Annotated in this window: 192 protein-coding genes and 14 tRNA genes (2 of these 206 cut by a window edge); 95 read left to right on the top strand and 111 right to left on the bottom strand. The window is 45.6% G+C overall.

The annotated features are described in order from the left end of the window. From BUR09_RS06130 to BUR09_RS06065, 14 genes are all read right to left on the bottom strand, one after another. Positions 1–10 (bottom strand) — tRNA-Asp (locus BUR09_RS06130); it reaches 67 nt to the left of the window's first position. A gap of 6 nt (positions 11–16) precedes the next feature. Next, positions 17–92, bottom strand: a tRNA-Val gene (locus BUR09_RS06125). Between the two features lie 254 nt (positions 93–346). Next, positions 347–724 carry a Rid family detoxifying hydrolase gene (locus tag BUR09_RS06120; RefSeq protein ID WP_074216066.1) on the bottom strand — a complete coding sequence of 126 codons (378 nt, stop codon included), beginning with the start codon at positions 722–724 and terminating at the stop codon, positions 347–349. A 308-nt stretch (positions 725–1,032) separates the two neighbouring features. Further along, positions 1,033–1,108: transfer RNA gene (locus tag BUR09_RS06115), tRNA-Val, on the bottom strand. A gap of 48 nt (positions 1,109–1,156) precedes the next feature. After that, a tRNA-Asp gene (locus BUR09_RS06110) sits at positions 1,157–1,233 on the bottom strand. Positions 1,234–1,239: 6 nt separating this feature from the next. Continuing rightward, a tRNA-Val gene (locus BUR09_RS06105) sits at positions 1,240–1,315 on the bottom strand. A 254-nt stretch (positions 1,316–1,569) separates the two neighbouring features. Further along, the gene (locus tag BUR09_RS06100) at positions 1,570–1,947 is read right to left on the bottom strand and encodes a Rid family detoxifying hydrolase (protein ID WP_074216066.1); all 378 of its coding nucleotides are present in this window, start codon (positions 1,945–1,947) and stop codon (positions 1,570–1,572) included. A gap of 308 nt (positions 1,948–2,255) precedes the next feature. Further along, a tRNA-Val gene (locus BUR09_RS06095) sits at positions 2,256–2,331 on the bottom strand. 48 nt (positions 2,332–2,379) lie between these two features. Beyond that, positions 2,380–2,456: transfer RNA gene (locus tag BUR09_RS06090), tRNA-Asp, on the bottom strand. A 62-nt stretch (positions 2,457–2,518) separates the two neighbouring features. Then, positions 2,519–2,595 (bottom strand) — tRNA-Asp (locus BUR09_RS06085). A gap of 14 nt (positions 2,596–2,609) precedes the next feature. Next, positions 2,610–2,685 (bottom strand) — tRNA-Val (locus BUR09_RS06080). Between the two features lie 198 nt (positions 2,686–2,883). Then, positions 2,884–3,513, bottom strand: a complete 630-nt coding sequence (locus tag BUR09_RS06075) for an RluA family pseudouridine synthase (protein ID WP_074216065.1) — start codon at positions 3,511–3,513, stop codon at positions 2,884–2,886. Positions 3,514–3,717: 204 nt separating this feature from the next. Beyond that, a tRNA-Asp gene (locus BUR09_RS06070) sits at positions 3,718–3,794 on the bottom strand. Between the two features lie 5 nt (positions 3,795–3,799). Continuing rightward, positions 3,800–3,875: transfer RNA gene (locus tag BUR09_RS06065), tRNA-Val, on the bottom strand. Between the two features lie 467 nt (positions 3,876–4,342). Between BUR09_RS06065 and BUR09_RS06060 the strand changes: the two genes are divergently transcribed. Further along, positions 4,343–5,701, top strand: coding sequence for an outer membrane homotrimeric porin (locus tag BUR09_RS06060; protein WP_074216064.1), 1,359 nt, complete (start codon positions 4,343–4,345; stop codon positions 5,699–5,701). Positions 5,702–5,899: 198 nt separating this feature from the next. Here the strand turns inward: BUR09_RS06060 and BUR09_RS06055 are convergent, their stop codons facing one another. After that, complete coding sequence (locus BUR09_RS06055; RefSeq protein WP_245796715.1) at positions 5,900–6,853, bottom strand: elongator complex protein 3; 954 nt, start codon at positions 6,851–6,853, stop codon at positions 5,900–5,902. 337 nt (positions 6,854–7,190) lie between these two features. Here BUR09_RS06055 and BUR09_RS06050 point away from each other — a divergent pair, with 337 nt between their 5' ends. Further along, complete coding sequence (locus BUR09_RS06050; RefSeq protein WP_074216062.1) at positions 7,191–7,607, top strand: HIT family protein; 417 nt, start codon at positions 7,191–7,193, stop codon at positions 7,605–7,607. Positions 7,608–7,639: 32 nt separating this feature from the next. Further along, positions 7,640–7,930: an integration host factor subunit alpha gene (locus tag BUR09_RS06045; protein WP_074216061.1), complete on the top strand. Its 291-nt coding sequence runs from the start codon at positions 7,640–7,642 to the stop codon at positions 7,928–7,930. 92 nt (positions 7,931–8,022) lie between these two features. Here BUR09_RS06045 and BUR09_RS06040 read toward each other — a convergent pair whose 3' ends face one another. The 4 genes from BUR09_RS06040 to BUR09_RS06025 all read right to left on the bottom strand — a co-directional run bounded on the left by BUR09_RS06040 (position 8,023) and on the right by BUR09_RS06025 (position 12,089). After that, positions 8,023–8,757 carry a septal ring lytic transglycosylase RlpA family protein gene (locus BUR09_RS06040; protein WP_074216060.1) on the bottom strand — a complete coding sequence of 245 codons (735 nt, stop codon included), beginning with the start codon at positions 8,755–8,757 and terminating at the stop codon, positions 8,023–8,025. Positions 8,758–8,868: 111 nt separating this feature from the next. Further along, complete coding sequence (locus BUR09_RS06035) at positions 8,869–10,692, bottom strand: triose-phosphate isomerase (RefSeq protein ID WP_074216059.1); 1,824 nt, start codon at positions 10,690–10,692, stop codon at positions 8,869–8,871. Then, positions 10,652–11,476, bottom strand: coding sequence for a hypothetical protein (locus tag BUR09_RS06030; RefSeq protein ID WP_074216442.1), 825 nt, complete (start codon positions 11,474–11,476; stop codon positions 10,652–10,654). The genes BUR09_RS06035 and BUR09_RS06030 overlap by 41 nt, the downstream gene beginning before the upstream one ends. 355 nt (positions 11,477–11,831) lie before the next feature. Further along, positions 11,832–12,089, bottom strand: coding sequence for a hypothetical protein (locus BUR09_RS06025; RefSeq protein WP_074216058.1), 258 nt, complete (start codon positions 12,087–12,089; stop codon positions 11,832–11,834). 525 nt (positions 12,090–12,614) lie between these two features. Between BUR09_RS06025 and dsrA the strand changes: the two genes are divergently transcribed. From dsrA to BUR09_RS06000, 4 genes are all read left to right on the top strand, one after another. Further along, complete coding sequence (dsrA, locus tag BUR09_RS06015) at positions 12,615–13,928, top strand: dissimilatory-type sulfite reductase subunit alpha (RefSeq protein WP_074216056.1); 1,314 nt, start codon at positions 12,615–12,617, stop codon at positions 13,926–13,928. Positions 13,929–13,946: 18 nt separating this feature from the next. Next, complete coding sequence (dsrB, locus tag BUR09_RS06010; protein ID WP_074216055.1) at positions 13,947–15,092, top strand: dissimilatory-type sulfite reductase subunit beta; 1,146 nt, start codon at positions 13,947–13,949, stop codon at positions 15,090–15,092. An 82-nt stretch (positions 15,093–15,174) separates the two neighbouring features. Next, positions 15,175–15,411, top strand: a complete 237-nt coding sequence (locus BUR09_RS06005) for a dissimilatory sulfite reductase D family protein (RefSeq protein WP_074216054.1) — start codon at positions 15,175–15,177, stop codon at positions 15,409–15,411. A gap of 104 nt (positions 15,412–15,515) precedes the next feature. Further along, on the top strand, positions 15,516–16,991 hold the full coding sequence (locus tag BUR09_RS06000) for a cobyrinate a,c-diamide synthase (RefSeq protein ID WP_074216053.1): 1,476 nt from the start codon (positions 15,516–15,518) through the stop codon (positions 16,989–16,991). Positions 16,992–17,093: 102 nt separating this feature from the next. Here the strand turns inward: BUR09_RS06000 and BUR09_RS05995 are convergent, their stop codons facing one another. Both BUR09_RS05995 and BUR09_RS05990 read right to left on the bottom strand, forming a co-directional pair. Further along, positions 17,094–17,561 carry a DUF721 domain-containing protein gene (locus BUR09_RS05995; protein WP_074216052.1) on the bottom strand — a complete coding sequence of 156 codons (468 nt, stop codon included), beginning with the start codon at positions 17,559–17,561 and terminating at the stop codon, positions 17,094–17,096. Between the two features lie 254 nt (positions 17,562–17,815). Beyond that, positions 17,816–18,865, bottom strand: coding sequence for an FUSC family protein (locus BUR09_RS05990; protein ID WP_074216051.1), 1,050 nt, complete (start codon positions 18,863–18,865; stop codon positions 17,816–17,818). Between the two features lie 520 nt (positions 18,866–19,385). On the opposite strand from BUR09_RS05990, the gene BUR09_RS05985 reads away from it, so the two are divergent. Together BUR09_RS05985 and ahcY are read left to right on the top strand one after the other, a co-directional pair. Next, positions 19,386–20,306, top strand: coding sequence for an ArsR/SmtB family transcription factor (locus tag BUR09_RS05985; RefSeq protein WP_074216050.1), 921 nt, complete (start codon positions 19,386–19,388; stop codon positions 20,304–20,306). 20 nt (positions 20,307–20,326) lie between these two features. Further along, complete coding sequence (ahcY, locus tag BUR09_RS05980; RefSeq protein ID WP_074216049.1) at positions 20,327–21,766, top strand: adenosylhomocysteinase; 1,440 nt, start codon at positions 20,327–20,329, stop codon at positions 21,764–21,766. 294 nt (positions 21,767–22,060) lie between these two features. Here ahcY and BUR09_RS05975 read toward each other — a convergent pair whose 3' ends face one another. Both BUR09_RS05975 and BUR09_RS05970 read right to left on the bottom strand, forming a co-directional pair. Continuing rightward, positions 22,061–22,489: an MOSC domain-containing protein gene (locus tag BUR09_RS05975; protein WP_074216048.1), complete on the bottom strand. Its 429-nt coding sequence runs from the start codon at positions 22,487–22,489 to the stop codon at positions 22,061–22,063. Between the two features lie 255 nt (positions 22,490–22,744). After that, entirely contained in the window at positions 22,745–23,731 is a 987-nt protein-coding gene (locus BUR09_RS05970; RefSeq protein WP_074216047.1) for a MerR family transcriptional regulator, read from the bottom strand. A gap of 420 nt (positions 23,732–24,151) precedes the next feature. Between BUR09_RS05970 and BUR09_RS05965 the strand changes: the two genes are divergently transcribed. From BUR09_RS05965 to BUR09_RS05955, 3 genes are all read left to right on the top strand, one after another. Further along, positions 24,152–25,129: a TRAP transporter substrate-binding protein gene (locus BUR09_RS05965; RefSeq protein WP_074216046.1), complete on the top strand. Its 978-nt coding sequence runs from the start codon at positions 24,152–24,154 to the stop codon at positions 25,127–25,129. Positions 25,130–25,247: 118 nt separating this feature from the next. Continuing rightward, positions 25,248–25,802 carry a TRAP transporter small permease gene (locus tag BUR09_RS05960; RefSeq protein ID WP_074216045.1) on the top strand — a complete coding sequence of 185 codons (555 nt, stop codon included), beginning with the start codon at positions 25,248–25,250 and terminating at the stop codon, positions 25,800–25,802. 4 nt (positions 25,803–25,806) lie between these two features. Next, positions 25,807–27,093, top strand: a complete 1,287-nt coding sequence (locus BUR09_RS05955; protein WP_074216044.1) for a TRAP transporter large permease — start codon at positions 25,807–25,809, stop codon at positions 27,091–27,093. A gap of 485 nt (positions 27,094–27,578) precedes the next feature. On the opposite strand, the gene ilvD is transcribed toward BUR09_RS05955, so the two are convergent. The 8 genes from ilvD to BUR09_RS05915 form a co-directional block, all read right to left on the bottom strand. After that, a complete protein-coding gene (gene ilvD, locus BUR09_RS05950) occupies positions 27,579–29,246 on the bottom strand; it encodes a dihydroxy-acid dehydratase (RefSeq protein ID WP_074216043.1) in 1,668 nt (555 codons plus the stop codon). A 63-nt stretch (positions 29,247–29,309) separates the two neighbouring features. Continuing rightward, positions 29,310–30,182 (bottom strand): cell division protein FtsX, encoded by an 873-nt coding sequence (locus BUR09_RS05945; RefSeq protein ID WP_074216042.1) that lies wholly within the window; start codon positions 30,180–30,182, stop codon positions 29,310–29,312. Beyond that, entirely contained in the window at positions 30,182–30,889 is a 708-nt protein-coding gene (gene ftsE, locus BUR09_RS05940; RefSeq protein ID WP_074216041.1) for a cell division ATP-binding protein FtsE, read from the bottom strand. Before ftsE ends, BUR09_RS05945 begins: the two co-directional genes overlap by 1 nt. A 389-nt stretch (positions 30,890–31,278) precedes the next feature. Then, the gene (locus BUR09_RS05935; RefSeq protein ID WP_074216040.1) at positions 31,279–31,908 is read right to left on the bottom strand and encodes a tetratricopeptide repeat protein; all 630 of its coding nucleotides are present in this window, start codon (positions 31,906–31,908) and stop codon (positions 31,279–31,281) included. Continuing rightward, positions 31,898–32,287, bottom strand: coding sequence for a hypothetical protein (locus tag BUR09_RS05930; protein WP_074216039.1), 390 nt, complete (start codon positions 32,285–32,287; stop codon positions 31,898–31,900). Before BUR09_RS05930 ends, BUR09_RS05935 begins: the two co-directional genes overlap by 11 nt. Continuing rightward, positions 32,287–32,958, bottom strand: coding sequence for a YkgJ family cysteine cluster protein (locus BUR09_RS05925; RefSeq protein ID WP_074216038.1), 672 nt, complete (start codon positions 32,956–32,958; stop codon positions 32,287–32,289). Before BUR09_RS05925 ends, BUR09_RS05930 begins: the two co-directional genes overlap by 1 nt. Before the next feature lie 378 nt (positions 32,959–33,336). Then, positions 33,337–33,525 carry a ferredoxin gene (locus tag BUR09_RS05920; protein WP_074216037.1) on the bottom strand — a complete coding sequence of 63 codons (189 nt, stop codon included), beginning with the start codon at positions 33,523–33,525 and terminating at the stop codon, positions 33,337–33,339. Between the two features lie 211 nt (positions 33,526–33,736). Continuing rightward, entirely contained in the window at positions 33,737–35,092 is a 1,356-nt protein-coding gene (locus tag BUR09_RS05915; RefSeq protein WP_074216036.1) for a trypsin-like peptidase domain-containing protein, read from the bottom strand. A 156-nt stretch (positions 35,093–35,248) separates the two neighbouring features. Between BUR09_RS05915 and cobT the strand changes: the two genes are divergently transcribed. Beyond that, on the top strand, positions 35,249–36,394 hold the full coding sequence (gene cobT / locus BUR09_RS05910; RefSeq protein ID WP_074216035.1) for a nicotinate-nucleotide--dimethylbenzimidazole phosphoribosyltransferase: 1,146 nt from the start codon (positions 35,249–35,251) through the stop codon (positions 36,392–36,394). A gap of 175 nt (positions 36,395–36,569) precedes the next feature. On the opposite strand, the gene BUR09_RS05905 is transcribed toward cobT, so the two are convergent. Further along, positions 36,570–36,965, bottom strand: coding sequence for a secondary thiamine-phosphate synthase enzyme YjbQ (locus tag BUR09_RS05905; protein ID WP_074216034.1), 396 nt, complete (start codon positions 36,963–36,965; stop codon positions 36,570–36,572). Positions 36,966–37,194: 229 nt separating this feature from the next. Here BUR09_RS05905 and selB point away from each other — a divergent pair, with 229 nt between their 5' ends. Beyond that, positions 37,195–39,120 carry a selenocysteine-specific translation elongation factor gene (gene selB, locus BUR09_RS05900; RefSeq protein WP_074216033.1) on the top strand — a complete coding sequence of 642 codons (1,926 nt, stop codon included), beginning with the start codon at positions 37,195–37,197 and terminating at the stop codon, positions 39,118–39,120. Between the two features lie 91 nt (positions 39,121–39,211). On the opposite strand, the gene BUR09_RS05895 is transcribed toward selB, so the two are convergent. Then, positions 39,212–42,169 carry a DEAD/DEAH box helicase gene (locus BUR09_RS05895; protein ID WP_074216032.1) on the bottom strand — a complete coding sequence of 986 codons (2,958 nt, stop codon included), beginning with the start codon at positions 42,167–42,169 and terminating at the stop codon, positions 39,212–39,214. A 229-nt stretch (positions 42,170–42,398) separates the two neighbouring features. On the opposite strand from BUR09_RS05895, the gene BUR09_RS05890 reads away from it, so the two are divergent. Next, a complete protein-coding gene (locus BUR09_RS05890; protein ID WP_074216031.1) occupies positions 42,399–44,105 on the top strand; it encodes a Na+/H+ antiporter NhaC family protein in 1,707 nt (568 codons plus the stop codon). 335 nt (positions 44,106–44,440) lie between these two features. Here the strand turns inward: BUR09_RS05890 and BUR09_RS05885 are convergent, their stop codons facing one another. After that, the gene (locus BUR09_RS05885) at positions 44,441–45,265 is read right to left on the bottom strand and encodes a nitroreductase family protein (protein WP_074216030.1); all 825 of its coding nucleotides are present in this window, start codon (positions 45,263–45,265) and stop codon (positions 44,441–44,443) included. Between the two features lie 342 nt (positions 45,266–45,607). Here BUR09_RS05885 and BUR09_RS05880 point away from each other — a divergent pair, with 342 nt between their 5' ends. Next, positions 45,608–46,786 (top strand): Na/Pi symporter, encoded by a 1,179-nt coding sequence (locus BUR09_RS05880; protein WP_217694173.1) that lies wholly within the window; start codon positions 45,608–45,610, stop codon positions 46,784–46,786. 641 nt (positions 46,787–47,427) lie between these two features. Here the strand turns inward: BUR09_RS05880 and BUR09_RS05875 are convergent. Continuing rightward, a complete protein-coding gene (locus BUR09_RS05875; protein WP_074216029.1) occupies positions 47,428–47,850 on the bottom strand; it encodes a universal stress protein in 423 nt (140 codons plus the stop codon). A 979-nt stretch (positions 47,851–48,829) separates the two neighbouring features. Between BUR09_RS05875 and BUR09_RS05865 the strand changes: the two genes are divergently transcribed. Then, the gene (locus BUR09_RS05865) at positions 48,830–50,776 is read left to right on the top strand and encodes a molybdopterin biosynthesis protein (protein ID WP_074216027.1); all 1,947 of its coding nucleotides are present in this window, start codon (positions 48,830–48,832) and stop codon (positions 50,774–50,776) included. 1 nt (position 50,777) lies between these two features. After that, a complete protein-coding gene (locus BUR09_RS05860; RefSeq protein WP_074216026.1) occupies positions 50,778–51,230 on the top strand; it encodes a YbhB/YbcL family Raf kinase inhibitor-like protein in 453 nt (150 codons plus the stop codon). Between the two features lie 185 nt (positions 51,231–51,415). Here the strand turns inward: BUR09_RS05860 and BUR09_RS05855 are convergent, their stop codons facing one another. From BUR09_RS05855 to BUR09_RS05840, 4 genes are all read right to left on the bottom strand, one after another. Continuing rightward, entirely contained in the window at positions 51,416–52,438 is a 1,023-nt protein-coding gene (locus BUR09_RS05855; protein ID WP_074216025.1) for an alpha-hydroxy-acid oxidizing protein, read from the bottom strand. A gap of 59 nt (positions 52,439–52,497) precedes the next feature. Further along, complete coding sequence (locus tag BUR09_RS05850) at positions 52,498–53,193, bottom strand: FadR/GntR family transcriptional regulator (RefSeq protein WP_074216024.1); 696 nt, start codon at positions 53,191–53,193, stop codon at positions 52,498–52,500. Positions 53,194–53,369: 176 nt separating this feature from the next. Next, entirely contained in the window at positions 53,370–55,154 is a 1,785-nt protein-coding gene (locus tag BUR09_RS05845; RefSeq protein WP_074216023.1) for a chloride channel protein, read from the bottom strand. 26 nt (positions 55,155–55,180) lie between these two features. Further along, on the bottom strand, positions 55,181–56,125 hold the full coding sequence (locus tag BUR09_RS05840; protein ID WP_074216022.1) for a bifunctional riboflavin kinase/FAD synthetase: 945 nt from the start codon (positions 56,123–56,125) through the stop codon (positions 55,181–55,183). Between the two features lie 324 nt (positions 56,126–56,449). Here BUR09_RS05840 and BUR09_RS05835 point away from each other — a divergent pair. The 3 genes from BUR09_RS05835 to BUR09_RS05825 all read left to right on the top strand — a co-directional run bounded on the left by BUR09_RS05835 (position 56,450) and on the right by BUR09_RS05825 (position 59,372). Continuing rightward, positions 56,450–56,536 (top strand) — tRNA-Leu (locus BUR09_RS05835). A 129-nt stretch (positions 56,537–56,665) separates the two neighbouring features. Continuing rightward, positions 56,666–58,435, top strand: a complete 1,770-nt coding sequence (locus tag BUR09_RS05830) for a site-specific integrase (protein WP_074216021.1) — start codon at positions 56,666–56,668, stop codon at positions 58,433–58,435. Positions 58,436–58,718: 283 nt separating this feature from the next. After that, positions 58,719–59,372: a hypothetical protein gene (locus BUR09_RS05825; RefSeq protein ID WP_074216020.1), complete on the top strand. Its 654-nt coding sequence runs from the start codon at positions 58,719–58,721 to the stop codon at positions 59,370–59,372. Positions 59,373–59,676: 304 nt separating this feature from the next. On the opposite strand, the gene BUR09_RS05820 is transcribed toward BUR09_RS05825, so the two are convergent. Continuing rightward, positions 59,677–61,203 carry a hypothetical protein gene (locus BUR09_RS05820; protein WP_139296746.1) on the bottom strand — a complete coding sequence of 509 codons (1,527 nt, stop codon included), beginning with the start codon at positions 61,201–61,203 and terminating at the stop codon, positions 59,677–59,679. 215 nt (positions 61,204–61,418) lie between these two features. Between BUR09_RS05820 and BUR09_RS05815 the strand changes: the two genes are divergently transcribed. Then, entirely contained in the window at positions 61,419–62,078 is a 660-nt protein-coding gene (locus BUR09_RS05815; protein ID WP_074216018.1) for a hypothetical protein, read from the top strand. A 483-nt stretch (positions 62,079–62,561) separates the two neighbouring features. Here BUR09_RS05815 and BUR09_RS05810 read toward each other — a convergent pair whose 3' ends face one another. Further along, positions 62,562–63,119, bottom strand: a complete 558-nt coding sequence (locus BUR09_RS05810) for a recombinase family protein (RefSeq protein ID WP_074216017.1) — start codon at positions 63,117–63,119, stop codon at positions 62,562–62,564. A gap of 265 nt (positions 63,120–63,384) precedes the next feature. Between BUR09_RS05810 and BUR09_RS05805 the strand changes: the two genes are divergently transcribed. Next, positions 63,385–64,314, top strand: coding sequence for a sensor domain-containing diguanylate cyclase (locus tag BUR09_RS05805; protein WP_074216016.1), 930 nt, complete (start codon positions 63,385–63,387; stop codon positions 64,312–64,314). Positions 64,315–64,853: 539 nt separating this feature from the next. Then, a complete protein-coding gene (locus BUR09_RS05800; protein ID WP_074216015.1) occupies positions 64,854–65,747 on the top strand; it encodes a sensor domain-containing diguanylate cyclase in 894 nt (297 codons plus the stop codon). Between the two features lie 275 nt (positions 65,748–66,022). Here BUR09_RS05800 and BUR09_RS17125 read toward each other — a convergent pair whose 3' ends face one another. Together BUR09_RS17125 and BUR09_RS17030 are read right to left on the bottom strand one after the other, a co-directional pair. Next, complete coding sequence (locus tag BUR09_RS17125) at positions 66,023–66,145, bottom strand: hypothetical protein (RefSeq protein ID WP_281248138.1); 123 nt, start codon at positions 66,143–66,145, stop codon at positions 66,023–66,025. 31 nt (positions 66,146–66,176) lie between these two features. Next, a complete protein-coding gene (locus BUR09_RS17030) occupies positions 66,177–66,416 on the bottom strand; it encodes a bacterioferritin-associated ferredoxin (protein WP_245796710.1) in 240 nt (79 codons plus the stop codon). Between the two features lie 360 nt (positions 66,417–66,776). Between BUR09_RS17030 and BUR09_RS05790 the strand changes: the two genes are divergently transcribed. Continuing rightward, on the top strand, positions 66,777–67,106 hold the full coding sequence (locus BUR09_RS05790) for a DUF6694 family lipoprotein (RefSeq protein WP_074216013.1): 330 nt from the start codon (positions 66,777–66,779) through the stop codon (positions 67,104–67,106). A gap of 367 nt (positions 67,107–67,473) precedes the next feature. Here the strand turns inward: BUR09_RS05790 and BUR09_RS05785 are convergent, their stop codons facing one another. From BUR09_RS05785 to BUR09_RS05775, 3 genes are all read right to left on the bottom strand, one after another. Beyond that, the gene (locus BUR09_RS05785) at positions 67,474–68,775 is read right to left on the bottom strand and encodes a M23 family metallopeptidase (protein ID WP_245796709.1); all 1,302 of its coding nucleotides are present in this window, start codon (positions 68,773–68,775) and stop codon (positions 67,474–67,476) included. 664 nt (positions 68,776–69,439) lie between these two features. Further along, positions 69,440–70,861, bottom strand: a complete 1,422-nt coding sequence (locus BUR09_RS05780; RefSeq protein WP_074216011.1) for an MFS transporter — start codon at positions 70,859–70,861, stop codon at positions 69,440–69,442. A gap of 46 nt (positions 70,862–70,907) precedes the next feature. Next, positions 70,908–71,348, bottom strand: coding sequence for a MarR family winged helix-turn-helix transcriptional regulator (locus BUR09_RS05775; protein WP_074216010.1), 441 nt, complete (start codon positions 71,346–71,348; stop codon positions 70,908–70,910). A gap of 167 nt (positions 71,349–71,515) precedes the next feature. Here BUR09_RS05775 and hemW point away from each other — a divergent pair, with 167 nt between their 5' ends. Next, positions 71,516–72,658 carry a radical SAM family heme chaperone HemW gene (gene hemW, locus BUR09_RS05770; RefSeq protein WP_074216009.1) on the top strand — a complete coding sequence of 381 codons (1,143 nt, stop codon included), beginning with the start codon at positions 71,516–71,518 and terminating at the stop codon, positions 72,656–72,658. Between the two features lie 87 nt (positions 72,659–72,745). Then, positions 72,746–73,636, top strand: a complete 891-nt coding sequence (locus BUR09_RS05765) for a zinc dependent phospholipase C family protein (protein WP_074216008.1) — start codon at positions 72,746–72,748, stop codon at positions 73,634–73,636. Between the two features lie 355 nt (positions 73,637–73,991). Here the strand turns inward: BUR09_RS05765 and BUR09_RS05760 are convergent, their stop codons facing one another. Together BUR09_RS05760 and BUR09_RS05755 are read right to left on the bottom strand one after the other, a co-directional pair. Further along, on the bottom strand, positions 73,992–74,324 hold the full coding sequence (locus BUR09_RS05760; protein WP_074216007.1) for a hypothetical protein: 333 nt from the start codon (positions 74,322–74,324) through the stop codon (positions 73,992–73,994). 37 nt (positions 74,325–74,361) lie between these two features. Continuing rightward, positions 74,362–76,008, bottom strand: coding sequence for a hydantoinase/oxoprolinase family protein (locus BUR09_RS05755; RefSeq protein WP_074216006.1), 1,647 nt, complete (start codon positions 76,006–76,008; stop codon positions 74,362–74,364). Positions 76,009–76,619: 611 nt separating this feature from the next. Here BUR09_RS05755 and BUR09_RS05750 point away from each other — a divergent pair. Then, positions 76,620–77,012 carry a MucR family transcriptional regulator gene (locus tag BUR09_RS05750; protein ID WP_074216005.1) on the top strand — a complete coding sequence of 131 codons (393 nt, stop codon included), beginning with the start codon at positions 76,620–76,622 and terminating at the stop codon, positions 77,010–77,012. Between the two features lie 122 nt (positions 77,013–77,134). Here BUR09_RS05750 and BUR09_RS05745 read toward each other — a convergent pair whose 3' ends face one another. Beyond that, positions 77,135–78,721, bottom strand: a complete 1,587-nt coding sequence (locus BUR09_RS05745) for a peptide chain release factor 3 (RefSeq protein ID WP_074216004.1) — start codon at positions 78,719–78,721, stop codon at positions 77,135–77,137. Positions 78,722–79,034: 313 nt separating this feature from the next. On the opposite strand from BUR09_RS05745, the gene BUR09_RS05740 reads away from it, so the two are divergent. Next, positions 79,035–80,396: a deoxyribodipyrimidine photo-lyase gene (locus BUR09_RS05740; RefSeq protein ID WP_074216003.1), complete on the top strand. Its 1,362-nt coding sequence runs from the start codon at positions 79,035–79,037 to the stop codon at positions 80,394–80,396. An 18-nt stretch (positions 80,397–80,414) separates the two neighbouring features. Here BUR09_RS05740 and BUR09_RS05735 read toward each other — a convergent pair whose 3' ends face one another. Both BUR09_RS05735 and BUR09_RS05730 read right to left on the bottom strand, forming a co-directional pair. Next, entirely contained in the window at positions 80,415–83,048 is a 2,634-nt protein-coding gene (locus BUR09_RS05735) for a cytochrome ubiquinol oxidase subunit I (RefSeq protein WP_074216002.1), read from the bottom strand. Position 83,049: 1 nt separating this feature from the next. Continuing rightward, on the bottom strand, positions 83,050–84,111 hold the full coding sequence (locus tag BUR09_RS05730; RefSeq protein ID WP_074216001.1) for a hypothetical protein: 1,062 nt from the start codon (positions 84,109–84,111) through the stop codon (positions 83,050–83,052). Positions 84,112–84,548: 437 nt separating this feature from the next. Here BUR09_RS05730 and BUR09_RS05725 point away from each other — a divergent pair, with 437 nt between their 5' ends. From BUR09_RS05725 to BUR09_RS05710, 4 genes are all read left to right on the top strand, one after another. Further along, on the top strand, positions 84,549–85,337 hold the full coding sequence (locus tag BUR09_RS05725; protein WP_074216000.1) for a type III pantothenate kinase: 789 nt from the start codon (positions 84,549–84,551) through the stop codon (positions 85,335–85,337). Between the two features lie 77 nt (positions 85,338–85,414). Beyond that, on the top strand, positions 85,415–86,704 hold the full coding sequence (gene eno / locus BUR09_RS05720) for a phosphopyruvate hydratase (protein WP_074215999.1): 1,290 nt from the start codon (positions 85,415–85,417) through the stop codon (positions 86,702–86,704). Positions 86,705–87,070: 366 nt separating this feature from the next. After that, a complete protein-coding gene (locus tag BUR09_RS05715) occupies positions 87,071–88,261 on the top strand; it encodes an oxygen-binding di-iron domain-containing protein (protein ID WP_074215998.1) in 1,191 nt (396 codons plus the stop codon). Positions 88,262–88,392: 131 nt separating this feature from the next. Next, a complete protein-coding gene (locus BUR09_RS05710) occupies positions 88,393–88,881 on the top strand; it encodes a cytochrome P460 family protein (RefSeq protein ID WP_074215997.1) in 489 nt (162 codons plus the stop codon). 220 nt (positions 88,882–89,101) lie between these two features. Here the strand turns inward: BUR09_RS05710 and aspS are convergent, their stop codons facing one another. The 3 genes from aspS to BUR09_RS05695 all read right to left on the bottom strand — a co-directional run bounded on the left by aspS (position 89,102) and on the right by BUR09_RS05695 (position 93,235). Next, on the bottom strand, positions 89,102–90,931 hold the full coding sequence (gene aspS / locus BUR09_RS05705; RefSeq protein WP_074215996.1) for an aspartate--tRNA ligase: 1,830 nt from the start codon (positions 90,929–90,931) through the stop codon (positions 89,102–89,104). Positions 90,932–91,068: 137 nt separating this feature from the next. Continuing rightward, on the bottom strand, positions 91,069–92,307 hold the full coding sequence (gene hisS / locus BUR09_RS05700; protein WP_074215995.1) for a histidine--tRNA ligase: 1,239 nt from the start codon (positions 92,305–92,307) through the stop codon (positions 91,069–91,071). Positions 92,308–92,443: 136 nt separating this feature from the next. Then, positions 92,444–93,235, bottom strand: a complete 792-nt coding sequence (locus BUR09_RS05695; RefSeq protein ID WP_074215994.1) for a class I SAM-dependent methyltransferase — start codon at positions 93,233–93,235, stop codon at positions 92,444–92,446. 515 nt (positions 93,236–93,750) lie between these two features. Between BUR09_RS05695 and BUR09_RS05690 the strand changes: the two genes are divergently transcribed. Continuing rightward, a complete protein-coding gene (locus BUR09_RS05690; protein ID WP_074215993.1) occupies positions 93,751–94,281 on the top strand; it encodes an acyl-CoA thioesterase in 531 nt (176 codons plus the stop codon). Between the two features lie 508 nt (positions 94,282–94,789). Here the strand turns inward: BUR09_RS05690 and BUR09_RS05685 are convergent. The 5 genes from BUR09_RS05685 to BUR09_RS05665 all read right to left on the bottom strand — a co-directional run bounded on the left by BUR09_RS05685 (position 94,790) and on the right by BUR09_RS05665 (position 98,532). After that, on the bottom strand, positions 94,790–95,179 hold the full coding sequence (locus tag BUR09_RS05685) for a Fur family transcriptional regulator (protein ID WP_074215992.1): 390 nt from the start codon (positions 95,177–95,179) through the stop codon (positions 94,790–94,792). Between the two features lie 154 nt (positions 95,180–95,333). Then, entirely contained in the window at positions 95,334–95,816 is a 483-nt protein-coding gene (moaC, locus tag BUR09_RS05680) for a cyclic pyranopterin monophosphate synthase MoaC (protein WP_074215991.1), read from the bottom strand. Then, positions 95,816–96,937, bottom strand: a complete 1,122-nt coding sequence (gene dnaJ / locus BUR09_RS05675) for a molecular chaperone DnaJ (RefSeq protein WP_074215990.1) — start codon at positions 96,935–96,937, stop codon at positions 95,816–95,818. Before dnaJ ends, moaC begins: the two co-directional genes overlap by 1 nt. 5 nt (positions 96,938–96,942) lie before the next feature. Beyond that, positions 96,943–97,167, bottom strand: coding sequence for a DNA-directed RNA polymerase subunit omega (rpoZ, locus tag BUR09_RS05670; protein WP_074215989.1), 225 nt, complete (start codon positions 97,165–97,167; stop codon positions 96,943–96,945). Positions 97,168–97,218: 51 nt separating this feature from the next. After that, the gene (locus BUR09_RS05665; protein ID WP_074215988.1) at positions 97,219–98,532 is read right to left on the bottom strand and encodes a DUF4340 domain-containing protein; all 1,314 of its coding nucleotides are present in this window, start codon (positions 98,530–98,532) and stop codon (positions 97,219–97,221) included. 439 nt (positions 98,533–98,971) lie between these two features. Between BUR09_RS05665 and BUR09_RS05655 the strand changes: the two genes are divergently transcribed. Beyond that, complete coding sequence (locus BUR09_RS05655) at positions 98,972–99,724, top strand: tRNA lysidine(34) synthetase (protein WP_074215986.1); 753 nt, start codon at positions 98,972–98,974, stop codon at positions 99,722–99,724. A 51-nt stretch (positions 99,725–99,775) separates the two neighbouring features. Continuing rightward, on the top strand, positions 99,776–100,681 hold the full coding sequence (locus BUR09_RS05650; protein WP_074215985.1) for a M23 family metallopeptidase: 906 nt from the start codon (positions 99,776–99,778) through the stop codon (positions 100,679–100,681). 385 nt (positions 100,682–101,066) lie between these two features. Here BUR09_RS05650 and BUR09_RS05645 read toward each other — a convergent pair whose 3' ends face one another. Next, positions 101,067–102,020 (bottom strand): DNA polymerase III subunit delta', encoded by a 954-nt coding sequence (locus BUR09_RS05645; RefSeq protein ID WP_074215984.1) that lies wholly within the window; start codon positions 102,018–102,020, stop codon positions 101,067–101,069. A gap of 24 nt (positions 102,021–102,044) precedes the next feature. Continuing rightward, positions 102,045–103,325, bottom strand: coding sequence for an adenylosuccinate synthase (locus tag BUR09_RS05640; RefSeq protein ID WP_074215983.1), 1,281 nt, complete (start codon positions 103,323–103,325; stop codon positions 102,045–102,047). Between the two features lie 209 nt (positions 103,326–103,534). On the opposite strand from BUR09_RS05640, the gene BUR09_RS05635 reads away from it, so the two are divergent. After that, positions 103,535–105,145, top strand: coding sequence for a transglycosylase SLT domain-containing protein (locus BUR09_RS05635; RefSeq protein ID WP_074215982.1), 1,611 nt, complete (start codon positions 103,535–103,537; stop codon positions 105,143–105,145). Here the strand turns inward: BUR09_RS05635 and BUR09_RS05630 are convergent. Then, on the bottom strand, positions 105,065–105,424 hold the full coding sequence (locus tag BUR09_RS05630) for a hypothetical protein (protein WP_074215981.1): 360 nt from the start codon (positions 105,422–105,424) through the stop codon (positions 105,065–105,067). The two genes, BUR09_RS05635 and BUR09_RS05630, sit on opposite strands and share 81 nt — an antisense overlap. Before the next feature lie 221 nt (positions 105,425–105,645). Here BUR09_RS05630 and BUR09_RS05625 point away from each other — a divergent pair, with 221 nt between their 5' ends. The 5 genes from BUR09_RS05625 (at position 105,646) to BUR09_RS05605 (ending at position 114,599) form a co-directional block, all read left to right on the top strand. Beyond that, a complete protein-coding gene (locus BUR09_RS05625; protein ID WP_074215980.1) occupies positions 105,646–106,920 on the top strand; it encodes an IMP cyclohydrolase in 1,275 nt (424 codons plus the stop codon). Between the two features lie 173 nt (positions 106,921–107,093). Next, a complete protein-coding gene (locus BUR09_RS05620; RefSeq protein ID WP_074215979.1) occupies positions 107,094–109,172 on the top strand; it encodes a ribonuclease catalytic domain-containing protein in 2,079 nt (692 codons plus the stop codon). Positions 109,173–109,248: 76 nt separating this feature from the next. Beyond that, a complete protein-coding gene (gene plsY, locus BUR09_RS05615; protein ID WP_074215978.1) occupies positions 109,249–109,854 on the top strand; it encodes a glycerol-3-phosphate 1-O-acyltransferase PlsY in 606 nt (201 codons plus the stop codon). After that, positions 109,854–111,305 carry a threonine synthase gene (thrC, locus tag BUR09_RS05610; protein ID WP_074215977.1) on the top strand — a complete coding sequence of 484 codons (1,452 nt, stop codon included), beginning with the start codon at positions 109,854–109,856 and terminating at the stop codon, positions 111,303–111,305. The genes plsY and thrC overlap by 1 nt, the downstream gene beginning before the upstream one ends. 423 nt (positions 111,306–111,728) lie before the next feature. Further along, entirely contained in the window at positions 111,729–114,599 is a 2,871-nt protein-coding gene (locus BUR09_RS05605; RefSeq protein ID WP_074215976.1) for a ComEC/Rec2 family competence protein, read from the top strand. A 394-nt stretch (positions 114,600–114,993) separates the two neighbouring features. Here BUR09_RS05605 and BUR09_RS05600 read toward each other — a convergent pair whose 3' ends face one another. Beyond that, on the bottom strand, positions 114,994–115,353 hold the full coding sequence (locus tag BUR09_RS05600; protein WP_074215975.1) for a response regulator: 360 nt from the start codon (positions 115,351–115,353) through the stop codon (positions 114,994–114,996). Between the two features lie 527 nt (positions 115,354–115,880). On the opposite strand from BUR09_RS05600, the gene BUR09_RS05595 reads away from it, so the two are divergent. After that, positions 115,881–116,111 carry a ubiquitin family protein gene (locus tag BUR09_RS05595; protein WP_074215974.1) on the top strand — a complete coding sequence of 77 codons (231 nt, stop codon included), beginning with the start codon at positions 115,881–115,883 and terminating at the stop codon, positions 116,109–116,111. 98 nt (positions 116,112–116,209) lie between these two features. Beyond that, on the top strand, positions 116,210–117,118 hold the full coding sequence (locus BUR09_RS05590) for an ATP-binding protein (RefSeq protein WP_074215973.1): 909 nt from the start codon (positions 116,210–116,212) through the stop codon (positions 117,116–117,118). 302 nt (positions 117,119–117,420) lie between these two features. On the opposite strand, the gene BUR09_RS05585 is transcribed toward BUR09_RS05590, so the two are convergent. Then, the gene (locus BUR09_RS05585; RefSeq protein WP_074215972.1) at positions 117,421–119,223 is read right to left on the bottom strand and encodes a lysophospholipid acyltransferase family protein; all 1,803 of its coding nucleotides are present in this window, start codon (positions 119,221–119,223) and stop codon (positions 117,421–117,423) included. Between the two features lie 533 nt (positions 119,224–119,756). Between BUR09_RS05585 and BUR09_RS05580 the strand changes: the two genes are divergently transcribed. Together BUR09_RS05580 and BUR09_RS05575 are read left to right on the top strand one after the other, a co-directional pair. Further along, complete coding sequence (locus BUR09_RS05580; RefSeq protein ID WP_074215971.1) at positions 119,757–121,937, top strand: glutamine synthetase III family protein; 2,181 nt, start codon at positions 119,757–119,759, stop codon at positions 121,935–121,937. Positions 121,938–122,264: 327 nt separating this feature from the next. After that, positions 122,265–123,614, top strand: coding sequence for a glutamine synthetase family protein (locus BUR09_RS05575; protein ID WP_074215970.1), 1,350 nt, complete (start codon positions 122,265–122,267; stop codon positions 123,612–123,614). Between the two features lie 124 nt (positions 123,615–123,738). Here the strand turns inward: BUR09_RS05575 and BUR09_RS05570 are convergent, their stop codons facing one another. After that, positions 123,739–124,050, bottom strand: a complete 312-nt coding sequence (locus BUR09_RS05570) for a hypothetical protein (protein WP_074215969.1) — start codon at positions 124,048–124,050, stop codon at positions 123,739–123,741. 324 nt (positions 124,051–124,374) lie between these two features. On the opposite strand from BUR09_RS05570, the gene BUR09_RS05565 reads away from it, so the two are divergent. Continuing rightward, complete coding sequence (locus tag BUR09_RS05565) at positions 124,375–124,785, top strand: DUF523 domain-containing protein (RefSeq protein WP_074215968.1); 411 nt, start codon at positions 124,375–124,377, stop codon at positions 124,783–124,785. Between the two features lie 795 nt (positions 124,786–125,580). Continuing rightward, entirely contained in the window at positions 125,581–126,153 is a 573-nt protein-coding gene (locus BUR09_RS05560) for a DinB family protein (RefSeq protein WP_084539351.1), read from the top strand. 98 nt (positions 126,154–126,251) lie between these two features. On the opposite strand, the gene BUR09_RS05555 is transcribed toward BUR09_RS05560, so the two are convergent. Continuing rightward, positions 126,252–126,617 (bottom strand): diacylglycerol kinase, encoded by a 366-nt coding sequence (locus tag BUR09_RS05555; protein ID WP_084539350.1) that lies wholly within the window; start codon positions 126,615–126,617, stop codon positions 126,252–126,254. A gap of 286 nt (positions 126,618–126,903) precedes the next feature. Between BUR09_RS05555 and BUR09_RS05550 the strand changes: the two genes are divergently transcribed. After that, positions 126,904–127,170, top strand: a complete 267-nt coding sequence (locus BUR09_RS05550) for a restriction endonuclease (RefSeq protein ID WP_245796708.1) — start codon at positions 126,904–126,906, stop codon at positions 127,168–127,170. A gap of 51 nt (positions 127,171–127,221) precedes the next feature. Here BUR09_RS05550 and BUR09_RS05545 read toward each other — a convergent pair whose 3' ends face one another. Then, positions 127,222–128,982, bottom strand: coding sequence for a chloride channel protein (locus BUR09_RS05545; RefSeq protein ID WP_074215965.1), 1,761 nt, complete (start codon positions 128,980–128,982; stop codon positions 127,222–127,224). A gap of 422 nt (positions 128,983–129,404) precedes the next feature. On the opposite strand from BUR09_RS05545, the gene BUR09_RS05540 reads away from it, so the two are divergent. Beyond that, entirely contained in the window at positions 129,405–130,019 is a 615-nt protein-coding gene (locus BUR09_RS05540; RefSeq protein WP_074215964.1) for a phosphatase PAP2 family protein, read from the top strand. A gap of 75 nt (positions 130,020–130,094) precedes the next feature. Here BUR09_RS05540 and BUR09_RS05535 read toward each other — a convergent pair whose 3' ends face one another. Further along, entirely contained in the window at positions 130,095–132,251 is a 2,157-nt protein-coding gene (locus tag BUR09_RS05535) for a GGDEF/EAL-containing response regulator (RefSeq protein WP_074215963.1), read from the bottom strand. A gap of 171 nt (positions 132,252–132,422) precedes the next feature. Between BUR09_RS05535 and BUR09_RS05530 the strand changes: the two genes are divergently transcribed. Further along, on the top strand, positions 132,423–133,070 hold the full coding sequence (locus BUR09_RS05530; protein WP_074215962.1) for a DUF47 domain-containing protein: 648 nt from the start codon (positions 132,423–132,425) through the stop codon (positions 133,068–133,070). A 12-nt stretch (positions 133,071–133,082) separates the two neighbouring features. Further along, complete coding sequence (locus BUR09_RS05525; protein WP_074215961.1) at positions 133,083–134,573, top strand: inorganic phosphate transporter; 1,491 nt, start codon at positions 133,083–133,085, stop codon at positions 134,571–134,573. A gap of 315 nt (positions 134,574–134,888) precedes the next feature. Here BUR09_RS05525 and BUR09_RS05520 read toward each other — a convergent pair whose 3' ends face one another. The 10 genes from BUR09_RS05520 to BUR09_RS05475 all read right to left on the bottom strand — a co-directional run bounded on the left by BUR09_RS05520 (position 134,889) and on the right by BUR09_RS05475 (position 145,952). Beyond that, positions 134,889–136,598, bottom strand: coding sequence for an FAD-dependent oxidoreductase (locus tag BUR09_RS05520; protein WP_074215960.1), 1,710 nt, complete (start codon positions 136,596–136,598; stop codon positions 134,889–134,891). A 579-nt stretch (positions 136,599–137,177) separates the two neighbouring features. Further along, positions 137,178–139,307 (bottom strand): methyl-accepting chemotaxis protein, encoded by a 2,130-nt coding sequence (locus BUR09_RS05515; protein WP_074215959.1) that lies wholly within the window; start codon positions 139,305–139,307, stop codon positions 137,178–137,180. Positions 139,308–139,487: 180 nt separating this feature from the next. After that, on the bottom strand, positions 139,488–140,498 hold the full coding sequence (locus BUR09_RS05510) for an FAD:protein FMN transferase (RefSeq protein WP_074215958.1): 1,011 nt from the start codon (positions 140,496–140,498) through the stop codon (positions 139,488–139,490). A 14-nt stretch (positions 140,499–140,512) separates the two neighbouring features. Next, positions 140,513–141,415 (bottom strand): RnfABCDGE type electron transport complex subunit B, encoded by a 903-nt coding sequence (gene rnfB, locus BUR09_RS05505; protein WP_074215957.1) that lies wholly within the window; start codon positions 141,413–141,415, stop codon positions 140,513–140,515. Positions 141,416–141,472: 57 nt separating this feature from the next. Continuing rightward, a complete protein-coding gene (locus BUR09_RS05500; RefSeq protein ID WP_074215956.1) occupies positions 141,473–142,048 on the bottom strand; it encodes an electron transport complex protein RnfA in 576 nt (191 codons plus the stop codon). Between the two features lie 13 nt (positions 142,049–142,061). Next, the gene (rsxE, locus tag BUR09_RS05495) at positions 142,062–142,739 is read right to left on the bottom strand and encodes an electron transport complex subunit RsxE (protein WP_074215955.1); all 678 of its coding nucleotides are present in this window, start codon (positions 142,737–142,739) and stop codon (positions 142,062–142,064) included. 51 nt (positions 142,740–142,790) lie between these two features. Continuing rightward, a complete protein-coding gene (gene rnfG / locus BUR09_RS05490; RefSeq protein ID WP_074215954.1) occupies positions 142,791–143,372 on the bottom strand; it encodes an RnfABCDGE type electron transport complex subunit G in 582 nt (193 codons plus the stop codon). A gap of 3 nt (positions 143,373–143,375) precedes the next feature. Next, positions 143,376–144,335 (bottom strand): RnfABCDGE type electron transport complex subunit D, encoded by a 960-nt coding sequence (locus BUR09_RS05485; RefSeq protein ID WP_074215953.1) that lies wholly within the window; start codon positions 144,333–144,335, stop codon positions 143,376–143,378. A 9-nt stretch (positions 144,336–144,344) separates the two neighbouring features. Then, positions 144,345–145,541, bottom strand: coding sequence for a 4Fe-4S dicluster domain-containing protein (locus tag BUR09_RS05480; protein ID WP_074215952.1), 1,197 nt, complete (start codon positions 145,539–145,541; stop codon positions 144,345–144,347). Between the two features lie 9 nt (positions 145,542–145,550). Then, on the bottom strand, positions 145,551–145,952 hold the full coding sequence (locus tag BUR09_RS05475; RefSeq protein WP_074215951.1) for a cytochrome c3 family protein: 402 nt from the start codon (positions 145,950–145,952) through the stop codon (positions 145,551–145,553). 323 nt (positions 145,953–146,275) lie between these two features. On the opposite strand from BUR09_RS05475, the gene BUR09_RS05470 reads away from it, so the two are divergent. Next, on the top strand, positions 146,276–146,806 hold the full coding sequence (locus BUR09_RS05470; protein WP_074215950.1) for a chemotaxis protein CheW: 531 nt from the start codon (positions 146,276–146,278) through the stop codon (positions 146,804–146,806). Between the two features lie 215 nt (positions 146,807–147,021). On the opposite strand, the gene BUR09_RS05465 is transcribed toward BUR09_RS05470, so the two are convergent. Then, positions 147,022–147,408, bottom strand: coding sequence for a MucR family transcriptional regulator (locus BUR09_RS05465; protein WP_020000941.1), 387 nt, complete (start codon positions 147,406–147,408; stop codon positions 147,022–147,024). A 919-nt stretch (positions 147,409–148,327) separates the two neighbouring features. On the opposite strand from BUR09_RS05465, the gene BUR09_RS05460 reads away from it, so the two are divergent. From BUR09_RS05460 to BUR09_RS05425, 8 genes are all read left to right on the top strand, one after another. Continuing rightward, positions 148,328–149,722, top strand: a complete 1,395-nt coding sequence (locus tag BUR09_RS05460) for a cobyrinate a,c-diamide synthase (RefSeq protein WP_139296743.1) — start codon at positions 148,328–148,330, stop codon at positions 149,720–149,722. Continuing rightward, entirely contained in the window at positions 149,715–150,362 is a 648-nt protein-coding gene (locus tag BUR09_RS05455) for a precorrin-8X methylmutase (protein ID WP_074215948.1), read from the top strand. The genes BUR09_RS05460 and BUR09_RS05455 overlap by 8 nt, the downstream gene beginning before the upstream one ends. A gap of 121 nt (positions 150,363–150,483) precedes the next feature. After that, positions 150,484–152,052: a DEAD/DEAH box helicase gene (locus tag BUR09_RS05450; protein WP_074215947.1), complete on the top strand. Its 1,569-nt coding sequence runs from the start codon at positions 150,484–150,486 to the stop codon at positions 152,050–152,052. 26 nt (positions 152,053–152,078) lie between these two features. Then, positions 152,079–152,540: a hypothetical protein gene (locus tag BUR09_RS05445; protein WP_074215946.1), complete on the top strand. Its 462-nt coding sequence runs from the start codon at positions 152,079–152,081 to the stop codon at positions 152,538–152,540. A gap of 291 nt (positions 152,541–152,831) precedes the next feature. Further along, positions 152,832–152,907: transfer RNA gene (locus BUR09_RS05440), tRNA-Ala, on the top strand. Between the two features lie 179 nt (positions 152,908–153,086). Further along, a complete protein-coding gene (locus tag BUR09_RS05435) occupies positions 153,087–153,239 on the top strand; it encodes a YegP family protein (RefSeq protein WP_074215945.1) in 153 nt (50 codons plus the stop codon). 287 nt (positions 153,240–153,526) lie between these two features. After that, positions 153,527–154,507, top strand: a complete 981-nt coding sequence (locus tag BUR09_RS05430; protein ID WP_074215944.1) for a 4Fe-4S dicluster domain-containing protein — start codon at positions 153,527–153,529, stop codon at positions 154,505–154,507. Continuing rightward, positions 154,500–154,934 carry a hypothetical protein gene (locus BUR09_RS05425; RefSeq protein ID WP_074215943.1) on the top strand — a complete coding sequence of 145 codons (435 nt, stop codon included), beginning with the start codon at positions 154,500–154,502 and terminating at the stop codon, positions 154,932–154,934. Before BUR09_RS05430 ends, BUR09_RS05425 begins: the two co-directional genes overlap by 8 nt. A gap of 264 nt (positions 154,935–155,198) precedes the next feature. Here the strand turns inward: BUR09_RS05425 and cls are convergent, their stop codons facing one another. Both cls and BUR09_RS05415 read right to left on the bottom strand, forming a co-directional pair. Then, a complete protein-coding gene (gene cls / locus BUR09_RS05420) occupies positions 155,199–156,620 on the bottom strand; it encodes a cardiolipin synthase (protein ID WP_074215942.1) in 1,422 nt (473 codons plus the stop codon). 184 nt (positions 156,621–156,804) lie between these two features. Beyond that, entirely contained in the window at positions 156,805–157,227 is a 423-nt protein-coding gene (locus BUR09_RS05415) for a universal stress protein (RefSeq protein ID WP_074215941.1), read from the bottom strand. Positions 157,228–157,489: 262 nt separating this feature from the next. Here BUR09_RS05415 and BUR09_RS05410 point away from each other — a divergent pair, with 262 nt between their 5' ends. From BUR09_RS05410 to purE, 3 genes are all read left to right on the top strand, one after another. Further along, entirely contained in the window at positions 157,490–158,302 is an 813-nt protein-coding gene (locus BUR09_RS05410) for a mechanosensitive ion channel family protein (protein WP_074215940.1), read from the top strand. Between the two features lie 186 nt (positions 158,303–158,488). Beyond that, entirely contained in the window at positions 158,489–159,757 is a 1,269-nt protein-coding gene (purD, locus tag BUR09_RS05405) for a phosphoribosylamine--glycine ligase (RefSeq protein WP_074215939.1), read from the top strand. A 20-nt stretch (positions 159,758–159,777) separates the two neighbouring features. Beyond that, positions 159,778–160,278, top strand: coding sequence for a 5-(carboxyamino)imidazole ribonucleotide mutase (gene purE, locus BUR09_RS05400; RefSeq protein ID WP_074215938.1), 501 nt, complete (start codon positions 159,778–159,780; stop codon positions 160,276–160,278). Positions 160,279–160,531: 253 nt separating this feature from the next. Here the strand turns inward: purE and BUR09_RS05395 are convergent, their stop codons facing one another. From BUR09_RS05395 to ahbB, 11 genes are all read right to left on the bottom strand, one after another. Next, complete coding sequence (locus BUR09_RS05395) at positions 160,532–161,218, bottom strand: S1 family peptidase (protein ID WP_074215937.1); 687 nt, start codon at positions 161,216–161,218, stop codon at positions 160,532–160,534. 9 nt (positions 161,219–161,227) lie between these two features. Next, a complete protein-coding gene (locus tag BUR09_RS05390; protein ID WP_074215936.1) occupies positions 161,228–162,850 on the bottom strand; it encodes a BCCT family transporter in 1,623 nt (540 codons plus the stop codon). Positions 162,851–163,245: 395 nt separating this feature from the next. Then, positions 163,246–164,271, bottom strand: coding sequence for a LacI family DNA-binding transcriptional regulator (locus BUR09_RS05385; protein WP_074215935.1), 1,026 nt, complete (start codon positions 164,269–164,271; stop codon positions 163,246–163,248). 518 nt (positions 164,272–164,789) lie between these two features. Further along, positions 164,790–165,344 (bottom strand): acetate uptake transporter, encoded by a 555-nt coding sequence (locus BUR09_RS05380; RefSeq protein WP_074215934.1) that lies wholly within the window; start codon positions 165,342–165,344, stop codon positions 164,790–164,792. Between the two features lie 293 nt (positions 165,345–165,637). Continuing rightward, on the bottom strand, positions 165,638–169,123 hold the full coding sequence (locus BUR09_RS05375) for a midas domain-containing protein (protein WP_074215933.1): 3,486 nt from the start codon (positions 169,121–169,123) through the stop codon (positions 165,638–165,640). Between the two features lie 486 nt (positions 169,124–169,609). Continuing rightward, positions 169,610–170,008 carry a cytochrome c3 family protein gene (locus BUR09_RS05370; RefSeq protein WP_074215932.1) on the bottom strand — a complete coding sequence of 133 codons (399 nt, stop codon included), beginning with the start codon at positions 170,006–170,008 and terminating at the stop codon, positions 169,610–169,612. Positions 170,009–170,194: 186 nt separating this feature from the next. Beyond that, positions 170,195–170,611 carry a cytochrome c3 family protein gene (locus tag BUR09_RS05365; RefSeq protein ID WP_074215931.1) on the bottom strand — a complete coding sequence of 139 codons (417 nt, stop codon included), beginning with the start codon at positions 170,609–170,611 and terminating at the stop codon, positions 170,195–170,197. A 16-nt stretch (positions 170,612–170,627) separates the two neighbouring features. Further along, positions 170,628–171,377: a precorrin-3B C(17)-methyltransferase gene (cobJ, locus tag BUR09_RS05360; RefSeq protein ID WP_074215930.1), complete on the bottom strand. Its 750-nt coding sequence runs from the start codon at positions 171,375–171,377 to the stop codon at positions 170,628–170,630. Then, positions 171,377–172,435, bottom strand: coding sequence for a cobalt-precorrin 5A hydrolase (locus BUR09_RS05355; RefSeq protein WP_074215929.1), 1,059 nt, complete (start codon positions 172,433–172,435; stop codon positions 171,377–171,379). Before BUR09_RS05355 ends, cobJ begins: the two co-directional genes overlap by 1 nt. 262 nt (positions 172,436–172,697) lie before the next feature. After that, the gene (hemL, locus tag BUR09_RS05350) at positions 172,698–173,966 is read right to left on the bottom strand and encodes a glutamate-1-semialdehyde 2,1-aminomutase (RefSeq protein ID WP_074215928.1); all 1,269 of its coding nucleotides are present in this window, start codon (positions 173,964–173,966) and stop codon (positions 172,698–172,700) included. A gap of 74 nt (positions 173,967–174,040) precedes the next feature. Next, complete coding sequence (gene ahbB, locus BUR09_RS05345) at positions 174,041–174,520, bottom strand: siroheme decarboxylase subunit beta (RefSeq protein WP_074215927.1); 480 nt, start codon at positions 174,518–174,520, stop codon at positions 174,041–174,043. A 389-nt stretch (positions 174,521–174,909) separates the two neighbouring features. Between ahbB and BUR09_RS05340 the strand changes: the two genes are divergently transcribed. Beyond that, a complete protein-coding gene (locus tag BUR09_RS05340) occupies positions 174,910–175,902 on the top strand; it encodes an NAD(P)H-dependent glycerol-3-phosphate dehydrogenase (RefSeq protein WP_074215926.1) in 993 nt (330 codons plus the stop codon). Positions 175,903–176,193: 291 nt separating this feature from the next. On the opposite strand, the gene BUR09_RS05335 is transcribed toward BUR09_RS05340, so the two are convergent. Further along, the gene (locus BUR09_RS05335; RefSeq protein ID WP_074215925.1) at positions 176,194–176,499 is read right to left on the bottom strand and encodes a Dabb family protein; all 306 of its coding nucleotides are present in this window, start codon (positions 176,497–176,499) and stop codon (positions 176,194–176,196) included. A gap of 200 nt (positions 176,500–176,699) precedes the next feature. Between BUR09_RS05335 and BUR09_RS05330 the strand changes: the two genes are divergently transcribed. Together BUR09_RS05330 and aroE are read left to right on the top strand one after the other, a co-directional pair. Continuing rightward, on the top strand, positions 176,700–178,436 hold the full coding sequence (locus BUR09_RS05330) for an AMP-binding protein (RefSeq protein WP_074215924.1): 1,737 nt from the start codon (positions 176,700–176,702) through the stop codon (positions 178,434–178,436). Between the two features lie 412 nt (positions 178,437–178,848). Next, entirely contained in the window at positions 178,849–179,667 is an 819-nt protein-coding gene (gene aroE / locus BUR09_RS05325; RefSeq protein ID WP_074215923.1) for a shikimate dehydrogenase, read from the top strand. 121 nt (positions 179,668–179,788) lie between these two features. Here aroE and BUR09_RS05320 read toward each other — a convergent pair whose 3' ends face one another. From BUR09_RS05320 to BUR09_RS05305, 4 genes are all read right to left on the bottom strand, one after another. Continuing rightward, a complete protein-coding gene (locus BUR09_RS05320; protein ID WP_074215922.1) occupies positions 179,789–180,115 on the bottom strand; it encodes a P-II family nitrogen regulator in 327 nt (108 codons plus the stop codon). An 18-nt stretch (positions 180,116–180,133) separates the two neighbouring features. Beyond that, the gene (locus BUR09_RS05315) at positions 180,134–181,504 is read right to left on the bottom strand and encodes an ammonium transporter (protein WP_074215921.1); all 1,371 of its coding nucleotides are present in this window, start codon (positions 181,502–181,504) and stop codon (positions 180,134–180,136) included. A gap of 373 nt (positions 181,505–181,877) precedes the next feature. Further along, positions 181,878–183,020, bottom strand: a complete 1,143-nt coding sequence (gene icd / locus BUR09_RS05310; protein ID WP_074215920.1) for an NADP-dependent isocitrate dehydrogenase — start codon at positions 183,018–183,020, stop codon at positions 181,878–181,880. 231 nt (positions 183,021–183,251) lie between these two features. Next, entirely contained in the window at positions 183,252–184,031 is a 780-nt protein-coding gene (locus tag BUR09_RS05305; protein ID WP_074215919.1) for a DsbA family protein, read from the bottom strand. A gap of 405 nt (positions 184,032–184,436) precedes the next feature. Here BUR09_RS05305 and asnS point away from each other — a divergent pair, with 405 nt between their 5' ends. Then, positions 184,437–185,822: an asparagine--tRNA ligase gene (gene asnS / locus BUR09_RS05300; RefSeq protein ID WP_074215918.1), complete on the top strand. Its 1,386-nt coding sequence runs from the start codon at positions 184,437–184,439 to the stop codon at positions 185,820–185,822. A 217-nt stretch (positions 185,823–186,039) separates the two neighbouring features. Here the strand turns inward: asnS and BUR09_RS05295 are convergent, their stop codons facing one another. Continuing rightward, on the bottom strand, positions 186,040–187,272 hold the full coding sequence (locus tag BUR09_RS05295) for an OmpP1/FadL family transporter (RefSeq protein ID WP_084539347.1): 1,233 nt from the start codon (positions 187,270–187,272) through the stop codon (positions 186,040–186,042). Between the two features lie 490 nt (positions 187,273–187,762). Between BUR09_RS05295 and BUR09_RS05290 the strand changes: the two genes are divergently transcribed. Next, entirely contained in the window at positions 187,763–188,977 is a 1,215-nt protein-coding gene (locus BUR09_RS05290) for an L-serine ammonia-lyase (protein ID WP_074215917.1), read from the top strand. Positions 188,978–189,041: 64 nt separating this feature from the next. On the opposite strand, the gene BUR09_RS05285 is transcribed toward BUR09_RS05290, so the two are convergent. The 3 genes from BUR09_RS05285 to BUR09_RS05275 all read right to left on the bottom strand — a co-directional run bounded on the left by BUR09_RS05285 (position 189,042) and on the right by BUR09_RS05275 (position 191,348). Next, positions 189,042–189,410, bottom strand: a complete 369-nt coding sequence (locus BUR09_RS05285) for a SpoIIAA family protein (protein ID WP_074215916.1) — start codon at positions 189,408–189,410, stop codon at positions 189,042–189,044. A 7-nt stretch (positions 189,411–189,417) separates the two neighbouring features. Next, entirely contained in the window at positions 189,418–190,050 is a 633-nt protein-coding gene (locus BUR09_RS05280) for a tetratricopeptide repeat protein (RefSeq protein ID WP_074215915.1), read from the bottom strand. 230 nt (positions 190,051–190,280) lie between these two features. After that, a complete protein-coding gene (locus BUR09_RS05275) occupies positions 190,281–191,348 on the bottom strand; it encodes a M24 family metallopeptidase (RefSeq protein WP_074215914.1) in 1,068 nt (355 codons plus the stop codon). A 262-nt stretch (positions 191,349–191,610) separates the two neighbouring features. On the opposite strand from BUR09_RS05275, the gene BUR09_RS05270 reads away from it, so the two are divergent. Continuing rightward, entirely contained in the window at positions 191,611–192,378 is a 768-nt protein-coding gene (locus BUR09_RS05270) for an exodeoxyribonuclease III (RefSeq protein WP_074215913.1), read from the top strand. Between the two features lie 357 nt (positions 192,379–192,735). On the opposite strand, the gene hisF is transcribed toward BUR09_RS05270, so the two are convergent. Continuing rightward, positions 192,736–193,515 (bottom strand): imidazole glycerol phosphate synthase subunit HisF, encoded by a 780-nt coding sequence (gene hisF, locus BUR09_RS05265; protein WP_074215912.1) that lies wholly within the window; start codon positions 193,513–193,515, stop codon positions 192,736–192,738. Further along, positions 193,505–194,146 carry an imidazole glycerol phosphate synthase subunit HisH gene (hisH, locus tag BUR09_RS05260; protein ID WP_074215911.1) on the bottom strand — a complete coding sequence of 214 codons (642 nt, stop codon included), beginning with the start codon at positions 194,144–194,146 and terminating at the stop codon, positions 193,505–193,507. The genes hisF and hisH overlap by 11 nt, the downstream gene beginning before the upstream one ends. A 387-nt stretch (positions 194,147–194,533) precedes the next feature. Here hisH and carB point away from each other — a divergent pair, with 387 nt between their 5' ends. From carB to BUR09_RS05245, 3 genes are read left to right on the top strand one after another with little or no spacing between them, the layout of a single operon-like run. Then, a complete protein-coding gene (gene carB / locus BUR09_RS05255) occupies positions 194,534–197,770 on the top strand; it encodes a carbamoyl-phosphate synthase large subunit (protein ID WP_074215910.1) in 3,237 nt (1,078 codons plus the stop codon). A gap of 28 nt (positions 197,771–197,798) precedes the next feature. Continuing rightward, positions 197,799–199,184 (top strand): amidophosphoribosyltransferase, encoded by a 1,386-nt coding sequence (gene purF, locus BUR09_RS05250; protein ID WP_074215909.1) that lies wholly within the window; start codon positions 197,799–197,801, stop codon positions 199,182–199,184. Positions 199,185–199,212: 28 nt separating this feature from the next. Next, on the top strand, positions 199,213–200,211 hold the full coding sequence (locus tag BUR09_RS05245; protein ID WP_074215908.1) for a KpsF/GutQ family sugar-phosphate isomerase: 999 nt from the start codon (positions 199,213–199,215) through the stop codon (positions 200,209–200,211). A gap of 434 nt (positions 200,212–200,645) precedes the next feature. Here BUR09_RS05245 and BUR09_RS05240 read toward each other — a convergent pair whose 3' ends face one another. Together BUR09_RS05240 and BUR09_RS05235 are read right to left on the bottom strand one after the other, a co-directional pair. Continuing rightward, a complete protein-coding gene (locus tag BUR09_RS05240) occupies positions 200,646–200,957 on the bottom strand; it encodes a tetratricopeptide repeat protein (RefSeq protein ID WP_074215907.1) in 312 nt (103 codons plus the stop codon). A 13-nt stretch (positions 200,958–200,970) separates the two neighbouring features. Further along, positions 200,971–201,240 (bottom strand): DUF2325 domain-containing protein, encoded by a 270-nt coding sequence (locus BUR09_RS05235; RefSeq protein WP_074215906.1) that lies wholly within the window; start codon positions 201,238–201,240, stop codon positions 200,971–200,973. A gap of 193 nt (positions 201,241–201,433) precedes the next feature. Between BUR09_RS05235 and BUR09_RS05230 the strand changes: the two genes are divergently transcribed. The 4 genes from BUR09_RS05230 to BUR09_RS05215 all read left to right on the top strand — a co-directional run bounded on the left by BUR09_RS05230 (position 201,434) and on the right by BUR09_RS05215 (position 205,484). Continuing rightward, positions 201,434–202,021 (top strand): DUF1007 family protein, encoded by a 588-nt coding sequence (locus BUR09_RS05230; RefSeq protein WP_074215905.1) that lies wholly within the window; start codon positions 201,434–201,436, stop codon positions 202,019–202,021. Between the two features lie 2 nt (positions 202,022–202,023). Next, on the top strand, positions 202,024–202,947 hold the full coding sequence (locus BUR09_RS05225) for a nickel/cobalt transporter (RefSeq protein WP_074215904.1): 924 nt from the start codon (positions 202,024–202,026) through the stop codon (positions 202,945–202,947). Between the two features lie 296 nt (positions 202,948–203,243). Next, entirely contained in the window at positions 203,244–205,049 is a 1,806-nt protein-coding gene (locus tag BUR09_RS05220; protein WP_074215903.1) for a methyl-accepting chemotaxis protein, read from the top strand. Between the two features lie 174 nt (positions 205,050–205,223). Then, the gene (locus BUR09_RS05215; RefSeq protein ID WP_074215902.1) at positions 205,224–205,484 is read left to right on the top strand and encodes a hypothetical protein; all 261 of its coding nucleotides are present in this window, start codon (positions 205,224–205,226) and stop codon (positions 205,482–205,484) included. A 102-nt stretch (positions 205,485–205,586) separates the two neighbouring features. On the opposite strand, the gene BUR09_RS05210 is transcribed toward BUR09_RS05215, so the two are convergent. After that, complete coding sequence (locus BUR09_RS05210) at positions 205,587–206,234, bottom strand: tetratricopeptide repeat protein (protein ID WP_074215901.1); 648 nt, start codon at positions 206,232–206,234, stop codon at positions 205,587–205,589. A 136-nt stretch (positions 206,235–206,370) separates the two neighbouring features. Between BUR09_RS05210 and BUR09_RS05205 the strand changes: the two genes are divergently transcribed. The 4 genes from BUR09_RS05205 to BUR09_RS05190 all read left to right on the top strand — a co-directional run bounded on the left by BUR09_RS05205 (position 206,371) and on the right by BUR09_RS05190 (position 210,488). Continuing rightward, a complete protein-coding gene (locus BUR09_RS05205) occupies positions 206,371–206,562 on the top strand; it encodes a ferredoxin (RefSeq protein WP_074215900.1) in 192 nt (63 codons plus the stop codon). Between the two features lie 335 nt (positions 206,563–206,897). Further along, positions 206,898–207,362 carry a chemotaxis protein CheX gene (locus tag BUR09_RS05200; protein ID WP_074215899.1) on the top strand — a complete coding sequence of 155 codons (465 nt, stop codon included), beginning with the start codon at positions 206,898–206,900 and terminating at the stop codon, positions 207,360–207,362. A 419-nt stretch (positions 207,363–207,781) separates the two neighbouring features. Beyond that, complete coding sequence (locus BUR09_RS05195) at positions 207,782–208,450, top strand: anaerobic ribonucleoside-triphosphate reductase activating protein (protein ID WP_074215898.1); 669 nt, start codon at positions 207,782–207,784, stop codon at positions 208,448–208,450. After that, on the top strand, positions 208,398–210,488 hold the full coding sequence (locus tag BUR09_RS05190) for a ribonucleoside triphosphate reductase (RefSeq protein ID WP_074215897.1): 2,091 nt from the start codon (positions 208,398–208,400) through the stop codon (positions 210,486–210,488). Before BUR09_RS05195 ends, BUR09_RS05190 begins: the two co-directional genes overlap by 53 nt. 633 nt (positions 210,489–211,121) lie before the next feature. Here the strand turns inward: BUR09_RS05190 and BUR09_RS05185 are convergent. Continuing rightward, on the bottom strand, positions 211,122–212,792 hold the full coding sequence (locus tag BUR09_RS05185) for an FG-GAP repeat domain-containing protein (RefSeq protein WP_074215896.1): 1,671 nt from the start codon (positions 212,790–212,792) through the stop codon (positions 211,122–211,124). Between the two features lie 316 nt (positions 212,793–213,108). Here BUR09_RS05185 and BUR09_RS05180 point away from each other — a divergent pair, with 316 nt between their 5' ends. After that, entirely contained in the window at positions 213,109–214,368 is a 1,260-nt protein-coding gene (locus BUR09_RS05180; protein WP_074215895.1) for an RsmB/NOP family class I SAM-dependent RNA methyltransferase, read from the top strand. Positions 214,369–214,689: 321 nt separating this feature from the next. Here the strand turns inward: BUR09_RS05180 and BUR09_RS05175 are convergent, their stop codons facing one another. Next, entirely contained in the window at positions 214,690–215,292 is a 603-nt protein-coding gene (locus BUR09_RS05175) for a SagB/ThcOx family dehydrogenase (RefSeq protein WP_074215894.1), read from the bottom strand. Positions 215,293–216,378: 1,086 nt separating this feature from the next. Here BUR09_RS05175 and BUR09_RS05170 point away from each other — a divergent pair. The 5 genes from BUR09_RS05170 to BUR09_RS05150 all read left to right on the top strand — a co-directional run bounded on the left by BUR09_RS05170 (position 216,379) and on the right by BUR09_RS05150 (position 221,995). Then, positions 216,379–217,929 (top strand): ABC transporter substrate-binding protein, encoded by a 1,551-nt coding sequence (locus BUR09_RS05170; RefSeq protein WP_074215893.1) that lies wholly within the window; start codon positions 216,379–216,381, stop codon positions 217,927–217,929. A 176-nt stretch (positions 217,930–218,105) separates the two neighbouring features. Next, positions 218,106–219,083 carry an ABC transporter permease gene (locus BUR09_RS05165; RefSeq protein ID WP_074215892.1) on the top strand — a complete coding sequence of 326 codons (978 nt, stop codon included), beginning with the start codon at positions 218,106–218,108 and terminating at the stop codon, positions 219,081–219,083. A gap of 3 nt (positions 219,084–219,086) precedes the next feature. Continuing rightward, on the top strand, positions 219,087–219,998 hold the full coding sequence (locus BUR09_RS05160; protein WP_074215891.1) for an ABC transporter permease: 912 nt from the start codon (positions 219,087–219,089) through the stop codon (positions 219,996–219,998). A gap of 6 nt (positions 219,999–220,004) precedes the next feature. Then, a complete protein-coding gene (locus BUR09_RS05155; RefSeq protein ID WP_074215890.1) occupies positions 220,005–220,964 on the top strand; it encodes an ABC transporter ATP-binding protein in 960 nt (319 codons plus the stop codon). Between the two features lie 2 nt (positions 220,965–220,966). Further along, entirely contained in the window at positions 220,967–221,995 is a 1,029-nt protein-coding gene (locus BUR09_RS05150; protein ID WP_074215889.1) for an ABC transporter ATP-binding protein, read from the top strand. A gap of 116 nt (positions 221,996–222,111) precedes the next feature. Here BUR09_RS05150 and infA read toward each other — a convergent pair whose 3' ends face one another. The 3 genes from infA to BUR09_RS05135 all read right to left on the bottom strand — a co-directional run bounded on the left by infA (position 222,112) and on the right by BUR09_RS05135 (position 223,369). After that, positions 222,112–222,330 carry a translation initiation factor IF-1 gene (gene infA, locus BUR09_RS05145; RefSeq protein WP_020001012.1) on the bottom strand — a complete coding sequence of 73 codons (219 nt, stop codon included), beginning with the start codon at positions 222,328–222,330 and terminating at the stop codon, positions 222,112–222,114. 78 nt (positions 222,331–222,408) lie between these two features. Next, positions 222,409–222,485, bottom strand: a tRNA-Met gene (locus tag BUR09_RS05140). A 221-nt stretch (positions 222,486–222,706) separates the two neighbouring features. Next, positions 222,707–223,369 carry a metallophosphoesterase family protein gene (locus BUR09_RS05135; RefSeq protein WP_074215888.1) on the bottom strand — a complete coding sequence of 221 codons (663 nt, stop codon included), beginning with the start codon at positions 223,367–223,369 and terminating at the stop codon, positions 222,707–222,709. 204 nt (positions 223,370–223,573) lie between these two features. Here BUR09_RS05135 and BUR09_RS05130 point away from each other — a divergent pair, with 204 nt between their 5' ends. The 8 genes from BUR09_RS05130 to BUR09_RS05095 form a co-directional block, all read left to right on the top strand. Beyond that, positions 223,574–224,152 carry a 5-formyltetrahydrofolate cyclo-ligase gene (locus BUR09_RS05130; RefSeq protein WP_074215887.1) on the top strand — a complete coding sequence of 193 codons (579 nt, stop codon included), beginning with the start codon at positions 223,574–223,576 and terminating at the stop codon, positions 224,150–224,152. Then, positions 224,143–224,895, top strand: a complete 753-nt coding sequence (locus BUR09_RS05125) for a polyphenol oxidase family protein (RefSeq protein WP_074215886.1) — start codon at positions 224,143–224,145, stop codon at positions 224,893–224,895. The genes BUR09_RS05130 and BUR09_RS05125 overlap by 10 nt, the downstream gene beginning before the upstream one ends. A 12-nt stretch (positions 224,896–224,907) precedes the next feature. After that, positions 224,908–225,459, top strand: coding sequence for an aminodeoxychorismate/anthranilate synthase component II (locus tag BUR09_RS05120; RefSeq protein WP_074215885.1), 552 nt, complete (start codon positions 224,908–224,910; stop codon positions 225,457–225,459). Continuing rightward, positions 225,431–226,789: a chorismate-binding protein gene (locus BUR09_RS05115; protein WP_074215884.1), complete on the top strand. Its 1,359-nt coding sequence runs from the start codon at positions 225,431–225,433 to the stop codon at positions 226,787–226,789. The genes BUR09_RS05120 and BUR09_RS05115 overlap by 29 nt, the downstream gene beginning before the upstream one ends. Next, on the top strand, positions 226,786–227,553 hold the full coding sequence (locus BUR09_RS05110; protein WP_074215883.1) for an aminotransferase class IV: 768 nt from the start codon (positions 226,786–226,788) through the stop codon (positions 227,551–227,553). The genes BUR09_RS05115 and BUR09_RS05110 overlap by 4 nt, the downstream gene beginning before the upstream one ends. Before the next feature lie 605 nt (positions 227,554–228,158). Next, complete coding sequence (gene era / locus BUR09_RS05105; protein WP_074215882.1) at positions 228,159–229,076, top strand: GTPase Era; 918 nt, start codon at positions 228,159–228,161, stop codon at positions 229,074–229,076. 118 nt (positions 229,077–229,194) lie between these two features. After that, positions 229,195–229,929 carry a YggS family pyridoxal phosphate-dependent enzyme gene (locus BUR09_RS05100; RefSeq protein WP_074215881.1) on the top strand — a complete coding sequence of 245 codons (735 nt, stop codon included), beginning with the start codon at positions 229,195–229,197 and terminating at the stop codon, positions 229,927–229,929. Positions 229,930–229,950: 21 nt separating this feature from the next. Then, on the top strand, positions 229,951–230,686 hold the 5' portion of the coding sequence (locus BUR09_RS05095; RefSeq protein ID WP_074215880.1) for a flagellar motor protein. It continues 26 nt past the right edge of the window; the window shows 736 of its 762 coding nt (coding positions 1–736); its start codon is at positions 229,951–229,953; its stop codon lies beyond the right edge, outside the window.

Genomic DNA, 230,686 nt, shown 5'->3' with positions numbered 1-230,686 from the left:
CTACGGCTCCGCATTATGGTGGGCGGTACAAGGCTCGAACTTGTGACCCTCGGCTTGTAAGGCCGATGCTCTCCCAACTGAGCTAACCGCCCGATGGAATGTTTTCTATATGCACGGTCTTTCGAAGTCAACAGAAAATCGAACTTCTATGCATTTTTTCTCAGAAATTCAGTAGATACTAAAATCGATCGAGGATGGACATTATAAAAAGATGGCAACGACACACTGAACACCCGCAGCACTCTCAGCAATAGACCATAAAAAGCGGCAACAACCAAGGGTCACTGCCGCATATATTAATCTCATCAGTTATCGTGCGGTCTAAAAAAAGACCTACTGCAACCGCTTATTTTTCAGCAACTACTTCAATCTCAAACATGGAATCCATTGGAAGTTTAGAAACCTCCATTCCGCTACGTGCAGGAAACGGCTCATTAAAGAAGTCGGTATAAACTTTTGCAAGATCAGCAAAATATTCAAGCTTAGTTGCAAACACAGTCACCTTAATAACTTTATCCATTGAGGAGCCTGCAGATTCCAGTACATGCTTAATATTTGTCAAAGCCTGACGAGCCTGAGCTTCCGCACCACCTTCAACCATTTTTCCAGTTTCAGGATCAAGTGCGAGCTGGCCAGCTGTAAAGATAAGACCAGCAGATTCAATTGCGTGAGAATAAGGGCCAGCTGCTGCCGGTGCTTTGTCACTCTTAATTACGGTTGCCATTATGTTTTCTCCAACAATTCAAAATATGAATAAAAAACACAGCAGGCAGCAAGTTCATGCTATGAACATTTTCTCTCAAATTGCCTGTCTGTATTCCTAAGACAAGAATTCAGCATAACCTTACACTACTACTTAATATGGAAGGTGTATTACTTCAATGCAATTTTCGCAAACAATCACAAGCAGTCCGCTATCTATCAGCATTTGAGAGGACGAGCAGGCAAGTAACACACTTACCTACATCATTTTTTTACACATTGGAAAAAGCACAAAAAAAAAAGGACTGGAAAAAATCCAGTCCTTAAAAATGGTGGGCGGTACAAGGCTCGAACTTGTGACCCTCGGCTTGTAAGGCCGATGCTCTCCCAACTGAGCTAACCGCCCAAAATTTTACTTGCAAAGCAAGACTAATGTCCGCTTTACTAAAAAAAGTGGCGGAGCCGACGAGACTCGAACTCGCGGCCTCCGGCGTGACAGGCCGGCGTTATAACCGACTTAACTACGGCTCCGCATTATGGTGGGCGGTACAAGGCTCGAACTTGTGACCCTCGGCTTGTAAGGCCGATGCTCTCCCAACTGAGCTAACCGCCCGATGGAATGTTTTCTATATGCACGGTCTTTCGAAGTCAACAGAAAATCGAACTTCTATGCATTTTTTCTCAGAAATTCAGTAGATACTAAAATCGATCGAGGATGGACATTATAAAAAGATGGCAACGACACACTGAACACCCGCAGCACTCTCAGCAATAGACCATAAAAAGCGGCAACAACCAAGGGTCACTGCCGCATATATTAATCTCATCAGTTATCGTGCGGTCTAAAAAAAGACCTACTGCAACCGCTTATTTTTCAGCAACTACTTCAATCTCAAACATGGAATCCATTGGAAGTTTAGAAACCTCCATTCCGCTACGTGCAGGAAACGGCTCATTAAAGAAGTCGGTATAAACTTTTGCAAGATCAGCAAAATATTCAAGCTTAGTTGCAAACACAGTCACCTTAATAACTTTATCCATTGAGGAGCCTGCAGATTCCAGTACATGCTTAATATTTGTCAAAGCCTGACGAGCCTGAGCTTCCGCACCACCTTCAACCATTTTTCCAGTTTCAGGATCAAGTGCGAGCTGGCCAGCTGTAAAGATAAGACCAGCAGATTCAATTGCGTGAGAATAAGGGCCAGCTGCTGCCGGTGCTTTGTCACTCTTAATTACGGTTGCCATTATGTTTTCTCCAACAATTCAAAATATGAATAAAAAACACAGCAGGCAGCAAGTTCATGCTATGAACATTTTCTCTCAAATTGCCTGTCTGTATTCCTAAGACAAGAATTCAGCATAACCTTACACTACTACTTAATATGGAAGGTGTATTACTTCAATGCAATTTTCGCAAACAATCACAAGCAGTCCGCTATCTATCAGCATTTGAGAGGACGAGCAGGCAAGTAACACACTTACCTACATCATTTTTTTACACATTGGAAAAAGCACAAAAAAAAAAGGACTGGAAAAAATCCAGTCCTTAAAAATGGTGGGCGGTACAAGGCTCGAACTTGTGACCCTCGGCTTGTAAGGCCGATGCTCTCCCAACTGAGCTAACCGCCCAAAATTTTACTTGCAAAGCAAGACTAATGTCCGCTTTACTAAAAAAAGTGGCGGAGCCGACGAGACTCGAACTCGCGGCCTCCGGCGTGACAGGCCGGCGTTATAACCGACTTAACTACGGCTCCGCATTCTCTTACGAGAAAAATATATATTCAATTGTATGAAGCTTTCGCCTCTTGATTTCAAGTGGCGGAGCCGACGAGACTCGAACTCGCGGCCTCCGGCGTGACAGGCCGGCGTTATAACCGACTTAACTACGGCTCCGCATTGGCATTGAATGGTGGGCGGTACAAGGCTCGAACTTGTGACCCTCGGCTTGTAAGGCCGATGCTCTCCCAACTGAGCTAACCGCCCGTTCAACGAGGACACGTTTTAGGGAAAACGCGCTCAGGTGTCAACAAGAAAGATACAAAAAAATTATTTTTTTATAGCATTCTTTTCAACACATCTAATTTTTCAAATGTCACAGCACACATCAAAGCCCGTGAAGCCTTGCTACAAGCCGACTCTAAGTATCAAAGCACCAGCTACTCAGACAAGTAAAGCCAACCACTAAAAATCCGGCTCGGAATGAAATTCCATCATTTCTTTTGTCTTAGGATGCATAAATCGCAAATATGCAGCATGCAGTTTCATCTGCCCAGCCTGCGTACCGTTACCATACAGCCTATCTCCGACAATAGGAAATCCCAGTCCATGAAGAGCATGGAGCCTCAGCTGATGAGTTCTGCCGGTATGAAGAACAAACTCTACGCGAGTGTTACTCCCTTCCACACCGAGATTACGCCACTCCGTCAACGCAGGCCTGCCGTTATCATGGTCAACAATACTATACGGACGATTATCTAAATCCATACGCAACGGCAGGGAAATAGTGCCCCCCTCCTCGGATATCAGTCCTTCAATGAGCGCAACGTATCGCTTACTTACCTCTCTCTGCTGAAACTGATCGGAGAGCTCACGCTTTGCCCGTTTGGTCAAAGCAAAAACAAGCAAGCCGGAAGTGTCCATATCAAGCCTGTGCACAGTGGGAATCTTAGTACAAGCAGGAAAGCGTTCTCGAATCCGTGTTTCCACAGAGTCCTGATTCTCCTCACCCTTCCCCGGAACAGAAAGCAGCCCACTGGGCTTATTCACCACAACAAGCTTGGTATCTTCATAAACAAAGGAAAGAGAATTCATGGACGCTCCAATAAATAAATCATGGGTCATCTGTAATAGGGAAGGCAATGGGTGGCAAGCAGCCAATTGAGAACGCCAGCATTAGATAGAAAACAACGTACACTGTCATACAGATACAGAACAGAGTAATTCGAGAAGTGACTAGCTGCTGAAATTTGGACAAAAAAAAGCGCTTAAGCTTTCGCTTAAGCGCTTGACTCCAAATGGCGGAGCCGACGAGACTCGAACTCGCGGCCTCCGGCGTGACAGGCCGGCGTTATAACCGACTTAACTACGGCTCCGCATATGGTGGGCGGTACAAGGCTCGAACTTGTGACCCTCGGCTTGTAAGGCCGATGCTCTCCCAACTGAGCTAACCGCCCACATGAGGAAACACCTTCTAGTGAATCCAACCTAAAGAGTCAACATCTTTTTTTGAAACACTTTTGCATTTGCTAAAAGACGTTGCCTTCAAGAGAAAGAGCTTCTACGTAATTTCATGATTACCTGCAAGCACTTTTTTTAAACTCTTCTTTTCTTTTAAGGCATTTTTCAAAATATTATTTTATTTCAGACAATTGAATTCGAAAAACATTGATCCGTCACACACGCACGCGAAAGCAAAAAAGTATTCCTGTCAAATTTTTTTTACCCTTAGAAACCACCGTAGGATCAGGCTTAAGACATTAGACAGGCATTATAATTACTTAAAATAACGAGAAAAAACTTGTGCGTATCACTTTTTTTACGCTACAACATCTTCAGACCTGCGTTGGGATTATTGACCACAATCTCAAAAGATTACTGACCACAATCTTTTAGCAGTTTTAAAGAAAGAAGGATTTTTTACATGAAACGCATTATTATCCTGATGCTTGCTTGTACTATGGTATTTGGTGCCGTAGTTTCAAGTTCAGCTACCGAATTTAAGGCTTCCGGCACATTGGACATGGCATTCGAATTCCTCGACAACCCTGATCCAACAAGCCCAGACAATAGCGACTACTTCACAGCTATCCAGCGTCTGCGTACCAAAATTGACATCATTGCCAATGAATCCCTTAAAGGTGTTTACTACCTTGAAGTTGGTACAATCCGTTGGGGGAACCCAAGCACTGTGGGTCGCGGAAGCGGCGGTGCAGTCGGCACAGATGGCGTAAACGTTGAGACTAAACGTCTTTACCTTGACTACCAGCTGCCTCACACCGAGCTCCAGCTGCGCATGGGCCTCCAGGGCCTCGCACTTCCTTCCCTTGCTAACAACAACCCTGTTCTTGATGACGACGTAGCAGCTGTTGTTGCTAACTATGCTTTCACAGATCAGTTTAACATGGTTGCCGCTTGGGCCCGCGCTGCTGACGTCGCTAACTACGACCCTCGCTTATCTCCAACCAGCAACAACAAATACGACGTTTTCGCCTTAATCCTTGGTCTTAACTTTGAACCAGTTACCATCGTTCCTTACGGTGCATATGCTGCTATCGGCCGTAACGCTGACATCCACTCAACATGGGACGATGATAATAACCCACTTACTGCAGAGGTAAACTCCGCAACCGAAGATCGTGACGTATGGTGGGCTGGCCTTTCCGCTAAGTCTAACTGCTGGGAAAACCTCAATCTTGCAATGGACTTTGTTTGGGGTCAGTCTGATGGATCTAAAATGTCTGCAGGTGCTGATAATCCCAACAGCCGTGACCAGAGTGGCTTCTACGTACTTCTCCACGGTGATTACAAAATGGAATACTTCACTCCTACTCTCGACCTCTGGTACTCCTCCGGTGATGACGACAGCCTTACCGGCGACGGCAACTTAATGCCTACAATCTCCGCTGGCGGGCTCGGCCTTACCAACCTTGGTACAGACGGTGGCTTCTTTGACACCACAGACAACGCCTTTACAACTTCCGGCGTAGGCACCATGGGTGTTTTAATTGGTATCACCGAATTCTCCTTTATCGAAAATGTAACCCATGACTTTAAATTTGCTTGGATGCAGGGCACCTCTGACTACAACAGTAATAGAGTTGTTAACACATTCCCAACTGACGAAGACCGTGCTTGGGAATTCAACTTCGATACCAACTGGCAGATGTACGAAAACCTCGCAGCTATCCTCGAAATCGGCTACCTGAACCCAGACTACAAGTCTGTTTCCGGTGAAGAAGCAGTTTGGAAAGCAGCTCTCGGTTTCCAGTACTCTTACTAGTTAGCCCTATTGTGGTCAGCGCATAGCCAAGCGCAAACAACGTAGTTCCAGCCGGAGGATTTTAATCCTCCGGCTTTTTTCATACAAAAACCCCGCTCATCATATTGATGGACGGGGTATCACTATAAATCTAACTCATCAGCAACGGGTGTCATCTAATGCTATCAAACGAATAACGGCAGTCTGACTCTATACAAATCAATCCATCTGAAAAATTGGCAGATTCCAGCTTACGACCGTACTTGGTGACAGCCCTCGTTCACCCCAGAACTTCTTATAAGCTCCTTTGTAGCCCCACAACTCTCCTTGGTATCGTCGAGGCAACAACAACCGTGAAAACGGCCTACTTAGCGTTTCCATCTTCTCAACCAAAAAACAACGGAGCGCTTCACTTCGAACCATATTCCCGATAGCAGGATGAAAAGGCCCAGCCACCAAACTATCTGTCAGCCCATCTTCCTGAGCAACACCAATACGTATGACTCGAATGCCATCTTGCCACAGCATAAGGAGCCCACTTCCAAGAGCTTCAACGGTGTCATTCAATTCCCATGGTGCAAATTCTCCACGAGTATACCAGCTTGCAAGAATTGTATTTTTAAAGACAAGACACGGATAAAGGCGAACTACTGCTGGAGATAATGCACAAGTCTTTTTAACATCATCCAAAAATATTTTTTTATCCATACCAGGAAGTCCGGGAAGTAGCTGAATTCCGAGCTCCAGAGAGTTTTTTCTCACAGCATTGCAAGCACTTACTATTGATTCCTGAGTATAGTCACGCTTGCTAATGGATAAAACTTTGTTATTATAACTTTGTACGCCCAATTCGACGGTCTTTAAACCTAGTTCTTTTAATTCACGCAACTGCTCTGAATTAACAGCATCAGGACGTGTAGAGCACCGTACTCCTATGACTTTTCCAGATAACGCAAATTCACTTGCCAGGGCTACAAACCGTTTTTGCCATTCAAAAGGAATGGCTGTGAAGGTGCCGCCATAGAATGCAACCTCATACCCTGCGTTATCTTCTGCATCTTCAAGAGCTTGTTGCAAAAAAATGTAAATATTTTTCAATTGCGACTCTGCTGTCCCTGTCTGAACTGTTTGAGAACAGTACACACAGCGAGATTTACAGCCCGCAAACGGCATAAAGACGGGAAGAATTCTAAGCTTGCGACTAGGCGGCTCTGGATGGGAAAAAATCATTCCTGACGTAACTACCTTTATGTATTAATCTTTTCTCTTGTTTCTTAAAAAAGAAAGTTATACAGCAACTAAAAAGAGGTAAACTATTATCCGTTTCAAGCGCATTTCTCTGCAAAACATGCGTACTTCAGCGGATCAACAGTGTAAACATATAAAATTACGTAAAAAAACTTGATTGCTTGTAGACATTGAGTATATACACAGCGCGGCACAGGACTGGAAAAGATAAAATCATCCAGCCTATTACCAGAACAATGTAACAAAAAATCATTACTGCACTATGAGTACTCAAGATTGTATTTTTTGCAAGATCATCAAAGGCGAGATTCCCTGCGCGGAAATTTACTCAGACGACAACGTACTGGCTTTTCTAGACATTGGTCCGGTAAACAAAGGTCACACGCTTATTATTCCTAAGCAGCATTATGCGAATGTCTTTGATATTCCAGCTGAACTTGCCCCTGCCATCATCAACGCACAACAGGTTGTAGGCAAAGCTATACTTGCCAGTACAGGAGCAACAGGGTTGAATATATTCATGAACAACCATTCAGATGCCGGTCAGCTTGTTTTTCATGCTCATTGGCACCTGATACCCCGCTTCGGTAATGATGGACTGAAGCATTGGCCACAGGCAGCATACGACTCTATTGAAGAGGCACAGCATTTAGCCACCAGCATTCGGCAGCACATATAAGAGCCGTTTCCCCACGAAAATGGGAGGATAACATGGAAGGGAAAACCCTTACAAAAGCTGATATTGTAGATTCCATCTACGAAAAAACTGACAGGAACCGTGCAGAAGTTAAAAACCTCGTCGAATCTCTGTTAGATATTATGAAGACCGCAATCAAAAAAGATCATGCGCTCCTCATCAGCGGATTCGGAAAACTTGAAGCTTACGACAAAAAAGCTCGTAAAGGCCGTAACCCGCAGACCGACGAAACTATCACTCTGCCTCCACGCAAGGTTGTAGTATTCCGTCTGTCCCGCAAATTCCGTGCTGAACTTAACAACTAGGTCTCAGCATGGCTTTGTCAGACACACCCTGCAATTGCAACGTGTGTCTTACATCTTACAAAAAAACCCGCATCATGCGGGTTTTTTTGTGCCTATTTCCCTGCAAAAATAAAGGCACCAGAAAATTTATTTGCGAGTGCTCTTTTTGCACGTTCAGCAGCCGTATAGGTAAGATATGGCCCTACATGCACTTTCCAGATACTGGAACTCACATCTTGATACAATCGACATGATCGACCTTCACGTACAATTTTCTGCTTAAGCGTCTGGGCATTAAATTTGTCCCCAAAGGAACCAATTTGAACATAGTACGTACCGCTTTTACTTTTTTTAGAAGAAGCAACAGTACTATGGCTAGGACCACCAACAGCTTCAAGCTTAACCGGAACAACGCCAGGTCCAAGCATTCCCAGCTTCTGTGCAGCCGTGTGAGTCAGATCAACAATACGCCCTTCAACAAAAGGCCCCCTGTCGTTAACACGGACAATTACAGATCGCTTGTTCTGCATATTCGTTACACGCAAAATGGTTCCAAACGGCAAATTCTTATGCGCAGCAGTCATACCATACATATCGTACCGCTCACCATTTGCAGTTTTTCTACCATGAAATTTTTTACCGTACCATGAAGCCTTGCCATACTGCACAAAATCTTCAGATGAAGCCAACGTCTTGTAGTTCTTTCCCCATACTGTATAGGTACTGGAAGTCCGCGGCTTGGCTTTAGTGCGTGCCGGATACCCTTGGGGGGAAGCAATATGTTTCTTTCCACACCCAACAAGAGGAATGAGGCATGCAATACAAAGCGAAAAGATAAGAACTCGCAATGAATACTCCTAGAATATAAGACATCACAGATAGAATATTCATTGGCTATAATATTAAAAGAGCGCATGCTGCAAGAGTCAACATGCGCTCCTTTACATTAGTTACATCATCTAACAAAGAGCTCCGGGCTTTCTTTCTTCATCAAGTTCGCATTCACGCTGCAAAAGCTGCTCGAGCATAATGTCAGCACCAATTACACCGGTAATATTGTCATCATCGTCAGTTACAGGGGCAGATACTGTTAAAATAAGCTGCCCCGTAAAGTGCGATGTGTACAAGTTGGTAATATGCAATTTACCAGTCTGTACCGGTTGCTTAAACCATTCACGGGAAGAGAAGTCATAACCGATTTCAAGCACTTCGTATTTTTCTTTAAACCGCTCATCTGTAATTTCTGACGCAATGAGGCCACCCTCACTGTCTGTCAAATAGAGATACTGAATGAATGGATAGTTCTGAACAAAATCTGTCAGACATCCATAGTTTTCCTTCGCAAGAATGACATTACAGTCCACTGACAGCTTGGAAATCAGATGTGCAGCAAGGATATGTGCAACCTCTTTGAGGTTGTCAAAGTCAGTGCGGAACATTTCCGGCATGTAGCGACGAACAAGACGTTCCATTTCCTTGTTGGAAACAGAGGTGGAACGACCATTTTCGTACGCCTCCATAATCCTTTTGTAGATCTTACCTACGGCAGGATGACGTTTTGAAACCTCACTGTCACCAGTAAGTTTCAATGTCTGGTTAATCCAGTATGCCACACCTGCTCTGCCGGACTTATCTGTAATAATAATCGGCACAGGACGATTCAGCAGACGGCTTGTATCGAATACGTTGTAAATCTCTTCATTCTTAGCAAGCCCATCTACGTGAATACCAGCGCTTGTAGCGTTAAAGTCACGACCAACAAACGGATAGTTGTCCGCAACCTTATATTCAAGCTCACGTTCAAAGTATTCACTGATTTCACTGATTACTCGAGTATCGGCAGCTTCATCATGTGCAGTAAGAGAGATATATTCAATAATCAACGCCTCAATAGGCGAGTTACCGGTACGTTCACCAAAACCAAGCAGCGTTCCGTTAGCACCGCCACAACCATGCATCCATGCTGTAACTGCGTTAACAAGTGTCTTATGGAAGTCGTTATGGCCGTGCCATTCCAACCATTCGCTCGGCACGCCGACTTCATCCGTAAATGCACGTACAAGACGTGGAACCGAACGCGGTAGCGTGGCTCCCGGATACGGCACACCATACCCCATTGTGTCGCACATACGAATTTTTACAGGCAGTCCGCTCTGACGGGAAAGCTCCATCAGTTTATCTGCAAACGGCAAACAGAATCCATAAATATCTGCACGGGTAATGTCCTCAAAATGACAACGCGGAGAAATTCCCCAGGCAAGAGCCTGTTCAACCACCTCAAGGTAGTTACGCATTGCCTGCTCGCGATCAAGTCCCAGCTTTAGGTAAATATGGTAGTCAGAAACCGAAGTAAGCATACCTACTTCTCTAAACTCCATACTCTTAGCTATCTTCAAGTCATTCTTATGGGCACGAATCCATCCGGTAATCTCCGGATATTTGTAGCCCCTTGACCGGCAGGCATCAATGGCGCGCTTGTCTTTGTCAGAGTACATGAAGAACTCAGAGGCACGGATCAAACCGCTTCTGCCGCCAAGTCTGTGCAACATGTCAAAAATAGTTTCAATCTGCTTTACAGTATACGGAGGTCTTGCCTGCTGACCATCCCGAAATGTCGTATCGGTGATGAACATTGGCTCCGCAGGACGCGGTGCCACCATAACATCATCAAACGCGATACGGCTGATCTGCTTGTAAGGAAACAGATCGCGGAAGTACTCACCTTGTTCAAGGTTCTCAAGTTTATGCTTCGCTGTCGCGCGATTCAGATGAAACAAGGTCACAGTTCTTTACCCTCCTTGGAGACGAATCCTTTAACAATTCTTCAATATTTTGGCGCACTGTAGCAGCTCTGGTACACGCAGGATTTATCTGCTCTGCTTCTGTAGCTGCCTCTAACGCCTCGTCCAGGCGTCCTCCTTCCAAAAGCCCTTCTGCTGCCAGAATATACATTTCTTCTGGCACCGTTCCATAAATAGATGAGATCAGTGTGTCGTAATCCCTACCAAAAACCTTTTTGACCAGCTCATTACGTGAAAATAGCAGCCGGGCAAGCAAGCGGTTCTGCTTGTTGTAAGCACAGTAGATGCAAAAGAGAGTTTTACAACGCGTAAGCAAGAAAGAAATTCGAGCAACCTCGCGGGACATACTCTCGCGGGTTTCCCCGAGAAGCTGTGAAAAAGGCTCCACAACGTCCTTAATGCCACTTTCAACGGCAGGTTGTTCCAATGCCCTGAACATAGGGGCATAATGCTGTTGTTGATACGCATCCTCTTTCAACTTAATGCATTCGTGGAACACATAGCTGATAGCCCAGTCCAGAGCCTTTGCGACCACAGGCGCCTGTGCGTCTGTTCTGAGCAAGTGATGAGCGGTGTCCTTTAATCGCCAGAGCAACCCTTTATTCATGGTACTCCCCAGCAGATCGCGTACTTGAGTAAACGAAACAGCTCCGGAGTCTGCAAAACGTTCAAACTGCTCTTCAAGAATGCTTGATACCATGCAGAAATCACGCATGATATCACGGGCAAACTCTTCTCTATTGGCTTCAATCCATCGGCGGGACATGGTCACCTCATCTCTTGTTGCATCGGTCACAATACACAATTTCACAAAAAAGGCAAAATCATGCACCAAACAAAGTCCCCATTGCATAGCCGCAAAGAGGACGACAGAGCCAACTCTCAGAACTCGTTGAGTATTCAACTGATCTGAATTCTACGCAACATGTTTTTACTGCCTGCGCAATCTGCACTATTCAGTATATCTTATAGAAACACCATACGAATAACATCGTAACATTATATACCACTCATTATGCTGCCGACTTCAAGACAAAAAAATAACGGCAGCTCCTGAACATTCAGAACTGCCGTTAATTGTACAAAAAATACAACACCTTTTGCACATCCAATAAAGGATTTTAATTTTCGTTAAGCAAAACCTTTGCAACAGAGATGTCATAAAAAAGCATAGGGTCAGCATCGCGTCCCATTTCTTTGTACATTTCTGCCGCCTGCTTAATGGCTTCGTATGGTACCCAGCCGTGTTGATCCCATACCTGTTCGTTATCTAACCGCCAAAGACGAAATTCAATATCGTCTCCGCTACGACGCACGTATACACGGGTTTTCTTATCATTCGGCGCTGGGTGGTAATAATGTCCAAGCTGATCTTTCATTACAAACCTCACTTAGTTCTTGTGTGGCTTTGACCTCATTTATGCATCAAGGTCAAGCCTGCAAACCGCCGTTTTTTGCAAGTTAGCGTACAGCTTTTTTTTAGAAGACTGATTTTTACATTTTATTACACTTTGTTCTTTTTACCTTTTTTGTACAAAGCGCAACTTGTGAAAAAAAGAACGTAGGCAAATATGCACTTTCTTTTTATGAAAGTTCGTTATGTTATCAGTTCATTGCAAACTGAAATTGTCAGCATATAGCGAGGGGTTTGTGTTGTTTTTCTGCAACTTACAAATAGAAGATACTATACATAAACTCTTCAAATCCACTTGACAAACTGAGGCGTTCTTTCTAGCAAGAGATAACTTTGTCCAAAAAATCACGCCCTTTTTCAGGAACAAAATCTTAGACCAGATTTGCTCCTCATAAGGTGCGTCCATCTTGACCGCTCCTCAGATCGCCTGCGGTAAGGTGGAATGTGTCTGGTGTAAAAACACATACCAACTTTTTGTGGAGGTAAGGTAATGGCGAAACACGCAACTCCTATGTTGGATCAGCTCGAAAGCGGCCCATGGCCAAGCTTCGTATCCGACATTAAGCAGGAAGCAGCAATGCGTGCTGCTAACCCTAAAGGACTTGATTACCAGATCCCTGTAGATTGTCCTGACGATCTTCTCGGTGTTCTGGAACTTTCTTACAACGACGGTGAAACTCACTGGAAACACGGCGGCATCGTTGGCGTATTCGGTTACGGCGGCGGCGTTATCGGTCGTTACTGTGACCAGCCAGAACAGTTCCCTGGCGTTGCACATTTCCACACCGTACGTTTGAACCAGCCTGCTGGTAAATACTACACCACCGATTTCCTCCGTCAGCTCTGTGACATCTGGGATCTCCGTGGCTCTGGTCTTACCAACATGCACGGTGCAACCGGTGACATCGTACTTCTCGGTACTACCACCCCTCAGCTTGAAGAGATTTTCTGGGAAGCTACCCACAATCTCAACAACGACCTCGGTGGTTCCGGTTCTAACCTCCGTACCCCTGCAGCATGTCTCGGTGAGTCCCGCTGTGAGTACGCATGTTACGACACTCAGGCTTGTTCTTACAACCTGACCATGGAATACCAGGACGAACTTCACCGTCCAGCATTCCCATACAAGTTTAAATTCAAGTTCGACGGCTGTCCTAACGGTTGTGTAGCTGCTATGGCTCGCTCCGACTTCTCAGTTGTTGGTACTTGGAAAGATAGCATCAAAATCGATCAGGAAGCTGTAGCTGCTTACGTTGCTGGCGAATTCAAGCCAAACGCAGGCGCACACTCCGGTAAAGATTGGGGTGCATTCGACATCGAAGCTGAAGTTATCAACCGTTGTCCTTCCGCTGCTATGAAGTGGGAAGGTGGCAAACTCGCTATCGATCGTTCCGAATGTGTTCGTTGTATGCACTGCATCAACACCATGCCTCGTGCTCTCCGTATCGGTGACGAGCGTGGCGCATCCATCCTTTGTGGCGCGAAAGCTCCAATTCTCGATGGTGCACAGATGTCTTCCCTCGTAGTTCCTTTTGTTGAAGCTAAAGACGACTTTGATGAAATCAAAGAAGTTGTAGAAAACATTTGGGACTGGTGGATGGAAGAAGGTAAGAACCGCGAGCGTCTCGGTGAGACCATGCGTCGTCTTTCCCTCCAGAAGCTCCTCGAAGTTGTTGGTCAGGAACCTTCTGCTCACAACGTTCAGGAACCTCGTCACAACCCATACATCTTCTTCAAAGAAGAAGAAGTACCTGGTGGTTGGGACCGTGACATCACCGAATACCGTAAGCGTCACCAGCGCTAAGAAGAGGAGTACAATAACATGGCATTTATCTCTTCCGGTTACAATCCAGAAAAGCCAATGGAAGGCCGTATCACTGATATCGGTCCTCGCGAATTCACCGAATTCCTTCCTCCAGTAATCAAAGCTAACAAAGGTAAGTGGGCATACCACGAAATCCTCGAGCCAGGCGTACTGGTTCACGTTGGTGAGTCTGGAGATAAAGTATACACTGTACGTGTAGGTGCTGCACGTCTCATGTCTGTTACTCACATTCGCGAAATCTGCGAAATTGCTGACAAACATTGTGACGGCTACCTCCGCTTTACTACCCGTAACAACGTTGAATTTATGACTGACAGCGAAGACAAACTCGCTGCTCTCAAAGAAGATCTTGCTTCTCGTAAATTCGACGGTGGTTCTAACAAGTTCCCTGTAGGTGGTACTGGTGCTGGTATTTCCAACATCGTTCACACCCAGGGTTGGATCCACTGCCACACCCCTGCAACTGACGCTTCTGGTCCTGTTAAAGCTGTTATGGATACAGTTTTTGACGACTTCCAGAACCACCGTCTGCCTGCACCAGTTCGTATCGCTCTCGCATGTTGTCTCAACATGTGTGGTGCTGTACACTGCTCCGACATCGGCATCGTAGGTATTCACCGTAAACCACCTATGATCGACCACGAGTGGACTGACCAGCTTTGTGAGATCCCTCTCGCAGTTGCTTCTTGTCCTACCGCTGCTGTTCGTCCTACCAAGGTTGAACTCGAAGGTAAGAAAGTTAACACCATCGCTATTAAGAACGAGCGTTGCATGTACTGTGGTAACTGCTACACCATGTGTCCAGCTCTTCCTATCTCCGATGGCGAAGGCGACGGCGTTGTAATCATGGTTGGTGGTAAGGTTTCTAACCGTATCTCCCAGCCTAAGTTCTCCAAAGTAGTAGTAGCTTACATTCCTAACGAAACTCCTCGTTGGCCTACTCTTACTGAGAAAATCAAGAAGATCGTTGATCTCTACGCTGACAACGCAATGAAATACGAGCGTATCGGCGACTGGATTGAGCGTATCGGTTGGGAAAAATTCTTCGAGCTTACCGGCTTCGAATTCTCCCACCACCTCATCGACGACTTCCGCGACCACGCTTACTACACCTGGCGTCAGACTACCCAGTTCAAGTTCTAAGCACGGTTTAGATTGTATTAATGCCGGGTGGGGGAATCCCTCACCCGGTTTAACGCTTTAACCAACCATCAGGGGTATTCCCATGGAAGAAGCAAAAAAAATTATTGTAGACTTTATCGAGTCTAAATCTAAGTCTAAATCTAAATTCTACTTCAACGATTTCCTCCCTCTCTTCCCTGAGATGAAGCCACGTGAAGTGAAAAAGATTCTGTCTGCTCTCGTTAAAGAAGAAGTAATGGAATACTGGTCTTCCGGTTCCACTACCATGTACGGTCTTAAAGGCGCTGGCAAACAGGCTGCTGCTGAACACGAAGGTTAATTTTTTCGTTGTTAAGAGCGTAAGGCGTATGGGCTTCTGTCCATACGCTCTTTCTATTTTATAGACCTACTCCCCCCTAACAACCATGTGTAGCAAGGCAAAGTATGACCCTTCCACGAATCATTATTGCCGGCCTTAGCGGCGGCACAGGAAAGACCATTACCAGTCTTGGCACCACCAGAGCGTGGAGCCGTAAAGGCAGATGTATCAAACCCTTCAAAAAAGGACCTGATTACATTGATGCCAAATGGCTGGCGCTTGCTGCGCAAAATCCCTGCACCAACCTCGACCCATACCTTTTAGACAACGCCACTCTCAATGCTCTGTTTGCAACAGTCTCCACTGGGTACGAAGGTGCTCTTATCGAAGGAAACCGCGGGCTTTTTGACGGTAAAGATGTTACTGGTACCTGCTCCACAGCAGAACTTGCCCGCGTCATCAACACTCCGGTAATCCTTGCAATGGACTGCACGAAAATGACGCGTACAGCTGCTGCAGTTCTTACCGGAATGCTTAACTTCGAAGAAGGCGTCCACATCGCCGGAGTAGTTCTCAACCGCACGGCAACAGACCGCCATCGTTCCATTCTGCGCCAGACAATTGAACACTACACAGACGTACCTGTACTCGGGTGTCTGCCAAAGATTAAGCATAACCCTATCCCGGAAAGGCATATGGGGCTTATCTCTAACGCAGAATATGAAGGGACGAACTCAGCCCTTGAGCAAGTGGCTGATATCATCGAAGAGCATCTTGATATAGAAAAAATGTGGAAAATCGCTTCTGCTGCGCCAAATATTTCTGAGCAACCCGATGTGTGGGATGTGACAGAAAAGATCGTTACAGGGGCAAATACGGAGTCAAAAATCGATACTCCGTGCGCAACCACAATGCCAAGCTGTCCAGAAGTTGAACCAACCACTGCACCTCGCATTGGCTACGTGCATGACGATGCACTGTGGTTCTACTACGACGAAAACCTGCAAGCTCTGCAACATGCTGGCGCACAACTCGTCCGTCTTTCAATAACGTCAGACAAGGATTGGCCACAAATTGATGCGCTGTACCTGGGCGGTGGATTCCCTGAAACTATGCACGAGGCAATCACTGCCAATAAAAAAATCTGCGAACACGTTCGTGCGCTCGCAGAAAATGAAATGCCAATCTACGCTGAATGCGGTGGTTTTATGTTCCTGTGCAAAGCCCTCGTTCAGGAATCAGCAACATCCCCGATGGCGGGTGTACTTCCTGTGCAGACAAAACTTTGCAAGCGCCCGCAAGGACTCGGATACATTGATGCAGAAGTAATTGAACCAAACCCTTATCATCCGCTCGGTTCCATAATACGTGGACACGAATTCCACTACTCCAAGTGCATCGTTGAAGACGAGCAGCCGACCTTTGGCTTCCGTATGTCAAAAGGATTTGGGATGGGAGAACGATTGGACGGCGTCATATACAAAAATGTTTTTGCATCCTACACCCACCTATTTGCTCTTGGTGAACCACACTGGGCTGTAAACTTTGTGCGAGCAGCACAAGAATACAAGTCCGGCAAGCCGGTATCAGCAGCTAAGTAGTCTGTAGAAAAGATTATTCCTGTGGCAGGTCTCCGATAGAAATGGGAGTGTTGTCCCTTGCCTCCGGTTACGCTTCTTCCTGCTTCAACATCAATTCAAAAGCTAGTTTTCTAACGTATCCTTTTCACCATCATACATTGCCACATATTTCTTGTAGCATTTAGTTACAGGTGATTCAGGATCAAGGATGTGCTCCAGCTTACCTAGATCTTTTGGGCGTGGAGGGATTTTAGGAAGAGCTTTCTTAAATACAGGCATGGTCAATTTATCCAGAGACTCTCTTCCCTGCATCAGTTCAACCTGAACAGTATCGAACATCTCTTTGCCAAGAAACGCATGTACACGCTCAAGTATCTCGTATGTCTGAGCCGAGAGTTCATACTGCGCCATGCTATCTTCAGCACCGATAATAATCGTACGATTTTTATGACCAAGCGGACGACCAAGCTCTGCCAGCTCTTCGCCCATAACCATATCCCAATTCTGCCATAACGGCACAAGTGGCATATGACGATCTCCGCCCTTCTCGTACAGAATTTTACTTAGCATTTTGCTTGTGCGATGTTCCATAACTCCTCTCAACTATAGCGTACTGCTTGCCTTTAGCACACATAACATACTCTTGCTTAAGACCAATGCCTAGTGCACCTGCTATCTTTATCGAGTTTTATCCCTAATATCCTATTATCATACAACAGAACAAACAAAAAAGATTTCCACCAGCTTACATTTCAAAGAAAGGGAGGTTCTTTCGACTATATTCGGAAAATAAATGATTACGGATAAAAATAATAAAACGAGACAACAACGACGGCATACAACCATTACACCCGCCTGTATTTGTTCTGTTTCTCAATTGAGATGAGCAGATCTTCACCCAACTGCTGAGCACTATGGTAAAAGCTGATAATCTGCATCATATCGCGCATGGAAATTCGTTGAATCATACCATCCGCACGGAGACTCTCGAGACGCTTGTCCGCACTGAACAGCGCTTGCTTTAGCTTACGGGTATCCGGAATAACATTACGTCCAATAGCACGCATTATATCCTGCGACTCTTTCACCACTTTGCGAATTTCTGCTTCCATAATGATACAGTATTCACTGTCATGCAGTTCGTGCACAACGTGGAGCATAGCGTGTAGATGCTCAACACTCTGAACTAATGTCTCAATTTTAATATCAAGCATGGCAGAGTCATCATCTACAAATAACCGCTCGTGTCGCAGATATCCGCGGAAGAGCTCCCGGTTGTGATGAATCTCGTCTTCCAAATCCACCAGCATCCCTTTGCAGGAATCACACTTGAGTGCCATGAAGGAGTTTACGATGATGTCGTACTTATCTGCGCAACGGGTAAATTGCTCCTGCAAACGCTCTTTAAGCTCTGCACTTGCATGATGCGGCCAGATAAGCAGGGCAACAATAAAAGTAGAGCAAACTCCAATAGCAATCTCTGCAACACGAAATAGACCATAATGAATGTAGTCACCGGAGGCTTGCGGAGCCAACATAACAATGGTGACGGTGATTGCGGCCATGGAAAAACGGTTTGTATACCGCTTAAGGTACACACACAACCCGACGGTTATGAGAAAACCAATAAGTCGCCCATGGTCTGTTGGAGGGAAAATATATAACGCTGCCATAGCCATTACTGCGCCAATGGCGGTGCCGACAAGACGATACCCGCACATCTGCAATGAGGCGGCAACGTGGCGCTGCATAACAATCACAGCACTGATAACAGCCCAGAACCCAAGATCCGGATCTGTTAATGATGCTAAAAAATATGACAGAAGTGCAGCAAGTGCGGTTTTGATTCCGTACTTAATATACTCTGTTCGCTGGCGCGAACCTAATAACAGCATTGGAAACGCTCCTGTTGAGCAGGCAGTCTGTGCGGATTTCTCGCAGCAAAGTCTGATCTGCAAGTTAAGTTATCCGTATTTTTTTGTGCCTGTACTTCGGGCAAGCAGTATAGCAAGCTGAGATCACATGCAAGATTTTTGTCCTAATCAAGCTCTGCAAAGAAAAAATAACATCAAAACATACTAATAACATTTAATAAAAATCGCCATCGCCACTTGTTTATAACATCAATTATCCTTGCAAAAAGCCCTTCATTCTTTGAAAACACAATACAAATAAATTGAATATCGTTTTATCGTTCTCCAAACCAACGACAACTCGTAAGGCGATGCTAATCATAGTCTAAACAGCGCAATACAATTCTCGCAAATTGTTTTCTACCAACGCTTTTAAGGAAATTACACTTATTGTTATTCTTGGTTGATTTACTTGACTACATCTGAAACCTTAGATAGAGCTGTATCAACTTTTCTTGATGCAGCTCAATCAAGACAGCCAAAAATAGCATAGGAATATTATATGTCGACCATTCTTCCTGTATTCAAAGCGCTGGCAGATGAAACCCGCTTAAGATTACTGCATGTTCTCAACAGGTACGAGCTCAGTGTAAACGAACTTGTTACCATTCTAGAGATGGGGCAGTCCCGCGTATCCCGCCATCTTAAAATCCTCACAGGGGCAGGACTTCTGACTTCCCGCCGTGACGGATTATGGGTTTTCTACAGTGCACCGACAGAAGGCGAAGGAAGAGAGTTTATCGACGCTGTTGCACCTTTTATCGACAACGACGAGACTCTTGATCCTGATATGGAAATGGCATCAACCATTATCGAAGAACGAGTTCGTAAAACGAAACAATTCTTCAATGCCATTGCCGAAGACTGGGATCAGCTCAATCGCGAAGTTATTGGTGACTTTGACTTACCCGGTGCTATTATTGAACGCATGCCGCGCTGCAAGGTTGCTGTAGACTTAGGCTGTGGTACAGGAACGCTGCTTGAGCGTATGCTTGAGCGTTCGCTTAAGATCATCGGCGTTGACGGTTCCCCACGCATGCTGGAGCTTGCAAAACGCAGACTGATTGAAGACGAAGACCGAATTTCTTTGCGCATAGGTGACCTTGAACACCTGCCGCTGCGTGATGGCGAAGCAGATTTCGCCACAATCAACATGGTACTGCACCACCTCTCCCACCCGGGAAAATCCCTGAAAGAAATCCGACGAGTTCTCCGTAAAGGCGGCCTGCTTGTGCTGGCTGACTTTGACAAACACGACAACGAAAAGATGCGCGTTGACTACGGTGACCGCTGGCTCGGTTTTGATATGACAAATTTAGCTCTGAAACTTACAGAAGCCGGTTTTGCACTACGTCAAAGCTCGCTGCACCCTGTACGTAACGGGCTGACAATTCATCTTATTGTAGCAGAAAATACACAATAAATTTCTTAGGAGAAATTGAAATGACAGACGCAAGCCGCGCTATTAAGCTCGACCTGAGCCTTGAGAATAAAGTTGCTGACATGTCTCTTGCTGACTTCGGTCACAAAGAAATGCAGCTTTCCGAACGTGAAATGCCAGGCCTCATGGAAACCATCGCAAAATACGGTGAATCCAAGCCACTGAAAGGTCTCAAAGTTATGGGTTCCCTGCACATGACCATTCAGACCGCAATGCTCATCAAAACCCTGCACGCTCTCGGCGCAGACATCCGTTGGGCTTCTTGTAACATTTTCTCCACTCAGGATCACGCAGCAGCAGCTATCGTTGATTCCGGCATGGCAAAAGTTTTCGCATGGAAAGGCGAAACTCTTGAAGAATACTGGTGGTGCACCGAGCAGGCACTCACATGGCCTGACGGTTCCGGTCCAGACCTCATCGTTGATGACGGTGGTGACGCAACTATGCTGATCCACAAAGGCGTAGAAGCAGAAAAAGACGATTCCATCGTTAAACGCGCATACGACAACAAAGAGTTCCAGATCGTAATGGATCGTATTGCTCTGTCCCTTCAGGAAAACCCTGGCAAATGGACTCGTATCGCTAAAAACATCAAAGGTGTTTCTGAAGAAACCACTACTGGTGTGCATCGCCTCTACCAGATGGAAAAAGAGAACAAGCTTCTCTTCCCTGCTATCAACGTTAACGACTCTGTTACCAAATCTAAATTCGACAACCTCTACGGTTGCCGCGAATCTCTTGCTGACGGTATCAAACGTGCTACCGACATCATGATGGCTGGTAAATCCGTTGTTATCCTCGGTTACGGTGATGTTGGTAAAGGTTGTGCTCAGTCCATGCGCGGCTTCGGCGCTCGTGTTGCTGTTACCGAAGTTGACCCTATCTGTGCACTTCAGGCTGCAATGGAAGGCTACGACGTTGTAACTCTCGATGACGTAGTTGAAACTGCAGACATCTTTGTGACCGCAACCGGTAACTTCAACGTTATCACTGGCGCTCACATGGAAAAAATGAAAGACGAAGCTATCGTATGTAACATCGGTCACTTCGATAACGAAATCGATATGGCATACCTCGAAGGCGGTAACGGCTGCACCGTTATGAACATCAAGCCTCAGGTAGACAAATGGACCCTTAACTCCGGTCGTTCCATCATCGTACTCGCAGAAGGCCGTCTTGTTAACCTCGGTTGCGCAACTGGTCACCCATCCTTCGTTATGTCCAACTCCTTCACCAACCAGGCACTTGCCCAGATCGAGCTTGCATCTAACGACTCCCTCGAGAACAAAGTTTACACTCTTCCTAAACACCTCGATGAAGAAGTTGCACGCCTCCACCTCGAGCGTCTTGGCGCAAAACTTACTAAGCTTACCGAAGCTCAGGCTGAGTACCTCGGCGTTGACCAGAACGGTCCTTTCAAAGCTGATCACTACCGCTACTAAGCCGGTATTGAATATAGAAATAAAAAAAGCCGCAGTAACTGCGGCTTTTTTTTGCCCGACCCTATACCTCCGGGGAGTATGCGGCGCTCTTATGTCTGCGACATTTGCCGCCGGCGGCCTAAAAAACTTTCTCAGTAGAAAGGTATTAGGAATATCCCATGACTTTTAACTGTGAATACCCTTAGTGATAACGTAGCATTTCGGCTTAGACTTCAATACATTTCATGTAATAAAAAACGGCTGTTCCTTTAAAAAAAACAGCCGTGCTATAGCCTACGGGTCACAATGAATTTGTTACGATATAAGAGCTATTTCATCACCTGTCTTAATCTCACCGCCCTTAAGGACTCGTGCAAAAATCCCCTCAGTTGGCATCACACAGAAACCAACAGCCTTATGAATTTCACATTTCGAATGACACTTCTTCCCAATCTGTGTCAGCTCAAGTAAGGTGGAACCAATGGAAAACTGTTGCCCTACGCGTAAAAAAGTAATTGGAAATCCGCTTACAAGTAAGTTTTCTGCAAAATCACCAGCTTTCAATGTAGGCAATTTATGGCGCATTTTATCCACGCTCTCAACAGCAAGCAAACTAACCTGTCTGCCACTGCCTGCATGCGCATCACCTTCGATTCCATGCTCTTCGATAAGTATTGCAGAATATACAGGCTTTTTCTGTTCGCCCTTTTTCTTGCTCACACAAATAGCTAAAACTTGTCCCATCTCAATACCCCGTTATTCTTAATCAGAATGGTATATTACATACTACATGTTATAATTAGAATACGCTAATACACTGTTGCATTACCACCATTCAAAACTAGAGTACATCTTGGCACCACAGGTCTTACCTAGCTTAATTCATAGAGCTTTTAAGCATAGAACAACAAGCCCTCTTTTGCATAAAATAAAAAAGGCCAATCTGGAAAACAGGTTAGCCTTCATGAAAATCATAACTTTTTTATTCAGAAATACATTCTACCGAGAGTATACATCAGAAATAAAATCTTGCAGCGCACCAGGGGTAATCTCATGACCGTTTGTGGTCATATCTTTAATTACCATCACAGAACCGCGCAGTGTAGAAGTCTGTGCCATGGTCAAACATATATTATGTGGCACCTGCGCCCGTTCCTGCAACAGATCAAGCTGCCAGCCGGAGTTATTTTCTGACCAACGGATAGTATAAGCATCCTCATCAACAAAATGAGTCATTAAAGAAGCGCGTAGGTCGTTCAAAGTAATACGGCTATTACCTCGTCCATGCAATGGAGTGTACACTCCTTCACTTTCCTGAATAAGAAGCGGCATAGTCAAAATCTTGCGTGGTGGATCATGCGAAATAACTTCTCGCAATGGGACCAGACGATGCACTTTGGCTTTCTGGGCCTGCTCATCAAACTGCTGACAAGAACCATCCTGCTCAGAAGTAACATCGGAAGAAGATAATTTCGAAACGGCACTCCACAAAGCTTCAGTGCGTTCCGTTAATGCTTGAAGCTCGGCAAGCACAGGGTCAGATGACGGGGTAGCGGCGCTCACATCGGCAAGCCCTAGCTGCTGCAAGCGCGACTCTATCACACTCATTTTTTTCAACATCTGTTCCTGTTTTAAAGAAAGATTCACCATGCTCGTAGCAAGACTACTCATCGCCTGCTTATAGTCATCAGGCAACACCACTTCTACAACTTCATTTTCTTCCTCAGGCTCCTCAAATGCCGGCGGAGAAATAAAGTCAAAAAGCTCGGCAAGACGCACGTGCGTTTCTTCGACTGAAAGACCGGAGCTAAATAAGTCGCGTATTATACGACATACCTCGAGAGCCTCTTCGGTAAACTGAATAGGCTTTCCCTTGCTTGCTACAGGGATGCAATCTGGAAATTTGCGTCTGTAACTTTTAACTGTTGTCTCAGAAACACCCAGAATTCGGGCGATTCGTTTGTGAGTCAAAGGCATCTGGCTCATGTTTTCCTCGCAACTTCAGTAGTATAACAGCATCGTAATCGATAAGTTATTTACCAAAAGAGTGCAACTATCCACCTTTAACAGAAGCAAATTACTATCTAGCGACATAGTTGCTTAATACAAATCAACAGCGTTCAGCACATATTACTGCCTACTAGCCTATTAATAAACAAGGTAATTACTGCAATCGGCAACAATCACTACTGCAAAAGTGAGCGTAGAAAAAAGGTCAGTTGACATTCTTATCTGTTACAATAAATAACGGGCTACCGTTACGCAGCCATTTGTCATTTTCTTTGCAAAAAGAACAACACCTGCTCGATCCTTAACGGTTCAGTCTTGGATACAATACGTACAGTATGGTACAATCTCGACTAGGCACACTCACGTTCTACATATCAAAGGTTACTGGGAGACCTTATGAAATTTACAAGATTTTTTGCTCTCGTTATCGCGATTGTTTGCTTCGCGGTTCCAGCAATAGCAGCGAAACAAGTGCAGCTCGCAGTTGTCACAAAGCCGGGGTCTGCACAGTACGTAGCAGCTGAAAAATTTGCTGAACTCATTAACAAGCGTTCAAACGGAGAATACACCATTAAGGTGTACCACTCCGGTTCACTTGGGAAAGAAACAGAAATCTTGCAGCAGGTTCAGCTTGGTGCAATTCAAATGGCAATTGTAACTCTTGGACCTTTCGACACATTTGTTCCAGAAATTAAGGCCGTAGCATTTCCATTTCTTTTTAAAGACTTCGAAACAGCAGATCGCGTTCTCGACGGCCCAGTGGGCAAAGAAGCACTCGACTCATTGAAGCAAGCCGGTTTTAAAGGCTTGCATTTCTCTGAAAACGGCTTCCGCAACCTTTCCAACAACCGTGGTCCTATCCACTCTGCAAGCGATGTAAAAGGGCTGAAGCTTCGCGTTATGCAGTCCACTTTCCACAAAGAATTGTGGCGCACCCTTGATGCAAACCCTACTCCAATGGGCTGGCCTATTTATTCAGAACTCCAGCAGGGCACCATTGATGGTCAGGAAAATCCGCTGTGGGTATTTGATGAGTACAAACTTTACGAAGTGCAAAAATACCTCGCGCTTACCGGACATGTATACTCTGTTCATATTGACATTGCCAATCTTCAGTGGTTCGAATCATTGCCAAAAGAAACTCAGGCAATGTTCTTAACCGCCATGCACGATGCTGCTGTTTTCCAGCGAAAAGTAAACCGCGAAAAAGAAGCACAGTACCTCGTTACCCTTAAAGAAAAAGGAATGATCATTGACGAACATCCCGATATCAATTCATTTCGCGAGAAAGTGAAGCCTATGAAGAACATGGACATGTACAAAGAGCCGAAAACCCGCGCTCTGCTAAACAAGCTTCTCGACGCCACAAAGTAATAAAAGAACGAAAGGCCGTGCACAGCACGGCCTCTCTTTTCATTAATACCCATTGCGCATAACGCGCAAAAAAAGAAAAAATAGTCTTTTTACTTACTCTAATAAACGGACTGTATCTATGCTCCGCACCATCGCCTCTGTTGTTATGGCTGTAAGTAATGGCCTGGATACTGCCTGCCGCTGGCTTTTATGTACATGCGGTATGGCTATGGCTATTGTCACCGCCGCACAGGTCTTCTTCCGCTACGTTCTCAACAACTCCCTGTTCTGGTCAGAAGAACTTGGACGCGTGCTACTTATTCAACTTACATTCTTTGGTGCAGCAGTTGCGCTTAAAGCCCATGCACACATAGGGCTGGACTTCATGATACGGAACCTCTCAGAGAAAGGACGCAAGTACCCAGCATTGCTCGTGCAGCTCCTTAGCTCTGTCTTTTTCTTTGTCATGATGTGGTACGGATTCCAGTTTGCCCTATTTCTTAAATTGCAATCCACTGCAACTCTAGGCATATCACGCATGATCCCGTTCCTTGCCATCCCTGTCAGCGGAGCAATTATGCTCATCCATTCCCTGTCATGTTTTTTCGAAATCTTAGAACTCACACCACAACCGGATTCATTCTCAGAAACTGTACATACAGGCTGCACAATGTCACACGATGAGGAGATATAACTAAATGACATTCCTCCTCTTCACCATGCTCATTCTTCTCTTCTGCCTGAACGTACCAATAGCTGTCGCCGTTGGACTCAGCGCTGTTATCGCTTTCATCATTGACGGTAATATGAACATGATCCTCATCACTCAGCGCCTCTACGCCGGAGCAGATTCTTTCCCACTCATGGCGGTACCGTTATTCATGATCGCAGGCCAACTTATGGGCGCTGGCGGAATATCCAGGCGTATTGTTAACTTTGCAGACTCCCTCGTAGGACACCTCTCAGGCGGACTTGCAGCCGTGTCCGTTGTATCTGCCATGTTCTTCGCCGGAATCTCGGGTTCTGCCGCAGCGGATACTGCAGCCGTGGGCGCAATCCTTATTCCGTCCATGGTACGACGCGGCTACACTCCTGCATTTTCCGGAGCAGTACAAGCTGCAGCAGGCTCAATTGGCGTTATCATTCCGCCATCAATCCCTATGATCATTTTCGGCGTGCTTACAGGGGCCTCAATCGGAAAACTATTTGCTGCAGGCATTCTTCCCGGCGTCCTCATGGGGCTTAGCCTTATCGGTGTCTGTGTCTGGAATGCAAAACGTACAGAAACAGAAGACAGCACAATCAAACGCACCTTCTCCATGACCTACGCTGGCAAAGCATTTTCATCAGCAATCTGGGCGCTCGGTGCGCCGTTCATCATAATTGGTGGTATCCTTGGTGGCGTATTCACAGCTACAGAGTCTGCCGCAGTAGCCGTTGTCTACGCCTTGTTCGTCGGCATGTTCATCCACAAAGAGATCACTCTGAAGGATCTACCGACCCTGTTCATCTCCGCCAGCATCACCTCAAGCGTCGTTATGTTTATCATCTGCGCTGCATCCATCTTCTCATGGTACATGGCGATTCAAGACATCCCTGCGACCATCGCGTCCTCAATTCTGTCCCTCACAGACAACAAAATTATCCTCCTGTTGCTCATCAACCTACTTCTTCTCATCGCAGGGACAATCTTAGAAACAACCGCCGCACTCATCCTTTTCGTTCCAGTACTCGTGCCTATGCTCCCGACACTCGGTATCGATCCAGTTCAGCTTGGCGCAATCGTCGTTGTTAACCTTGCGATCGGCATGCTCACCCCACCACTGGGCGTATGCACCATTGTCGCATGTTCTCTAGCGCGCACCCGTATAGGAACACTCGCTAAGGCAATTGTTCCTTTTCTCACCGTGCTGCTTCTTGACCTTCTGCTCATTACCTTCTGGGCTCCATTAACAACCTACCTTCCAAATTTATTCTTTAAATAAAAACAAGTTACCAAAGTTATCAACAGCGTGTGCATTACATGTAGATAACTTGTGCGCAAAATTATAAGGTTATGAACATTCTTAGGAACATTTTACGAACACAACCCTCGTACGAGACTTTTTTATTTTGTCTCTGACGGCGCTTGTCAGCGGGACTTTAAGAACCTGTTACACTGTCGCTATCTGTAATTTCCCGTTCCTCGAGAACAGCTACCGCTGTTGAAACAAGGTTCTTAAAAATCTCCAAAAACTATTATTATGCGAGAAACGCCCGTCAATTGATCTTTCACGCGGCTTAACACCATCGACTTAAAAATAAAAAAAGGGCTACCCCTTATATGAGGGATAGCCCTTTTCATTTCTTGAAAGGTAATGGAGCGTAGGTCGCGAGATTACGTAATTAACGTACCTACCTCGCGAGTAAAAGTTTTGGGAGAGTCCATGGCCGCCGGAGGCAAATCTGCCAAAGGCAACCTCACAAAAACTTATTTATACACAGCTCCAGAAGCAGCACTTTTTACCATACGGCTGTAGCGCTTGAGCAACGGAGAAGTGACCTCTTTTTCAAGAGGCTTCCAGCCATTTTTGCGCTCTTCAATGGTTGCTTCGTCTACAAGCAAGTTCAGTTTACGCTCTGGAATATTAATCTCAATCTGATCACCTTCTTCCACGAATGCAATCATGCCGCCATCTGCTGCTTCCGGAGAAACGTGACCGATTGCGGCCCCACGGGTACCACCGGAGAAACGACCATCTGTGATAAGCGCAACGTCTGCACCAAGACCGATACCGGCAATTGCAGCTGTTGGTGACAACATTTCGCGCATACCAGGACCGCCTTTTGGGCCTTCGTAGCGGATAATAACTGCATCATCTTTATTAATTTTCTGTCCCATGATGGCTTCGAATGCTTCTTCTTCAGAGTTGAACACACGTGCGTTTGCGGTGCGTACCATCATTTCTGGAGCTACGGCAGACTGTTTAACAACTGCGCCTTGAGGAGCAAGGGAACCGTAAAGGATCGCGATACCACCTTCTTCTGAATATGGTTCTTCGATTGGACGGATAACAGTCGGGTCACAGTTGGCAGCCTTCATTTCAGTAAGGTTTTCACCGAGGGTTTTACCTGTAACGGTCATTACGTCGAGATTAAGCGCATCTTTTTTACGCAGCTCGGAAAGAACAGCTGGGATACCACCTGCTCTGTGGAGATCCTGAATGTACTGATCACCTGCTGGAGAAAGCTTACAGAGGTTAGGTGTTTTTTTGCTGACCTTATCAAAAAGCTCGAGTGAAATATCGAGGTTCGCTTCACGGAACACAGCTGGTAAGTGCAGAACAGTATTAGTGGAACAACCAAGTGCCATGTCTGCAGCAATTGCGTTCGAAACAGAGGCTTCTGTCACAATGTCACGCGGACAAATGTTCTTTTCAAGCAGTTCCATAACCTTGAAACCAGCAGTTTTTGCGAGACGAACACGCGCAGCAGAAGTTGCTGGAGTAGTTCCGTTACCCGGCAGCGCAAGACCGATGGTTTCAGAAAGGCAGTTCATAGAGTTTGCGGTAAACATACCAGCACAAGAACCACAGCCCGGACATGCAGTCTCGGAAAGATCTTCCAGTTCTTCTTCTGTCATTTTACCGAGCTTCACCTGACCAACGCCTTCAAATACGTTGATAAGATCAGCACCACCGCCGCCTTTGGTTGTACCAGCTGCCATTGGTCCACCACTAACAAGAACGGACGGAATGTTCATACGCAGCATCGCCATAAGCATACCCGGAACGGATTTGTCACAGTTCGGGATAAATACAAGAGCGTCAAACGGATGCGCTGTCGCCATGATTTCAATAGAATCTGCGATAAGTTCGCGACTTGGAAGTGAGAAGCGCATGCCCTCGTGGTTCATGGCAAGCCCGTCACATACCGCGATAGCAGGAAACTCCATAGGAGTACCGCCAGCAGCACGGATGCCGGCTTTTACAGCATTTGCGATGGTATCCAGATGAATATGACCGGGAACCACCTCGTTGGCTGCGTTAACAACACCCACAAGCGGGCGGGAAATTTCTTCGCGTGTAAGCCCGAGAGCATACAGTAAGGAGCGATGCGGTGCTTTTTCAAGGCCGCCTGTCATTTTTTTACTACGCATAGTTAAGCTTCCTGTAGTGTTTCTGGTCAAATGAAATATTAGCTGCTGCAACAGTGCACAGCATTAGTTACGTACAGCAACCCAGCTACTGATACATCCGACACACATCGGAATAAGCACCAGTAATAATGCTTGGTCTACAGGCAGGAATTGGAGTTCCCAATGAAGCGGAGCAAAATTAAACGTATCTTTAAGGTTCCACCATGTTGCATATAAGCCAAGAATACCAAGCATACCACCAACACTGCCAAGCAGTGCCCCGCCAACAAGAAGGGGAGTTCGAATATACCAGTTTTTGGCACCCACCAGCTTGAGTATTTCTATTTCGTCTTGCCTGCTGATGAGCGATAGCTTCATGGTGTTTCCCACCGCAATGGAAAGAATAAGCACTAAGAAAACCAGAACCGGAACAGTTACCGAACTGGAAAATTTCTGCCATGCCCGACTAACTTCATCCTTCAGGCTGCTGGAACGAACCGTTTCAACCTCCGGCAGACGTTGCAGTTCAGCCAGAGTCGTATTCTTCCATCTGCTCAGGTCACCTGATCGATGCGCAAACTTAATCACTGCCGTATACGGCAAGGGACTGTTGTCTGCCAGAAGCAAGCCGGAATTCCCTTTCGGGAAGGTGGAGCTTAAGTCTTTCAGAGCTTCCTCCGGCGTGTAGGTAAGAACCTCCATCACGCCATCCATACCACGCAGAGTATCCCAGGCTGCTTTAACCTGCCTAGAAGAAGCATCTTCTTTCCAATACAGCTGGAAAGCAATTTCACCACGCGTTACCCGTAACTCGTTATCCAAATTCCCAACACCGAGCAGCATGAGCCCAGCAAGAAATGTGATGAACGTAACAGCAAGCAACGTCATCAACTGCGCCCAAGGGTGCAGAGCTACATCGCGAAAACCTTGTCCGACAAGCTTGAAGAATACAGACATTATGAGTGTACCTCCGCAATGCTATCGGAAAAAATCTCAGCCCCGCGCCAGTTGGCAGCAACAATTTTACCGTGCTCCAGTCTAAGCTGTCGCGCCTCAGGATGCATCCGCACAATATCGCTGCTGTGCGTTGCAAGCACAACGGTTGTTCCGTGCATGTGGAATTGTTTAAAAATACCTATCATGCGTGCTGCCAGTTCTTCATCGAGGTTACCTGTAGGTTCATCAGCAAGAAGAATCTTAGGATTCACCACAACAGAACGGGCAACAGCAACACGTTGCTGCTCACCACCGGAAAGTTCTCCACACATCATATTGATGCGTGACTCAAGCCCTAATCCGCGCACAACTGCGCGCACTCGCCTATCAATATGCACCTTACTGAAGCCTCGAACTTCAAGCGCCATAGCGATATTTTGATAAACGGTGCGGTACGGCAGAATCTTGAAATCCTGAAACACAACACTCACCTGCCTGCGCAGGTCGGGAATTTTTCGAGCGGGTAACGATTTTAAATTATACCCCGCTACCGTTGCACTACCACGCATAACCGGAAGTGACGCATACAACAGACGCAACAACGTAGTTTTACCGGCACCTGATGATCCTGTCAGAAAAAGAAACTCGCCCTTGTTCAATGAAAAAGTGCAATTTTTCAATGCCCAGTACGATCCGAAGTTATGCGATAAGTTTGTAACGGTAAGCAAAGCACTCCTGCCTTGTAAAAAGCTGATGAACAGTTGTTGTATACAATTATGTAAAAATCAACAAAATTAACACATGGACAGAGCAGAATACTAACTAGTGACGTTCTTTTCAAGGAATGACAACCTGCTAGAACAGTACTGAACACAAATTTACTTACCACGCAACGCTTGGCATTTCACACCTTACAAAACATGACGTATCTATTCAGGCTGTTACAGCCAGCCTAAATGTTTTGTTATTTTTTGTAAGCCGCCTGATGGCTTAACTCTCTGCAAACAAAAAAAGGCTGCCCTTTGAACAAAGGACAGCCTTATCTTTTTCATCGAACACGCCGTGAAACCGGCGTTACCTGTAGCTTGCATCGCAGTAAATGCGACACTGTGACTACTTATGCGCGATGCGGAGCAAGTTCAGCAAGGAAGTTAGGATCAACTTCGAAGCCGAGCTCGATAGCTTTGTCTACGTTTTCGATTGCAACATCAAAGTCGCCACGCTCAAGAGCTACAAGAGCGAGGTTGTTGTATGCTGGTGCAAAAGTAGGGTAGGAAGCAATAGCTTTTTTAGAAACTTTTTCACTATCATCAAGTTCGCCAAGCATGTAGTGCGCGGAAGCAATAGTAGCCTGAGCCTGAACAAAATCAGGATCCCAGCGAAGAGCTTTTTTAGCACACTTAATAGCTTCTTCTGCTTCACCCTGCTGGAGGTGAACAAATGCCATGTTTGCCCAAGGCACTGGGAACTTAGCACGGCACTGTGCTGCTTCTTTGTTGTACTGCATGCAACCTTCAAGGTCGTTACGCTGCATGCAGATACCGCCGAGCTGAATATAAGCTTCTGCAAAACGGCTGGAGTTACGGATACACTCGAGGAACGCAGCCTCTGCACCACTCCAGTCACGAGCGGAAAGAAGTGCTACACCAAGGTTGTAGTGATGGTTTGCACATTCCGGGTTCTCATCAATCTCTTTATGCAAAAATGCAATATATTCTTCGATACTTGCGAATTCTTTAGTCGTCATGATTAATATGCCCTTCTTCAATCAAGAGGTTGTAATACCAAACGCAGAAGTCGAAAATGCCGCGGTACTTCTCATCCTTATTGACAATGCCAACGGCTGTTTCTAATGCGCCGCGACCATAGTCGTTGGAATACTGGCCTCTGTGAGACTGGAGAAACTCGCGAACGAGCTGCTGTGTTGTGCGTTTGGAAAGGTCCATACGCAGTTCCATAGGATCGTTCGGTTTCGGAAACGGATCCCAGTTGTCATATCCGATACGGTCAATGAACTTACGACGTCGCGGAGACATCTGATCATACATAAACCGCTTTTGTTCTTCTTCTTCCGGCGTCAGTTCGTGATCAGCACCGGTTCGGTACATGCTCGCGGAAATACTCATTACGCACCTTTTTTCTTAGGTTCTTTAAGACCAAGATATTCTTCGTCATAGTTTGTAATAAGAGCCATAGACACAGGAACAAAAACACCAGGCAATTCTTTGTAATTAGACTTGATTGACTTGCACAGCTCGAGGCTAATTTTTGCAAGACGATCCTGAATAACGTCTAATGATACGGTAGGGTACGGTTTGCCCGGTTCAAATTTTGAAAGTCCACAAGTATGTGCTTTGCCACCAATATTTGTAGGAATACCGTACAAGCGACAAGTAATTGGACGAATGTCGTACATGGTACATTTATCTTCGCTGTTCAACAGTGGACAGCGAACACGTTCTTTAGCCATCGCTTCAAGCAGTTCGCGAGGCTCGGAGCCTTTCATAGAATCGCGGTACAACTGGCGCTTACGTTTGTAAATTTTACGGTCCACGGTGTTGGCAGCTTCTATGATATTAGAGCGCTCTTCACCGAACGGGTACCGTTCAAGAAATTTGTGATTTATGTACAACGCTTCAATCAGGCTTACATCAAACAATGCATGGCAACAGTCGCTGCAGCCGGAACCACAGTTAATACAGTCGCCGTGCATGTCGGCTACACGATTAAAAACGGAATCCACTTCAGCAACAAGTGCTTCGTATTGTGCAAAAAATTCAGAAAAATCCAATTTCATCAGAAAACTCCCTACCTCCCGTAGACCCGTTACGTGTCCCGATCCGGTAGCCTTTTTATACATCTATGATTGGAGCAATAAATTTCTAGGTAAGTATTAAAGCAGGTACTGGCAACCTTGTACCTGCCTGCAACAAATCATTAGTAACGAAATCCCCAACTGGCAAGGGAAGAACGGCAACGGAATAAAAAAATTTGCAGAGATGCGTTGAATACCAACGGTTGCAGAGGGAAGTAATTTTTTGCTCTATTAAATATCACTGAAAAGATTACAGCTTATTTTCTGGCAGATTAGCTGCCCCATATATGAAACCGGACAGCGAGTTTACCCGCTGTCCGGTTCAAAAATCAAAGTATGCGAAAAAACGCACGTGTTGAATTACATTTCTTCAACAACGATAGCGTCAGCTTCACAAACTTCAACACAGGATTCACAACCGAGACATTCGTCTGCGTTTACTGGCTCAGCTTTGCCGTCCTGCATTTCGAAAACTTCAACTGGACATACGTCTACGCATTCTGCGTCGCCAGTACATTTGTCTGTATCAACGGTAACATTGTAACCCATGGTAATCCTCCAGGTTTGATTTTGGTTCTCGATGAACCTGTAAATAAGCATCAACACCTAGTGACTAGGTTTGGTGCATTAGTCTCATCGAAATCTGCAATTAGCCCTGTCACGTCTTCAGTGTCAAGAGCTGAAAGGCATTATCTTCAAGCTTTGCATTTTTTTTTGCGTTTCTATCACACAGAAATCAATATTTCCAGTGATCATAGCATTATATATCCATACGTACTCGGTAGCCTTTTCCGTCTCTGCCAACAAAGAGAATCAACGAAGAATCCAACCTGTGTGTAAAGAAAGCCTGATATAAGGCCGTCATACTGGTTACTTTCTTTCCGCTAATGTTAACAAGCACGTCTCCTGCCCGTAATCCCAACCTTGCAGCAGGACTTCCCTGCCTTACGGACTCAACGACTAAATAGGTTTTTCCTTTCCGCAACGTCATACCCCAACGGCTTTGCATCTGCTTTGCTGCAAGCGCTTCAGAGTATGGCTTGGTACGCAGTTTAGTTGTAACAGGTTCACCATCACGCATATACGTGAGAGTTACGGATTCCCCTTTCGTCATATTCTTGAGTAACTGAACGTAGTGCCTATGATCTGTCACCAAGTTGTCATTTACTTCAATTATAGTGTCGCCAGACTTAATTCCGGCTTTTGCTGCTGGTGTTCCGTCGAACACCGCTGTCACAAGTAACCCTTTTGTGGATGGCAACCGCAGCCACGCAGCAGTATTTTCATCAAGATTCTGGCCAGAAAGGCCAAGCCACACCGGAACAATATGACCGGTCTCAAGCAATTCTGTTACAGCTCGTCGTGCCTTATCGATAGGAATGGAAAAACCAATGTTTGCAGCCTGACGCAGCATGGCGGTATTAATTCCCACCAGTTCCCCAGCAAGGTTAATTAGCGGCCCTCCGCTGTTCCCCGGGTTGATAGCAGCGTCAATCTGGATAAGGTCAGTAATCGTCGCGTTATTTGTTTTGATTGAACGATCCAGCGCAGAAACAACTCCGGTCGTCACAGTATGGCTGAATCCAAGCGGGTTGCCGATAGCGATTACCGTTTCGCCCGGCATAAGGTCTTCTGACTGTGCCATAGGCAGCGCCGGCAAATCTGAAGCATTATCAAGTTTCAGAACAGCAAGATCAAAATCCGGATCTGAACCGATCAGCGTTGCAGTAAATGTACGTCCATCAAGCAAGGTAACATTAATCTGCGCTGCGCCTTGGATAACATGGGCGTTTGTCAGCACAATAGCTTTTTTGGAATCAATAATAACGCCAGACCCAAGAGTTTGTTCTTTAACTTTGCGACGTCCCTGTCCGCGCTGAAAGAACTCATCAAACAGCGGATTACGCGGTAGTAACTGTGCAAAAGGGTTGACCGCACGTTCAACAATCCTGTCTGTGCTGATACTTACAACCGCAGGTGCGGCTTTTTGTACAGCCATAACCACAGGGGTTATGCGGACACTCCCTTCATTTTTTAATTTTGTATAATTATTCTCGGCAAATGCCACACTCGAACTAAGCATGACGATAAGGAATATTGCGAAGATTCTACGCATCAGATACCTTTATCCTGTTCTTGGTGGTTAATTATAGACTGGCATTCAGATAACACAGACTGTAAAGACGTCTGAATAAAAAAGCTATAGTCACCAGACTCAAAGTCAACACGACTACCTTTTCCGGCTTATCATTTTTATAACTTAGGAGAGATCATGACATCTTCTTTTCCGCATCGCGATTCCAAGGTTGAACAAGTTTCCACCTACGAAAACACCGCAGAAAACGAAACCCTACTACGCGATCTTCTTCAAAAAATCGAGCCGGTCTCTGACTCGCTGTGCCAAGCAGCGACCCACCGACTAGACAACCTGACAAAGCCCATCGGCAGCCTTGGCAAGTTGGAAGAGCTGGCCGTACGTATGTGCTGCATTCAAAATAAAACACTGGGAATCGCCGCAGACCCGCTAAGAATCTACGCTATAGCAGGCGATCACGGTGTGAACGAAGAAGGCGTCTCCGTCTTCACTCAGGACGTCACACGCCAAATGGTACAAAATTTCTGTGACGGTGGTGCAGGGATCAATGTACTTGCGAATACTGCCGGTGCAGAGCTCTGTGTCGTGGATCTTGCCTCCAAAGGAGACTGCTATCCGGAACACGACTCCCTTATCCAGTGTAAAATTGCACAAGGAACACAGAATATTTCTAAAGCACCTGCTATGAGTCGTGAAATGTGCCTGCGGGCACTGCTAATCGGTGCCGAGCTTGCTGACAAAGCACTTAAAGAGGGCTGCCCCTCCATCGGAACCGGAGAAATGGGCGTCTCAAACACCACGCCATCAACAGCACTCTACTGCGCATACCTTGGACTTCAGCCACAAGACATTACAGGTGCCGGCGGGGGGCTCGATTCTAAGGGCATCACACGCAAAACCAGCGTCATTGAACGCGCCCTCTCACTCCATTCAGCTACAATTAAGACCGGTGATCCTATCGATATCCTCGCAACTCTCGGCGGATATGAAATTGCAGCCCTCGCAGGACTCATCCTCGGTGGTGCAGCGAACAACCAGCTTGTACTGCTCGACGGATTCATTGCAACAGCAGCATATACAGCAGCATGGAAACTCTGCCCGACAGTAAAAGATTACGCGTTCTTTTCTCACGCATCAGCAGAAGCCGGACACAAACAGATTCTCACCAAGCTTGATATCGACCCGCTCCACGACCTCGGGCTACGCCTCGGCGAAGGCAGCGGCGTACCTCTCGCTCTGTTCCTTATGCGCTGCGCCTGCAACACATACAACCAAATGACCACCTACAGTGACACTGACGTTGAACCACCTGACAATTTATAGAACGGGAGTCTCGGACATCGAAGAAAAACTGTATAGACAGACTTCGTACGTCCTCGCAGCAACCCCTTTTACCCCCAACTACCCACTTTGCCTAAGCTTGTGTGCATCCCCAAATAGCTACCAACTAAAAACAGCTCTGAAAATTAGCTTCAGAGCTGTTTTTTATCTGTCCAGACTAGGAAGGAATAAACTTCACCCACAGCTTGCGGTTCCGCGCTCCATCAAATTCACAAAAATAGATTGCCTGCCATGTTCCAAGTTGAACACGACCATTTTCGACGATGAGCATCTGATCAGGGCCGAACATGCTTGCTTTAATATGAGCATCGCTATTGCCCTCCATATGCTTGTAATCACCATTATATGGCACGATATGGCGCATGTTCACTGTAATATCACGGGCAACGTCAGGGTCGGCACCCTCATTAACTGTGACTGCCCCTGTTGTATGCGGGCAAAAAAGCAGCAGCATGCCGTCTTCCCAGTTATTTTCGCTGACAAGCGTCTGTACTCTGGACGTAATATCAATGAGTTCTTCACGGGTTGATGTACGGATTTCTAGCTTTTCCATGATTTCCTCGTAAGGTTATAAGCAATTGAATGTATAGCAGGAAATGTAGCATGAAAGTGTGATATCTGCCATTTGCTGCGAATAGTTGAGGAGTTGGGTTTTTTCCAATACAACAGACAATCCTTTTGACGAAACTTACCGCTTAAGCGGACACAATATTGTTTGATCTGTTGCTGTTATCGAATATTTTTTAGACAGCACCAATTAGGAATTATGCCAAGGAGTATCTATGCCTGTTGTAATGGGCACTGCCGGACATATTGATCATGGTAAAACCACGCTTGTAAAAACTCTCACCGGAATCGACTGCGACCGTTTAGAAGAAGAAAAAAAGCGCGGGATAACCATAGAATTAGGGTTTGCGTTCTTCGACCTGCCGGACGGCAGCAAGATGGGAATTGTAGACGTTCCTGGGCACGAAAAATTTGTTAAGAACATGGTTGCAGGTGCATCCGGCATCGACTTTGTAATGCTGGTTATTGCCGCGGATGAAGGTGTAATGCCGCAGACCCGCGAACACCTAGAAATCTGTTCACTCCTTGGCATTCCAACAGGATTCGTGGCGCTGACCAAAACAGATATGGTTGATGAGGAATGGCTTGAACTGGTACAGGAAGACGTAAAAGCATTCCTGCAAGGTTCTTTCCTTGAAGACGCACCGATATTTCCAGTATCTTCACATACAGGTGAAGGCCTTGAAACCATCCGTGACCACATCACCAAGCTGGAGAAAGAACTTACGCCACAACGTCGCTCTGACCTGTTCCGTATGCCGGTAGACAGATCCTTTACCATGCGCGGACACGGAACCGTTGTAACAGGCACCATGGTTTCCGGCTCCCTCAATATCGGTGACGAGGTGCGCTTCTACCCGCATGATCTTCTTGGCAAAGTACGCGGCCTGCAAAGTCATGGCAGTGCTGTTGAAACTGCACCAGCTGGCAAGCGTACCGCGATCAACATCGCCGGTGTTGAAGTGGCAGACGTGCACAGAGGTGATGTTCTCGCACGCCCTGACTCTCTGTTCCCTTCTGACACATGGCACGTTGAACTTACTTGCCTGTCTTCATCTCCGTCACCGCTTAAAAACCGTACAGAAATCCACTTCCACCACGGTGCTCGCGATGTTCTTGCCCGTTTGTATTTTCCTGACCGCGATAAGCTCATGCCCGGTGAAACCGCAATTTGTGAAGTCCGCTTCCCGGAACCGATGGTCGGCGTGGCAAACGACCGCTGCGTTATCCGTTCGTTCTCCCCGTTGCGTACTGTAGCTGGTGGCAAACTGCTGCATCCGGAAGCAGAACGTCTGCGTAAAAAGAATCCGCACTACGAAGTAATTTGGAACAGTCTACAGGAGCTTCCAAAAGCAGAGCCAGAAGACAGAGTGCGCCTGCACCTCGCAATGGCCGCTGAAAAAGGGCTTTCCTTTGCCCGCCTGTGCATCTTTACTGATATCGAAACCAAGAAGCTTGAAAAAATCCTCAACCTCTTTGGTGGAAAGCAGGAAGCACTTTGTTTCGACAAGGAAGAACGCCAGTACATTGCTGGCAACGTTCTTAATGAACTGTCCGAAAGCTGTCTCGACTTCATGGCAACGTTCCACAAAAACGAGCCAATGAAAGCCGGCCTTTCCCGAGGAATGCTTGCATCCGGCTGGGGTAAACAGCTGTCACCAAAGCTCGTGCACTTCCTTGTCGAACGCCTTATCAAAGCAAAATCTATCGTAATTGATGGTGATGTGCTGCGCCTGCCAACTCATAAAGTCTCCATGGCGGCAGATCAGGAAGGCTTACGCAAAACAATCCTTGAAGCTTACGAGAAAGGCGGTATCACCCCGCCAAATCTCAAAGAAGTCCTTGAACCTCTCGAAGTGGAAGTAAAAGAAGCAGTACCAGTACTTAAACTCATGGAAGAGAATGGGGAAATGGTAAAAGTAAAGGACACCCTTTACTACCACGCACCTGCGCTCGAAAAAGTTAAAGATATGGTGCGTGAATACCTTTCAAATCATGATGACATGGGACCTGCAGAGTTGCGTGACCTCACAGGGCTTTCACGAAAGTATGCAATTCCGCTGCTTGAATATTTTGACCGCGTACGCCTGACAATGCGTATCGGTGATAAGCGACAGCTTCGCGGTACAGGCGGAGCCTAGCACCAGTCCCCTTAAGCTTGCTTATTCAACGGCGTGTTCCAAATGGAACGCGCCGTTTTTTACTATCAATATCTAAAAAGCTAAGCTCTGCCTACCAAGCAATGGGGACACGAACCTTTTGCTTAGCCTTATTGGTAAAGAGCAAATAGCCATGCTCCTTACCGTACAAGTAAATATCGCGAGTGATACGTACATCCGCTTCGCAGTAAGTGGCAATCTCTTCTACTTTTCCTTCCTTCCACCACTTGAGCGCTTGCAGACCATCTGCAGACTTTGGCGCATTAAGCGTTGCCGAACCAAGATTGTCGAGCGACACACGATAATTCAATCTCTTACGAATTTCATCGAGTAAATCTAGCGTAGGCAACGACTTCAAATTGTAGTCGGCGTAAGCGGAAAGCACCTTGTAGTCAAAACGGATAATGTTGAACCCAATAATGCAATCAAACTCTTTAAGGTGTTCAAGCAGGTCCGGCATATCTTCTTCCATGTATCGGATAAACTTGTCTTCTTTGGAATCATAAAGCACCGCTACGGAAACTCGCATACGATCAGCACGATGCCAGCCCCCCACTTCCTGTGCGGAAAGCTGCGTTTCAATGTCGAGTACGGCATAGCGCTTTGGAGTATCAATAAATTGCACAGTTGAAGAGTCAGTATCAGTCAACACTGGAGTTATTGTCTGTCCGGCTTCAGCCTTAAGAACTTTTGGCTTGATGCGTGCCGGAGTTGTCATCGGTTGCGGAAGCTGCTCCACTTCAAAAACTTCATCTTCCGGCGGAGTAAATTCTCCCTTTGCCATTTCCTCAAGAAGGAAGATGCTACCGACCTTGTCGATAGGGCGATTACCAGAACCACATTTTGGCGAGTGCACACAACTTGGACAGCCAAGCTCACAGCCGCAATCACGAACCGTGGCGAGAGTACGTTCAAAAATTTCCTGCGCCATCGTGAAGGCATGGCGCGTTAAACCTGCACCCCCTTCCATCCCGTCATAGACAAAAACTGCGGGCTTACCGACTTGTGCATGCATAGGAGTAGATATGCCGCCAAGGTCATTACGATCTGTCAGCACAAGAATCGGCAAAATACCTATCATCGCATGTTCAAGGGCGTGGATGGAGCCCATGAAGTGCAAAAACTCATCTTCAACTTTGCGTTGTACGCCAAGAGGAACTTCAAACCAAATGCCCTCAGTTTCAAAGACCAGCGGTGGAAGTTCAAGAGGAGTAATACCCAGCAGCTTACCACCTTGAACACTTCGTTTTTCAAAGCCACTGATAATTTCGGTAACACGAAGCTTACCGAAACAAAGACGCGATCCCCACACGACAGTCTGGTCGATAACTTCCAAGATCTCTGTACTCTTATTACAGCGAGTACGCGTGTAGTAGTTCACACGACCTTTTTTTGCTTTGGCTGTGCGGGTTCCGAAATCCAGCTCAGTTATCGACCATGTCTGCCCTTTATGCAGATATACTGCACCGGGATGCGTTTCCTTGAACGCTTTCACGCCGTCAACACTGCCTATAACTGTGCCGTCTTCTGATTCAATATGAAAATTGTTCCCCGCACCGCGAAGATCAACATGCCGATGTGGCCGTTTTTTCGCTGCAAAAATGGTTGTACCTTCTGCATCGCGGAGCAAAAGGCCGCACTGTTCCAATTCATGCACAGCTGCTATAACTTCCTGCTCCTGCATCCATTCTTCAGAAGTACGCAACGTGAGTTCCGCTGCAGCACACTCAAGGTGGCGTTTCAAGATCACAGGGTTATGCGGGTTCAGTACAGCCGACTCAGGAGGACGAGTAAAAAACTCTTTTGGGTGACGCATAAAATACTGATCGAGAGCATCCTCGCCAGCCACAAGCACCACAGCGGATTCCTGTTTTTTACGTCCCACGCGACCACCGCGCTGCATCGTGGACATAATAGAACCGGGATAACCTACAAGAATACACAAATCGAGCGCACCAATGTCGATACCAAGCTCCAAGGCACTGGTTGAGATAACAGCAAGCAATTCTCCACTCGCCATTTTTTGCTCAATTTCCCGCCGCTCCTCAGGAAGAAAGCCGGCGCGATACGCGGAAATTTTATCTTTAAAGGCACCGGACTTTTGCCCTGCCCACATACTGATAAGTTCAGTCATCTTACGTGACTGCGTGTATACAATGGTACGCATATTCCGCATCAAAGCAGATTTAAGCAGAGAAATAGCCGTGGAAGAAGGACTCTGATGCGGGTCCATAAAAACAAAGTTGCGCTTACCCTGCGGGGCGCCGCTCTCCGTTATTACCGTTGGAGCAATTCCGGTCAGGTTCTCACACAGCTCAGCAGGGTTTCCCACCGTCGCAGAACAAAAGATAAAGGTCGGAGTTATTCCGTATTGTTTACATACTCGGAGTAATCTGCGGAAAAGCTGCGCCATGTGTGAGCCCATAACGCCTCGATACGTATGAACTTCATCCACAACAATAAACTGGAGAGATGCAAGAAACTCTATCCACTGTTCATGATAAGGAAGAATAGAAAGATGCAGCATTTCCGGATTCGTCATCAAAACAGTAGGCGGTTTTGTTCGAATCTTTTTACGGAAATGAGGCGTGGTGTCACCATCATAAATTGCGGCGTCCGGACGTGCCTCTTTCGGCCAATGCGCCGTTAGCGACTGAAACGACTTTAGCTGATCCTGTGCCAGCGCCTTCAAAGGAAATAAGTAAAGCCCGCGCGCATCAGGGTCTTGTAAAAAACGCTCGATGACAGGCAGGTTATAAACAAGGCTTTTACCACTTGCTGTGGGAGTAGCCACAACAACATGTCTGCCTGCTCTAATATGATCTGTGGCAAGTGTCTGGTGTGCATACAACTGCGTGATGCCCTGCATAGCAAGCATATCTTTTATCGCCTGCACCCACGGACGACGATTCTCTGCGTACAGTGCATCTGTATCAGGCAATGCCTTATGATAGACTACCTGATCGCCAAGACGCGCCGAGTTCCGTAATGCATCGACGTATTCCGCTACTATATCCTTATCCTCTTTCATACGCCGAACATGCTGTGCGCCATCTTGAAAGTCAATCTACAACCTGCAGAACTGATCAAAAAAACAGTCAAACTATCTTTCAACATATTTCAAAAATTAAAAAATACTGTAAAAGTTTGATTTTCTGACTAATTTTTCATTTTTCAAACATATAAGACAACGCTTGCAAAGCCAGAGTATTTCTTTTAGGAACTACGCAAAAGAAAGCAATCATCGGGAGAGAGTGATTATGAGACTTAGGCATTTATTGCTGCTGCTTTCCGCAGTAGGTATTCTTTTTATTACAGCACCTGCATTCGCTGCTGACTCAAGTAAAGGCGCTGCAAACTCACAACTTTTTGGATTCTGGACACTTGTTCCGCCGCTGGTAGCAATTATCCTTGCATTTATCAGCCGTAACGTTGTGCTGTCCTTGTTCCTTGGTGTATTCTCCGGCGCAATGATGCTGGAAACAACCGGCTTTGATTTTTATCATGGTGTGATTGGTTCTTTCCACCGTGTTTCCAACGAAATCCTCGGGTCACTGGCTGACTCATGGAACGCTGGTATCGTACTCCAGTGTCTTGCAATCGGTGGCCTTATTGCAGTTGTATCCAAAATGGGTGGTACTCTTGCAGTAGCAGAAGCGCTTGCGAAAAAAGCAAAAGGCCCACGTAGCGCCCAGTTCTTCACTTGGCTCATGGGTCTGGTTATCTTCTTCGATGACTACGCAAACTCACTTACCGTTGGTCCTATCATGCGTCCGGTAACTGACCGCATGCGTATTTCCCGCGAGAAACTGGCATTCATCATTGATGCTACCGCAGCGCCTATCGCTGGTATCGCACTTATTTCCACATGGGTTGCATACGAAGTAGGTCTTATCAAAGACGGTTTCGAGCAGATTGGTATCCAAATGAACGCATACGGCGCATTTGTTGAGACCATCCCATACCGTTTCTACAATATCTTTATTCTGTTCTTCGTACTCGCCGGCATCATGATGCTCCGCGAATTCGGCCCAATGCTGAAAGCAGAAGAACGCGCACGCAAGTACGGCAAAGTACTTGGCGATGAAGCTACTCCAATGGCTTCTGAAGAAACAACTCAACTCGAGCCTGGTCCTCACGTTGTTCCTTCCATCTGGAATGCAATTATCCCAATCGGTACCCTTATCGTTGCAGCTTTCCTTGGCTTCTACTTCAACGGCCTTGGTGCTATTGATAACGCAGAACTGCTCGCTCAAATCCACGAAGCTCCATTAAGCTTCACCGCAATCCGCGAATGCTTTGGTGCGTCCGACGCTTCCGTTGTACTGTTCCAGGCAGCATTGCTTGCCGGTATCGTTGCAATGGGCATGGGTATCTTCAAAAAAATCTTCAGCATCGAAGAAGCAGTTACAACATGGGTTCTTGGTATTAAATCCATGAACATCACCGCAGTTATCCTGCTTCTCGCATGGTCCCTTTCTGGTATCATTAAAGAACTCGGTACTGCGCTGTGGCTAGTAAGCGTGCTGTCTGACACACTGCCAGCATTCCTGCTGCCATCTATCATCTTCATTCTTGGTTCTGTCATTTCTTTTGCAACAGGAACCTCTTACGGCACAATGGGTATCCTCATGCCACTGGCAATCCCACTTGCATGGGCTATCAACCCCGATCAGTCCTACCTGCTCCTCAACGTAGGTTCAGTTCTTACTGGTGCTATCTTCGGTGACCACTGCTCACCTATCTCAGATACCACTATCCTGTCCTCCATGGGTTCCGCGTGTGACCATATCGACCACGTTCGTACCCAGCTGATCTACGCAATTGCTGTAGGTGCTGTATCCATCCTCTTCGGCTTCCTGCCAGCAGGTCTCGGACTCTCCCCGATGATTACCCTGCCAGTAGGTCTTGCCGCAGTAGTTGGCATGCTCTACCTCTTCGGAAAACGACTGCCAGATGCAAGCTAAAAGCTTGTTCAAAAAGAATAAAAAAAGCTCTCAGCGATTGCTGAGGGCTTTTTTTTGTGCACCTAAAACCGGCCTTCGGCGAGTCTACGACGTTTGCCTCCGGCGGCTAAAGAACCTCTTGCAAGAGGTTCTTTAGAATCTCCAGAAACCTTTAAGGGCGGAAAACTCCCGTTACTTATGACCTTGGTAGCCGCAAGGGAACTACCTTTCACAATCTTATCAACGACACATTCTTAAGCATTTAAAAGGGCTGCTTTTGTTACTTGGACAGCCCTTTTTTATTCCAGCAAAAAATTATAGCACAAGGTTCTTAGGCCGCAGGGGCAAAGCACTCTCTAAAACTTTACACGATGGATTGCTTGGAATCTACGATCCACAGCACGATAATATTTAACGGCAGGCTTTCCGAACATAATAGAGTATGCAGCGTTATGATCCTCCGGAATACCAAGAATCTCTTTGTACTCAGGTACAAAATGTGTGAAAGCCTGCATGGCAAACCCACACCATAAGCTACCGAGTCCTGCATTCGTTGCAGCTAAATCAAAATGCGTAAGCGCAATACCAACATCGATCATTGGTGAAGAGCCAGTTGTCGGTGAAGACACAACAAGCATATGCGGAGCTTTTCTAAAGACAATATCAAAGCCTTCTGCATAGGCTCGACTAAGTGCACGGAAGTGTGACATCTCTTCTGGAACCCGATGGTCTGCCACAGCTTCTGCAACAAGCTTGTATGTATGCTTTGAAATTTTCCGCATTACGTCCAAGTCATCCACAACGGAGAATTGAAGCTGCATGGCATTCTTCGCAGTTGGCGCATTAGCAGAAAGAGTAATGAGTCTGTCGATGAGGTCTTTCTCAACATTTTCCTGCTTAAACCGGCGAACAGAACGGCGACCTTTCATGAGGGTCTCGAGCTGATGATCTGAAGGCATGTTTCCTTTAAGCGGAAGACAGTCCTCAGGAGTAACATTTAATATAGACACAGCAGCTGTTGGGCATACCGCAAGACAATGCATACATTTAAGACAACGGTCTTCACGTGAGGGAGCGATGGCTGGCACTCCACTCTCAAAGCGAATAATTGATGCCGGACAGTCTGTTACACACTGGTTGCACTGAACACACTTCTCGTTATCAACAATAAAGTTTAACATATTTTCTCCTTACCCCCCTTTATCAGGGGTAACGCCTCTATAACGAAATCAAAAATTTAGATTACATCTACTGATAATCATTGAAATAACTTACGTTCTATCCGCGCACAATACTGTAAAAATGATTGAGCATAAAGAACGATATTTTTGAACGTTATTATTTTAGAAAAAAAACACGTAATTTTAACGCAATGAAGCTTACATCGCAGACTGCAGTCACATTGCAGCAAAACTGTCACAGAACTGTCACATAAGAAGTCTATCAAGAGCACGGCTCGAGAAGCAGGCAAGGGTGTCTGAGCAGTTCGGGTCGATCACCTAGATATACGTTATGGAGCATGTATGCCTAACATGACTTACTCTCCAGAAGTGACGCACGAAGCGTCTTCTGTGACAGACTCTGAAAAGCTTAATCTTAAAGCCATTGGCCGTTGGGTTGCCGTTGCGGCCCTTGTATACTGTATGCTGCTTGCCGTTGGCATGATTGGTGCCGGCTTTAAAACTGCTACAGCAGGCCAAGCAAAATCATTATTTGCTTTCGCATCCAATCCGTTCCTCGGACTTATTATCGGTACTGTATGTACCGCACTTATTCAGTCTTCAAGTACAGTTACCTCTATTATCGTTGGGCTTGTTGCCGGTGGTCTTCCGGTATCATTAGCAATTCCGATGGTAATGGGGGCAAATATTGGTACTACAATTACAAATACTATCGTCAGCGCTGGCCACATGCGTTGCAGCACTGAATTTAAGCGCGCTTTTTCCGCAGCTACCGTACATGACTTTTTCAACCTGATGGCAGTTGCAATCTTCTTGCCGCTTGAAATGTTTACTGGCTTCCTTGAAAAGTCCAGTTATGCAATCGCCTCTATGCTTGCAGGCGGAAGCTCTATGAGCATGAAAGGCATGAACTTCATCAAGCCTATTACCAAGCCAATTATCGGGCAGCTTAAAGGTATGCTTGGCGTATTCTCCCCTGAAGTTCAGGGGGTTATTCTTGCTCTACTTGGGGTCGGTCTTATTTTCTGCGCTATCACAATGATGGGCAAGCTACTCAAAAAGCTCATGGTAGGCCGCGCTAAAAACATGCTGCACGCGGCAATTGGTCGCGGACCGATTGCTGGCATCACTTCCGGTATGATTGTTACTGTTCTTGTTCAATCTTCTTCTACCACAACCAGTCTTATGATTCCGCTTGTAGGCTCCGGCATCTTTAGCATGCGTCAAATTTACCCGTTCACTCTCGGAAGCAACATCGGCACTTGTATTACTGCCCTTCTTGCTGCAACTGCTGTAATTGGTGGCAACAGCATGTTTGCCCTACAAATTGCCTTTGTTCATCTGCTCTTTAACATTGCCGGCGTGCTGGTTATCTTCTGCCTTCCATTCATGCGTGAAATCCCACCACGCTGTGCTGAATGGCTTGCTGACTACGCAGGACGCAAAAAGCGCTATGCAGCTTGTTATGTTCTAGGTGTATTCTTCTTACTCCCTGCTACATTCATCATGCTTGCACAGTAGGTAATACACCTCCTGCTAACAACTTAGATAGAAAACAATGCCAGAAGCACTCTCTAGCATTTAACTATCTAAGTTATATTTCGATGTGTTAGACAAATTGCCGCAAAGAATTTTTCATTAAAATTCCTTGCGGCAATTTTTTTTATTAATTTGTTCTTCCCAAATGAAAAGGATAGCTTTACAGTCACGCTGAAACCGTTTACAAAGTTAATTCAGATGTACTCTACTAAATTACTCGACATCCCGAGAGTAGAGAGTGTTCGCTACCCTTGCGTAGTGTAACCGCTTCCGGAAAATGACTGATGGAAGATGGTACCCCCGTACTAGCTTCTATCGCAGTTTGCCGGATGAATCTGACATATACATCATCTGGCATAAGTCGTTCTTTTTAACGGCTTAGCGCTGCGTGTTGCACATTCTTCGGTAGCATTCAATGGGCGAAATGCTGCCGAAGCTCCTCAAAAGAGTCCGGGGTTCAGCCGATGGTTACTAGTTCTGAACTCCGGACTCTTTTGCGTTCAAATTCTGAATTCCACAACTGTGTAAAGTAAAAGGTCGATTCTAACCACTGGCAAGTCCACATAGCGGGGCTGCCGGAAAACAGAATCGACCTTTTCGTTATTTATAAAAAGAGTGAAGTGTTATGACCTTGCATGAACTACAAGTACATTACACGGTGCCTGCTTAAGCACACGCGTTGTTACGCTGCCAAGCAAGATAGACGCAAGGGGGTTGGTTCCACGTGGAGCCATAACAATCAAATCCACTTTTTCCCTTTCCGCCATGCGTGGAATCTCTTCACTCGGTGAACTATCAATAACATGTTCAAGATAATGAGCCCCTGCTTCTTCCATCATCTCACGCACGGGTGCTAATACCTGGTTTGCAATTTCTAAAGACTCCTTGGAAAAGTCTTTAAACTGCTTCAAATTTTGGAAGGTCTCGCTGCAATAGAGCAATATTATTTCTGCGCTGAATTCTTTTGACAGATAAATAGCTTCTGCAGCAGCATTGAGAGAATAATCCGACCCATCTACCGGTAACAAAATCTTCTTTATTTCCATATATTACTCCCATGTAACAGCAGAGTTTATGCGAAAATCCTGTATCGATACCACTACATTTTTATACAAAGAATAAAAAAACATACTTTTCTCTTCAGCTTCAAAGAACAGTACGTTCTTTTATAGCTATGCATCGATAAGGAACGGTTTTTGTAAGATATTTCCAAGCATAACTTGCTAACCAATCTGTAGCAATTGGATAATAAAGATATAATGAATAGATATAAAAAAAGACTAATTCTCAGCAGAATAAGAGAATTAGTCTTTTTGGGTAGGAAAACCAATGGATTCCTGGGTAGGGATGTACTGAATAGACCCATGTACTCTGTGGCGTAATTAAGTAAGCATGGGAGATGCGTTCATACAGTACGTGCTCATGTAAATTTATTACTTACTATAAGCTATAACAACATTTGTAGATAACTTCTGCTCTTAAGTAAATAAAATGAAAAATATCACAAGAAAAAAAGCGTGCACAACACTTTTTTGCAGTAACTTTTTCAAAAAAACGAAAAGCAATATCTAACATGCATATTACAGCATAAAAAAACCTGCTTTAACTTACAGTTAAAGCAGGTTTTTTGTCTTTCAGGATATAAGAGCTATTGCCGAGTTTTCCGAACACATTTACGGAACAGGTGTGTCCGGAAAACACAGCATTAACGCATATAGGTCACGCGTTATGCGAGGAAGCTGCATCATACCTAAGCGGTACGAGTAAGCAACTTAATAAATTTTATATAGTCCATAAGTTTTTTTTGATTCATTACAAGAGCAGCCACATGCTTCATGATCAATCATTATTTCCATTTTTAATAATAAAAACCTCTTCTTTTTCTATAAGATACACAGAAAATTGCATAAACTTATGAACGGTAACTTCAATTATGCCCGAATATAACTGAGTCTCGGCCACTTTTATTACCGTTTTAAAACATGTATTATGCTCATCGATTAAAAAAATTACCGCGAGGAACATATGACTGCATCGAAACGAAACGTATATCTTAAAACAATCCCGCTGACTGAAGCTGTGGCTAAAACGCAAGCTGCGCTCGACAGAGAAATGCTTTTACGAAGTGAAATTGTGCCGACACACGAAGCTGCCGGACGCGTCTTGTCTGAAGCAGTATTTGCAGAATATTCCTCGCCGACATTTCATAGCGCAGCAATGGACGGAATTGCTGTAACTGCCAAAGAGACCTTCACCGCCCGTGAAGGGGCACCATTACGCCTTACAAAAGACGAATCATACGAGCCTGTGAACACAGGTAACCCACTTCCGGAAGGACGTGACGCCGTCATTATGATCGAAAACGTCATCTCTGTTGATGAAAACACCGTTGAGATCGAAACTCCGGCTTTTCCGTGGCAGCATGTGCGCCGCATCGGGGAAGATATTGTTGCAACGGAGCTGCTTTTTCCGCAAAACCAACAGATTTCACCGTACGATATCGGCGCGTTATTGAGCGCTGGGATCTGGGAAGTACGTGTATGGGAAAAAGTACACGTATGCATCATCCCGACTGGTGATGAGGTACTTGATTTTGAAAAACGTCCAGAGCCTAAACCGGGTCAAGTAATCGAGAGCAATTCGCAGGTGCTTGGTGCCATGGCACGCAATCTTGACTGCATTGTAGATCGCATTCCGCCTGTACCAGACGTGCCTGAACTGCTGGAAAAAACTGTCGCAGAAAAACTTAACGACCCATACCATCTCGTCATTATCTGTGCGGGTTCATCTGCTGGCTCTAAGGACTTCACCCGTGCGACTATCGCCAAACTTGGTGAAGTAGTTGTTCATGGCGTCGCCGCAATGCCGGGCAAGCCATCTCTGCTGGGTGTCTGCAAAGGCAAGCTCGTTGCCGGCGCACCGGGCTACCCTGTAAGTGCTGTTGTATGTTTTGAAGAACTGCTTACTCCACTCATTTCATGGATCAGCCGCAAGCCGGTTCCTGCCAGACCTGTGGTTGACGCAGAGCTTACCCGAAAGGTCCCTTCAAAGCTTGGTGTTGAGGAATTCCTGCGCCTTTCTGTGGGTAAAGTTGGGGACAAGTATGTAGCTACTCCGCTCGCACGCGGTGCCGGTTGCATCACTACAATGTCCCGGGCTCAGGGTGTAGGCCGCATTCCTGCCCAAGCTGAAGGCATTGATCAGAACTCCATTGTACATACGGAACTTCTCGTAGAAGAAAAGCGCCTCGATGAAGTGCTTGTTACCGTAGGTAGTCATGACAACACTCTTGATATTTTGTCTGACGAACTTATGGGGCTGGACACACCAATGCGCCTTGCTTCCAGCCACGTTGGTTCCATGGGCGGTATTCTTGCCATTAAAAATGGTTCCTGCCACTTGGCAGGTGCACATCTGTTTGATCCGGAAACCAATGACTACAACTTCCCGTTCATTAAAAAGTACCTTCCGGATACTGACATTACCCTCGTAAACCTTGCTATTCGCCATCAGGGATTCATTGTCCCTAAAGGAAACCCGAAAAACATTCAGTCTATTAAAGACATTGCAGACGGTTCCATCCGTTTCCTCAACAGACAGCGCGGCGCTGGAACTCGTATTCTTTTTGATTATCATCTGAAAGAAGCCAATATTTCTCCTGCATCTGTGACCGGGTATGATAAAGAAGAGTTTACGCACATGGCAGTAGCCGTGAACGTGCTTACTGGTGCTGTTGATACCGGACTTGGTATCTTTGCAGCTGCCAAAGCGCTTGATCTGGATTTTGTACCGCTTGCACGCGAACGATACGACCTCATTATCCCGACTGCATACTTAGAAACTCCGCAGGTACAAGCAGTTCTTAATTTGCTACAATCTCCAACATTCAAAGCACGTATTGAAGCACTAGGCGGATACGAGACTTCTTTGACAGGAACTATTATGGAGCCGGGAATCGGCCTTGGAGAATAATGTGAAGTTTTTTAGTCCAGCATTTGCCAACACAGATAAAATTCCAGCAAAATATACCTGCGATGGCGAAGATATTTCGCCGCCTTTGGAGTGGTCAGACATTCCGGTTGGAACCCAAAGCCTTGCAATCATCTGTGATGACCCAGATGCTCCCGTTGGCGTTTGGGATCATTGGCTGATTTTCAATATCAATCCAAACCTCACCGGACTGGATGAAAATACACCAAAACAGTTTGATCCGTTCAAAGGAGTTGGGCACGGTCTCAACAGTTGGAAAAATGCTTACTACGGTGGCCCTTGTCCACCGTCAGGTCAGCACCGTTACTACTTCAAGCTCTATGCGCTTGATAGACGCCTTCAGATTAAACCGGGCTCCAGTAAAGGGGATTTGCTACGGGCTATGGAAGGACACATTCTCGAAAAAGCACACTTCTACGGTGTTTATGCTCGATAACTAAAAATAAAAAAGCCTCCGGCAAAAATAGCCGGAGGCTTTTTTATTTTTCTGCTACCTCTGACATGCAGGGCTTCTCCCTTGTTCCTAACAAGCACATGGAGGAGCTGTTAGTTTTATCCAGCAAAAGCTTTTAGCCTAACAGTTCAACTAAAAGTCACTCCCAGTAGCCAGAAGCGAATAACTTACTGGCCAAGAACGTCAGTAATAATGTTAGCATTTACATCTTCAATGGACTCACAACCTGTAAGAACCATTGCGGACTTCAACTCTCCTGCAATCTGCTGAATATACTTTGAAGCACCTTCTTCAAGGCCGCCGACAGTTGCAATGGAGAATGGACGACCGATCATAACTGCGTCTGCCCCAAGAGCGATCATTTTAAGAATGTCAGCACCGGTTCGAATACCACCATCGACCAACACAGCAATCTCACCATTAACAGCTTCCGCAATACCCGGGAGCACATGCGCAGAACCTGGAGTATGATCAAGAACACGACCGCCGTGGTTAGATACAACAATACCGGCTGCACCTGCTTCAGCAGCTGCCAACGCGTCTTCTTCTGTCATAACACCTTTAAGAAGAACTTGACCCGGAATACGCTCGATAAGGGCTCGTAAACGCTCTACGCCGCGCGGCGCAACAGGACGTCCCATTTTTGCAAGAGTAATAAGACCGATAGCATCAATGTCGATTCCAAAGGTTGTACAGCCTGTCTCAGCAGCTTTTTCGATTTTTTCAAAGAACTCATCACCTTCCCAAGGCTTAATAAACGGAATTCCTTTGCCATTTACAGCTCTGAGCGCTTCAAATCCGGAATCAGAAATAAATGGAGGAACACCATCGCCTGTACAGCCTACAATACCATTAGCATCACACGCTTTAAGCTTGGAGATAATATAGTCTTCTTCAGATATCTTGCCGCCCATATTAAATGATACACCACCAATAGGTGCTGCAAATACAGGAATGGACAAATCATATCCAAGGACAGTGGTGTTTGTATCAGGTTCGGAAACATCATGAATAGTGCGCATACGCAGTTTATAGTCTGCCAGAGCCTCTACGTTGCTTTTGAATGATGCAGCGGTACCAAGACCACCCATTCCTGGTACTTCCCCCGCGCAAGCGCGTCCGTCACATTCTTTACAAACTCGGCAGTAGCCTTTCATACGTTCACGGGCTTCTTTACGAACTTCTTGCATAACATTTCCTTACTAGGTTGTTGTGGTTGATTTGTGAGCCGCATCAGACATGCGGTTATTTATTCTGTTGTAAAAAGCATGCCGTGCACCTGTTCAAGGTGCTTGCGCATACATTCTGTCGCCAATGTTTCATCACCAGCAACGATAGCGCTAAAAATTTCTTTATGCATAGAGCACGACTGTGCCCTGCGTTCCGGAGTCTGCAACGGTGCCTGCCGTGTTTCTTCCAATGCTGTGCTTGCATTTAAAAGAGCCTGCTCAAAAAGCGGATTTCCAGAAGCCTTGGCAATGGCACAATGGAAACGGATGTCCTTTTCCCACGGATCCCCTTCAGGAGGCTCCGGTGCTTTTTCTTTCATTATGGCAGCAATCTCTTTCAACTGTTCCGGCGTAGCATTTCGTGCAGCCAGTCCTGCCATTGCGGGCTCAATTGCCTGCCTAAATTCCATAATCTGTAATAGATAAATACGCTGCTCTGTCACAGCCTCTGCAAGAGGCTCTAGGATATCACCTGTATTTACAACAAAAGTACCGTTGCCGCGTCTGCTCTCAACAATCCCCTTTTCCTGAAGGGAACGGATAGCCTCGCGAATAGAACTGCGTGACACCTGAAACGTGCTTGCCAAGTCACGCTCCGGAGGAAGCTTATCACCAACGGTAAGAGTTCCTGTTCGCAGCATTTCCTGAATACGCAACACTACCTGTTCATATATTTTCAGCTGCTCACTAGGATGTGCGGAAGTTGTTTTGTTCATGTGGTCCTTTAAATGGTCAGCCTGGTGGTCAGACCAATACCTTTGGTCTGACCAATAGCATAAGGAAAATACGTTTTGAAGAATTTTTATTGTAGTAAAAAAGCCCCCTGAATAACTCAGGAGGCTTGATGAATACATAGTATCTAACGATACAGCAGCGAAGAATAATTATTCTTTTAGCGCTCGTCTTCGCGAATATTATTCAAGTGGTTTTTGTATGCCCTGAACACGTCTGCTCTGTTAATGAGACCAAGAATTTCATTCGGGCTGTTTTCCTGCACAACCGGAATCTGTCCAAGGTCAGAATCAACAAACTTAACAAGCGCGGTGTACAGATCATCATCTTCCTGCAACGTTACGCCCTTGCGGGCAAGATCACCAACGACAACGAGATCGAACAAGCTCTCTTCATACAGGATATTACGTACATCGTTGATAGACAAAATCCCTGTAATTTCTCCTGCAACATTTTTTACAGGGAAGAAAAACTCGTTGGTGCCGGTAATGATATTCGTTAGTGCCTTAAGAGTGATAGATTCTTCAAGAATCGTAACACGTCCGCCCTGATAGAAATCTCTTACCTGCAAGTTCTCAAGAATGTTTACTGTAGAATCAACAAGGTGAGCAGGTGATTCAAATTTATTCTCAACCTGATTCTCATAAAGAGATACTTTACGGCTAATAACAACACAAATAGCGCCTGCGAGCATCAGTGGAGCAAGTAAGCCGTAACCTTTCGACAGCTCACACACCATAATCAATGGACCGATTGGTGCGTTTGCAACACCTGCAAAGAATGTTGCCATTCCTACAAGAGCATATCCCCCCGGCTGGGTAACGATATTCGGATAAAAGCTATTTGCGGTAAAACCAACCACACCACCTGTCATACCGCCAACAAAAAGCGCTGGGGCAAACATACCGCCACTCATACCGGAACCAAGAGTAAGCGAGGTTGCCAACGTTTTACCAAACAGCAAAATAAGCATGGTAAGGATAGGCAGGTGACCGTTAATGGCTTGCTCTAATCCATGGTGCCCACTGGAAAGAACCTGCGGGTAAAACATACCATAAACACCCATAATGAGAGCACCTGCAACCATTGTCCACATAATGCCAACACGCTGACGGAGCTTCTCAAACACTGAGTACTTAAGGAAATGGAAAGTGCGAACATAAATCCAGCCAGCCAAAGCACAAGCAACGGAAAGTAACGCATAGAAGAACAGCTCTCGGGCATCATTGAAGTGGAACTCCGGAATATCAAACATCGGCTTGGAGCCGAATGCCATAAAAAACAGGGAGTACGCTACAACAGACGATGTAACAGCGGAAACAATAGCCTCTGATTCAAAGTCTTCTTTGTATATAACTTCAATAGCTGTCATCGCGCCGCCGAGCGGAGCAAGAAAGATAGCACCCAAACCACCGGCAGCACCGGTAAGCATCAGAATACGGCGCTCTTTGGTGGAAAGCCCAAACTTATGAGCAAACCAGCAACCAAGCCCCGCACCGAGCTGGGAAACAGGTCCTTCCTGACCTGCGGAACCACCAGCAGCAATGGTCATGATTGAGGTGATACCTTTGATGATAGGAGCCTTAGGCTTAATATCACCTTTATTCCGGTGGAAAGCCTTAATCATGGCATCCGTACCGTCAGTCACTCCATGAATAGAATCCGGCAAAAATTTGTTTACAAGGTAGCCGGTAATAAATGCAACGGAAACAAGGGCTACTGGAATAACCCAAGGACGGTATTCGCCACCGCTTCCATGTGTAGAAAGTCCGGCGAGATGATTTTGAATAAAATCTTGAGAGAAATCGAGGCCAAGGCGGAATAAAATTGCAACTAAGCCTGCAAAGACACCAACCAATACGCCAAGTACAAGCATACGGACGTATGTAACGCTGTGGTACACACGCAGGTATTCCTGCCAAATTCTTTTAAAAGGGCCGAGCATCAGGCGCTCCAATTTTAGTATTCATGCTAGAGGTGCGCTTCTGGTGTATCGAGCAGTTGCCGTGCTAAAGAAACGTCTTTGGTAATTTGTTCGATGAGTTCATCCAGTCCGTTGAATTTTTTCTCATCACGCATGCGCGCAACAAAATTCAACCGAAGTTCCCAACCGTAGATATCAGCATCAAAATCAAGAATAAACGTTTCAACGCTGATCTCATCGTTACCGAAAGTCGGGTTGCGACCAATGTTGGTTACAGCCTTATAGACTTTTCCATCTAATTCTGCCCAAGTGGCATACACCCCCGGCTTCGGGTACAACTCGTCTCGAACACGCATGTTTGCGGTCGGGAAACCTAGCAGTTTCCCCCCCCGATCCATACCGTGGATTACTGTACCGCGGATAATGTAGAAACGATCCATCAGAGGTCGTACATCCCACACCTTACCAGCCTTAATCAGGTCACGGATACGTGTAGAACTTACAATGGCATCGTTAATCATTACTGGTTCGAGACGCTCTGTGCCATACCCATACTTTTCACCAAGTGCGGAAAGCAGTTCATAATTCCCTTTACGACCTTTACCGAAAGCATAATCGTATCCCACGATAAGCTCTTTCATATTAAGCTCATCAACAAGGATAGTTTTAATAAATTCTTCAGGTTCAAGAGCTGCCAGTTCCCGTGTAAATTCAAGCATCAGCACAAGATCTACATCAATTTTTTCCAGCAGGTCTAATTTTTTTTCATAGTCGGTAATAAGGGCAGGGGCATGCGAACCGGCAAGCACCTTGAGAGGGTGCGGACAAAAGGTAACAACGACACTAGGTACGCCCATAGACGCCGCTTTCTCTTTAGTGCGGTTAATTAACTTTTTGTGACCGTTGTGCACACCATCGAAGTTTCCGATAGTAACGCAACAACCTTTGGAAAGATCTAATGAAATTTCCTGTATGCTTCGAGCTATTTGCATGGGTACCACCAGCAGCATGTTTTTTTCATATAAAGACTTTCGTGCACAGGCTACCTGTTGCGCGAAGGCGATTATTGTTACAGCAAAAGGGATAGTGCTTCAAGTGCAGAGGGTATCGCCGCTGTTTTTGAGCATAGCCGTTAATCACCTCTCACTTTTGTATAAAACTAACTAGTTATAGAACCAAACAACAACACTTCAAGTTATTTAGTTTGACATGAAAGCTATTTTTTTTATTTTTTTCCAAAAAAAAGCTTGCAAGGTTTTCATCTTGTCGATAAATACCACTCCTCGAAGCGATACAAAAGCTTCGTCAAATAACGTGCCGAGGTGGTGGAATTGGTAGACACGCTAGGTTCAGGGTCTAGTGGATGTATTTCCGTGGGAGTTCGAGTCTCCCCCCCGGCACCATTGAATATATAAGCTCTTGCAATTGCAGGAGCTTTTTCTTTTTCTATACCTTCCCGACGCTTCCGGATACACAAAGTAGGTCAAAAATGGGTCAATTAGACCTGATTTTGACCTAGTTTTAAGGAGCTTATGCCAAACTACATCGTCCTGCGCGGTAGCACCTACTATTACCAGCGCGCCATCCCTGAAGATCTTCAGCATGTACTCGGTAAAAAAGTATCACGCATCAGTTTACAAACTGGCAACAAGCGGTTTGCAAAGCGCCTTGCAAAAGTTCATGCGACTCACGACACCGAAACCTGGACTGAACTTCGTCAAAATAACCACTCCGAGACAATCGACACAGACTTGGTTCGAAAACATTGCCTTACGTTCATCAACAAGCGCCTCAAAGAAGACGCCCAGAAACGTTTAGAGGCATACGCGAACCCTGACCCCCGACAAATCGAAAGACGGGCTTCTGACCTGGCACACCAAGAACATTGGATTCAAGAGCTTCGCTCGAGTTTAGCGAATCCGTTTTATCCTGGTGTGGATTTTGGAGACTCTCCCGCCCCGCCAGTACCGCATGTGTACATGACTGATGATGCCGACAAGCTCATCAAAGAGGCGAGGCTTAATATTAAACAAGATTCCCCCGCATACAACCTGCTCTGCCACATTCTCCTTGAATACATGGTGCCATTCCAACAAATCATCTTGGAGCGCATGAAAGGAAATGCAATGGCTGAACAGCTGCTGACCACCACCCTTTTTGGTACCACTGCAAATACTGCAACTGCAGCAGCCCCAAAGAACGAAGAAAAGCAGCTTCCTACTCCTAAGGAAGAAGAGACTCCACCTGCTCCTACCATTTCTGAAATCATGGAAATGTGGATACGCGAGTACAATACGTCTCCAGACCCGCGGGAGCGCACCGTTGATGAAACGCGGACATACGTTCAACGCTTCATCGACTTTCATGGCGACATGCCTGTTGATACTGTCAAGCCAAGCCACGTGCGCGAATACAAAGACTCCATGCTCTTCTTCCCGGCAAGACCGACTAAAGAACTACGAGAAATGCCACTGCACGACCAGATAGAGTTCTGCAAATGCAATCCCGACGTTAGAACTCTTTCTAACACGACGGTCTTTAACAAGTGCTTGTCGACAGTAAAAACCATCTTCCAACATGCTGTTGAGAACTCTTACATTGAGAACAACCCGGCTGTAACATTCAGAAACAAGCGGAAGCACAAGAAAAAAGATCAGCGCCCGTACAACACCGAGGATTTGCAACAGATCCTGTCATTCCCAGTCTTCACCGAGAAAGAACGACCTAAGGGAGGCGGATACGAAGCGGCATACTGGATTCCGCTTATTGCAATGTTTACAGGCGCACGACTTGAGGAAATAGGACAACTTCTTGTTTCCAACATCAACGTTGAAGACGGTATTCACTTCTTCGATTTGCGCATTACTGAAGTAAAAGCGTCTGGAGAGCTCCAGAAGCTAAAAAATGAGAGCTCAAAGCGCAGAGTGCCAATTCACTCAAAGTTAATAGAGCTTGGCCTTCTTAAGTACGTTGAAGAACGTCAAGAGGCAGGGGATAAGCAGTTATTCCCGCATCTGCAGGAATATAAAGGGCGAATGACTCATCACTTCTCAAAATGGTGGGGACGTTATGCTCGAAAGCATGCGGACTTTGATAGAACAAAAACCTTTCACAGTTTCCGACACGCTTTCAAAGACGCTTGTCGAGAATGCGGTGTGAACATTGCTCATGCTCACCGTCTACAGGGGCACACAACAAGCCTTGAGGGCGATGACTACGGGGACGGCTTTTCTTTGCGCGTCCTTTCAGAAGCAATGGAGAAGGTCTCCTACCCTCTAGATTTTAGCGGACTGCAGCCTTAATATCCGGGCTACCTTGCGATATTCTAACCGTCAGTCGAGAGTTCGAACCGTTCCTGGGGCGTCACCTTTCGCAAGTAAACCCGATAAGTTAACAGCTTATCGGGTTTTTTGTTTTCCTGCGATTTGGACTTGGGGTCAACTATGTGTCAACTGAGTGCAAAATTAACGCTTCGCCCCACACCTCTACTTAACACTAGCATTTTCAAAGCCTTCTTCCCAGTTTCTTCTTTATTCCTTTGCCATTACGCAATAGCCTAGCCTCTCACAAGCAAAGGAGAAACAAATGTCATCATATGAAAAATGGTCACTCGCAATCCAAGCCTTATCCGCTTTAGGTACCATTGGAGCGGTTGTTGTAGCTCTCTTCCTCGCAATGAAGCCTCCGAAACCCAATTTTATTGTTGCATCAAGTATTCGGAAAATTGTTGCCGGAGTATGGAAAGGAACCGTTGCCCTCCCTGAAAGCTTCGAAGTACCTGACGGCGCACACCAAACTTTGGGGGTATTAGTCACTGCAACAAACATTGGCTTACACCCTGAAGGGGTGCAGCATTTTTTCTATGATGTCTCAAACACAAGTAGATACCTGCTGAGATGGAACCCACTTGTTCCACATGTGAATACGCAAGGGACAACTGGCTTTGAGGGTGGAACCCCTTTTCTCTCTACCATCCACCCTGGGGACTGCGCCACTTTCTTTCTCCCTTTAGAAAAATTCGACACATTACAACTCCCTTACTTCATCAAGACACTTTCTTCGAGCAAGCTTCCTGAATTTATTAAAAATTCACCATGGTATCCAAAACTTACACTGCGGACTTTCCGGTGCAGGGTCGAACTTGACCGCAAGCACACAGCAGCAGCAAAACTGGACAAAACGCTATTGGAATACATTACTAAAAAATACCTTCAACACGTGTCCTACAAAACCACTTAAGACCATTAGCAATTGTACGCCAAAAAACCACAAAAACCGTCCAACCTCAGCCTCAAATAGCCATAATCACCAAAGCCCCCGAGAGTTAAGCCAACAAACTCAAAAATAGGGGGTGCCGAAAATTGTCCCACCTTCCAGTGGCACAAAAGACTTGCTCGTTTTTTAACAGGAGGGGGATTATCACCACCTCTTTTTACCGTATCAACTCAGCATATACACATTACTCGCTCACTAAGCCAAACAATGCACAACAAGGGAAAACTGGAATTTTAACGGCAAGACTCTTTATCAGTCATTAATACGGTTACTTTCGATCTATTTTAGGGCATTCAGACCATCCGCATCGCTTCACAGCTGCTTTCATCGCTTCGAAAAGAGTCTCTTCGTGTTGCTCTGGAACGATAAACGAGTCATGCACAGGAAGACACGGAACACCGTGTTTGAGCATCATAATTTCCATCACACGGTCAGCAACCTTCGAATCCCAGTTCTGGAGTCGCTTACCCATTCCTGCGCCAAAATATTTCCAAATTGCCGGATGACGTTCCGCTATGGAGTCAAACAGCATATCAAGATCAACAGTGCGCAAAACCTCAAACTCTTCATACGTGCGCCCCACATCCCTCAAAGCTTGTTTTGCTTGCGTCCGAGTGTCCGCATTGAGGAGCACCAGAAAAGCCTTCTTGATGACCTTACGAAGCTCTGAGGAACTGACTTCCGGCATCATTTCCCCCAATAGCGGCAAAGCATACACATCTCCCTCTGGAAGAGTACCAAGCTCCCTCAGGTATAACAGGGAAGGGTGGTACGCACTAAAGTCCAATTCCACAACGGGATCACCATTAATCTTGATCTTTGCCCGATCTTCAGAATCCAACTGTGCCCACCAAGGAGCATAAAAGCGCCCCCCACCAACAAAGCTCTCATTGAAGATACGGTACATCTCGCAAGCTCTGGGATCAATTACACGCCGTCCCAGATTTGCCCTGTGCTTATTGAGCGTTGCCATCTCTTCTTCTGACCACGGCAGCGTAATGTCTGTTTTTCGAAGCAACGCATTATACTGTTGCAACCTTCTTCGCATTCCGACCACCGCAGGCGGATCATGTTCGACGTCTTTTTTGTACTTGCCGTACAGTGCCAACTCCTTATCAGCGTCCTTAAGGTAAATTACTTCACGCTCTGGGTGCCACTCTACTCCACCATCTTTTACAGTCGCAAAACGCTCCAAAAGCTTCTGCGATGGACGAATGCGACTTATACGGTTGTGCTTGGAGTACTTGGAAATAAAAACGTGCTCTACGAATTCCAGCAGGTCGAATTGCCGCAACGTATCCGTTGCCTCTTTAAACAGCTCTGCACATGCATCTGAAGCGTTATTCACTGCACTGGTTGGATAATGTCCATTTGTGCGATCAATGGCTATGTAGAAGTCTGGGAGCGTCTTACAATTGACATAGAGGTTGGCAAGCAGAATCTCCATTGCCTCATGATGCCTTTTCAAGCTCCATTTCGGCAGTCTCGCCATATGCGGAGAAAACTCATACACAAGAGCAAAAAGGTCATCACCCCGAGGACGATAATTTGGATCAAACGGCACGCTGTGGATGTGTGGATCAAGAGAGACACCTCCCAGAGATGCCGTTTTCTTGCCCTCACAGGCATTCTCAGACGTGTTTTTGTGGCTATGCAACTCTGGATCGAAAACAATCGAATCAAAGCTTACGCCTTGAATTTTTTCAACAATATCAATGTATAAATCGTATGATGAAGGATTTGACAACGCAATAGAAATCATAACAGTCCAATTAAAGTAAAATACAACAATCAAGAATAACTACAAAGAACAGCGTCTACCATTACTCGGAGAGAAAATGTACAACCATCCGACAACAACGTGTCTTCAACACAAAAGTAAAAAGTCCTCCTCAACTTGATATATGGATCCCTCTCGGTTTCTTTCGCACTAACAGAAAGTTCGAAAAACGCTTACCACTTGACATAATTAGATAATAATTAAAAAATAACCAAAAAAGAGAGGCCAACATGCACGAACACGCAATTAACCTTTTCCAATACCTGACACTCTTCATCGCAGTTGTCGGCCTTCTGCTCTCATGCTGGAACTTTTACTTTAATCAGCTACGCCCACCTACCTTATCAATATCTCTTGGTTCAAAGGCAGTTTTGGGAACTAACCCCAACGGGACATCCATTTTTATTCCGACTACGTTTACGAACGAAGCAAACAAACCAGGAAAAATCACTGATGCCCACCTCTTAGTCACCCAAAGTGGCGCAGATCATGAAGGACATTTAATACGTTGGGATTCCTTTCGAAAACTGAACAATTCAACACCTGGGACAACGTGGGTACAAGAAAGTCTTGCTTATCCCCTCTCTGTCATGGGCAAGTCTGCCATAAGTAAAACCATCCAGTTCGACTGGACAATTGATAACTCCATCTTTACTCAGGCCGGAGTTTATCAGCTCGAAATTTTTGCCACTCAAGGACATACCTCAAAAAAAATTCACACATCATGCAAGGTCACAATCAACCAAGAGACACTGAAAACCCTTTTAGCTCCGACTCAACAACCTCCACAACGCATTAACAGGATTGCTTACATTGACCTTACACCAGACAGCCCACTAAACCGGAAAATTAGTCGCAAGGATGCGCTAAAAATTTTGGAAAAGAGCTAAAGCCGCAGATAAGCCCCCTGAAAACACAAGGACGACCCAATGGTCGTCTTTTTTATTTTCGACGCTTAAAACAGACTCTAATCGCCCATATCTTTCTGGAGTTCCCACGAAGCCAAGAAGGCACGCGCCTCTTCAAGAGTATTTACTCCATCGCTGTACCAACTACGCCCCTTGGCGACTCACCGAACATCTCATACAAGGTCACATCAGGATGCTCATCGTATCCAGAATCTGCAGTCACCCCTAACGCTCACTCAACGCAGCTCAACATTGACAGTGCGACTATCTGGTGTGGTTATGAATAACGAAAAAAGCCCCATGCCAAAATTTTATCCGACTCCAGTGTATCTGCACTGATCGGCTATTTTTTGCAGGTGGGGTCGACTTTAAAAGTATTCCATACAGAGCTTCTCAGGCGTTTAAATTCTAAAGACAACCAACAGGTCACATGACTGAATTCAAACGCTTAGAAGCTAAGCACAACTATGCCAACTTACTACGTATTTTGTAGACATTGGACTTTCCCATTCCCGTCAGCTTCACGATCTCACGAACTGGATATCCTTTCTCCAGATACTCTTTGACCTCTGCATGCTTTGCGAGATTCGCTTGTTTGCCTTTGTACTTTCCTTCCGCTTTGGCCTTGGCAATGCCGATAGCTTGCCGCTCTGCACGGATGTTCGTTTCAAACTCGGCAAAAACTCCCAACATCTGCAGGAATGCGGTGCCACTCGGCGTAGAGGTATCAATCTTCTGATCCACGATCTCCAACGAGGCACCTCTTTCTTTGAGCAGAGCGACGATCTCAGACAAGTCACGCATGTTCCTGACCAATCTGTCAATCTTCCAAACAACGAGCTTGTCACCGCCTCTGATGGCCTTTAACACCGCCTGCAAGATTGGGCGCTTCTCAATGCTTGTTGCTGAAGCTTTTTCGCAGTGGAGCTCTGAGTCTGGATGTGCTTTGAGCAGCTCTTCCTTCTGAGCCTCAAGATTCTGGTCAGTGGTAGATACACGGCAATATGTGAAGACTTTGTTCATCGGGCTCTCCTTGATTCGTCTTCAAGGTATTCCACTTTAGTCAAGATCTCAAGCGGAATACCATTAAAGGTCGTGCCCTCTCCTAAAATGGACAATCTAGACAGAGCTCCAGTGCTTCCGCTTTGGCTATACCCCCGTTGGAACTACTCCTTGTCGTTATATGCTTCAAAACATCATCAGTGAACAAAACTACAAATTCTACTTGCCTTCAGCACTATTACGCATTTTAGTAGATATACTATGCCCATAAGTAGGAGGACAATCGATGGATACAGACTTTTATAAAGACGTCCTAATGGCTCTTTCTGACGGGGTCTATGTTGTAAATAAAAAACGCGAAATATTATTCTGGAGTGATGGTGCAGAGAAGGTAACTGGGTATAGCTCTTCAGAAGTGCTCGGCAAACGATGTGCTGACAACGTGCTTTGTCATGTTACTGCTGAAGGCGAAGAACTATGCACTAAAGGCTGCCCTCTTAGATCAACGATCCGTAACGGCAACCTTGCCGAAGCCGACGTTTTTTTACACCATAAACTTGGTCACCGTGTGCCAGTTACAGTCAAAGCCACTCCGTTAAAGGATCAGGCGGGAAAAGTAGTTGGCGCTGTTGAGTTCTTTTCCCAACTCTCTTCTCAAGATAATTTTTTAGCAGAGCTTGAAAAACTACGTAACACAGCCCTAACAGACAGACTAACAAAAGTTGGCAATAGACGCTTTGGTGAAATCACACTGGAAAACCTCACTCGCAAAGCATCGGACACTCCCTACGGTCTTTTGTTCGTCGATATTGATCACTTCAAACATGTTAATGACACATGGGGACACTCTGTAGGAGATGACGTGCTTCGCATGGTCGCCAACTCTGTTAGCTCAGGATTGCGTACTGGCGACGCAATATCACGCTGGGGTGGCGAAGAGTTTCTACTTATTCTCCCCTCAAGCACCGTTCAGGAACTGGTCACCATCGGTGAACGCCTACGAATGTTGGTTGAAAAAAGCTGGTTGGAGTATCAGGGGACTATTATCAAAGTTACAGCGTCAATTGGCGGAGCTATGGTAACAAAAGGCGAAGATGTAACTTCCGTGCTTCAACGTGCTGACAAGCAACTGTACTTTTGCAAAAGCAATGGAAGAAATATGGTAAGCATCGACGATGCAATACTGATCACTAATAAACACACTGGAGGCATTTAACCGCCTTTCTTCAACCCCCTTGTAGGTAGGTCAAAAATGGGTTAACTTTCAATTTCTGCGAAACTAGGAAGCGTTGACATTTGAAGCAGAAAACAAAACAAGTGCAGATACTTATATCAAAGCCAGAGATGAGAGAACTTCCGAGAATAGTCGAGTCTCCCCCCCGGCACCATCGAATATAAAAGCTCTTGCATTCGCAAGAGCTTTTTTCGTTTCGATCCCCATCAACACTTCAGGTTACACAAAGTAGACTCCAAGTTGGTCACATCACTCCGACGTCGTCTACTTATCATCCCATCTCTTGCCTTGCTACACAGTGCAGGCAGCCCAACCTAACAACAATCCGTCTCTTTTCTCTCTAAAATAGTCTGTCTTAACAAAGCACAAAAGTAGCCACTACGACTATTCCCTCTTTAAAACAGCCAATTGCGTAATCTCAACAAAATAAAAAGAAGTGACATGTTCCCAATTGTAATTGCTAATGGGTAGGTGAAGTATGTTAGTTAAGAACATCACACCTACGGTTAGGAGCAAGTTCTATGGAAAAAAATTTTTACCGAGAAGTACTTACTGTCCTTCCTGATGGGGTTTCTGTTGTTGATACAAATAATGAAATATTATTTTGGAATAAGGCGATGGAAAAAATAACTGGGTATAGCTCGGTTGAAGTACTTGGCAACCCATGCGCTAATAACAAGCTATGCTCTATTAACTCCGAAGGAAAAGAATTGTGTGATACTGATTGCCCTCTAAAAGAGGCTGTTCAAAAAAAGACGCATTCAGAGCATAGTGTTTTTTTGCGCCACAAAAACGGTCATCGCATAGCGCTAAGAGTTAAGACCTACCCGTTACAAAACCAACTTGGAACTATCATTGGAGGTACCCAGTTTTACTCGCTACTTTCCGCTCAAGAACAGCTTGTTGCAGAGGTAGAAAAACTACGTGAAGAAGCCTTGCAAGATTGGCTAACAGGGATTGGCAATAGGCGTTTTGGCGAAATGACATTGAAAAAGGTTTCTCGCCCACCAACCGACACTTCTTACGGGGTACTATTTGTTGATATTGATCATTTTAAAACCATTAACGACACTTGGGGGCACGCTATCGGAGATGAAATACTGCGCATGGTCGCAAGCTCTCTCAATTCAGGTTTACGAAATACTGATACCGCATCTCGTTGGGGCGGAGAGGAGTTTTTGCTCATTCTCCCTACTAGCACTATCCAGGATTTACTTACCGTAGGGGAAAGAGTTCGTATGCTGGTTGAAAAAAGTTGGTTGGAACATGATAATACTATTATCAAAGTAACAGCATCAGTCGGCGGAACAATTGCCAAAAAGAATGAAGACATACACTCTGTTCTGCAGAGAGCTGACCAACAGCTATACCTAAGCAAAACTAATGGAAGAAACAGGGTAAGCATCGACAAATAGCACTGGTCAACAGCTTAGCAGTCTAGAAGCACCTGACCTCCTCTATCCGTCACCTTGCAGGTAGGTCAAAATGGGGTACTTTTCATTTTCAGCAAGACTAGGGCTAGCTGCCACTCCACACAATAAGCTGATTTATTTCAGACTGTTATATAAATACTAGAAATGAGAGAGCTTTCGAAAATAGTCAAGACGCCCTCCCCGAAACCATCGAACAAAAAGGCTCTCACAATCACAACTGCTTTTTTTTTTCGAACCTCCCCGATGCGACAGCATACTTATCCACTGCGCTTTTTGTAGATGCTGGCCTCGCTCATTCCCGTCAGCCTCACGATCTCGCTAACCTGGCATCCTTTCTTAAAATAACTCTTCACATTGGCTACACCGAAAGTGAATTCCATATCATTCTCCTAAGATATAAAAAACTCACAACTAAAGGGGCACCTTAGGAGAGACTGGTGCAATGCCCTTGTCGCGTATCACATTGTCCACTACCCGGCGGACGTCCGCAAGACATCAACAACCTTTGGGATTTTTTTCCGCACATTGACAACCACCGACCTTTTTCTCGTTCATGATAATTTCAAAAATAGTTGATCTTCCGTTATCAAGAACGTCCTGCTCAATATCTTCGGCAGTGTAACTAAAACAATAACAAATAAGCTCCGACACTATTCAAACTCCATAGACAAAAACCTCATCTTTCCCCAGCGCAATCAATATCAAGAACTCTCATTTCTTAGAAAATAAAAGCTCTTTCTTGCACACAACACGCTATACCCCTTTCTATTAATCTACTGTATCCCTCTGTCTCCTGTTGAACTCGCCACTAAAGCCTTCATTCTCTCTACAAAAAAATATTTTTCATATTGCTGCCTAACAATTCAAAATTACTTTAGTTCGAAACGCCTAGTAACTAAACTATAAAAGACGACTTACAATGTTAAAAACTGTGCTGTTGACTTTTTATAGCCCAATATACCATTGTTCCAACTGTGAGCATTTCCATTTTCCTACCCCAAAAGGTGAACCATGAAACTTAAAAAGATTATTACATTTTTTGCTGTAGCTGCTCTTCTGCTCGGCTTGATCGGCTGCACCCCTACAATTGATGGATCTTCTGAAGAAGCTTTTGATACTTCTTATGAAGAAGTAATGAAAGAAGTACCTGAAAAAGACAAATTGCGTGTTAAAGCTGCTTTTGCAGCATTCACTGCAAAAAAGACACTTGAAGCAACATTGGAAGGTACCTTCTCTAAAGATGAAATTAAAAAGAAAGTCTATGCAGCTATGGATGGCAAAACTGCCAACGATATTTTGAAATTAACCGGTCAGGATGAAATTAAAGAGGAAGAAAAATAAAAAAGGGGGAATGTTCAAGGCTCGTAACATCTCCGGCAGGAACGTTACTACCTGCTCTTTTTTAACTAAAAAAACAGCGTCTACTTTATTTACAGCTCACACTAGACACTGTGCTACCGCCTTAAGATACAACGTAACCTTGAAAAACAAGTTCCTTCTTCCAAAAAGAATATAGCACTTCGTCACAGCATAAAAAATACGGAATGTTATAGAACGGTTGAAACTCATCAAATCGGCAAACAAAAAGGGTGGAGTAAAAAACTCCACCCTTATTTATTCACGAACCTAATGAAATATAAGCCGCACCGTTATAAAAACTGGTTAAGCTCAATATGCAAGCTACTAGAACCTGCTTTCGTCAAACAACCTATGCTCCCTTGCCAACAACCTGTTCAGGGGCCTGAGCAGTATCATTATCCAGACGAAGCAACTCTACCTTTTCTTTCAAAATAGTAAGTTGTTCTTTGGTAGCCTTTGGTGCACGCGGGTTTGTTGCTCTTGTCGGGTTAATATACTTCCCGTTCCTTTTCATACGAAAGTCAAGATGCGGGCCGGTTGAATACCCTGTGGAACCTACATAAGCAATCAACTGTCCCTGCTTAACCTTTTTACCAACCTTAAGTCCTCTGGCAAATCGACTAAGGTGTAAGTAGGCAGATTCATACCCATTGCTATGACGAATTTTCACATACTTACCAGCACCTCTACTGCGAGAAACCTTAACAATCTTTCCGTTGCCAATAGCATACACAGGAGTTCCGCGAGGGGCGGCATAATCAACACCATGATGTGGGCGGTATGTCTTAAGAATCGGATGCAAACGACGATTGGTGAACTTAGAAGAAATTCGAGTAAACTTGAGTGGCGCTTTTAAGAACGCACGACGCAGGTTTTTGCCATCCGCAGTATAATACTGCGTAAAGCCATCCTTATCCTTCAAGTAATACCCTTCATACTTGTTACCCTGATTCACAAAACGGGCAGCGAGAATCTTCCCGTAGCCTTGAAATTTGCCATCACGGTAGCGCTTTTCAACAACTGCAGTAAAAGAGTCATTCTTTCGGATGTCACGGATAAAGTCGATCTCCCAACCGAAGATATCACCAATCCGAACAGCAAGCGCAGGCTTTTCACCACTAGCAGTCATAGCTTCATACAAGCTTGATGCAATAATACCATTAACACGCTCGGTGATAATGTCGTACTTAATATCCTTGCATTCGGCCACAAAACCTTCATCTGTTTTTGCTACAGACAGATATTGATCGTTATCGATCTCGTATTCAAATCTTGTGAATTCCCCATCGGTGGTAACGACTCTGTATGGTCGTCCCCGACGGATTTTGGTGAGACGGAATGCTTTATCAGTTGCGGCTGCAAGCTGATATACTTCCGCTTTGGTAAGCCATTTATTCAGAAGAGTGGAGGCAGTTGCCCCTTTTTCTATTTTCCCGTTGAACACTTCCACAACAGGCTGTGGAGGTAGCGCAGGTTCTGAAATAGCCTGAGCTTCTTGCGTCGCTGAAGCAACAAGGACTTCCGGTGATACTGTAGAAGTAGCGACAGGAGTGGCATTTTCACTTCCGCTCTGAGCGATCTGTTCGGTTTGTGATGGTGTTAATGATGAATACGCTGCTGCAACAACTAATACTACTGCAACAACAAACAAGCATACTCTTTTTGTGTTTATTTTCTGCTGAATAGACATAAAACCCTTACAAACGTTCTCAACTAGTTACCACATTCCATATTATACACGAGCTAATAAAGATCATCTGGAGCAGACCGACGTCAACACCTTAGAAGGAGTTATTCCTAATAATATAGAATCTTTTTCAGATTTCTAATGAGTTCGGCAAACTACATAATGTACAAACATGTAAAAATCTTAAATCGAAATAGAATATTGCTCTTCGAATAGTCTGGACACAACCTACTCCATCATAAGAACAGAGAATAACGTCATTAGCGAGATCACAATCGGGAAACCAACATGCACGATATCGTCACCATGCGGCAACCTAACTAACAGTGACTCCGCCTATTTTACGTTTACTAACAATCTACTCCTGCCAGTGAGCGCTAGATGCATGCACCCGACCACAGATTACTATTCAATAATTCAGTAATATAGGACATAAAACCGACAAAGGCGAGAATAATAAAAAATACAGCGAGATAGATTAGATCCATCTGACAACCATGCCATCCAATACCCATATCCAAAGAACAAAAATCATAATGGCAGCGTAAAGGAAGCATGGTTGTAGTGCTAAGATTATTTTCTACAAAAATACAATCTTTATAGATTGATACGCCTCACCTTGCATATTCTATGCATCTGAGCCTTCCGGCACGGCTTGATACATTGCCGAATGTTTCTGCGCCCGAAGGCTGGCAAATGAGCAAGCAACGCCGATTGCACTGACGACAGTAAATATTGAGAAGCCTGTTTGCATAGACGAAATAAATGCTTCAGGTGCATCTGAAACAGAGTTACTGCCCATAAGTAAACTCAGGATAAAAGAAATAGAAACCATGGCTGTAAGCATACCAAGCGTACGCATGGTAGCGGAAAGGCTTGCTGCCACACCATAATGTTTTGGTTCCACACAGTTCATGATGACTGTAAGGTTTGGTGATGAGAAGAAAGCAAAACCAAATCCAAGTAACACCAGAATAGACATGAGTGTCACAATGCTGGTGGAAGCAGTCACAGTTGAGCATATAGAAAGCGCAACCGTACATAAAGCAAGGCCAAACATTGTAAGCTTTCCTGGATTTACCTTATCGCCAAGCGCCCCTACAAAAGGCGAAAGGACGGCCATGATGGCAGGCTGAATGACGAGAGTAAGCCCAGTATACTGTGGTGAAACACCCTTAATCTGCTGCAAATACAGACTGAAGAAAAATGTTACGCCAAAAGATGATGCGTAGTTTGCTAACAAGACGAGGCTGCTCAAAGAGAATGTACGATTCTTCTTTAAGAGCGGAACGTTAAGAATAGGATGCTCTTCCTTTGCTTCCCAGAAAAAAAACGCACAAAGCCCCAGAATTCCGAGAACAAACAAGATTGGAAAAATTCCACCAGCTTTTAAATGGGTAATACCTGTCATAGCCATACAGATTGCAGCTGCATACATAAGACTGCCCTTCCAGTCGAACGGTGCACCTTTTGCGCCGAACCACTCCCCGTGCAAACGAGTAAAGGTAAGCCACAACGCTGCAAGCTGAAGCGGTAACGCGCCCCAGAAAATCCAACGCCAACTGCCATATTGGATAATAAATCCAGTGAGAGTAGGGCTGGCAGAAAGCCCCATATAAACAGAAGCTGCCACAATCCCCATCGCCCTGCCTCGCACTTGGGGCGGTACTACTGATGAAATAATGGCAATACTGTTTGCTGCAACAAGCGCAGAGCCTGCACCTTGCACAAAACGCAAAAGAATAAGTGCTTCCATGGATGGCGCCAACGCAATGAAAAACGTGGCACAGATAAAAACAACAAGACCAGTCAAAAAGACCTTCTTACGCCCCCGAATATCAGCGAAACGTCCGCACGGAAGCATAAGTATTCCGCCTGCCAGAATGTACGCCATTTCAACAAGTCCAAGCTGAAATGCACCGGCAGAAAATTCTTTGCCGATAGAAGGTAAAGCCACCCCTACGGCTGACATCATAAATGGTGTCAAAAACTGAACGGCAGCAACGATAAACGTTGCTGCCGCAGGTGAGACAGTTTTATTGGTTGTCATAAAAACAGCTCCATAATCAGAATAGTGTGTCTGTAGCGTATAAGCGTTATGTTTGCGCGCCGTGCTCGCAAATCTTGGATAGAAGCATTGCCAAAGTTTCCTGCTCTTCCGTGGTCAGCGGTTCAAGCACTTCCTGCATTGCTTCACGTAAAGATGCACGTATGTCACCTTTCATCCACGTTGCCTTATCAGTAGCAGATACCAGTTTTTGTCTTCGATTTTTGGGATTAACCTTGCGCTTAACAAGCCCTTTGATTTCCAGCTGCTCTACAGCCCGTGCCGTTGCAGCAGGATCAATAAAAAGCGCCTTTGACAACGCATCCTGTGTCATTGGCTCCTTATTGCGCAAAATCTCCATTAAAAAAGGAACCTGCCCAAACGTAATGCCGTACTGAGCAACTTTTTCTTTTGCTTTTGCAGCCTGCATACGATGAGTCATTGCAACTGCATACCCTAGTGGAAACTTATCGTCCTGAAAGCGCTTCATATCTCACCCTTTCTCTTGAATAAAAATCGAAAGCTCACATCAACTGTTGATATGTCAATAGAGTAAAAACCTTGATACGTCAACAATCATGCCTGTATTTTTATATCCTGCTCTACACACAACAACCCCTTGACGCATAGCCTGCCTGAACCTACTTTCACCCCGTTATGTTGCTATACTTACATGTCCCATTCTGCCGCAGTAAATGCGGGTATTGTGCGTTTCATTCTCAAGTGCCGGATGAAAACGCTATGCAGGTGTATCTAGATGCATTGATGCGCGACATCGCCCTCTGGGGCGACAGGCTCGGCAATGCCCCAGTTGAGACCATCTTCTTTGGTGGTGGTACGCCTTCCATGCTCCCATCCAAGGCTATTGATACTATACTTAACAGAATTGCTAAGACCTTTGCCATTGGCAACGGGGCAGAGATAAGTATGGAAGCTAACCCCGAGTCCGCTGCACGGGGAACGTTTCTGCACGACGTTCGCAGTTCAGGAATCAACAGACTTAGCCTCGGGATTCAAAGCCTCAACCGAAATCTGCTGCACACATTAGGAAGACCGCATTCTGCTAAGCAAGCCATTGCAGCAATCGAACTGGCCCGCAAAAGCGGGTTCGGCAACATCAACATTGATTTCATATGGGGATTACCTGAGCAACGCATCAAACACTGGCTCGAGGAGTTGAAACAAATCGTAAAGCTCGGCCCTGACCATATCTCCTGCTACAGCCTTACAATCGAAGAAAACACTCCGTTCGAAGTTGCGTACGACGATGGAAAGCTGGACCTGCCTTCTGACGATGACCAAGGAAAAATGTTCCTTTACGGTTCCGACTTCCTTGAGCTCCAAGGCTACAGCCACTACGAAATTTCCAATTTTGCCCGTATGGGCTTCCAGTGCCGCCACAACCTAGGCTACTGGGAAGGCGCAGACTACCTAGGCCTTGGTCCTTCAGCCGTATCAACCATAAACAGCAAACGCTGGGCAAACACCAAGGTCCTCGAAACATACGCAGAGCAAGCCGCAAACGGACAACTTGGCACCAACGCTGAGACTCTTACACCGCATGAGCGCATGCAGGAACTTATCATGCTTCGCCTGCGTACCGCACGCGGATTACGCCTTACAGCCTACAAAGAGCTCACCGGAAGAAGTTTTATGGAAGATTTTCGCCCAATGATCACAACACTGCATCAACACCACCTAGTTAAAATTCGTAATGGGTATCTGAACCTTACGAAACGCGGCATGCTAGTCTCCAACACCATCATAGAAAATTTATTTGAAGCAATGGATCGACTCTAGTTTTTGAAGTGTTGACTTTCTGAGCAGCAGTATTACTCTTTATCTCAGCCCGGCTTTTTCGGGCATTCTTAGAGGGGATGGGGTAATATGAAAAAAGGTTTGGTATTGGCGGCGGTAGCTGCCTTTGCTTTTGTTTTGCTTCCGGAAGCTGCATACGCATGGGGACCGGGAGTTCACATTTCCATAGCAGAATGGCTGCTTTCCAATCTTTCTATTCTTCCTGCATCTGTTGCGCACACCATTGCACTGCACAAAGACGCCTTTAAATATGGCGCACTCTCAGCCGACATCTTCATTGGAAAAGGCAGCACAGTTGTTCCCGGTCACAGTCACAACTGGGAAACAGGTCTAACGCTACTCAAAAACGTTCAAAGTCCTAAACTACGCGCCTACGCATATGGCTACCTTTCTCACCTTGCAGCAGACGTAGTAGCGCACAACAACTATGTTCCTAGCCTCATGTCTGGAGCGCCAACTTCCGGCAAGCTCGGACATGTATACATTGAAGCACAAGCAGACCGTATGGTACGTTGGAACAGTAACAGCGTACGCGGGCTATTCAAAATTTCCTGCACCGACCATGACTGCGAACTTCTCGCAGCCACAAACAAGAACAAAAACGGCTTTGCCATCCGCAAGCAAGTGTTCCGCAGCAGCGTAGCACTCTGTGGTGCATTCCCATGGAAAAGCTCTCTCAAGCTTATCCATAACACTATGCCCGGTGCAGCAGACCGCAAATATTTACGATCCATGATTGACGCCAGTGCGCAATCCGTAGTCAATATCCTTTCATTACAAGACAAATCCGCAGTCACAGGTGTAGACCCTATAGGTGAAAGAGCACTTGCCGACTCAAAAGGACTCTGCGCGGGCACACCAATTATTCCACGACGCAATCCTTTCCCGCTTGTCTTCCCACTCGACAAGCGAGTCTCAACGTTGCCTAAGCTGCAAGCGTCACATCGCATCGTGTTATAACAAAATTTTTTAAAGCACCGCAGGAAAGCCTGCGGCGCTTTTTTTATTTTTGCCTCCGGCGTCCAAAGAACCCTGTTGAAACAAAGTCTTCTGGACTCTCCAACAACTTTTACCTACGAGGGCAGCACGTTATTTACGTCCCTCACGGCTTAAACTTCACTACCTTTTGTTGAAATAAAAAAAGGCCGTCTAGCTATGCAGGACAGCCCTTTTTTACTGTTCAAGTCAGTGCATCGAAGCCGTGTGAGAACTTCAACAACAGGCGTTATTCACCAATAAAAGTTTTTAGAAGGGGATCTGGGGGGAGGACCTTGTTTCAACAAGGTTTCCCCCAGCCGCCGGAGACCTTAAAAATTTATTTTGTTAACGGATCAACATCAGACGTTGTAGCAAAGAACAACTCTTTATCGTACGGCCCAAAATGCTTGGTTTCGCCCAAGAGCGTAAAAAATTCAACGCGGGAGTAACGACGCAGACGTTCTTCTGTTACACCATGTGTCTTGTAATACTCGCTACGATGCTGCGGGTCGCGTGTTTCTGTGAGATCATAAACTGCTTCTTCGGTTTCCCCCCATGCGTGCAGAACCCATTTTGTGCCATCATAAAGCCAGCCATGCACGATGACACAATCTTCACACTCACTTCCAACCTCAATAACCGCCTCAAAACTCTGTTCTTTATATTCCATAACATTTCCCTCTTTCTATCATATCATGTTGCAAAACTTAGCAGTTGCGCTCTGCCATAAACACAGACCCTAAAGCGTTCCCCACAGCAAAGTGATCAGGGAACGTAATGGCCGTATTCAATCGTTTAGCAACGTTTGTGAGCAAATATGGTGCAGCTGCACCGATTCCGATCATAGGTACATTGAGTGAAACGGTAATTTGAAGCAACGGATTCTCTTCGCGGTTTGTAAGATAACTGGCTAGATTGCCGCCTATCTCACGCTTGGAAAGATGCCTCAGCACTGTTTCTTCGATGACACGTTCTGCTTGGGTAAGAACGCGAAGGGCAAACTCTTCTGCTGTGCAACCTTCTATGGCTGCCAGAGTCTGGGCAGCACTAAAGGCAGCGGCATAATCACCGATATCAAGCTTCTTAAGAACATGGAGTGCATCCGTAGGAGTAAATCCAACTTCTATCACGTATTGCTTATGCAGTAATTTGGTCAATTCCTGCTCGAAAGTTATTTCAGCAATACCTAACTGCATAAGAATTGCTTGCGGTGTCATAGCCCCATGTTCTGCAAGGCATGTGAGAATAGTTGAACCTGTAACTAGATCGTGGGCTAAATTTGGTACCATTGCAATGCAGCGGGACAGCTTACCTTGGCCAATCCACTCTTCAGGAGCAGGAATGTCCTTTGCCATGCAGACCGGTGTCACCCGATCAGGCCCCACTTGCATTGGCTTTCCTTGGGTAAGCTGCACAAGACTGTCACCACCGATACCAACAGTAAACATCTCAACGGCTTCCACATGAGTTTCCCATTTGCCGATGGACATGCCACCAGTGTCCACAACTGGCTTGCCATCTTTAATGAGAGTAATATCTGTTGTGGTGCCGCCTACATCAAGAATAAGGGCATCTGTAGTATTGGTAGTTTTTGCTCCGAAAAGAGCAGTTGCTGCCGGTCCGCTGGCAATAGTTGATGCGGCATGCGTTAACGCTTCCTGCATCTGCATAGCGGTTGCATCTCCTCGTACTACAAGCACCTCACCTGTAATCCCACAGGCTGTAAGTGCATTACTTATGCCGGAAAGAAATTTCCGCATAACCGGTAACAGCTGAGCATTAAGACATGCAGTGGAAGCACGCTCTTTCATTCCTGCACGAGAACTTGCCTCGTGTGAACAAAACACAGGGGCATCACTCACCAACTTAACCGCCTTAGCTGCAACCAGTTCGTGTACAGGATTCATAAACGCCATAGAACTGCACACTGCCCATGCCTCTACGTCATTTTTTAATTCGTTTACCCCGTCTACAATAAACTGAATACCTAGCGGCTCCACCTCTTCACCTTTAATGGTGTGTCCACCGGGAACAAAGCGGGCTGCAACAGCCGGAACTTCGAGCCGCTGATTGAATCCGATAACAAAGAGAGCAACGTCTGCCCCCTTGTTTTCCACTAGTGCATTTGTCGCCAGAGTGGTGGAAACAGACGTTCTGACAATATCGGTCGGATTAATCTTAGATGCTGCCAACACCTTTTCTACAACCGACTGGATACCTCGCTGAATGTCATAGTGAGTTGTCGGACTCTTGGCTGTTGTAATAACTGCTCCTGACTCCAACTCCACAATGACTGCATCTGTATATGTTCCACCGGTATCAATACCAATACAATACCGTTTATTACTTCCCATTGCGTGTACTCCCATACATGAATGAGCGCACAGACTACCGTTCGAATAGGCAGTTTGGCAACCAAGCGCAAAACCATGTCAAAATAATGCAATTATAACTGTATCTAATTTAAAAATGTGCAAATTATAATGCTGCTATAATTCATTCTAATATGGAAGTTGTGCTCTAAACTGCAGTTAGGCTCAACTACATAAAAACGCACTTTACTTCCTCGATAACCATTACTCATTGCAGTCTATGTAATTCTTATCGAAGAAAAATTAGATCAAATGAAAAAGATATAGTGATCCAATGTGAATTGCGTAAATCATGGGGGAGTACCACGACTATACAAATTTCATATTAAAGAAATTTAAACCACCAACAGAGAAGACAACACTCTCTTAACGATTACAACAAAGCTTCTAAGAAATGGAACAGTACTTTTTTTATCGTAAAAACACTATTCCAACATAATATAATGGAAATGTTATATTTTACTACGTAGCTTCATGTAAGAATTTAAGAAGACAGTATTAGGGTCTGAACAGTGCCGGTGTTCTATCGATGACAGTTAATACGTGTGGAACATATTGCAACGAATTATGTGGCGTAACGGAAGGAGGAAACAATGGAAGAGTATTTGAAGCAGGCCTTGGATATTGTAAAGGCACAGGCTAGCGTTCGTACCATGACCGAAGACGAAATTGGGTCTATGATGCAAAAATTGGCTTTCGGCATTAAACAGATCGCTGAAGGCACTCAGGAAGAAATAGAGCAAGAGCCAATAATGGAGCCTAGCAAAGCCATTAAAGAAAAATCCATCACCTGCCTTGAATGCGGAAAATCTTTTAAGATCCTTACCCGCAAGCATTTACTTTCTCATGATCTGACTATGCAGGAATACCGCGAAAAATATGGCTACAAAAAAGGTATGCCACTTGTTTGTAAATCTCTCCAGCGTGAGCGTAGAAAGAAAATGAAAGACATGCGCCTTTGGGAAAAACGCAAAAAGAAAGCGTAGCAAACTTCTTTCTGTAGTTCAGAATACGTAGTGCAGACAAACTACTCAGCACTACATTGATCTGAAAAGAAAAACCCCGCATTGAAGTTACTCCAATGCGGGGTTTTAATATCTTTTTTACACTAGCGAATTTCGCGGGTAGTGCTGAATTCAATCTTTGGATAGCGTTCTTGGGCAGATTCAAGCTTCCAAGGGTTTGGAGCAAGATAGGCAAGACATCCTTCAGCATCAATTGCAAGATCGCTGCGGTAGTAGTCTTTAAAGTCTGCAAGGACCTTCTGGTCTTCACTGCTAATCCAACGAGCGGTGGTAATCATGCACGGTTCGTAGAGTGCGTTTACGTTATACTCTTCTTTCAGACGGTGTACGATTACATCAAACTGCAGGATACCTACGGCTCCAAGAATGTAGTCACTGTTTGAAATCGGACGGAACAGCTGAACTGCGCCTTCTTCTGCGAGCTGTTCAAGGCCTTTCTGCAGCTGCTTACGTTTCATAGGGTCTTTGAGCTGCACACGACGAAAATGTTCCGGAGAGAAGCTTGGAATACCGACAAACTTCAGCTCTTCTTTGGTGGTAAAGGTATCACCAATCTTAATTGTGCCGTGGTTATGGATACCGATAATATCACCGGCATACGCTTCATCTACACCAGTTCTGTCCTGCGCCATAAAGATTGTCGCGTTTGCAATCGCAATATCTTTACCTACGCGGTGGTGCTTAACCTTCATGCCACGGGTAAACTTACCGGAGCAGATACGCATAAATGCGATACGGTCACGGTGATTTTTATCCATGTTTGCCTGAATCTTAAATACAACACCGGAAAAATCTGTTTCGTACGGTGACACTTCTCGAGTGGTAGTAGGACGGCTTTTGGGAACCGGTGCAAGCTCAACAAACGCATCCAACATTTCCTGCACACCAAAGTTGTTGATTGCAGAACCGAAGAATACAGGAGTCTGTTCACCGTTCAGGTAACGTTCTTTGTCGAACGGGTTACCAGCACCTTCAAGCAATTCCAATTCATCACGAAGCTGTGCAGCGTAGTCACCAAGGTACTCTTCAAGGCGAGGATCATTAACGTCGTTGAAAACGAGACCTTCCTGAGTCTTACCTTCATGTACAGCGCTGAAGAGATGCAGTTCGTTTTTGTAGATATTCCATGTACCTTTAAATTCCTGCCCCATGCCAATAGGCCATGTAAGCGGCGCACATTCAATCTTCAGATGCTCTTCGATGTCAGCCATAACATCCAGAGGATCAAGGCCGTCACGGTCAAGCTTATTAATGAAGGTAACAATAGGTGTGTTACGCAGGCGACAAACATCCATGAGCTTCAAGGTCTGAGCTTCTACACCTTTTGCAGAGTCAATTACCAGAAGGCCAGAGTCTACCGCAGTGAGTACACGGTAGGTATCTTCGGAAAAGTCCTGGTGACCCGGTGTATCAAGCAGGTTTACTTCATGCCCCTTGTATTCAAACTTCATAACGGAAGAAGTAACAGAAATACCGCGTTCCTGTTCCATCGCCATCCAGTCAGAAGTAGCGTGGCGTGCCGCTTTACGGGACTTTACTGAACCCGCCATCTGAATTGCACCACCGTACAGCAAAAGTTTTTCTGTAAGGGTAGTTTTACCGGCGTCCGGGTGACTGATGATGCCGAAAGTACGGCGTTTATCAACTTCACGTGCTAAAGCTTTACTCATGGTTGTTCCTCTGTATTCCGTTTTGTACATAAAAACGGTGCGATCTCGCAAAAAACAGCGCGGAGAACCGCGCTGCTGTATGTGCTGAAATTGTAGGCGTTGAATTTTTCATCCAACGCCGTTGATGACTGCCTATTCCATAAAGACCTGCTTTGGTCAAGGAAGAAGACACAAGGCTTTCCCTGCAGGGATTCAGTGACAATACCAGCCTTCTGGAAACGTACCTTTACTACTAATCACCGCATGTTCATTTTCACCAAAGAACTCTTCTGCTAAACTGCATCTATCTCTCATTGGAGACAGGAGAATCACCATGCGGACAGAACGAATTCATATGGTACGCAAAAGCTTACTACCTAAAACGCCCCAAAGCGTAATCTATTGGATGCGTTGTGAACACAGAGTACAAGATAACTGGGCCCTACTCTATGCCTTGCAGCAGGCAAACGATCAGAATCTGCCTCTGCTAGTTCTTTTCTGCCTCTCCGGCTCAACACCGCAAGGCTCATACAGACAAAAAAAGTTCCTCTTCGACAGCTTAACCGAACTCCAAAGTTCGCTTGAGAAAGTTGGAATCCAGTTCCTTAATTGCAATGCACACAAGCCGAAAGAATTGGCAGAACTCATCACAATATTTACCCCATCCCTTCTTGTAACAGACCACTCCGCCCTCAAGCCACAACGGTTATGGCTCCATGCTATTAAGGAGCATACAGAGTGCGCTATTGCTGAAGTCGACGGACGTAACATAGTTCCCGTGCGCTATGCTTCTAACAAACAGGAATATGCAGCCCGCACCATCCGCCCCAAAATTCATAGGCTGCTGGAACAGTTCCTTACGCCTTTTCCAAAACTCACCGCCCCGCAGCAAGTATGGAAAGGCTCTCTTCGCTCAGAGCCGCTTACCACACCACAAACAGAACAAAATAGCCCTTCTGTTCTAACAAATTTTAAATCCGGTGAAAAAGCGGCTCAGGACGTACTCAATCATTTCGTGAACAAAAAAATTTACCAATACCTACACAGAAACGATCCCACAAAAAATGCACTCTCCAACCTTTCTCCATATCTACATTTCGGTATGGTTTCCGCTCAACGTGCAGTACTCACGACGTTAGACCACCCTCAAGTCCCTGCCGAAGCAAAAGAGGTCTTCCTTGAAGAACTCGTGGTACGCCGTGAGCTTGCAGACAATTTCTGCTTCTACAATCCACAGTATGATTCAACAGACTGCTTCCCGAAATGGGCACAGGAAACACTTACTAAGCATCGCTCTGACCCTCGTGACTACTTATATTCACTAAAGGAGCTGGAACAAGGAAGAACACACGATCCTCTTTGGAACGCTGCACAACAGGAGCTACTGTATCTTGGAAAAATGCACGGGTACATGCGCATGTACTGGGCAAAAAAGATTCTGGAATGGACTGCCTCACCTGAAGAAGCCATGCATCATGCGATTTACCTTAACGACACATACTCGCTCGATGGGGTTGATTCCAACGGATATACGGGGATAGCTTGGTCCATTGGCGGGATACACGACAGACCATGGCGTGAAAGGGCTATTTTCGGCACCATACGATACATGAACTATAACGGTGCAAAGCGTAAATTTAACGTTGAAGAATATATCCAGCAAGTCACAGATGCTGTAAAAAAGCTGCCCACATAAGCGGGCAGCTTTTAGTTGTTACTTTTCAACAATCGGGTGGTGTGCTGAGTCGTACACACTCATTTCCATTGTATGACATATGCAGGAACCTTCAGAACCAAGTGGTGCTGCAAACTTTTGATACTGCATCGGCGTAATGTTGTTACGCACTTCGCCATACCCGTTATCTGCCGGATACAAGGCATGAGCAGTGCCATGACAGGCCTGACACATGACCGCTTCCAAGTCATCCTTTCTGTTCTTAAAAAGACCTTGGGCATTTTCTGTCCACTTATTCACGGCTGAAGCATCGCTGTCTGGAGTCTCAGAGAAGGAATGACACACCCCGCAATCAGGTTGATTAGTCCATGCTTCGCGCGGCTGAACTTCATCAAACGTCGCTGACACTCGAGGAGTAAGGTTTGTCATCAAGAACTCTGCCCTTGGCTTTCCTTTTTCTTTTTCCGCCTTCAGCAAACCAAGTGCATGATCTTCCATTGTGCCATGACAGTTGGTGCATGTTATATCACGATCGACATGTAGCCCCCGCATTGCTTGGGTATTCGTGTTATGAGCTGCTGGATGACAGCTTTCACAAGTTATGTCGTCACGACCTGTAAGATAATTTGCATGCCAACCATGAATGGCTGCAGAAAAACCAAGAATTTCTTTTTTACCGGCATCGCCAGTCCGTGAAGACTCGTGGCAGGATTGACACTTCGGCGGGGTACCGTGCTCAGCCTTATCAACAAGGCTGGTACCATTAATTTTGTCGTGTGCGGCAAGAATATTATCCGCAGTCTTATTGGAGATACCGGCTGTATCAGCCACACGCCATGAGCCATCATGACAGTTTCGGCATCCCCATTCAGTTGAGATAGGAACAGCAACTTTAGTTGCGGCAAGAAGTTTGCCGTCTGCCGTACGTGCTTCTACATTTAACAAAGGATACGGGTTAACCGTTCCACTGTTTGAATATGGAAAGATCGGCAAAGAACAAGCTACGAAAGCCCTGTTCTCCTCATCGAGCTTAAAAGTACCTATAAGATTTATATCACATATGCCGGTGTCCGGCGGCAAATCTTTGCCCGTAAGTTGGTTGGCGTAATGCCAGAATGTCACATGCTCAGCTGGGGTAGAAAACGCTTTTTCAATTCGGTACGTGAGAACTACATCTTCTGTAACAATCTCTGGAACTTCATCACGCAGAAAGAGTTGGGCGCGAATCGTTGAGCCGGGTATCTGCATGGTAAAATTCGAATAGTTATCAGAAATTGTGTTCACACCTTCCGTTCCCCATGCAACAAGAACATATTCTGAGTCTTCAAGATTAAACGCCGGCAATGTAACATCTTCTATTTGAGGCTGTTTTGCCGGTTCCTCTTCAAGCGATTTATTCATCGCATGGGCAAGGTATGCAGAAACAGCCTTTCGTTCGGCATCATTACCAAGGAACGGTGGCATAAATTCACGTAACTTTCCTTGCCCATTGAACTGTGCCATCAAGCCTTCTCGGGTAAGACCAGCAGCCACTTTCTCTGCGGCAAACATAGGGCCGCTCAAGCCGTGACACCCTAAGCACTGTATCCGGTACAAGTCCTCTCCGGCTTTAAGAAGGTTATCCTCATTGATTTCTCTAATATTTGACCACTTAGCATAGGCAAGCATTCCATTTTTACGAATATCTTCTGTCTGTTCAACCAGAACTGAATTTGACCACATGTACCCGTAAATAATGTATGGACGACGCCCAGCCTCTCGAATCCATTCAAACGTACCTATCTGTCCAATACCAACCACAAGCAACACCGCAAGCAACACAGGACGCACTGCCTGCGGTGTAACGTAGGCAAAGGTTAGCACTCCAACCAGTAAGACTGCTGAAAGCGGAAGAAAAATCTCTACAAGCTGTGGAGTCTGTGCAGACTTTTTAAGCACCATAGAAAGCTGAGCTTCTGGAAGGGCAAACACATACCAGACCGCACAGGCGACAAGAAGAGCAAAGGGATACGCCACAAACCGAACAGCATAGCGAATCATCTGCTCACGTGTTTTTTCGTCTTCGATTCGATACGCAGTCACAAGAGCAAACAGCCCTGCAAACATGAGGCAAATAGAGAATCGTAGCCAGAGAGAAGGCCAGAACGTCGGATTCCAAAAGCCATCCCAGAAGGCTTTCGTTTCAAGCCAGTTCCCCGGTGTCAGCATCATGGTGATAATGCCGTTAACAACAAACAACGAAAGAAACGCGAATAGCGCATACAACCAGCCGATGATTTGATGATCACGGCGGGACATCTTTCCAAAACGATAATGGTAAATAAGAAGGGCTACAATTTCACAAAGAAAAAACACCCACTCTGTTGCCCATCCAAATCCAAATCTACGAACCAGCACCGAGGTAGCCGCTGGCGAAACCAGACTGATAGTGAACCATATACCTACACCAGTCAGTCCCCCTGCGACCATGGTCAACAAAAGGAAAAACTTGGTATGACGTTTTACGTACTCAACAATGTGAGGATTATCTTCCGCATAGCCTTTACGCTCTGTAAGCACGAGAAAGAAACCACCGCCAACCGCAAAATGGGCGATGAACACATGAATAATCGAAATACATGCAATGAGCAGTCCGCCGGAAACAGAAGGCAGCCACCATACTGGGTATTCCATACTACACCTCCTCACTGCTACGCATTGCAAGATTAATCATATAGGCAATGACACCAAGACCAAGCACCAAGGCAACAATGAACATCAGGAAAGGAGATACTTCTGTTTCAACCGGTAGGGCTGCCAAGCCGCCATACGGATCAAGCATAGCTTTGCGGACCAATGCCCTCAAACCTGCCATCACAAGCACGGTAAAAACTAGGGTAATAATGGTTCCGTATAAGTTTCGTGCTGCCGCTTGGAACAGCAACATTGCAACGGACGCGAGCCCAACCAACAATGCTCCTGTGTAGAACTCTGACCCGCCGGAAAAGAGGTGACGCAAATGTTCCGGCAACGAAAAAAACAATGTCGCGCCGATCATGATCTGAACCAGTGAGGTGATCAGAAAAATATTCAACCCCAACCGCTCTTCCTGCATAGCCAGTTCTTCAGATTCCTTAGCAATCTTATGTCGGGCAACAAGGGCTAACACCAAACCACCAACGGCTATAGAAGCAACCACAACATGCAGGTATCGCGGCCAAACGGTCTGGTCACCAAAGTTAAGAAGGGTGCCACCGGAGGAAGCAAAGTAAGCAAACCACATATCCGGTCGCAGCATCAGCGTCATATTGTTGGAAAACACAAGTCCAATGCACAACATGGCTACACTACTCAGAAAGATCGACATGGAAACTTTTGCATGCCCGCCGTATCGACCGGCAAACACATACAAAGCATAGTAGGCAAAAATAGCGAGAAAAAAGACACTCAACCAATACATCGCCATCAAAATGGAACTTGTATACATGTATTGTCCGTAGAGTATCTGGATGAATAAGAGAGGAGCAACACCTAAGTTAATAGCCAGTGCAAACAGTGACGGCAAAACCTTGGCAATTTTTTTGATAGCAATACTATTTTTGTTCACAACGCTACGTACTGAACAGACTATAGCACCGCCCAGAACAGAATTAATGAGAATAATGTGTAAAGCAAACGTGACAATCAAAAGTCCTTCCAAACAACCGGCAGCCACCGGTATGGCTTCTGGAGCAGGAATAAGAGCAGCAGCTTGCATTAAATCTCCTTACAGGATGTGCTACAGAGATGTTGTAAACTGTTTCATGTAGCTTTATTTGTTTTTTCTCTTTTTTGTTCTCTTGTTTTATTCTATCAAAGAGGGTACGTGCCGCTACAGCACAAGTCGTTGGCGCAGTAGAGTGCATGGTCAAGCCATGTATGAATAAAGATGCCGTGACCTGAAAACCACAGAGCATTTTTGCCAACAAAACAACGCATACCCTTATATTTCGTATGAGTGTTTTGGGCGATTTCAATAATTTGTAGATGCCGCACAGTATACTACTATGTATTGTCTGTATTCAGATTTAATTTTAATACTGAAATACCAGTAGTGAGCATGAGATAATTAACAAAGTGATTTAGTATTCGTTAAAAAAACATTCACTGACTTTAGATTCCATGCTCAGGCGTTGAGATTCAACCAGAGGAAATATGACTAACACTGTTCTATTATTCGATATTGGGAATACTAATATTAAAATTGGTATTACAGAAAGAGAAGATCTCGCCACAACATATGTCTTACCCACAGATCCACACCAAACTTCTGATTCTATTGGGTTTCGCATCTTAGACATCCTCTCTCACATGTCTATTTCCCCAGATGAAATCCGGGCATGTATCGGTAGCTCTGTTGTTCCGGATATGAATCCGATTATCCGCAATGCCCTCAAACGCTACTTAAATCAAAGACTGCTACTTGCTCCGGAAGATATTCCTATTCCATTAGAAAACCGATACACACGGCCTGAACAGGTTGGTGCTGACCGCCTTGTAGGTGCGTACGCTTCACGCAAACTCTACCCGGAAGCACGTTCTATCGTTTCTGTAGATTTTGGCACCGCTACAACTTTTGACTGCGTGCAAGACAATGCATATCTTGGCGGACTTATCTGCCCCGGTGTTAAGTCTGCTGCATCTGCATTAGCCAGCAACACTGCAAAGCTTCCGCAGATCAGTCTGGAAGTGCACAGCGACATGCCTGTTTTTGGCCGCAGCACATCCACCAGTATCAACCACGGTTTTATTTTCGGCTTTGCAGCAATGACAGAGGGCTTATGCAAACGTCTTTCCGGCACGCTTGAAGGCCCAATGGAAGTTGTTGCAACCGGCGGCTTTGCTAAAGATATCGCGCGCGTTGCATCATGTTTTGACCATGTCCGCTCTAACCTTTTAATGGAAGGTTTGCGGTTATTATATTTGGAAAGTGGCATCCGGTAGCACACCGTACCCACTGTGTTTTTTGTACTTTTGTTAGAAAAGAACGGCCAACCGGTCGGACTACAAGGAGTTATAGAATGAGTACTATTGTTTCCGTATGGGCAAGAGAGATTTTGGATTCCCGCGGCAATCCAACCGTTGAAGTTGAAGTTTCCCTCGAATCCGGTCACTCCGGCCGCGCCGCTGTTCCATCCGGCGCATCCACCGGCACCCGTGAAGCACTCGAACTGCGTGACGGTGACAAAAACCGTTACCTCGGTAAAGGTGTTGAAACAGCTGTTAACAACGTAATGGGTGAAATTGCAGAGAACATCATCGGTCTCGACGCAACCCGTCAGGTTAACATCGACAACATCCTCATCGAGCTCGACGGCACCGAAAACAAAGAACGTCTCGGCGCTAACGCAATGCTCGGCGTATCTCTCGCAGTTGCACGTGCAGCAGCAAGCTACCTCGGCCAGCCTCTGTACCAGTACCTTGGCGGCATCAACGCTAAAGTACTTCCAGTACCAATGATGAACATCATCAACGGTGGCGAGCATGCACCAAACAACCTCGACATTCAGGAATTCATGATCATGCCTATCGGTGCTCCTACTTTTGCTGAAGCACTCCGCATGGGCGCAGAAGTATTCCACGCACTGAAAAAACTTCTCTCCAACGACGGTCACGTTACCTCTGTTGGTGACGAAGGCGGCTTTGCTCCTAACCTCGACAGCCACGCAGAAGCTTTTGACTACATCATGAAAGCTATCGAAGCTGCTGGCTACGTTCCAGGTAAAGAGATTGCTCTTGCAATCGACGCTGCTGCTTCTGAATTCTACAAAGACGGCAAGTACGTTCTTTCCGGTGAAAACAAGACCCTTACTTCTGAAGAAATGGTTGATTGGCTCGCAGCATTCACCGAAAAATACCCGCTCATCTCCATTGAAGACGGTCTCTCCGAACAGGATTGGGACGGCTGGAAGCTTCTTACCGAAAAACTTCCTACCACCCAGATCGTTGGTGACGACATCTTCGTGACCAACCCTGAAATCCTTGCTGAAGGCATCGAAGAAGGTTGCGGTAACTCCATTCTGATTAAACTTAACCAGATTGGTACCCTCACCGAGACCCTCGACACCATCGAAATGGCAAAAGGTGCTGCATACTCCACCGTTATCTCTCACCGCTCCGGTGAAACTGAAGACAGCTTCATCGCAGACCTCGCAGTGGCAGTGAACTCCGGCCAGATCAAAACCGGTTCCCTCTCCCGCTCCGACCGTCTCGCTAAATACAACCAGCTGCTCCGCATCGAAGAAGACCTCGACGACGATGGTATCTTCTTTGGTCCATACATGGCAGCTCACTTCGGTCTCGGCGACTAATCATCGCTCCGAACAGCACAGCATTAAAGCCGGAACGCCTTCGCGTTCCGGCTTTTTTATTTTTGCAGTGGGGTTGTCTGCAACACATTCTCATCGACGCCCATTTTGTCTCTGGCGGCCAGAGGACCTTGTTATCCATAATCTCTCATTTTTCGAGAACGGCTAAGGCTCTGTAGAAAGGTTCTCTGGACTCTTTAAAGACTTTTACTCGCGAAGCCAGCTCGTTGTTTACGTAGCCTCAAGATTTATGCCCTACTACCTTTCTTAAAATAACAAGGCGTCACAACTTCACAAAAGAGTTATCAAATAATCCACCTATCAACCATGCTACACTCTCCTGCAATTACAACTAAGTAGGAGAACTACGTGCATAAAAAGGTAACCAATAATGTCTCATGGGTTGGTAAAATAGACTGGGAACTCCGCACCGCGCATGGAAAAGAGTATTCCACACACAAAGGAACTACATACAACGCCTATCTTATTAAAGATGAAAAGACGGCATTAGTTGATACGGTGTGGGAACCATATGGTGATGAGTTTGTCGAAAATCTTAAACGAGAAATCGACTTAGATCAGATAGATTATATCATCTGTAATCATGCAGAACCTGACCATAGCGGCGCGCTACCGGCATTAATGAAACATATTCCCAACACGCCGATTTATTGCACCAAACAAGCCATTACATCACTTTCTGGGCATTATCATCAAGACTGGACTTTTCACCCCGTAGGTACTGGTGACAAATTATCCCTCGGGAAGAATGCCCTCACATTTCATCCGATCCCTATGGTACATTGGCCGGACTCCATGATGACGCACCTCTCCGGTGAAAATATTCTATTTTCCAACGATGCATTCGGACAGCACTACGCACATGAACTGCTGTTTAACGATCTGGCAGACAAATGCACCTTGTACGAAGAAGCCATAAAGTACTTTGCCAATATCCTTACCCCCTTCAGTTCCATTATCAAAAGTCGCATTACGGACTTCCTCGTCACAGGGATTCCTGTGAAAATGATTGCGCCCAGCCACGGTATTATCTGGCGCAACAATCCGGAACAGATCATCGAACACTATCTTCAGTGGTGCGATGCATATCAGGATGACCAAATCACTATCATCTATGACACAATGTACAATGCCACTAAGATAATTGCAGAAACAATTGCTCAGGGAATACTGCAGCACAGTCCTGCAACGCAGGTGAAACTGTTTCATGCTGCAAAAGCAGACAAAAACGACATTCTAACGGAAGTCTTCCGTTCTAAGGCAGTGTTATTAGGATCACCAACCTTCAATAAAGGTCCCTTATCCAGCTTAGCAGCTCTACTCGAAGAGTTTCAAGGACTTAAATTTATGAACAAAAAGGCAAACGCGTTTACATCGTATGGATGGAGTGGAGAAGCTGCAAAGATATTAAATGCACAACTTACAAATGCAGGATTCACTGTTACAGGTGAAGAGTTCCGCGTAAACTGGAGAATGGACACTGATGATCGTACAAAAGCATTGCAATTCGGGGTCGATTTTGCTTCTGCAACATTTTAGCTAAACCGCATTATAAAAAAATCAGGCATTATAGAATAAATATAACAACAAAATCAACAAGTAATAAAACACATTACATCTTGAATAGTATATATCACAGCTAGATCATTCGACTATTTCGGAGGATTACTATGAAACAACGTATTATGGTTGTATGCTTTATCAGCTCTCTATGTTTGTTTTCTGCATGTTCGATCTTCAAACCTTACCAAGGTGCACTGCCTCCGATGACTGATGCCGACGCGCTTTGGCAATACATCACCCTGACAAATCCTTATACTGAATGGAATCAGTTTGATGATACAAACGGCATGAAGAACGGTTCGCCACCTCATGGAGCTCGTATTCAAATCTATCCCAACAAAATTGCGTCACGATCTGTCTATCAAGCTGAAGAAGGCTCCATTATTGTAATGGAAAATTATGACGAAGACGGGACAACTCTCCTTACCATAGACCTCATGCAAAAACGCCCAAACTACGCCCCTTCCGCTGGAAATTGGTTTTGGGCTTCGTATGAGGCAAACGGAACGGTTATTGAGGAAGGTAAAATCAAACGTTGTGTTGAATGTCACGTTAGCATGGCATTTGGTGATTACACGTTTATTCACCAATGGTGATTACGCAATAAACGTCTCCCTCTCCTACTTTCCGTTAAAACTGCTCCCACGCCCCTATTTGAGCAGTACAAACTCCTCGTTTGCTGTAACGCAGTTCGCCACAGCAAACAAAAAGGCAGAAGCGTAGATGCATCACTACGCTCCTGCCTTTTTTATTTCATTTCGTTTGCCAGCTAATCACCGACAACGATCTATCTAGACAGAGTCTATTTCAATACTACTACTCAGCAGCTTCTTTTTTAATCTCGCGCAAACGCAGGCTCAGTTCACGCAACTGGTTGTTAGAAACAGCAGATGGCGCTTTAGTGAGCAGACAGGTGCCTTTCTGGGTTTTAGGGAAGGCAATAACGTCGCGGATAGAAGGAGAGTTGGTCAGGATCATAACAAGACGGTCAAGACCGAAGGCGATGCCGCCGTGTGGTGGCGCGCCATATTCAAATGCTTCCATGAGGAAGCCGAACTGTTCTTCTGCTTCTTCTTTGGAGAAACCGAGTGCAGAGAACATTTCTTCCTGACGCTGACGGTTATGCATACGGATAGAACCGCCACCAACTTCACTACCGTTAAGTACGAGGTCGTATGCGCGTGCTTTTGCATTAGCAGGATCTGTTACCATTACATTTTCTTCGCCATCCTGAGCAGAAGTAAACGGATGGTGACATGCTACATAACGTTTTTCATCAGCATCGTACTCAAAGAGAGGGAAATCTGTTACCCACAGGAAGTTATAGGTGTTTTCCGGAATAAGTTCGAAACGTTTTGCAACTTCAATACGCAGGTAACCAAGAGCGTTATTTACCATATCTGCAGAACCAGCCTGGAAGAATACGATATCGCCAACTTCAAGGCCGAGTTCTTCGGTAAGACCTTTACGCTCTTCATCAGAAAGGAACTTAGCAATCGGAGACTGCCATTCGTCTTCTTTAATTTTGATCCATGCAAGACCCTGAGCACCGTAAATTTTTACGAAATCAGTGTACTGATCAATTTCCTTACGAGTAAGAACAGCACCACCAGGTACACGCATAGCTTTTACGAGTTCTGCGCTGGAGAAGAGACGGAAACCGGAGTCTTTTACAACGTGGCTTACGTTCTTAAGGCGGAGGTCGAAGCGGGTATCCGGCTTATCAAGACCGTACTCTTCAATCGCCTGATCGTAGGTCATGCGTGGGAAGGTGCTTGGAATTTCAACATCAAGGCACTCTTTAAATACACGCGCTACAAGACCTTCTGCCATGGTCTGAACCTGCTTTTCATCAGCAAAGCTCATTTCAATATCAACCTGAGTAAATTCAGGCTGACGGTCAGCACGAAGGTCTTCGTCACGGAAGCAACGAACAACCTGGTAGTAACGGTCCATACCTGCAGCCATGAGCAGCTGTTTGAAAATCTGCGGAGACTGAGGAAGCGCGTAGAACTCACCTTGGTTTGTACGGCTAGGTACTAGGAAGTCGCGTGCACCTTCAGGAGTAGACTTGGTCAGGAACGGAGTTTCCACTTCGAGGAAGTCCAGCTCATCGAGGTAACGACGAATAGCCTGAGCAGCACGGTTACGAATGATGAAGTTATTTGCAAGCTTAGGACGACGAAGATCTAGGTAGCGGTATTCGAGACGTAAGTTCTCAGAAGCATCTACACGGTCTTCAATCTGGAACGGAGTGGTCTTAGCAGTATTAAGCAGTTTCCACTCAGTTACGTAAACTTCAACTTCACCTGTTACCATGCTGGTGTTGGTCATACCTTCTGGGCGATGACGAACTTCACCTTTAATAGCAACAACATATTCAGTACGCAAAATGTGCGCGAGCTTGTGCGCTTCTTTGTTCACGTCCGGGCTGAATACTACCTGAGTAAGGCCTCTGCGGTCACGAAGGTCGATAAAAATCAGGCCACCATGATCGCGACGGAACTGTACCCAACCCATCAGGCATACTTCAGAGCCGATATTATTGGCATTCAGCTCGCAGCAATTATGGGTGCGAACCCACCCGTTAAGAGGCTCGATGTACTGCTGATGGTCCTGCTGAATATCCAGATTTTGATCGCTCATTATCGTTTCCTTTAAAAAATTCATAAAGACAGCAAAGCTGTCCAAGGTTAGGGGTTCTACACGAATGGTGTTATCAGACTGCGAAAAAAGTCAGACGGCACCGCACAGTGCCGTCCAACACTTACTGCTTCTGATTATTAAATATGCTCAACAAGTTCAGATTGAGGAACTGTGATCTGTTCACCAGTTTCCATATCTTTTACTACAACGGTCTTAGCTGCAAGCTCATCTCCACCAAGGATAAGAGCCTTACGGGCACCTTTTTTTCCTGCCTGACGCATCTGCGCTTTCATGGACTTGGAAGCAAAGCTTACATCGCCTTTCTTACCTGCCAGACGTAAGGACTGGGCAAGCATAAGACCATCTTCAAGACCGTTCTCATCAAGAACTGCAATATAGAAATCAGGCTGCTCAACTTCTCGTTCACCAAGTGCAAGAGCAAGGCGTTCCATGCCACACGCAAAACCGATACCCGGCACATCGGCACCACCAAGCTGCTTAATGAGGCCATCATAACGGCCGCCACCTGCAACAGAGCTTTGGGAACCAATATCGTTGGACACGACTTCAAATGTAGTACGGTTGTAGTAATCAAGACCGCGTACAAGACGATCGTTCTGTACAAATGGTACATCTGCAGCACGCAATGTGGACAGCACTTTATCGTGATGAACCTTACACGCGTCACAGTTATGCTCAATAATTGTCGGAGCATTTTCAGTTAATGCCTTACAGGCAGGAACCTTACAGTCAAGTACACGAAGTGGGTTTGTTTCCATACGACGTCGACAGTCTTCGCAAAGCTCTTCTTTGTTAAGATTTGCGAGAAAAGCACGCAGGGCTTCGTTGTACTTAGGACGACACTCACGACAACCAAGGGAGTTAACCTCAAGAGTGAGCTCTTTCAGACCAATCTTAGTAAGGAAGGTCATCAGCATGAGAATAACTTCTGCATCCGCATGCGGCTCATCAGGACCGAGACACTCACAGTTGATTTGATGGAACTGGCGCATACGTCCTTTCTGCGGACGTTCGTACCGGAACATAGGCCCGAAGGTGAAGAGCTTTGAAATTTGCTCAACTGCGTTCACGTTGCCTTCAATGTAGGCACGCATAACACCTGCGGTTGCTTCCGGACGCATAGTAAGAGAACGGCCTTTGCGGTCATCGAAGGTGTACATTTCTTTCTGTACAACATCTGTTTCATCGCCAATAGAGCGTTTAAAAAGTTCAGTACGCTCAAGAATAGGCGTACGAAGTTCTTTATAGCCAAAGCTACCAAAAACATCGCGTGCAACAGTTTCCATAAAGGTAAAGGTATCGCTCTCCGGAGAGAACATATCTGCATAACCTTTAATTCTTTTTACTTTACTCATGCCGGTTCCTAAAAAAATGTAATTCTTTCTATGTGCTACAACACAAAAACGTAGCAAATAGGAGGTGCTGGTCGCACACAAAAAAAGCTGTATCAACAAAAATGTGTCGAAACAGCTTTGGGTAGTCTAAAGTTGCCTATTTGTCAAAACTAGAAGTAGGGTTTCTGGCGGCAAGATTGGTACGGCAAGCATTCATAATTGCGGGTTTTGATCTGTATTTTTTTGCAAGAAGAGGAATAGTCATTTTTGTATCGTTCTTATCTACACAAATTCCGGAAAGCGCTCCAAGCCCGTAAGGTAAAATTCTAGAATTCACCCAACCGCACACCGGAGTATCTTTCCATGTTGAAACAGGACCAAGCAAGATAGAACGACGAGTAAATTCACCTGTTCCAACCAGCCCACGAAGCATTTTATCTATGCAAAGCGGAGTCAGCCAACGCCGTTGTTGTACACATTCAGAAGCAGATCGGCCACGCAGCAAGTAGTACAGCGACCATTTCGAATAGACGGTCACAACAATACCGAAAGAGGCAACTCGAAGTGCTTCTGAAAGAACAGTCTCTGGATCATCCACAAACTCCAGCACAGAGCCAACGCCGACATAATCAAACTGATTATCGTCGAACGGAAGATGTTCTGCCTTGCCTAAGAAAAAATCCGCACGTCGCCCAAGCAGCTTTCGCGCTTCAGCCAGCATCAACGGAGAGGAGTCCAAACCGGTCACGTCGAATCCTGCATGATAGAACATCTCTGTCATCATGCCAGTAGCGCAACCAACCTCCAAAAAACGTCGTCCTCGACGAGGCCAACCGGAAATCAAGTCGACAATCAGCTTCATCTTCGACTGCAGAGCCAATTCGCCAGCCGGGGATTCCACCCACTGCCTATATTCGTCTACAATATTTTCATTAGCCCAAATAGTCATTTTAAATTACCTTACAACAAAGGACATCATACATATTGGCTAACTAACCTATTTTAAAAAATACTCCACAAAGCATACGGAAACAACACCAAATTACAACCACCCATGCAATAAATTTCAAGTAATTTTATCCGCAACCTGCTATAATATAATACACCTTAAAAAAAATTATCAAGCTACGCAACGTCGCATATACTTGTTGAAGACACTATGCCATCTACAAGCCAACAAATAGGTTCAACCTAACGCATTACATATTTTTTACACAACCAAAGCAACTACCATGCTACATTTTTTTTACTGCTAATTGTAACTGAAACATATCGTTTGCTTAACTATGAAATTTGATAAAGATATCAGAAAGAGCTATGCACTGCCGCTACAGATCTTCTAGCATATTCCACAGTTCAACATTATGACATCACTTAGAAAATGAAAATATATTAGATAGATGTATTGCAGCCCCATATAAAGAAAGATATAGACCCCCGACTATTTTGGGTAAGAGAGGCCATATGAAAGGACGGAGTATATCCAGCAGTGAAACTTTCATGACTCATCGCGCACTACCTGGTGATACAAATGCCGCAGGAAATGTGCATGGTGGAGTAATCTTGAAGCACATTGACCTTGCAGGTGCTGTATGCGCCATGCGTCATGCCAGAGGGTGCTCTGTTGTCACTGCCTCAATTGATCGTATGGAATTCAAGGCCCCCGTCCACGTAGGAGAGCTGATGATGCTTAAATCCAGTGTCAATTTCGTGGGTTCCAAATCTATGGAAGTAGGTGTTCGGGTTGAATCAGAAGATCTATTTACAGGAAATATCCGACATGTAGCTTCCGCCTATCTTACCTTTGTCGCAATGAGTCCGGAGAAAAAGCCTACATCTTCCCCTCCTCTCATTGTTGAAACCAAAACACAAGAGCGCAGACTTCAGGAAGCTACCCTTCGCCGTGCTGCACGCCGAGCCGAACGGCAGCGAGAAAAGCAGACTCAGGATGAAATGGAACAAAGCTCTATATACAGCCCTGAAGAACTGTTTTAATTTTTAGGGGTTAGATACTTTCCCTATCTAGCGTCACGAACAGATATTCACAAATTGTTAACAAGGTAAAAACGCCACCTTGTTAAGAGGGGGCTTTGGGTTTTATAAGCTGTGTTATTCTGTGCAACTATACCCAGATTCAGCAGATCCCTACCCTGCAGAATAACTTGTGCACAAAATACAGAATCCCCCTTCTATCGCTTATTACCCATCGCCCCCGATTTTCTCTAATCGACAGACAGTTCCCTTTCTTTACCCCGTTACTTTTTTCCTTTTTATTTTAATAAGTAAGAAGCAAAACCCATAAAAATCACACCAGTCAAAGCACGTGTATATTTCTAGTTTATCAAAAGAAAATTATACACAACTTACCAAGTAATTACAAAAAATGTGCACACTCCAGCTCTTCTGGCTAAAAAAAGAACGGACAGCAGAAAGATAACTGCTGTCCGTTTTTTCAGGAAATAAAAAGGGTAGACGATTTCTCATCTACCCCGCGGAATGTGCACTAATTATGTGTCTGGCAAGCGTCACATACACCTTCAAACTCAATGTGTGCGGCATGGATAGTAAAGCCGGGAGCAACTGCACCCTGAGCTGAAGCGACATATTCAGCGTTCATAACATCGCCTACTTTACCACAAATGCTACAACGAACATGAGCATGAGGATTTGTATTACCGTCAAACCGTTTCTGTGATCCTGCATGTTCAAGCTTAAGGACATCTCCGCTCTCTGCAAGCACATCAAGGTTACGATAAACTGTGCCCAGACTAATGCGTGGCAACCGCTGTCTGACCATGTCGTACACTTCATCTGCTGTAGGGTGAGTAGTAACCTTGCAGAGCTCTTCTAAAATAACTTTGCGCTGCTTGGTCATACGAGTCTGTACAGCCATATGTGCACCCCCTGTTAATAGTAATAGTTGTTAATACCGCCAGATCAACGAGATGTCAATAAGCATTCACAAAAGTTTTAACTGACTTGATATATAAAGAAAAAGCCCTTGCATATAGCAAGGGCTTTAACTCTTTGTCCTGTGTCCAGCACAATTATTCGGCCTGAAACACACCACTCTTGCCACCGGCCTTGTAAACAAGACGACAATCGCGGATGATAATATCTTTCTGCACAGCTTTGCACATGTCATAAATTGTCATGGCAGCAGTCTGGGCAGCCATAAGCGCTTCCATCTCTACACCAGTCTGTGATGTAGTGCGGGCTTCCGCTTCAATTTTAATGGCATTCTGTGCTTTATCGATTTCAAAGCGTACGTCAACGTAGCTCAAAAAGAGCGGATGACACAAGGGAATAAGCTCCCATGTACGTTTAGCAGCCTGAATTCCGGCCACCTTAGCGGTTGTCAGCACATCACCTTTCGGCAGTGCCTGACGAAGAAGCAGATCAAGGGTATTTGAAGAGACTTCAACCACAGTCCTAACAATTGCGGTTCGGCGGGTATCGTCTTTATCACCAACATCCACCATCGTGATTGAACCGTCTGTGTCCATGTGGGAAAAACTCTTCTCGCCCATTAATCAACCCCCATTGCTTTTCCGGCTTTTTTAAACATTTTCTTAACCTTGGAGAAAGGCTTTTCTTCTTCAAGTTCTGCGAACTCCTGAAGCAACTCTTCCTGACGCTTGGAAAGCTTGGTAGGTGTTTTGACGATAATTTCAACCATCAAATCACCCTGCTGCGCTCCATATCCAAGGTTAGGCAGACCATATCCCTTCATACGGAAAACTTCACCACTCTGGGTTCCTTTCGGAATATCCATAGTGATCGGCTCATCCAGCGTAGGCACTTCAATCTTATCACCCAGTGCTGCCTGAACAAAAGAAATTTCCCTTTGGATAATCAGGTGCTGTCCCTGACGCTCAAAGGTCTTATCTTCTTCAACGGTGATAACAACATACAGATCACCCGGAGGGCCACCATGAATTCCCGGCTCACCTTCTCCACGCAAGCGCAGACGGTTACCAGTATCAACACCGGCAGGAACTTTTACCTGCAGCTCTTTGGTTTCCTTAACAATGCCTACACCACGGCACTTTGGACATGGATTAGGAATAATCTGTCCTGAGCCGCCACAAACCGGACATGGTCGAGAAATAGAGAATGGCCCCTGACTCTGGCGAACCTGCCCAGAACCATGACAGTGACTACATGTTTCAACGGAAGTTCCCGGTGCAGCACCGGAACCGTCACATTCATCACAGATAACGTTCTTAGGGATCTTCAGTGTGACTTCATCACCATGAGCAGCCTGGCGGAAAGAAACCGTCAAATTGTAACGTAAGTCCGCGCCAGCCTGAGCACGAGGGCCGCGAGAGCCGCCACCCATGTTAAAGCCGAAGAAATCACCGAAGATATCACCGAAAGAACCGAAGATATCTTCTGCGTTATTGAAGCCACCAAAACCGTTGCCATCAACACCGGCATGACCAAACTGATCATAACGGCTACGCTTGTCAGTATCGTGCAGTACTTCGTAAGCCTGAGAGGCTTCCTTAAACTTCTGCTCAGCTTCAGGGTTATCCGGATTTCGGTCCGGATGAAACTCCATTGCTTTTTTACGATACGCGCGTTTGATTTCGTCTGCAGAGGCTGATCGGGAAACCCCGAGTACCTCATAATAATCTCTCTGGCTCATAGAAACTATTCAGCGTCTTCCTGTTCGTAACCAATCTTCATATCAACACCGTCAGCAACCACTTTACCTTCTGCGATTTCACGAAGAGCAGTAACAACTTCTTTGTTCTTGCTCTCAACGAGAGGTTCATAGCCTTCACGGAATTGATGAACACGTTTAATTGCCATCTGAACAAGAAGGAAACGGTTATCTACACGTTCCTGACAGTCTTCTACTGTAATGCGGGCCATTGAGGACTCCTTATGTATGAATGCGGCAGTGCCGTTTTTTCAACAAAAATGTTACCGAGTAAAAGGAAGACGTGCCCGCAAGTCTCGCATTAGCTTGCTCGACACGGGGTACCACACGCTTTCCCTTTGTAACCGAACCCAACTGATTCCCTCAGGAAGTTCTGGGTCGGTGTAAAAATACAACTCTACAAGCGGAACGCCTTCCGCTGCATAAATATTCCAACTTAAAGAAAGCAATGCACTTTCCGGTCTGTTACGAACCGGCAAACTCTGGTACTGCAACTCTCCAAGCCGCCAAATAAATAAATCCATCCCCGTAAGTTCTTGGTTAGTCAGGTCGTCCACCCAGCCTTCCGTCGTCTTCGTGATGGTGATATTCCGAACTTGTTTGCCGTCGATACGGCTAAGCTTCTGCTTTACCGCCTCGCCGACATTAACATCAAAAATTGGCTTTTCCTGCAAAGCAAATGCTGTAACTTTCAGCTGGTTCACAAGACCAGAGGAAAGTTCCACCGGATCAGGCTGTCGGCTATCTTTTGCTTTATACTCATCTTTGTCGTCATCACGCTTAAAAACAACAAGCGTGGTCGGCTCAGACGAGCCTTTCTGCCATACAGAAATCGAAAAATCAGCAACAGCACCTAACAACTTTTCATTCGATTCGCAGGATGCTCCGCCATTAACAAGCGTATGGATAAACAGATCTGCTGATTTTTGATTTACAGTGTGCTTCTTAAGAGCTTCAGGATACGTAAAGGTAAATCCATCATCAGAACGTTCTATTTCCCAAGTCCCTGTACTTTCTCCCTGCATTCTAATCTTTGTAATGCGATCTGCTGGGACAGCAAGGAGTCGAGAATCAATAAAGGTTGCAACAGGCTGATCCAGCAGATTAACAATCTCTGGAGGAACCATACAAACCTGACCATCACCTTTTCTGGCATAAAAGATCTCACCACTTGCAGTGGAATGTCCAATGCCGAGGTGCCAGATATTCTTTCCGGATAAAGTAATCCGAATTTTCGGGTTGTCCAGACCGTAATCGAGTATCTTTTCAGGTTCTACCTCAGCACAGTTTTGTGGAGGCATTTCACGCAGTTTCGTGAATAAAGACTCAATAACGTCTTGACGGGCAAGACACTTTTTACCGTTGAACAAAATAAACCAGCGTCCTTTTTCCCGTACAAAAGAAAAATGGCCGCTGTTATTTAGTAGATTAATCTTCTCTACAACCTCGGACGGTTGTGTAAACCAAGAAGCATTGCTCACGCGCGATGAATTAGTGCGCTGATATTTTTGTACTCCTGCTACAACTCCGGCAGAGAGAAGAAGCAGAGCAATTGCTACTAGTAATGTTTTTTTCATAAACAACCGTTCAACGGTTTAGTTAATGATAACGTCTGGTACCATCGCCATCATCACAAAAATACGGCTAACTGCGTTTGCAGGACTCCCTGCCGATGTAAACAACAAAAAAAACGCAGACCATCCGGCAAGCTTTGCAGTATACCCCCCTATACAATGTCTGTCAACAAAACGTGACTTTTTACACTATCTCCACATACCTGCCCGCCATTACAGTGCCTTTCTTTACATTATTTTCCGTTTGAAAGTTCACAGCAAATCAGACTTGCAGAATGCTGCACCAGCCTGTTAATGCCTCTACAGCCCTGTTCAGTGCGTCATACTTATGGCCCCACAAAACAGGAACCATATCGAAAGAAACGACCAGACTTCACCCGTCTTTTTTCATCTGCACAACGTGAAAAAATAAAAGTAAACGGAAAGTCTGTCAGGAGAATTCATGGCAAAAGAAAAACTAAGCTACGTTCAAAAACAGTGCATCGGCAGCGCAGGCAAGCTGATGCAACAAACCGAAATGATTCATCCCGGCGCACGTATTGGCGTCGCAATGTCCGGCGGCATGGACAGCTGGGTACTCATGCAGACTCTTCTTTACCGCCAGAAAATTGTTCCATTCAAGTTTGAAATGATGGCCCTGCACATCAATCCGGGCTTTGACAGCACATGCCACGCCCCACTTGCCCCATGGCTCGTAGAGCACGGCATTCCATATCACATCGAGACAACCACAGACGGCCCCGATGCGCATTCCGATGTAAACCGCAACAACTCTCCCTGCTTTTACTGCGCCATGAAACGCCGCACCCGACTGTTTGAGCTCTGCAAACAGTACAACCTCACTCACCTTGCTTTCGGACATAATGCGGACGACTTGGTCGGAACATTTTTAATGAACCTGTACGAAGGCGGTAGCGTTCGTGGCATGTCAATTAAAGAAGATTTCTTTAATGGCGATCTAACAGTTATCAGGCCGTTACTTATGGTCAAAAAAGACATCATCCGAAAATGCGTCAAGCAATGGAATCTACCGCTGTGGGACAACCCGTGCCCTTCCGCATTTGACTCCCGCCGCAAGGACGTAATGGACGACTTCTGGGAGCTTGCAGGCAAGTATAAGAACCTGAAGCAAAACGTATTTAACGGCCTTACCAGATGGCAGCTCGGCTTGACACTTGACTCTAAAGAGAAGTAATCTCCAAAAATTATTTTTTTCACCCTAACTTCCGAGCATTCGAAAGATAATATGCTGTTTAATCGCTATCATGTTGTTGTCTTCAAGGACAATCAGGGGCACTGCAAAAAAGTTAGCCTGCGCGGCTGGTTTTTTGTAGGCATCCTCTTTTTGCTCCTTTCTCTCTCAGCGGGAAACATCTACCTTTGGAAATACTACCATCAATCACAAGTCCTTGCGCAGGACCTTGCTGACTCAGAGAAAACCATTTTTGAACAGAACAGCCAAATTTTAAGCATGGTGGACAAACTCCGTATTGTTCAAAAAGACCTTCAACGCGTTCAACAATTCGATACAAAACTGCGTATTATGATCAACCTTGATAAGGATCAAGGCGATACAGCCTCTGCTGTAGGCGGAGCAAAAACAAAAGATTTTACTGACAACTACCTGCCGATTCACAGGCAGGAACTTCTTGCACGGAAAATTCACAGCTTCTTAAAAGACCTCAACACAGAAGTTCGGCTGGAAGAAGTAAACCAGCAGGAATTAATTCAGACATTCCGCAAAAACCAGCGCCTACTGGCCGCAACACCGTCTATCTGGCCTACAGAAGGCTGGGTGGCTTCACCATTCGGCCCTCGTCGCTCTCCCTTCACCGGTCGTAGAGATTTCCACAAAGGTATAGATATCGCCAACCGCATTGGCACCCCTATTTACGCTACAGCCGACGGACGTGTATCATTTACAGGCACAGGCGGCGGTTACGGTATCAACCTCATGGTCAACCACGGCGCAGGGGTCATCACACGGTATGCTCACCTGAAACGATATTTGGTGAAGAAAGGTCAAAAGGTTAAGCGCGGTGAATTAATTGCTTACATGGGCAACACAGGACGCTCAACTGGCCCCCACCTTCACTACGAGGTTAAGCTGAACGGCGTAGCTCTAAATCCGAAAAAGTTTATCCTAAATTAAAAAAAATGACACAGAGGTAGTGCAACACTACCCCTGTGAAACTTCTGACTCCAGCCGACCATATACTTATCCCGTTTTTCTTGTTTGCACTGACAACAAGCATTACGAACAAACTATTCACTTCTTAAAAGAGAATGTATTCGTTCAACTAGCGCTCTGACAGCGCTTATCAGCGGGATACCATCGGCAAACAAAACACCTTTCGTTGAAACCAAAGAGGCTGCCCTACATAGTTAGGACAGCCTCTTTTCGTTATTCAAGTTAGCAAATTCACCCATGAAAAGGTTACGAACGAAATGCTCTCACCTAATAAAAATTTTTAGGAGGGGAACTGAAGGAGATAAAAAAGTCTCAAGCCAGCCGGAAGCAAGACGACGGCAAAAAACTATCGAATAATTCGTCCGCTAGATTTGGCAGCAAATTTGGCGAGAAGGTAGAGCTTTGTTCCCAGCCAATCGATTACGAGTGGCGGAGAGACTAGCGCGTTAAGAGAATCCTGACACTCACTAAGCACTTCATCCAGCTTACGCTGACGCCCCATATCAAGCTGCGCGAACAGACGCGCCAACTCACCACCCTTCCTACCAGTTATGGCATTAGCGAGTTCATGCTGACAGTGAACTATAAGATACGTTGCTAGTGGCGCATCCAGCGCACCACGAGTACCTGTTTTGGCAAGAAGCCCTGTACCTTCAACCATAAAGTTCGCAAGCACATCTGACCATTCATGTACGTCATCAGAAAAAGCAGAAGACGTTTCACCTGTTGGCCATGCAAGAGTGACCACCCAGCTTCTTGAAACAAGAGTTGGCAACAGACGCTCACGCTGCGGAGCGAGAAGAAGAAAACTTGTGTTTGGGCGCGGTTCCTCAAGTGACTTGAGGAGGGCGTTAGCCGATGCGATGCTCAAAGATTGAGCTTCGAAAAGAACGACCACGCGTTTCTTTTCAGATCGGGGCGGCTCGCCGAGGATGGAACGAAGTTCACGGATCCATTCAATCTTGATGGTACCGGTATTGTTCGGCTCACCGTCAAAACCGATGGAGCCTGCTCGTCCGTCGAAGAAAAATAGATCGCGCGAAGATTTTGTAATCATCTGCCTGCATGCACTGCATTCCAGACATGGCGCGGGGGAATTGACGCAATTAAGGCGCGCAGCCCAATAGAGCGCCACAGCTTCACGTTCGTCGGCGGTTCCACCTTCGAACAGGACAACTTGTGGCGGATCTTCTGCGAGCTGCTCAATAAAGCCCCGCACTCTGGCATGACGAGCATCCAGAGACGGGGCTATAATATCATGAGGCTCCAGAGCGGACTGGGTTACTTGGTCTTTTGACATACCCAAACCGTTACCTCCGGGGAATTAGCGCATGATGGTCTGATCGCGTTCAGGGCCAACAGAGATGATGCTTACGCGTACACCTGTGAGGTCTTCAATGCGTTCAATGTACTTCTGACAATTTTCTGGAAGATCTTCCCATTTAGTTGCCTTGGTGATGTCCTCATCCCAACCTGGAACAGTTTCGTACACTGGAGTGCAGTCGCCAAGAGCGCCCTGATCCTGAGGGATAACGGTAACACGTTCACCTTTGTACTCGTATGCGGTGCAGATTTTGATTTCTTTCATACCGCTGAGAACATCAAGCTTGGTAAGAGCAATGTCAGTAGGACCGTTGAGACGTGCTGTCTCACCGAGAACAACGAGATCAAGCCAACCGCAACGACGGCGACGGCCGGTAGTAGCACCAAACTCGTGGCCTTTTTCCTGCAGGTAAGTGCCGTCTTCATCGAAGAGTTCAGTCGGGAACGGACCTGCACCAACACGGGTTGTGTAAGCTTTAACGATTGCAATAATACGATCAAGACGGTTCGCTGGAATGCCGCCGCCAGCTGATGCGTTACCTGCAACAGTATTGGAAGAGGTTACGAACGGGTAAGTACCGTGGTCGATGTCAAGGTGGATACCCTGAGCACCTTCAAACATCACGTTCTTACCAGAGTCGAATGCTTCCCAGATTTCACCAGTAACATCGGCAAGATATGGCACAAGACAGTCACCTGCTGCCACAACTTCTTCGAATACTGCGTCAACGGAAATAGCTTCACGACCATACAGGCTGGTAAACAGAGCGTTCTTCTCAACCAGAGCTGCTTCAATTTTTGAACGAAGCAGAGCATGGTCAGCAAGATCACCGGCACGGATGCCGATACGGGCTGCTTTATCTTCGTAGCATGGACCGATACCACGACCGGTAGTACCGATTTTGTCTTCAGCAGACTTGTAATCTTCACGAGCACCATCAAGCGCACAATGATATGGCATGATGAGGTGAGTTTTTTTACTGATTTTCAGGCGTTCAGGACTAACATCAAGTCCTTTTACGCGAAGGCCTTCAATCTCTTTCCAAAATACGCCCGGATCAAGTACTACACCGTTGCCAATGAGGCATTTCTTGCCCTCGTGCAGGATGCCTGAAGGGATGAGATGAAGGATGTATTCCTTATCACCTACGATTACAGTATGACCGGCGTTATTTCCGCCCTGGAAGCGGACGATTACGTCGATGTCGCGGGTAAGGAGGTCAACAATTTTACCTTTGCCTTCGTCTCCCCACTGAGCGCCCATCACGATTACGTTTGACATTAGCCTCTCCTTCTGGAATGAAACTGCTTCTTTGCGACATTGGCTACCCAAGGAACGCAAAAAATGCATCTTCTCTTAATACACTCTTTGCATCCCCGTCAATTGATTACAGGAGAAATTTTCACTAGCGACGTATTAGATTCATGTTATAATACCGCTAAGATGAAAAAAACTACAGGTACGGTTCGTTACCTTGCCTCGGAGATTTTATGAAGAGACGTTTTTTCACCTCATGGGAAGCAGTACTCCTGCTCCTCCTCATATCAGCACAGACAGCGCTTATGGTAGGCCCGGAAATCGTGACCTACCTCTACCGCATTCCGCCGGTACGTGTTGTTGTGCCCAACGTCTCCCAGTTTTCCTCTCTTGTCTCCCCATACGGCCTTGGCGTCGATGGCGAACTTCTAAGTAGCTTTGCCAAAAAAAAGGGCTACACCATCAACATTGTCCGTGTAAAAAGCGCAGAAGAAGCATGGAAGCTCATCTCTCATGACGAAGCAGACCTGCTTGTAGGATTCGGCGGCGATATTCCAGCAGAATACACAAAAAAGATCACCGCAGGGCCTGCGTATGATGAATACCAGTCTGTAACCATCAAAGACACCTCACAAGCTGACAACAAAGAACTTCAAGCGCTTTGCAGCAGCCTGCTGGACTCCGTTCCTGAAGGCGTTGACGAGGCAATTTATAACGAAAATGCTACGTTCCTTTCATCTCTGGCGGATGCCCTTCCTGAAGTAGTTTCCCCACGGAAAAACAGTGAACCTTCCGGTCAAACGCCTTATGCAAAAGAAATACTGAGCAAGACCACACCAGCCCCGCAAAAAAAAGAGCAGCGCAAGGAAGCACCCGCAACAGTTGTAACAGTAAACGAAGACGCGCTTGAGAATGTGGACTGCGTCAATTTTGACCGTTTCCACATGTACCACCTCATGTCATTCGACAGCGATGAAGGCGGTACAGCGCAGATCGATGTACGCAACTTCACCATGCTCCGACCATTCTTCCTTGACGTAGTACCAAAATCGCAAGCCAATGACGGCGGTTCATACCGCTGGTTCTGGCGCAACAAATTTTTTGCAGAAGCCGGATTACAGAAGGATCTGACAGAGTTCTGGAAAGAGGTTGAAGCCAAAGGCACTGTCGCTATTTTAAAAGAAAAACATTACGGCTTCTTCCCTGAAGATTTGAACTATTACGTTATCGGAAAGCTGAAAAAAGCATTACGTAGAAAAATGCCGAAGTATGCAAAGACAATGAAAAAGGCGAGCGAAGAGAATGAAATAGACCCGCTCTTGCTTGCAGCCGTCATTTTTCAGGAATCACACTTCAACAACAATGCACGCAGCAGAACCGGTGTACGCGGCCTGATGCAGATTACACAGGCAACAGCAAAAGAGCTTGGCATCAACCGTATTGATCCGCACCAGTCAATCATGGGCGGGGCAATGTACTTACGTAAACTTTGGGATAGATTGGAAGACCAGAATCTTGAGAAATGGGACAGGTGGTTCTTTACACTTGCTGCATACAACCAAGGCTACGGGCACGTTCTTGACGCCATTAAGCTTTCTCAGAAGCGCGGCGGCACAGGAAAAACGTGGCAGGAATTAAAAGACATCCTGCCGCTTCTGGCCTGGAAACGTTATTATTCACAGACCAGACACGGCTACTGTCGCGGCTATGAAGCCGTAACCTACGTGGAAAATATCCGGTACTATTATTACCTTATCAACGGATTAGTCGCTCTTTCTAGGCCGGAAGGCGAGCACCTTGGCGAGCTTAGGAGCAGCATTAGTTCCGCTACACCCAACAGTTGATTGCGTATCGTTTTCGGCTTCACGCTTCACCATGTCAAAAGCTGCCTGTGGCGGCAGACTGCGAACATGACCCTGCTCTGACTCTGCCCAGTGATGGTTGAAAAGCTGGTTTTTCCAGCGCACAGCCTGAATTAACGAGAAAATCAACGCAGACTCTTCCCATTCCCGACTCGGTTCAAAGTTTTCTGTCTTTTCTGCGTACTTTTCCCACAACCCCATAAGGGATGCTTCGTCGTATCCATTCAGTTGTGCAGCTAATTTTCGAAGGGCGCGTTCCATAGCAGTAAATTGCTCCTTTCTACATGTGAATATTGGTGGTACCGAATCACTACTGCAATCTGCCATTGCCTTCAAATGAAAATTGCCCCCTGTGCTACTGTATGATAGTTTCTTGCGCCTCAGGGGGTGTTGTTGCCGAGTTTTGGCAACTAAACTCGGCGATGCACCACATGTTTGTGTTTTATTTGGGCTACTAACATAACAAGCGGAGTCAAAACCTCATGAGCGACTTGAAGAATATGTACAAAACCATTCTCGGTGACCCTTTTCCATCCGAGATGAAAGTTCAACTGGGCGATCAAGAGCTTGTGTATCGCAAGCGCACGTGGGAAATTGACGGGGAAGAAAAAGGGCTGCGCTACGGCGAAAACCCTGACCAGCCGGCAGCTGTGTACGAGCTGGCTGAAGGCTCCCTTACTCTGGGTGGTGTAGAGTTTCGTGGACCGGGCAAAGGACTTGTTTCTGCCTTGACTGAAGAAAACATGCTTCAGGCAGGCAAACATCCTGGTAAAACCAACCTGACAGATGTTGATAACGCCATTAATATTTTGCAATACCTTACTGCAAAACCGGCTGCCCTCATCTTAAAACACAACAACCCTTGCGGTGCTGCTTGGTCAGACAAGGGTGTTGCAGATGCGCTTCATAAAGCCTTCTGGAGTGACCGCATTGCTGCTTTCGGCGGCGCGGTAGTGGTAAACCGTCCTATGGATCTTGAGTGCGCTAAAATTATTAACAGCGCATACTTTGAAGTAGTCGCAGCACCTGCATTTGAAGAAGGTGTTGTTGAAGAGCTGAAAAAACGCAAGAACCTGCGTATTCTCGAAATTCCGGGAATGGCGCATCTTGAAGAGCTGGTAAACGTACCGATGCTCGACTTCAAGAGCCTTATTGACGGCGGTATCGTAATGCAGCAGTCCTTCCGTAACCGCATTCTCAGAGCAGATGACTTTATCCCTGCTACTGCGGAAAAAGACGGCGTGGAAGTAGCAGCACGTAAGCCTACAGCACAGGAAGCGGACGACCTCCTCTTTGCATGGGCTGTTGAAGCAGGTGTTACCTCCAACTCTATTATCTTTGCACGCAACGGTGCTACCGTATCTATCGGTACCGGCGAGCAGGACAGGGTTGGCTGCGTAGAGCTTACTATCCACAAAGCATACACAAAATTTGCTGATATGCTGGCATGTAAGGAACACGGAATTTCTTTGTACGAACTTAAGCTCAAAGCGCTTAAGGACAAAGAAGCACAGGCTATTCTGGACGACATTGAAGCCCGCACCCGCGCTGAAAAAGGTGGACTCATGGGAACCGCAATGGTTTCTGACGGATTCTTCCCGTTCCGCGACGGTGTTGATGCAGCACTCGCACACGGCGTAAGTGCTATTGCACAACCGGGCGGCTCTATTCGTGACCATGAAGTTATCGAAGCTGTAAACGAAGCTTCACCGCAGGTAGCTATGGTCTTCACTGCTCAACGTTCCTTTAAGCATTAAAAAAGCATTTCCTGCGGGCAGAACAATTTCCGCCCGCAGGAAATTCCTGTATGCTTACATCCAAAAAATTTCGCCTTCTCTATGGAGGCATCCCGAAAAATACACGGTGAAAAACACACCGCATAGATATGAATGAATTCCGGCATAAGCCGGTATCAACTAAAGCAGGTAATATGAGTTCTTCTTCTCTGGTCCGGTACCCCGGGCCGGGCTGTGTTGTAGAGTTTATGCACGGTAACAAGGCTCAGCAAGGCTGGGTACTTGACGAACAGGGCGGGAAACTACGGCTTCTTACTATCAACAAACGCGAGATGAAGCTTGCTTCCTCACGTGTTCTTCCATGGGCAGGTCCAACATACTCCGGTGAACATTCACGTCAGCAAATTGGTGCGATCTTAGAAGAGCATCGGGCAAAACGTGACGCTATGAGTGCTGAAATTGATGCGCTCGAACTATGGGATTTTGCACAGGGAGAAGTAGATAAAGAATCCATCCAGTGGTTTGCTGAACTCTTATGGGAAGAACCAACCATTGACCAACTTGCTGCCCTTGGCAGCGCAATGCTTGCCTGCAAAACACACTTCAAATTCCAACCGCCTGAATTTGAAATCTACACTGCTGAAAAAGTAGAAAAACGTCTTGAAGAAGATCGTAAACGTCTTGAACGAGAAGCGCTCGTCACACAGGGTGTAGGCTTTTTCCGCAGCCTATGGGAAAAACACTCCAAAGGCCGCGCACTCGGAAAAGAACCGGATAATGGTGTTGCAGAACAACTCAAAGACATCATCTTAAGCCGCATGGGCGATCCGGACAGCCACGAGATTGAGCAAGTATGGAAACAACTTGCTAAAGGCCTTCCAGACGATCCACATATGGCGCTGCATCTTGCTCGTGCATGGGACTTAGTGCCTCCACACCATAACTTCTGGCTTGACCGTGCAGCATACGACTGCTCCAACTGCTGGGCAGACGAATTCACAAAAGATGTTCAAGAGATAAAAGACAAGTGCCTTTCTGTTCGTCAAAAACCGGAAGAACGCACCTATATTTCTATCGACGCCGCCACCACCAAAGATATTGATGACGCGTTCAACATCGAACGCCGCGGTGACGGCGGCTATCGCTTACGTATTTCCCTTGCCTGCCCTGCTGTAGCATGGCCGTTCGGCAGCCGTTTCGACAAACATGTGCTGCGTCGAGCCACAAGTGTTTATCTGCCCGAAGGCGATTGCCACATGATGCCAACCGCACTCGGCACCGACTTTTTCAGCCTTCACGCAAAAGAAGACCGTCCGTCGCTCGTTCTTGACATTGAATGCAGTAACACAGGTGAATTAGAGCGTTGTACTCCGGTTCCTGTATGGGTTAATCTTGCAGCAAACCTGACCTACATTGACTCTGAAGCAGTCCTTAACGGTAGTGGCGCAGACACTCCTGCCGCTGTATTTACAGAGCAGATTAAGGTTGCTGCAGAACTTAGCGACAAGCTTCAGGAACAGCGCATTACCAATGGTGCTGTAATCATCGAACGAAACGATCCAAAGGTTAAACTTTCTGGAGAAGGAAGCGATATCAAAGTAGATATTGTTTCTGCGGATGAAACTCCACAGGCCATGAAGCTTGTAAGTGAAATGATGATTCTTGCGAACTCCGGCGTCGCTTTGTGGGCAAAAGAGCACGGCATTCCTCTGCTGCACAGAACACAGGACGTAGCAGTACCAAAAGAATATGTAGGTGTATGGAGCGAACCGCACGACATCGCACGTGTTGTAAAAGCGCTGTCTTCTGCAATTCTTGAGATAACTCCGAGACCACACAGAGGTATCGGTGTGAATGCCTACAGTCCGATCACTTCTCCGCTGAGACGCTACCCTGACCTTGTCAACGTGGCACAAGTAATACACTATACTGCTACCGGTGAAGCACAGTGGTCGCGTGATGAAATCACCGCCATGCTTCCTCTACTGAATGCCCGCCTTGATTCTGTAGGACAAATTCAGCGTTTCCGCCCTCGTTACTGGAAGCTCTTATACTTCAAGCAACAGGGTGACAAAGTATGGCGTGACGCAATTGTTACTGAAGAAAACGATGCCTTCGTGACGGTTTCTTTACCGAACGAGCAAATTTTTGTACGTGGCAGACGTAAGTCATTTGGCGATAAGGTGAATCCGGGGCAACAATTTATGGTTCGCATCGGCAAGGTTCACCCTTTAAATAACGAAATCCAAATTCTGGATGCAATGGAATGTTAACAACCTGTTCTGTAGCTACACACAACTGTAGGTAGCAAGACGCAGGTATTGATTAGCTATCGCAAGGAGAGTGAACATGCTGGCAAAACTTCTCTGGCTTGGTATCGCGTACATTATGGGTTCCATCCCGTTTGGTCTGGTTATCGCTAAAGCTACCTGCGGAATCGATCCACGACTTGATGGCAGTAAAAACGTTGGCGCAACCAACGTAGCCCGTCTTTGTGGCTTTAAGTTCGGCGTTGCAACTCTGATATGTGACCTTCTTAAAGGCGCAATTCCGGTAGCAATCGCATTTACCATCAGTCACAACTGGTTATTTTTAAGCCTTGTTGCCCTTGCAGCCCTCATGGGACATGTACGTTCCTGCTTCCTTGATTTTAAAGGTGGCAAAGCTGTAGCAACAACTGTTGGCGTTTTTATTCCGCTGGCATTTTACCCGATGCTTTTTAGCTGCATTGCCAGTGCATTTGTAATCTGGCGCTCCGGTTATGTGTCTTTGGGTTCACTTACACTCGTAGTAACCCTTCCTATATTCCTGTTCCTGTCCGGTCATTGGTCCTTTATTCCTTTGGCTCTCGTAGTGCTTGCACTCGTATTCTGGACTCATAGAGAAAACATCGGTCGCCTCTCTCGCGGCGAAGAAAAATCGTGGCTTAAAAAGAAGCACGAGGAACAAGCATAATGAAAAACGCATCAGTATTCCCTGAATATCGGGGAGAGATGGAATACTACTGTCTTGGTTGTGGAAAACACTTCGGCATCGAAGAACTTTTGTACACCTGCCCAGAGTGTGGCGGCGTATTCCTGCTCGACAACCTCGACTTTGAAAAACTTTCCGAACGTACCGGTGAAGAATGGCGCGAACTGTTCGACACCCGTGCAGCTTCCAAGAACTCCGCACTGCGCGGCATCTTCCGTTTCTACGAATTGATGGCACCAGTTCTTGAAGAAGAAGACATCGTCTACTTAGGTGAAGGTAACACGCCTATCGTAGAAGCGAACGACCACCTTGCTGAAAAAACAGGTATTCGTTTTGCTTTCAAAAACGATGGTCAGAACCCAAGTGCGTCTTTTAAAGACCGCGGCATGGCGTGTGCTTTTGCCTACTTAAAAGCCCTCGTACGCAAACACGGCTGGGACGATGTTCTTACCGTATGTGCATCCACAGGTGACACATCCGCAGCAGCGGCTCTGTACGCCTCACACATCGGCTCTCCGCTCAAGTCTGCAGTACTCCTGCCACACGGCAAAGTTACCCCGCAGCAGCTTTCTCAGCCTCTTGGTTCCGGTGCGACCGTACTGGAAATCCCAGGGGTATTTGATGACTGCATGAAGGTTGTAGAAAACCTTGCAGAAAACTACCGTGTTGCCCTGCTCAACTCCAAAAACAGCTGGCGCATTCTCGGTCAGGAATCCTACGCATTCGAAATTGCGCAGTGGTATGACTGGGATCTCAAAGGTAAATGCGTATTCGTACCAGTAGGTAACGCAGGTAACATCACCGCTGTTATGGGCGGGTTCCTCAAACTGCATCGCCTTGGCATCATCGAAGAGCTTCCACGTGTATTCGGTGTGCAGTCTCACCACGCAGACCCAGTATACCAGTACTACAGCGTAGAAGACCCTGAAAAACGAGAATACAAGCCGGTTGCGGTTACTCCGTCCGTTGCACAGGCTGCAATGATCGGTAACCCTGTATCCTTCCCACGTGTTAAGCGTTTCGCAGAGCAGTTTGAAGCTATCGGCGGCAAAGGCTCTTTCCAGGTAATACAGGTAACCGAACAGTCCATCATGGATTCCATGATCGAAGCTAACATGAACGGACACATTGCATGTACTCAGGGCGGTGAATGTTACGCAGGCCTCAAACGAGCAAAAGAACTCGGTCTCATCGCTGAAGACGAGTTTGCAATCCTTGATGCTACCGCACATGCGCTCAAGTTCTCCGGCTTCCAGGACATGTACTTCAGCAATAACTTCTCGCCAGAATTCGGTGTACAGCCAGACACTTCTCTTGCAAATGCACCAGAGCTGGTCATTGAAGAATCTGCAAAAGCAGAGCTGGCACCTGAAGCATTCACTGAAGCTGCTGCCAAGACAATTGCCAACAAGCTGGGGCTTCATAGCAAATAGTTTTAGTAATTAATTGGCCGGAGGCAAACCTATATCGATTGCCTCCGGCAACTTAAGAACCCTTTTGAAAAAGGGCTTCTTAAGAATCTCCTAAAACTTTTACTTGCGAGGTCGGCACGTTGTTTGCTCAATCTCGCGGCTTAAGCTCCACAACCTTTAGTAAGCCCCAAAAAGGCTGTTCCACTATTGTTGGGACAGCCTTTTTTATACTATAATTTCTTTGACAATCATTGAACTAGAGCTAGGCAAGACGTTGCAACCACTCAACAAAATGAATAACATCTGATTGCTATAGAAAAAAGTCACGCTGCCATACCAGCCCTAAACACCCCTCAGTTGTAATATGCGTTTTTTTGCATTACCGTTAATAACAATTTTGTAATTAACAACGAGAGCCGCTTAGACCGGGGGATTTTTCGGAAAATGGAACGTACAACACAGCACGACTCAACATCATATCCCTCTTTACTCACATGGCACTGGTATCTGCTTGCATGGGGAGCAGGTCTTTGGGGGGCGCGTTACTTCCTGCCTTCGTTGGCAGCCCTTGCCTCTATTATCTTTTTTTACGTACTCACCCGTCTTCTCTCTCACCAGCCCTCTAAAGAGAATATTTCTTCCCCAATACTCGCGACGACACAAAGAATGGTACGCCTCTGTGTAGTTTTTACCATCTTCATATTAGGATTACAGGTTGGTACCGCCACTCTGGCAAAACGCCCTTTTGATATCAGCAAGCCTGAAACACTTCCTCAGATTGTTCTCGATAAGAAGTATACACAGGTTACCGGAACAATACGTGAAGTTATCACGTCGCCAGACCGACGCATAAAATTTATTCTAACAGACGCCAGCTATACGTCAGAAGGGGAAGAAACGCCCATTTCTGGAGACATTGTCTGGACATGGGCAAACCGCAAGGACGCATGGAACAAACAGCAGAAAGCGACTATTACGTCGACTAAAGGGGCAACTAAGCTTCAACCTTCCGCACAAGACACATTTTCTGCATCTGGCAGCTCAACAATTGAGCAGTTGCGCCCTATGGTAGGCGAAACAGTCTCCATTCGGGCCAAGCTGGCACCAATTGTCGGCTTTCGAAACAAAAGTCTCTGGAACAGTGGTGACTACTGGCAAAACCGTGGGATCTTCTGGCGCATATACACATGGGGTGACAAATCTATCCCCACCCGTTCTGGTAACGTTTCATTTTGGACGTTATGGCGAGAAAAAATGCGATTCCACGTCTCTCAACAGCTTAAAGAGCTTGAACACACAAGTGCCATACAAAAACTTTCATCCGTATTCGATGCAAACGCACTGAATGATGCGCTGGATATTATCCCAGCCTTACTCTTCGGCGATAAATACAATCTTTCAAGCAAGCGTTACACCCAGCTTTCACACGCCTCGCTTTCACATTCATTTGCTCTTTCGGGAATGCATCTGGCGATTGTCGCCTTAAGTATTTCATTCTTACTTACGCTCTGTGTACGCCAAGCCAACATTTACGAACTCATCAGCCGTCCTAAACTGTTTGCTCTGGGAATACTTCCTGCTGCAGCTGTGTACGTCTGGATTGGCGGCGGTTCTCCCTCGTTGGTACGGGCATTCATCATGCTATGTTGCTGGTGCGTTCTACTGCTGTTCAACCGTCCCAAGGTCTTTATGGACGGACTATTCTGGGCGATTGCCATCATGACAATAGCCGACCCGCTTATCGTTTTTGATCTACGCCTACAGCTTTCAGCGTTAGCAATCGTGGCTATGATCATTGCTTTGCCCATGCTCTCAGTACTGAAAGAATATCTACTGCCTAAGAAAACAACCCGTTTTCAACGCATCAAACGGGCTATGTTCGATATCCTAGTCATATCCATTGCAATTCAACTTGTATTGCTCCCAGTAACGATCTGGAACTTTAATGAGCTATCCTTATGGAATGTACTGAACGTCCTGTGGCTACCGCTTCTAGGGATGGTCATCATGCCGGTATTACTTCTCGGCCTTATTACAGCCTGCATAAGCATGGCTCTTCCAGTTGTTGCTCCTATCTCTGAAGCATTCTTTGCCGTTGCTGCCGTACCAGTGACAGTTCTATTCGCCTTCCTTGATGACATGGATAAAGCAGGATTCCTACGGCCTATCATTATGAACCGCCCGCATTGGATTGAAATTTTTGCATGGTACGGGTGCATCGTATCAGCCCTCGTCTGGTGGAAAATTGAAGGCAAAGAAGTCATGCAAGCACTCTATACATCTCTGAGTGAAGGCGCTCCGACATGGGAAAACAAGTTGTTTACGGCTGTTGGTCTCCCACTGATAGGTGATGATATCGAGCAACGAGAAACTGAGCCACCATTCGTAATGCGCAACATTGAGGACTCTACTCATTGCGCTGGCAAAGGTATTATTCAATGCAAACAGAGTACACGCAGCGCTCTCTCGCGCTGGGCTGCTCGTTTAGCTTTGTCGTGCTTCGTGCTGTTGCTATTCATTCCTGATGCTCTGCACGCTTACAAAGGAAAGCATAGAACTCGGCTGAATGTTCTCGACGTAGGTCAAGGGCAATCCCTGCTTCTTACCTTTCCTAATGACAAACGTATGCTCATTGATGGAGGAGGATTCCCTTCACGCACCTTTGATGTAGGGCACGCAATCATAATGCCGTGCATTACGCGTCAACACGACGCAGCCTTGCAATGGGTCATATCTACACATCCAGATGCAGACCATCTTCGCGGGCTGTTTTACCCGATCAAATACGCAGATGTGAAAGGATATTTTGCAGCAGAAGCTACTCCAGAGGGGTGGAACAAAAAACAGCTTACCCAAGCTCTCGCTAGCGCAGGATTAAAGAAACAAGTCCTGTCAGCTGGAGATGTACTCACCATCTCGGAAAATCTTGAGCTTGAGGTGCTGCACCCCAATGAAAATTCGCAACTTGATGGAAACAACAAATCGCTAGTGCTCCGCCTTGTACGCCACAGCGGGACTGGAAGAAAAGGACTAGCACTGATTACAGGTGATATTGAGCTGAAAGGTATTCAGGAACTCATGGAGTCAAAAGTAGATTTGCGTGCTGACATACTCATCCTGCCACATCACGGTTCAGAGTCCAGTTATTCACCTACGTTTTATGACGCGGTAAATCCAAAAATTGCTATTGTCTCATGCGGTTTTTTGAACAAATACAAATTCCCCTCATCCACAGTAATGAATGAATTACACCGCAAAGGAATACAAACTGTTACGACAGCACAAAAAGGTGAAGTAGAACTCTTTCTAAAGTAGGCCAACTTATTAGAATAGAATTATTTTGACATTAGAAGGTGTTAGATAGCATTAGATTGATTATTTTTCGCAAAATAACGCTAAAAGAACTTGTGGAATATAGGCGATATGGTAGGAAAAAAGAAAGCATACTGGCTGGTTGGTAGCAAACCGAACACTACCCCTCGGAGTTATCAGCTACCAAGATGCTGCAGGAAATAGGTTCGGATATTATCCGGACATGCGGCGGCCCCATTCCGCTTAAAAAACAGGGCCGCTACACACATTATCCTGATGCTGAAGAGTGACCAGCTCTAGCAGCAAGTCCCTGAAGGATGACCCCCTTCAAGAGACAATATCTCAAAAAGGGCACGCGAAAGCGTGTCCTTTTTAATTCGGAATCAAAAAAATAATGCTATTCGAAGAAACTTGCAACCTTCGCTTTCAACTCCGTCAAATCTACAGATTTCACAACGTAACAATCTGCAGCAATCGACTTCATATCATGCTGAAAGCTGTCGTATGCTGTACTCAAGATAACAGGCAACGTTGCATGCGTTGTCCGGATCTCCTGCAATAAATCTAATCCGGTAACCTGTTGATTAAGCCTGATATCCAACACAACAACATCCGGACCTTCTCGAGCGAGCACATCCAGAATAGGTTCAGAACCATCAGAAAGCGCTACTTTGTAGCCGTCCTCTTCAAACGCGTCTTTGTATAACAGACGAATATTCTCTTCATCATCCACGATCAACACTTTTTTATCAGCCATATCATTCTCCCCCGAAACGGAAAAAAAGAACAATTCTCTACAAGGTAATCTCTTGTAGAGGCTGATTATGCAATGATTAAAACTTTGCAGGGAAATCATAGCAAAAGAATGAAGAGCGGGCTCGTCCCTTCAAATAATACCGCGTATACTTGTCATACACTGAAAACAAATGCAACGACATTCATAACCGCTTAATTAGAATGTATAACCTTAAAAAAACGTGGAGGTATTTTCTCAAACTCTGCAGTACGTTTCAACTCTACTTCAACGTCTGCCTATACAACAACACATAAAAGCTATAACACATTGAATTAAAAGCAACATAATGTCATCAACCACTGACTTCGCAACTTCTTGTCATGTTGTCGAAAATAAGTAATGTATGCACGGACTGTCGAGTAACTGTTTTGCACCAATGTAACTATTACAGCGACAGCTGCACAACGCTTATGGTTTAATGCAAACTCATGCCTCGGCTCATAAGAGGCAGGAGCCACTCAATAACTCTACCAACTTGGATATTCATAATGCCTGAAGAAAAAGTTGTTTACACCAGACCGTATGGAGTCACAGTAACACTCCAGCCACAAAACGAAACTCGAACACTTAAGGCTCGTTCTGTGCGCCAACTTTTAAACATTATTAAAGTAAGTCCAACCACTGTGCTTGTTATCCGCAACAAAGAATTACTTACACCAGACAGAAAGCTTTTTCACGGCGACGAAATTATCGTCCGCACCGTTGTATCCAGCGGCTAGCAGGCATTCGCTTGCGCAAAGCGCAGTGACTTCCCCCGACCTCATGCTTCGGCGTCAGTTCACCAAGACGCCGCATATATCTATAAGGAAAACACAGAATGAAATGTAAAGTATGTAAAGCAACTGCGGTTGTTTCACTTCCCAGCCACAATACCGGCTTTTGCGCTGACTGTTTTATGTCTTTCTACGAACGCTCTGTAGAACGCAGCATCCGTCGTCAAAAGCTGTTCACATTCGAAGATAAAATTCTCGTAGCCCTTTCTGGCGGTAAAGACTCCCTTGCCTGTGCGCTCGTACTAAAGAAGCTCGGCTATCAAGTTCACGGCCTGCACATCGATCTCGCAATTCCAGAAAGCTCAGCAGCTGCACGCGGTGTTGTTGAACGCTTCTGCGCAACACACGACATCCCACTCATTGTAAAAGAGATGGAAGAAGAAGATCTTCAGATCCCGCGTGTTAAAAAAGTTCTTTCCCGCTCCGTTTGTTCTGCATGCGGTCGAATCAAACGTTACTTCTTCAACAAAGTTGCCATGGATGAAGGCTTTACCGCCCTCGCCACAGGTCACAACCTTGATGACGAAATTGCACGACTTTTCTCAAACACCCTTCGTTGGGATATTCCACACCTCAGCGACCAAGGCCCACTGTTGGAAGCAGAAAACGGCTTTGCCCGCAAAGTACGTCCGCTCTTCCGCCTTACTGAATTTGAAAACGCAAACTACGCGTTCCTTAATGATCTGGAATACCATTACGCACCATGTCCATATTCTCCAGGCGCGACTTCCACAGCGTACAAAAAGCTCTGGAACCAGCTTGAAGAAGATATGCCGGGACGTAAGCTTGCATTTTACACAGCATTCCTCGCTCATGGCCGCGAGCCATTCCGTCAGTTCGAAAAAGAGGAAGGCACCAAGCCAGTACCTTGCGAACGTTGCGGATACCCGACATCAGCTGGCATCTGTGGCGTATGTCGCACCCGTGATGCTGTAGCTGCTGACAGCGAATAAACTTAACCAGCTAGGAGCTTTCGGCGAAGCTGCGACGCTTGTTTCCGACGGCTTACGAGCCCTGTTACGTCGTCGCTATCTGTAATATCTCGTTCCTTGAAAACAGCTACCGCTTAAAAAAAAGGCTTTAGAATCTCCTAAAACTTTTGCTTGCGAGTTTAGCCTGTTTCTTACAGACCATCCGGCTTATGCTCCACTACCTTTCATCGAATAAAAAAAGGGCTGTCCTAACTATGTAGGACAGCCCTTTTATTTAGCGAAGTCTTAAGTCGCCAAAGACAAAAAGCACGCCGAGCGCCCTCCTAAGATGACTTTTCAGCTCCCTCAAAAGATTCAAGTAACTGCACAGCCTCCTTATCACCGAGGTAACGCTTGAGCATACGCAACGGTGTTTCAGAAAGGTCAATCATAAGAAATGCATCAAGACTTCCGAAGGCAGTATCAACATGAAACGCACCAATTTTACCTGCAAGGCGAAGGTAGTGCTTAAAAAGAATCGGCATAGTTCTGCCATCTTCCATATCACGTACGAGACCGTTGAGACCGGTGAAGCTGAGGTCTGCGATATTGAACGCTGACGGAATACCTTTCGGGAGTTTGAGCTTAGGAGTTTTTTTGCCTGCTACGAGACTAGAAAGCTCTGTGTCGATATGATGCTCTTTCAGATAGTCCACAGCTGTCATGAGCGTAAATGGATTAAATTCGAGCGGCAAACTACATGGCCCAAACAGATAACGTGTACCAGGACGGCGAAGGATATACTGTCCGATCCCTTTCCAAAGCAACATCAACGGACTGTAGTCCTTCTGATATTCTGGATGTACAATAGCACGACCGAGCTCTACTGCATGTTCAAAACGGGAGAAAAACTCCGGTTTAAATTTAAACAGCGTGCTGCAGTACATACCTTTCACGCCGCTTCTTGGAACGATATTGTCAGTGCAACCGAGACGGTACGCTCCAGCAATACACTCTTTATTATCGTCCCATAAGATAAGATGGTCATATTCATAATCGTAAGTATCGAGATCAAGATCGAGACCTGTACCTTCCCCGACAGGACGGAAGGTTAATTCACGCAGGCGGCCAAGATCGTGCAACATGTTCGGAATCTGGAATGCTTGAGCTTCGAATACGGTAAACCCGTTTTCATTTACTAAGATTTGCTCTTTCGGAAGATTTTCGATTTCTCTCAGAAGCGAATCATGCGGACGAGCTTCTGCAATTTCCATCTGATCTTTTTCTTTTTTGAATGGTATAAAAAATTTCTTGGAAGAAGGACGCTTTGCAAGTGAATAGCTACGTACACGCAGGTAGTTTGTCACATCATCTTCTGTTGCAAAGGTCTTCAGCATGCTTGACGGGATAATATTCCCCACGCTGTAGGTAATTTTCTTATTCCGTTTGTTATAAAGCTGTGCAGGAAGCAATGCTGTGCGTGCAAGAGGATGCACCATGCCCATCATATTAAAGAACAGGCTATTACGTCCATGGAAATAGAGAGGAAGAACATCTGCATTAGTTTTGCGGATAATTCGCGCTACGTTTCGGTTCCAAACAGGATCAACAATACCACCCAGTTTAGGTTGAAGGTGGGAAACTTCTCCAGCAGGGAACACCACAAGGCTTCCACCTTCTGAAACATGGGAAATGGCATTACGAAGTCCACGGACATTAGCACGACGAGCCTCTTTGGTATCAAAAGGATTTACTTCAATCATGCATGGACGCAGCTCTGGCATGACTCCAAGTAAGAAATTCGCAAGGAACTTACACTCAGGACGTAATGGCAACATTTCTGCCATGAGCCCCAGTCCTTCAATACCGCCAAATGGATGGTTGGAAACGATAACAAGCGGCTTATCCAGCGGTATATCGCTCAGCCCTCTGCCCAGAGCCTCCATCTTTACATTTAAGATCTCCAATCCATTCTGACAAAAATCAAGGGGATTTTCTCGCCGGGAGATGCTGTCGTACACATTAAACAACCCATCTACACGAGTCATGTGCATCAATGGCTTTTTGATCGGTGCCAACACCTTCTTAACCTTAGGCGGAATAAAATCTAGATTAATATTTATATCTTCAATACTCCGTCTCATCATGGCCAACCTCTCAGGGCTAAATTCACTTACTACATGTTATGGTTAATGAATGTACTTTCATCGTACACTATATTTCAAAAGATAGTGCATAATAATTACATCAGTTTTTCAGTCACCTATCGGTTTTTTAATAAAAAATCGACTTAAAAAAACTATGATTCCAGCTCATTACTACTTTGGCAAAAAATTTGGGATTGTGATAATTCGATTACAATTGCATAGTGCCCCCGCCCCTTAAAGTAGGTACATACTCACAGAACAGATGTCTTTTTACAAAATTGTTATTCTAATTTCTCCATACAACATTTTTATGGACTCATTTTTGACAATATTGTTAAAACGCGCACTTTCAGCATTGTCTTTCTGACAAAATTGTCATATCTACAACTCAACTTAAATACCTATTTTCTGTAACACACTGTATTTACAGAACTGGCACTATATATGCTTTATATTTACCAACGAAGCATGCAAAAGCCTTACGAGGCATGTACCATTTTATATTGCGCGAATCAGTTTAAAGGAGAGATTTCATGAGTGGATCGTTAGCAAGACTTAACGCCATTTCGGCAGTAAACAAAACAACATCAACAAGTAAGCCTTTAAACTTCCTTGAAGAGAAGCCAACAGACCTGTTTGGCTGTAACGTGTTCAATGACAAAGTCATGCAGGAACACCTTCCTAAGCCTGTGTACAAATCTCTCAAACGCACAATGGAAAATGGCGAGCAGATGGACCCATCCATTGCAGATGCAGTAGCTTCCGCAATGAAAGAGTGGGCCCTCTCCAGAGGTGCGACACATTACACACACGTATTTTACCCGCTGACAGGCCTCACCGCTGAAAAACATGACAGCTTCCTTGAGCCTGACGGCCGTGGCGGTGCGATTGCTCAATTCTCCGGCTCTACCCTTATTCAGGGTGAACCTGATGCCTCCAGCTTCCCTAACGGCGGTTTGCGTACCACTTTTGAAGCGCGCGGCTACACTGCATGGGACATTACAAACCCTGCATACCTTTTAGAAAACGACAACGGGGTATTCCTTTGCATCCCGACAGCGTTTGTTTCTTGGACCGGCGAAGCTCTCGACAAAAAAACTCCGCTTCTTCGTTCAAACCAGGCAATTCACACTCAGACTAGCCGCCTGCTCAAGCTGCTCGGTCACAAAAATTTTGGACGCATTCAGAACTTTGCCGGTGTTGAACAGGAATATTTCCTTGTTGACCGCAACTTCTACTTCGCACGTCCGGACCTCTATCTTGCCGGCCGCACCCTTTTCGGTGCAAAGCCTGCGAAAGGTCAGGAACAGGACGACCATTACTTCGGCACCATTCCTAAACGTGTTCTCGCTTTCATGATCGAAGTTGAACGCGATCTCTACAAACTCGGTGTACCAGTAAAAACCCGTCACAACGAGGTTGCACCTGGTCAGTACGAAATTGCTCCGATGTTTGAGGACTCCAACCTCGCGAATGACCATAACCAGATGATCATGAGCGTATTGAAAAGTGTTGCTAAACGCTACGGTATGGCGTGTCTCATGCACGAAAAACCGTTTGCAGGCATCAACGGTTCCGGTAAACACTTGAACTACTCCATCGGTAATGGCGACTTCGGCAGCCTTTTTGATCCAGGCGAAACTCCGCATGAAAACGCACAGTTCCTGCTTTTCTGTGCAGCGATGATCCGTGCGGTTCACAAAAACGGCCCACTGCTCCGCTCCAGTGTGGCATGCGCTAGCAACGATCACCGTCTTGGCGCTAACGAAGCACCTCCGGCGATCATGTCCATCTTCCTCGGACAGCAGCTTACCGATATTTTTGAGCAGATCAAAAAAGGTGACGAGGTTACCTCTAAAGCAAAAGGCATCCTGCGTGTAGGCGTAGACACTTTGCCGCCACTGCCAATGGACGCAGGTGACCGTAACCGTACAAGCCCATTTGCTTTCACAGGCAACCGTTTTGAGTTCCGTGCAGTTGGCTCCAGCCAGTCAATCGCCGGTGCACAGCTTATACTTAACACTATTCTTGCTGACTCTCTGGATTACATTTCCAACCGTCTTGAGAACCTCATGTACGGTGAGAACTGGGAACTCAACGATGCAGTAACCAAAATTATTCAGGAAATCATTCAGGAGCATGATGCTGTTATATTCAACGGTGACGGCTACTCTTCTGAATGGGCAGTAGAAGCTGAAAAACGCGGTCTTGCTAACCTCCGCACTACTCCTGAAGCACTGCCAGCACTTAACACCGATGAAAGTGTGAAATTATTTGAAAGCTTTGGCGTTCTCTCCAAGCGCGAACTCGATAGCCGTACCTCCATCTTCTTTGAACAGTACGTCAATGCTATTCAGACTGAAGTTGGACTTGCTATCAAAATTTCCCGCACCTCTATCCTTCCTGCTGCAGTTCGCTACCAGACTGAACTTGCCCGCAACTGCTTAAACATGAAGGAACTTGGTCTGGGTTGTGTTCAGGGGCCATTAACTACGCTTACTGAAAACCTGAACGGTCTTGAGTCCGCTGCAAATGAACTCGAAACCATGCTTACTCAGAAACACTCCGACGAGCAGGAGCACGCACAGTTCCTGTGCAACAAAGTACTGCCAGTTATGACAGAACTCCGTGAGTACGCAGACAGACTGGAAGAAATCGTAGCAGACGATCTCTGGCCACTACCTACCTATCAGGAAATGCTGTTCATCAAATAAGTATCTCCACCATGCCGGCCTCCTCTTAGGCAAAGTTACTCCCCTGTCTTGTAAGAGACAGGGGAGTTTTTTTTGTGCTAATAAAATAAGGGATAGAAAAAAAAAACATTATGTGACATTTTTGTAAACAAGGATGCTTTTAACTGCTTGCTATTCATTTGGATGCTGTTTAATGATGCGCCCGTGAATAACAGGGAAGAGCCTTAAAAAACGCAATCATTTTTAAGACAACTCAACGTATCCCCGTAAAAATTGTAGGATTTTTAGGAAACAGGCAAAGATTCCTGTTAGCTAAATCAACAGGCTTGCCTTACTGGGAGGTATTTTGTGAGAGAAGAATATACGGTTTTTAATTGCAAAAACGGTGACGACGTTATCCGTGCAGTAAAAGAACATAACATTAGTTTTGTTCAGTTCTGGTTCGTTGACATATTAGGTACACTTAAAAGTTTTCAGGTGACACCTAAAGAACTGGAAGCAGCTTTTGAAGAAGGTATGGGCTTTGACGGTTCTTCAATCCTCGGCTTCACCCGCATTGAAGAATCCGACATGGTAGCATATCCAGACGCAACCACATTCCAGATTTGCTCATGGCGTCCATTCGACCGTCCGGTAGCTCGCATGTTCTGCGACATCAAAAATCCGGATGGCACTCCATACGAAGGCGATCCACGCTACATCCTGCGCAAGCTCATCGAAAAAGCTGCTCAGAAAGGATACACCTACTATGTAGGACCTGAACTGGAATTTTTCCTCTTTACTGACTCCAAGAACCCGCAGGCTCTCGACTCCGGTGGCTATTTTGACGCGCCACCTCTCGACATGGGCAACGACGTTCGCCGCGAAATCATTTTTGCCTTGGAAAAAATGGGCGTAGATGTTGAATACTCTCACCATGAAGTAGCTCCTTCACAGCACGAAATTGACCTTCGCTACTCCGAAGCTCTCAGAATGGCTGATATCGCCATGACCTATAAGGTGGTCGTAAAAGAAATTGCCCGTAAACACGGTTGTTACGCTACGTTTATGCCTAAGCCGCTCTTCGGTGAAAACGGCTCCGGCATGCATGTACATCAGTCCTTGTTTAAAAACGGCAAAAACGCATTCTTTGATGCAAACGATCCACACAACCTCTCTTCGGAAGCACGCAGCTACATCGCAGGCCTCCTTAAGCACGCTAAGGAATACACTTGTATTACTAACCAATGGGTTAACTCCTACAAGCGTCTGTTACCGGGTTTCGAAGCTCCTGTGTACGTTGCATGGGCACAGTGCAACAGATCATCACTTATCCGCGTGCCATGCTATAAGCCAGGCAAAGAACAGGCCACACGCATTGAATTGCGCAGTCCAGACCCTGCTGCAAACCCTTACCTTTGCTTTGCTGCAACACTTGGTGCCGGCCTTGAGGGCATAGAAAAAGGCTACGAACTTACGGCTGCAGTTGAAGAAAATATCTTTGCAATGGAAACTGAAGACCTCACTGCGAAAGGCATTGAGTCTCTTCCGGGCTCCTTACATGAGGCTGTTACACACTTGAAAGACTCCGAGTTGATGAAGAGCATTCTTGGTGAGCACATGCACTCCAACCTTGTAAAGAACAAATTTATCGAGTGGGACGAATACCGCACCCATGTTTCTGAGTTTGAACTTCGCAAATACCTTCCAATTCTGTAGTCACACGTCATTCAAATAAATAAAGCAGCCGGAGTCTGTTACAGACTCCGGCTGCTTTATTAACGCTTATCGTGTATCTCAATAGACTAGATGAACTGATTCCAAATACAATCTAGCCAGCCTGCTACATATGCCTTCCTCCATTGTGTCCACCGTGGCTACCATGTCCACCGTGCATTCCAAAAAAGTTGCATACAGAATCCCACATAGAAGTAGAATTTGACTTTGCTTTATCTGAAAGCTGGTACATGTGCTGGCCATGCTGACCATTATTTCCATTATACTGCATTGGCATCTCCCCATTGTACCCATTATGTTGCATGTACTGGTTTTGCTGCATTGGCATCTGAGTATTAGACACATTAGCTGCTGCAAATGCCATTGATCCGGTCATAACCATCATTGCTGCTGCAATTACAATAAATTTTTTATTCATAATATACTCCAATAGTTTTTTTCTTGGTTGTATTCCGGATAAAGCAACCAGTATGCCAAGCACTACAACATATTGCTTTTACAAACAGTATATACAATGCCTTTTAAAAGAACTTCTTCCCTGTAAAAAAAGCATACAATCACACGCCAATTTGCTTTTAGTTGCTGTGTAATTTTTACGCATGCGTTCAATTTCCATACACCCCAAACATTTTATAAAATAAAAACAACGTCCTATCCTACGGGGCACAAAGCTCTCTTGTCGCCCTGTACAATGGATGCTAGAGGCATTGCCTAACCGGTATTATTATATGGAGAATGCACAATGGAATACGTTGTAAGCGCCTGTCTGGCAGGCTGTAACTGTAGATATGATGGTGGGAACACTGCAAACGAACACGTTCAACAGCTCATTAGGGAAGGACGTGCGTTACCGTTATGTCCTGAGCAGTTAGGAGGCTTTCCTACTCCACGCACACCTTTTGAGCTAAAAAACGGACGTGCTATATCTAAGGACGGAGTTGATATTACAGAACAGATGCTTCAAGGCGTGGAGGAAGCAACAAAGCTTGTTGAACTGGCTGGCTGCACTAAGGCAATCTTAAAATCCCGTTCTCCATCGTGCGGAGCAGGCATCATTTATGATGGCTCGTTTTCAGGAGTAAAAATTGCAGGAAACGGTCTGTTCGCAGAGCGAATGCTCGCTATGGGACTTGAAGTTACCTGCACAGACTAACATGTGCAGATTTCAATTATGCACATATTTTTTCGAGACTGCACATGTGCAATTTTTGCACACATGAGATTGCACAAATAAATTTTACGAGGTGCAAACTTTGCACATGTTTTTTATGCGCTCCTCCCTCTTCAGCCACAATGTGTTGAATTTTAATACTTTAAAGTTTTGGCACGCTCTATGCTTATATAGAATCAAACAGCATAGAGAACGCAAGTAACATTGCAAACAAAGCTTGCTCTTACAGCATTGTGGCAGATGCAAAAGAGACAGCAATACATACTCCTCGTTAAAAACGTGTTGATACTCAGTCCCCCTCACACACCCCAGGGCAGACTGAACGCCTCGTAGCACAGGCACTTGGTTGTATCCCCCCACACAGATACAACTCAGGGTAAAAAAAGAGGAAATGGTTTATACCTCCTCGCCATTTCCATCAGGTCCCAACGGGGGTTGGTCACTCGACCCCCGTTTACTGAGCAATTAACAGTACCCACTGTTTTTATATATAGAACAACAAGCATACATCACTCATACAAGCCCACATTAATTTCCTCCTTTCGCAAGGCCTCTCCAACTCCCCGACTGATGTCGGGGAGTCCTTTTTTATTCTTCAGCAAGCACTTAAAAAATCAAATAACAATCCATCACCGCTCGCACTCATAAAATACCACATTCCCCTTCGATCATTTCCATAATATTTCCAGATCATTGCTTTCTATCCAACTTCAAACACAAGTATAGCCCCCAGAGAAATCATAGAAGCTATAAAAAGTGGCTGTGTACCATACCAAGATGGAACAGAATCTTTATTATATGATGCACTCAACCCACGACCATAAAACGGAACTGCTTAAGACTCTTTCCTCCCTCAACAAGCAGTACGCGGGTATTTTACGGCGCAAACCACCGGGGGAAGACCGATGGTCACCGATTATGGTGCTTGAACACATCATCCTGACTGAGCGTTCTCTTTTGGGGGGATTACCAAACCCTGAAGACATGGAGCCCCAGCCAAGAACCTTGGCAAATAAAATTTCATACGCCATAGCATCGTATGTATTTAACCTGCAATTGCTTCTGCCGGTACCGGAACTCGACCTGTACCCAAAGGGAGAATATGACATTTATGAACTGACCGAAATGTGGGATGAAAACCACGCCTGGTTACGGTCATTCATTACAGAAGCCCCAAGAGAGTGTCTCAAAGAAAACTATTTCCGACACCAGATTGCAGGCCCCATGAACATAGAACAGGCTATGAGCTTGAACTTGGCTCACATCGTGATGCATGAATTTCATCTTTCACACATTTTTATGGAACTGAACGTCGAAGTCCCACACTTACCGTATGAGCCATCAACATAGCAAAACTAATGCCGGGTGGGACTACCGCCTGAACGCATAAAAAAAGCTCTGCCTCCTGTTTGGAGGCAGAGCTTTTTTGTTCTCTACTCAGACTATTCCTACTGGTACATCATATACAGCCACGCCAGAACATTTGCGACAATGGCCACGCCGACAGCAGCAGAACCAGCATCTTTAGCACGTTTAATAAAATCGTTATTCTCAGGCATTACTAAATCTGCAATATTTTCAATCGCGGAATTGCATAACTCAAAAGCACAGACTATAAGCCACATGCCGGTCAGCAATAATGCAGATGGAAAACCAAAGAAAAACCATGCCACAAGCAGTATTACTGGAATAAGTACAACCTCTTGCCTAAATGCAATTTCAGAACGATACGTGGCAATAAGCCCCTGCATTGTATAGCCTGATGCTTGAAAAAAGTGTGCAACATCTGTTTCGATAAATTTTTTTATAGGCACAGTGCCCCCTGTCCGGTGTTATATCCATGTTTTTTTTATGCAGCATTGCGAAACTATTATGCTATCATAGCTCGCGCTGCACTAAGACAAGCGTTCAAAATATAAGCAAGCTCACACAAGCTTGCTATAATCAATACAGCTTTCATTTACATTACACTGAATTTACATACTGTTTGTATCAAGAATATGCAAACAACTACATATAAGGCGACATATGGCGAAGGTATCACCCAAAAAAGCAATCAGACGTTTTTGTCTCACATGTCAAGGAGGGGCTTCCAAGCGTGTGGAAGACTGCGAAGACGGCACCTGCCTGTTCTACAACCATCGTCTTGGAACTGAACCGGAAACCCCTCAGCGAAGTACAGTGCAACAAATCCGGCAATACTGCCTCATGTGCTCTGACAATAACCGTAAGGAAGTTCGCTCATGCGGTGCCAGAGAAAACTGTGCTCTCTGGTCATTTCGATTCGGTTGTACTCCGAAAACATGGACTCGGGTCAAACGCCGTGTAAACCAACCACGGAAACTCCTTTTACCGGGGCTTGGCTAACGACATAAAAAATCTCTCTTTCTTTTTTGAAAGAGAGATTTTTCGTCTAACCTATGCAGCATCCTGAAGTTGCATTCCGACCACAGATTGATCATATGCAGCCAACACATCTTGTTCCCGCAGGGTGCCTATAAGCTTCCCGTCAACTCCCACCACAGGCAGTTGGCAAATGCCGAACTCCGCCATACGGTGCAACGCCACAAGAACTGTATCATCGCCCCGCGCAGTCTCTATGCACGTTGTTGCAATGTCCTTGGCAATAAGCAGATGATCAAGATACTCCTCGGCAAGAACACTTCGCAGATCCCTAAAAGAAATAATCCCGCTCAACTCACCCTTTTTGTCTACAAGGTGCAAGTACGGAGCATTTTTCATACGGAATGTTTCAAAAACCTGCTTTAACGAAGCACCTTCAAATAAAGCATCCGGTACTGGCTGCATCAGGTCCTTCACTTTATACTTTTTCAAGATATTCTGTTCCATGCCATCTCGTAAATCAACACCTCTACGCATAAGCTTCATTGTATAAATAGAGCCCGGACTAATAGAAGACGCAATGAGCGTACTTATAATACACGTAAGCATAAGTGGTAAGATTATGTGGTAGTTGCTGGTAAGCTCAAAAATAATAAGAATCGCAGTGATAGGTGCATAAGTGGTTCCAGCAACAAGTCCTCCCATCGCTACAAGAGCAAAAACACCGGGGGTCGGCACAACCGCTGGAAAAAGATAATGCACAGCTACACCAAACACACCTCCTGTCATGGCTCCGATAAATAGAGATGGAGCAAAAATACCACCACTCCCACCACTACTAATAGTCAGAGATGTCGCAAATATTTTTAAAAAAATAAGAATAAGCATGGTGCCCCATGCCATTTTATCCATAAGTGACAAGGTAATTGCGCCATAGCCTACCCCCATTATCTGTGGAAACATCAACAGAATTCCGCCTATACAAAGCCCGCCAAGGGCCGCTTTGAGAACAGATGGAATATCCAGCAAGTCCGACAAGTCTTCCATCTTATAAAGAGTCAGAACAAAAAGCACTGCCACCAAAGCAGAAAACACCCCGAGAACAGGGAATAAACCAAGCTCCCAAAATGAACCGAGTTCGTATACAGGAGAAATAAACGCCGGAAAATCACCGAAGTAATGACGAGAAATAGCAGTTGCCGTAACACTGGAAATAACAACTGGTGAAAATGCTGCAAAGCCGAAGTCCCCAAGAAGAATTTCCAGAGCAAAAATGATTCCCGCTACCGGCGCGTTAAAGGTCGCTGCAATGCCAGCTGCGGCACCACATCCCACCAAAATTTTCTGATTTGTTCTGTTTACTTTTAACAGCTGACCAACCGTAGAACCAATGCTGGAACCTATCTGCACAATTGGGCCTTCACGTCCGACCGACCCCCCGGACCCTATACAAATTGCGGATGCAGCAATTTTAACGGCAGCCACTCGTTTACGAATAACGCCGTCACGCAATGCAACAGCCTCCATAACTTCCGGAACACCGTGCCCCTTTGCCTCCGGTGCCCCTTTGGATGTTAAAAAACCCACAATGGCGCCACCAACTGCAGGTGGGAAAAGAATCGCATACCAAGGCAACGTATCGTAGAATTCTAAAAAATCAGATCCGTTTTGATAAAAAAGAACCTGAACAGCATCAATGGCATGACGGAAGACCACAGAGCCGTATCCTGCAAAAACACCAACTCCTAGAGCAAACAAGATCATTGGGGTATGTGCGTTAATCCTAGACGAAACACCAAGCCAGGGACGGGAATTGCACACTTTCTGCTGCGGCATACATCTCCTCCGGTGCTGTAAGTAGAAATTAAGCCAAACATAGCAAAAAGGTACTTTTATTCCTAGGAAATAGACCTTTTTTCTAGAAAGACACCGGACCGCCACCCTCCACGATATCCCTGTTACCGTAGATGCGAACTTAACCTTTCGTTAATCCATTAAATGCTACGATGACAATTCGACACAAAACGGATAATTATCTTTAAGTTCAATTTGGTGGCAAACAGAACCTGCAGCACCGTAGCAACTACTACCTTCGACATTCATTGCCCACTATTCTGTCTATGCTTTTGCCTTGCATTAGATGATTTCAATGAGTAAGAATCTACAACAACTATCAAATTACGTGTTGCCGATACAAACTTTAATAGTGGTGCTCCGACTCTTCTTAATTCGAATATTACTATTGACCAGAGGAACTCATGGCGTTTTCAACTCCTGGATGGGACCTAGCTCTCTTCAAGCTGATAAATATGCAGTGGCGTACAGAGGCATTAGACGTTGTAATGCCTATTCTTTCAGACCGTATCTTAGTGTGGTTTATTGCCATTCCACTTGTTTTACTTGCTGGAGTTAAAACAAAAAAATGGCGCCAACTACTTATCGGAATAGCTCTTGTTGGCGCTGTTGTTGGTGCAACAGATTTAGGAACAAACGTTGTTAAAGATGCTGTAGGAAGAGTGCGTCCGAAAGATGCAATTGCCCAGTCCCATCATTATAACTACAAAAAAGCCACATGGTTTCAACGATCAGCGGATTTTATTCAGAAAGACACCAAAGGTTCTTCCTTTTTTTCCGGTCACGCCGCTAATTCTATGGCAGCAGTTGTGATGGCCATGTTGATCTGGCCTAAGCTCAGATCTTTTCTATGGGTATTACCACTTCTTATCGGGTATTCACGAATCTACCTTGCAAAACACTATCCGGTAGACGTACTTTGCGGATGGATTTTTGGGCTATGCCTCAGCTACATGCTTTGGAAAACCATCCTATATAAATTTGTTCCAAGCTGGGACACAAGATCAGACAAAAAATAATCACACACATAAAAAAAGGGTGGAGTTTACTAACTCCACCCTTTTTTATTTATACAGAAACTGGCTCTACCTACACTACACAACCATCTCATCGCCAAGCATGACAATGAAATCATCAGCAGCAACAGGTTTCGAAAATAAGAATCCCTGTGCTTCTTCACACTGATGATGCTGAAGAAACACTAACTGTTCATCTGTTTCAACGCCTTCTGCCACAACATGCAATTTCATCTGCTTTGCCATGGAGAGAATCGCTGAAACAATATTTCCATCGTTCTCATCTTCAGGAATACCGTCAATAAACGTCCGGTCAATCTTCAAAATATCAATTGGGAATATCTTCAAATAGTACAGTGAGGAATATCCTGTTCCAAAATCATCAATAACAATCTTTACCCCAAGCTGAGCTAACTCACGAAGAATCTGGGCAGTCTTATCCAAATTCTTCATCATAATGGTCTCAGTAATCTCAAGCTCTAGCTTTTCTGGATTAATTCCAGACTCTTCAATAACACTACGTACAGTTGTGTACAAATCTTCTGTAAACTGCACTGCTGAGATATTCACAGATATCGTTAGATAAGAATAGCCCATTTCGTGCCATGCATGCATTTGCTTACAGGAATCAATCAAAACCTGTTCACCGAGATCACGGACAAGCCCTGTTTCTTCTGCTACAGGAATAAATTCAGCAGGATTCCCCACGCTACCATCCTCACGAATCCAGCGAACAAGTGCCTCTGCGCCGACAATCTCACCAGTCTGGACATCAAAACGGGGTTGAAAGTATGGAATAAATTCATGACGTTCAAGTCCATCACGAATCAATCGTTCTAGCTTAAGGCGCTCTTTGACCTGTTCCAACATTCTGGAATCAAATCGCATCCAGCTGGAACGCTTTTGTTCTTTTGCACGGTACATCGCAATATCGCTACGGGTAAGCAAGGTATTCGCATCATGCCCATCATCCGGATAACACGTAATACCTATAGTTACTGACAAGTGAAGCTTATGCGAAGCGATATAGAATGGCTCCTTAAAAACTCTATTCAACTGTTCCGCATGTCTGGAAATAATATGTTCTTCCGTAACATTCGGGAGTAAGACAAGAAATTCATCCCCACCAACTCTGGCTACTTTCCCATTACCACCGATGACTTCTTCAAGACGGGTTGCGACAAGCTTAAGTAGTTGATCACCTAAGTCATGCCCCAAGCTATCGTTAATACGTTTGAAGTTATCGAGATCAATAAAAAGTAAACAGAATTTTGTCTCGCCGGAATCCTGCTCAAGTAACTCATGCAGGAAATTCATTATATAAAAGCGATTCGGCAACGAAGTCAGCTCATCATGATACGCCTGATGCGCCACAATTTCCTTTTGTGCTTTAAGCTCTGTAATATTATACAGCACGCCCAACGTACACAGCTTGCCTTCATTTCCGTTCATGAACTCGCTACGATACAATACATAATGTGAAGCGGAATTATCCTTCCCTATGTATGTAATTTCACAATCACCGGAATTGTTATTTTCAAAAAGATTGCTACACAACGCATCTGCACATGTTGTAGTTGTTGAAAGTAAATCAGGAATTCTTCGAGCGACTACTTCGCTTTTTTCAAGCTGTAGCATGTCGCAAAAGGCCTTGTTGCAGTCAATACAAACAAAATTTCTATCGCTGATATACAAAGGACTCGGTATAGCTTCAACAAGGTTGTTTACAAAACTGCTATTTGACCGCAATAATTGTTGATAGCGAACCAGCTGATCATTTGTTGACTGTAGTTCATGAGAATGAGTCTCTAAACGAGATTCAAGTAATGAATGGTATTGGCGACGTTCGAGCAAAAGGCTCGCTCGTTCCAGACATTTTTTTACTGCATGATCAAGTACACCATGATCAACTATCGGCTTAGAGATGAACTCCCAGGCCCCATTTTTCAGAGCCCTCACAGCTTCATCCACTAAGTTAACGCCGGAAATAACAATTACCGGTACAAATGGCGCTACTTTTTTAACATGCTCAACAACTGCAAGGCCGCCTGTATTAGGCATGAGCAAATCTACGATCACAATATCTGGCTGATTTTGTGAAAAAAGTTCAATCCCCTCTGTACCATTACAGGCTTGCGTTACAAAAAAGCCGCTATCTTCGAAGTAAACCGAAATATTACGGCGCAACATTGTATCATCATCTATAATTAATAGATGCAGTGTATCCCCTTGCATGCGTTCTAACCCTCTTTCTCTTACGCGATGTGGTAAACGGATAGAGCAACCTTCGCTGCAAAAATACAAATATATACAGAACAATCGTGCGAAAGATATTTCGCATACATTACATGGAATATTAGATACTGAAAAGTAATTGTTACAAGCAATTATCATACTGGAGGAGAGATGTCGCACAGCGTGCTGAAAAAGCAGATTGGACTAAAAAAACGCATTGATGAATTTTTAGATCAGGTAAGCGAAGCCTCTTTGCTTTTTAAGCAAGGGGTAGGTTTCTATATTGACGAGAAGCATGACCAGTTTGAACAAAAACTAAATCAGATTTCCCGTGTAGAACATCACGGTGATGAAATGCGACGGGCAATTGAGCGTCAGCTTTATCTTAAGACACTTATTCCTGAATCCCGTGGTGATGTACTCCAACTCTTAGAACAGTTGGACACACTGCTTGACTGCTGCAAAGAAGTACTTTGGCAATTCCAGATTGAACTACCGGAAGTCCCATGTAAGTCGCATGAAGATATGTTGGAACTTGTTTCTTACTCAGTAGAGTCCGTTGAGGCGATTGTACGCTCCGCACGCGCATTCTTCCGCAGTTCTGACGTATCCGATCACCTTCACAAAGTTTCATACTGGGAAAGTGAATCAGACAAAGTTACCACCCGCATGCTTATGGATATTTACCGTCGCGATGACTTGAGCTTGTGCCACAAAAGCCAGCTCAAGGATCTTGTCCGGCAGGTTGCACAGATTGCTGACAAAGCAGAAGACGTGGCAGACAGACTCACCATTTACGTTATCAAGCGGATGCTCTAAGGACGGTTCTCTATGTTGCCTGTATTCTTATCCAGCGGCCTCTTCCTTGGCTGGTCACTGGGCGCAAACGATGCAGCAAACGTTTTTGGCGCTGCTGTGGGCTCACGCATGGTGCGGTTCAGAACCGCGGCCATTATCAGCTCGCTCTGCGTTATTTTCGGCGCTATGTACAGCGGCTCCGGTACAGCTGATACTCTGGGAAAACTTGGGGAGGTCAACGCACTTGCCGGTGCATTCATGGTCGCATTCTCTGCCGCCATCACCGTATATCTACTCGTAAAAGCCCGTTGTCTCGTTTCCACATCGCAGGCAATTGTCGGTGCTGTTGTCGGATGGAACTTGTTTAGCGGCTCCGCAACAGATCCTGCTGTACTGAGTAAAATTATGCTCACTTGGGTAGCCTGCCCTGCCTTGTCTGCCGTATTCTCAATCCTGCTATACAAATGCATAGCAGGCCTCATTCGCGCTGCACAACTACATATTTTTACCCTGGACGGAATGACCCGCTGGGGACTTATCCTTGCCGGAGCCTTCGGTTCCTACGCCCTTGGCGCAAACAACATGGCAAACGTAATGGGTGTTTTTATTCCAGTAGCCCACTTACAGCCAATTGAAATTCTACCGGGATTAACTCTCAATGCTACCCAGCAACTATTCTTCCTCGGTGGCATAGCTGTATCCATAGGTATCTTCACCTATTCACGCAGAACAATGATGCTCGTCGGTGGAGGAATCGTAAAGTTATCCCCTGTTGCATCCTTCGTGGTTGTTATGGCGAACTCACTCGTTCTGTTCATGCTTTCATCACAAGGACTTTCCAACTTATCAGTATCACTCGGTTTACCACCAATCCCACTTGTACCTGTTTCCAGTTCACAGGCAACTATCGGTGCAATTGTCGGAATCGGCCTACTCAAAGGCGGCAGGGGCATCCGTTGGCGTTCCCTCGCAAACATTGCCTTTGGTTGGATTCTTACCCCAGTCATGGCAGCAACAATCTGCTTTATCTGTTTGTTCTTCTTACAGAACGTATTCCAACAGACAACCTTCCAGCCTATTTCCTATGAATTAACACCAAGTGCATGGGAAAAACTTACAGAACTGGATGACATTAAACAGGACCATCTGGACAAAATTGACGACCTCTGGCTTGAACGGTTCCCTAATGCACGAGAGTTCCGCGAAGCTCTGGCATATCGCCTCGGCAAGCAACCAGAAGTGATCAAAACAATTATGCACTACGCCCGACGCGACTCGCTCAGGCTGTCACCAAGGATTATTGAGCGGCTCAGTACAGACAAGCTCACAACAGCCGAAATCACGGTACTGAAGAATCTTTCAGGACAAGTGTTCGTCCACAGATGGCGGCTTAAAGACGCCCTCGGAGAATTATCGTCTCTATGGCGCTATTCAGACACTGACGTCGAACATAACAAAAAACTCGACGCCAAGTTCAAGTATCTCGATTCAAAGCTGCATGTCCAAGAATCTGAAGGATATTAGCTCACAGGAGTCTTCGACAATTTATTTTGCCTCTGACGTCCAGAAGCTTTTAACTGCGAGCACAGCCCGTTGCTTACAAACGCTTCCGGTTTACACTCCACAACCTTTCATAAAATAAAAAAGGGCTGTCCTTCATATGAAGGACAGCCCTTTTTACTATTAAGTCAGCGAATTAACGCCGCGTGAAAACTCTAAAAACAAATTTTATTCGCGTAATAAAAGTTTTTGGAGATTTTTAAGAACCTTTTTCCAAAAAGGTTCTTAAAGCCCCGCTGGCAAGCGCCGCCGGAGGCAAGATCACCAAAAACACACTGATTAGATTTTAGCGTTCAGTTTTTTCTGAGCGCCCATACCACCAGCAGAAGCTTTGATGTTATCACAGCCGAGTTCAGTAGCAAGAAGCATTGCTTCGTAAGAACGCAGACCAGTATTACAAATCATAACAACCTGTTTGTCTTTAGGAATCTCGTTGATACGCGCGCTAATTTCTTCGTTAGGAATGTTATGCCAGTGCTCTGGGTATGCTTCGCACATATCTTTTGCACCACCAGCAAGACGGGTATCGATGAAGTAGTAATCACCACAATCGCGCTCTGCCCAACAAGATTCAAACTCGCCTGGGTCCATGTATTTGTTTCTGCCAGCGAGCACGTTGTCTGCAACGTTAGCAACAGCGTTTACGATATCCATAGCAGAGGAGAACGGTGGAGAGTAAACAACTTCAAGGTTTGCTACATCGTCGATGGTTGCATGGGAAGAAATAAGCGGTACCACTGCGTTGATACGTGCAGTGAGCGCATCGCCGAATTCGTTCATGCCCTGCATACCAAGAATACGACGGGTTGGACGGTCAACAACGATCTGGAGAGACATGAGAGCTTTTTCTGGGAAGAAGTGAGCTCTGTCCATCTGCTCAACGTGAACGGAGATTGCGTCAAAACCGTTAGCAAGAGCCTGCTCGAGGGTAAGACCGGCACCACTGCAAGACATTTCAAACAATTTTACGCACCAGCTGCCGATTGCGCCAGCCATGCTTGCGTCGCCACCAGCAAGGTTAGTACCGATGATACGACCCTGACGGTTAGCCATAGAACCGAGCGGGAAGAAGCCGCGTTTGCCGGTTACGAGGTTAGGAATGCTTACGCAGTCACCACCGGAGTAGATCGCTGGATCAGAAGTCTGGAAGTGATCGTTAACGAGGATTGCACCGCGTTTGTCACACTCAATGCCAGCTTCAACAGCAATTTCAGTATTAGGAGAAACACCAACTGCAAGGATAACGAGGTCTGCTTCGATTTCACGCTTGTTGGTGATAACTTTAGTTACTTTGCCGTCTTCGCCTTCAAAACGAACAACAGACTCTTCGAGGTATACGTTTACGTCGTTATTCTCGAGGTCTGCTTGTGCCATTTTAGCCAAAGACTTTGGCATAAAACCTGGAAGAACCTGGCTCTGAAGCTCAACAACGCTAGTGTTGATGCCCCACATATCTGCAAACGCAACAGCCATTTCGAGACCGATAAAACCAGCACCAACTACAACTGCATTGTTAACTTCGCCGTTTGCAACTGCGTTTTTGATAACTTCAGCTTCTTCGAGGTTGGTAGCAGGAGTAATACCTTTAAGGTCAATACCTTCAAATGGAGGCATGTTTGGCTTGGAACCAGTTGCGATTACGAGTTCGTCGTAAGAAAGAACTTCTTTTTCGCCGGTCAAAACGTTTTCGATAGAAACAGTTTTTGCTTCACGGTCAATAGAAGTTGCGCGAGTGTTAATAAGAACGTCTACGTCTTTGTTTGTTTTGAAAAACGCAGCGTCACGAACGATATGGTATGGGGTAGACTGAAGGTCTACAACGGTATTTACTTCACCGGAAACAAAGTAAGGGATGCCGCAACCACCGTAGGAAATACGTGGAGCCTGATCGATCATGGTTACTTTTGCGTCTGGACAAAGACGTTTGTAACGACAGGCAGCTTTTGGACCAAGGGCAACAGCACCAATAACAATTACGTGCTTAGACATAAGACATCCTCCGCAAAAGATGGTAATTCGGCGGCAGGCTCGCTCTCACAATGAACTGTCTGTCGCACAATTTACTGTAAAATAAAAAGAAACAAATCAGTTAAACGTGTTCACTGATGCAGCTGAACACTCCATATAGCAGCAAGTTAGTAAAAAGCTAATTAGTAACCGCTGCGACAACACAATCATTCTGCACCTCAGCAAGACAGCAAAAATGCAGAAGAAGTCTGTATATGCTCACATTTACAGTAAGAATTCACTATGTAAACACATACAAACGGATTGCATCGCGTGAGGGTAGGACTAGCATGTTTTGCTATTTTTGCAAGTAGTGATTAAGCACAAGACATACTCTACCAACGAAGTAGGATATGTATCAATCATATTGATACTCAAGCCCTTACAAAAAGCCACCCTCGCTAGTTCCAACTCATACACCATCGTCTTCAGCCCGTCATTGATGCACATCAAGAGTTGTAGATGCGAGCTAACCCATGCTCAAAAATAGCATAAACGGGATTGTCTGACGCCACTCAGACAATCCCGTTTGAAGTATTGTTACATGTATGTGATCAGCTACTATTGTTGCATTTCACGCACGATTGATGCGAGCTCGTCTGTCAACGAAGAAAGTTCTTCAAGAGCACTAGAGGCCTCACTCATAGAATCATTTGTTTCCATGCTGATTCTGGCAACTTCTTCTGTTCCGCTATTAATCTGCTCGGAAGTAGCAGCCTGCTCTTCGGAAGCTGTCGCAATAGCACGAACCTGATCTGCTGTGGATTCTGAGATACTCACAATATTCATCAAAGATGTCCCAGACTGCTGTGCCTGCAGTGTACTGCTTTCTACCACACCAGACACCTCTTCCATACTTTTGATATTGTAACGTGTACCAGCTTGAATAGATGCAATAGACTCACCAACCTCACGTGTTGCATTCATAGTCTTTTCAGCAAGCTTACGAACTTCGTCAGCAACGACGGCAAAACCGCGCCCCGCTTCACCTGCACGTGCAGCTTCTATTGCTGCGTTCAACGCCAACAGGTTGGTCTGATCTGCAATATCTGAAATAACATCCATTACCTGGCCAATACCTTCAGCTTCTGCTCCGAGCTCATCAAGACCTTTTTTCATCTCTCCAACCTGACGGTTGATCTCGGTAATTGAATCCACAACTTCATTTACAACAGAGGCTCCTTCTGTAGCACGACTCTTTGCAGCATCCGCATTGGCTGCAGCCTCAGAAGCATTTTTTGCAACTTCCAACACTGTAACATTCATCTCTTCCATGGCAGTCGCTGTTTCTGTCATGCGATCACGCTGGATTTGCGCACCATGGCTAGACTGATTTACTTGCGCAGATAATTGCTCAGAAGCAGAAGAAACACGTTCAACAATACCTTCAATTCGCGAGGCAGCTTCTGCGATACCTCGCTGCATTGCCAGCTCACCTTCCCGTTTCGCCTGTTCACTTTCAAGAACAGCCTTCTCAGCAATCTGCGCTTTTTCTTTTGCTTCACGAGACTGATCTTCTGCTTCATTAAGGGCATCCACAGCCTGCATAGTCATACTCTTTAAGCCATGATGCAATTCAAGCAATTCACCGGAAAATAATTTTTCATCAGGAATTACAGATAAGTCTTGAAAAGAAGAATCCGCAACTCTGGTTGCGACTCTTGTCATAAGTACAACAGGATTAGCAACGCGCGATGCAATAAACCACATCCCCAACAAACCTAATATAATAAAACAACAAGCTGTTAATAAGAGGCTTTTAATTTCAGAGATAGATCTGTTTGTAAGATAACTCTTTGGCAAAGTAACCATGAGGCACCATGGTTTCGTAATGTTACCCACCCAAATAGGCTTGATAATTTGATAACTATTTAGTTGTTCATTGAAATAAACCCCGTCACCGCCCTCTTTAACCAGTCGGGGTAAATCCGTTAATTCAGTATATACCTCAGAAATATTACTCCCAATTGATTTTGACTGTGCAGAATGCGCAACCACAATTCCGTTATTTGCAATGATTGCAATTTCACCTGCACCACCAAACAGCTGTTTATCTGCAACTTCTTCTTGCAAGAAGGCGTTATCTAAATCAATACCGACAACTCCCAAATATTCACCGCGAACAAGTATAGGGCTTACCAAAGTGCTGACAAGCCTTTTCCGTCCTTGTACAGTGTAATAATATGGATCAATCATAAAGTCCTGCCGAAGCCCTTTTGGGATCAGAACATCATAATCAACCAACGGCTCAACAACAAAGCTATTTCCAGCTCCGCGCGTCCAATACGGCATGTACTGTCCTGAACCATCGTGCCCTTCGGCATTAATATATTTATCATCTTTTCCATCTATTGTATTCGGCATCCACAATGTAAAATTTGCTAATACAGATGGATTTTCCTTAAGTACATTCTGCAACAGGTTATTTACTGATTTTCTTTCTAAATATTGTACTTCACGCATCCCAGCTAAAGATGCAGCTATAGTACGAGTAATAGTCAACGCTTGGTTCATTTTATCCTGTGTTTTTCCAGAATATGCTGTTGCAATTGATGTTGCATTCGTAAGCGTATCTTCAGATGAAGTATTCCATAATGTTATACTGAAAATAGTAATAAGAGCAGCCATAGCAATAACAAGTGTAACGCCAGAGAAAAAAGTTATTCTCACCTTAATTGAATTTATATTCACTCAACACCTCCTTAAATTCTAAGAACTTATCGGAGATCAAAGAAAAAACTTAAACACCGTTCACTCATCTTAAAAATTTTTCTTACATCAACACTACATTTCAATTTTTTTTTAAACATAAAAAAAATGCCAGTCTGCATTGCAGACTGGCATTTTTACATTGCTTTTTCAGAAAAAGTACTAGCCAAAGTAAGTTGTACTCAACTTCATACCATTCTTTGTTACAAAAAGTGCTTCGCGTCCATTAAGCGCTTCAACAAACTGAAGACCGCGACGAGACTGCATAATGAAGGCAGCTGTTGCCAGTGCGTCCGCTTCCATCACACTTGGAGCCAAAATAGATACGGATGCCACGTTGTTAGGACTCATGCCGGACTGTGGGCTTACCAGATGGTGATACATGTGGTGCTTATCGTAGAACACTTCGTACCCACCGGAAGTAGCAAGTGCGCCTGTGGTCATCTGAATAACCGCTGGGTAGTTACCTTTCTTTTCAGGGTCCTGCACAGCAACAACCCAAGGCTTGCTGCCGACTTTTTCACCCATAGTGCGGATATCGCCACCAGCGTTAATCATGTGGTTTTTAGCACCGTATGCAGCAAGAACTGCAGACGCTTTATCCACAATGTACCCTTTTGCAATGCCATCCAGAGTAATCCCCATTCCTTCGCGGTTCAGGCGAATAGAATCACGTTTCTGAACAAGTGAATCAGCATCTACAAGAGAGAGCGCTTCTTCAAACTCTGCTTTTGAAAGTTCCATCTTACCGTTACGGTTTGCTTTCTCCTTGTAGAGATCAACAACCGGCTTAATGGTTACATCAAATGCTTTATCAGAAAGCTTGCTGATTAAACGTGCATTACGCACAACGTCTGCAAGTTCCTGTGGAATGCCGGAAAGCCGTCCATCTCTGTTCAATACAGAAACAGGGGAATCGCTGCGGTAACGGCTGAGAAGGGCCTCAAGACGAGTAATCTCCTCAAAACTGCGTCCAATTGCTTCCTCACCAAGCTGCTTGGAAGGGTGCAACGCAGTAATAGTTACCACAGTACCCATCATAAAACGGGTTTCCTGCACTTTGTATTCGTTACCCACACGGGCGGCAGACGCTACTGCTGGCACGCCGGTTACAGCGGCACCAAGACCGAGCACACCGCAAGCCTGCAGGAACTGTCGACGAGAAGTAGTCATAGTCTTCGCTCCTATTAGGCGTTAGGCTGTGGTTTTTCTGCTTCTGCGGCTTGAGCAACTTCAGCAGCTTTTTTAGCCGCTGCTGCTTCCTGAGCCTTAGCGGAAATACCTACTGGACACATTAAGCGCAGAATATCACGCGGACACGCATCAACACATGCTTCTTCACAGTCAGGACCGTAGGCAAGACATGCAGCCTGATCAATTCTGATTTGACCGTTAACTTGAGAAATAGCCTTTGCAGGACATTTCTTCACGCACTTCATGCAGTTAATACAGCCAGCTTCACACACGTTCATAACAGCTTTCATTTTGTCCTGAGTAGAACAGAAAACCTGAACACGTGCGCGACGCGGAATCATTTCAAGAACCTGATTTGGGCAAACGTTGATACATGCGCCACAAGCCACGCACTTATCAGGATCAATCACAACCAGATCATTTGCAATGTACATGGCATCAAACGGACAGGCTTTAACGCAGTCGCCGTAGCCAAGACAGGAATATTTACAAGCATCAGCGCCGTCTTCCAACAGGCCGGCGGCCGTACAGGACTGCACCCCCTGATACTCAAATTTCTTTTCAACTTTACCTTGATCCTTCACGCAACGACGGAAGGAAATTTCCGGATCATCGCCACCGGCAGACTTGCCGGAGAGTTCTGCAACTGCAATGGAAACGTCTGCACCACCTGCACAACACAAGCCAGCAGATACATCCGGATCGGTAATTACGGCGATAGCGTATGCTTCACAACCTGCATAGCCACAACCACCGCAGTTAGCACCCGGAAGCGCTTCGCATATTGCCTCTACTCTTGGATCTTCTTCCACATAGAAGACACGGGATGCTGCAGAGAGCACAACCGCACAGAAAAAGCCCAGAGCTAGCAATGAAAGGACAGATGTCACAACCATAATGCTATCCTTGTTGGTTTATCCCGCAAGGGGAGTCACATGCATATAACCCTGCGCCTAAGAGATCATGCCCTTAAAGGCCATGAAGGACAGAGACATGATACCAGCCATCACCAGCGCAGCAGGTACACCCTGCATGGACTTTGGCAGATGGGTAACTTCCAGCCGTTCGCGAATAGCGGCAAGTAGCACAAGAGCAAGCAAGAAACCTAAGCCCGAAGCAAATGAGTAGAACATGGAAAGGCCGAGGTCGAATTCTTTACGCTGAACCAGAATTGCCACACCTAGCACCGCACAGTTTGTTGTAATGAGCGGAAGAAAAATACCCAATGCGTTGTAAAGCGGCGGGATGGATTTCTTCAGGAACATCTCAACAAGCTGCACGAGTGAAGCGATAACAAGAATAAACATAATGGTCTGCAAATAGCCGAGCTCAAGCGGAAGAAGCACATACTCCTGAATAAGCCATGTCAGCGGGGTTGCAATAACCATAACAAAGATAACCGCGCCGCCCATGCCCAGAGACACACCCTTTTCCTTGGAGCAGCCAAGGTACGGGCACTGTCCCAGATATTGGGCAAGAACGATGTTGTTAACAAAGATCGCGGAGATAAACATCAGGAAATAATCCATACTATACTACCTCCTATTTCTTAAAGCCAGCTGCACAGGCACGACAAGCATGACAACCTGTGGAAGGATTTTCAGGAACAGGCTCACCACGACGTTTAGCCTGGACAATACTCAAGAAGTTCATGCCTGCGAGGATAAGGCCAAGAGCGACAAACGCCCCCGGTGCTGCAACCATGAATTTAACCGGCTCGAATGATGCACCCATAATTTCAACACCGAACACTGTGCCGGTACCGAACAGTTCGCGAACAGCACCAAGGAAGGTAAGAGACAGTGTAAAACCGATTCCCATGCCAAGGCCGTCTGCAACAGCCATATGAACAGGGTTCTTACCAGCAAATGCTTCCGCTCTGCCAAGAATAAGGCAGTTAACAACAATCAGAGGTACAAAGATACCGAGCTGCTGATATAAAGGATAAGCGTATGCCTGCATCAACAATTCCACGGATACTACAAGAGATGCAGCAATGGTAATGTAACAGGCAATTCGAACTTTTTTAGGTATGATCTTACGGATCAACGAAACAAGAAAACTAGACAGAGTGATAACGAATACTACCGCCATCCCCATACCGAAACCGTTTTCTGCTGTGGTTGTAACCGCAAGAGTCGGACACAGACCAAGCAGGAGTCGGAACGGTGGAAGCTCCGCCCACAAGCCTTTGGAAAACTCTTTCCACATGCCGGCCATATTTTCCTCCTCAAATCGCGCAATATTGCGCGTTCACGTTATTCTTACAACCTATTTAAAGGCTTTCAGAATCTCTTCTTTCAAGGCGCTGTAAATGTTACCAGCATCTTGAACCGCAGCCACAGTACCACCGGAAGAAATGGTTGCGCCGGAAATGGCGTCAATCGCACCACCTTGAGACTTCAGTTGAGCCTCCTCTCCAGAAATACCGCTGAACTGAGCGCGAAAATCTGGCTCTGCAATGCGGGTTCCGAGTCCCGGGGTTTCTTTCATTGTGGTTATGCCGATACCAACAAGCTTATTGTCTTCTAGGTTGAACCCAACCATAACGCCAATATTGTCACCGTAACCGCCGCCGAAACCTTCGATTGCAACGGCTTTAAGCTCGCCATCTACTTTAAGCGGGAATACGTTAACAGGCTTGTTGGTAAGAGGATTTGTGAACTTTTTACGTTCCTGCACAGGATCATTCGTATAGTCAGGCAGTACCTGTTTCAGGGAAGGACCCTGTACGAATGTAAGCAACTGCAATTCAATGGTCGGTGCGGTCATCTGCTTGAGAGAAGATAACGCAAAGCCTGCGATACCACTGATGCAGGTCAACACAACGATCATCTTTAAGATTTCACGCATAGCTTACCTCGCTCCGAACGGTTTAGGCTTAATCATATCACAAAGCGGAGTAATCATGTTTGCAAGCAAGACCGCAAACAAAACACCATCAGGGTACTGACCGTATGTGCGAATGAGTATGATAAGGAAACCGGCCATAAGTCCGAATACGATTTTACCACCACGTGTGTTAGGGGAAGAGGTAAAGTCCGGAAGCAGGAAGAAGACTGCAAGCATGGTAGAACCGGTAAACAAGTGGAACAGCGGACTCGCATACAGTGTCGGATCAATTGAATAGTAAATACCACCGACAACCAGAAGAGAAGCCACTGTTGCCACAGGAATTTCCCATGTGATGATACGTCGTGCCAGCAGAACAATACCACCAAGAAGAATCGCACCAACCTGCACTGCACCGAGAGTGCCGAGCTGGTTACCCATAAGATGATCGGTCATTGAAATATCTGCGATATAATCAATACCAAAATACTTAAGCTGAGAAAGCGGATTCACCAAAATGGTATTCAGCATGGTAGCATCAACATTCATCTGAACCGGCCATGATACAACGCAGAATGCCCAGCCAACTGCGATGGCATTAATAGGCGCGCCGCCTAAGTTACCCCAAAGCATTTTACCAAGAATCATTGTTATTGCAGAACCAGCCACTACCAGCCACCATTCGGCACCAGCAGGCAGGATAAACGCAAACAATAAACCGGTTACGACTGCATGAAAGTCATCAACACGTATTTCCTTTTCCATTATTCTGGCGCAAAGCGCTTCAACAATAACAGCTGTAGCAATAGACAGTGCCATAACGCGAACAGCTTCCATTCCATACCAGTATATTGCGCCGGCAGCTGCCGGAAGCAGTGCGACCAGAATTGTGCTCATCATTCCCTTGATGGATACACCACAATGCATATGCGGTGCAGAGGCAACCTTCAGGAATGGAGCGGTGGGCAAAGATTGTTTCGCCATAATATCCCCCTACTCTTCAACCTGAAGAGCACAAGCGGCAACCTGTGATTCTTCAAGGGCTATTTTATGTTTTCCAAGGCGGATGTATTGAAGCATCGGACGACGAGCCGGACAGTAGTATGTACACAGTCCGCATTCCATACATGCGTTAATGTTTTCCTGACGACAGAAATCAAGCTCGTTGAATTCAACGTAGCGTGAAATCATGTTCGGCTGAATACGTGACGGACAATGCTGAATGCATGCGCCACAGCTAAAACAGGCATGATCGGAAATTGGCGCTGTAGAACCTGCAGGCATAACGAACAATGCATTAGTATCTTTGCTAATACCTTTGTTCAAATCGCCTGTGGCTTCACCACGCATTGGACCACCCATGATAACAGTATCGCTGTCCGTCACTTCAATTGAAGCATCTTTCAACAACGCACCCACAGGGGTTCCAATAGGAGCAACAATGTTTTTGCCTTCCACACAAACAACTGTATGTGTCAGCGGCATACCGCTTTCGGCAACAGCGCCAAGGTTGTAGAGCATATGCAGGCTGACAACATTAACACCCTTCATGATTTCTTTGCCTGTAATTTTGGCAACAACAAGCTCATCAAGACTGTTTGGGTATGCAGGTTCGATAAAGGCAACATCTGAACCATCAAAAGCTGCTGTAGAACCCGTAGGTAGAGCCACTACGGTCCGTGAAGCAGGCGACAGCCGCTTGAGCATATCAAGGCCGGCATTGATGGTGCTTTTTGCATGTACAAGCATGCTTTCTGCGTAGGTGATACCCGGTTCCGGGTTCAACGCATTCAGAATAAGCAAATCACAGCGCCTAATGAACGGACGGATATCTACGCCCAATCCTTTAAGCGCAGCCTGAAGCTCTTCACCTTCCAATGAAGCAAGGTCTACCGGCTCCACACCCGTTGGTTTAGGCTCTTCACCTTCCGCCGGAGCAGCAAGCTCCTGTGCTTTAATGATGACTTGAGTTTCTGTAACTTCTGTTACAACACCGGTAATGCCGGAATGCATATCACCAATTTTATCGTTCTTGTGATCAGCCACAAGAAGCCCAGGATATACTTCAGCTTTCTTCTTTACCGATTTTTTACCATGTCCATTGAGGGGGATACGCACTTCGAAAGGAACTGAACCAGTCTCAAATGCTCCTGTGTCCCCATGAGTCAGAATGAAAATATTCTTATTCATAAGACATCCCTATTTGAAATGACACTGGTTACACTGATCTTTAGTATAAGGACCAGCACCGAGTTCTTCATGGCAACCCATACAAGACTGATGGTACGCATCCATCAAACTAGGTACATCCGGATCGTCAGAAACTTTAGAATGGCAGTCGCTACATGGGGTAGCTTCAGCGTCTTCCGGCAGGTTGCCGTCATCATCAACTTCATCTGCAAGTTCATGATGGCAGGCCACACAACTCTCGCCGTACTCATCAACGTGTTTGGCATGGTCAAAGACAACCATACCTGCGCTGTTTTCTAACAGCACACGCATAGGAACGGCCGCAGTCTCTGCGGGACGCAAAAAGCCGTAGCACGCAACGGCAATAAGAATCGCAGTGAGTATTGCGATTGGAAAGTATCTCGTTGGCAAGGCACACCTTCCTGATACTGGTGTTAAACCCGACCGACCGAGTAAGAGAAAAAGATAGTCTGTTGGCGCCTTTTAACTAGAACATTTTTCCATTTTTGAAAAGGCTCACAGAGCCTTGTATTTAGGAAAAATAACGGCATGTTATATGCTTTAAAACTGATTTGATTGATTTCTCAATCAAATCAGTATGTAAACTTCATAAAAAAAATTTTCTTAAAAAATTCACAGTTGTTTCATGTCGTTATCGAAAAAAGCTATTTGTTTTCAAAGCACCAAAACTACGATACAACACCCGCACTTCAAAGAACTACACGGTGTAAAACATGCTTACTCAGACCAGTCCACAGGCGTTAAAAAAAATATTCACTTTTTCTGCCGGTTCCGAAACGTTCGGACTTCCGCTGCATCTCCTGCATGAAGTCATCTATCCAGAACACATTACCAGAGTCCCCAAAGCACCTGCTTTTATGGCGGGCATCCTGACCTATGGTTCTGAAACGATTTCCGTGCTGGATTTAAGCAAAAAACTTTGCCTTGCAGCACCATCCATCCGCGTTCATCATCCGGCTATCATCATCAATACTAGTATCGAAGATGAAACAATGCAATTAGCTTTACTTGTTGAGAGATTTGGCAAAATCGTCCAATACAAACCCTCTGAAACAATCAAGCGAAAGAACATTCCATTCAAGTCAAGCTCTGCAAAATTAAGCCATCAAGGGCAAAATTCAGCAGCATATGTACAGTCCAGAGAAGCAATCCGGAAGTTTGTAAGTGAAGAGCTCTACAGAGCAGGAGTCAGGATTCGTCTTTTAAATGAAACCACCCTCTTTTCAAAAGAAGAACTGACATGAAAATGAAGCTTGAGAATTCGATGTTTTTACTTTTTTCTCATACCGTTCTTTAAAGAATGTGACAAAGCCAGAAAACACTGCAAAAGGACTGCAACTAGCTTTATAGCTCCTTCAGTACCAATCTCACAATTATACAGTACCGCTGCTACCTTTCTCTATAAATCAGGCATAAAAAAAGGGTCATATGACCCTTTTTTTATGCCCGAAAACTTAGTCTATGCTCTGCGTTCCCACAACCGCATATCTTTCATTTTCTTACGACGCTCACGCTGGAGTGACTTACAAACCAACGGAGTGTTTTTCTTGTATCCACAACGTGCACGGTATTCCTCTGGAGTAAGACCATGTGTTGCAAGGTGCTTTTTAGTCAATATTTTAAAAGACTTTCCACATTCAACACAAGTAATTGATTTTTCTTTAATCGCCTTTTTCGGATCAATCATTTTACCTGCAGAATCATCATCAACTGCACAACTTGCACTGATCTCCTTAATTCCCCCAGCAAGCTTACGAACCATTGTTGTGATTTCTTCTTCTGTCATTGTCCGTACACTAGCTTGTGCTTTGACAATTTCCAGAGCTTCCTTCAAATAACTTTCCATGTAACTACCCCTCCTATCCATTAAATGAACAAGTATTATACCCAGAAAATGAAAAAATATTTAAAACAGAACCGCCGAAGCACTCTTTACTTATCTAATTTCATAGTTGAAAGAACTATTAAAGCACACATAAGCAATGATTAACTTATATAAAATGCCCTGAAGACATACTACAGAACAGCATGTACACACAATAGAATTTTTTGTAGTTTTTTTATAATACCATTACAAACAAATTACATTTTTTAAAGATTGTAAATACAGAGTTACTACAAAGTACAAAGTTAAAAAAACATTCGACATAAGTACGACATTTAATATTGCATTTTTTTTGAGATTTTTTATGTATCTTTTTACTCTTTATTAGTGGAATAATTTTTTTTGAGCTATAATTTATCTTTTGCATGATCAGGTATTTTTTCTATTGTAAAAAAAACATAAAAATATTTTTATCTACATTGTTTCTTTTAATAAAGAAATATGTATTGCTGTACAAAAACAGCACATAAACAATAAAAAAAATAGCAACACTAGTTACTATTCAAAGGTCACGACAAATAATTTATTTAATTATATGCTTTTTTACTTATTTCATATTGCAACCATAACAAACAATAAATTGTTATTTCAATGCATTTAAGGAAAAATGTTATCTAAGCATAGCTAATTATATTTTATTAAAATGCTTTTTCACCCTTATAGATTAACTGTTCGCACTTCAAACATCTCAAGTTCATTCATATTAAACAGGGTTTACAGACAAACTTACTCACAAAGTCATCACAATACATCTTTAAACACCTTCTATGTTCTTTAAATTTTATATACACTCCACATCTTAAGACACATAGCAAAGTCAAATTTAAAAATGCATTCTGCCCCCCCTAATGCACTGCAATATTTCTGGAGAATTATGCATATGGCAAAAACCATTGTAATTGGCGGCACACAAAGCGGCAGCGGTAAGACATTAGTCAGCCTTGCTATAATGGCAGCGCTCACACGTCGAGGGCTACATGTACAGCCGTTCAAATGTGGTCCAGACTTTATTGATCCAGGCCTGCACAAAGCCGTTACTGGCAACAACAGTATAAATCTTGACGGGTGGATGCTTCCCAAGGGAGCAAACATAGCCACTTACAACAACGCCATGTCCCCTAAAAAAGGAACATCTCCTGATATCGCAGTTATTGAAGGTGTCATGGGGCTTTTTGATGGAGCCAGCGGCAGTGAAGATTCCGGCTCCACAGCACAGATCGCCAAATGGCTTGATGCGCATGTATTACTCGTTATCGACGGGCGTTCCATGGCACGATCGTTCGCAGCAATTGCCCACGGCTTTACAACTCTTGATCCTGACCTTACGTTCGCAGGATGTATTGCAAACAGGGTTGGCAGCCCAAACCATGTGTCCCTTATCCGCGAAGCTATGCAAACCTACTGCCCTGAAATTCTGCTTGCCGGATGTCTGCCGCGTAATGACGATATCACACTCCCATCGCGTCATCTGGGGCTCGTCACAGCAGAAGAAGGGGTCCTCAACTCTGATCGCATTGCAGCTCTTGCAGACTGGGCAAATGATAATATTGATTTCGACCACCTGCTTTCTCAGCTGCCTGAACACCATTTCTCACCTATCGAGACATGCAAGAATAAAGACAGTTCCGCAACGCCAGTTCGAATTGCAGTAGCAACCGATGCCGCTTTTTGTTTTTGCTATCCAGACAACCTGCGGCTGCTCGAAGAAAACGGAGCTGAAATAATCCACTTTTCACCACTCAAGGACTCATCACTTCCAGAAAAAATTGACGGACTGTACTTGCCCGGCGGTTATCCGGAATTATATGCAGAACGTCTAAGCCTAAACGCTTCAATGCGTTCTGCCATCCGCGATTTCTCCCAATCCGGAAGACCAGTCTACGCAGAATGTGGCGGTTTCATGTACCTCGCACAAGAAATCAGAACAGAAACTGCTACATACCCTATGTGCAATGTATTCGACGTACACTGTACAATGGATAAGCGGCATAGAGCACTAGGTTACCGAGAGATAAAAACAACAGCCAATTCCATTTTAGGCAGTAAAAACACCACAGCACGCGGGCACGAATTCCATTACTCATTTGCAAAAGAAACTACTGCACATAACTCGCTCTACACGGTAACAGACAGAAAAGGTATTGAAACATCAACATCCGGCTATGCTACCCGCAATACGGTCGGGTCATACGTACATCTCCACTTTGCCTCGCAACCATCCGTTGCCAAGGCCATCGTAGATGCGTGCATACGAACAAGGACTCTTCATGACTAAGACTGAATTGCAGCCATTTTTTTCTCCAAGCAACATTGAACAACGCTCTTTTGAGATCATCGACAGCGAAGTGCCTGAACCACGTCCTTTTGTTAATAACGAATGGGTGATCGCCAGACGCTTAATCCATACCACGGCAGACTTTGATTTGCTGAACCATATCATCTTCCACCCTGAAGCCATTGAGGCGGGTGTAAATGCGATCAAAAGCGGCTGCACCATTTTTACCGATACCGAAATGGCTCGTTCGGGTATTCCAGTGCGACGCACAGAGCCGTTCGGGTGTACCACCCAATGCCTGCTCAACCGTCCAGACGTAGTACAAAAGGCACAGGAAACCGGCTCTACCCGTGCACAAGCTGCAATGGATGCAGCAACACCTGAAATCGGCGGTTCCATCATGGCCATCGGCAATGCACCAACCGCATTAATTCGCCTTATGCAGCACCTTGAAAACGGCGGAACCGCTCCTGCACTTATCGTCGGCATGCCTGTTGGATTCGTTAATGCTGCCGAATCCAAAGAAATACTTCTTGCACAATCTACTGTTCCTTATATAACCATTCGCGGACGAAAAGGCGGATCCCCACTTGCAGCAGCAGCAGTAAATGCTCTGGCTATCCTTGCCGCCACCTCATAAGCCACTATCCTTTACCAACTATTCTTTCAGCAAGTTGCAGTAATCTGCTACCGTTGCTATAGTGGCCTGTGGAACTTTGACTTTTGCTAATTAACAGTCTTTTTGACTGACAGGATGTACAATGACAGACGAATCCCGCAATAGCGCCTCAAATGATGCCCAGAAAAAAGAAAAACAATATGTAGATCCTGCGGACAGAATTGCCGCAGAAATTACCGGCATCACAGAGCCAGAAGATGCGCTGCCACCAATCACTCTGGAAGACCTTCCAGAAAAAGTCCGCGAAGCCTGCTTCCGTGCAGGGTGGAATAAACTCATGCCTGTACAGGCACACGCTATTCCGTACGAGCTGGCACGCAGAGACATTATGGTGCAGTCCCGCACCGGTAGCGGCAAAACAGGTACCTACCTCCTGCCTGCACTGGAACGAGTGGATACGTCCAAAAGTTACACACAGATGCTTATTCTGGTTCCAACCCGAGAACTGGCTCTGCAGGTTGAATACGAAGCAACGACCCTTTTCGAAGGCACCGGCATCACTTCATGTGCAGTTTACGGTGGCGTAGGATACGGCAAGCAGGTCGAAAAACTGAATAACGGCGCACACGTTGTTATCGGCACACCGGGCCGTGTGCTCGACCACCTCATCCGCCATACATTAGATCTTTCTAAAACACGCATCCTTGTCTTTGATGAAGCAGATAGAATGCTCTCCATCGGTTTCTATCCAGACATGGTGGAAATCAAAGGATACCTGCCGCGTAAGCGCTCAACCTTCCTGCTTTCTGCAACCTATCCTCCGCGAGTTATTCAGCTCGCAGGAGAGTTCATGCATAAGCCGTCCATGTTGAGTCTTTCGCATCAGCAGGTACACGTTGTGGACACCCCGCACGTATTCTACAACGCAAAACCAATGGACAAAGACCGTGTGCTTGTCCGCGTACTGGAAGTTGAAAACCCTTCTTCTGCCATTATCTTTTGTAACACCAAAGCCAACGTGCACTATGTTACAGCCGTACTGAAAGGTTTTGGCTATGATGCGGACGAACTTTCCGCTGACCTTTCCCAGTCCAAGCGCGAAAAAGTTCTCACAAAGCTGCGTGAAGGAAACGTGCGTTTCCTCGTTGCCACGGATGTAGCAGCACGCGGCATTGATATTCCAGAGCTCTCCCACGTAATTCTGTATGAACCACCGGAAGACCGTGAATCATACATTCACAGGGCAGGACGCACAGGCCGTGCCGGAGCCAGCGGCGAAGTAATTTCTCTTGTAGATATTATGCAGAAGCTGGAATTGGAACGCATCGGCAATTACTACAAAATCTCCCTTCAAGAACGGGAAACACCGACAGACGAAGACGTTGCCAAGATTGCGGGGCAGCGCCTTACAGCCATGCTTGAAGGTCGCCTGCGTGGAAAAACCGGTCTTGAAAAAGAACGTATGAAGCGATTTGTTCCGCTTCTTAAAGAACTCTCACAAGATGACGAACAGCTTCTTCTAGCCGCCCAGCTTCTTGACGAGCTGTATCAGCAAACCCTGCACACCCCTCCCCCAGCTCCGGAGGTAAATAAAGGGCGTCAGCAGAAAGGCGGAGAGCAGAAAGGACAGCGTAAAACGCAAGGGCAGCAACGACGCCATACTCGTCCGCGCCGCAGAAAACCTGCCCAAAAGCGCTCTGAACAGTCGTAGATACCTCTTACAGGATGGTGCAATTAGTGCAGATGACACCTATTGAATCTGATTTATTCGAAAACTTTGATGCACTGCTCGGTACATACAATATAAGCAACGAACTCACAGTACTTGGGCTGGGAAAATTCAGTTTTTTTCGCAAGAAAAAAGCAAAACATGAGCTTATCGCCCTGTTTTATGCACTGTGGAAACTTGCATTAAAGCAATCTTTTCCAAAAGATCATGAGCTTTACTTTACGAACTACTGTGAAGCAAAAAAGTTAGATAAAGATGCCGCCGGAAACGCTACCATGCTCTACCGTAGCGTTGAAGTGTATAATACCCTGCTTGCGGAGCAAGGAACAAAAAACTTTTCAAACGTTGCAGACTTCTTAACAGACCAACTTGTTAAGGACTCTGACCGGCGTGAGCACATCACACTAAAGCTGGCACTCTCTATCCGCTCAACATACAACGTTATTTTTCAAAAACTTATTTCAAACTAACTCCTTAACTCCCGTGGAGTCCGTACAAAAGATCCAAAAAAAGGCGACCTCGCAACTGGTCGCCTTTTTCTTGGGAGGTTATCCCCATAGGTAGTAAAACGTCTTTAGTTACAAGACATATCGACAGAATAGAATTCATCTTTACTTTTTATGCTATTTTTTTGACACCTTTCTGTTTTTTAACTTTCTAAGTTATTTTCCCACTAATAATTCTCTTTGTTTTAGGCTTTTTTTCATTTTCATATTGACAACTGCACCCGCAGTTCGATAAACACCGACTTCACACGATGTGGGGCTATAGCTCAGTTGGGAGAGCGCTTGACTGGCAGTCAAGAGGTCATCGGTTCAACCCCGTTTAGCTCCACCACATTGATTACAAAAGCTTACAGAAAAATCTGTAAGCTTTTTTTTTGCGCCGTTACACACTCAAACGACTGCCTCTACCGTACGCTATCTTTTCCGCCCTAACATCCCACTCATATATACTACCATCCCCAACTATCTCCCGTAGAACAAAAGAAAGCTCATGGCTCAGGAGCGAACAATATGGATGATAAGTGGGAATTCTATAAAGACTACGCAAAAGAATGGCGCTGGCGAAGAAAAAATGCCAACGGTAAAATTATCGGTGCCTCTCCCAGAGGATATAAAAACAGACAGGAATGTCTCGAAAACGCCAAACAGCACGGCTTCGTATAGCCCCACCCATAAGAATACCACACTGCCCACATCTACTTACCCTATCCATCTGCTCCAATCAGCAATCACCAAAAAACAGCGGAACTAAATCTAACGTCACAGATCTTAACCTAGATCATTGCAGCAGACCTTCAAACAACAGAGTATGGGCATCGCTGTCGTGTCTTTCTGCCCGTAGCGATCCTCTTCAATCCACTACGTTCAAAAGCTTTCCGCACACGACTCGACAGCGTTCAATACACCAACCACCTTAGTCGTAAGGCTTAATGCTATTCACAGGTATTCGTATGAAAAAGTCATCCAACGCACCAATATCCCGAAGAACCTTCCTGAAAGTTTTTGGAGCCGTCGGAGCTACAGCTTGTGCCTCTGCGGCAAAAACGGCAAAGGCACAACCAACAGAACCTCAGGAAGAGCTCATGACTGTGCTCGACATATCAAAATGTATCGGCTGCGGGGAATGCGTTTCTGCATGTAAAGAATCAAACGCACGCAAGTTCCCTGAAGTACGCAAACCAATCCCTAAGATGTTCCCGCCACGTGTAAAAGTTGAAGACTGGTCCGATAAAAAAGATGTCGATGACCGCCTTACACCATATAACTGGCTCTACATCCAAACAGCAGACGTAGAACACAATGGCAAAGAGTACGAACTCAACATCCCAAGACGCTGTCTACACTGCACCAACCCGCCATGTGCGAATCTCTGCCCTTGGGGTGCTGCACGTAAGGAAGATTCTGGGATTGTCCGCATCCACGAAGATATATGTCTTGGTGGAGCCAAATGCCGCACAGTCTGCCCATGGCATATACCACAACGTCAAAGCGGTGCCGGCCTTTACCTGGACTTACTCCCTCGTTTTGCAGGAAACGGAGTCATGCTCAAATGTGACCGTTGTTACGATAAAGTCGCGCAAGGCCAACAACCCGCATGCATAACAGCCTGTCCTGAAAACGTGCAGCGCATTGGCTCACGCAGTGAAATGATCACCTATGCAAAAGAGCTCGCTACCTCAATGAATGGCTATATCTACGGCCTTGAGGAAAATGGGGGCACCAACACAATCTACGTATCACCTGTACCATTCGAGATGCTCAACGAAGCCATTGAAAAAGGGAAAGGAAAACCACATCTCGCCCCGGTAGAAAACTCTATGGCAAAAGAAGAAACACTGACATCTGCACTCATTGCTGCACCTATTGCAGGCATAGCAGCTGGTGCTCTCAAAGTTCTCTCTGACGTACGCAAGGGGAAGAACAATGACTAAAATTATTCTCAAACTCTGGATGCCTGTAATGGCGTTCATGGCCATCACAGGCATGGGACAGATGCCTATCTTCAAACGCTACTACGTAGCTGACATCCCAGGTTTGGCATGGCTTGGAGAGCCCTTCACTGTCCATTGGGCGCACTACATCGGTGCAGCCGCCCTTATGTTTATAATTGCGTGGCTCGTAACACTCTGGTTCGCCAAGCAACCCAAACTGACCGGTTCAGGGAAAATCCGCATAGTCCTCCTAGGCCTGATCATTGGTACCGGCTACGTCCGTGTAATCAAGAACCTGCCCGACATCCATTTTTCGCCAACCGTTACAATGCTCATTGACTGGACGCATCTTCTGTTTGCCATGCTCCTCGGCATTGCCGCACTCTGGAGTGCCAGGACAGGGCGAAAAGCTTACATCAAAAGATAACTTTTTATGCCTCCGGCAGCTATAAGACTCATCTAAGAGAGTAGCGACCATCATTAAACTTCTCATGCGGCTTTAATGTGCTCCACTAAAACAATAAAAAAAGGACTATCCCACGTTAGTTAGGATCGTCCTTTTTTATTTATGAAAGGTAGTTGAGAGCTAACACAAGGCAACCTATCCCCAGCGCTCATTATCCGTAAACTGACTCTAGTCAATGAAAGAAAGAGTTCTAGAGAGGATACCTGCTCAAAAAAATATCAGCTTCTACAAGTACGGAGAAAACAGCCAGAAAAAAGCATCGCGCATGCGAATAGGAAGCGAGCGGTTCACGATTTCGCGATGCGTCACCTCTTGAGATAGCTTAACGGTATCATCGACATGAGCAATAAGCTCATTAGCAAGTCCCATATCAAGCACTTCTACGTTAAGCTCAAAATTAAGCTGCAGACTACGTGGATCCATGTTGGCAGAACCGAATTGAACATAACAGTCGTCTATAACAAGAAGCTTAGTATGACAGAAAGGCCGTGGCTGATAAAAGATACGTACACCTGACTCAAGAAGGTCTTTGAAATAATTTCTGCTCGCCCAATGAACAAAAGGCCAGTTTGACCTTACAGGCAAGACAATGGATACGGCTATTCCACGTAACGCTGCTACAGAAAGTACGCTTATAAGCTCAGCTGACGGCAAAAAATAAGGCGTCATAATACGTACAGAGTGTTTGGCTGCACTTATCGTTGCGAGAATGGATGTATGAAGAGGATTGTCGGGGTTATCTGGACCATCTTTGATAACACGGGCAAGAATATTACCGGTATGATCCATCGCTGGCGGTAAAGGTTGATGCTCTTCACCATTGGAATATGCCCAGTCTTCCATAAAAATTTGTTGAAGCTGCGAAACAATAGGTCCCGTCAACTTATAATGCATGTCAGTAAGACGACGATACCCTTTGGAGCTACGAGTTCCACCTATGTTCATCCCACCAGTGAATCCTACCTTACCATCTACAACTAGCAGCTTGCGGTGATTTCGCAGGTTCAGACGAATTTGCGGCGGAAAAAGGCTCAATGGTAGAAAGACAACTGCCGGTACTCCCTGCTTACGTAAAAAACGCACAACAGAACGCCATGAAAGCATCAGACCAAAACCATCTATGAGGACGGCAACGTGTACACCACGCTCATGGGCTTCAATAAGGCTTTTTACAAAGCTCCTGCCAACAGGATCATTATCCAGCAGAAAGGTAGAGAGATAAATAGATTCGTTCGCACTTTTAATAGCATCAAGCATGGCTGGGTATGCCTGCTTTCCGTTGAAAAGCGGCCGAATACTGTTCCCTTTAAGGGGGAAAGTACCTGTCATTGCCCGCCCAATTTTTTCCAGCATAATGAGTTCTTCTGGAAGCTCTTTCAACAGGCAGGTATGTGCTCGATGATCAGGCGGCTTAAGGTACCCAGTGGTCTTTTGCTGCTCAAATTCCTCACGCAGCCGTGTAGCACTTCGCCTGACACGGTTCACCCCGAAAATCACGTATGCAAGAACGCCAACAACAGGCAGAGATAGACAGAGCGCAACCCATACAAGGGCAGAGTTCGGCTGCTTACGCGTAAGCAAGGCATGCCCTGCTCCCAACAAAGACAACACAAAGAAGAAATTGAATAATAACACGTAAGGAGACATGCACTCTCCACGTTAAATAATGACTGCTAAGTGTTTAAAAAAAGAAAACAGAAAATCTAGTGTAATATCAATATCGTCGGATAGTTATTCTTTGCAAGTTTTATAATCGCACTTCCTTCACTACCAAAAAACGCGAGATCATAAAAAACAATCTCGCGTTCATGTAGATGAATTCAGAAAGTAACTACCGGACAACCAGTACAGGTATTTTGCAGTGAGAGATGATATCAGAGGTAAGGCTACCCAACAAAAGTCCCTCTACTTCACTTAACCCGCGTGCGCCCATACAAATCAAATCACAGTGTTCATCTTCAGCAATCCTGCAGACTGCGTCAAAGGCACGCCCCGTTGCAACACGGGTGCTATATGTTACATTATTCTGTTTAAGCTCCGGAATGTACTTATCAAAAATTCTCTGTGCTTCTTCTTTCTGTTCTTCGCGAAGCTCTTCGCGGGCATGGCCACCGATAATATTAGGAATATGTTCAAGCACGTTCACCAGTATGATTTCTGCATTCATACTGATTGCAATCCCCATAGCTTTGCGCTTTGCAAGTAAGGCATGTTTGGAACCATCAACCGGAACAAGAATTTTTTTAAAAAACATAAGTGAACCTCCGCTTGCTTATTGTCTTAGGGTGCGTTGACTTCAACTAAAAAAGAGCTCTCCTGTGCTACCAACCAAGTTAATGACCTTATGATACTATAGTAAAATTAGCAGGTTCAATTTTTTTTTTCAAACAGAATCAAATTACAAACATTGATTACTTTCTATCCCATATACTTTTTACTTTCATACTATCATGTTACATTCCGCAGAGTTCTTTTGAAGAAGAACATAGAAATACTAATCACATATGAGGGAAGCTATGTTTGACTTTCAGACTCTCAGCTCTATGATTTCGGTGTGGCTGTTAGACAGTGGTATAAACATCCTTTATGCCTTGTTTATTCTTATTTTGGGTTGGTGGCTTGCCCGTCATCTTACCCGCCTCATCCGTATCTTCCTTGATAAAAACAAAATTGACCCCTTACAGACCGGCTTTATCACAACAATTGTCCGCTACAGCATTATCATCGCTGTACTACTGATTGCAGCATCACGTGTCGGAATCAACATCACCTCTCTCATAGCAATATTCGGTGCAGCTGCGTTAGCCATTGGTCTCGCTGTCAAAGACAACCTTTCGAACTTTTCATCCGGCATGCTGCTGGTATTTTTCCGACCTTTTACCAAAGGGGATTTTGTCGAAGTTTGCGGGACAATGGGAACGATTGAAGCAACAAGCCTTTTCAGTACTGTGTTAACCACCGTAGATAATAAAAAGGTTTTTATTCCAAACAGCATGGTAATGAATAATGTTATTACCAATTACAGCGCCAACCCTACCCGCAGACTAGATCTCACAATCGGGATTGACTACGGGGCAAACATTACTGAAGCAAAAAAAATTCTTCTGGATGTCCTAGAAAAACATACAGCTGTAAGAACCACTCCTGAACCGGTTGTTGCCGTGGAAGCTTTGGCAGACAGTAGCGTCAATATAACCATGCGGGCATGGGTTCCTACAGAACAATACCTCTCTACAAAATTCGAACTACTGGAAGAATGTAAAAATGCACTGACAGAACAGGGGGTTTCCATACCATTTCCACAAATGGATATTCATATGGACAAATAAAGAACCTGTACAAACAATAACTCTTTCAGCACTTTTATTCTTTGAGACGATACGAGACAAAAATAGTCACCATCTTGAACCAATCGCCAAAAAACTGTATCAGGCGCTCAGCAAAAACTTTCAATGGTGCGCTCATCAAGCACCATAAACAGGAATGACAACCCATTCCCAATTAGGAGGCCAGACGTGCGGATTCTTATCGTGGGTTCCGGAGGACGTGAACACGCCCTCGCATGGAAACTTCGTCAGAGTGCAAAAGTTGAAGAAATCTTCATTGCCCCGGGTAATGGTGGTACTGCGCTCGAAGGTACCAACGTACCAATCAAGGCAGACGACCTGCCCGCACTGGTGGCTTTCGCCAAAGAAAAGGCTATTGATCTCGTTGTTCCGGGTCCTGAATTACCTTTGGTTCTTGGAATCAAAGACGCTCTAGATCTGGAAGGGATTCCCTGCTTCGGTCCAAACGCATTTGCAGCACAGCTTGAAGGCTCCAAGGCATTTGCCAAAAAGATCATGCAGGAAGCCGGTGTACCCACTGCTGCGTTCGGCGTATTTGAAGAATTCTCTGAAGCCCGTGACTTCGTACTGGAAAAAGGCGCACCGATTGTTGTTAAGGCTGACGGCCTTGCAGCAGGTAAAGGTGTAATTGTTGCCCAGTCCACCGACGAAGCCATTCAGGCACTTGAAGAAATTATGGTGCAGAAGTCCTTTGGCGACTCTGGGAAACATGTTGTTGTTGAAGAGTGTCTTGTTGGTGAAGAAGCATCCTTTATCTGCTTCTGCGATGGCAACACTGTAAAACCTCTTCCTTCTTCTCAGGATCACAAGGCAGTTTACGAGGGCGACACCGGCCCTAACACTGGTGGCATGGGAGCTTACAGCCCTGCACCGGTACTGCCTGCAGACCGCTATGATGAGATTATTGAATCCGTCATGAAGCCGGTCGTGAATCTTTTGGGTGAAAAAGACAAACCGTTTATCGGCATCCTGTACGCAGGACTTATGATGACCGAAAACGGCCCGTACGTACTCGAATTCAACGTCCGCTTCGGCGATCCGGAATGTCAGCCGCTTGTGATGCGTCTTGATTGCGATCTTGCTGAAGTGATGATGGCGTGCGTTCAGGGCAAACTTGCCGAAACCCCGCTCCCAATCAAAGATGAAACAACCCTTGGCGTTGTTGTTGCTGCTGACGGCTACCCTGGAGCCTACCCTAAAGGTATGGCTATCACCGGTATTGAAGAAGCAGAAGCAATCGGCGACGTAAAAGTATTCCAAGCAGGAACAACCATCGAGAACGGCCAAACCGTATCGACTGGCGGACGAGTACTTTGCGTAACAGCACTCGGTGCTGATCTTGCCGCGGCACAAAAACGCGCTTACGAAGCTCTTGAACATGTCAAAATGGATAATGCTTATTTCCGTAAAGACATCGGCTTCAAAGGGTTTAAATAACCTCTCAGGAGATAGAGAATATGCCTCAAGTTGCTATTTTCATGGGCAGTGCTTCAGATGAAGAAACTATGCGCCCATGCACCCAGCTATTAGACCAACTTAAGATTTCGTACGTTTTCACCGTCAGCTCTGCACACAGAACACCAGAACGCACAGAACATCTGGTGGACACTCTTGAAGCAGAAGGTTGTCAGGTATTCATCTGCGCCGCAGGCATGGCTGCACACCTTGCCGGCGCCGTAGCAGCACGTACTCTCAAACCAGTTATCGGTGTACCTGTTACAGCATCCAACCTTTCCGGTCTGGACGCAATGCTCGCGACCGTACAGATGCCTCCGGGATACCCGGTTGCAACTGTAGCGCTTGATAAAGCAGGTGCTAAAAACGCTGCATGGCTTGCTGCACAAATGATTGCTCTCACAGACGACAGCGTCGCAGCTAACCTCAAAGCAGCACGTGAAGAAGGCAAAGCCGCTGTTATCAAAAGCGCGGAAGAGCTGGAAGCACGCTACGCTAAATAGAACATATTTCGCAGCATGGCCTTTTACCTTCCTCACGTAGCTGCAACTGCGTGTGAATGAGAAAAGGCTTCCCCAACTGCGTACAAATTAAAAACGCCTGTCAGATCCCGCTGACAGGCGTTTTTTTATTTTCTTCCCTCCACGAACAGCAACAATGCGTGGAAGAATCTATCTCTTATTTCTGGCAATCAACGGTCGTAAGCACATAAAATTAAGCATATTGACATGTTAGAGACCACCACTTTCGCAAGCATTAGATAATCTCAAGCCCCTCTTCTTCCATCAGCGCAATACCGTGTTCGATAGCTATTGCGTATGAAAGGTCGGTATCCAGAGCCTGCTCACGAGAATAGGAAGAAATTGCGCTGCCATCTGCCATTGGACAATAACGGCCACAAACTATACCAACTATCCTATCCTCATTGATACTGATAAGAGGTCCGCCCACATCACCAGCATGCACACGCGTATCAAAAAGAATGTGATTATTCCCGAGCGGAGATGTCAGTTTGGAACTGACAACAGAACTAACCACTGTCAGATGGTGCATATTCTGAAAGCCGAAAGGATACCCCAAACTCACAAGAGGAGCACCTAGGCGCAAACCTTCTGTACTCCCAAGCAAGAAATCCGGCATCACTATATCCGCTTCCAGATCAAGCGCCAGCAGTGCAATATCTCGATCCTTATCCACGGTAATTACTTCAACTGGAATGGAGCGTACGTGTTCACGACTGATGTTTTGGAAATCAGTTGCCTCCGGTGCGTATGGTACAACACATAGATTTTCGTGATTATCCCCGAAAATATGACTTGTTGTGAGCATATAGCCATCTTCATGCACGAGAAAGCAAGAACCCAAAAACGCTGCACCAGAGTCTTCCTGACGCATAAGCATCATACAGCCACCAGTGAATTTTTCGGCAGAAGTTGTATACATTGAATCCTCCTAGCGAATTTTATGGCGACGTCGTTTAGCTGGAAACGGTTTAGGGGTTACGCTCATTTTCTTCGGCTTCTTGTCAGTATCGATATAAAACTGCTGAGGGCCTGAGTAGTCTTTAAGCCCTTTGAAAAGGCTGTACATCATAAAGAGCAAAATTACTGCAAACGGCAAGCCGGATGCAATGGTCGCTGTTTGCAAAGCAATCAAGCCACCACCATACAATAATGCTGCCGCCACAGTCCCTTCAAGCATAGCCCAGAAAACACGCTGCGGAACAGGCGGATCCTGATTACCGTTTGCTGTGATGATATCAATAACCAGTGAGCCGGAATCAGACGAAGTAACAAAGAAACTGATAACAACAATAATACCAAGCACACTTGTTACAGAAGAAAATGGGAAATGCTCCAGCAGTACAAACAAGGAAACCGGAACGTTCTCCTGTACAGCCTTAGCAATGCCCCCACCGCCGAACATATCGATAAACAGCGCACTGTTTCCGAATACTGTAATCCAGACAAAGGTAACGAGTGTTGGAACAAGAAGCACACCAGCGATGAACTCACGAATAGTGCGGCCTTTAGAAATTCGGGCAATAAACATACCTACGAACGGTGACCACCCGATCCACCAACCCCAATAGAACACGGTCCAACCGTCTTGCCATGAAGTGTTTTCATAGGTTTCATTCCAAGTAGAAAGCTGCATGAAGTTTTGGAAATAAATACCAATGTTTTCCACAAGAGCATTGAGGATAAACAGGGTTGGTCCCAGTAACAACACAAAGCACATCAACAAAAGAGCAAGACTGATGTTAAGCTCACTCAGCCTGCGAATACCAGCATCCAGCCCGCTTACTACTGAGTACGTAGCCATAAGCGTGATCGCGCAAATTAAAATAAGCTGAACATTTGTTGTCTGCGGTATACCGAAGACATGAAATAAACCGGCGTTAACCTGCTGAACACCTACCCCGAGAGAGGTAGCAACACCAAACAAAGTAGCGACGGTTGCAGAGATATCAACAGCGTACCCAAGCGGCCCGTCTACCTTATCACCAAGCAAAGGCACAAAAGCAGAACGGATTGTAAGTGGATACCCTTTATTGAACGAAAAGAAAGCTAAAGAAAGGCCAACAATGGCGTAAACGCTCCAAGGATGAAGTCCCCAGTGCAGAAAAGTCAAATCCATTGCCATGCGTGCGGCATCCGGTGAACCCGGAGCAGTAGAAAACGGTGAGGAAATAAAATGGAACATCGGTTCGGCAACGCCGTAAAATAAGAGGCCGATCCCCATACCCGCACTAAAGAGCATAGCGAACCATGCTGGAGTACTGAACTCCGGCACAGCTTCATCACCGCCAAGCCGGATGTCTCCAAATCGGGAAAACATAAAAAGAAGGGTACAAATCAAAATAAGGTTCATTGTAAGAACAAAGAACCACCCAGTGTACGTAGAAATCCCAGTCTGAACTATTCCAAAGAAATCTTTAATATCTTTACCAAGATATATTGTAAGCGCGACAAGAAAGATAATTAACCCAGCAGAAATAAAGAAGATATACGGATGAACATCATATTTTATTTTCGCCCCATCACGGTTGGTGAGGTTTGAAGTGAAACTCAAAACTCCTCCTATTGTTTATGCACAATGTAACACCTACTAGTACAGCTTATAGTACACATAAAAAACAATGCAGAATTATAATTCTGCATTGCAAATAACAGTACATACAAAAATTGTGCATTATGTTTATCAGTTGTAACTCGCTGTATTATATGTATACATCAAATGAAAAACTACGTCAAATCACGTGTAAATACATTTTTCTCTCACACAACATACACAGGGTGTTTCTTTGTAGTATCACTCAATAATTTTCCTGTAAGATAATGAATCTGCAGACTATCTATTCAAAAAACAACATTCCATTTACCCCACAATCAAACAATAATAGACAACAAAAAAAACGCTTCTGACAAACAAGTCAGAAGCGTTTTTTTTGTTCTATTATTAAGTACCTAGCGTGGAGGAACACCAGTAGATTCACGGATGATAAGGTCATGCTGAACAGATGGGATAGTTTCCTCCGGATGCTCACCGGTACGCAGGATATCCAACAGCACTGAAGTTGCCTGCCGTCCCATACGGTAACCCGGCTGGAGAACAGTAGTAAGCGGCGGCCAGACATGTTTTGCCATTGGGATGTCATCAAATCCGAAAACAGACACGTCTTTGGGAATTTCAAACCCAAGTCGACGCAACGCACTAATTGTATTGATCGCTACAAGATCATTTGAAGCAAAAATCGCGGTCGGAGGATTTGAGGAGTTCATTAACTTCTCGATGCCTTCTGAGCAATCCGAAGTATTAGAAGAAACTTGTACAAAGCTTTGAGGGTGCGTCGGAATATCGTGATCCTGCAAGCATCGTAAGAAGCCCTCATAACGCATACGACATCGGTCAGAAGCAATAAATGGCACGCCAAGCATCGCAAAGCTCTTATGACCGAGCTTAATCAAGTATTCGGTAGCATCGTAACTAGCCTGTACGTTGTCCACAGACACACATGGTAGACACCCCTGTTTGTTAAACAGGTTAACTGCCGGAATTTTTTCCTGATACAATTTTTGCGCAATATCGCCCATGGAGTCGGATACAGTAAGAATAATACCGTCTACACGACGCTCCAGAAAATTTTCCACCATCTGCTTTTCGCGCTGGCGGTTGTACTCCGCACTGGCAATAAACACCTGATACCCATGCAATTGTGCTTCATCCTGCACGCCACGAGCACACTCACTGTAAATCTGGTTATTAACAGCAGGGATGATGTATCCAATAGTTTTTGTACGCTGCGTAGCCAGCGCCTTTGCCGCAAAGTTGCATCGATAATTATGCTTATCGATAATGCGCTGAATACGCTCCCCAGTTTCCTTACGCACCTTTTCCGGCATATTCAGGTACCGAGAAACGGTTGCAATGGAAACTTTTGCCTCTCGGGCAATATCCCTAATTGTCGGCTGAAAAGATTTGTTCAAAGTCATAGGTGATAAACGCGTTATGGTTTTAAACTTGATGCTTAATCCCCAAAACGCGCACTTGGACTGAGGGGAGGCATCGTAGGCTGTGCCTTCACGATCTAAACAAAGAAAGCTACATTTTCGCTTTCACCGTGCAATACAATGAAAACGGTGCAACAAACAAATCAATCCGTTTTCATTTTTTGCCTTATATGGTGGTTTTAAAACTTTTGCAACTATGGTGTGAATATGAAGCTAAGATCTGTGATAAGCGCCGCTTACACTAAGGCTAGATTTAAAAAAGGGCACTGGTCAAAACGCCTCAAAACAGCGTTTCATATCAATGAAAACGGTTACATTTTCAATTAAAAAAAGATAACACATTCCTCTTGCCTTACCCCACAAAAAAAAGATCGGAAAAGCTATGCTTTTCCGATCTTAAATATTTCACTTTGTCCTGACAGTGAAATTATCTGCCCGATAGCTGTGCTTATCAAACAGAAACTGACAAGAGGTAACGCAACCCCTTTCAAACAGAAAGACTAGCCGATTGGCAGTACCACTCTGTCATAAACTTCATTAAGAACTTCTGCCATTGCAAGGTAGATTGCGGACATACCACATACGATACCTTCGTAACCTGCGATGGTTCCTACGAGAGCAGAACCAGTGAAGTCACGGATTGCAAGCAAGAAGAAGAGAAGAGTAAGGGAACCAAAAATGAACTTAATGCAGAAATTACCTTTAAGTGTTCCAAGGAAAAGGAAAAAGGTGAGAAGACCCCACATTGCAAGATAGCAGCCCATGTACGCATGCGGAGTTGCATCTGCCCAGCCAAGCTTAGGCATAATAATGAGAGCCACCAAGGAAATCCAGAAAAGACCATAAGAGGTAAACGCAGTTGTACCGAATGTGTTGCCTTTTTTGAATTCCATTACGCCAGCGATTACCTGAGCGATACCGCCGTAAAAAATACCCATAGCAAGGATCATTGAAGAAATTGGAAAAAATCCTGCATTGTGAATGTTCAACAACACTGTGGTCATACCAAAGCCCATGAGACCGAGTGGTGCTGGATTCGCTAAATTATCACGCATCAACCTACTCCTGATAATAAAAAATCGTACGCCCTGAATTAAGGCTGTTTGAACGAACAGCTAAGCTATATTCCTTGGAACTTCAAGCCAAATTACACCGTTTGTTGCTAAATGACATGCCTTTCCAAAGAAAGCTGAACGCTTACACCCATCACCATAGTCACAAAAAAAGGCTGCAACCATGCAACTCTTTATAGCAAGAGTCGCATGGATTGCAGCACCACCCTTTTTGTACGAGGTTATGGGCAGACTATTGTTACAATCACGTTACAATTATGTTACAGATTTGTTACCTAGGAAAAATCCTCAGCCAACAAGGCCTTAAGTTCTTCCCGAATAACCTGAGCTGCAGACTTCGCCGCAGACTGTTCTATTGTCCCTTTAATTTGCCCTTCGATCCGGTTACCCATTGATTCAATCATCATTTCAGTTCGAACCTCAACAGCATTCAAAACACGCGCCATCAATGGGCCATCCAGATTAAAAGCATCATCAATTGCTTCTTTCATAACCTCTTTATCCACAGCTGCAGGCTGTGAAGCTGCAAAAGATTCCTGCATAACAACGACGTTCTGTAATGTGCTTTCCAAATAGTAAATACGCTCTGTAAGCTCTGCAAACTCTTCAGGTGTCATGGCTGGCACCGGCGGAACATCATACGAATCGTCATGCTGAACAGCTGAACTTACTGCCGGAGTGGTATCCAGCATCTCCATTGAGGAATCCGCAAAATCTGGAGCAGCTACACTAGACTCGCGCATAAGATCTTCAAGACTTGCATTAGGCGGAACAGGTGCAGCGTTTTCATTAATATCGACCATGTCCAGTTCTGGTGCGTCCTCTTCTTCAGGAGCTTCAACAGGCTCCGGCTGAAGATCTGCAAAAGATTCCAGATCTGCCATAGCTTCCTGCTCAAGCTCAGCCATTGGAACCTCCTGTTCCACGGCATCCATAGCTTCAGAGACAGGATCGCTATCTTCTGCCACCTGTCCAAACGGCTCTGCAAGTTCCTCTGGAGCTGCAAAAACAGGCTCATCTACGTTATCATGAAGTGCAGCTCCTGCAGTAGGGTCTGACAGATCAAGATGTTCTGGAGCAACTACCTCTGGCTCTGCTGCAAGTTCTTGCGATGATTCAATAGATGGCTCAGCCATCATCGAAACATCTTCAGAAATCGGCTCTTCAACAGGTGCTTCAAAGGACAAATCCTGCTCACCTTCTGGAACTTCTTCCATTACAGACTCTGGCGCATCAGCATCAGAGAATAACGTATCAATGTCGTCATGTGTAAACTCAGCCGGTTCTACAGCTGGTTGAAGATCATCTTCAGTTACATCACCCACAACGTCACCGCCAAGTGGCTCTTCGCCTAAAATTCTATCAAGGGTTGAATCCAAATCTTCTTCTAAAGACGTCGGTTCGCCAAGCAGCTCTGCCTCTGGTTCTACTGTAGGCCCTTCTATAGATTGAACCTCAGTCATTGGCTCTGATTCAGGTGATTCAGCTACAGCTATTTCCGGTTCAACGACATCTGACTCAAAATCCAATCCTACCGCATCCTGAAGTACATCTTCGACAGGCGTTGCAAAAAGTTCATCAACAGGGTCTTCTGAATCAGCTTCCATCACAGGCTCGAGTGCTTCCTGCTCATCAAGAAGAGAATCCAATTCATCAAGAATAGATTCAAACTCATCAGCGGAACCTAACGGAGAGGCGTCTTCCTGCGTATCTGGGGCATCAGAAACACCCAATGTGTCATCATTAAGCAACGCATCAAGCTCAGCAGTTAACTCGTCTTCTACAATCGGAGACGCTGCGTCAACTTCAGGAGCTGTTTCCGAAGTCTCTGCAACTCCAAGTAGATCGTCTTCAAGAAGTGCATCAAGATCAAGGTCATCTTCCGGAAATTCTCCCGTATTCACAGGCTCTGCAGAAAGAAGTGCGTCTTTAGTCAACTCAGCTGGTTCAGGCTCGACTACTTCCTGTTCAGGCTCTAATACAGGCTCAACTTGCGGCTCTGAAGAAATTGGCGCTGCAGGTTCTGCTGCAACCATTTCAAGATCATCAAGAAGCGCATCAAGATCAAGGTCGTCATCCTGAACTTCTGAATTGCTCTCTGACTCTACAGAGAGAGTTACCTCTTCGATCTCCTCTGCAGGTTCAGGCACAACACCTACCGGTTCAGGCTCTAATACAGGCTCAACTTGCGGCTCTGAAGGAATAGGCGTTGCAGGTTCTGCTGCAGCCATTTCAAGATCATCAAGAAGTGCATCGATTTCAGCATCAAACATAGAGCCATCAACAGGAGCGACAGGCTCTTTAATTTCCGGCACAACAGCTTCCACTGGAGAATCCGGTTCAAAAGCCACTTCCGGTGCAATTTCTGCTTCCGGTTCGACTACAGGTTCCTGCACTGCTTCAACCACTGTTTGTGCACCATCATTTTCATCAAGCTCACTAAGGAGGAAGCCAATGTCATCCATCTCAACTTCTTCTGACTCAAGTGTGGTGCCGTCTGCAGCGGTTAAATCGGTACGCGGTGCCTGTGCAGGCTCATCATCAACTTTAAGGAGTTCATCAAGGTCAGCAAGATCAAAATCGCCCTGGGCCTCCTGTGCAGGAGAAGGAGTATCATCACTGGACTCGTTTAAAATACCGTCGATGTCGAATGGATCCTCTAACGAAACATCTTCGACAGGAGTTGACTTAGCTGGCGCGGCTGGTGAAACAACTGGCTGCGGTTCCGGTTCAACTGACGCCTCGACTGGCGCTTCGCCAAGTTCAAAATCTAAGTCTGCAAACAGGTCATCTACATCGGTATTATTAATATCTGCGATGTTTTTTTCTGTTGCTGGAGCAGGTTCCGGAGCAGACTGAACCTTAAGCTCTTGAACCTGCTTTGTGTCTGGCTCATCCAGATCAAAATCCAGTCCTAAATCTCCTAAAAGATCATCATCTGCTCCACCCTGCGGAGCGGATGGGGCAGATTTCGGCTTTGGTACTGGATCTTCTACAGGTGCTGTCTCAAAATCAAAATCTGCAAATAGATCATCAAGATCATCAGCTGGCTGCACTTTTGGTTCTTCAGCAGGAGCGAGGTGTGCTGGTTCTGCCGGAGCTTCGCCCAATTCAAAGTCTAAATCTGCAAAAAGGTCATCAACGTCTGCAGCATTCACGTCTGCAATGTTGGCTTCCGTAGCAGCAAGGGGTTCCGAAGCCACTGCCTGAGGCTGCGGAGCAGGTTCTGCAACAACGGATTCTGGTGTAGCAGGATTCATGGACATTGAGGATAAATCTTCATCAAAATCAGGTTGGCGGACAGGCTCTTTTTTAGAAGCAGGTGACTCTGAAAATTCATTAAGCAAGTCTTCAAAATCAGCGTCAAACCCTACAGAGGAGTCCTTTGCATCAACAGAATCAAGAAGATCGTCCAAATCGGATTCAAAAGACGGAGCAGAGTCAACTGCACTGCCACCTGATTGTGTCGGGGCGGACATTTCCGGCGCTAAATCTGCCAGTAAATCTTCTGCGGCAGGCTCATTCTTCGGTGTGTCTGCAAAAAGATCAGCAGATTGCTCTACTGGCTGTGAGCTAGAATCAGCAGAGTCCGCAAGCTCTGAAAAATCGGTAGTATTAAAAAGGTCTTCCAGTTCACTTTCAAAATCAACAGTACCCGCAGGGCTGGCAGGGATGGTGTTATTAGCCGCCGGGTCAGGCGGAGTACCCATCTCTACAATTTCTGTTAGATCGATAATTCCATTCTTTGTATTATCGGACATGACACACCTTTAAATTCGGTTAGGCAGTTTTAAACACAAACGCGTAGTGCACTAATGTATGCAAATAAACATATCACAACATACATTATTTCATGAAATTAACCATACATTACTGCATAAAGCAAGATTCGAAGCTGCTATTCATACCGCACAAAACAGCATGACTCCCTAATTTTGCTTCTTCATACGCTACGTTATATGCATGATATTTTTTTGCTGCATTAGCCATGCGAGACCCAAGAGGATCTAGCATGACAGAACACCATATTCGTGCAGTAATGTAGACACTGCTATGAACGCATAGACACCTATGCATAACTTAGTGTGGCGACACATCTTCCTGTGTAAATTACACACTCCAAAGCTCATCGGTCCTCACACATGTTTCCATTAGGTATGGCGCGGAATATCACTGATTATACCTTTGCTCCACAAAAAAAGACCGCCTTTTCAGGCGGTCTTTATACTCGTCAACAAAAGCTCACTCTAGGAGTGACACTTGGATTTTTTACAACCAGTGAGAGCTTTTTTCTGAGCTTTATCTTTGCCAGCAACTTCTTTGTGACAAGATACACAGGTTGCAATACCGGACTTACCAGGTTTTTTATCGTGAACGATTTTGTAGTAAGAACCAGCTTTCTTTTTGTCTGCTTTAGCTGCTGAGTGACAGCCAGCGGTAGCACATTTCTGGTAGTTTTCTTTACCATTTACAGGGTGGTGACACTCTTCACATTTGTAGTCAGTGTGAGTTGCGTGGTTAAACATAACCGGCTTTTTGGTTGCTTCCATCTTAACTGGTTCGGATGGAGCATCAACAGCGTAAGCAACCATAGCAAAAGCAACACAAAGCACTGCAGCCATAGCGAGTACCATTACTCTTTTCATGACAGTACAACCTCCTTCACAAGGCATGTTATGATTTTCACATTAGGCTATATTGTACCTCTATTACACTGTCAAGCAAACGCGACCTACTCAGTAGTAATCACACGACATTCCCTGAACACAAGGAAAAGACAGCAAGGCGACAGTGTATAATGTGCATTGTTTGCCTGCTCAATCCATACTGTGCTATTTTACAGTATGACATTCCTTACACGAAGTTGGACCTGCAGGCTTTCCTTCTTTCTTAAGAGCCTTATGACATCCATTACAACTTACTTTGCTGTTCGCATGGAATGCTCTTTTGAAATAAGCCATAGACTTACGCTCTTCAGATGAAGTCGGGTTGCCAAGATCATGACACCCTTTAGATGAACAGGTGTAAACGTCAGGTTTTTCCTTAAGCATGTGGTGACAGGCTTCACACTGCAACGCCGCATGCTTAGCATGTTGAAACGCTACCCTCGGTTTTTTAAGATTAGCTCCAGCTGGCACACCGATAACAATAGGTTCTTTCGGCGCTTCATGAGCCGCAGCAATACAGATAGCTGCAAAAAATAACGATATTACCAACGGAACAGAAGGAATTAGGTAGCGATGTAACATAACGTTTTCCCAAAAGTTATTTACGATACTTTTTCAGGTAACCACGGGGGGTTACGATGTTCTGACCTATCATTCGAGTCGTAGAATTGCCTATTATTATTGTAGAAAGCATATCTACTTGTTCAATGTCAAAGGAATTTAAGGAAAACACTTTTACTTCCTGTTCCTTACGATAAGCAGACTTCACCAGCCCCACCGGAGTACCGGCATCTCGCACGGTTCCGACAATTTCAAGCGCCTTACCAATCTGCCAATCTCTACGCTTGGATTTCGGATTGTACAACACTATCACGAAATCTGCTTCGGCAGCAGCCTTCAAACGCTTTTCTATAATGTCCCATTCAGTCAATAAGTCAGAAAGACTGATGACTGCAAAGTCATGCATCAACGGTGCCCCGAGAAGTGCAGAAGCAGCAGAAAGCGCTGGAATACCTGCAACAACTTCTATTTCGAGCGTATCAAGATGCTCTTCAGCAAGTTCGTAAATCAGACCGGACATGGCATAAATTCCAGGATCACCGGAACACACAACAACTGTGCTCTTGCCGCTCAAAGCAATCTCAATAGCCTTTTCACAGCGTGCCATCTCACCCATCATACCTGTTGAAACAAGCTCTTTACCTTCTTTCAACTCTTCCGGAACCAAATCTACGTATAACGTGTATCCGACAATAACATCGGCATCTGTAATCGCTTTTTGCGCTTGCGGAGTAAGCAACGCGCTATCGCCGGGACCAAGTCCGACCACCTTCAATGAAGAACCCATTATATCTCCAACGCAACAGCGCAGGTAACGCCATCACCTTTTTCTTTCTCTACAACCAACCGAGCCTCATGTTTAAGCGAAGCACAATGAAGTGCCGCAGCCTCCGCCACACTTTTCGTACCGACAGCCTGCATTGGAGCGTCGGAAGGATTGGGAACATCTACACCGTCTAGAACATCCGCGGCAAACGTAACAAAAGGAACACCTAGCGCTTCAGCAGCTTCAATAATGCCCTCCTCTTCCATTTTTGCATTAACCGAGGCTAGATACGCAATGCTCTCAATTGCCAAATCATGCTTCTCGAACGTAGTCCGGATAACCCCGAGTACCGTCTCCTTGGCTACACCACGCTTAGCGCCTATGCCCACACACAGCACCTTGGGATGCAACAACAATGTCTTTTCTTCCGGCTCAATCAATTCTGCACTACGCCAGGAAACAACGACACTCGGTCCATCTTCTTCTGCAAACGGAACCAGTTCTGCCGGAGTAAAAAGCTCAGCCAATTGTCCATGTTTCAAGCCCAGCACATCCGCAGGGTCATCAAGAACGACCTTTTCACCCGCCAGCAACGCGCCATTAACATGCTTCACTGCATCAATGTTATAAATCGCGCAACCGGCTTCAACAGCGACCATATCCAATGAAGGCAGCTTTTCTGAATCGGTAGCCGTAGTGATTACCGCTACGCCACCTATTAGCTGCGCCACTACTTTTGCAAGCTCATTAGCCCCGCCAAGATGGCCGGAAAGCAGGCTTATTACGTGCTGTCCATTCTGATCCATCACAACAACAGCAGGATCAACATCTTTGCTCACCAGATGCGGCGCAATAGCACGGACGGCAATACCCGCAGCGGTAATGAACACATGAGACGAAAAGTCGTTGAAAACCTCGGAAACGCACTCACGCAGGCTCTCAAAACCAACCTCTTGCACAATCGGGTTTGTGTCGACCATGCGCATTGGTACAAAAACACTGCCACCAAGTGCGCAAGCAATACTGCGCGCCAATGCCACCCCCTTGGGGGTAACTGCAAATACGGCTAGGTTGTTCATATCTTCTGCCTCCGGTGGCCCGTTTCACTATCGTTATTCGCAACCGAGCCACGCTTGAAGCTTGCAGGCTCACGTGACTTAGCCTTCTCACCTTACCACAACAACAAAGGGTGGAGCGACTAGCACTCCACCCTTCGTAATATACTCTTTCGTTATTTTCTAGCTTGGAACTACTAACTTACAACGTAGTTGAGACACGTCCCTCTCGCAGAGAGACAAAAAAACTCTCAACATTGCGGCAGACAATCTCAAGCTAATAAAATTAGAACTTCACGTTGCGGGCAGCTTCGAGAGCTTTCTCGAAGTGCTCATCAGTGTGTGCGAAGGAAACCATTGCAGCCTCAAGACCAAGGGAAGCAAGGTATACGCCCTGAGCACGCATCTGCTGATAGAACGAAGCGTACATCTTCGCATTACAAGCTTTCGCCTGATCGAAGTGTGTCACTTTCTCGCTGGTGAAGAACATAGTGAACATGGATGCAAGGGTGTTGTAAGTTACGTCTACACCTTTGGAAGCAATAATTGCGTGCAATTCTTTAGCAAACGCTGCAACGCGAGCTTCGAGAGCATCGTAATCTGCATTCTGAAGCACTTTAAGCGTAGCGATACCTGCAGCCATTACAACCGGGTTGCCGGAGTTAGTACCAGCCTGGAAAATATTACCAGTTGGTGCTACGCGATCCATAATTTCACGCTTACCGCCGTATGCACCTACTGGCATACCGCCACCGATGATTTTACCAAGGGTGGTAAGGTCTGGAGTAACGCCGAAACGAGCCTGCGCGCCACCGTAAGAAAGACGGAAGCCAGTAATTACTTCGTCGAAGATAAGAAGTGCGCCGTACTGGTCACAAACTTCGCGAAGACCTTCGAGGAAGCCTTCTACTGGAGGAATCAGACCCATGTTACCAGCAGTTGGCTCTACGATAATACACGCAATTTCGTCGCCGTTTGCTTCAAACTGCTTACGAACTGCTTCGATATCGTTGTAAGGAACAAGTAAGGTATCCTGAACAGTACCCGCTGGAACACCAGGAGTACCTGGAATTGCAAGATCTGCAAAACCGGAACCTGCAGCTGCGAGGAACGGATCGCCATGACCATGGTAGTTACCAGTAAATTTGATGAACTTGTTACGGCCAGTGTAACCGCGAGCAAGACGTAAAGCTGTCATGGTTGCTTCAGTACCGGAGCTCACCATGCGCACCATGTCTACGCCAGGCATAGCATCAATGATCATCTGAGCGAGTTCAACTTCGCCAAGGCAAGGTGCACCAAAACAGGCGCTGTTTGCAGCAGATTCCTGAATTGCTTTGGTTACGTCCGGATGAGCGTGACCAAGCAACATTGGTCCCCAACCTTCAACAAAGTCGATGTACTCTTTGCCGTCCTCGGTAGTAAGAATTGCGCCTTCACCTTTTTTGATAAAAAGCGGTTCACATTCAACGCTGAGACAAGCACGGATAGGGCTGTTTACGCCACCAGGCATAAGATCCTTAGCACGTGCGTATAATTCACTGGAGCGTTCCATACGGTTCTCCCTCTTGGATGGTATAAAATAAAAGCTGAAACCTAGCAGGTTACACTGGTTTCATGCTGGAAAATCTAAAAGTAGGTCATGGAGGTTTTTTTAAGCTCTTTCAGAGAGGTGAGCACAGCAAATTCATCCAGCTCAGTCGATCTGCGAAGCTCTTCAATTACTTCCATGTATTCGTCTTCGTGACGACCATGAATCATCGTAAAAAGATTGTACTTCCACTCTGGATGAGTGGTCGGGCGATGGTAGCAATGGGATATAAGTTGATGTTTGGCAGCGATTTTGCCCATTTCATCAATAATGTTCTCATCTACAATCCATGCAACCATTGCATTATGATTAAATCCAGCTTTCTGGTGCTTTAAGCTCGCACCAAAGCGACGGATAGTGCCTTCGTCTTTCATAAGCTGCAGCAGATTAAGAACTGTTTCTTCATCTGTACCTACTTCTTCCGCAATATCAGCGTATGGAGTAGCGCTATCTGGAAGGTTGGCTTGCACAATATGCAAAATCTTTTTTTCGACTTCCGTAAACTCGGTCTTCGCCATGGTACATCCTCGCGTTCCTTTTTTATTTCACCCAGTGGTGATACCTGTTAGCACCGCACGTTGCAACCGCTAATCATTCGTTAATTACGCATCCACAACCTTCAGTAAACAAAGGACTCTTTATGCTTCTCACCATCCTCAAAGCATACTGATTCCGCAAATAGTTGCCGCACCGCATGCGAAAAAAACATACAAAGCCCGTATGTGTTTTTCTGTCGTTTAACGGACATCACATTTTTAATCTAAAAATTTCTTACTAGTAAAAACTAGCCTTGTGACTTGCCAAACGTTACGATACAGGATGCTTGAAACAAAAATGTAACCGTATACATTTTTTTCATTGAAGTTTTCTCAACCATTCCATCTAGATTAATTTTCTGGAGTACTACATGAACGTTACCGTAATCGGTGGTGGAAGCTGGGGCACAGCCCTCGCCCAGCTACTTGCCGAAAAGGGATATCAAGTACCGCTTCTCGTGCGTGACCCAAAACAGGCAGAAGCTATTAACAGCACACGGGAAAACGCAAAATACTTACCTAATGTGCCACTCCACAAGAACATAACTGCAACAGCCGACCCTAACGCTGCGCTCTCAGGCTCACGCCATATTGTATTCTCCGTACCATGTCAGGTATTCCGCAGCACACTGAAAAAACTTGAGCCGCTCATTGAAGAAGACACCGTCATCATTTGTACCAACAAAGGATTGGAGCTCGACACCGGAAAAACAGTCTCAGAAGTTGTGACAGAGGAACTCGGTCACAAAAAACCGGTCTTTGCCATGCTTTCCGGCCCTTCCTTTGCCGCAGAAGTAGTTCGCGGTATGCCTACAGCAGTAGTATTAGGCTGTAGCGATGCAAGATGTGGTAAAGACTTGCGCGAAATGTTCTCCAACGAAAACTTCCGGGCGTATTCCTCCACAGACGTCCTTGGCGTTGAACTAGGCGGAGCATTTAAAAACGTCATCGCTATTGCCGCAGGAATGTCAGACGGCCTGAAATTCGGGGCAAATGCACGAGCAGCCCTCATCACACGAGGTCTTGCAGAAATGTCCCGCCTTGGCGTTGCCATGGGAGCCAAAGCAGAAACCTTTATGGGACTCTCCGGCATGGGTGATCTCGTATTAACCTGCACTGGCGACCTTTCCCGAAACAGACAGGTCGGTCTCAAGCTTGGTCAGGGCAAAACCATGGCTGAAATCCTCGAAGAAATGCAGCAAGTGGCAGAGGGCGTAAAAACCACAACCGCAGTACACCAACTCGCACAGCGCTTGAATGTTGAACTCCCAATCACCGCCACCATGCACGCCATTATCCATGACGGTAAAAATCCGCATGACGCATGGCGCGAACTCATGAAACGCGAGCTTAGAGAAGAGTAAAAAAAAGTTGCGCTTGCCTCCGGAAGCCAACGAACCTGTTTCATTATCGCTATCTGTAATCTTTCATACCTCAAAAACAGCTACTGCTGTTGAAACAAGGTCCTCTGGACTCTCATAAAACTTTTAACTGCGAGCTAAACACTTTTTTACCTAGCCTTGCGGTATACGCTCCACAACCTTTCTTCAAAAACAAAAGGGCTGTCCTACCTAAGCAGGACAGCCCTCTTTTTACTCTTCACGTTAGCGAATTAAAGCCACATAAAACGTTGCGGCAACGCCAACGGCACATAATTACACTACAAAATCGATAGCTTTGCGGCTTGAGATAACCTTTTTGATAAAATCAACGCACTCAAGATGAAGCGGATGGTTTGCGTAGTCTGCGAGACCTGCTTCATCATCATGGCTGGAAAGAAGAATTACCTGCACATCTTCAGTCGTTGTGCTGGCAAATTCCATAGAAACATCAAGCGTTTTAAGGGAAGGAATTTTACCATCAAGATCGCGGAGTATTGCAACCATTTTTGATGCGTTATCTGCTGCGGATGCGCCTTCTGCCTCTTCTTTAAGAGTAAACCAAACGATATGTTTAATCATGAGATTATCCTTTCTGTAAGATAGTGTTGTACTCATTTTTTCTTATGCCCAAAGGACTAAAAAGGTCAATTGACATACGGACACAGACTGCCGGAAAGCCGTTGCCAGCGTTGCAGACTTACCAATCTTCGCGTACAGACAATTCGTTTAGCAGTGAACAGTATTCATTGTGCTTAATGGATGATTTTTACGGAGCGCCCATGTACCCACTTACGACATATACCCTTACGGCAGTACTCGAACGCAGTGCTGACTTGTTTCCAGATCAACCGGCACTTTCAAATGTTGGCGAAGCCCCGATTACTTACAAAGAGTTTGCAACTGCCGTTCAAGGGTTGCAGGGACTACTTGTTAAGCACGGAATCACAGCCGGAGACAAAGTTGCCATCTTAAGTGAAAGTACACCGAACTGGGGCATTGCATATTTTGCAATTACCGCCATGGGCGCAGTGGCTGTTCCAATCCTTCCAGATTTCCATCCGGATGCCGTACATCACATTATCCGTCATTCCGAAGCTTCTGCTGTTATTGTTTCCCAAAAACTGTTCAGCAAGGTTGAAGACGGCCAATATGACACCCCACCCACTCTGTTCCTGATGGAAACATTCACAGCCGTTGCATTTGATGAAGAGCCGCAGAAGCTGAAAGAATTAAAAAATGCTGGATTACGCGAATTCCGCTCCATTATGGACAAAGCGCGTGACCTGACACAAAAATTTATTGAACGCGAGCATGCAGACAAAATCAAAGGCACTGTCAGCTTGTTTTCAGCCGGCAACACAGTCTCTCCAGAAGATGTTGCTGCAATCATCTACACATCCGGCACCACAGGGCATTCAAAAGGCGTGGTGCTTACACATGAAAACATCGTATCAAACGCATATGCTGTACGCACCATTGTAGAAGTAGGTCCCGGAGACAGACTACTCTCCATCCTGCCACTTTCTCATACCTACGAATGTACTCTGGGCTTAATTTTGCCGTTAATGAACGGCGCTCATATCAACTACATGAGCAAGCCGCCTACAGCCCGAGCGTTACTGCCTGCAATGGCTCAAGTAAAGCCAACGGTTATGCTGTCCGTTCCGCTTGTTATTGAGAAAATTTTTAAAGCTGCAATCCTGCCCAAGCTTACGAGCAGCTGGGCAAAACGACTACTATACAAAATTGCACGCCCTAAAATGCATGCTCTTGCCGGTAAAAAATTACTGGCAACATTCGGCGGAAGCCTACGTGTTTTCTGTATTGGTGGCGCAGCCATTGCGCCGGAAGTTGAGCGTTTTCTGAAGGAAGCAAACTTCCCGTATGCTATCGGGTATGGTCTCACAGAAACCAGTCCGCTGCTGGCAGGAACAGGTCCAGCATACACCCGCCTGACCTCTACAGGATACAAGCTGCAAGGTATTGAACTAAAAATCGACAACCCGCATCCTGAAACAGGTGAAGGTGAAATTCTCGCAAAAGGCCCTAATATTATGCGAGAATACTACAAAGCTCCTGAGATTACTAAGTCTGTATTCACGAAAGACGGTTGGTTCCGAACCGGCGATCTCGGGAAATTTGATAACGATGACTACCTCTACATCCGTGGCCGCCTCAAAAACGTTATTGTCGGGCCAAGCGGTGAAAATATCTATCCTGAAGAACTTGAAGGCATAATTATGCAGTCCCCTTGGGTACTGGAAACCATTGTGTACGAACAGGATAGAAAACTTATCGCACGTATTCACCTGGATAGAACCAAAATAGACGACGAATTCGGTTCGCTGCATGCTGCCAAACTTGAAGAAAAGGTACTGAAGCTGCTTGAAGAAATCCGCAACGATGTTAACAGCAAAGTTGCCGGTTTCTCCCGCATTATGAAGGTCATTGAACAAACTGAACCGTTTGAAAAAACACCAACCCAAAAAATTAAACGCTACCTATATGTCGATTAAGCAATTCGATTAGAGGGGTAAACTTCGCCAGTTCAAATTTTTTGCACAGAACCCTTGCCAATAGCGGAAGCATCTTCCGGGGTAAAAAATCCTTTACGCTACAGTATTGCACGCAAAAACGACAAAACACTCTTACCGTTTGATTTTGCAGTATTTTTAAAAAATACAACATATACACAACTATTGGCACACAGGTTGCTAAGATAACAGTACCTTCTTTCTTTCACATGTATTTCATGGTGAGGGGTGGCTCCCCAAACCCATATTTCCTAAGCGGAGTGTCTGGTCGACACTTCGCTTTTTTTGTTCTCCACAACACTTCCTGCCCTGTACCTTCAGTTTTTTCTTGGCTACACTCTATTGCACACAGAAAAAAACAATGCACAACCTGCTGCTCTCAGAAGGAAAGACAATGACAGCTCAGAAAAAACTGTACGGAATCATCGGACACCCCTTAGGCCACACCATGAGTCCAGCACTGCACAATAGCGGATTCAATAAATACTCCCTTAATTCAGTGTACATGGCATTCCCGACCCCACCGGAAAAGCTACCTGAATTCATGGAAAATTTCCGTTCTCTGCCTATGTACGGGGCCAGTGTTACGATTCCCCACAAAGAAGCTGTCATAGAATATGTAGACAAGATCACGCCACGCGCTACGACTGTGGGTGCTGTGAACACCCTCTACTGGGAAGATGATACCCTTGTAGGTGACAACACAGACGTTATCGGCTTCATGGCACCTCTTAAAGGTAAAAAACTTGCGTCTACCAAAGCGCTGGTACTTGGTGCGGGAGGCGCAGCAAAGGCTGTTCTGGCAGGATTGCAGGAGTTGTGCATCAATGATGTCACTATTTGTAACCGAACCCTGGAACGAGCCGAAAAACTCGCAGCACAGTTTTCTGTTAAATCCGTTGCGTGGGATGAGCGAGGCTCTGTTGAAGCTAATTTAGTTATCAATACAACTCCAATGGGAATGTCTGGTGAACAAGTAAACGAGACGCCTTTCACTGCAGACATGTTCACCGAAAGCGGTATTGCATATGATCTGGTCTACAACCCTCTTGAAACTGTTTTTCTTCGAACCGCAAAAGAAACAGGTTGGGAAACTATAGACGGCCTGCATATGTTCGCCGCACAAGGGGCAGAGCAGTTCAGACTCTGGACGGGTAAAGAACTCCCGATCGAACATATCCGTAAACTCATATCCAACCTTCTGCACCTCTAGCTTTCTCACCGCACAAAATTAGCACATAACAAAGGGTAGAGTCTGGGAACTCTACCCTTTGTTTTTTCAATCAATTTCCTGCTATACAGGTGCAGCTCAACCAACTGCTCTTTTACTTCTTCTAAAGCGCCTCACCGGTTCGAATTCGTCTGACACCATGGATGTTTTGAAAGTAAATGATGCCGTCGCCTTCTGTTTCCGTTCGAGCGCCGGTTTCAATAGCAGTAATAGCGTCGTTAAGCCGTTCTTCATGAACAACAAGTTCAATGCGTAATTTTTTAAGAAGGTTTACTTCTTCGGTTACGCCTCGATAGGTTTCTGTAAATCCTTTCTGCTGTCCGCTTCCAAGAATATTGGTTACAGACAATCCGAAAAGCTCTCTGGCGAACAACTCCTGCTTAACCTGCGGGAGACATTCCGGTCTGATAAAAGCAACGACGTTTTTCATTGTTTTTCTCCAATCAGGTTATTCGACACTGAAAATCTGGAATCCGTTGTAGGCTTCTGCCCCGTGTTCGGTAATATCCAGTCCCTTAATTTCTTCAACGCGACTTACGCGCAGCCCGACAAGGCTATCTACAAATTTAAAACATACGGTACCGACGCCGAATGCCCATGCAAAAAAGACGACAACACCTAACAGCTGCACTCCGAACTGAGACAGATCTCCGTTATAGAAAAACCCAGTTACAGAGCCAAAATCTGGGGAGGCAAATAATCCTACACTCAGTGTACCAATGGCACCGCAGACGCCGTGAACAGAAATAGCACCAACAGGATCATCCACACACAGCACGGTATCAATAAACTCAACGGCTACTACGACTGCTACGCCACAAATGCCGCCAACGAGAATTGCACCGAATGGTGAAAGTTCACTACAACCTGCTGTTACGCCAACCAGTCCGGCAAGGATGCCGTTCATTGTCATGGATGCTTCCGGCTTACCGAAGCGAATCCAGACAGTTATCATAGCAGCTATCATCCCTGCACAGCCTGCAAGGCTGGTATTGAGGGCAATATACCCAATACTTCCGTCTGCCATAGTTGTTGATCCGGCGTTAAATCCGAACCATCCAAACCAAAGGATAAACACACCAAGACCAGCCATAGGCACATTGTGACCAAGAATTGCACGAGATTTTTTATCCGGCATATACTTACCGATTCGAGGTCCTACAGCCATGGCACCAGCCAGAGCAAGCCAGCCACCAAGAGAATGAACTACTGTTGATCCCGCAAAATCAACAAAACCGAGAGATTCGAGCCAGCCTGCATTACCGGTGAGCCCGCCCCATGCCCAGTGACCGGAAATAGGATAGATCAATCCGGTCGCGAGCATGCTGATCATAATATACGCCTGAAATTTTGTACGTTCAGCAACACTGCCTGAAACGATCGTTGCCGCGGTTGCAGCAAATACAGACTGGAAGAACCAGAATGTAATATCAAAATCTCTTGCAGGAGAAGGAGCATCGATAAACGAAAGGAAGAACCCGTCCGTTCCGAACATCCCCATAAAGTCTCCGCCAAACATCAACCCATAACCAAAAACAAGGAACAGCATAGTACCAACGGCAAAATCCAGCATATTCTTCATCAGAATATTACCCGCGTTCTTTGATCGGGTTAACCCGCACTCAACCAATGTGAATCCGGCCTGCATAAACATCACAAGCATGGCAGCGAGCAGAGTCCATACTATGTTCGCGTTTGTTTGTGTCAGATACACCGCCTCATCTTCCGCATGTGCTAACGTTGCGCTTACGCCAAGCGCTAAAACTGTCATTGTTACAACTACCCCATTTCGGGACAACATGCTTTTGCACACAGACATAGTAACCTCCTGCTTTAACGATTTTGCTTTGAATAAAGCAGGCTCTGTGCCAAAAACGTAACTACCTGTTTTTACTACATCGCTATTTTTAGTGTTTTACAATTTTGTAAATTTTGTCTATTTTGAATAGCTTTTTTCTGTCCATATTTACAAAATTGTTAAAAACGAAATTTTTGCTTTTCTTAAAAAAAACTTCTGACAACCAAATAAGCGATGCTTTTGGGGGCTGGTTGCAGCGACAGTTTTCCAAGAAACGAAAAATCATAACACCACCCCATCCTTTGTTTTTGAAAAAACATCGATGGCAACCATAAAAAAAAGGGCGGCCTCCAGTGAGACCACCCTTTTTCGTATTATGTCTAGATAGATACGACTACAAGAGGCTTCCCACCAGTTCACCGAATGCTTTACAACCGACCGTCTTAGCGTTTTCCATCTGGCTTGCGAGGTCGCAGGTCACTGTTTTTGCAGAGATAGCTTTGGTTACAGCATTATGAATAGAATCCGCTGCTTCAGTCCAACCAATATGCTCGAGCATCATTGCACCGGATAGAATAAGGCTGCCAGGGTTTGCCATGTCTTTACCGGCAATCGTCGGAGCCGTGCCGTGAGTTGCCTCAAAGAAAGCAAGATTGTCAGACATATTCACGCCCGGTGCCAAACCAAGGCCCCCAACCTGCGCTGCAAGTGCATCAGAAAGGTAGTCACCATTGAGGTTAGTGGTAGCAAGTACAGAGTACTGTTCAGGTCGAATAAGTGCTTCCTGGAACATTGCATCAGCAATGCGGTCTTTTACAATCACTTTGCCTTCTGCAGGAGCATCTTCAGTTGTGGTCTGCGCAGCAAACTCTTCAGCAGCAACATCATAGCCCCACTGGCGGAAACCGCCTTCGGTGTATTTCATGATGTTCCCTTTGTGCACGAGAGTTACACTAGGCTTGCCGTGTGCCACTGCAAATTCCAACGCTTTACGCACAAGGCGCTTAGAGCCGTTCGGAGTAATCGGCTTTAAGCCAACACCTGCTGTAGGATTCACAGTAACGCCAAGCTCATCGCGGAAAAATTCGATAAGGCGCTTTGCTTCGTCACTGCCGGACTCAAATTCGATACCAGCGTAAACGTCTTCAGTATTTTCACGGAACACAACCATATCAACAAGATCCGGACGCTTTACCGGTGACATAATGCCATCGTAGTAGCGGATAGGACGAATACAAGCGTATAAGTCGAGCGTCTGTCTCATGGTAACATTAAGACTACGGAATCCTTTACCTACAGGAGTCATAAGCGGGCCTTTAATGGCAAGCTCTGCATTCTGCAATGTAGTTAACGTATCCTGCGGAAGGTATTCACCAGTCTCGTTAAATGCCTTTTCTCCGGCGAGAAGCTCCTTAAACTCCAAGGAACGTTCGTTACCGTACGCTTTTTCAATCGCAGCTGTAAGAACCGGACGTGCGGCTGCCCACACTTCCTTGCCGATCCCGTCGCCTTCGATAAAATACACTGTTTTCTGCACGGATGAACTCTCCTTGTACATGCTAAAAATCTAATTCGAAACGGGACGATAGCCTGAACGCCATCAACTTTGCAAGCGCTCAAACCCCACTATTTTACTGTTTTTGCTTAATATCGCCATTTTCTTACAATTCTGTCATTGTGAACTATGTACAAAAAAAGCCCCTGAGCAACATTCTCAGAGGCTTTTTATATTCAACAGCTGACGCTTTTCTAACCGGTTTACGCAACGCTACTTTTTGTTTTCGTAATCCAGAGCAATCTCAACAGCTTCAGAGTAAAGATCAAGCGGCAATGCGCCACGAATAAGAATATTATTTACGAGAAAATACGGAGTGCCTTCAAGTTCAAGCGCCTTGGCATCTGCCATATCTTCCTCAATAAGAGCATTCACTGACTCTGTACGTGCTTCTTTTGCAAGTTTTTCAGGATCAAGCCCTACTTTTTTTGCAACTTTCTTCATAAACGGCTCACCCTCAGCAATCAGGGTCTCGCGATTCGCAAAAAACTCATCGTACAACTTCCACGCTTTTTCAGAGTCAAAATTATTCGCAGCAACAAAATACTGCGAAGCTAAACGTGCATTTTCGTGCGATGCAAGCGGGTAGTTCTTAAAAACAAAGCGTACGGTCTTGCCGTAATGCGACATAAGACTATTCAAGGTAAACGCAGCACGTTCGCAGTAAGGACATGTGAAGTCAGAAAATGCGACAATAGTCACTGGAGCATCTTCATTGCCACGGATTGCGCGATCATTAAGCGCAACGTCTTTAGGAACAGCAACATCCTGCTTCCACTGCGCCTTCATGACAGCAATTTTCGCCTTAGAGTTACCTTCACGCAGGGCCATGAGCACCTGTTCGCTATTCTCACGAATAATATTAAGCAAAATGTCCGGGTTCTCACGCAGTATGGATTCTACTTGAGCTTTCAATTCAGGGGTACCAGCAGAAACATTCTGCGGAATAAGGAGCAGCAGTGCGAATACTGCCATAAGAATTCTTTGAACCATGCGTCCTCCGGACCGGTCTTTCAGAAGGTTAAGATGCATAAAAAGAATCGTCGTGACAGGCGAGTCAATGTATGTTTGAACTAGATATCAAACCAAGATTTTTTGTACTTTTTGCCCCAAGCTGTTGCAAGTACGCAAGCCCTTTCTTTTTACATTGATACAAAATTTTCCGCATCGGGGTTGTTCTCTGCTCACGCGATAACTGTGTTACCTTTTCCCAGGATAATAAAAACACAGTGATTATTTTAATTTCAGACAGTCAAAACGCTTAACCCCATCTTCATAACTGCCAGTAATATCAAATTGCAGTGGACTTGCAAGTCAGTTATAGAGCTTCAATACCAAGTAATTAACGATACCGATATGGTATTGTATATCGTTATCCGACTGTAAGGAGACAGGGAAATGCGTAGAACACCCATTGTTGATGCATTGCAGGCAGAAGAGGCAACCAAAGAAATCAAAATTTGCGGTTGGGTGCGTACCCGTCGTGATGCAAAGGGCTTTTCATTTCTTGAGATGAATGACGGCTCTTGCCTTAAGAACCTGCAAGTTATTGTCGACGAATCCGTACCGACCTATGAGATCATCAAAGATATAACCACTGGTGCAGCTGTTGAACTGCTTGGTGAACTTGTACCATCTCCAGGTAAAGGACAGAAATGGGAAGTTCGCGCTACAGAACTCAAGCTGCTCGGCACCGCTGACGCAGAAGATTTTCCATTACAGAAAAAACGTCATTCTGACGAATTCCTTCGTCAGATCGCACACCTTCGTGCACGTACCAACAAATACGGTGCAGCATTCCGCATTCGCTCCGAAGCAGCATTCGCCGTACACAAATTTTACCGCGACAAAGGCTTCTTTAACGTACACACACCAATCCTTACCGGTTCCGACTGCGAAGGTGCCGGCGAAATGTTCCGCGTATCCACACTACCTGCTACTGGCGTAGAAGCACCTAAAGAAGGTTCTGTTTTTGAAGATGACTTCTTCGGTCGTGAGGCAAACCTCACCGTATCCGGTCAGCTCGAAGCTGAGCTTCTGGCAATGGGACTTGGTAAAGTGTACACCTTCGGCCCAACCTTCCGTGCTGAAAACTCCAACACTCCACGCCATGCTGCCGAGTTCTGGATGATTGAACCGGAAGTTGCCTTTGCAGACAATGAAGACAACATGGACCTTGCGGAAGAAATGACCAAGTATGTGGTAAAACACATTCTGGAAAACTGCCCTGATGACATCGAACTCTTCGCTAAATTCGTCGACAAAGAGCTCATGGGTCGCCTTGAAAACATCATTAACGAGCCATTTGCACGCGTAAGCTACACAGAAGCAATCGAATTACTCTCCGCTACCAAGAAAAAATGGGAATTCCCTGTTGAGTGGGGAATCGACCTTCAAACCGAACACGAGCGCTACCTTGCAGAAGAGCACTTCAAGAAGCCTGTAATCGTGTACGACTACCCAAAAGACATCAAAGCGTTCTACATGCGTCTTAACGACGATGGTAAAACCGTTGCCGCTATGGACGTTCTCGTTCCGCGCATCGGCGAACTCATCGGCGGTTCACAACGTGAAGAGCGCATGGATGTGCTTCTTGAGCGTATCAACGAAATGGGTCAGAACCCTGAAGACTACTGGTGGTACACCGATCTTCGTCGCTTCGGTTCCGCACCGCACGCAGGCTTCGGTATGGGCTTCGAACGTCTCCTCATGCTCGTCACAGGCATCACCAACATTCGCGACGTTATCCCATTCCCGCGCACACCACAGCATATCGAATTCTAAGGTGTTCTACACTAAAAGCGAAGTGCCTCCGGCGGCTTAAGAACCCTTTTTAGGAAAAGGGCTTCTTAAGAATCTCCTAAAACCTTTACTCACGAGGTCATCAGCACGCTGCTACGCAGCTTCACGGCTTATGCCTCACTACCTTTCTTCAAATATAAGAGGGCTGTCCTAATTAATTAGGACAGCCCTCTTTTTCTATTGTATTAGGGATGATGCATTAGAACTTGTAGCCAACAGTCAGGCCAACAATATGTGCATCACCATCTTTGAATTTCGCATCCTGAATGTATGGATCTGCACTTGAGTCTTTCACTGTCACATGACCGGAGCGATCAGAAATAAACAAGTAGTTGTAACTCGCATCAACAGTCCAATGTTCATTATGCCAGCCCAAACCTACACCAACAATCTGACGATCGTTAGCTGGAACCATGTAACTCAGATGGCTACTGTTAAGTGGAGATTCATCGTATACATAGCTAGCACGTAAGTCCCAGTTCTCAGTAAGATTATACTCTGCACCAATGTTGTAACGCCAAGTATCTTTGTACTGACTAGACTTAGTATATGGTCCACCTGCAAAATCAACCTTAAGTTCTTCGTAACTGCTCCATCCAATCCAGGTTGCACCTACTTCCACACTTAATTTATCCATTGGTTTCAAATTAATACCAAAACCAATCTGCTGAGGCAGGGTAATTTTGCCGGACGCATCAGTATCTTTCTTCGTCACGCCTCCATAGGTCATTTTTATCTTGCCTTCTACATTCTGAGTCACCTCAGAGCGATAGCTGGCACCTAAAGAAAGCCAGTCCGTCCACTGGTAACGCATACCGAGAGCCAAACCTGCCCCCCAGCTATCACCACCCATTTCTGTATCAAGATAGACATGATTCAATGGATGACCTGTCTTTTTCTTCAACTCAAAGTCGAACCACATGATTTCTGGTCCGATAGCGATGGCGAAATTGTCAGTGACTTTGTAGCCAATAAGCGGGTTGATGGAGACAGTCTTAATACCAACCTTGTACACATCAGATGCACCAGGCCAGTTTTTATCAAACTCTGTACCAAGACCAAAGCGAGAAAATACGCCCATGCCCACGTAAATTTGATCATTTACAGCATGAGTTACGTATAGATGCGGCATAGTCCACAATGTACTTTTACCATCGTAAGAGCCAGCATCTGAAGCAGGAGATTCAATATCTACTGTTGCTTGCGGATAAATTCCTGAAGCACCGATAGCAATCTGTGTTCCATCAAGCTGTGTTAACTGTGCAGGGTTAAGAGCAATAGAAGACGGATCTGCTTTACCAGCCATTACAGAGTTACCGAGTGCGTTAGCACGAGCACTGAACTCATAAATACCAAAACCAGCCGCCTGAACAGAAACAGCAGCTAACACCATAGAACAAATAGCAATAAGTTGGATTACACGACGAGTCACATTCTCTCCTAATGTGAGTTGAGGATGCAGCAACCGTTCCCCTTGAGTTGCCTAACCAATCGTGTGTCCCTCGTTCAATTCAGTCGTTTTTTAAAAATTGAAGTAGCACTCACCTAATAGCTAGACCCATTATTTGCAAGCAAAATCAAGCAATTAGACATGCGCAAACACTATAGAACACAACTGCAAACACTCATAAGGGTATCACTCACTCAACCGCAAAAAAGAGTATTCATGCATTTTTTAGGACTAATACTATTAGCTCAATCAGTATCCACTTTCCAATACAGAGTAAACAGTGTTCAGCTATTTTAGTTAGATAGAAAAAACGTTCGAGAAAAGCTTGCGTCTCAGCCGAGATTTTGATTGTGTGCAAGACACTGGTGCTGAACACAGAAAATTGTTTTCTTGCAAATGTAAAAAATTGTTAACCCGCAATGTTGGGGTCGAGCGGCAGACAATTCTACATTTGAGATGGAGATGAACTGTAATGAAATCCATTCGTGAATTGTACAGAATTGGTGTCGGACCTTCTTCTAGCCATACAATGGGCCCAAAACGGGCTGCAGAGCTGTTTTTACAGCAATACACACATGCTGACAGGTATGTTGTGCACCTGTACGAAAGCCTTGCAGCTACTGGCAAAGGGCATCTTACAGACCAGGCTGTGCTAGAAGTACTTGGCAAGGAGTATACAACAATTAGATGGCATCCTGAAAAATGTTTGCCGGAACATCCAAACGCAATGACATTTGAAGCGTTTGATGAACAAGGGGAACTGTTAGGTTCCCGCACTTTCTTCAGCGTAGGCGGCGGAGCAATCCGCGAACTTGGGCAAGAAGATAAAGAAAGTGAGAGCGTTTACCCGCTCACGACAGTAAAAGAAATTATGGAGTACTGTTCGCAAAAAGGCATCACGTACTGGGAATATGTAGTGGAATGCGAAGGGGAAACTATTTTTGATTTTCTGGAAACTGTCTGGGAAACAATGGAAAACGCAGTAACACGCGGCCTTGACAACCAAGGTGTATTACCGGGGTCTATCGGGCTTAGCAGACAGGCATGGCGCTTCTACAGACGATGCCGCAATGCCTCTGATGACATGCAGCAAACAGGGCTTATTACAGCCTATGCACTTGCTGTATCAGAAGAAAACGCAGGTGGCGGCATTATCGTCACCTCACCTACATGCGGCGCTAGTGGCGTTGTTCCAGCAGTTCTCTATTACTTGCAGGAACAACAACAGCTGAAACGTCGTGACATTCTGCAGGCACTCGCAACCGCAGGTCTATTCGGTAATGTCATTAAATTTAATGGCTCAATTTCCGGTGCAGAAGTAGGTTGTCAGGGCGAGGTCGGTTCCGCATGCGCAATGGCAGCAGGTGCTGCCGCAGAATTACTAGGCGGAACAGTACGGCAAATTGAATACGCAGCAGAAATGGGGCTAGAGCACCACTTAGGGCTTACCTGTGACCCTGTTGACGGTTTGGTGCAGATTCCTTGCATCGAACGTAATGCTTGCGCTGCCACACGTGCACTTTCCTGTGCGCAAATGGCTATTCTTTCTGACGGCACACACCACATCACTTTTGATGAGGTTGTGCACGTTATGAAACAAACAGGACATGACCTTCCAAGCTTGTACCGCGAAACCTCCACCGGAGGACTCGCCAAAGCATACGCAGGGCGAAGTCGTAACAAGTAAAAAAAGGCTGCCCCGATTCGTCGGGACAGCCCTTTTTTCTTTCTTAATAACAAATTGGGTCAAATTAAGTCGGCTCACTTTCCAACCATTTTTTAGCAAACTCGTATTCGCCTTCAACAAACATTTTCGCCTCAAATGGCATCAATGGTAGAATATATCTGGCACCTTTGTGCATCCAAGTAAGATCAGTTACAATTGCAATTTTATTCCACGAAAACAAATGCCTGACTCCAAAAAGTGCATCTGTTGCCACTGCACCCGCTGAGTATTCTGTACCCTCAGTAAAGTGCATAAAGCAATTCACCTTGTCATGTGTCTTCAATATCTCTTTTACACGTGGAATAATAACTTCTTGGTAATCTTTATGAGTAATTTCACCTTCGGATTCAACAGCAAGTGTTGAGTCATCAAATCCTTCCAAAAGCTTTAACATGCCTACCTCACTTGTGCACCGACGGCTTAGGGAGCATATCAATATGTTCTGTCATTATGGGCTCCCACGTTGCTGCCAGTGTATCAGCTTCAAGAATCTCTTCATCAGTCATATGCTGTGAGAGAACTTCTGCATTACGTCTAGCCTTACTGCTTCCACCTGATGCAGCAAGTCTAAACCATTTCAATGCTTCTATTGAATTCCGTTCTACACCTTCACCGTTGCCGTACATAACACCTAAATTAGTCTGTGCTGCTGCATGGCCCTGGTTTGCAGCCATTGTATACCATTTTACGGCCACTGCTAAATCTTTTTCTACGCCGAAGCCAGCTTCATAAGCGGCACCAACACCAAACTGTGCATTAGGATGTCCATTTTCTGCGGCACGGGTCAGCCAATATATTGTTTTAGAAGTATCTTTCTCAACGCCTTGTCCCAAATGATATAATACAGCCAAATTAAACTGGGACTGCGGATCACCTTCCGAAGCCATTGAACTAATACATTGATACGCTTCATCATACTGGGCGGAGAAATAAAATTTATCACATTCCTGCTGAGTATATTCTGCCGAAGCTGACGATACGCTGAGCAAACACAAGCATAAAACCAGTGCGAAACATTGAACTGTCTTTGTCATATCAAGCCCTCCCGTGGCCATGAACAAGAACCTATTCTAGTACGCACAATTGTAGCACTCTGGATAAAACGGGACGTTTATAAACCAAGTTATGGATGGGATAACTGAACAGACTCAAGAGCCCGTCAGGGTTGAAAAAAAGCCCGCGGCACCTAAAAGGTATCGCGAGCTTTATAAAGTCTAGAAAACTAATTGAAACAATATGGTATGCGTTTGAAGCATGCTATCCGTTACATTCGTTCAACACCATTTTCCGTTACCAGAACCATATGCTCCCAACGGATGCCACCCCATTCCGGATAGTATAGTCCCGGCTCGGCAGTAACGACCATTCCTGGTTTCAAGACAGCATCAGAACGAGAGTTTACAGACGGTGCTTCATGTGTCTCCAAACCAATTCCGTGCCCAAGAGAATGGGTAAAGAATTCCTCAACACCTACATCTTTAAAAACTTTAACCGCAACAGCATGTGCCTCTTTCACAGGCATGCCCGGCTCCATTGATGCAATGGCTACATCCTGTGCTTTACGGACAAATTCCATAGTCCGCTTAAACTCATCAGTCGGGTTGGAACCAACCCAAATAGTTCGAGTCTGGTCAGAGCAGTAGTCATTCAGGCGACAACCAACATCAATAAGCACTGGACTATCTTCAGTAATGACAGTGTCTCCCGGAATTGCATGCGGTAGCGCAGCGTTTGGCCCTACAGCAACAATTGATGAAAACGCCAGTTCGCTTGCACCATTCTCACGGAAAAACTTCTCAATATCCCAAGCAACAGCTCGCTCAGTACGTCCAGGTAGACAGACAGAAGGAACCCACTGCATAAGCTTATGGTTCAAAGCACACGCTTCTCTGAGGCACGCAATCTCATGCTCGTCCTTAATCATTCGAAGCTCTTCTACAAGTCCGTCGCCCTCCACACACTGAAATCCATCAACTAATGATTTCTGGAACGCATACGGAATAGTGCGGGCTTCAAAACCAACAGTCATATATCCAAGCTTCTTAATATGCTCATTAATAGCATTCGCAGCATTTGCACCGTAAATAAAAATACATGACGGGTCCCACAGACGCTTTGCGGCATCCCAGTAGCGAGGATCAGTAAACAACCAGTCTCTTCCATCCTTAGTAATCAGGAGATAACCAGCGTATTCGTTCTTCTGTCCGTCATGCAGTTCAAAACTGGATAAGTAATAGCGATTTGCTTCGTGGCTGATAAAAAGAGCATCAATACCCTTTTTATCCATAAGTAAACGTAATTTCTCGCGCCTTGCTTCGCATACCTGAATCATAATCTACCAGTCTCCTTCAAAAAGGAATTTCAAAACAAGAGAAAACAGACTCTAACCAGCATAAAAACAAGCCCGTCTATGCTAGTGATATCAAGACGTTTTATAAAAGTGAGCCTGTTCTTTTTAGTAAGTTAAGCTGGCAGCATATACCTGCCTCTTATATGAAGCAACGACTACTAATCAGTAACAATTCCTAATTGACGACATTTATACACTACGCTACCTTCTGACCTGCAAATTTTACCAGCTTAAGGAAATAGAAATGAAGCTTACTTCTTGGAATGTTAACGGGTTTCGAGCCATACAAAAAAAGCCCGAATGGCAATGGTTCAAAGAAAATGATGCAGACGTGGTTGGCTTACAGGAAACCAAAGCAATGCCGGATCAGATTGCCGAAGAAGATAGGCATCCTGAAGGGCTTTACAGCTACTGGCTTGGATCCAGCGTAAAAAAAGGATACTCCGGCACTGCCGTTTTTTCTAAGATCAAACCTCTCAGCGTAAGTTACGATCTTCCCGACACCAAGTATCAGGGGGAAGGACGGGTAATTCACCTTGAATTCGAACAATTCCACTATTTCAACATCTACTTCCCGAATGGACAGGCAGGCGACGAGCGACTTGAATACAAGCTTGGTTTTTATGACTCCTTCCTTGAGCATGCAGAAGAACTGCGCAAAACCAAGCCAATTGTAGTCTGTGGCGACTTCAACACTGCACACAAGCCTGTCGATCTCGCGCGACCAAAACAAAACGAGGGAACTTCGGGCTTCTTACCTATCGAACGCGCATGGCTCGATAAATTTGTAAAGGCTGGCTACATAGACACCTTCCGTCATGTTAATCCGGACACTAAAGACAAATATTCGTGGTGGTCTTACCGCTTCAGCGCCCGCAAAAACAATACAGGGTGGCGTATCGACTACTTCTTTGTCTCTGAAGAACTAAAAGATGCCATCAAAGATGCATGGATCGAAGATACCCAGCTCGGCTCCGACCACTGCCCTGTCTGGCTTGAACTAGATATCTAGCTCCCTGCAGCGACGGCATTTTCCTGCAAGATGACGTCGGCGACCCTGCGGGGCTTGCCTCCGGCGGCTGGGCTGAAAACTTTGAAAAGTTTTCCCCCAGACCCCCTTTCAAACTTTTTTGACTTACGAGTACTTTTTTCTCTGATAGATGCCTCGCGGCTTACATTCCACTACCTTTCCCAAAAACATAAAAGGGCTGCCCTATTAGTTAGGACAGCCCTTATTTCATTATTTAAGTCAGCAAATTAAAGCCGCGTGAAAAGTCAATTAACGGGCGCTATTCGCTTAATAAAGGTTTCTGGAGATTCTTAAGAACCTCTTGCAAGAGGTTCTTAAGCCGCCGGAGGCAATACCAGCTTACCAACTCATGCGCATTTTAGCGCCCATGGCAGACATCTGACGCTTGAGCTCAGGAATGGTATATTCACCGTAGTGTACAATTGATGCGATAAGCGCAGCTGTTGCTTTGCCTTTGGTCACGGCATCGTACATGTGCTGTGGGTTACCCGCACCGCCGGAGGCGATGATCGGAATGTTTACAGCTTCTGCAATGGTACTGGTAAGATTCAACTCATAACCGTCCTTAGTACCATCTGCATCAATAGAGTTAACACAGATTTCACCGGCACCGAGAGCTTCAGCTGTTTTTGCCCATTCAATTGCATCCATATTCATGTGCTTTCTGCCACCATGAATAACAATTTCATAACCGGATGGAATGTCTGCGGTTACTGGAACCTGCTTTACGTCCATACCGAGTACGATTGCCTGATTTCCGAAACGTGCTGCACCCTCACTGATAATGTCAGGATTTTTAACGGCACCGGAGTTCACGGAAACCTTCTCTGCACCGGCGTTAAGGGCATCACGCATATCCTGCACGGAGTTGATGCCACCGCCTACAGAGAACGGAATAAAGATGGTTGAGGCAACTTTTTCTACGACATCAAGAAAAATTCCGCGTCCTTCATGGGAAGCTGTAATGTCGTAAAATACGATTTCATCGGCACCTTCATCGTAGTATTTTTTAGCAGTTTCTACTGGGTCACCGATGTCAACGTTGCCTTTAAATTTTACACCCTTTGTTAATCTTCCATCACGTACGTCAAGGCACGGAATAATACGTTTACTTAGCATTCGCGGCCTCCTCGCAGTAGTTGTAGAAGTTCTTAATCAAGCGAAGTCCTGCGCGACCGCTTTTTTCCGGATGGAACTGGACTGCCCACAAGCCTGGGCCACCATGAATTGAGCAAAATTCGTAACCGTACTGTGTTGTTGCAATAACGTACTCTGGAGCAGGCTCAGGGAAGTAGGAATGAACAAAATAAAATTCATCATCTTCGCTGATGCCTTTAAGCAGCTCGCATTGTTTCTGCTGCTTAATTTGGTTCCACCCCATATGAGGAACACGAATCGGATCACCGTTCATATCCTTCCATTCCTCATTAAAAAGATTACACTGACCAGGGATGATACCAAGGGTCTTGGTGTTACCTTCCTGACTGTAATCAAGCATAATCTGACAACCAACACAAATACCGAGCAGCGGTTTTCCCTGTTCAATAGCGTCACGAAGTACAGCTTCAAGACCGGAAGCAGCTAATTCTTCCATTGCCTGACCTGCAGCACCGACACCAGGGAAAATAATTCCATGAGCCGCCAACACTTCATCTGGGTTTGCTGTAATTTTATTTGGGATACCAAGGTGATCAAGCGCTCGTTTTACACTTGTCTGGTTCCCCGCTTTGTACTCAAGAATCGCGAGCATGTGAGCGGCCTCCTTATGTAGTAAGATGTTCTACGCTGTATAATTGTAGGGTACAGCAGTAGTTTATGAAGATTCAGCTTTGGGGAGTAACAGGCAGATACGAGAAGAGCAAGTATTTAGGACTCAGCTTGCATTACATTGCCCCACAGGATATATTTTAATCAGCACGTATTTTTTCATTTGCCTTTTGATCTCCGTTAGCGTAAGACACGGAGATTTCTGGCGAGGGCACGAGCTTCATTCCGTACCTTGGCTTACAGGTTGACGGAAATCTCGGACTCTTACGTCATTAATCATGCGGGGCACTTCCCGCTATTTTTATGCCCGACAGTATTTTCTGTCTTCACCGAGAAGGTGCAACCTTTACAACCAGAGATTTTTGCCACCATGCCAAAAAGGACAGATTTAAAGCGCATCATGGTTATTGGCTCCGGACCAATTGTTATTGGTCAGGCTTGTGAGTTTGATTACTCCGGAACTCAGGCTGTTAAAGCCTTGAAAGAAGAAGGGTACGAAGTTGTGTTGGTTAACTCCAACCCAGCTACAATTATGACCGACCCTGAACTTGCCGACCGGACGTACATTGAGCCAATTGAACCTGCAACGGTTGCTGAGATTATTCGAAAAGAGCGACCTTGTGCTCTTCTGCCCACACTTGGCGGTCAGACCGGCTTGAACACTGCGCTTGCAGTGGCAGAGACTGGCGTGCTTGAAGAGTGTGGCGTTGAACTTATCGGGGCAACTAAGTCAGTTATTGAAAAAGCGGAAAGCCGTGAGCTCTTCCGTGAAGCAATGGCAAACATCGGCCTCAGCGTACCTGCTTCTGACATTGCTAGAAGCATGGACGACGTGCGTCGCATCGGCGAAGAAATGAGCTTCCCGATTATTATCCGTCCTGCATTTACCATGGGTGGTAAAGGCGGCGGTATTGCTTACAACATGGAAGACCTTGAGACTATTGCCTCACAGGGTCTTGCAGCGTCTATTCAGTCAGAGTTACTCCTTGAACAGTCCATCATCGGCTGGAAAGAGTACGAAATGGAAGTTATGCGCGATAAAGCAGACAACTGCGTTATCATTTGTTCCATTGAAAACTTTGACCCAATGGGCGTACACACCGGTGACTCCATCACAGTAGCACCAGCACAGACACTTACTGACGTCGAATACCAGAAAATGCGTGACGCCTCTATCGCCATTATGCGTGAAATTGGTGTTGAAACTGGTGGTTCAAACGTACAGTTTGGTGTGAACCCTAAAAACGGCGACCTCGTGGTTATCGAAATGAACCCGCGTGTTTCCCGTTCTTCTGCCCTTGCTTCTAAAGCAACCGGCTTCCCTATTGCTAAAATTGCGGCAAAGCTTGCTGTGGGATACACCCTTGATGAAATCCCTAACGACATTACCCGTGAGACAATGGCTTCTTTCGAACCAACCATTGACTACTGTGTAACCAAGCTGCCTCGCTTTACATTTGAAAAATTCCCTGGCGCACAGGACGAACTGAACACCGCTATGAAGAGCGTTGGTGAAGCTATGTCCATCGGACGTACCTTCAAAGAATCCTTCCAGAAAGGTATGCGCTCTCTTGAAGTTGGTGTTGCTGGATTCGGCAGCGACTACCGTGGCAAGCTTCCTGAACTGGAAGACATCATGGGTCTGCTGCGCACACCGAACTCCAAGCGTGTTTTCGCCCTGCGCCATGCGTTCCTCCTTGGTATGACCATTGAAGAACTGCACGAAATCACCCACATCGATCCATGGTTCCTCCACCAGCTTAAGGACATCATTTCCATGGAAGAAGAGATTAAAGACTTTGGTCTTGCAAACTCTCTTGCTCCTGGAAACGAAGAGCTCAGCGCACTCATGAAACGTGCAAAAGAGTACGGTTTCTCTGACCGTCAGCTTGCTGAAATGTGGAAGCAGCCGGAAACAGCAATCCGTCAGCTGCGTAAAGAACTCGGACTCGAGCCAGTGTACTACCTTGTAGACACCTGTGCTTCCGAATTTGAAGCATACACCCCGTACTACTACTCTACCTACGAAACTGGTAAAGAGATTGAAGTTGCGGACAAGAAAAAAGTAATCATCCTCGGCGGTGGTCCTAACCGTATCGGTCAGGGCATCGAGTTTGACTACTGCTGCTGTCATGCATCCTTCGCACTGCGCGACATGGACGTTCAGTCCATCATGGTTAACTCTAACCCTGAAACAGTTTCTACTGACTACGATACATCTGACCGCCTCTACTTTGAGCCGCTCACTTTTGAAGATGTTATGAACATCGTAGAAATGGAAAAACCGGACGGAGTTATCATTCAGTTCGGCGGCCAGACCCCGCTGAACCTTGCTGTACCGTTATTACGTGCCGGTGTACCAATCCTCGGTACCCATCCGGACTCTATTGACCGTGCAGAAGACCGCGAACGTTTCCAGGCACTCATCAACAAACTTGACCTGATGCAGCCTGCAAACGCGACTGTTATGTCCCTGAGCGAAGCGCGCAAAGCGGCTAGAAAAATCACCTACCCGCTGGTTGTTCGTCCTTCCTACGTACTTGGCGGACGCGCAATGGAAATTGTTTTCGATGAAGAACAGCTTGCTACCTACTTCGATAAATACGTTCCAGCGAACCTCGAGCACCCAATCCTTCTGGACAAGTTCCTCGAAAACGCAACAGAAGTTGACGTAGATGCTATCTGTGACGGCGATGAAGTATACGTTGCCGGCATCATGGAGCACATTGAAGAAGCTGGTATCCACTCCGGCGACTCCGCTTGTGTTCTTCCTCCGCACACCTTGCCTGCAGAAATCGTAGGTGAAATTCGCAGACAGACAATCGAACTCGCTAAAGAGCTTCGCGTTATCGGTCTTATGAACATCCAGTTTGCGGTAAAAGACAATCAGATCTACGTTCTTGAAGTTAACCCTCGAGCCTCCCGAACTGCACCGTTTGTATCTAAAGCAACCGGCGTACCGTTGCCACGTCTGGCTACTCAGGTAATGCTCGGCGAAAAACTTGCTGACCTTGATCCTTGGTCCATGCGCAAACACGGCTACGTATCTGTTAAAGAATCCGTATTCCCATTCTCCCGCTTCCCTGGCGTTGACATCCTGCTTGGGCCTGAAATGCGCTCAACAGGTGAAGTAATGGGTATTGCAAAAACAGTAGAAGAAGCCTTTATGAAAGGACAGGTTGCAACCGGACAGGTTCTGCCTCAGGAAGGTAAAGTCTTCATCTCAGTTAATGATGGCGACAAGGCGTACATTCTGGATGTTGCGAAGCGTTTTGTTGACCTCGGATTCGAAGTACTGGCAACTTCAGGTTCCGCTAAGCTGTTCATAGAAAACGGAATTCCGGCGACAAGAGTTGCAAAAGTGTACGAAGGTCGACCAAACATAGTTGACTTTATTAAGAATGGTGAAGTAGCTCTCCTCTTGAACACGGCTTCTGGTAAACGTACCGTGCAGGACTCCAAGTCAATCAGACAGGCTGCACTGGTATACGGAGTACCATACTCCACAACAGTTTCCGGAGCTCGTGCTATATCTAAGGCTATAGCAGAACAGAGAAACTGCGGACTGAATGTTCAGAGCCTGCAGGAATACTACGCTGGAGAATAATTCTCCATAAAAGGCTGGAAGGGATGCCATGAAACGTGAATATTGTGGTGTGTTCGGGATCTATAATCACGAAGAGGCAGCCCGCCTTACGTACTTTGGTCTATATGCTCAGCAGCATAGAGGACAGGAAAGTGCCGGTATCGTAACATGGGACGGCACTAAGCTTCGTGAAGAACGTGGCATGGGACTTGTTCCCGACGTGTTTAATGAAGAGCACCTCAGCAGAGAACTGAAGGGCGATATCAGTATGGGACATATCCGGTACTCAACTACCGGTGGTTCACGTCTGAGAAACGCTCAGCCATTTATGGTTCAGTACAAAGACCTGCAGCTTGCCATTGCGCACAACGGGAACCTTGTAAACACAATGGAACTGCGCGCTAAACTTGAAGAGAGCGGCTCCATTTTTCAGACCACAATCGACAGTGAAGTCATTGTGCATCTGATAGTTAAACATTTGCGCACAAAACCGCTTGAAGAAGCGGTGCTTGCTGCATGCAAAGAAGCCCAGGGGTCGTACTCCCTTTTGCTTATGGCTAACAATAAGCTTATTGCAGTACGCGACCCGCTCGGAATTCGTCCTTTAGTACTCGGACGTCTCGGAGATTCTCACGTAATCGCATCTGAGACATGCGCATTCGACCTGCTTGAAGCAGAGCTTGTGCGTAATGTTGAGCCGGGAGAAATGATCGTAATGGATGGCAACTCCTTGGAGTCCTACAAAATGGACGTACATGTCGAGAAAAAACGCCATTGCATTTTTGAGCTTATCTACTTCTCCCGCCCAGACTCTCTTGTCTTTGGCGAAAACGTGTATACCTGTCGAAAAGAAATGGGACATCAGCTTGCGCTGGAGTCACATGTGGATGCTGATTTCGTCATGCCGTTCCCCGATTCCGGTATTTACTGTGCTGTGGGCTACGCACAGGAATCCGGTTTACCATACGAGCATGCGATGATTCGAAACCACTACGTAGGTCGAACCTTCATTCAGCCTTCACAGGATATGCGTGATTTTAGCACCCGTGTTAAAATCAACCCTGTAAAAAGCCTGATTAAAGATAAGCGTATTGTTATCGTAGACGACTCCGTTGTTCGCGGTACCACAATTCGCTCCCGTGTTAAGAAACTACGAGAACTTGGAGCAAAGGAAATTCACTTCCGAGTGAGTTGCCCGCCAATCAAGTTCCCATGTTTCTACGGCATCAACTTCTCCTCCAAAGGAGAACTCATTGCTGCCAATAACTCTGTTAAAGAGATTGAAAAATACATCGGTCTGGACAGCCTTCACTACCTTTCTATCGAAGGTCTGCTCAAATCGGTTTCAAGTCCTGATGATTACTGTCTTGCTTGCTTTAACGGGGATTACGCAATCCCTTGTCCGGGCAGCAATTGCGGGTCATGCAGCTGCTAGCTGCAGACACGCTGGAGCTTAATGAATAATGAATAAGTGTACCTGCACACCTGCTGGCGACTGGCTGGCAAAAGGACGCCAAGCTCTCCAGATCGAAATTGAAGGTCTGGAAACTGTTAAAAGCAATCTTGGCGAATCCTTTGTGAGCGCTGTCGAACTGCTTGCAGAATGCAAAGGCCGCGTTATCATCACCGGTCTTGGTAAATCCGGCCTTGTCGGACGCAAGCTTGCAGCAACCCTGTCTTCCACAGGGACTGCGTCTTTCTATCTGCATCCTGTTGAAGGCGCCCACGGCGACCTCGGCATGATCCGTAAAGAAGACGTTGTGGTGTCCATATCCAACTCCGGAGAAACTGACGAACTGAACGCAGTACTTCCGGCAATGCGCTCCCTTGGAGCGTCCGTGATCTCCTTAACAGGCGGCATCGACTCCACAATGGCACGTCTTTCAGACATCACCATCAATACCGGTGTGCCTAAAGAAGCCTGCCCGCTTGACCTTGCTCCGACAAGCTCAACAACTGCAACCCTCGCTGTTGGCGATGCCCTTGCAGCTTGCCTTATCGAAGCAAAAGCGTTCACCGCGGCAGACTTTAAACGCTACCATCCGGGTGGAGCACTCGGTCAGCGTCTGACAATGTCCATTGACACGCTCATACTTCGTGATTCCGATCCTGTGGTAAAACAGGAAACCAAGCTTTCCGAAGCATTAGCAGTTATGGACAAAGGACATCTCGGGGTTGTCGTGTTTACCGATGATAAAGGCTGCCTCACAGGCATCCTGACAGACGGCGACCTTCGCCGACTTATCTGTAAAGGTTCACTCGACATGGATCAGCCATCTTCACAGATTATGATTAAGGATCCTTACAGAGCGAAAAAAGGTTCTTCCGTAGCCGAACTTCTCGACTTTATGGAAGAAAAAGCCATTACCGTTCTGCCAGTCGTTGAAGAAGACGGCACTCTTTGCGGCATCGTGCATATGCACGACCTGCTCGGCAAAGGGCGGGTAAAGTTCAGTAGATAAGCTTCACAGTCTACAAGCTATTCAAAAGGGCGACATAATATGTCGCCCTTTTTCTATTGGTTCTTTTTGTGTCTCTAAGGGGTTTTCCTCTGACCGCTTAAGGAACGAATAACGTCCGTTGATAAACTTCTCACGCGGCTTTACCTCGCTGACTTGAACAATAAAAAAGGAGGTGCCTTACGTAATAAAGCATCCCTTTTTTCCTATGCTAACGAAAAGCAGTTGTGCATAAAAGCAATGTTACCCAGTCAAACAAAAAGACGATAGCGCGTGCTATCGTCTTTTCGAACTTTGTCCATATGTCATATGTCTGTGAGGAGGAGAAAGGTTAATTCATGGCCTTACGGCAATCCTTTTGTAAATATTATACACTGAGACAAACGCGGTGTCTAAAAAAATCGATACGTTGTGCAAAATTGCCTCAGGAAATTTATTTAGGCCTGCCCCGCTTGTGCGTCGTGCAGGTTTGCTTCAATAGTACGGTATAGCTTGTTATCTGTTCCAATGGTTCGGGTAATCGTAGCAAGCGCATCGTCAAAGAAAACGGCAGCTTCTTGTTTCTTACCCTGTACATTTAAGATAATGCCGAAGTTGTTTTTGAGCTTTGCTGTGTAGGTATCTACTCCAAGACGCTCTGCTCTTCGAATAGCCTGGTGCATCATAAATTCGGCATTCATGTAATTACCTTCAGCCATCGCAGCCATACCAGCCTTGTTCATTGCACCAATTTCTTTTGCAGCACACATAGTAATCCCCCTTTTATCGTAAAACCTGCTTAAGTGTTGAAACACCGCAGGAATGAGCCATATGAACCGGAATATCTTTAGCCTTTGCGTATTGCACAACTTCCCGACGGGCGGCGTGTGAAACCTTGTTGGTAAACAGGATAACCATATCAGGAGCTCCCATTTTGTCTGCTATGGAGTTCTCCTTTCCTGTAAACACCTTCAACTTCACACCACGGGTCTTTGCTGTATTAATATATTCGCGTTTAAGTCTATCCATTCCGCCTACTAACGTTGCGCACATAACGCCTCCAAAAAAGTATTCCGGCCTCTTCGTTAACCTTCGTTTAATTGAAAACGATTTTCAATGTCAACTAGAAAATGCTTTTTTTCATAGCAGCCCATTGCTATACGAAGCGAGCATAGACCCAAAAACGGCTGAAAACCAAGATTGTCCCCTATCGACAATAATCCACCTTCTTACATACGGTCATAATATGAGAACTGCCTTATCCCTGCTTATTGCCCTTTGCCTTTTCAGTACAATGCTTGTTCCGAAAATTGCTCAAGCGCATCCACATGTTTTTATCGACAGTTCGCTTACACTTCACTTTGAGGGAGACTCTCTGCAATCAATCGATATGGTTTGGACTTTCGACGATATGTCCAGCGATATGTTCCTAATTGATCTCGACACCAATGCAGACGGCGCATTGACTAAAGCAGAATGGAACAAGCAACGCCCAGATATTGAAAGCTACCTTGCTGAGCACAGTTTTTATGTCCATGTGTTACTCAACGGACAAGTAATCCCGATTAAAACAGTCAATAATTTCGTCGCAACATTCGAAAACAAGACACTTAAATACAGCATGAGTATTCCTGTTGCCCTCACTAAAAAAGATAAGGCTCAGGAAGTGCAGATCGCCATTTTTGATCCTTCCTACTACACAGACTTCTACACAGCACTTGAGGCTGTCAGCGTTAAGGGCAAGCAAGACTTGAAGATCTTCATTGATGATGCACCGGAACTGGCATTCTTTCAGGGACAAATTATTCCTACAGCCGTAACTTTTGAGTTTTAGTCATGCGCAAAATTTGTATCACCATCCTACTCATGCTGGTTCTGGCCACAGCCGCCTACGCTAACCCGTTTACAGGACAAACAAGTTCCGGCACTGCCAAGACTGTTGAGCAAACAGTACAACAACAGCACGAGGCCGGATACTTTGCATTGCACTATTCAAAAGTATTGCGCAAAGTGAACCTTGCCCAACGCACCATGCGATCTAAAATGACCTCTCTTGGTCGTGAAATAAAAAAACACCCCAGCGGCAAAGCGTTCTGGGCATTCATGCTATTCTCCTTCTTATACGGCATCATCCATGCTCTTGGACCAGGACACGGAAAATCCATTGTATTCTCATACTTCCTTGGCAGAAAAGGTACCCTGCTTAAGGGAGTGGTTATGGGGCATCTACTCACGGCAGTACACACGATTTCTGCCATTGTAGTTGTGCTTGGAGCCTATTTCCTGTTGAATCTTAAAGGAAGTCGTGCGCTTTCTTCTGCCAGTGAACCTTTAAAAATGACGAGCTACTATCTCATTGTCGGGCTTGGCATTTTTATTCTTCTGCATGCGCTGTATGAGGCTTTTTCACGCAACCGCAAGAAAGCTAATGCTCGAAAAGAAGCTGACAACAAAGGAATCATCACCGTTTCTGTTATTTCCGGCCTTGTTCCTTGTCCGGGTGTTGCCCTACTTCTGTCCTTTGCTTTAAGTCTGGACCTACTCACTACAGGGCTACTTGGGGCTTTCTTTTTTACCTTAGGCATGGGAATCACCACATCGCTTTTTGGTATTATCAGCATTCATTCCAGAAGTATGTTAATGCATGTTGCAGGCAAGAGCTCCACAGCTGCAGCCTTTCTTCATACCTCCTTTTCCGTTATCGCAGGAACAGTCATAATTGCCACAGGCTGGCTTCTTATAGCCACATCACAATGCTAGCCCCTTTCAACAAAACAAAACGCCGCTTCACATGAAGCGGCGTTTTTTTATGATCGAAGTTCGAACTCAAACTATCTTAACTCTACCTTTGTTAAAACATGCAACAATCTCAAGAAGTAATGCACTATTTATTTTTTGCTTAAATTTTAAAAAGTTATTGACCTTTTGAACAGATGAGATCAAAAGAGTTGAACTGCTATTAATTACCATTACTACTAGCAGTGCGAAATAGCTTGTAGTTGGGGCTCAAATGTTCAACAGGCCGTTTGTAAACGGCGCGTATCATGGAGGGGTTTATGTTACGCAAGTTTACCATTCAGCTTAGAATTTTTTCTCTGCTGTTTATTAATATGCTATGTATCGTTGTTGCGTTCTTTCTTTTTTATATGACCACACAGCAGATACGAGATTATTCAGTTACAACGGCTAAAAAAGAAATGTTTGAGGGACGTCAGGAGTCAATTAAGCTTGCAACAAACACTCTGGCTTCCTTGTTGGCAAAAGAAATAGAGGGGTTGCCTGAATCAGAACAGCATAAGGCCTTGCAACATGCCATTAATGGCTTGCGTCACGAAAAAGATGCATCAGGTTACTTCTTCATTCTTCAAAATGGTCAGTTTGTAGCATTTCCACCTAATCCGCAAAGGGTAGGCGAGTACGTCATAGATTTACGAGATACTAACGGCGTCCAATTCAACAAAGAACTTGTTGCGAAAGCAAAAAAAGGCGGGGGATTTGTTGAATATATCTTCGATAAACCGGGAATAGGTAAACAGCCTAAAATCAGCTACGGAACTACTATTGGCAACACTGACTATATTATCGCTACAGGAGTCTACATTGATAGCATTGCAGTACGCGGTGAAGCTATCAACAACACCATCACATCGATGACTGACAAGGCATTTCTCGATAGAATCATGCTTTTCTGTGCTATCTTTGCTGTCATCGTCCCTCTATGCATCATGATCTCACGAAGCATTCTTCGTCCGCTTTCCCACGCTACGGATGCTGCACAGAAAGTAGCTTCCGGCAATCTGGAAGTTCTTATCTCAGTCGACGGACAAGACGAAGTAACCAGCCTTCAACGTTCGCTGACGCAAATGGTTGCCACTTTTAAGCACGACAAGCTGGAAATGGAAACTAAAGGAGCTGAAGCCCAAGAACAGGCACAGATTGCACGACAGGCTGCACAACAGGCCGAAGAGGCTATGGCTCATGCCGAAATTGCAACTAAAAACGGCATCCTGACCGCAGCCTCTCAGCTTGAAGGCTTAGTCCGTAGCATGAACAAAGAAATGGGAGCGTTGTTTGATCAGAACTCCAACATTCTTCAAGGTTCAAACGCCCAGATGATCCGAATCAGCGACGCAGCAACCGCCATGGAAGAGATGAACGCCACAGTTCTTGAAGTCGCTCGCAACGCAAGTGAAGCGGCTTCGGAGACCGAACGCTCCCGAGTCATGGCACAAGAAGGTGCAGACGTAATAACCGAATCCGTTGCAGCTATCACTCAGCTTCATGCCCGTAGTGAAGAACTCAAAGGCAACATGACGACGCTTGACGCCCAGTCTGAATCTATTGGTGACATTATCAATGTTATTAACGACATTGCAGACCAGACCAACCTGCTGGCACTCAACGCAGCCATTGAAGCAGCACGAGCTGGTGAGGCTGGACGAGGATTCGCCGTTGTTGCGGATGAAGTACGCAAGCTTGCAGAAAAAACCATGAGTGCAACTCAAGAGGTAAGCAAGAACATTAAAACCATTCAATATGTCGCAAAGCTTAATTCACAAGGTATGGATGAGACGCTTGAAGCGTTTGACGCTGTCCAAAGCCTGTCCGGAAAATCAGGTGAAGTACTTCATGAAATCGTACTCGCAGCAGAATCTGCAGCAGAGCAAGTTCGTTCCATTGCAACCGCAGCAGAGCAGCAATCTGCAGCATCAGAAGAAATTACAAGAAATGTAGAAGAGATTGACGCCATTGCACGAGAAAATTCAACCCTTGTAGACAGCTCTGCTGCCAATACAGAGCAGCTAGTTGCTCAAGCCGAAAATCTCAGCAGCGTCATTGAAAAATTAAAAACAGAAGCCTAGCAACCCTGGGGGGATAAAACATCCTGCGGCTATTCTTGTGTCAACATTCTGAATAAGGATGCAGGATCATAAAGGGGATGAGTAAAGACAACTCATCCCCTTTATATTTCTTAACTCGGCGCGTTTTTTGCTTAATATTTATTACGCAGAAATTTTTACCGCAGGAGACAATTTATGCCCCCTATCAGCAATGTCGGCCAAGACACCTTTTCTTTCAAGCTCGACAACTTAATGAAAACAACCAGCCAGAAAGTACAGGATCAGCAAGTAACTGCACCTGTCCAGACAATGGCGGAACCATCCCGTAGTGAAACTGAGACGGCAAACATTGCCTATGGCAATGCTGTAACCGCACTCGAAACCGGTCAACAGCCAGCAGGACAGACAGGGCATGCACTTGACCCTGCACGAGTTGCAGCATTGCTGGACTTCTAGTCTGCACAGTTTCAGGGGGCGGGCAACCTCCCCCTGAAAACACACAAAAAAAAAGCGCACTGCACATGCAATACGCTTTAAAATTTATTACCCATACAGTTACTAGGAGTAATCGCCCTGCAACTGTGCCTTTAACTTGGCAGCACCGACTTTATCCCCTGTAGCCGTAACAGCATCAAGCAAAATCCGTTTTGCCTTCCGGGTATCAGGGTCTACAGCAACAGCTTTCTTTAAATACTTAATAGCCATCTTAGGCTGCTTGCACGCCAGACACCACTCGCCGATCATACGGAACATGCTATGTTCATCAACATACAGCGACTTAGCTTCCTCAAATGCTTCTGTCGCATCCTGAAGATTACCTCCAGAAAGATATCTTCTTCCGCGATTTAACGCTTTATCTAACGTAAGCTTACGCTTCAACTGCTCGCTATACGACTCTGATTCCTGAGCTTTCTTAAGCGCAAGGAACAACTTCACAAGGCTGTCATGAACCAGTTTTTCATGCCCTTTTATGTACATGATACCACGAGGAAACATTTTTTTGACTTCGGTTACTCTGTTCATGTTGTGCAGCACTTCTTTAAGCGCAGAGTCAACCGTAATTCTGTCAATTCCAGTTACCTTCCCCGCAAGGACCAATCTCAGTGACGCAATGATAGAGGCGGTTGCGCGCAGGACATCATGTCTCTGGAAATATGCTTTTGCACGGGCAATATGTTCTTTTGCAGCTTTTGAATCGTCTTTCATACAGTCACCTTAAAACAGTTTTTGAAATACAGAGCCACGATAGTAGAATACTACTGAATGTCAAATATCATTGTGCGAAGGGCAAAGCGTGCTATCACAAGTACACTGAGAAAAAAACTCTTAAAGGGAGAATCATATGGCTAAAAAGTTACGTATTGATGAAGATGAATGCATTGGCTGTGAATCCTGTGTAGAGCTCTGCCCTGCAGCATTCCAGATGAGCGCGGATGGTGACAAAGCAATTGTTGTGGATGAAAACTGTACAGATGACTGTGTTGAAGAGTCTATCGATACATGTCCAGTGACCTGCATCTTCTTCGAAGAATAATATTCTGTATAAAAACAAAAAAAGAGCACTGTCTTTAATCAGACCGTGCTCTTTTTTACACACAAAAATTACCAAGCAACACAGATACATAACAAATGTAAACATCTTTTACTTTACCACAACCGGCTTCTCCTGTAGAACGTCACAACGTTGTAACTATCATATTTTTCTTATCTTTAGTGGATTGAGCCACCCCTTAGACGTTACTGTTGCAAAAACAATCTGTTTATGTTCGCTTTAGAAAAACAGAAGTTATCGATACGTAATGAGTCTTTTCTGGCGCGTTCAACTTAAAAAACTCATTAATGTACCGCGGTACTGCCATAGGAGCTGTTATGAATTCTGACATTACCTTTGCTAAGCCTTTTATAAGCGCTACAAGCAATGTACTTTCTACAATGGCTGGGATCAGCCCTGTTGCAGGTAATCCGTTTGTAAAAAAAGATAATATTGCATGTGGTGATGTCTCTGCCATCATTGGCATTACAGGTGAAAAACGCGGAAGTATCTCCGTAACTTTTACGAAAAAATGCGCAATTACCATTGTTCGTAATATGCTCGGTGATGACGTACAGGATATCGTCTCAGACACAAAAGATGCTGTCGGCGAAATCTGCAACATGATCTCCGGACAAGCACGTGCTGGTCTCGCAGAAATGGGGTATAAATTTGAAGGTTCAACACCATCCGTTATCATGGGCGATAATCATACAATAAGTCATGTCACATCCAGCCCCGTTATCGCCGTCCCATTTTCCACTGACCATGGTGAATTTACTATCGAGTTCTGTTTTGGCTAATTAGCATAAACATTACAGCCAGATAACATTTTTTCGTCATTAAAACGCTCGTCCTCTCAGGCGAGCGTTTTTTATTACACAACGTTAACTCAGCTATTCTCAATGGTTTCACGGCAAGATAACATGTTTCACATTGTTTTTTCACACCATTTCCACAACCTAAAGTTTCATTTTGACACTCCGTTATTACTTTTTTTTTGTGCGCAAACCCGTTGAGATGTCTGACTTCTAATCGGTTCCATATAACAATTTCGAAAAACCCTATTGCTAAAAAACTGTCAGCATGAGTATGATTTACTTCTTGCGACTGAGTAACTCAAAAAGCTTCTTTAGCCGCATTAGTATTGTTATTTTAGTTAGTTAAGAGATGTGCAGCGATACGCCTGCATATCAAGACACACACTTTTAAGGATTACAGTATGGTTTCTGCTTGGTCACGTGTTTTTGGTTTTGAACCGGTTAGTCTTTGCGACTGGCCCGGTATGAATGCTAGCGTCATCTTTTTAGGTGGCTGCAATATGCACTGTCCGACCTGCCATAACTTTAATCTCGCATGGCATAGCGATACTATGGATGTCATTCCACAAGAGACGATTGAGGCATACCTGAAAAAACGTTCACGGTGGATTGACGGTGTCGTCATTACTGGGGGGGAAGCAACCATTACACCGGGGCTTGCAGATCTTATAAAAGACCTGCGTAAGCTTGGCATGCCTGTCAAAATGGACAGTAACGGCATGCGTCCGGACGTATTGAAACAACTGCTTGACGAAAATCTCGTTGAGCTCTTTGCGGTAGATGTCAAAGGCCCTTACCAGAAATATCCTGTGCTTACCGGTGGTACTACATCCCCAGCAGAAGCAGAAGAAAACCTTACTCAAGTTTTCGAACTAGCAAAACAGTATCCTGACAAGTTCCTGTTCCGCATTACTAAAGTGCCTGTGCTGACAGATGAAGATATTCAGGAAGCTGAGAGCTACTTACCGGGCGGCTTTACGCTTAAGCATCAGGAATACGTTCCCCCAAGGAGAGAGCATGCCGAAGCAGATTCTGAAGCGCGACAACTGTCTGGAGACATGGTCGCTTGAGCGTATTGCACATGCAATCCTCAAGGCACTTAAAGCTAGCGGAGTTAAAGACCCGCTTCTTTCAAAACGACTTGCCCGAAAAGTAGAAATAAAACTCGGAGCACAAGAAATCGCGCCGCAGGAATTGGTACAGGACACCATTGAGAAGGTCTTAATGGAATCCAGCCTGTACCACGTTGCAAAACGGTTTATTATTTACCGCGAGCAGCGCAGGCAGTTACGCGAACACAAGGCCGCGTATCTGGACATCAAGGAAACCATCAATAACTATCTGGATAAAGCAGACTGGCGTGTAAATGAAAACGCCAACATGACCCATTCATTCCAAGGGCTCATGCTGCATCTCTCCGGCACACTGCAGGCTAAATATGCGCTAGAAAAATACCCGGAAGAAGTGCGTCTTGCGCACGAACACGGCTATTTTCACATTCACGATCTTTCTTTCGGCCTTGCAGGCTACTGCGCAGGCTGGAGTCTTCGAGATCTACTCCTCGAAGGATTCAACCTTGAAGGCCGTTCCAGTGCCGGCCCAGCTCACCATTTTGACGCAGTTCTTGGTCAGATGGTTAACTTCCTCGGCACACTGCAGAACGAATGGGCAGGCGCTCAGGCGTTCAACAACGTCGACACCTACCTTGCCCCATTTATCAGAAAAGACGGTCTCTCGTACAAACAAGTACGTCAGGCCATGCAGAAATTTATTTTCAACCTTAACACAACCTCCCGCTGGGGCGGACAAAGCCCGTTTACCAACCTGACCTTTGACATTGTGCCACCAAAACACATTGCTAAAGAAGCAGTTATCATCGGCGGTGCTCTTCAAGATTCAACCTACGGTGAGTACGTTGAAGAAATGGCTATGATCAACAAAGCATTCCTTGAGGTCATGCTGCAAGGAGATCATCATGGTCGCATCTTCTCGTTCCCGATTCCTACATACAACGTCACCACAGAATTCCCTTGGGATACAGAAATTGGTGACCTGCTCATGCAGCTTACAGCCAAGTATGGCGTTCCGTACTTCCAGAACTTCATCAACTCTGACCTCGATCCGGAAGATGTTCGTTCTATGTGTTGTCGTCTACAAATGGATCTTCGCGAACTTCGCAAAAAAACCGGTGGGCTTTTCGGTGCTGGCGACCTCACAGGCTCTATCGGCGTTGTGACACTCAACCTGCCAAAGCTCGCATACCTTGCACAGAACGAAGAAGATTTCCTTGATCTCATTACCGAATATGCAGAGTTAGCTAAAGACTCTTTGGAATTTAAGCGTAAGTTTATTCAACAAAACCTTGAACGAGGTATGTTCCCATGGTCTTCGCGATACCTCAAAAATGGATTCAAGGCACACTTCTCAACTATCGGCCTCGTCGGTGGTCACGAAGCCTGCCTCAATCTGCTCGGGAAAGGTATTGAAACTGAAGGCGGCGTCCGCCTCATGCAGCGCGTGCTCAACCACCTGCGTGAACTGACCTCCCGCTATCAGGAAGACACAGGAAGCCTGTACAACCTTGAAGCCACACCGGCAGAAGGTACTAGCTACCGCCTCGCACGCACTGACAAAAAGCTCTACGCAGATATCGTCGCATCCGGTAACGGTACACCGTACTACACCAACTCAACAGCATTACCAGTAGGCGCAACAGACGACGTTTTTGCCGCCCTTGAACATCAGGATCAGCTCCAGCCGCTCTTCACTGGTGGCACCGTGTTCCACACATACCTCGGCGAGGCTGTAGCAGATCATGCAGCGCTGAAAAAATTCATCGTCAAAGCGTTCACCATGACAAAGTTGCCTTACATTTCAATCACACCGACCTTCTCTGTGTGCAAGGACCATGGGTACATTGCCGGCGAGCACTTCTCCTGCCCGACATGCAATGCTGATACAGAAGTCTACACACGTATAGTCGGCTACTACCGACCAGTATCGCAATGGAACAAAGGTAAGCAGATGGAATACGACGACCGCGTCTGCTACAACAGCGCACCTGTCGATGTTGGCACTAAACCTGTCGAAGTAGAAGAAGCTATTTAACACCTGAAATACTCACTTAATATTACCTCTGGCGGCTTTCGCCTCACTACCTAATGCCTATAATAAAAAAGGGTGGAGTTTATGAACTCCACCCTTTTTTTGTGCTCTGACCAGGCAATAAAAAATCAATGTCACCTCCTAAATCAAAGAAGTGCTGCATCACTTTTTAAAAAACAGCTGCTAAAAAATTTATGCACATTTCTATGAACAACTTACCGACACCCTGTGCAAAACTTTTAAAAACCAAAAGCTTTACTACATTTCATAAGAGCTTAATTTTGCATCTATTTTTACAAGACTGACAGCCCTCAAGAATAATTATTTATTGACAATTTTATGCACACTTTAAGAACAGCATGTGCAAAACATAGATAAGATGCTTGAATAGCAATATAACAATCTACTAAAAGCCTTTTTAGTCAACAGGCAGCAACTTTTGCCCACATTGGGCAACAGAAGCTGATAAAAGACCACTGAAGTTATTGTTCAGTTCTTTTAATCTACAAAAGTCTATCATTATATATGATCATTCAACGGCACAGGCAGGACTTTGCCAAAGAGGGGGGAATATTAAGCAGGAACAAAAAAAGCCCCCGTTGCCGAGGCAACGAGGGCTGTACTAGCTTTATAAGCTTATTGTTCTTCTGAGTAACCTTTGTCAGCAGCAGTGCTAGGGTCGACTTTTCCAAGATCAAGTGGGTAGCCGAGCACCATTGTTTTACGGGCTTCGAAGCCGGTTGCACCCGGGTGGGTGTTAATACCAACAACCAAGTCCATGATGCCGTCATTGTTAAGGTCTGCGATCTGGTATGCCATTACGCCACCTTTGATACGACGAGTTTTCCACTGCAAACCAAGGCCAACACCATCCCACTGCAGGGAGTGAATCTCACCCTGTGGGAAGAAACGGTACCGGTCGAAGAACTGAGCAGCCACAGAGATAGGCTTGTTAACCAGAACTTCGTATTTCCCGTTGTGATCAAGGTCTTCAACTACAAACGGCATTGGAATGTAGTATTTTGCAGGAATAAGAAGCTTATCTTTGCCAAGCCCAGGCATGGTATCATCATTTTCAATGCTGATAGTGCTACCAGAGTAAGGCACATCAGTAGCAACCATACGGTCAAACTTAGAGTTGAACACTGCAAGTTTTTCGCTATCTGGCAAAAGAACTACAACTTTATCGCCTTCTTCGTCAGGAACCCACGCAAAGTTGTACAGGTTTGCTTTCTTAGGAACAGCTACACGACGGCTAGGAACAACCTCACCGTTAACATATGCGAGTTCCTCAACTTTTGGAGTAAGAACGCTGCCGCCCTTACGAGTTTTCTGACCAATCATCGTTGGCAAGTAATTTGGAGGAAGCGGCACAACGTTTACAAGCATTTTCACGTTAGGGGCAAACTCAACGAGTTGGCCGCCCTTCATAGTGTAAAAATACGTAGTTGCTGCCTGATCTTTATCCATACCGCTGATGATCAGTTCGTTCACACCATCACGGTCAATATCAAGAGCGCGAACAGTCAGCATATCATAGCGACTTGAGACTTTTTTTTCTGTTACAGGAACAAGGGTGTTTTTATCGAAGTTGTAAACGCGAACATTGTGTTTATCTAACAAAACAACTTCGTTTTTCTTATCACCAGTAATATCAGCTACAACCATGCCATGTGCAGCAAAACGCAGTGCGTTTGAACGAAGACGGGTGTTGGATTCATTCGCGCCTGCGTAACGGAACTGCGGGTTCAGATATACTTCCTGATTAGCAGATGTCTGGTTCACTGTAATTGCAGGGTTCATCTGATTAACACGCTGCTTAGCGTCTGCAACAGCCTGAGCGCGTGCATCAGGACGATCAAAAACTTCTGTGTTAATCGCACCAGCAATATTCTGCAGGGTCGGAATCATATCATTAAGAGAGCTGGAAGCAGAACGTGGCCAAACGTTTCCGTCTTTATCTGCTACACGAACATCCAGAGAGGCCTGATCACCAATGAGGTTTACACTACCGTAAACAAGGTAATCAGCGCCGGAAGCAGAAAGTGCTTTCTGCGCATCGGCAGTATTGGCAGGAGCAGCAATTCCATCCAGAGCGGTTGCATCTACAGGAATAAAATGATCTTTCCAAAACAGACGGGAGCTGAGCATTTGCGGAATCGCACGCTCTAAATAGGTAAAGGTCTTAGGTCCATTCACAGTAAATGGAACAATCCCAAAAGTTTTTGCCCCCTCTGCAAACGCTACAGACATGCTTAACATCAGCATAAGCACTGTTAAAACCACAGTGCGCATAACAGATTGCATACGTTCTCCTTAATAAGTACTTGCCGGACAGCGCATTCATCCAGCTTATTCGCAAGGTTACAACAGAAAGACTTGGCTATGGTGCAACGTACAGCATGTTTGCCAGTGACTTTCCTAAAAATTCATTGAAGCATAAAAACAAGCAACAATGACTGTATCTAACTTGTTGGGTATGAAATTTTGTAAAATCTTTTACAAAAAAATCTCATTTCGCCCAGTCAGCATCCCATCCATAATATCACTTGATAGATGAAGCAACCATAAGGTACAGCGGCAGGCAGAATTCTAAAATAAATTGGATTGAGCAGGAGACTTTGTGACAGTTACAACCTCATCCCGTTCTTTCAGGCTTGTTTGTACCCCTGAGGAGCGACCACTCGTTGAAGAGCTTTTGCGAGCGCAAGGCTACGACTTTGAACCAGAGCCATTTTCTGAATGGTCCCGAAAAATTACGCATGAACCAAAACCGCTTGGTTCCAGCCTCGCCGCATTTTTCGGTCTTATTTACATTCAGGACAGATCTTCAATGCTGCCTCCGGTAGTACTGAACCCTGACGCCGGAGATGCCGTGCTAGATATGTGCGCGAGTCCCGGCAGTAAAACAGGTTTTCTGGCTCAATTAGTTGGCCCTAACGGTTTTGTCATGGGAAACGAGCCCAGCAGAAACCGTCTTGCGACGTTGCGCCAGAACCTCTTTACAATGAACTTGCTTCATACAGCCACATGCTCCTACCCAGGCGAAAACCTGCCGCTGCCATCCGGCGGCTGGAAAAAAATTCAGCTCGATCCACCATGCAGCGGATGGGGGACCGTAGAACGCAACCCGAATGTTCTTAAACTGTGGCAAGGCGAAAAAGTTAAGCCACTTATCGGAATTCAGCGCAAACTGCTTCAAGAAGCATTTCGCCTTCTCGCTCCGGGTGGCAAGGTTGTCTTCTCAACCTGTACAACTAACGTGCAGGAAAACGAAGAACAAGTACGCTTTGCAACCGAGGAAGTAGGCTTCAAACTTCAGCCGATCACCCCACCGGAAGGTTTCACATTTGAAGAACCATACCTCGATGGCTGCGAAGGCACACTCCGCGTTGATCCGGAAAAATCCGGTGCGCAAGGCTTCTACATTGCTGCCTTCACAAAGCCTGAAGACGCAGAAGCTCCTGAAGAATTCGTCCCCGGCCTCAAAGCAGACATCATGCCGCGCCGTGCACTCAGCATGCCAGGCGTAGATGCAGACTTACTTCCAGAAGGGGAGCTCGCGCAGGTTCGCGAAAACGCCCTTTTCCTCCCACAATACGCCCTCGATAACTTTACGGAAAACTTCCGATGGCGAGGTTTCCCGATAGGCAAAATAGCTCGCGGCGAAGTACGTCCTTCACCGCGTCTACGCGCCCTTATGCCTAAATTCAAAGACGGGAACGGAATCAATATCGAAGAGACCGAGCCAATCGAACGTTTGCTTACCGGTCAGTCTATGCAGGTAAACATTAAAGGCAAAGAAACTGGACTGTACTTCAGGGGGCTCCGTCTCGGACGTCTCAAAGTAAAAGGCAACCGCGCTCTTTGGAGTGAAAAATAGCGTCTTCAACGCTAAGATGCTTTTTAAGAACCTGCTACGCTGTCGCTATCTGTAGTCTCTCGCTCCTCGCGATCAGCTACCGTTTTAAAAAAGTTTCTTAAAAATCCTCAAAAACTTTTATTAGCGAGGACAGCCCGTCATCTATGACCTCATACGGCTTATACCTCATCAACTTACGTAACAAATAGTTAATAAACAGTAAAAGGGTGGAGAAAAAACTCCACCCTTTTTCTTTTTCTACGAAGATCACAGCGCTGGAGGCAAAAATGAAAAAGCGTCACAGCCTCACTGGAAAAAAATTTCCCTAACAATATACAAATACTAATCGTAAGACTTCCAACCTATTGGAAGCACGAGCATTGGATTATGCTCTGGCGGCAGCTCAAGCAGGTCCATCAGATGCTCCTCTTTGAACGCGCCAACTTCAGTCACGCCAAGTCCGAGAGCTTCAGCCTGCAAGTAACAGTTCTGCGCCATATGACCTGCTTCAAAGAAGGTGTAGGCAACGCCACGCTCACCATATTTTTGAGAAATTCGATCAAACGCTGCAGTAATGACAAGAATTGCCGGCGCCTTAGCAATCCACTCCTGTTCAATACAGACTTCGGCAACTTCCTCACGCAAATCGCCTTCTTCAACCTCTTCGAGAGAATGACCCAAAGCATCGTATCGATACACACCGGGCTCAAGACCTTCAACGTCACCAGCCACCACGTAAAGTTCCATTGGATACATTGCTCCAGCAGACGGAACAGTACGGCGGTTCCATGGACCTTCCTCACTAACACCGTAGGTTGCCCATAAAATTTGCCCGAGGGAATCGGGAGTCAATGCTTCATCTGCAAACTCACGAACGCTACGACGGTTTGCAAGCGCGGTTTCAACGGAAATTGGACCTTCCATACTTGGTTCTGGAAACTGCATATATATTCTCCTTGCCCACGCGAATTATTGTAGCGCGCTGTGAGCATTTCATATCTTTATTGTGCCTGAGTGATACAGTTGATCGACTCTTCCCGCAAGAGGCGTCTGAAGCCAACCCACGCCTATATCTAAAATACAGCTTCATCACAAATTAGCAAAAAAAGTTAAGCCAATAAATTGTCTCTATCATAACCGAATAGACAACTCTCTGCGACAAGCCAACAAGATTAAATGAGACATTGCATGGAGTAAATAATTCACAATTAGGCATGCAAATTGATCAACGCCTCATTTCAACTGACAGAATTGTATAAAATAGTATCTTCCCCTACCAGCACTCCTTCAATCCGTTTTCTGTAGCATTATTCATCTATGGCATTTTCTGCAAATTACATCATTTTCAGCTCATTTTATCTCTTTAGTTCCACAAAAATAGATTAAAAATGCACATTTCGTACAAACTACGAGCATTGTAGTGACAGTTTTTTATTGTGCAACTAAACAGTTTTTGCACCAGTTTTACTGTCTAGCACTTGAAAATGACAGTATAGCTCAGTCAACATTTTACTTTCATCAAAGTACGATGGCGCAAATTGTATAGAAAAGTTGTTATTTTTCGACTTATGTTGTACTAAAATTCGCACAGCAGACAGTACAACTCTCAGTACCCACCTGTTTTTAATAGCTGTTTACGTAAATGGTAATTATTGAAGATTGAATTATTGAAGTACGTCCTTGTATATACTGAGCGACTATTCACTTCATGCTTACTAAAAAAAGTGGATTTTTTTTCATTTTCAGACGCTTTTCGCCACACCGTACTTACCTGCTGTTTTTTTAAGGAAAAACTAGTATACCCTTTTTTTGCGTGTTTGCTCAAAGAACTACGTCGTAACCCCGCGGTATTCGCGGAAATAGGTTCTCCTATCGCAAAAAAGCTTGACTTAAAAAGGTCTGACAGGTTTTTATTTCGAGCTTTATATGTTGTTTAGAGTGACGTCTTGTATCAAGTTGCACACTTTGAACATTTTTGTGGTCTCTATTTGTTTTAGGTTGTTAGAAGTATTTCTAGTTTGGAGGTTTCGGATGAAACGTTTGTTAACAGTGTTCGCTCTTGCTGTTGTTTTAGCATTTGCTGCAGCTCCAGCTTCCGCTAAGACTTTACGCTTAGCTGTTGATGCTGACCCTGTATCACTTGACCCGCATGTACAGCTTTCCGGTGGCATGCTTCAGTACTCTCACCTGGTATTTGACCCACTCGTACGTTGGAACCAGGACATGGGCTTTGACCCACGCCTTGCAACCAAATGGGAACGCCTTGATGACAAGACCATGCGTTTCTACCTCCGCAAAGGTGTAAAATTCCACTCCGGTAACGAATTTACTGCTAAAGACGTTGCCTGGACTCTTGACCGTCTTAAAAAGTCCATCGACTTCAAAGGCCTTTTTGAAGTTTTTGAACCTGCAGTTATTGTGGATGACTACACTGTAGACCTCAAAACTAAAGTTGCTTACCCGCTCCTTATCAACATGGCTACTTACATCTTCCCAATGGACTCCAAGTTCTACTCTGGTAAAGATGAAAATGGTCAGGATAAAGGCGTCATCGGTAAAACCGGTCCTGCATTTGCTAACACTAACGCTTCCGGTACTGGTCCTTACACCGTTACAGAACGTGAACAGGGTGTAAAAATGGTTTTCAAAGCCAACCCTAATTACTGGACCACCCGTGGTAACATCGAAGAAATCGACATGCGTCCAATTAAGAACGAAGCTACCCGCGTTGCTTCCATTCTTTCCGGCGACGTAGATTTCATCATGCCAGTACCTCCACAGGACTACGACCGTCTTGACGCTGCTGAGAACGTTGACCTCATTACCATGCCTGGTACCCGCGTTATCATGTTCCAGCTGAACCAGAAACGTAACAAAGCTCTTGCGAACCCTAAAGTTCGTCAGGCTATCGTATACGCTACCAACAACGCCGGTATCGTTAAAAAAATCCTCAAAGGCCGCGGCACAGCTGCAGCTCAGCAGGGCCCTAAAGGCTACCAGGGTTACGTAGCAGAGCTTCAGCCTCGTTACGACCTCAAAAAAGCTAAAGCTCTCATGGCAGAAGCTGGTTACCCTAACGGCTTTGAAGCAACTATGATTGCTCCTAACAACCGTTACGTAAAAGACGAGCAGATCGCTCAGGCTTTCGTTTCCATGATGGCTCGCATCGGCATCAAAGTTAACCTCAAAACTATGCCTAAAGCACAGTACTGGGATCAGTTCGACGCACGCGCTGCTGACATCCAGATGATCGGTTGGCACTCTGATACCGAAGACTCCGCAAACTTCACCGAGTACCTTGCAGTTTGTCCTAACAAAGAGACAGGCGCAGGCCAGTACAACTCCGGCGAATACTGCAACCCTAAAGTTGATGAGCTTATCGCTCTTGCTAACTCCGAAACTGATCTCGACAAACGTCATGCTCAGCTTCAGGAAGTTGAGCGCATCCTCTTCAACGACGCTGCGTTTGTTCCACTTCACTGGCAGGACCTTTCCTGGGCAAGTGGTAAAAACCTTGAAAACGCTCGTCAGGTCGTAAACGTAATGAACTTCCCTTACTTCGGCGACCTTGTAATGAAATAGCATTTGTTCGGGGCGGCTTTGCCGCCCCGATTTAATGATGGATACAAACAGGCGCTGCCTGTACTACTCAGTTTTCCGTGATATAGCACGGAGCTACACGAACCGACCATTGTGCCGGTTCTCTTAGGTTTTATAAGACTGGGATTTGGATTAACCTTTAACCCCCAAAACCCCATATGTTTGCTTTTATTGTTCGAAGAGTGACACAGGCGTTGATCGTCATGTTTGTCATATCCATCATCGGGTTCGGTATTAAATATTCGTTCGGTGATCCAGTACGTGAGATGGTCGGGATTAACGTTTCCGCTGCAGAGCGTGAAGCGTACCGAGACAAACTGGGCCTCAATGACCCTGTTGTCGTTCAGTGGGTACGGTTTGTTAAAAATGCAGTACACGGCGACCTTGGTCGCTCCTTCTTTTACCGCAAACCTGCTACTGAAGTAATTTTAAAGAAAGCTCCAGCAACCTTGGAACTTGTTATCGCAAGTGCCCTGATCATTGTTGTGCTTTCTGTGCCTATCGGCATTTACGCAGCTGTAAAACCTCGCGCATGGCTATCCAGACTGTTCATGGGTGCCAGTATCGTCGGGGTATCTATTCCTGTATTCCTTACCGCGCTGCTACTTATCTATGTTTTCGCAGTTGAACTGCACTGGCTTCCGTCCTATGGACGCGGGCCTACAGCCCAGCTGTTCCCAGGCTGGGAAAGTAACTTCTTGAGCTGGAAGGCATTCAGACACATCATTCTTCCTTCTGTTGCACTGTCCTCAATTATGCTTCCACTCTTCATCCGTCTCATCCGAGCAGAAATGGTTGAAGTTTTACAGACTGAGTACGTTAAATTTGCCCATGCAAAAGGTCTTAACCCGACCCGCGTTCTTATGGTGCATGCATTTAAAAACACCCTTCTTCCGGTTATCACCGTGGGTGGCGTACAGCTCGGTATTATGATTGCGTATACAATCCTCACTGAAACAGTATTCCAGTGGCAGGGTATGGGCTTTATGTTCATCGAGGCCGTAGAACGCTCCGACACCGCATTGCTCGTTGCATACCTTGTTTTCGTTGGTGTTCTTTTTGTTATCGTGAACACCGTAGTGGATATTATTTACGGACTGGTTAACCCAATGGTCCGTGTTTCGGGGAGGAAGTAATCCATGTGGCAAAAATTTAAGGATTCATACTTTTTGTACAGCTTCCGACGTGACCCTGTTGCGGTCGGCAGTTTCCTTATCTTACTCTTTCTAGTTGCTATAGCGATTCTCGCGCCACTGCTTGCAACGCAGAACCCATACGACGGTGCAGCTATCGATTTAATGGATGCTGAAACACCGCCTATGTGGACACCAGAAGGTCTGGATACATTCTGGCTCGGCACTGACGCACAGGGACGTGATATTTGGTCTACCATTCTTTATGGTACCCGCATCTCCCTGCTTATCGGCCTTGGCGCAGTGGCACTGCAATCTTTTCTGGGAATTATCATCGGCTTAACCGCAGGTTACAAAGGCGGTCGTATCGACTCCTTCCTCATGCGAGTTGCTGATGTTCAGCTTTCCTTCTCATCCTACATGGTTGCTATCTTCTTTGGTGCAATTTTGCAGGCTGCACTAGGTGTTGCCCGGTACGCAGACGTTGCTGTTCCATTCCTGATTTTTGTTATCGGATTCTCTGAATGGCCGCAGTACGCACGTACTGTCCGCGCATCCGTACTTGCTGAGAAGAAGAAAGAATATGTTGAAGCTGCACGCGTTATCGGCCTTCGCCCTATGCGCATTATGTTCCGTCATATTCTTCCTAACACCCTGACTCCTGTTCTTGTTATTTCTACTGTTCAGGTTGCTAACGCTGTAATGAGTGAAGCTGCACTTTCTTTCCTCGGGCTCGGTATGCCTGTTAACCAGCCTTCACTCGGCTCTCTCATTAAATCCGGCTTTGCTTACTTCATGAGTGGCAGCTGGTGGATTACCCTGTTCCCGGGTCTTGTACTCGTACTGCTGGTACTGTCCATCAACCTGCTCGGCGACTGGCTCAGGGACTTCCTGAATCCAAAACTGTACAAGGACTAAGGAACAATGGAACACCTTTTAGATGTAAAAGATATACTTGTTCAGTTCCGTATGCGTGACATTGCGCTTACGGCTGTAAATAAAGTTTCGTTTTCTGTAGATAAAGGCGAACGCCTCGGTCTTGTTGGTGAATCCGGCGCTGGTAAATCTGTAACCGGCTTCTCCATCATCAACCAGATCTCAAAACCGGGCTTTATCGCCAGCGGTTCTGTAATGTTCGAAGGTCAGGATCTCGCACAGATGTCCGACAAAGAGCTGCGTACCATCCGTGGTAACCGTATCTCCATGATCTTCCAGGACCCTATGATGACACTCAACCCTGTTTTGACCATTGGTCAGCAGATGATTGAAACTGTGCTTGCCCACAGTAAGGTGTCTAAAAAAGAAGCTGAAAAAATCGCGCTGGACAAACTGCGCAAAGTTTACATTCCTTCACCGGAAAAACGCTTAAAACAGTACCCGCACGAATTTTCCGGCGGCATGCGCCAGCGAATTGTTATCGCAATTGCTTTGCTGACAGATCCTGCGCTTATTATTGCTGATGAACCTACCACGGCGCTTGACGTAACCATTCAGGCTGAGATCATGGACCTGCTTCTCGAGCTTTGCGAGAAAGACAACATGGGTCTTATCCTCATCACACACGACCTTGGTGTTGTGTCTCAGGTTACAGAGAAAATTGCTGTTATGTACGCTGGTCGAATCGTGGAACTGGGCTCAACTGACACAGTCTGTGCTACCCCTACACACCCATACACTCAGGGTCTCATTGCAGCATTACCGGACGGTGCCAAAGGCGATCGTCTCAACCAGATTCGCGGCTCTATGCCTAGCCTTACTAACATCCCTAAAGGCTGTGCGTTCAACAACCGTTGCGACTACTGTAAAGACATCTGTTTTGAAGTGGTACCGGAGCTCGAACTCAAAAAATCCGGCGTCATGGCTGCCTGTCATGTAGTGGAGTAGGCATGAGTAATACCCCTCTTCTTAAAATTAAAAATCTTGTAAAACACTTTGATATTTCTGGCGGATTTCTTGATCAGCTAGGATTCGAAAATGGCAAGCTCACTCGCAAAAAGACCGTTGTCCATGCTGTGAACGATGTAAGCTTTGAAATTCAGAAAGGTGAAACCCTTTCTGTTGTAGGTGAGTCCGGCTGTGGTAAATCCACCCTCGCACGTACCATTATCGGTCTGTACGAACCAACCGGCGGCCAGGTTCACTACCGAGGCGAACGTGTAGACAATAAGTCCGGTTCAGCCCGCAAAGAATTCCGTACCGCTGCACAGATGATCTTTCAGGACCCATACGCATCTTTGAACCCGCGTATGAAGGTCTCACAGATCCTCGAAGAACCAGTACGCTTCCACTACCCTGAATTCAGCGATGAGGAAGTAAAGCAGCGCGTTGCAGAAGTAATGGAACAGGTAGGCATTAACCCTGTATGGGGTCAACGCTACCCACACGAATTCTCAGGCGGCCAGCGTCAGCGTATTTCCATTGCGCGTGCACTTGTCCTCAAACCTGAGTTTATCGTTGCAGACGAACCTATTTCTGCACTCGACGTATCCATTCAGGCACAGGTTCTCAACCTAATGATGGACTTACAGCGCGATCACAACCTGACCTACCTGTTCATCAGCCATGACTTATCTGTTGTTGAGCATATCTCAAACCGAGTTGCTGTAATGTACCTGGGCTCCCTGTGTGAGCTTGCAGACGCTAAAGAGCTGTTTGCTAATCCGCAACACCCATACACTAAAGCGCTTCTGTCCGCGATTCCTCGCATGGGCAAAAAAGGCTTCTCCCACATCAAGCTTACCGGCGATGTTCCGACCCCGATCAACCTGCCTACAGGCTGTGTGTTCCATGGTCGTTGCCGACTTGCAAACCAGCGTTGCGTGAACGAAGTTCCGCACCCTATTACACTTGATAACGGCACTATATGTGCCTGTCATGCTGTTCAGGAAGGCCGCGCAACTAAGATGCCTGCATAGAACAAAAAAAGAGGAGCTAAGCTCCTCTTTTCACTAAAATAACAAAGCCCGCTCTAAAAAAATTAGAGCGGGCTTTATTCGTTACGCTAAAAAAACGAACGCCTTATATGTCGAACCTAACGTGGACGGAAGGTAATACGACCGCGAGTGAGGTCATAAGGTGAAAGTTCTACAGTAACTGTATCTCCTGGCAGAACGCGAATACGGAATTTGCGCATTTTACCGGAGATGTGTGCAAGACATTCGTGACCATTTTCGAGGCGAACAAGAAACATTGCGTTTGGCAGTGCTTCCATAACTTCACCATTTACTTGAATGGCTTCTTCTTTTGCCATATGCGATCTCCTTTCTCCTGAATTAACGCCGGGAGCACATAACAAATAACCCCCCTGCAATGCAGGGGGGTTAAATATTGGTAGCGGGGGCAGGATTTGAACCTACGGCCTTCGGGTTATGAGCCCGACGAGCTACCGAGCTGCTCCACCCCGCGTCATAGCTTGTTTACGATGCGGTTCTTGCTCTGAAAGCAATTCCCTCTCGAGGTGGACATAAGTATACGTCACCCCCTCGACTGTCAACATCTTTTTTTAGAAAAAATACTCACTCTAAACAAAGCATGACACAATCTATCTACATTTCTCTTTAATTTAAGACAGATAAAAGAAAGATCTTTATTTTATGAAAAAGTAATTTTTTGCCAGCGTGATACGCTTACAAGGCGCACAGTTCTGCACGAAGCGTTGTGCCTTCCAACATGATTTTTGCATAACCGCCATCAGCCAACATGCCTGTGTTGATGATAGTTGTCTTACCAAGAGTATCTACTGAACGGGCTTCATGAATATGTCCACACAATACCAGTTGCGGCTGCGTCTTTTCAATAAAAGTACGAACAGCTTTACTCCCAACATGCACGCCATTACCCAAGTCATCGCAACTCGTATCAAACGGCGGATCATGCACAACGACAACAGTGGCATCATACTGTGATGTTTTAGCGTAACCTTCCTCCAGCCACTCACCCAGAGTCTCATCAGGAGTTTCAGAAGGAGTATTGAATGGCGTAGTGCTGGAAGTTCCCACACCCATAACAGCAACTTCAGGAGTGAGCTCTGCTACAGAACGGTGAATATTGCAGCCTTGCTCCTCTAAAAACTCTGTCACTTCAGAATGATCCATATTCCCAATCTGCGCGTAGACAACCGGATTAATAGCGGCCACAGCGTCAATAACACGACGAGCAGCAGAAACACCTTTCGCCAAGGTTAAATCACCACTGATAATTACGCCGCGAGCTTGCGCAAGTTCCGGAATATCTTTGAGCCGAGAAATCTCGTCATGAATATCACCAATACAAATCCAAAAATCGCTCATAGTTAACTCCGTAAGACACAATATTTAAATATATTATCGCTGGAAGCATAGTTGACTTAAAAAGGATGATTTGCAACCGTTGAACTCATTTTTATTACCACATTCATGGTAAGCCGTTGAGTATCTGCCTCACAAATGCTACGCACGGATGAAGAGGATTTCAATTTCTGTTCCTATTTTTTTATTTTTCTTCAGGAGCCCTCAGTGACAAAAGCTGAATTACGCAAAAAACTCTTGGATCAGCGCAAAAATCTTGATGAAATTTTCGTTCAAGAGGCGTCCCTTCATGCACAGCAACATCTTATGGCTGATGATGTGTGGAAGAACGCGGAACAAGTCATCATTTATTCTCCAATACGCAACGAGGTTCGCACTGATCTACTCCTGAATGATATCTGGAATTCCGGCAGAACATTACTCCTGCCCCGATGTGATGAAAAGCAAGGACAAATGTCGCTTGTTCAGTGCAGTGGGGAACACGAGCTGGAAAAAGGCAAATACGGAATTATGGAACCATGTAGCCATTGCACTGTCATTGATTACGATTCTAAAAACTTTACGCCGTCACTTGTCATTGTACCCGGTGTCGGATTTGATTTGAACGGAAACCGACTTGGATTCGGCGGTGGATACTATGACAGGATGTTAACAAGACCGGCTTTTAATCATGCAACCTTTGTTGGATTGGCTTATTCTTTTCAAATAGTCCCTGTTCTAGAATCTGACCCATGGGATCAGGCGATGGATGCATTATGCACTGAGGAGGCTTTGCAATGGCTTTAACCGGAATTGAATTTGCGTTTCCCGGCGTTCCCAACGTTCGTTGCTTCTTTCAGAACCGTCTTGGCGGTGAAAGCAATGGTGCCTTCATGTCCAGCAACATCTCACTTGATGTGGGGGATAACCCCAAGCACGTTGTATACAACCGTATACGCCTGCAAAAGGAACTAGGCATCCAATCCTGGTGTGAATTAAAGCAAGTACACGACGACACACTCATATTCGATCCACCTGAAACGCCTGCTGGAACTCCTGCCACACTGGAAGCGGACGGAAGCGCCACCGATAAGGCAAACAAAGCCCTTGTTATCAAAACTGCTGACTGCCAGCCTATTCTTCTTGCCCATAAAAGTGGCAAGTACATAGCCGGACTCCATGTAGGCTGGCGGGGCAACCGTATTGCGTTTCCAGTTTCCGGAGTAAGCAATTTCTGCGAAAAATACGGCATTGAACCAGCCAACGTGTTTGCTGTCCGCGGTCCAAGCCTTGGCCCTGCAGAAGCGCAATTTCTTAATTTTGATAAAGAATGGGGTGTTGAGTGGGTACAATGGTTCAACAAAGAAAAAAAGACCATGAACCTGTGGCAGCTCACCAGACACCAGCTGCATCTGGCAGGCATTCCTCAGGAGCAGATTTTCGGCCTTGACCTTTGCACTAAAACGCTTGAAGACGAATTTTATTCTTACCGTCGAGACAAGCTCACTGGCAGGCAGGCTGCCATAATATGGATTGAGCAAGGCTTGTAACAGGAACAAACAGTGCGCATTGTATTAATAGATAACAACGACAGCTTCACCCGAAACCTTGAACATCTTCTAGTCACGGCAACATCATGCGTTCCGGACATTATTTCGTATGGTGAAGACGGGGCAGCACTATCATCCTGCTCATTAGACGAATACGATCTAATTGTCATTTCTCCAGGTCCCGGGCATCCTGTCGAATACAGCGCGTACGACTCTGTTTTTAAAAGCGGAAAACCAGTACTGGGGATCTGCATGGGCATGCAGATTATCAACCACTACTTCGGCGGCACCACCGACCGCCTTTCCGACTGTATACACGGTAAAACAGATTTGCTGGAATTAGACGGGCAGCTGCGAACCATTGCCCGTTACCATTCTTTATATCTCTCTTCCATTGGCAAAGGATTACGAGTAACGTCCACGTTATCAGGAACATCTGTTCCTATGATTATTGAACATGAAAACCGTCCCATCATGGGGCTTCAGTTCCATCCTGAATCGTTTTTAACGGAACAGGGTGAGTGGTACATTCACCATGCAATGCGCTTTTTCGGTCTTTCTTGAAGCAGGCAAGGTGCAGCGTCAAAAACTTGCTGCACTGTTTAATGGATTCGCAACACTCTTCGACGCTGACATGTTATTGTCCGGCGTTACAGAAGAAGACGCACCGCTCCGCCGCTCAGCAAATATGTGCATAATCGGCATAGATCCTGTCAAAGAGCTTATTGTTCAGCCAGAAACAACAAGAGACGAAATCAAATCCTTTTGTTTCGACTCCGGCCATGAAACTCTCGGATACCTCGCCTACACATTCGGATTAAAAGAACGCGGCATAGCCTCTGATAAGCAAAATGACCTGCCACTGGGACATTTCCGTCAGTATTCTATCCTCATCACAGTAAATCTTACTACAGGCTTACTTGAATGTTCCGCCCTTGAAACTGCAGATCATCGCAAGGTGCAACGTCTTAAAGACTTGTGCACAACACCTCCTCACTGCGCGGATTTACTTCCTCAACGAGCCAAATTTCCAACGCCGACCCCGTCGATGAGCCAAGCAGAGTACATTGACGGCGTAAAAACCGTTCTTGAACACATTCGTAGCGGTGACACATACCAACTCTGTCTCTCTTCAGCATTTTCCATGACTGTTCCAGAGGACTTCAGCACATGCACCTGCAGCAACAAAAAGCAGTGCGATGCTGTCGGGCTCTTTATGCATTTATGGCAACATTATCCGGCAGCATACTATGCATGGTTCTCCTCCGAAAATGCAAAGATCATTTCCACATCACCAGAGTGTTTCCTGCGCGTTGAAGACGGATTAATCACGTCCGAGCCGATCAAAGGCACCCTTGCATTTGATGAATTTTCCGAAGAGTTGCTTGCCGAGTTGCATGAGTCTCCAAAAGAAAGCGCAGAACTTTCCATGATCGTAGACCTTATCCGTAACGATATTTCCGCGCACTGCGAATACGGGTCAGTCACTGTAGAACGCCACAAAGATATCTTTACTGTCGACAATATGTTGCAGATGTACTCTGTAGTACGCGGCACTCTCAAAAAAGACTCCACCTGTCTGGATCTTCTTTTCGACGCGTTTCCGGGTGGGTCCATCACCGGATGTCCGAAACTGCGCACCATGCAAATTATCGAAAAACTCGAGCCACACAGCCGTGATCTGTACTGTGGAAGCTTTCTCCACATAAAAAATACCACCACCATGAATTCAAGTATTGCAATTCGTACCGGATGGTTTACACATGATCATAGTGGCATACAAAAGTTCCGGTATTTTGCAGGGAGTGGGCTGGTGATTGATTCAGTGCCGGAGCTAGAATTCGAAGAAACGATTGCTAAAGCAGAAAAGTTTCGAAAGGTGCTATCGACATGACCTACTACAGAGCTGGAAAATTTCATGATGACGGAGTGGTGCAAAATATTGCTGCTCCGTCTTTTCGTTTTGGAGCTGGAATTTTTGAAACAATCCTCTTCAATGGAAAAAACCTGTGCTTCTTCAACCAACATCTGGACCGAATGGGAAGTTCGCTGGAAAAACTAGGCTTTATTGTTCCACCAATTGACTACGCTGAAATAGTTATGGACGTCCTTGAGCGTTGCGGGCTCAGCAAGCAAATGGCACGAGTTAACATTTTCGCGCTGATTGATGAAAACGATATGGTTGACCCTGTCATTACGGCCGCACCGTATACACCACAGCCAGACAAGCGTTACCGTGTGTGCACCGTTACCGACGGAGTTCAACACCCGCTGCTCGGTCACAAGACCATGAACTATATGTACAATTGGCTTCAGCGTCGCTCTGCCATCCAAAAGGGGTACGATGATGCCGTGCTCATTTCACGCGACAACCTTGTAACTGAAACTACAACGGCTGCGCTCCTTTTCGGAGATGGAGAACGATTCTGCGTGCCTGGTGGCAAGATGCGCCTTCCGTCCATTGCGCTCGAAATTGCCCGCTCTATTCTGCCTGTTTACGACTGCTCTGTACGCTCGTATTCTGTTGGAAACTTCCGCTACGCTTACATGCTCAACTCACTCATCGGGATGAGACCGGTAACGGCCATAAACGGCACTATGTTCATGCCGGATGACCACAACTGCAAAGCTGTAACGGAAAAAATCTGCGGCTGTTAGCAGAACTTTTCTTTTGCCTTCTGGCAGGCAGAAGCCCTTTTTTTGAATAGCAGGCTGTTCTTACTTCAAAGAACAGCCTTTTTCATTACGTAGATAGCCCTCACACTCCATTTCATTCCCTTACAATCAGACTTTCAAAGATCATGTTAAAAAAAGCAGAATTCATAATCCACTTTCTATCTATCAGTACTTACATACTTTTAGATCTTAAAACCCGCTATTTCTTATAAATAAAAGCGTTATACCATTTGCTGCCCTGCACATTTCACGTTACAGTCTAAACATTGCACACAACGTCTTCCGCTTGTGGCTCTGCCACTTGTTGTGGGCAGTAGACATTTTGGCAACATGTCACTTTGTCCGACGCTCCTGCCAGAAATGGCTGAGAGTCTCCTCAAGCAGGGATGCAGAAAATCTAGCTAGATTCTGCATCCTTGTTTCTTTGTCTCCCCTCTCTCATTCGCCGCATGCTTTCTCTAAATCTTCCATTTGCTGTATTGCCCCAACGGGCGTATATTGGAATTTGACTTCTTGACTTTATACGAAGTCCTATTACACATCTAAGCAAACTATTTTTGTCAGAAAATTGATGGAGAAACATATATATGAGTAACACAGAACACCGCTGCGGTTGGGTCGCCATGATGGGGCCTCCTAATGCGGGTAAATCCACTATGCTTAACGCATACTTAGGGCAGAAAGTAGCTATCGTTACCCCTAAGCCACAAACTACCCGAAATCAGGTCAGCGGTATCCTGTCCAGCCCAGATTCCCAGGTTATCTTCATGGATACTCCTGGTATTCACCAGCTTCGTGGTAAAATGAACAAAATTTTACTGCAGACTGCATGGCATACCCTGAGCGGCGCGGATGTGGTTCTGGTAGTTCTGGATGGTTCACTGTACGTTGACCGTCCCGGTGCGTTCGATAAAGACATCGAACCATTAAGAGAAGCTATTCTCAACGAAAAACGTCCTGTTATTGTTGCTGTTAACAAAGTGGACAAATTCCGCGATAAAGCAAAAATGCTCCCGCTTCTCGAAAAGCTCAGCACTCTTTGGCCTAACGCAGAAGTTTTCCCTGTTTCTGCAATGCGCCGAGACGGTCTTGATCCAATGCTCGAGTACATTAAGAAACACCTTCCTGTTTGCGAAAAGCATTACCCGGAAGATCAGCTTTCCACTGTGCCTGTACGCTTCATGGCGTCCGAGGTTGTTCGTGAAAAGCTCTTTATGGAACTGCGTCAGGAACTTCCATACAACTGCGCCGTTGAAATCGAAAAATGGGATGACACCGGTGAGCGTGTTTTTGTAAACGCAGTTATCTACGTATCCCGTAAGAGCCATAAATCTATGGTTATCGGCAAGCATGGCCAGAACCTCAAAAAGGTTGGCACTGAAGCCCGTAAAGAGCTTCAGGAAATGCTGCACCAGAAAGTTCACCTCGAACTGTGGGTGAAAGTACGCGAAGGTTGGACTGAGGACATGAGCTTTATGCGCCTACTGGGTCTCTCTTCTTCCTAGCTGCTTCATATCAGCGAACATAGGCGGCTTTTGCCGCCTTTTTTATTAGGGTGTCAAAACCCCGTACATACTTGTACCGGCATGGGGTAAGAACCGCCGGAAAAATGGATTGAGAACTATGAATGAATGTCATGTTGACAGCGCTGCAATTATTGCCCGTTATGATGCTGTCGTAGAAAAAGTAGCGGATGCTGCCCGCAAAGCAGGACGTAATCCTGAAGACGTAAAACTTATTGCCGTATCCAAACGCCATCCTGCCGAAGCGATAAGAATACTTAACAAACACGGACACTTAGATTTTGGCGAAAACTACGTACAAGAAGCGCTCGCTAAGCAGGAAGAACTGGCTGATCTTACCATAAACTGGCACTTTATCGGCCATTTGCAATCCAAAAAAGCCAAGGATGTTGCAGGAAAATTTGCTCTGATCCATTCCATCGACAGACTCAGCTTGGCACAGAAACTGCAAAAACGCATGGAGATGCTTCCCGTTTCCGGTTTGGACGGTGAAAGAAAAGTTCAGGATATTCTGCTTCAAGTTAACATTGGCGATGAAGCACAAAAGTCCGGCGTTGATAAAGACGGACTTTTTGAATTTGCTGAACAGGTAGCAGCACTTCCACAACTGCGTGTTCGCGGCTTAATGGGAATGCCACCAGCATCTTGTGTTGCAGAAGAAGCACGTCCTTTCTTCAGTGAATTGCGTGAACTGCGCGATGAGCTTGTAACCCGCATCGGCATCCCTATGGAACACCTCTCCATGGGAATGACTCAGGATTACGTGCAGGCAATTGAAGAAGGCGCAACATTTGTACGTATTGGGACAGAAATTTTCGGCCCGCGTCCTTACTAACACGCGAAAAAAGAGCATTCTATGGATTTGGCAACGGTTCTCGGGATAGTAATTTCCTTCGGTTTGGTTCTCTCTGCTATCATGATGGGTGGCAGTCTTCTCATCTTTATTTCCGTCCCGTCATTACTTATTGTTCTTGGCGGAACCATTGGTGCAACTCTTGTAAACTACCCGCTTAAACGCGTTATTTCCGTAATGAGTGTTTTCAAAAAAACACTTTTTGCTGAAGAGTTGTCAGCACAGGAAACTATTGATCAGTTCAAAGACTACGCTGACCGTGCACGTAGAGAAGGTATTCTTTCTCTCGAGCCGATCATCAACGGCATCGACGATCCTTACCTCAAAAAAGGGTTGCAACTGACAGTCGACGGTCTTGAGCCGCAGGCTATTCAAGAAATCCTCGAGTCTGAGATTGCCAATACAGAAGCCCGCCATAGCGATGGGCAAGATATTCTAAAATCATTCGGTGAATATGCACCGGCTCTGGGTATGATCGGTACAGTTATCGGTCTGGTTCAAATGCTGCAAACAATGAACGATCCAAGTTCAATTGGTCCAGCGATGGCGGTAGCTCTTATCACCACTTTCTACGGAGCATGCCTTGCTAACCTGGTGTTCATTCCTATGGCCGGTAAGCTTAAATCCCGTAGTAACTCTGAGATCCGTATTAAAGAAATGCAGCTCGAAGGTGTGCTTGCAATTTCCCGTGGTGAAAACCCGCGTATTATTCAAGAAAAACTCTCTTGTTATCAAGCTA

It is taken from the genome of Halodesulfovibrio marinisediminis DSM 17456 (genome assembly GCF_900129975.1).
In the GTDB taxonomy this organism is placed as follows: Bacteria; Desulfobacterota; Desulfovibrionia; order Desulfovibrionales; family Desulfovibrionaceae; genus Halodesulfovibrio; species Halodesulfovibrio marinisediminis.
Note: the sequence above shows the minus strand (reverse complement) of the source record. Positions and strands in the feature narration are given on the sequence as shown.

Coding starts and splice junctions, on each gene's coding strand:
- BUR09_RS05285 (WP_074215916.1), bottom strand. CDS start 189,410: ATGTTAAAGCTTTTGGAAGGATTTGATGACTCAACACTTGCTGTTGAA.
- BUR09_RS05280 (WP_074215915.1), bottom strand. CDS start 190,050: ATGACAAAGACAGTTCAATGTTTCGCACTGGTTTTATGCTTGTGTTTG.
- BUR09_RS05560 (WP_084539351.1), top strand. CDS start 125,581: ATGGAACAGAATCTTTATTATATGATGCACTCAACCCACGACCATAAA.
- BUR09_RS05855 (WP_074216025.1), bottom strand. CDS start 52,438: ATGCAAGAAGTTCGTAAAGAAGCCCGTGAACGTATGAAAGGCTACTGC.
- BUR09_RS05580 (WP_074215971.1), top strand. CDS start 119,757: ATGAGTGGATCGTTAGCAAGACTTAACGCCATTTCGGCAGTAAACAAA.
- BUR09_RS05605 (WP_074215976.1), top strand. CDS start 111,729: ATGGAACGTACAACACAGCACGACTCAACATCATATCCCTCTTTACTC.
- BUR09_RS05650 (WP_074215985.1), top strand. CDS start 99,776: ATGCTGTTTAATCGCTATCATGTTGTTGTCTTCAAGGACAATCAGGGG.
- aspS (WP_074215996.1), bottom strand. CDS start 90,931: ATGAGCGATCAAAATCTGGATATTCAGCAGGACCATCAGCAGTACATC.
- BUR09_RS05460 (WP_139296743.1), top strand. CDS start 148,328: ATGGCAAAAACCATTGTAATTGGCGGCACACAAAGCGGCAGCGGTAAG.
- BUR09_RS05395 (WP_074215937.1), bottom strand. CDS start 161,218: ATGTATACAACTTCTGCCGAAAAATTCACTGGTGGCTGTATGATGCTT.
- BUR09_RS05890 (WP_074216031.1), top strand. CDS start 42,399: ATGAGACTTAGGCATTTATTGCTGCTGCTTTCCGCAGTAGGTATTCTT.
- BUR09_RS05800 (WP_074216015.1), top strand. CDS start 64,854: ATGGAAAAAAATTTTTACCGAGAAGTACTTACTGTCCTTCCTGATGGG.
- BUR09_RS05930 (WP_074216039.1), bottom strand. CDS start 32,287: ATGAGTATTTCCGCGAGCATGTACCGAACCGGTGCTGATCACGAACTG.
- BUR09_RS05435 (WP_074215945.1), top strand. CDS start 153,087: ATGGATGATAAGTGGGAATTCTATAAAGACTACGCAAAAGAATGGCGC.
- BUR09_RS17125 (WP_281248138.1), bottom strand. CDS start 66,145: ATGGAATTCACTTTCGGTGTAGCCAATGTGAAGAGTTATTTTAAGAAA.
- dnaJ (WP_074215990.1), bottom strand. CDS start 96,937: ATGAGCCAGAGAGATTATTATGAGGTACTCGGGGTTTCCCGATCAGCC.
- BUR09_RS05625 (WP_074215980.1), top strand. CDS start 105,646: ATGAGCGACTTGAAGAATATGTACAAAACCATTCTCGGTGACCCTTTT.
- BUR09_RS05995 (WP_074216052.1), bottom strand. CDS start 17,561: ATGGAACATCGCACAAGCAAAATGCTAAGTAAAATTCTGTACGAGAAG.
- BUR09_RS06120 (WP_074216066.1), bottom strand. CDS start 724: ATGGCAACCGTAATTAAGAGTGACAAAGCACCGGCAGCAGCTGGCCCT.
- BUR09_RS05920 (WP_074216037.1), bottom strand. CDS start 33,525: ATGGGTTACAATGTTACCGTTGATACAGACAAATGTACTGGCGACGCA.
- BUR09_RS05125 (WP_074215886.1), top strand. CDS start 224,143: ATGGCTTTAACCGGAATTGAATTTGCGTTTCCCGGCGTTCCCAACGTT.
- BUR09_RS05540 (WP_074215964.1), top strand. CDS start 129,405: ATGGCGTTTTCAACTCCTGGATGGGACCTAGCTCTCTTCAAGCTGATA.
- hisH (WP_074215911.1), bottom strand. CDS start 194,146: ATGCTCGCGATTCTTGAGTACAAAGCGGGGAACCAGACAAGTGTAAAA.
- BUR09_RS05135 (WP_074215888.1), bottom strand. CDS start 223,369: ATGAGCGATTTTTGGATTTGTATTGGTGATATTCATGACGAGATTTCT.
- BUR09_RS05805 (WP_074216016.1), top strand. CDS start 63,385: ATGGATACAGACTTTTATAAAGACGTCCTAATGGCTCTTTCTGACGGG.
- BUR09_RS05765 (WP_074216008.1), top strand. CDS start 72,746: ATGAAAAAAGGTTTGGTATTGGCGGCGGTAGCTGCCTTTGCTTTTGTT.
- BUR09_RS05840 (WP_074216022.1), bottom strand. CDS start 56,125: ATGCAAATAGCTCGAAGCATACAGGAAATTTCATTAGATCTTTCCAAA.
- ilvD (WP_074216043.1), bottom strand. CDS start 29,246: ATGCGTAGTAAAAAAATGACAGGCGGCCTTGAAAAAGCACCGCATCGC.
- BUR09_RS05220 (WP_074215903.1), top strand. CDS start 203,244: ATGTTACGCAAGTTTACCATTCAGCTTAGAATTTTTTCTCTGCTGTTT.
- BUR09_RS05185 (WP_074215896.1), bottom strand. CDS start 212,792: ATGCAATCTGTTATGCGCACTGTGGTTTTAACAGTGCTTATGCTGATG.
- BUR09_RS05905 (WP_074216034.1), bottom strand. CDS start 36,965: ATGGAAAAGCTAGAAATCCGTACATCAACCCGTGAAGAACTCATTGAT.
- BUR09_RS05235 (WP_074215906.1), bottom strand. CDS start 201,240: ATGTGCGCAACGTTAGTAGGCGGAATGGATAGACTTAAACGCGAATAT.
- moaC (WP_074215991.1), bottom strand. CDS start 95,816: ATGGGCGAGAAGAGTTTTTCCCACATGGACACAGACGGTTCAATCACG.
- cls (WP_074215942.1), bottom strand. CDS start 156,620: ATGTCTCCTTACGTGTTATTATTCAATTTCTTCTTTGTGTTGTCTTTG.
- aroE (WP_074215923.1), top strand. CDS start 178,849: ATGACAGCTCAGAAAAAACTGTACGGAATCATCGGACACCCCTTAGGC.
- BUR09_RS06060 (WP_074216064.1), top strand. CDS start 4,343: ATGAAACGCATTATTATCCTGATGCTTGCTTGTACTATGGTATTTGGT.
- BUR09_RS05710 (WP_074215997.1), top strand. CDS start 88,393: ATGAAACAACGTATTATGGTTGTATGCTTTATCAGCTCTCTATGTTTG.
- BUR09_RS05150 (WP_074215889.1), top strand. CDS start 220,967: ATGAGTAATACCCCTCTTCTTAAAATTAAAAATCTTGTAAAACACTTT.
- dsrA (WP_074216056.1), top strand. CDS start 12,615: ATGGCGAAACACGCAACTCCTATGTTGGATCAGCTCGAAAGCGGCCCA.
- BUR09_RS05535 (WP_074215963.1), bottom strand. CDS start 132,251: ATGCAAGGGGATACACTGCATCTATTAATTATAGATGATGATACAATG.
- BUR09_RS06025 (WP_074216058.1), bottom strand. CDS start 12,089: ATGAAAGATCAGCTTGGACATTATTACCACCCAGCGCCGAATGATAAG.
- BUR09_RS05205 (WP_074215900.1), top strand. CDS start 206,371: ATGGCTAAAAAGTTACGTATTGATGAAGATGAATGCATTGGCTGTGAA.
- BUR09_RS06050 (WP_074216062.1), top strand. CDS start 7,191: ATGAGTACTCAAGATTGTATTTTTTGCAAGATCATCAAAGGCGAGATT.
- BUR09_RS05985 (WP_074216050.1), top strand. CDS start 19,386: ATGTCGACCATTCTTCCTGTATTCAAAGCGCTGGCAGATGAAACCCGC.
- BUR09_RS05525 (WP_074215961.1), top strand. CDS start 133,083: ATGTTGCCTGTATTCTTATCCAGCGGCCTCTTCCTTGGCTGGTCACTG.
- BUR09_RS05585 (WP_074215972.1), bottom strand. CDS start 119,223: ATGATGAGACGGAGTATTGAAGATATAAATATTAATCTAGATTTTATT.
- BUR09_RS05315 (WP_074215921.1), bottom strand. CDS start 181,504: ATGTCTGTGTGCAAAAGCATGTTGTCCCGAAATGGGGTAGTTGTAACA.
- BUR09_RS05375 (WP_074215933.1), bottom strand. CDS start 169,123: ATGTCCGATAATACAAAGAATGGAATTATCGATCTAACAGAAATTGTA.
- BUR09_RS06005 (WP_074216054.1), top strand. CDS start 15,175: ATGGAAGAAGCAAAAAAAATTATTGTAGACTTTATCGAGTCTAAATCT.
- BUR09_RS05290 (WP_074215917.1), top strand. CDS start 187,763: ATGAAATCCATTCGTGAATTGTACAGAATTGGTGTCGGACCTTCTTCT.
- BUR09_RS05190 (WP_074215897.1), top strand. CDS start 208,398: ATGCCGAAGCAGATTCTGAAGCGCGACAACTGTCTGGAGACATGGTCG.
- BUR09_RS05380 (WP_074215934.1), bottom strand. CDS start 165,344: ATGCGTGATAATTTAGCGAATCCAGCACCACTCGGTCTCATGGGCTTT.
- BUR09_RS05975 (WP_074216048.1), bottom strand. CDS start 22,489: ATGGGACAAGTTTTAGCTATTTGTGTGAGCAAGAAAAAGGGCGAACAG.
- hisF (WP_074215912.1), bottom strand. CDS start 193,515: ATGCTAAGTAAACGTATTATTCCGTGCCTTGACGTACGTGATGGAAGA.
- purF (WP_074215909.1), top strand. CDS start 197,799: ATGAAACGTGAATATTGTGGTGTGTTCGGGATCTATAATCACGAAGAG.
- plsY (WP_074215978.1), top strand. CDS start 109,249: ATGCTGGCAAAACTTCTCTGGCTTGGTATCGCGTACATTATGGGTTCC.
- rpoZ (WP_074215989.1), bottom strand. CDS start 97,167: ATGGCCCGCATTACAGTAGAAGACTGTCAGGAACGTGTAGATAACCGT.
- BUR09_RS05245 (WP_074215908.1), top strand. CDS start 199,213: ATGAATAAGTGTACCTGCACACCTGCTGGCGACTGGCTGGCAAAAGGA.
- BUR09_RS06075 (WP_074216065.1), bottom strand. CDS start 3,513: ATGAATTCTCTTTCCTTTGTTTATGAAGATACCAAGCTTGTTGTGGTG.
- hemL (WP_074215928.1), bottom strand. CDS start 173,966: ATGGAACGCTCCAGTGAATTATACGCACGTGCTAAGGATCTTATGCCT.
- BUR09_RS05530 (WP_074215962.1), top strand. CDS start 132,423: ATGTCGCACAGCGTGCTGAAAAAGCAGATTGGACTAAAAAAACGCATT.
- asnS (WP_074215918.1), top strand. CDS start 184,437: ATGCGTAGAACACCCATTGTTGATGCATTGCAGGCAGAAGAGGCAACC.
- BUR09_RS05945 (WP_074216042.1), bottom strand. CDS start 30,182: ATGTCTGTATTCTTCAAGCTTGTCGGACAAGGTTTTCGCGATGTAGCT.
- BUR09_RS06055 (WP_245796715.1), bottom strand. CDS start 6,853: ATGCCGTTTGCGGGCTGTAAATCTCGCTGTGTGTACTGTTCTCAAACA.
- carB (WP_074215910.1), top strand. CDS start 194,534: ATGCCAAAAAGGACAGATTTAAAGCGCATCATGGTTATTGGCTCCGGA.
- BUR09_RS05305 (WP_074215919.1), bottom strand. CDS start 184,031: ATGGTTCAAAGAATTCTTATGGCAGTATTCGCACTGCTGCTCCTTATT.
- BUR09_RS05595 (WP_074215974.1), top strand. CDS start 115,881: ATGCCTGAAGAAAAAGTTGTTTACACCAGACCGTATGGAGTCACAGTA.
- BUR09_RS05175 (WP_074215894.1), bottom strand. CDS start 215,292: ATGCAGTTTCCAGAACCAAGTATGGAAGGTCCAATTTCCGTTGAAACC.
- BUR09_RS05320 (WP_074215922.1), bottom strand. CDS start 180,115: ATGAAAAACGTCGTTGCTTTTATCAGACCGGAATGTCTCCCGCAGGTT.
- BUR09_RS05200 (WP_074215899.1), top strand. CDS start 206,898: ATGAATTCTGACATTACCTTTGCTAAGCCTTTTATAAGCGCTACAAGC.
- BUR09_RS05845 (WP_074216023.1), bottom strand. CDS start 55,154: ATGCTCGGCCCTTTTAAAAGAATTTGGCAGGAATACCTGCGTGTGTAC.
- BUR09_RS05665 (WP_074215988.1), bottom strand. CDS start 98,532: ATGAAAAAAACATTACTAGTAGCAATTGCTCTGCTTCTTCTCTCTGCC.
- BUR09_RS05215 (WP_074215902.1), top strand. CDS start 205,224: ATGCCCCCTATCAGCAATGTCGGCCAAGACACCTTTTCTTTCAAGCTC.
- BUR09_RS05810 (WP_074216017.1), bottom strand. CDS start 63,119: ATGAACAAAGTCTTCACATATTGCCGTGTATCTACCACTGACCAGAAT.
- BUR09_RS05850 (WP_074216024.1), bottom strand. CDS start 53,193: ATGAACAAAACAACTTCCGCACATCCTAGTGAGCAGCTGAAAATATAT.
- BUR09_RS05635 (WP_074215982.1), top strand. CDS start 103,535: ATGAAGAGACGTTTTTTCACCTCATGGGAAGCAGTACTCCTGCTCCTC.
- BUR09_RS05815 (WP_074216018.1), top strand. CDS start 61,419: ATGCACGAACACGCAATTAACCTTTTCCAATACCTGACACTCTTCATC.
- BUR09_RS05410 (WP_074215940.1), top strand. CDS start 157,490: ATGTTTGACTTTCAGACTCTCAGCTCTATGATTTCGGTGTGGCTGTTA.
- BUR09_RS05365 (WP_074215931.1), bottom strand. CDS start 170,611: ATGTTACATCGCTACCTAATTCCTTCTGTTCCGTTGGTAATATCGTTA.
- BUR09_RS05370 (WP_074215932.1), bottom strand. CDS start 170,008: ATGAAAAGAGTAATGGTACTCGCTATGGCTGCAGTGCTTTGTGTTGCT.
- BUR09_RS05335 (WP_074215925.1), bottom strand. CDS start 176,499: ATGATTAAACATATCGTTTGGTTTACTCTTAAAGAAGAGGCAGAAGGC.
- BUR09_RS05565 (WP_074215968.1), top strand. CDS start 124,375: ATGGAATACGTTGTAAGCGCCTGTCTGGCAGGCTGTAACTGTAGATAT.
- BUR09_RS05110 (WP_074215883.1), top strand. CDS start 226,786: ATGACCTACTACAGAGCTGGAAAATTTCATGATGACGGAGTGGTGCAA.
- selB (WP_074216033.1), top strand. CDS start 37,195: ATGCCTGTTGTAATGGGCACTGCCGGACATATTGATCATGGTAAAACC.
- BUR09_RS05775 (WP_074216010.1), bottom strand. CDS start 71,348: ATGAAGCGCTTTCAGGACGATAAGTTTCCACTAGGGTATGCAGTTGCA.
- BUR09_RS05195 (WP_074215898.1), top strand. CDS start 207,782: ATGGTTTCTGCTTGGTCACGTGTTTTTGGTTTTGAACCGGTTAGTCTT.
- BUR09_RS05600 (WP_074215975.1), bottom strand. CDS start 115,353: ATGGCTGATAAAAAAGTGTTGATCGTGGATGATGAAGAGAATATTCGT.
- BUR09_RS05485 (WP_074215953.1), bottom strand. CDS start 144,335: ATGGCGAAACAATCTTTGCCCACCGCTCCATTCCTGAAGGTTGCCTCT.
- cobJ (WP_074215930.1), bottom strand. CDS start 171,377: ATGGGTTCTTCATTGAAGGTGGTCGGACTTGGTCCCGGCGATAGCGCG.
- BUR09_RS05210 (WP_074215901.1), bottom strand. CDS start 206,234: ATGAAAGACGATTCAAAAGCTGCAAAAGAACATATTGCCCGTGCAAAA.
- BUR09_RS05330 (WP_074215924.1), top strand. CDS start 176,700: ATGTACCCACTTACGACATATACCCTTACGGCAGTACTCGAACGCAGT.
- BUR09_RS05760 (WP_074216007.1), bottom strand. CDS start 74,324: ATGGAATATAAAGAACAGAGTTTTGAGGCGGTTATTGAGGTTGGAAGT.
- BUR09_RS05465 (WP_020000941.1), bottom strand. CDS start 147,408: ATGGAAAGTTATTTGAAGGAAGCTCTGGAAATTGTCAAAGCACAAGCT.
- BUR09_RS05425 (WP_074215943.1), top strand. CDS start 154,500: ATGACTAAAATTATTCTCAAACTCTGGATGCCTGTAATGGCGTTCATG.
- BUR09_RS05170 (WP_074215893.1), top strand. CDS start 216,379: ATGAAACGTTTGTTAACAGTGTTCGCTCTTGCTGTTGTTTTAGCATTT.
- BUR09_RS05780 (WP_074216011.1), bottom strand. CDS start 70,861: ATGACAACCAATAAAACTGTCTCACCTGCGGCAGCAACGTTTATCGTT.
- ahbB (WP_074215927.1), bottom strand. CDS start 174,520: ATGGCGAAGACCGAGTTTACGGAAGTCGAAAAAAAGATTTTGCATATT.
- BUR09_RS05545 (WP_074215965.1), bottom strand. CDS start 128,982: ATGCCGCAGCAGAAAGTGTGCAATTCCCGTCCCTGGCTTGGTGTTTCG.
- BUR09_RS05645 (WP_074215984.1), bottom strand. CDS start 102,020: ATGTCAAAAGACCAAGTAACCCAGTCCGCTCTGGAGCCTCATGATATT.
- BUR09_RS05520 (WP_074215960.1), bottom strand. CDS start 136,598: ATGTCTAAGCACGTAATTGTTATTGGTGCTGTTGCCCTTGGTCCAAAA.
- BUR09_RS05695 (WP_074215994.1), bottom strand. CDS start 93,235: ATGACTATTTGGGCTAATGAAAATATTGTAGACGAATATAGGCAGTGG.
- BUR09_RS06030 (WP_074216442.1), bottom strand. CDS start 11,476: ATGTCCCGCCGATGGATTGAAGCCAATAGAGAAGAGTTTGCCCGTGAT.
- BUR09_RS05155 (WP_074215890.1), top strand. CDS start 220,005: ATGGAACACCTTTTAGATGTAAAAGATATACTTGTTCAGTTCCGTATG.
- BUR09_RS05970 (WP_074216047.1), bottom strand. CDS start 23,731: ATGAGCCAGATGCCTTTGACTCACAAACGAATCGCCCGAATTCTGGGT.
- BUR09_RS05470 (WP_074215950.1), top strand. CDS start 146,276: ATGCTTACTCAGACCAGTCCACAGGCGTTAAAAAAAATATTCACTTTT.
- BUR09_RS05990 (WP_074216051.1), bottom strand. CDS start 18,865: ATGCTGTTATTAGGTTCGCGCCAGCGAACAGAGTATATTAAGTACGGA.
- dsrB (WP_074216055.1), top strand. CDS start 13,947: ATGGCATTTATCTCTTCCGGTTACAATCCAGAAAAGCCAATGGAAGGC.
- BUR09_RS05225 (WP_074215904.1), top strand. CDS start 202,024: ATGCGCAAAATTTGTATCACCATCCTACTCATGCTGGTTCTGGCCACA.
- BUR09_RS05965 (WP_074216046.1), top strand. CDS start 24,152: ATGAAATTTACAAGATTTTTTGCTCTCGTTATCGCGATTGTTTGCTTC.
- thrC (WP_074215977.1), top strand. CDS start 109,854: ATGAAAAACGCATCAGTATTCCCTGAATATCGGGGAGAGATGGAATAC.
- era (WP_074215882.1), top strand. CDS start 228,159: ATGAGTAACACAGAACACCGCTGCGGTTGGGTCGCCATGATGGGGCCT.
- BUR09_RS05925 (WP_074216038.1), bottom strand. CDS start 32,958: ATGAAATTGGATTTTTCTGAATTTTTTGCACAATACGAAGCACTTGTT.
- BUR09_RS05165 (WP_074215892.1), top strand. CDS start 218,106: ATGTTTGCTTTTATTGTTCGAAGAGTGACACAGGCGTTGATCGTCATG.
- BUR09_RS05115 (WP_074215884.1), top strand. CDS start 225,431: ATGCAATGCGCTTTTTCGGTCTTTCTTGAAGCAGGCAAGGTGCAGCGT.
- BUR09_RS05745 (WP_074216004.1), bottom strand. CDS start 78,721: ATGAGTAAAGCTTTAGCACGTGAAGTTGATAAACGCCGTACTTTCGGC.
- BUR09_RS05640 (WP_074215983.1), bottom strand. CDS start 103,325: ATGTCAAACGTAATCGTGATGGGCGCTCAGTGGGGAGACGAAGGCAAA.
- rsxE (WP_074215955.1), bottom strand. CDS start 142,739: ATGGCCGGCATGTGGAAAGAGTTTTCCAAAGGCTTGTGGGCGGAGCTT.
- BUR09_RS05955 (WP_074216044.1), top strand. CDS start 25,807: ATGACATTCCTCCTCTTCACCATGCTCATTCTTCTCTTCTGCCTGAAC.
- BUR09_RS05510 (WP_074215958.1), bottom strand. CDS start 140,498: ATGACTACTTCTCGTCGACAGTTCCTGCAGGCTTGCGGTGTGCTCGGT.
- BUR09_RS05385 (WP_074215935.1), bottom strand. CDS start 164,271: ATGACTTTGAACAAATCTTTTCAGCCGACAATTAGGGATATTGCCCGA.
- BUR09_RS05570 (WP_074215969.1), bottom strand. CDS start 124,050: ATGAATAAAAAATTTATTGTAATTGCAGCAGCAATGATGGTTATGACC.
- BUR09_RS05590 (WP_074215973.1), top strand. CDS start 116,210: ATGAAATGTAAAGTATGTAAAGCAACTGCGGTTGTTTCACTTCCCAGC.
- BUR09_RS06045 (WP_074216061.1), top strand. CDS start 7,640: ATGGAAGGGAAAACCCTTACAAAAGCTGATATTGTAGATTCCATCTAC.
- BUR09_RS05240 (WP_074215907.1), bottom strand. CDS start 200,957: ATGTGTGCTGCAAAAGAAATTGGTGCAATGAACAAGGCTGGTATGGCT.
- BUR09_RS05480 (WP_074215952.1), bottom strand. CDS start 145,541: ATGAATAAGAATATTTTCATTCTGACTCATGGGGACACAGGAGCATTT.
- BUR09_RS05875 (WP_074216029.1), bottom strand. CDS start 47,850: ATGGAAATAAAGAAGATTTTGTTACCGGTAGATGGGTCGGATTATTCT.
- BUR09_RS05960 (WP_074216045.1), top strand. CDS start 25,248: ATGCTCCGCACCATCGCCTCTGTTGTTATGGCTGTAAGTAATGGCCTG.
- hisS (WP_074215995.1), bottom strand. CDS start 92,307: ATGAGTAAAGTAAAAAGAATTAAAGGTTATGCAGATATGTTCTCTCCG.
- BUR09_RS05230 (WP_074215905.1), top strand. CDS start 201,434: ATGAGAACTGCCTTATCCCTGCTTATTGCCCTTTGCCTTTTCAGTACA.
- BUR09_RS05935 (WP_074216040.1), bottom strand. CDS start 31,908: ATGACGACTAAAGAATTCGCAAGTATCGAAGAATATATTGCATTTTTG.
- BUR09_RS05450 (WP_074215947.1), top strand. CDS start 150,484: ATGACAGACGAATCCCGCAATAGCGCCTCAAATGATGCCCAGAAAAAA.
- BUR09_RS05455 (WP_074215948.1), top strand. CDS start 149,715: ATGACTAAGACTGAATTGCAGCCATTTTTTTCTCCAAGCAACATTGAA.
- BUR09_RS05500 (WP_074215956.1), bottom strand. CDS start 142,048: ATGGATTATTTCCTGATGTTTATCTCCGCGATCTTTGTTAACAACATC.
- BUR09_RS05270 (WP_074215913.1), top strand. CDS start 191,611: ATGAAGCTTACTTCTTGGAATGTTAACGGGTTTCGAGCCATACAAAAA.
- BUR09_RS05830 (WP_074216021.1), top strand. CDS start 56,666: ATGCCAAACTACATCGTCCTGCGCGGTAGCACCTACTATTACCAGCGC.
- ahcY (WP_074216049.1), top strand. CDS start 20,327: ATGACAGACGCAAGCCGCGCTATTAAGCTCGACCTGAGCCTTGAGAAT.
- purE (WP_074215938.1), top strand. CDS start 159,778: ATGCCTCAAGTTGCTATTTTCATGGGCAGTGCTTCAGATGAAGAAACT.
- BUR09_RS05735 (WP_074216002.1), bottom strand. CDS start 83,048: ATGGAATACCCAGTATGGTGGCTGCCTTCTGTTTCCGGCGGACTGCTC.
- rnfB (WP_074215957.1), bottom strand. CDS start 141,415: ATGGTTGTGACATCTGTCCTTTCATTGCTAGCTCTGGGCTTTTTCTGT.
- hemW (WP_074216009.1), top strand. CDS start 71,516: ATGTTGCTATACTTACATGTCCCATTCTGCCGCAGTAAATGCGGGTAT.
- BUR09_RS05690 (WP_074215993.1), top strand. CDS start 93,751: ATGAAAGGACGGAGTATATCCAGCAGTGAAACTTTCATGACTCATCGC.
- BUR09_RS05415 (WP_074215941.1), bottom strand. CDS start 157,227: ATGTTTTTTAAAAAAATTCTTGTTCCGGTTGATGGTTCCAAACATGCC.
- BUR09_RS05430 (WP_074215944.1), top strand. CDS start 153,527: ATGAAAAAGTCATCCAACGCACCAATATCCCGAAGAACCTTCCTGAAA.
- BUR09_RS05160 (WP_074215891.1), top strand. CDS start 219,087: ATGTGGCAAAAATTTAAGGATTCATACTTTTTGTACAGCTTCCGACGT.
- infA (WP_020001012.1), bottom strand. CDS start 222,330: ATGGCAAAAGAAGAAGCCATTCAAGTAAATGGTGAAGTTATGGAAGCA.
- BUR09_RS05725 (WP_074216000.1), top strand. CDS start 84,549: ATGACTAACACTGTTCTATTATTCGATATTGGGAATACTAATATTAAA.
- BUR09_RS05865 (WP_074216027.1), top strand. CDS start 48,830: ATGACTGCATCGAAACGAAACGTATATCTTAAAACAATCCCGCTGACT.
- BUR09_RS05730 (WP_074216001.1), bottom strand. CDS start 84,111: ATGCAAGCTGCTGCTCTTATTCCTGCTCCAGAAGCCATACCGGTGGCT.
- cobT (WP_074216035.1), top strand. CDS start 35,249: ATGACATCTTCTTTTCCGCATCGCGATTCCAAGGTTGAACAAGTTTCC.
- rnfG (WP_074215954.1), bottom strand. CDS start 143,372: ATGCGTGAAATCTTAAAGATGATCGTTGTGTTGACCTGCATCAGTGGT.
- BUR09_RS05355 (WP_074215929.1), bottom strand. CDS start 172,435: ATGAACAACCTAGCCGTATTTGCAGTTACCCCCAAGGGGGTGGCATTG.
- BUR09_RS05790 (WP_074216013.1), top strand. CDS start 66,777: ATGAAACTTAAAAAGATTATTACATTTTTTGCTGTAGCTGCTCTTCTG.
- BUR09_RS05755 (WP_074216006.1), bottom strand. CDS start 76,008: ATGGGAAGTAATAAACGGTATTGTATTGGTATTGATACCGGTGGAACA.
- BUR09_RS05825 (WP_074216020.1), top strand. CDS start 58,719: ATGTCATCATATGAAAAATGGTCACTCGCAATCCAAGCCTTATCCGCT.
- BUR09_RS05885 (WP_074216030.1), bottom strand. CDS start 45,265: ATGTTAAACTTTATTGTTGATAACGAGAAGTGTGTTCAGTGCAACCAG.
- BUR09_RS05340 (WP_074215926.1), top strand. CDS start 174,910: ATGAACGTTACCGTAATCGGTGGTGGAAGCTGGGGCACAGCCCTCGCC.
- BUR09_RS05895 (WP_074216032.1), bottom strand. CDS start 42,169: ATGAAAGAGGATAAGGATATAGTAGCGGAATACGTCGATGCATTACGG.
- eno (WP_074215999.1), top strand. CDS start 85,415: ATGAGTACTATTGTTTCCGTATGGGCAAGAGAGATTTTGGATTCCCGC.
- BUR09_RS05685 (WP_074215992.1), bottom strand. CDS start 95,179: ATGGCTGTACAGACTCGTATGACCAAGCAGCGCAAAGTTATTTTAGAA.
- BUR09_RS05880 (WP_217694173.1), top strand. CDS start 45,608: ATGCCTAACATGACTTACTCTCCAGAAGTGACGCACGAAGCGTCTTCT.
- BUR09_RS05620 (WP_074215979.1), top strand. CDS start 107,094: ATGAGTTCTTCTTCTCTGGTCCGGTACCCCGGGCCGGGCTGTGTTGTA.
- BUR09_RS06000 (WP_074216053.1), top strand. CDS start 15,516: ATGACCCTTCCACGAATCATTATTGCCGGCCTTAGCGGCGGCACAGGA.
- BUR09_RS05275 (WP_074215914.1), bottom strand. CDS start 191,348: ATGATTCAGGTATGCGAAGCAAGGCGCGAGAAATTACGTTTACTTATG.
- BUR09_RS06100 (WP_074216066.1), bottom strand. CDS start 1,947: ATGGCAACCGTAATTAAGAGTGACAAAGCACCGGCAGCAGCTGGCCCT.
- BUR09_RS05740 (WP_074216003.1), top strand. CDS start 79,035: ATGCGGACAGAACGAATTCATATGGTACGCAAAAGCTTACTACCTAAA.
- BUR09_RS05750 (WP_074216005.1), top strand. CDS start 76,620: ATGGAAGAGTATTTGAAGCAGGCCTTGGATATTGTAAAGGCACAGGCT.
- BUR09_RS05100 (WP_074215881.1), top strand. CDS start 229,195: ATGAATGAATGTCATGTTGACAGCGCTGCAATTATTGCCCGTTATGAT.
- BUR09_RS05655 (WP_074215986.1), top strand. CDS start 98,972: ATGGCAAAAGAAAAACTAAGCTACGTTCAAAAACAGTGCATCGGCAGC.
- BUR09_RS05630 (WP_074215981.1), bottom strand. CDS start 105,424: ATGGAACGCGCCCTTCGAAAATTAGCTGCACAACTGAATGGATACGAC.
- BUR09_RS05915 (WP_074216036.1), bottom strand. CDS start 35,092: ATGCGTAGAATCTTCGCAATATTCCTTATCGTCATGCTTAGTTCGAGT.